The sequence below is a fragment of the Modestobacter sp. VKM Ac-2977 genome, assembly GCF_026968045.1.
GTDB lineage: Bacteria > Actinomycetota > Actinomycetes > Mycobacteriales > Geodermatophilaceae > Modestobacter.
In genome coordinates, this window is record NZ_JAPVBQ010000004.1 from 226,790 (window position 1) to 427,586 (window position 200,797).

Sequence of the window (200,797 nt, forward strand, 5' to 3'; positions counted from 1 at the left end):
GCTGCCCGGCGAGCACCTCCGTGCGCCCGTAGGCCTCCCCCGCGGCGACCACCCGGACGGCGATCTGCCCCAGCGCGTCCTTGGCCAGGGTGACGTTGAGGAAGCCGGGACCGGCGACGTCGACCGCAGAGACGCCCTCGACGCCGCGCAGCTCGCCGGCGAGCACCTCGGCGACCTCGCGCGGCGGCCGGCCGGCGGTCTTGGCCAGCCGGAGCGCCACGTTGGTGGCGTAGTCACCGTGCTCGGGGTTCTTCGGCCGCTCGATCACGACCTCGTCGGGGACGGCGACGGAGAGCACGCCGCGCTCCACGGCCGCCGCGACTGCGGACCGGACGACGTCGCTGAGCTGCTCGGGTGTCACCGTTCGATCGTACGGAGCCGGGCATCCCCGTTCCGACCTGCCCGCCGACTGTGGGCCGCGACACCTCCGCCGGGCCACCGACAGCCAGGGACCACACAGGTCCGCGACCTAGACTCGCAGCCGCCGGACGGGATCAGCCCGGGACGGACGAGGGCTGGCGCTGGCTCGCGAGACAGCGCGGCCCACGACGCACAGCGAGCGAGGAGCGGCAGTGGCCAAGGACCCCAAGCCCGAGAACGGCCGCGCGACCAGCGGCGCTTCCCGTGGGGGGTCACGGGTGCCCGGCAAGGGCTCCGGCGGTCGGGGGCGCACCCGTCCGCCGGCCACCGTGGTCACCCAGCAGAAGCCGTGGGGCCTGATCGCCGCCGCCGTCGCGGTGGTCGTCTTCGCCGCGGCGATCATCGGCTACGCCGTGGTCCAGGTGAACGAGTCGAACGCGAACCGGGTCACCGAGGCCAGCCAGATCAGCGGCCTGGAGACCTTCGAGTACGCCGCCGGCCAGGAGCACGTCACCACGCCGGTGAGCTACACCGAGACCCCGCCGGTCGGCGGGCCGCACGACGGTGAGTGGGCCGACTGCACCGGCACCGTCTACGACGTGGACATCCGGCACGAGAACGCCGTCCACTCCATGGAACACGGCGCCACCTGGATCACCTACGACCCCGAGCTCATCGCCGACGGCGACCTCGCCACGCTCGAGGAGCTGGTCGAGGGCACGTCGGGGCTCATGCTCTCCCCCTACGTCGGGCTGGGCACGCCGATCAGCCTGCAGTCGTGGAACCACCAGCTGGCCGTCGACTCCGCCGACGACGTGCGGGTGCAGCAGTACGCCGACTTCATGACCTACAACGCCGACTTCTACCCGGAGGTCGGGGCGAGCTGCGAGAACCCGCTGTTCATCGCCGACCCGCTGGTGGAGGACGACAACAGCCGGGGCTCCGACGCCATGGCCACCGACGCGCCGACGACGTCGACCCCGGCGGCCGAGACCACCTCGGCCCCCTGACCCACCCCGCGCCCGTCGCAGCACCTGCCGCACCACCGGAGAGGACCCCATGACCGATCCCGCGAGCGAGGACGGCCGCGCAACGACGAGCTCCGGCCGGCCCCGGGGCTGGCTGACCGGCGTCCTGGTGGCGGTGATCGCCCTCGGGCTCCTGGTGGCCGGCGGGGGGCTGGCCGTGGCACTGGGCGTGGGGCGCGACGAGCAGCCCACCACCGACTCGGTGGCCGCCGGGTTCTCCCGGGACATGTCCCGGCACCACCTGCAGGCGGTGGAGATGGCGAACCTGGCGCTCACCGAGACCGAGGACCCGGAGATCCGCCAGCTGGCCTTCGACATCTCCGCCACCCAGACCAACCAGCTGGGCCGGATGCAGGGCTGGCTGTCGCTGTGGGACCTGCCGTTCAACGGCGGGGAGACCATGGCGTGGATGTCGGACGGGGAGATGGCCGGACACGACATGGCCGGCCACGAGATGGCCGGCGCGGCGCTGATGCCGGGGATGGCGACCGAGGCGGAGCTCGCCGAGCTGCGCTCGCTGTCCGGGACGGCGTTCGACCGGATGTTCCTGCAGCTGATGATCCGGCACCACCAGGGCGGGCTGGCCATGGCCGAGTACGGCCGGGAGCACTCCGACGTGGACGTCGTGGAGCGGCTGGCCCGCTCGATCGCGGAGACCCAGGACGCCGAGACGGCCACCATGGCGGCGATGCTCCGGGCGCGTGGCGGGGAGCCCCTCCCGGCACCCTGACCCGGTCGCCGCGGAGGGCGGGGCCCCTGCCGGTGACGCACCCGTGGGCTGGTAACGTCCCACGGGCGCCGAGCGGGAGCAGAGCGCAGCACGATCGCAGGACAGCACGACACGCGGACGAGCCCCCGTAGCTCAGGGGATAGAGCACTGCCCTCCGGAGGCAGGGGCGCAGGTTCGAATCCTGCCGGGGGCACACCAGCCCAGCTCGCACCGCGACTCCCCGCCCGCCCAGGACACCTCGTCCCGGGCGGGCGGCGTCGTTCCCGGACCGTTCAGCCCTGCTGGACCCGCCCGTCGGCCACCGCGAACCGCCGGGTGGTGTGCACCGCCTCGAGCATCCGGCGGTCGTGGGTGACCAGGAGCAACGTGCCGGTGTAGTCGGCCAGCGCCTGCTCCAGCTGCTCGATCGCCGGCAGGTCCAGGTGGTTGGTCGGCTCGTCGAGCACCAGCACGTTGACCCCGCGGGCCTGCAGCAGCGCCAGCGCCGCGCGGGTCCGCTCCCCCGGCGACAGGGTGCCGGCCGGCCGCACCACGTGGTCGGTGCGCAGCCCGAACTTGGCCAGCAGCGTGCGCACCTCGGCATCGGGCAGGTCGGGCACCTCCGCCCCGAACGCCGCAGCCAGCGGCTCGTCCCCCAGGAAGCTGCCCCGGACCTGGTCCACCTCGCCCAGTCGCACCCCCGAACCGAGCGCCGCCGTCCCCTCGTCCAGCGGCAACCGGCCCAGCAGCGCGGCGAGCAGGGTGCTCTTCCCCGACCCGTTGGCCCCGGTGATCGCCACCCGGTCACCCCAGTCGACCTGCAGGTCCACCGGCCCGAGGGTGAACCCACCACGTCGGACGACGGCGCCCCGGAGCGTGGCGACCACGGCGCCGGCCCGCGGAGCCGCGGCGATCTCCATCCGCAGCTCCCACTCCTTGCGCGGCTCCTCGACCACATCGAGTCGCTCGATCCGCCGCTCGGTCTGCTTCGCCTTGGCGGCCTGCTTCTCCGACGAGGACCGGTTGGCCGCCTTGATGTGCTTGTCGCCGTCCTTGGACTTCTTGATCGAGTCGCGGACGCCCTTGGCCATCCAGTTGCGCTGCATCCGGGCCCGGGACTCCAGCGAGGCCTTGGTGTCGGCGAACTCCTCGAACTCCTCGCGGGCGTGCCGACGGGCCACCTCCCGCTCGACCAGGTAGGCCTCGTAGCCGCCGTCGTGCACCCGCACCAGCTGCTGGGCCAGGTCCAGCTCCACCACCCGGGTGACGGTGCGGGCGAGGAACTCACGGTCGTGGCTGACCAGCACCACCCCGGTGCGCAGGCCTGCGACGAAGCGCTCCAGCTGCTCCAGGCCGGCCAGGTCGAGGTCGTTGGTGGGCTCGTCGAGCAGCAGGACGTCGTACCGGCTGAGCAGCAGCGACGCCAGCCCGACCCGGGCGGCCTGCCCGCCGGAGAGCCCGACCGTCGCCGCGTCCAGTGCCACACCGGGAGCCACCGAGGCGACCACCGCCTCGGCCCGCTCGGCCAGGTCGGCGCCCCCCAGGGCCAGCCAGCGCTCAAGGGCGTCGCCGTACCGGTCGTCGGCGCCCGGGGCACTCGCGGTGAGCGCCTCGGTGGCCTCCTCCATGGCCCGCTCGGCGGCGGCGACCCCGGTCCGGCGGGCCAGCAGGTCGAGCACGGTCTCCCCCGGCCGCCGGTCGGTCTCCTGCGGGAGGTACCCGACCGTCGCCGACGGGGGGCTGAGCGCGATCTCCCCGGACTCGGCCGGCAGCACCCCGGCCAGGGTCTGCAACAGAGTGGACTTGCCGGCACCGTTCACCCCGACCAGGCCGACGACGTCGCCGGGGGCGACGACCAGGTCGAGGTCGGCGAACAGGACCCGGGCGCCGTGACCGGCGGCCAGTCCACGGGCGAGCAGCGTGGCGGACACCCGCACATGGTGCCGCCCACCGGCCGGACGCCCGGTGAGCGGGCCCGCCACGGACCGGGATCAGTCGGCGAACGGACCGGCGCCGCCGGGCGGCTCCTCGTCCCCGGGGAGCGCCAGGACGTCGTCGGCGATCTCGTCGAGCAGCTCCTCGAACGCGGTCACCCCTGGCGCCTCGTCGCCAGCGCTGCGCCGGCGGACCAACCAGGGGCGCAGGTCGTCGTAGCCGCGCACCGACACCCGGCGCAGCGGCCGGACCCGGTACTCCCGGGCACCGCGGAGCTCACGTGCCAGCTGCTCGTCGACCAGCACGGTCGAGGGCCGGGCCAGCGAGGTGAGCCGGCTGGCCAGGTTGACCACCGGTGAGTAGACGTCCCCGAGCCGGGTGAGCACCGTCCCGTGGGCAGCACCCACCCGCAGCGGTGGACGGTCCGCGGCGGTCCACTCCTCGGGCAGCAGCAGCGCGATCTCCACGGCGTCCACCGGGTCGGCGCAGGTGAACAGCACGCCGTCGCCGACCGTCTTCACCACCCGGCCGCGGAACCGGGCGATGACGTCGGCGGCCAGCCCCTCGAAGTCCTCGACCATCGCCCCCAGCTCCCGCCCGCCCATGCCGCGGCTGCGCGAGGTGTAGCCGACCAGGTCGGCGAAGCCGACCGCCAGCTCCCGCCGGTCCCCGGTCCCCGGGGCGGCGAGGAACAGTCGCCCGGCGTTGGCGGCCAGGTGTCGCCGCCAGACGTAGTCCTGCAGCTCGCGCATGAGCGGCAGCAGCCGCTCGGTGGACCGGACGGCGTCGGCCTCCACCGCCGCGCGGTCCTCCGGCGGGCCGCCGGGGGCGGTGAGCAGCGTGGCCAGCATGTCGGTCTGCCAGTCGGCCAGCCGGGACAGCGACTGCCCCATGGCGCGGGCGATGGACGCCTCGGCGCCGGGCTCGACGAAGCCCGAGTCGATCAGCGCCGACAGCCGGGCCAGGGCGGTGACGTCGGCGTCGGTGAACGCCGGGTCACCTTCGGGGACGTCGGCGAAGCCCAGGGCACGCCACAGTCGCTGGGTGCGCTCGGGTGGCATGCCGGCCAACTCGGCCACCTGCCGACGGGTGTACCGGCGTGGCCCCTCGAGCAGCAGCCGCTCCAGGGACTCGCGGGGATCGGGACCGTCGGCGGGCCCCGGTTCGGACGTCGGCAGCGCTCAGCCCGCGCGGTGCGCAGCGGCCGGCCGGCCGCTGGTGCTGCGAGAGACGGTCACCGGACCTCCTCGGCGGGCGTTCGTCGGCCGCGTGCACGGCGCTGCTGGGACATCCGTGGGTGTGCGAACTCACCCATCCCGGCGGAACCTACCGAACCCACGACCGACGAGGTGTCACCTCCCGCCGAGAGAGTCCTCGCGCCGGAGGGTGCCGGTGCGCTTGGATGGCCCCGGCGCCGGACCCGCCGGCGGAACGAGGAGGGCGAGATCAGCAGCGGTAGATCGGCCGCCGTCGACCCCGTCCGGGTCGAGGTGAACGGCCTCACGAAGACGTTCGGCAAGGTACGCGCAGTCGACGACCTGAGCTTCACCGTCGAACCGGGGCAGGTGACCGGTTTCCTGGGGCCCAACGGCGCGGGGAAGACCACCACGCTGCGGATGGCGCTGGGCCTCATCACGCCCGACACCGGCACGACCACGTTCAACGGCGTCGGCTACCCGGGGCTGCCCGAGCCGATGCGCCAGGTCGGCGCGGTGCTGGAGACGGCGTTCCACCCCGCCCGCAGCGGCCGCGACCACCTGCGGGTGTACTGCCGCGCGACCGGCCTGCCGGTCGGCCGCGCCGACGAGGTGCTCGGCCTGGTCGGGCTCGGCACCGCCGGGCGACGCCGGGCCGGGGGCTACTCCCTGGGCATGCGCCAGCGCCTCGGGCTGGCCACGGCACTGCTGGGCGACCCGGCCGTGCTGGTGCTCGACGAGCCGGCCAACGGCCTGGACCCGGAGGGCATCCAGTGGCTGCGCGGGTTCCTCCGCCACCTGGCCCACGACCAGGGCCGCACGGTGCTGGTCTCCAGCCACCTGCTGTCCGAGGTCGAGCAGACCGCCGACCGGGTGGTGATCGTCGGCGCCGGCAAGCTCGTCCGCCAGGGGACCCTGGCGGAGCTGCGCTCCGGCAGCGCCGGCAGCGTGCTGGTGCGCAGCCCGCAGAGCACCGCACTGGCCGACCTGCTGCGCGCCGACGGGACGACGGTGGCCCCGACCGACGCGACCCCCGACGGCCTCACGGTCACCGGGCTCAGCACCGACGAGATCGGCCGGCGGGCGTTCGCCGGCGGGATCGAGCTGCACGAACTGCGGTCGCGCACCAGCGGGCTGGAAGAGGTCTACTTCCGGCTCACCGCCGGCTCTGAGCAGTACGCCGCCGTCCACGCCGAGCAGGGAGCCGTCTGATGGGCACCGTCGTGGCACGACTGGTCCGCGCGGAGTGGACGAAGCTCTTCAGCACCCGGGTGTGGATCTGGCTGCTGATCGGCGCCTGCGTGTTGTCCGGCGCTTTCGCGGCACTGTTCACCGCCTTCGCCGGCAACCCGGACAGCGGGCTCCCGCCGCTGGACTCCCCCGAGTACGGGCAGCTGGCCTTCTCCCTCGCCACGAACGCGACGGTGATCTCGGTGGTCCTGGGGATCATCGGGATCACCCAGGAGTACCGGCACCGCACCGCGACGCCCACCTTCCTGGCCACCCCCCAACGTGGCCGGGTGGTGATCGCGAAGCTGTTGGCCTACGCCCTGGTGGCGATCCTCTACGCGGTCGTCGTCTGTGCCGTGACCGTGGCGGTGGTGCTGATCGCCGGCAACGCCCGCGGTGGCGCCCCTGAGCTGGGCGGCGACAACCTCGAGGTGCTCGCCTTCGCCGGTCTCGCGCTGGTCATCTACACGGTGATCGGAGTCGGTCTGGGCGCGCTGCTGAAGAACCAGGTCGGCGCCATCGTCGCCACACTGATCTACCTCTTCGTCGTGGAACCGCTGCTGCGGAGCATCCCGGCGACCTCGGGTGCCTACAAGTGGCTGCCCGGTGGCGCGCTGGAGGCGATGACGGCCACCTTCGAGGGCCCGGACCTGCTCGAGCAGTGGCAGGGCGCGCTCCTGCTGCTGGGCTACGGCCTCGTCGCCGCTCTGCTCGGCACGCTGCTGGCCGTCCGCCGGGACGTGGTCTGAGTGCGCACCCACCAGGCGACACCGGAGGACACTGCGTGACCAGTCGGATGACCGTCCAGCGGCTCGGGCGACTGGTCACCGACGGCGAGCTCGACGCCGTCCGGGCGGCCGTGCAGGAGGAGCCGCACCTGTTGTCGGCCGCCGTCGAGCGGGACGGCGCGGACGGCTGGACGGCGCTGCACCTGGCCGTGCTCGCCGGGCAGGCCCCCATGGTCGCCGCACTGGTCGAGGCCGGGGCCGATCCGACCGCCCGCACCGAGGACGGCCGTTCTCCCCTGCACCTGGCCCTGCTGCACGCGCCGGACCTGGTGGAGGTGCTCCGCGAGGCGGGTGCACCCGTCGACGCCGCCTCCGCGGCGTTCCTGGGCGAGGTCGAGACGCTGTCCCGGGCGCTGGACGACGGCGTCCCGCTCACCGACCCGGCCACCGACACCGACCTGCTGAGCTGGGCGGCGGCCGGCGGCCGACCCGGCACGGTCCAGGTGCTGCTGGACCGCGGTGCGGCGCCCGACCGGGCCCTGCACGCGGCGGCCGCCCGCGGTGCGCCGGCGGTCGTCCAGGCGCTGCTGACGGCGGGCGCGGACGCCGACGTCCGTGACCCGGCCACCGGCCGCACCCCCCTGCACGCCGCCGTCGCCGGCGCCGCCTCGGGTGGCGATGCCCAGGCGGTGGTGCGGCTGCTGCTCGACGCCGGGGCCGACGTGGACGCCACCACCCACGATGGCGCCTCCCCCCTCGACATCGCCCGGGTGGCGGCCGCACGGCAGCGCGCCGAGGCCGCCGGGGACGCGCCGGTGGCCGACTCGATCGCCGAGATGCTGGTCACCGCCGGCGCGACCGGATGACGCCACGCCCGGCGGTGGATCGGACCGCACGGTGCCGGTTCTCCCCGGTCGCGAGGCCCCAGTGACCCGGGACACGTGCGGCATCTCACGCAGGAGCGCTGCACCCCCGGACCGGGGGCGTAAACTCGGCACCCGGTCCAACGACGTCCACCGACGAAGAAGGCACTCGACCCCGTGTCAAGCGTGAGCTCATCCCAGCCGTCCCCCGCCCACTCCGCCAACCCGGTGGCGGGCTTCGGCACCAACGAGTGGCTGGTCGAGGAGATGTACCAGCAGTACCTCGCCGATCCACGGAGTGTGGACCAGGCCTGGCACGACTTCTTCGCCGACTACCGGCCCGGCAGTCCGGTCACCGACGGCCAGGACCGCACCTCCGAGCCGGCCGAGCCCGCTGCTCCGGCCGAGCCCCCGTCGGCCCAGGCCGAGTCCACGCCGCCGGCCACCACCTACGCCTCCCCCGCGCCCAGCCGAGAGGTCGCACCGCAGATGACCCAGTCGGGTCCCGCCGCGCCCAAGCCGACACCCGTCAGCACGAGCTCCGTCGAGAAGAGCGGGTCCGACAAGGCCTCCTCGAACGACGCCACCTCCGACAAGGGCTCCTCCGACAAGGCCGCTGCCGCGCCGGCCTCCCGCGCCGCCGAGAGCGACGCCCGGTCCGAGGGCACCGTGGTGGCCCGGGCCGCCGAGCGCGCCTCGCAGCAGAAGCCCGCGGCGCCGGCCAAGCCGGTCGTCAAGCCGGGGGCCGGTCGCGCCACCGCCGACGAGGACGGCGGAGGCCCGAAGCGCACCCCGTTGCGCGGTGCCGCCGCGAGCGTCGTGAAGAACATGAACGCCTCGCTGACCGTGCCGACGGCCACGAGTGTGCGGGCGGTGCCGGCCAAGCTCATGGTCGACAACCGCATCGTCATCAACAACCACCTGGCCCGCGCCCGGGGCGGGAAGATCTCCTTCACCCACCTGATCGGCTACGCACTGGTCCGGGCGCTGGACGAGTTCCCGAACATGAACAGCGCCTTCGCCGAGATCGACGGCAAGCCGGTGCACGTCCAGCCCGAGCACGTCAACTTCGGCCTGGCCATCGACCTCCCCAAGCCCGACGGCACCCGGTCGCTGGTGGTGGCCTCCATCAAGGGCGCCGAGGAGATGGACTTCGCCGCCTTCTGGGGCGCCTACGAGGACATCATCCGGCGGGCCCGGGCCGGCAAGCTGACGATGGAGGACTTCTCCGGCACGACGATCAGCCTCACCAACCCGGGAACCATCGGCACCAACCACTCGGTGCCGCGGCTGACCACCAACCAGGGCACGATCGTCGGCGTCGGCGCGATGGACTACCCGGCCGAGTTCCAGGGGATGAGCCCCGAGGCGCTCGCCGAGATGGCCGTCTCGAAGATCATCACGCTGACCTCGACCTACGACCACCGGGTCATCCAGGGCGCGGAGTCCGGCGACTTCCTGCGCCGGATGCACCAGCTGCTGCTGGGCCAGGACGGCTTCTACGACGACGTCTTCCGCTCGCTGCGCATCCCCTACGAGCCGGTCCGCTGGGTGCCCGACAAGCGGGTCAGCCACGAGGGCCAGATCGACAAGGAAGCCCGGGTCATCGAGGTCATCGAGGCCTACCGGCGCAACGGCCACCTCATGGCCGACACCGACCCGCTGGAGTTCAAGGTCCGCACCCACCCCGACCTGGACATCGTCCAGCACGGGCTGACCCTGTGGGACCTCGACCGGTCCTTCCCGGTCGGTGGCTTCGCCGGCGAGCGCACGATGCTGCTGCGCGACATCCTCGGCGTGCTGCGCAACTCCTACTGCCGCACCGTCGGCGTGGAGTACATGCACATCACCGACCCCGAGGAGCGCCGCTGGCTCCAGGAGCGCATCGAGGTCAAGCACGACCAGCCCGGCCGGGACAAGCAGAAGCGCGTGCTGGGGCGGCTCAACGCCGCCGAGGCCTTCGAGACCTTCCTGCAGACCAAGTACGTCGGCCAGAAGCGGTTCAGCCTCGAGGGCGCCGAGTCGGTCATCCCGCTGCTGGACGAGGTGCTGGTCAGCTCCTCCGAGCACGGCATCGAGGAGGTGGCGATCGGCATGGCCCACCGCGGCCGGCTGAACGTGCTGGCCAACGTGCTCGGCAAGAGCTACGCCAAGATCTTCGGCGAGTTCGAGGGCAACATCGACCCGGGCACGGTGCAGGGCTCCGGCGACGTGAAGTACCACCTCGGGGCCGAGGGGAGCTTCGAGCACGAGGGCCGTTCGGTCGCGGTGTCGCTGGCCAGCAACCCCAGCCACCTGGAGACGGTCAACCCGGTGCTCGAGGGCATCGTGCGGGCCAAGCAGGACATGATCGACAAGGGCGAGGGCGGCTTCACCGTGCTGCCGCTGCTGCTGCACGGCGACGCGGCGTTCGCCGGTCAGGGCGTCGTCCAGGAGACCTTGAACCTCTCCCAGCTGCGCGGCTACCGCACCGGTGGCACCGTGCACGTCGTCATCAACAACCAGGTCGGCTTCACCACCAGCCCGGCCCAGTCCCGTTCGACCCTCTACTCCACCGACGTGGCGCGGATGATCGGCGCCCCGGTCTTCCACGTGAACGGGGACGACCCGGAGGCCTGCGTCCGGGTGGCAAAGCTGGCGGTCGACTACCGGCAGGAGTTCAAGAAGGACGTCGTCGTCGACCTCGTCTGCTACCGCCGCCGGGGGCACAACGAGGGCGACGACCCGTCGATGACCCAGCCGCTGATGTACGACATCATCGACCGCAAGCGCTCGGTCCGGAAGCTGTACACCGAGGCGCTCGTCGGCCGCGGTGACATCACGCTGGCCGACGCCGAAGAGGCCCTGAAGGACTACCGCGGGCAGCTCGAGCGGGCCTTCGCCGAGACCCACGACGCCCGTGACTCCTCCGCGCCCGAGCCGGTCATGGACCCGCGCTCGCCGCAGGAGGCCACGGTCGACACGGCGATCACCCCCGAGGTGCTCAAGGCGATCGGCGATGCGCACGTCGCGCTGCCGACCGACTTCACCGTGCACCCCAAGCTGCAGCGGATGCTGGAGCGCCGGGCGGCGATGGCCAGCGAGGGCGGCATCGACTGGGCGATGGGCGAGCTGCTCGCCTTCGGGTCACTGCTCATGCAGGGCGTGCCGGTCCGGCTGGCCGGTCAGGACTCCCGCCGCGGCACGTTCGTCCAGCGGCACTCGGTGCTCATCGACCGGGAGACCGCCGAGGAGCACACGCCGCTGCTGAACCTCACCGAGGACCAGGCGAAGTTCTTCGTCTACGACTCGCTGCTGTCGGAGTACGCCGCGCTCGGCTTCGAGTACGGCTACTCGGTGGCCAACCCCAAGGCCCTCGTGCTCTGGGAGGCCCAGTTCGGCGACTTCGTCGACGGCGCACAGATGGTCATCGACGAGTTCATCAGCTCCGGCGAGGCCAAGTGGGGGCAGCGCTCGGGCGTCGTCCTGCTGCTGCCGCACGGGCTGGAGGGCCAGGGGCCCGACCACTCCAGCGGCCGGATCGAGCGCTTCCTGCAGCTGTCGGCCGAGAACAACATGACGGTCGCCAACTGCTCGACGCCGGCGAACTACTTCCACCTGCTGCGCCGTCAGGCACTGTCGGAGGTGCACCGCCCGCTGGTGGTGTTCACGCCCAAGTCGTTGCTGCGGGCGAAGGTCGCGGTCAGCTCGGTGAGCGACTTCACCGAGCAGCACTTCCGTCCGGTGCTGCCCGACCCGGGTGTGGGCGGGCAGCCCCTGGACGGCTCCGCGGTGCGCCGCGTCCTGCTGTGCAGCGGGAAGATCAGCTACGAGCTGTTCGCCCAGCGGGAGAACGAGGGGACCGCCGACACCGCGATCCTGCGGGTCGAGCAGCTCTACCCGCTGCCGGCCGAGGAGATCGCCGAAGCGCTGGAGGCCTACCCGAACGCGACCGACGTCGTGTGGGTGCAGGAGGAGCCGGCGAACATGGGCGCCGCCCAGTTCATGGCCGTGAACCTGCCCGAGCACCTGCCGTCCGGGCGCACGCTGCGCGGGGTGTCCCGGAAGGCCTCGGCGAGCCCGGCCGTGGGCTCGGCCAAGGTGCACGAGGTCGAACAGCGGCAGCTGGTCGCCCGGGCCTTCGCCGACTGAGTCCGGCGCGGCGGGACACGACGATGTACTTCACCGATCGCGGCATCGAGGAGCTGGCCGGCCGGCGGGGCGAGGAAGAGGTCTCGCTCTCCTGGCTGGCCGACCAGCTCCAGGCCTTCGTCGACCAGAACCCCGACTTCGAGGTGCCGGTCGAGCGGCTGGCCACCTGGCTGGCCCGCGGGGGCACGGACGACGTCGACGAGGACTGACGGGCCACCGCGCGCCTCCGCGGGATGACGGCGGCGCGGGGAGACGCTGAGTAGGTGCTCGGTCACTCACACGCCCTCTCCGGTCTGGCCGCCGGTGCCGCGACGCTCCCCTGGGTGCCCGTGCACGGCACGGTCGCCCAGGTCGCCTGGGTGTCCGCGGTCGGCGGGTTCGCCATGCTCCCGGACCTGGACCAGCGCGGTTCGACGATCTCCGGGATGTGGGGGCCGCTCACCGACGTCCCCTCCGGGCTCGTCAACACGATCGCGCGGGGGCACCGCTGGGGCACCCACGACGCCGTCCTCGGCTCGCTGGCCTTCGGGTTGCTGGCCACTGCGGCGACCTGGCACCGCTGGTCCAGCCTGCTCCTGCTGGCGCTGGCGATCGGGCTGGCCCTGCGTGCCCTGCACTTCGTCATCCCCGGCCGCGCGGAGAACACCGTGATCGGCAACCTCGTCCTCTCCTGGGGCGGTGCATGGCTGCTGCTCGCGCACAGCCCGGCCCCCGAGTGGCTCCCCCTGGCCGTCGTCCTCGGCACGCTGACCCACATCGCCGGCGACTGGCTGACCAAGGAGGGGGTGCCGGTCCCGGTCTTCTGGCTGGCCCGGCGCAGCCGACTGGCGCCGGTGCACCTGCGCACCGGCGCGATCGTGGAGAAGGCGGTCCTCGTCCCACTGTTCCTGGTGGCGACCGTCGTCCTGCTCTACCTCAACACCCCAGCCCACGAGCTCGTCGACCCACTGCTGCAGCGGCTCGGCTGAGCCGGGCGGTCAGCCGGGCGGCACCACGGGCAGCCGCCCCGGCCGGGGCCACAGCCGGGCCACCACCCGCCCGACGACGACCGCCGTGCCGAACGCCCGGGAGTCGTCGGTGACCAGGGGGTTGTCCCCCTCCACCCAGTGCCCGCCGGGCACCCGCCGGCGCACCCGTTTGACCACCAGCAGCTCCGGCCGGGCCGGGAAGCGGGCGAGCACGACGGTGCCGGGCCGTACGGGCGCTCCGGGAGGCAGCCGGCGGACCAGCAGCCGGTCCCCGTGCCGCACGGTCGGGGCCATCGACGGCCCGGCGACCCGGGCCAGCACCCAACGGGTCGGCAGCCCGGGGAGGCTCCCCGGACTGCCGCTGCTCGACGTGTTCTCGCTGATCACCGCGGGTAGGGTCGCAGAAGACCCATCCCCGCGAACCCGGAGGCACACCCATGCGTCTGTTCCGCATGTTCTCCGCCGTGGAGGCCACCGCGCACTGCGACCTCCCCTGCGGCGTCTACGACCCGGCCCAGGCCCGTATCGAGGCCGAGAGCGTCAAGGGCATCCAGGAGAAGTACCAGGGCAACGAGGACCCGGTCTTCCGTACCCGGGCCATCCTCATCAAGGAGCAGCGGGCCGAGCTGGTCAAGCACCACCTGTGGGTGCTGTGGACCGACTACTTCAAGCCCCCGCACTTCGAGAAGTACCCGCAGCTGCACGAGCTGTTCAACAAGGCGACCAAGCAGGCCGGTGCCGCCGGCGGCAAGGGCAGCATGGACCCGGCCGAGGGCCAGAAGCTGCTCGACTACATCGCCGAGATCGACAAGATCTTCTGGGAGACCAAGGCCGCTGCCTGATCAAGGACCCCGTCCTCCTCACTCCTCGCACGCTCCGGGGTGAGCCCAGGACGGGGCCGGACTGCCGGGTCGCCCTCCGGGGTGGCCCGGCAGTGTCGTACCTGCCGCCGGTCCTGGGTGGCAGCTCCCCCGACCCAGGAGACCAACACCCTCGTGAGCCCCCGTTTCGACCTGCGCTCGCTGCTCGAACGGGTGGAGGCGGCCCCGCCGATCGACGCGGTCACCGCCGTCACCGCCGAGCTCGCCACCCTGTCCGGCGCCACCGAGGTGTCCTTCCTGATCGCCGACTTCAGCGGGCACGCCCTGGTCCGGCTCGGGACGGCGACCCACGCACCGGAGGGCTCCCGCGTCCGCGGCCTCGAGCACGCCGAGACGCTCCGACTGGCGGGCACGGTGCACGACCAGGTCCTGCGCACCCAGCAGGCGGTCGTGCAGACCGGCGACCACGGGGCCTGCGTCATCGTCCCGGTCACCGACCGGGGCGACGCCATCGGCGTGCTGGAACTGGTGCTGCCCGATCCGCCGGACGAGCAGGAGCTCGCCGACATCTCCGCGGCCGGCCACGCGCTCGCCTACGTGATCATCGCCAACCGGCGGCACACCGACCTCTTCGAGTGGGGACAGCGCACGACGCCCTTCTCCCTCGCCGCGGAGATCCAGCGCCGGCTGCTGCCCAACGCCTTCACCTGCGAGGCCGGGCAGTTCACCCTGGCCGGGTGGCTGGAGCCGGCCGCCACCGTGGGCGGGGACACCTTCGACTACACGCTGGACCGGGACTCCCTCCACGTCTCGGTGAGCGACGCGGTCGGCCACGAGGTCGGCGCCGCCCTGCTGGCCACGCTGCTGGTCGGCAGCCTGCGCAACGAGCGGCGCCGCGGGCTGGGCCTCGGCGACCAGACCGGCAACGCCAACGACGCCGTGACCGCGCACTCGGCGCCCGGCGAGTTCGTCACCGGTCAGGTCATGCGGGTCGACCTGCACAGCCAGGAGGCCCAGATCGTGAACGCCGGGCACCCCTTCCCGCTCCGGCTCCGGGACGGCCGCGTCGAGGAGATCGAGCTGGCCATCGACCTGCCGTTCGGCGTCCAGGCCGGCACCGAGTACCGCCTGCAGCGCTTCCCCCTGGAGCCCGGCGACCGGGTCGTCTTCGTGACCGACGGGATGCAGGAGCGCAACGCGGCCTCCCTCGACGTGGCGGCCGCACTGGCCGCCACGTCGGCACTGCACCCGCGGGAGGTCGTGCACGAGCTCGGCCAGGCGGTCCTGCGCGCCACCGGTGGCGTGCTCCGGGACGACGCCTCCGTCGTCTGCCTCGACTGGTACGGAGGCCCGCCGAGGGAACGAGACAGCCGGTCCGGGGCCAGCGAGCTGCTCGCCTCCGACTGAACCCGCCGGCGCCGTGCCCCCCGCGGCGCGGCCGACGGCAGGCGTTCGGGCCCGGTCCCGGTAACCTCGGTCTGCGATGCGCATCGACCGGGCCGGCTGGCCCTTCCTCGCCGTTCCCCTGGCCTCTGCGGCGGTCTCCACCGTCCTGGGGCGGGGCAGCGGTCTCCGCTGGGCCCGCGCTCTGGCGTGGCCCCTCCTCGCCCTGTCGGCGTACATGGCCGTCTTCTTCCGCGACCCCGACCGGCGGTGCGACTCGGTCCCGCCGTCGCCCGAGGACGTGCTCTCCCCGGCCGACGGCGTCGTCATGGTCGCCGGTGACCCGCAGCGGGGCGTGGCCCCCGAGGGCGACTGGCAGCAGGTCAGCGTCTTCCTGTCCGTCGTCGACGTGCACGTGAACCGCGCGCCCTACGGCGGCCAGATCACGAAGTCCACGTACACGCCGGGCAGCTTCCTGGCCGCCTACCGTGCGGAGAGCGCGCACCGCAACGAGCGCAGCGAGCTGTGGGTGCGCGACGGCGACCGCACGGTCGTCTTCCGGCAGATCGTCGGCGTGCTCGCCCGGCGGATCGTCACCCGTGTGGTGCCCGGGCAGGAAGTGGCCACCGGCGATCGGATCGGGTTGATGAAGTTCGGGTCCCGGATGGACGTCTTCGTGCCGCCCGAGTGCACCGTCACCGTCACCAAGGGGCAGCGGGTGCGGGGCGGGGAGACCGTCATCGCCCGCTGGTCCCAGCCCAGCTGAGGAGCCGGCGGATGCCAGGAAGGCGCACCACCACCGTCGAGTTCGTCCGTGGTTCGGTGCGCGGCGGGCGCCGGCGGGCTCGCTCGTGGCTGCCCAGCCTGTTCACCCTCGCCAACATGATGTGCGGCTTCGGCGCCATCCTGGTCGCGTTCCGCGGCGAGTACCGGCTTGCCTGTCTGCTGATCGCGCTCTCGGTCGTGTTCGACATCGCCGACGGCGCAGTCGCCCGGCTGGTCGGCGCCGTCTCACCGTTCGGCCTGCAGTTCGACTCGCTGGCCGACCTGGTCTCCTTCGGCCTGGCCCCGGCCCTGCTGGCCTTCGCCCTCTTCTCCGACGGCCGGGACGAACTCGACGCCCTGGGCTGGGTGGTCTGCTTCCTGTGGGTGGCCTGCGCGGCCATCCGGCTGGCCCGCTTCAACACCACGATCGACCCGACGGCGGACAAGCGCTTCTTCACCGGCCTGCCCAGCCCCGGCGCGGCCGGGGTGGTGCTGGCCAGCGTGTACGCCTTCGCCGACGTGATGCAGGGCCGCGACCGGCTGTGGGTGCTGCTGGTGGTCGTCGTCCCCGGGCTGCTGATGATCAGCAACGTCCGCTACCGCTCGTTCCGGTCCCTGGTGAGCCCGAAGAGCGGCAAGCCCTACGGACTGGTCGTCGCCGTCGTCCTGGTCGTCGTCGGCCTGCTCACCGTCCCGACCGTGACCTGCCTCGTGGTCGCCTACAGCTACCTCCTCTCCCCGCTGGTGATGCCGGTGCTGTCCCCGCTGGGCCGGCTGGTCCCGGCACGGGTGAAGGAGGTGCTGTCCTGAGCGTGCGCCGGGTCCGGCCGGACGACGTCCCGACGGTGCTGCGGCTGGTCCGTGAGCTCGCCGCCTACGAGGAGTCCGAGCACGAGGCCCGGATGACCGCCGACCAGCTGCACGCCGCGCTGTTCGGGGAGTCCCCGGCGCTGTTCGGGCACGTGGCCCTGACCGGTGCGGAGGACGACGCCGAGATCGCCGGCTTCGCCCTGTGGTTCCTCAACTTCTCCACCTGGCGTGGCACCCACGGGCTGTACCTCGAGGACCTCTACGTCTCCCCCGCGCACCGCGGCACGGGGCTCGGCCGTGAACTGCTCCGGACGCTGGCCGACGAGTGCGTGGCGCGCGGCTTCGCCCGGCTGGAGTGGTCCGTCCTGGACTGGAACACCCCGTCCATCGACTTCTACAGAGCCGCCGGTGCAGTGCCGATGGACGGGTGGACGGTCTTCCGGCTCACCGACGACGCCCTGACCCGGTTCGCGGCCGACCGTCGCTGACCCACCCGACAGACAGGAGAACGGCGTGACCACCGAACGCGGCGAGTCCGAGTGCTGGCTGACCGACATGGACGGCGTGCTGGTGCACGAGGGGAAGGCGCTGCCCGGCGCGGCCGACTTCCTGGCCCGGCTGGTCGAGCGCAACCGCCGGTTCCTGGTGCTGACCAACAACTCGATCTTCACCCCCCGCGACCTCTCCGCCCGGCTCTCCCGCAGCGGCCTGGAGGTGCCGGAGGAGGCGATCTGGACCTCGGCCCTGGCCACGGCGGACTTCCTGGCCTCCCAGCTGCCGGGCGGATCGGCCTACGTCATCGGTGAGGCGGGCCTGACCACCGCGCTGCACGAGGCGGGGTACACGATGACCGACACCGACCCGGACTACGTCGTCCTCGGGGAGACCCGCACCTACTCCTTCGAGGCGATCACCCAGGCGGTCCGGCTGGTCGGCGCCGGCGCCCGGTTCATCGCCACCAACCCCGACGTCACCGGCCCCTCCCCCGAGGGCCCGCTGCCCGCGACCGGCTCGGTGGCGGCGATGATCACCAAGGCCACCGGGGCGGAGCCCTACTTCGTCGGCAAGCCCAACCCGATGATGTTCCGCAGCGCGATGAACCGCATCGAGGCGCACTCGGAGTCCACCACGATGATCGGTGACCGGATGGACACCGACGTCGTCGCCGGCATCGAGGCGGGGCTGGACACGATCCTGGTGCTCACCGGCTCGACCCGCGCCGAGGACGTCAGCCGTTTCCCCTTCCGGCCCAGCCGGGTGCTGCCCTCGATCGCCGAGGTCATCGAGCTCATCTAGTCCGAGCCCATCGCCGGGCAAGCGAGTTCCTCCCTCAGCGTTCGAAGAAGGCCAGCCGCGCCTCGGGGGTGGCCAGCAGGTACAGCTCGGTCGCGACGAGGGCCAGCACCGGCAGACCCAGCAGCGGCACCTGCGCCTCGAAGGCCGCGTTGTAGCCGAGCAGGCCCAGCAGGATCTGCAGCACGATGACCGGGCCGCGGGCCCAGCCGGACACCCGCCACAGCCCGACCGCGGCGGCAGCGAGCAGCCCCGCCCCCAGCCCGACGTAGACCACCTCGGCCAGCGCGCGGCCCACGCTGTCCGGCGAGCCGGTCAGCGTCAGCACCAGCAGCACGAGCGCGAGGACCGTCAGCGCGAGCGCCTCCACGGCCACCACCAGGGCTGCCCGCCGGACGGCGGTCGGTGCCTCCCGGCGCTCGCGCTGCGGGCGCGGTGCGGTCGGTTGCGCCGCACCACCGAGCAGGCCCTCCGCCCTCGGCCGACGGCGGCCCGGGGTCTGTCCGTCCTGACCTGACACGCCGTCGAGGTTACCCGCGGGCACCGCGCGAGCCGCCGCGCCGGACGTGCCGCACGGCCGGCCCGGAGCCGCTGGATATGTTGGGCGGCATGCGTGCGCTGCTGGTGGCGAACCCGGCGGCCACGACCACCACCCGCAAGGTCCGCGACGTGCTGGTCCGGGCGCTGTCCAGCCAACTGGACGTCGAGCTGGCCGAGACCGCCCACCGCGGTCATGCACGGGAGCTCGCCGCCCGGGCCGCCGCGGACGGGGTCGACCTGGTCGTGACCCTCGGGGGCGACGGCACGGTCAACGAGGCAGCCAACGGTCTGCTCGCCGCCGGGCCGGCGCCCGACGGGCCGATGCTGGCCGTCGTGCCGGGCGGCTCGACCAACGTCTTCGCCCGCGCGCTCGGCCGCTCCCGCGACCCGGTGGAGGCGACCGGGGAGATCCTCGACTCGCTGCGCGCCGGCCGCACCCGACTGGTGTCCCTCGGCACCGCGGAAGCCCGCACCGGCGAAGAGGGGACGACGGAGGGCTGGACCACCCCCCGCTGGTTCGTCTTCGCCGCGGGCATGGGCTTCGACGCCGACGTCATCTCCCGGGTCGAGGCCCAGCGCGCCCGGGGGCGGCGGTCCACCGGCAGCCTCTACATCGGGGCCGGGGTCAACGCATTCCTGCTGGGCCGCGACCGCCGTCGTCCACCGATGACCCTCCAGCTGCCCGGCGCGGCCCCCGTCGACGGACTGTTCCTCGCCCTGGTCTCCAACGTCAGCCCGTGGACCTACCTGGGGGCCCGGCCCATCGACCCGAGCCCCGAGGCGTCCTTCGACACCGGTCTGGACCTCTTCGCGATGGGCCGCGTCGGCGTGGTGCGGATGCTGCACCACGTGCGCCAGACCATGGCCGCCCGGCCGGACGCCCGGGGCCGCGGGGTGCACCGCTGGCACGACCTGGGAGAACTGACCCTGACGTCGACCCGCCCGCAGGGGTGGCAGCTCGACGGTGACCACCTGGGCACCACCACCGGGCTCCGCGTGCGGTCCGTCCCGGACGCGCTGCGCGTCGTCGTGTGACCGAGCGCTCGGTCGTGGCCCCCGCTGGGTGATGCAGGGACGCGTCGGGTGGGGTAGGACGGAGTGGCGAGGCCCCGCCTGGCGTGGTGAGGTTGCTCACGAGCCCCGCCGACGCCCGGCGAACTGCTTGACAGTGCGTCGACTCGTGAAAGCATCACAAGCAAGCAACCTGCTGGTAACACAGCGGGCGGTCGTCGTTCTTCGTGCTGACATCAGCGCACGGACCTGCGGGGGCGGTCTCCGGACCGACGACCGGACACCCTGACGAGATCGAGGAGTACACCGCCATGGACTGGCGCCACCGCGCGCTCTGCCGGGACGAAGACCCGGAGCTCTTCTTCCCGATCGGGACGACGGGCCCGGCAGTCGTCCAGATCGAGCAGGCCAAGGCTGTGTGCGGCCGTTGCCCGGTCGTCGAGTCCTGTCTGGACTGGGCCCTGAGCTCGGGCCAGGACTCCGGGGTCTGGGGCGGGCTGTCCGAGGACGAGCGCCGTGCCCTGAAGCGCCGCACCGCGCGCACCCGGGTCCGCACCGCCTGAAGAAGGACCCCCTTCCTCCCCACCACTCGCTCCGCTCGTGGCGGGCCCCTGGAAGGGGGCCAACAGCAAGAGCCGCCCCTCCGGGGCGGCTCTTGCTGCGTTCACCGGCGGGCCCGGCCGGCGCCCGGGAGGCTGAGCACCGCCTCGGTCCCCGAGCCGCCGTCCGCCGGCGGTCCCATCTCCAGCGTCCCGTGCAGCTCGCTGGTCACCAGCGTCCGCACGATCTGCAACCCGAGCCCGGTGCTGGCCGCCGGGTCGAAGCCCGGCGGCAGACCGCGCCCGTCGTCGCGGACCCGGACCACCAGGTCGTCGCCCGTCCGCTCGGCAGCGAGCACGATCGTCCCCGGCTCACCGTCGTCGAACGCGTGCTCGGCCGCGTTGTGCAGCAGCTCGGTCACCGCCATCACCAACGGCGTCGCGCACGCCGCGGGCAGCTCCCCGATCGCGCCGTCGCGGGTGATCCGGGCGGCCGGCCCCACCGACGTCACGTCGCCGAGCATCGGCAGCACCTGGTCGAGGACGTCGTCGACCTCGACGACGTCGTCCCGACTGCCGGCCAGCGTCTCGTGGACCACCGCGATCGAGGCCACCCGGCGCACCGACTCCTCCAGGGCCGCGCGGGCCGCCGGCTCGGTCATCCGCCGGGCCTGCAGCCGCAGCAGCGCGGCCACGGTCTGCAGGTTGTTCTTCACCCGGTGGTGGATCTCCCGGATGGTGGCGTCCTTGGTCATCAGCGCGCGGTCCCGGCGGCGCACGTCGGTGACGTCGCGGACCAGCACCAGCGCACCCTCCTCACCGCCGGGGGCCTGCAGCGGCAGGGCGCGCACCAGCATGGTGGCCGCGTCGTTCTCCACGTCCATCGGCTCGGGGAACCGGCCGGCGACCGCTGCGGCGATGCTCGCGGCCACGGCCTCACCGGCCACCCGGTCCGCCGAGACCTGCCGGGTCACCTCGCCCAGGTCGGATCCCACGACGTCCCCGGTCACCCCCATCCGCCGGTAGGCCGACAGGGCGTTCGGGCTGGCGTAGACCGCGTGTCCGGTGCCGTCCAGCCGGACCAGCCCGTCACCCACCCGCGGGCTCATCTCCGCGTCGTCCAGCATCCGCGGCGGGAAGGTGCCGGCCGCCACCATCAACGAGAGGTCCGCGGCGATGTCGAGGTAGGTGAGCTCCAGGGTCGACGGCGACCGGGTCGCCGCCAGGTTGGTGTCCTTGGCCAGCACCGCGACCACCGCACCGTCGTGCCGGACGGGGATCACCTCCCGCCGGCGGGGGCTCGCACCCGACCAGTCGGGATCGCCCTCGGTGATCGGCCGCCCTTCCCGCTGCGCCCGCAGCAGCGGCTCGGCGTCCGCCCCGGTGGCCTCACTGCCCACCAGGTCCTCCGGCTGGCTCGTGGGCGCCGTCAGCGGGCGCACCTGGGCCACGCACCACCAGGCCCCGGTCTGCAGCGGCACCCACAGCGTGAGGTCGGCGAAGGAGAGGTCGGCCAGCAGCTGCCAGTCGGCCACCAGCCGGCGCGCGTGGTCGACCTGGGACGGGCTCGCCGAGCCGCGGGTGAGACGTTCGGACAGGCTGCTCATCGTGAGCCGGAGCCTACGGCCCTGTCCGGAGGCTCACCCCAGCCTGCGAGGGAGGAGTGGGACAGGGTCCTTTGTCTACCCTGCTCCGGTGGCCTTCCCCGCACCCGTCGTCGGCCCGGCCGGGCCCGCGGACCACGCCCGCATCGCCGAGCTCACCGTGGCTGCCTACGCAGCCGAGGAGCTCGCACCGGCCGAGTACCTGCCCCAGCTGGCCGACGTGGCGGGGCGTGCGGACCGCGCGGAGCTGCTCGTGGCCCGCGACCACGACGGGCGCATCGTCGGCAGCGTGGCGCTGGTGCTGTCCGGGGACTTCGGTGAGGTCGTCGAGTCCCCGGACGAGGCGGCGTTCCGGATGCTCGCGGTCGACCCCGGGGCTCGCGGCCAGGGCATCGGGGCGGCGCTCGTGCGCGCCTGCCTGGACCGGGCCCGGGCCGCCGGCAGACGACGGATGGTGCTGTCCACGGGCGAGCGGATGGCCGCAGCGCACCGGCTCTACGCCCAGTTCGGTTTCACCCGGCTGCCGGAGCGGGACTGGACGCCGGTGCCCGGCGTCGACCTCCGGGTCTACTCCCTCGACCTGGCCTGACGCGCCCCGTCCTCCTCCGACGGGGTCGCTACGCCGGGACGACGGTGGCGATCAGGTCGCCCTCCTGGAGCACCTCGCCCTCGACCACGTGCAGCTCGCCGATCGTGCCGGCGCGCTCACTGAGCACCGGGATCTCCATCTTCATCGACTCGAGGATGACCAGCGTGTCACCGGCGGCGACCTCCGCACCGGGGGCCACGAGCACCTTCCACACGCTGGAGACCATCTCGGCGTGGATCTCCTCGACCGCCACCGGCGCCCCCTCTTCCCTGACCTGCCCCGACCCGCCTGAGCCGACGGTGTGCTCATGAAAGCACGCGTGGAGGCCGGCACCGCACCGTGCCGAGCAGCGGTCAGGTGCAGTCGGGGACGAGCGCACCGGCGATGCGCTGCAGCACGCCGCAGACGGCCGCACCGTCGTGCGGGACGCCGGTCTCCGGGAGACCGACGAGGAGCTCCATCGCCGCCCGCGCGGCGCTCGCCGCATCCGGGCCCGCAGCGCTCACCGTGGCCAGCAGGGCGTCGTACCAGCCATCGAGCCGGTCGCCCGCGTCGTAGCCGCTCACCGCGACCAGTTCGGCGTCCCCGGTCGGACGCCGGTCAGCGGCGACGACGTCGGGCAGCCGGCCGGTGACCCGACCCGCAGTGCCCGGCGGCAGGGTCGAACGCAGCTGGACGGCGAGCCCGGCGTACGGCGGCCCCTCGGCGGCGTCCGGGAGACTGCCCGCCGGCGCACCGGACGCACTGCCCAGCGCGAGCGCGACGGCGTCCAGCCCGTGTGCCCGCTCGAGCACGGCGATGTCCAGGGAGAAGCCCGCCGCCACCTCGGCCAGCTCACCGCCGGGGTCGATGCCCACCGTGACCAGCCCGCGCCAGCCCAGCTCGGGGAGCCGGCGGGCGGCCGCGGGCAGTGATCCCAGCCCGTCGGGGGGCGTCCAGGAGACCCGTGGGGTGCCGCCGGCGCGGTCGCGCAGCACCGGGGTGACGTGGTGCAGCCCCTCGGCGCTGACCCAGGCCAGGAACCCACGCTCGCTGGCCGGCTCGACGCCGTCACCGCCGAGGCGCTCGAGCACCCCGGCCTCCGGCCCGATCCAGCCCAGCCCGGCGTCGGCCACCGCGGCGGCCAGCCGCGCGTTCCCGGCCAGGGCCGGGGGGACGGGGAGCACCGCGTCGACCCGGGTACGGCGAGCGGCCTCGACCAGGCGGCGCACGTCCAGATAGGACTCCGTGGCCGGTGCGGGGCCCAACAGCACGGACTCGTCGGCCATCCGCACGTGCCGGGCGTCGCGTTCTGCCTCCGAGTACACGGCCACGGCCTTCACGCCCAGCCGACCGCACGCCCGGATCACCGCGCAGGCCATCGGCCCCCGGCCGGCCACGAGCACGCTGTCGACTGCCTGGACCACGTCGTCCTCCTCTTCCCGGCTGGGCCGGCGTCCTGCGCTCACCGGCTGTGCCGGCCTCCTGCCGGTGGCCCGTGCCACCGCTGGTCCCGACCGCGCACCAGCGCACGGTGCCGGGCCCACCCGTGAGAGCCTTGCAGGGTCAGCTTGGCCGGTGCCGGGGTGCTCTGCATCCTGCACCGGGACCGATCAGCAGCCGGGCGTCCCGCCCGGGTGGAGCACAGAGAGGAGGGGCAGCGATGTCCAAGCGTGGACGCAAGCGGCGCGCCCGCAAGAAGAGCGGCGCCAACCACGGCAAGCGCCCCAACGCCTGACGGCGGGGGGAGCGCCGCGCCGCCCTAGGCGGTGGGGCGCTCCCCCGGCAGCTGGCCGGTCTGGACGCTCGTCGTCTCGAAGGTCGTCGTCTCGATGCTGGCCTTCTCGACGCGCACCTGGGTGCCGTCCTCCTCGAACGAGACGGTCGTCAGCTGCACCTTGATCCGGTCGCGCAGGCCCATCGGCGTGGGGTCACCGCCACAGCGGCGGCGCACCAGCGCCTTGAACTCCTGCTCGATGCCGAACTGGCGCAGACAGGGCGAACAGTCCTCGAGGTGCTCGGCGATGACCGCGCGCCGGGCGTCGTCGGTCTCGTGGTCGAGGAACTCGAAGACGTGGGAGAGCACGTCGTCGCAGGAGGTGATCTCCTCGCCGTGGACGTCGTGCTGGGCGCCGTCGTGAGCGTCGGTGCTCATGGGCGGGTCGCCTCCTCAGCAGCCCCGGCCCGGACGAAACCGCGTTCCCGGGCGTAGTCGGCCAGCAGCTTCTGCAGACCGCGCCGGCCGCGGTGCAGGCGGGACATCACCGTGCCGATGGGCGTGCCCATGATCTCGGCGATCTCCTTGTAGGCGAACCCCTCGACGTCGGCCAAGTAGACCGCGAGCCGGAAGTCCTCCGGCAGCTGCTGCAGCGCCTCCTTGATGTCGGAGTCGGGCAGGTGGTCCAGCGCCTCGATCTCCGCCGAGCGCAGGCCGCTGGAGGTGTGCTCCTCCGCGGCGTAGAGCTGCCAGTCCTGCACCTGCTCGGTGGGGTACTGCTGCGGCTGCCGCTGCTTCTTGCGGTAGCTGTTGATGTAGGTGTTCGTCAGGATCCGGTACAGCCACGCCTTGAGGTTGGTGCCCTCGGCGAACTGGTGGAAGGCCGAGTACGCCTTGACGAACGTCTCCTGCACCAGGTCCTCGGCGTCGGCGGGGTTGCGGGTCATCCGCAGCGCCGCCGGGTAGAGCTGGTCCAGGTAGGGCAGGGCGTCCCGCTCGAAGCGGGCGTCACGCTGCGCCCGGGTCTCGGCGAGCTCGGCGCGACTGCCGTCGGCACGCGCCTCCGGCGTCTCATCGGGCTTCGCCGTCTCGACGACGGGGCTGTCGCTCGCGGGCTCCTGGGGCACCGACCGTCCTCTCTGCGGCGCCCGGGAACGGGCGACCACGTCGCTCGATCCTAGCCGGGTACGGCCGGGGTGGCCGGGGGGACGGCGGGCGGGCGCGGATCCGCGCGCGATGCGCGCCGGTGCGCCCGGGACTGTGCTGCTCACGGTCGGTGCAACGGCACGCGCCTGGGCTCGATTCCCCACCGGGGCGTTCGTCGGGGAAAGCACTCCCCGACCGGCAGGGTCGCCCTAGGCTGCTGCGCCGTGGCGGCGACACCGGCGGTGCGGACCCTGGACCAGGCGCGGGCCCACTACTCCCTGCACGAGTACGACCCGGCCGACGGCGCGGACGGACACGGCTACGGCGAGGTGGCGGTGGCCGCCCTCGGCGCCGATCCGGCCCGGGTGTTCAAGACCCTGGTCGCCCGGGTGGACGGGGCGCTCACCGTCGCCGTCGTACCGGTCAGCGGCCAGCTGGACCTCAAGGCGCTGGCCACCGCCGCGGGCGGGCGGAAGGCCACGATGGCCGACCCGGCCGACGCCGAGCGGAGCAGCGGCTACGTACGGGGTGGGATCAGCCCGCTGGGTCAGCGGAAGGCGCTGCCGACCGTGGTGGACGACAGCGCGCTGACCTTCCCGACGGTGCTGGTCAGCGCGGGACGCCGCGGGCTCCAGGTGGAGCTGTCGCCGGCGGACCTGGTCCGGCTGACCCGGGCCCGGACGGCCGCCATCGCCCGACCCTGACGGCCGCCCGGTCAGCCGTACGGGGTGAGCAGCTGGTCGACCGGCGCGAAGTCGTCGGTGAGGACTCCGGCGTCCCCGATGAACCGGTCGAGCTCGGGACCCTCGGCCACCTGCCAGGCGAGCCCACGCTCGGCCAGTGCGGCGGCGATCTCCGCCGACGGCAGCGGACGCTGCGAGGCGACCGCGACCACGTTCCCGCCGTCCTCCCCGGCCAGCACCGGCGCCCGGGCCAGCAGCAGCACGTGGTCGAACACCTGCCGCATGGTCGCCAGCTCAGCCCGCACGAACGACAGCGGCGGGTTGTCGATCAGGTTGACCGCGTAGACGCCGTCCTCGGCCAGCGCCTCGTCGACCAGGCGCAGCGCCTCCACCGTGGTGAGCTGCCACGGCACCGACAACCCGCCGAAGGCGTCACCGACGACGAGGTCCCGCTCCCCGGCTTCCTCCGCGTCCAGCCCGACCCGGCCGTCACCGACCCGCACCTGGAGTTCGTCGGAGGTCTCCAGCCCCAGCTCCAGCTCGTCGATCGCGACGACGCCGGGGTCGACCTCGAGCACCCGGCTCAGCGTGCCCGGCCGCACCTCGGCCAGGTAGCGGGGCAGGGTCAGCCCCCCGCCACCGACGTGCAGCGCCGACAGCGGTTCGCCCGCCGGGGCGAGCGCGTCGGTGACCGAGGCGATGGCCTGGACGTACTCGAACTCCAGGTACGTCGGGTCCTCGAGGTCGACGTAGGAGTGCCGCAGGGTGTCCAGCAGCAGCACCCGCCCGGTGTCGCGCTCGGGGTCGACCACCACCCGGGCGCAGTGGTAGGCGGTCTCCCGTTCGCAGGGCGTCGGTGCCACCGCGGCCAGCACCGGCGCGGCCACGGCCAGAGCCAGCAGCCCGACGGGCAACCGGCCGGTCACCCCGGGGGTGCGGCGCCGCAGCAGCACCGCGAGGGCCACCCCGACCAGGACGACGAGCAGCCCGGTGCCGACCAGGATCACGCTGCTGGGCAGCACCGCGATCAGCAGGAAGCCGGTGGAGAACGTCGCCACGATGCCGCCGATGGTGCCGATGCCCGACAGCCGGCCGACGACCGAGCCGGTCTGCGCCAGACTGCCCAGCTGGAGCGCGACGATCATCGGCGGGACGGCGGACAGCAGCGCGGCCGGGACGACGACGGCCAGCGCGGCCAGCAGCAGCACGTTCCCGGCCGCGGCGCCGGTGAACAGCGCACCGGCGAACCGCACCAGGGGCAGCACCGCCACGATCAGGGCACCGCCGGCCACCATCAGCGGCGCGATCAGCCGCCGCGGGTCGGTGCGGTCGGCGGCAGCACCCCCGGCCCAGGCACCGACGGCGATCGCGGCCAGCGCGAACCCGATGACCGCGGTGCTGGTCTGCACGGTGATCCCGACGTACGGCGCGATCAGCCGCAGGCCGACGACCTCGAGCACGAGCACCGCCCCGGAGGACAGGAAGGTGACGCCGGCGGCGATCCAGTCGGGCAGCGCCCGGGAGCCAGGACGGGTGGGCTCCCCGGCCGTGTCCGGGGTCGTCGACGCGGTGGTCGGGTGGGGGTCCAGCGGGCTCACCTCGGGGATCGGGGGACGGTCAGAACAGGGCGGGCTGGTCGGCGGGCTCGCTGACCGACTCCACCCGCGCGGTCAGCTGCGGCCCGTTGTTGGCCACGTTGCCCACGGCCGCGCCGACCGGGCGGATCTCCAGCCGCTCGACGTACTCCGGCGGCGTCGGGCCGGCCAGCTCGGTGACGTCCTCGCGGGCCGGGTCCAGCCACTCCGCCCAGCGGTCCGGCGGCAGCACCAGCGGCATCCGGTGGTGCACCTCGGTGAGCGCGCCGACCGCGGGGGCGGTGACCACGGTGCAGGTGTACAGCCGGTCCTCACCCCGGCCCCACACCTCCCAGAGCCCGGCGAAGACGAGCCCGGAGCCGTCCTCCGGGGTCACGTAGAACGGCTGCTTGCCGGGGCGGTCGTGGCGGGGCGACCACTCGTACCAGCCGTCGGCCGGGACCAGGCAGCGCCGGCTCGCCGCGGCGGTGCGGAACGCGGGCTTCTCGGCCAGCGACTCGACCCGGGCGTTGAGCATCCGGTTGCCGACCGAGACGTCCTTGGCCCACGAGGGCACCAGGCCCCAGCGCACGGCCCGGAGCTCACGGTGCCCGCCGCCGGTGAGCGCGCCCTCGGCGTCGCGCTCCTTCTTGTGCCGCACCACGTACACGTCCTTGGTGGGGGCGACGTTGTGGTCGGCCGGCAACGGCGCCTGGCCCTCGACCGGGACGGCCTCGAACTCCAGCGCCAGGTCCGCAGGGTTGCGACTGGCGGCGTAGCGACCACACATGCGGGGCTCCTCCCGGACGACGACCTCACCGAGCCTAGGTGCGCCCACCGACGACCCGCCGTGCGTCACCCGGGGTGAGCGGGGTAGGACGGGGACACAGACCCGACGCACCGCGACGAAGCACGACGGAGGGCACATCACGTGACGACCACCCAGGCTCCCTCGACAGAGCAGCCGAAGACCGCCAGCGACGCAGGCGCACGCCCGTACGCGACGGTGAACCCCTACACCGGGAAGACGGAGAAGGAGTTCCCGTTCCTGGAGGCCGACGCCATCGACCGCGTGGTCGAGCAGGCCCACACCGCCTTCGGCGACTGGCGCCGCCGGTCGGTGGAGGAGCGCGCCGCCGTCGTCGGCCGGGCCGCCGAGCTGATGCGCGAGCGGCAGGACGAGTTCGCCGCCCTGATCACCCGGGAGATGGGCAAGCGGATCCAGGAGGCCGCCGGTGAGGTCCAGCTGGCCGCCAGCATCCTGGACTACTACGCCACCAACGGCCCGCGGTTCCTGGCGCCGAAGCCGATCGACGTGATGGGCGGCGGCGAGGCCGAGGTCGTCAACGAGCCGATCGGCGTCCTGCTGGCGATCGAGCCGTGGAACTACCCGCTGTACCAGGTGGTGCGGGTCGCCGGCCCGAACCTGACCCTGGGCAACACGATCCTGCTCAAGCACGCGGAGAACAACCCGCAGTGCGCGCTGGCCCTGGAGCAGCTGTTCCGGGACGCCGGGGCCCCGGAGGGCGTCTACACCAACCTCTTCCTGCGGATCGCCGACGTCGAGCAGGTCATCGCCGACCGGCGCGTGCAGGGCGTGACGCTGACCGGCAGCGAGCGGGCCGGGGCGAGCGTGGCCCAGCTCGCCGGCAAGCACCTCAAGAAGTCGGTGCTGGAACTCGGCGGCAGCGACCCGTTCATCGTGCTCGACGCCCCCGACCTGGGCCGCACGGTGAAGGCCGCGACCATGGCCCGGATGGCCAACACCGGGCAGGCCTGCATCGCGGCGAAGCGGATCATCGTGCTCGACGAGGTCTACGACGACGTCGTCGCCGGCCTGCAGCAGGCCTTCGGCAGCTTCACCCCCGGCGACCCGGCCGACCCGGCCACGACGCTGGGCCCGCTGTCCACCGAGCGGGCCGCGCAGGACCTCGCCGCGCAGATCCAGGACGCCGTGGACAAGGGGGCCACCGTGCTGGCCGGCGGCAACCGCCCCGAGCACGACGGCGCCTTCGTCGAGGCCACCCTGCTGGCCGACGTCACCCCGGAGATGCGGGCCTACCACGAGGAGCTCTTCGGCCCCGCGGCCGTCGTCTACCGGGTGAAGGACGCCGACGAGGCCGTCGCGCTGGCCAACGACAGCGACTTCGGCCTGTCGGCAGCCGTCTACAGCGGCGACACCGAGCGCGCCCGGGCGGTCGCCGACCGGCTGGAGTCCGGGATGGTCTGGATCAACCAGCCCTCGGGCTCCTCCGCGGAGCTGCCCTTCGGCGGGGTGAAGCGGTCGGGTTACGGCCGTGAGCTCTCCGAGCTGGGCATGTTCGAGTTCGCCAACCGGCGGCTGGTCCGCACCATGCCGCCGAAGAAGCAGGCAGCGCCGGCGCAGCACGTCGGCGGCTGACGCACCGGCGCCCCGGCCCCGGGCACCTGCCCGGGGCCGGGGGTCGCCGTCACGCCGCCGGCCGAGGACGTCGGCAGGGCAGGATGAGCGCATGACCGAGGTCTGGACGACGCCTGCCCGCCGCACCCCGGTGGACGCCGTGGTGACCCTCCCCGGGTCCAAGTCGATCACCGCCCGCGCCCTCGTGCTCGCCGCGATCGCCGACGGGCCGAGTCGGCTCGTGCGCCCGCTCCGCGCCCGGGACACCGACCTGATGGCCGCCGGGCTGCGCGCGCTCGGGGTCGGCATCGCCTCCGACGGCGCGGACTGGCTGGTCACCCCGGGCTCGCTGCACGGGCCGGCCGAGGTGGACGCCGGACTGGCCGGCACGGTGCTCCGGTTCCTGCCCCCGGTGGCCGCGCTGGCCACCGGGCCGGTGCGGCTCGACGGCGACGCCCGGCTGCGCGACCGGCCCAACGCCGGGCTGATCGCCGGACTGCGCGACCTCGGCGTCCGGGTCGACGACGACGGCCGCGGCCGGGCCCCGTTCACCGTGCACGGCACCGGTGCGGTGCGCGGCGGTGCGGTCACGGTCGACGCCAGTGAGTCCAGCCAGGTGGTGTCCGGTCTGCTGCTGGCCGCGGCCCGCTTCGACACCGGCATCGAGCTGACCCTCGCCGGGAGCCTCCCCTCCCTGCCGCACGTGGAGATGACGGTGCGGACGCTCGCCGAGCACGGGGTGCAGGTGCGCCGGACCGACGGTGGGTGGCACGTCGCCCCGGGCCCGATCGCCGCCCTCGACCGCGTCGTCGAGCCCGATCTGTCCAACGCCGCCCCGTTCCTGGCCGCGGCCCTGGTCACCGGCGGCCGGGTGACGGTGCGCGACTGGCCGACCGACACCACCCAGCCCGGCGCGCAGCTCGACCGGCTGCTCACCGCGATGGGCGCCGCGGTGGCCCGCACGCCGGAGGGGCTGCAGGTGACCGGGGGCGCCCGGATCGCTCCCCTCGACGCCGACCTGGGCGAGGTCGGTGAGCTGACCCCGGTGCTCGCCGCGCTCTGCGCCCTGGCCGACGGGCCCTCCCGGCTCACCGGCATCGCCCACCTGCGTGGCCACGAGACCGACCGGCTGCAGGCGCTGGACGAGGTGCTCAGCGCCGTCGGCGCCCGGGTCGAGCAGCTGCCCGACGGGCTGGTCATCACCCCGGGACCGCGCCGAGCGGTGCGCCTGGACTCCTACGCCGACCACCGGATGGTGCACGCGGCGGCGGTGCTGGGCCTGGCGGTCGACGGCATCGAGGTCACCGACCCGGCCGCGGTGACCAAGACGCTGCCGGACTACCGGGAACGCTGGGCCGGCCTGCTCGGCGAGGGCGCCGGGGTGTCCGCGTGAGCCGGAAGATGGACAGCCGGTCCGACGAGGACGACGTCCGCGTCCGGGCCTCGCGGCACGGCTCCCGTCCCCGCACCCGCACCCGCCCCACGCACGAGGAGGCCGTGCCCGGGCTGGTCATCGCGGTGGACCGCGGCCGGATGACGGTGCGGGTCGAGGGCCCCGGGGGCTCCCCGGTCGACGTGACCGCGATGCGCGCCCGCGAGCTGGGCAAGCACGGCGTCGTCGTCGGTGACCGGGTGCGGCTGGTGGGCGACACGACGGGCCGCACCGACAGCCTGGCCAGGATCGTGACCATCGCCGACCGGGTCACCTCGCTGCGCCGCACCGCCGACGACACCGACCCCACCGAGCGGATCGTGGTGGCCAACGCCGACCAGCTCGTCGTCGTCACCTCGATCGCCGACCCCGAGCCGGCGCTCGGCTTCCTGGACCGATGCCTGGTCGCCGCCTACGCCGGGGGGCTGTCGCCACTGCTGGTGCTGACCAAGTCCGACCTGGCCAGCCCGCAGCCACTGCTGGACCGGTACGCCGGACTGGAGGTCGACGCGGTCCCGATGTCCCGCGAGGCGCCGCTCGATGAGCTGGTGACCCGGCTGCGGGACCAGATGAGCGTGCTGGTCGGCCAGTCCGGGGTCGGCAAGTCGACGCTGTTCAACCGGCTGATCCCGGGTGCCTTCCGGGCCATCGGCGACGTGAGCAAGATCGGCAAGGGCAGGCACACGTCCTCCTCGGCGGTGCTGCTGGACCTGCCCGAGAGCGGCACCCTGATCGACACCCCGGGCATCCGCTCCTTCGGGCTGGCGCACGTGACCCCGCAGGACGTGCTGGCCGCCTTCGACGACCTCGCCGAGGCCGCGGTCGACTGCCCGCCCGCCTGCGGGCACACCGCCGCGGACCCGGAGTGCGCCCTGGACCCCTGGGCCGCCCAGGGCACACCCGCAGCGCGGGAGCGGCTGGGCAGCTTCCGCCGGCTGCTCACCGCCGTCGGCCAGCTCCCTCGTCCGTGAGCGGACCGTCGCCGTGACGTGCCGGGGCCTCAGCGGCTGCCGGTCCGCTTCAGGGCAGGGTCCGGAAGGTGCCTGACCCGACCACGGTCCGATCCGTACCGGTCTCCAGCTGGTAGTGGTAGGACGTGTTCGGCGCGAGGCTGCTGGTGATGGACAGCGGGAGGACGTCGCCGCTGGTGGTGCGGTAGTTGTAGAAGCCGGTCTGGGAGCCGAACGGTGCGGCGGAGACCCGCAGGGTGGTCCTGGTCGTGTTCAGGGGGGCGAAGGCGGAGACGGTCACGCCGACGCGGGTCGGGGTGACGGTGTGCTCCCACGCCTCCGGGCCGGCCACGGGCCCGGAACCGCCGACCTGGCCGGCGTGCTGGCCGAGGACGCCGTCGATGATGGTCCCGAACTGACCGTTGCGGGCGTGGCCGACCCCGGCCGGGTACGAGTGCGAGGTCTGGAACCCGCGATCGGCATACCAAGCCTCGCCGACCTTGGCCCCGTACGGACCGTTCAGCGCGTTCAGGCCACCCGGCGCTGACCCGTTGGTGTCGGTGTCCAGCTCGCCGGTGTCCCAGTGCATGTGCATGCCGGCCTTGAGCGCCTCGGGGAAGGTGTCGGCGGTGACCACTGGTGCCCCGCCGCCACCGATCACGATGGTCCCCCCGCCGGTCATCAGCTCCGGGTGCCGAGGGAACAGGAACCGGGTCATCAGCTGCGCACCGGTGCTGTACCCACCCAGCCACACCCGGTCGCGGTCGATGTCGTACTGGCCGTAGACGGACTCGATCAGGGCGGCGAGGTGGTCGCTGTAGCCGGTCGGGTCGCCCCGCTCCCAGCACTCGCAGCTGCGGTTGGGGCTCGACGGCGTCAGCAGGATCATGTTGTGCCGCTTCGCGACGGCGACGACTCCGTTGACCCCACCGAGGGAGTAGCTGGCCGACGGGTTCTCGAACCCGTACTCACCGGTGCCGTCGACGTAGACGAGCAGGCCGACCGGTCGGGAGTCGTCGAGCCCCGCCGCGTACAGGTGGTGCTGGGCGGTGTACCCGGCGACGTCGGAGGTCAGGAACGTGCGGTCGGTGAGCGGGCCGCCTGATCCGCCGGTCGGTGCTGCAACCGCGGGCGTGGCGGTGGCGAGCAGCACGGTCAGCGCCGCGAACGCGATGCGCATCGATCTCATGACGACTCCTGGGGCTTCGAGGGGGTCGGACGTCGCACCGACGCCGGTGCGTGGGCCGGCGAGGATCCCGTTCAGGACACCTGGACCACCGACTGGACGGACTGGTGGGCGGCTGATCGGCGGTAGGCCGCCGATGCCGGCGTGGGGCCGGTGATGGTCGAAGGTGTGCAGTCAAGCAGGAGGCGCGGATCGGCGGACGTCCTGGCTGGTGTACAGCCGGCGAAGGCCCGGTCGCCAGCAGCCGTCGTCATCGCTGACCACCCGTCGGCGGTGACGACGCGGCCGACGGACCACGATCAGCGCTCAGCGCTCGGTCGCCGACCGCTCAGCACGCGGGATCGCGCCTAGAGCTCGCGAGGGGTGATCGCGCGCTCGGTCCAGCCGCCGCGGTCGTCGGGGTCGATGCGGTACGCGCGCGCGCCGGGCCGCACCGTGACCGCCTCCGCCAGGTCGGTGCCCCGGTAGTGCAGTCCCACGCCGTCCTCGGTCGCGTAGCCGGCGGGGAGGGCCCCGGCGGCCACCAGCCGGCGGTAGGTCTCCCGACGCGGCTGGGCGGTCAGGTCGTCGTGCACCCCGTTGCTGAACGGCAACAGCGCCAGGCCCTCGGTGAACGGGTCGAGCCGGTCGGACCACGAGTCGGTGGGCCCACCCACGTGCCAGCACAGGCTGCCCGCGCTGGGGCCGGCGAGCACCACCCCGGCCTCCCAGCACGCGCGCAGCACGGCCGGCAGGCCGTGTGCCCGCCACACGGCCATCAGGTTCACCACGCTGCCGCCCTCGACGAGCACGACGTCCTGGGTGAGCAGGTGACTGCGCACGTCGGGGACGCTCGGCTGCGGGAACAACCGCAGCACGCTCAGGACGACGTCGTCCCGGCCACCGAAGACCCGCTGGTACGCCGACACCGCCGCCGGGTCGTCGCCCACCGCCGTCGGCAGGTAGCACAGCCGCACCGGCCCCCCGCTCGTCCGGCGGGCAGCCCCCAGGGCCAGCACGTGCTCCAGGAGCGGACGGTTGCCCCGCTCCCCCGGCTGCGGGTCGATGACACCCGAGAACGCGAACACCTGCCGTTGCACCGTCACACCTCCACGTAACCGCCGCTGCGCCAGTAGACGCCCGACTCCCTGGTCAACAGCGCCTCGTCCACCAGGTATCGGCGGAGCGCGGCCACATCCGGGTGCCAGGCGGCCAGCAGTGCGTTGACCTCCCGCTCCGGGTAGCGGACGCCTGGCTCGAACACGCGCACGAGGTGCTCGAGCACGACCCGGCGCTTGCTGTGCTGTGCGGGGACGGAGACCAGCCTGCCGTCCCGGACGAACGCGCGCAGCACGGCGTCCGCACCGGGGTCGTCGGACAGTCGCGGCGCGGGCGGGGCGGTGGCGGCCGCTGCGCGGGCCGCCTCCCCGAACCGCTCGGCGTGCAGCGCGAGCAGGTGACCGTCGCGGTGCACCAGGCCGGCCCGGGACAGCCGCCGTGCGGCCCGCGCGACGTCCTTCAGGGACAGCCCGGACGCCTCGGCGACGTCGGTGAGGGTGCCCGCGCCGAGAGCGAGGGCGGCCACGACCTTCAACCGCGCCGGATCGGCCAACAACCCGACGATGGTCCCGGCCTCCACTCCCCGACGGTATCCGTGCATCGCCGGCGCGGCTGCGGGTACCCGGAGGCCCATGGTGAGCCCGATCGACATCCAGAAGGCCCTGTCCGGCATCGACTACCCGGCCACGAAGGACGACGTGGTGAAGCACGCGCAGTCCCAGGGAGGCAGCGAGGAGGTCGTCGACGCCCTCAAGGGCATCGACGACCAGGAGTACGACACCCCGGCGGCGGTCAGCAAGGCCGTCTTCGACTGAGGAGGGTCCCCTGAGAAGGGGCCGCTCCAGCACGTCACCACGCTCCGGGCGGGCCCGGAGCGGCCCGCCCGCTAGGTTCGGGCCATGACGGCTGGCCAGCGGGGATACAACGAGGACATGCGCCTGGCGCACGTACTGGCCGATCAGGCGGACGCGATCAGCCTGGACCGGTTCCGGGCGCAGGACCTGCGGGTGGACACCAAGCCCGACCTCACCCCGGTCACCGACGCCGACCGCGCGGTCGAGGAGCAGCTGCGCAGCACGCTGGCCCGCGCGCGCACCCGGGACGCCGTGCTCGGCGAGGAGTTCGGCAGCACCGGCCGCGGCGACCGGCGCTGGGTCATCGACCCGATCGACGGCACCAAGAACTTCGTCCGCGGCGTCCCGGTGTGGGCGACCCTCGTCGCCCTGCTCGACGGCGACCTCCCGGTGGTCGGCCTGGTCTCCGCGCCCGCGCTCAACCGCCGCTGGTGGGCGGCGGCGGGCACCGGGGCCTGGACCGGACGCCGGCTGGAGAACGCCACGCGCTGCACGGTCTCCCAGGTGGGCGCGCTCGCCGACGCGAGCCTGTCCTACTCCAGCCTCTCCGGCTGGGAGGAGCAGGACCGGCTGGAGCCGTTCCTGGACCTGACCCGCTCGGTCTGGCGGACCCGGGCCTACGGCGACTTCTGGAGCTACATGATGGTCGCCGAGGGCGCCGTCGACGTCGCCTGCGAGCCGGAGGTCTCCCTGTGGGACCTGGCCGCCCTCGACGTCATCGTGCGCGAGGCCGGCGGAGCGTTCAGCGACCTGGCCGGCAACGCCGGGCCGGCCGGGGGGAGCGCCGTGGCCAGCAACGGCGTCCTGCACCCCGACGTGCTGACGGCGCTCGCCCCCCGGAGGGAGTGAGCGCCGTCGGCACGGGTCGAACGGGTCAGGACGAGGTGCCGGACCCCGTGCCCGAGCCGCCGCGGCCGCCCTGCACCCGGCGCCGGACGTCCTGGATCTTCGCCAGGGTCTTCGGGTCGCTGGCCAGCTGCTGGGCCTTGTCCGTCGCCTGACGGACCACCTGCCTGCCCTTCGGGCTGTTCGCGACCTTGTCGAACTTCGCCCGGGTCTTCGGGTCCTTGGCCAGCTGCTGGGCCTTGTCCGTCGCCTGACGGATGACCTGCTTGCCCTTCGGGCTGTTCGCGAACTGCATGACCTTGTTCATCAGCGACGCCATGGTGCGCCCACCCCCTTGCTCTCCTGCGGTTCCCGGTCGGGCCGCTCGTCGGCGTCAACGCTGCCGGCAGCGCCGACGTTCCGCGCGACGGGCCGGCATCAGCCCCGGGCGGCTGCCCAGCGTGCGCGGACGGCGCCGGACTCCGCTGCCCGCCCCGGCTCGACGACCGGCCCGGCCGCCCGTGCGGGCACCAGGTCCAGGCCCACCCCGCGGGCGGCCAGCACCGCGGCGCCGGCCGCCGATGCGCTCCGGACCTGCACGTGCTGGACCGGCCGGGCGAGCACGTCGGCGAGCAGCTGCTGCACCCCGGCGTCCCGCGCTCCCCCACCGGTGAGCACGACCGGCCCACCGGCGCCCGGCCCGAGCAGGTCCAGCGCCGCCGCCACAGCGCACGCCACGCCCTCCAGCGCGGCGCGGGCGAGGTCCGCCCGGGTGGTGTCGGCCGACAGCCCGGTCCAGCCACCACGGTCGGTCGGCCCGGCCACCCCACCGCGCTCGCCGGTCAGGAACGGGGAGAAGACCACGCCCCCGGCCCCCGGCCGGGTGGTGGTGAGAGTCGCGACGAACGTCGGCCAGTCCAGGACCAGCACCTCGCAGACCCAGGCCCAGGCCGTGCCCGCGTTCTGCAGCGCGGCCATCGCGTACCAGCCGTCCCCGGCGTCGGCGTAGCAGTGGACGACGGGGTCGGCGGCCGGCCGGGGCGCCACACCCGGCCGGATCACCTGGACCCCGGACCCGAGGTTGACCTGGACGCCGGTGCGGGTGCCTGCGGCCAGCAGGGCGAGCGGCGTGTCGGCGCCGCCGACCACCACCGGCACTCCCCGGCCGAGCACCCGCGCCGTGCCGACGACGGCCGAGCCCGGCAGGACGGCGGGGAGCAGGGCCGGGTCGACGCCGGCGGCGGCGGTGGCCGCGGTCGACCAGCGGTCACCGGGCACGTCCCACAGCAGGGTCGCCGACGCGTCGCTGCGATCGGTGACGGCGGGGTCGGCGCCGGGCACGAGGGCGGCCCTGACGGCGTCCTTCGGCAGCAGCACCGTCGCCGCCCGGGCCACCAGCTCCGGGTGGTGCACGCCGAGCCAGGCCAGCAGCGGACCGGTCATCCCGGCGGCCAGCGGGTTGGCCAGCGCGGCGCGGTCGGGCTCGGAGAGCTCCCGCCAGCGGTACAGCTCCGCGGTCGCCCGCTGGTCGGGCCAGAGCAACGCCGGGGCGAGCGCGGCGCCGGACCGGTCCACGAGCACGGCACCGTGCATCTGGCCGGAGATCCCGAGGGCCGCGACCGGCCGATCGCCCAGCAACGCGGCCACCGCGGTGAGGGCGTCGTCCAGCGCGCGCCGCCAGACGGCGACCTCCGTCTGCGCCCAGCCCGGCCGCGGACGCGCGACCGGGTAGCCGACCTCGCTCTCCGCGACCACCACCCCGTCGAGGTCCAGTGCGGCGAGCTTGAGCCCACTCGTGCCCAGGTCCGCGCCGAGCACGACGGTCATCGGGCGCTCAGCCCCGCTGCAGGTCTGCGCTGGGTCACACCTTGATCCTGGCCCCGTCCGCGCGCGTGCCGCCAGCCGCCGTCAGCTGCCGCGCAGCAGCCCGGTGGCGGTGAGCTCCTCGGCGATGTCGCGCAGCTTGACGTTGGTGCGCTGCGAGGCGTGCGTGAGCAGCGTGAACGCCTGGTCGGAGGTGACCTTGTAGCGCTCCATCAAGATGCCCTTGGCCTGCTCGATGACCGCGCGGGAGGCCATCGCCTGACGCATGTTGGCCACGTCGTCGGTCGCCCGGGCGGCCGCCTCCGCGTTGCCGACGGCGATCGCGACGAAGGCTGCCACCTCCTCCCCGGCGGCGACATCGGCGTCGCCGAAGGCGCCGGGGTGTCGGGCGTAGTTGTTCAGCGCGCCGATGGTCGCGCCCTGGAAGGGCAGCGGGATCGACAGCGAGCTGCGCACCCCCAACTCCGCGACCTGCCGTGCGTAGTCGGGCCAGCGGTCCTCGCGCCGCATGTCCTCGACGAGGAAGACCTCCCCGGACCGCCCTGCGTCGAGGCACGGGCCGTACCCGCGCTCGTACTGCAGTTCGTCGGCGTCCATCGCGATCTGCCCGTCGAAGGCAGCGGTGAAGGCACGGTCGTCACGGATCAGCGTGATCGAGGTGGCCTCGGCACCGGGGATCGCGCGATGGGAGATCTGGACGATCTCGGTCAACACCTCGGGCAGCTCCCGCCCCGCGAGCACGACTCCGGCCAGCTCCTGGTGCAGCGCGCCAAGGCTCTCGGTCATCGTCTCGGGGGTTCCCTCTCCAGTCCGGGCGGGTGGGCCGTTGGTTCGACGTCCGCCTCTCCGGCGGGTGGCATGCCCGACCGGCCGACCGAGCGTATACGCCGTAAACGCGTCGGTCGCACAGCCGGGCGCCGAATCCGGCCCCGGGACTCGGTTGCCCCACCCCGACCTCCGTACCGGCTCTCCCTGTGCCGACCGGACGTGTACCCGGGCCGGGACGCCGACTCCTGCGCAGCGCTCTTCCCACCGCTGCATGCGGACCTGCTCACCCACCACCCGCCGTACTGACGCATCGCCGCGGCGTCTGGTGGGATGGTCGGGTACGCCGGTGCGCGCGATCCGCCGCCGGCCCACCCGCAGAGCAGGAGCCCCCGTGCAGTACGCCGAGTCCGTCGTCGAGCTCATCGGCAACACCCCGCTGGTCCGGCTCAACGCCGTGACCGCCCACCTCGGCCCGGACGCGCCGCTGGTGCTGGCCAAGGTCGAGTACCTCAACCCGGGCGGCTCGGTGAAGGACCGGATCGCGCTGCGGATGGTCGAGGCCGCCGAGGCGTCCGGGGCCCTGCAGCCGGGCGGCACGATCATCGAGCCGACCAGCGGCAACACCGGCATCGGCCTGGCCATCGTCGCCCAGACGCGCGGCTACAAGTGCATCTTCGTGTGCCCGGACAAGGTGGGCCAGGAGAAGATCAACGTGCTCAAGGCCTACGGCGCCGAGGTGCACGTCTGCCCCACCGCCGTCGACCCGGCCGACCCGCGCTCCTACTACTCGGTCTCCGACCGGCTGGCCCGGGAGACCCCCGGTGGCTGGAAGGCCGACCAGTACGCCAACCCGGACAACCCGCGCTCGCACTACGAGACCACCGGGCCGGAGATCTGGACGCAGACCGACGGGGAGATCACCCACTTCGTCACCGGCGCGGGCACCGGCGGCACCATCTCCGGCGTCGGCCGCTACCTCAAGGAGGCGAGCGAGGGGCGGGTGCAGGTGATCGGCGCCGACCCGGAGGGCTCGGTCTACTCCGGCGGCACCGGCCGGCCGTACCTGGTGGAGGGGGTCGGCGAGGACTTCTGGCCCGAGGCCTACGACAAGTCGATCGCCGACGAGATCGTCGCGGTGTCCGACGGCGACTCCTTCGCGATGACCCGGCGGCTGGCCCGCGAGGAGGGCCTGCTGGTCGGCGGTTCCTGCGGGATGGCCGTCGTGGCGGCCCTGCGGGTGGCCGAGCGGCTGACGAAGGACGACGTCCTGGTGGTGCTGCTGCCCGACGGTGGCCGCGGCTACCTGAACAAGATCTTCAACGACGAGTGGATGGCCGACTACGGCTTCCTGGACGCCGGCGGCGGCGAGACCGTGGGCGAGCTGCTGGACGCGAAGTCCGGCAGCACCCCGACGCTGGTGCACACGCACCCGAACGAGACGGTGCGCGACGCGATCGACATCCTGCGCGAGTACGGGGTGAGCCAGCTGCCGGTCGTGAAGGCCGAGCCGCCGGTGACCGCCGGCGAGGTGGTCGGCTCGGTCGCGGAGAAGGCCCTGCTGGACGCGCTGTTCACCGGCCGGGCCTCGCTGGCCGACCCGGTGGAGCGGCACATGTCCGCCCCGCTGCCGATCATCGGGTCCGGTGAGCCGGTCTCGGCCGCGGTCGGGGCGCTCGGCGACGCCGATGCCCTGCTCGTGCACGTCGACGGCAAGCCGGCCGGCGTCGTCACCCGGCAGGACGTGCTGGGCCACCTCGTCGGCATCCCGGCGCCTACGGTGCAGTCGTGACCGGTTTCAACACGCGCGCCATCCACGCCGGGCAGGAGCCCGACCCCGCCACCGGCGCGGTCATCCCGCCGCTGCACCTGACCACCACCTACAAGCAGGACGGCGTCGGCGGGCTGCGCAACGGGTACGAGTACAGCCGCAGCGCCAACCCCACCCGGGACACCCTGCAGACGGCGCTGGCCTCCCTCGAGCAGGGCACCCGCGGGCTCGCCTTCGCCTCCGGGCTCGCCGCGGAGGACACCCTGCTGCGCACCGTGTGCCGGCCCGGCGACCGGATCGTGCTGGGCGGCGACGCCTACGGCGGCACGTACCGGCTGATCTCCCGGGTGCTCGAGCCGTGGGGCGTCACCCACCAGCCGGTCGACCTCAACGACCTGGACGCCGTCCGCGCCGCGGTCGCGCCGGAGACGACCCGGGTGATCTGGTGCGAGACGCCGAGCAACCCGCTGCTCAACGTCTCCGACATCGCCGCGCTGGCCGAGATCGCGCACGCCTCGGGCACGCTGCTGGTCGTCGACAACACCTTCGCCAGCCCCTACCTGCAGCAGCCGTTGACCCTGGGTGCCGACGTCGTCGTCCACTCCACGACCAAGTACCTGGGCGGGCACTCCGACGTCGTCGGGGGCGCCCTCGTGGTCGCCGACACCGAGTTGGGTGAGCGGCTGGCCTACCACCAGAACGCGATGGGTGCGGTCGCCGGCCCGTTCGACTCGTGGCTGGTGCTGCGCAGCCTGAAGACGCTCGGGGTCCGGGTGGACCGGCACAGCGCGAACGCCGGCCGGATCGCCGAGTGGCTGCTCGAGCACCCGGCGGTCGGCGACGTGCTGTACCCGGGGCTGCCGCAGCACCGCAACCACGACATCGCGGCCAAGCAGATGTCCGGCTTCGGCGGGATGATCTCGTTCCGACTGAAGGCGGGCGAGGAGGCCGCGCTGCGTGTCTGCGAGCGCGCGCAGCTGTTCACCCTGGCCGAGTCGCTCGGTGGCGTGGAGTCGCTGATCGAGCACCCGCACCGGATGACCCACGCCAGCGCCGCCGGCTCCCCCCTGGAGGTCCCCGCCGACCTGGTGCGCCTGTCCGTCGGCATCGAGGACGTCGACGACCTGCTCGCCGACCTCGACCAGGCCCTCAGCTAGGGGAAGGACCCCCTCGCCCTCGGCCCCCTCGCAGGGACCCGCTGCGAGCTTGCGAGCGGTGGGGGGCGAGGGGGTCCTTCAGCAGCGCGGGGCGGTGAGGATGCGGGGGCCGTCCTCCGTCACAGCCACCGTGTGCTCGACGTGGGCGGCGCGGCTGCCGTCGGCGCTGCGCAGCGTCCAGCCGTCGGCGTCGACCCGGTAGTCGTCGCTGCCGCCGGCGAGGAACCAGGGCTCGATGGCGATCACCAGGCCGGCGCGCAGCTTCAGCCCGCGACCGGCCCGGCCCTCGTTGGGCACGCTGGGCGCCTCGTGCATCGACCGGCCGACCCCGTGTCCGCCCTGATCGGTGTTGATGCCGCAGCCGCCGGCCCGGCCGACCGCACCGATGGCGGCGGAGATGTCGCCGATCTTGTTGCCGACGACCGCCGCGGCGATCCCGGCGGCCAGCGCCCGCTCGGTGGTCTCCACCAGCTGGACGTCCTCCGGCCGGGGCGTGCCGATCGGGTAGGTGCGGGCCGCGTCGCCCACCCAGCCGTCGAGGGTGGCCCCGGCGTCGACGCTGAGCAGGTCGCCGTCCTCGAGCTCCTGGGCAGTGGGGATGCCGTGCAGCGCGACGTCGTTGACCGACAGGCAGAGCACGCCGGGGAACGGCGGCGTGCTGTGCAGCGGCGCGTAGCCGAGGAACGGCGAGGTGGCGCCGGCGTCGGCGAGGACCTGGCGGGCGACGGCGTCCAGCTCGGTCAGCCGCACCCCTGGTGCGGCCAGGGCGTGCACCGCGGCGTGCATGTCGGCGACCACCGCCCCGGCGGCGCGCATGGCGTCGATCTCCCCGGGTGTGCGCAGCTCGATCATCTGGAGTCCTTCCGGTATTGATATCCCGGTATTACTATCACGCCCATGGTGCGCCCCCCGTTGACCCCCGCCGAGCGCGACCGCGGCCGCCGGCTGGGCGCGCTGCTGCGCGCCGCCCGCGGCGAGCGCGCCCCCGCCGAGGTCGCCGCCGCCTCCGGGGTGAGCCTGGAGGCGCTGCGCAAGATCGAGTCGGGGCGGGTGCCCACCCCGACGTTCTTCACCGTCGCGGCCCTGGCCCGAACCCTGGAGCTCCCGCTCGACGAGCTCGTCGGCGCGCTGGACGCGCCCCGTACCGCGCTCTCCGCCTGAGGAGGGACCCTTGCCCCCACCGCTCACGAGATCGCGGCGGGCCCCTGCGAGCGGGCCGCGCCTGCCACGAGGAGGACGACGTGGGTGAGCGCCGGGTCAGCGTCGTCATCGCCACCATGGACCGGCGTGACTCGCTGCTGCGGTCGCTCGACCGGCTCGACACCGTCGGCGGACCACCGGTGATCGTGGTGGACAACGCCTCCTCCGATGGCACCGCCGACGCCGTACGGGCCGCTCACCCCCGGGTCGAGCTGCTCGGCCTCCCGGCCAACGCCGGTGCCGTGGCACGGAACCGCGGCGTCGAGCGCGCCGGTACCCGCTACGTCGCCTTCGCCGACGACGACTCCTGGTGGGAGCCGGGTGCACTCGAGGCCGCGGCCGACCTGCTCGACGCCCACTCGGGGGTGGCGGTGGTGGTCGGCCGGGTGCGGATGGCCGGCGACGGCAGCGAGGACGCCGTGACCCGCAAGCACCGCGCCGAGGTGCTCGGCCGCTCCCCCGCCGGGCCCGACGTGCTGAGCTTCCCGGCGTTCGCCGCCGTCGTCCGCCGGGACGCCCACCTGGCTGTGAGCGGTTTCTGCCCGCTGCTGTTCTTCGGCGGCGAGGAGCACCTGCTGGCCCTCGACCTCGCCGCTGCGGGCTGGCAGCTGGTGTTCGCCGAGCACGTCGTCGCCTGGCACGACCCTGCCGGACCCGACCGGCCGAGCCCGGCCCGCTGGGCGCTGCAGACCCGTAACGACGTGCTCGTCGACTGGCTGCGCCGCCCGCTCCCGGTGGCACTCGCCGCGACCGGGCAGCTGGCGCGCCGCGCCGCGCGGGATGCCGCCGCCCGCCAGGCGCTGGCCGGGGTGCTGCGCCGACTGCCTGCCGCACTGCGCCGGCGCCGGCCCGTGCCGGCCGAGCTGGAACGGCGGTTCGCTGCCGCCCTGCGCCCGCTGGACCAGGCGGGCGGAGCCGTCAGTCCTCGTCGACCAGGGTGAGCGCACCGGTGGGGCAGGCGCGCACCGCGGTCTCCACCGCCGCGAGGTCGGTCGGCTCACCCACCTGGAGCACGCCGTCGGCATCGAGCTCGAACACCTCTGGCGCCTCCATCTCGCACACCCCCGCGCTCATGCAGACCTCCCGGTCGACCACCACGCGGGTCATCGGGCGCCGGTCAGCCGCGCCGGCAGCCGCTTGAGGCCGTTGACGAACGAGGACTCCAGCCGGGCCGGCGGCCCGACCACCTCGAGGTCGGGCAGGTGGTCGGCGAAGGCCCGGAAGGCCACGCCGATCTCCCGCCGCGCCAGGTGTGCGCCCAGGCAGAAGTGCGGACCGCGGGAGCCGAACCCGACGTGCGGGTTCGGGTCGCGGCACAGGTCGAACCGGTGCGGGTCGGGGAAGACGGCGGGATCACGGTTGGCCGCGCCGTAGAACAGCAGGAACTTCGACCCGGCCGGGAACGACTGCCCGGACAGCTCGACGTCCTGGGTGGCCGTCCGCCGCATCCAGGTGATCGGGCTGGTCCAGCGCACGACCTCCTCCACCGCGGTGCGGGTGAGGCCGGGGTCGGCGGCCCACCGGTCACGCTCGGCCGGGTGCTCGGACAGCGCGAGCACGCCCTGGGAGATCGCGTTGCGGGTCGTCTCGTTGCCGGCGACCAGCAGCAGGATGAAGAACGAGGCGATCTCCTGCCGGGTCAGCCGTTCGCCGTCGACCTCGGTGCTGACCAGCGCGGTGGTCAGGTCGTCGGCCGGGTGGGCGTGCCGTTCGGCGGCCAGCCGGGCCATCAGACCGGCGAGCTCCTCCCCCGCCTCGAGGAAGGCGGTGACCATCTGCTCCGCGTCCTGGACGAGTTCGGGGTCACCGCCGGAGAGGATGACGTTCGACTGCTGCAGCACCATCGCCCGGTCGGCGTCCGGGATGCCCATCATGTCGCAGATGACCCGCAGCGGGATCGGTGCGGCGAGGTCGGCGACCACGTCGATGGTGCCGTCGCCGTCCTCGGCGGTCCGCCGGGCGCGGGCGACCACGTCGTCGGCCACCGCCTGCACGTTGCCCACGAGCTTCTCCAGCACCCGGGGCGTGAAAGCCTTGGCGACGATGCGCCGGATCTTGCCGTGCCGGGGGTCGTCCATGCTGATCAGCGAGCCGTAGAACTCGTTGAGGTCCGGCGGCATGTCGGCGATGGACACCGCGCCGGACCCGGAGGAGAACAACGCCGGCTGGCAGCTGATCGCCTCGACGTCGGCGTACCGGGTCACCGCGTGGTAGCCAGGGCCGGGCTCGATGTAGGGGATCACCGGCTCGGCGAAGAAGGCGAACGGGCGCTCGCGGCGCAACTGGTCGTACACCGCGTGCCGCTGCTCCGGCGGCGCGCCCCAGAACGTCCGGTCGGACAGGTCGACGGTGTCCAGGTCCAGCGTCGGTGAGCTCACGGTCGGCCTCCAGGGCGGACGACGGGACGCAGCACCCCGACGCTAGTCCAGCCGTGACCGGCGTCACAGACCCCGGCTCACCCGCCGGCGAGCTCCCGGAGGAACCACTCGCGCGCCTCCGCGTTGCCGGCCTCCCCGCGGCGCCGGGCCTCGGCCAGCTCATCGGTCAGCGTGCCCGACAGCGCGTGCTCCAGCGCCGCGTCGAGGGCGTTGGCGTCGACCTGCTCGGCGGGCAGCACGACCGGCCAGCCGAGCGCCGCGGCCTGGGCGCTCACCTTGGCCCCGCCGACGATCGCGTCGCACGCGATCACCGGGACGCCGTGCGCCAGACCGAGGACCAGCGCGTGCAGCCGCATGCTGACCACGACGTCCGCCCGGCGGACCAGCGCCTCGACCTGCAGCGGGAACCGCTCGTGCGGCTTCTCGTACAGGTCCATGGTCAGCTCGAACCACGGGATGGCCCGGGCACCCAGCCAGCTCTCGATCGCGGCCCGCACCTGGGCGGCCCGGCTGCGGTCGCCGTACTCCTCCTGCGTCGGGGCGAAGGCCACGGCGACCACCGGCACGTCCGGGGTGGTCGTGCTGATCGCCAGGTCCGGCCGTGCGATGCCCGGGGCGTCCCGCTCCCAGACCCGGTGGAAGAGGCAACGCCCGGCGTCGGAGACCACCGAGACGTTCACCGCCCACCGCTGGGCGTCGGCGAAGGCCGCGGTCAGCTCCCGCAGCAGCGGGGTGTCCGACAGCGGACCGCTGACGAAGACCAGGTGGGTGTAGTCGGCCGGGTCGAGGTCACGCCAGTTCGCACCGCGCTGGAGGTAGGGCGCCCAGGCGACGTCGTGGTCGATCCCGGCCTCGGTGAGCCAGCCGACCACCGCGTCGGCACCCAGTTCGTCGCCGATGGTGGCGATCACCTCGTCGAAGCTGAACCAACCGGTGACCAGGACGCGCATGCCCTCAGCCTCTCAGGTGCGCCCTACGCGCCGGCAGCGGCCTCAGGCCTCGTCGGCGACCAGGTCGCGGTACTCGGGATGCCGCTCGATCCAGCCCTGCACGAACGAGCACATCGGGACGACGGAGCCGCCCTTGCTGCGGACGTCGTCCAGGGCGGCACGTACCAGCGTGCTGCCCAACCCGGACTGCCCGGCGTCGCTGTCCACCTCGGTGTGGGTGAACACCACCTGGTCACCGCGGCGCTGGTAGACAGCCTGTCCGAGCAGCTGCTCGCCGTCCCGGATCTCGTAGCGGCTGTCCTCGGGGGCGTCTCTGACGGTCGGCTCCATGCTCACTCGAACCCCCACCACGGCCGGGCTGTTCCCCGGGGACGGCCCCCGTGCAGGGGTCTCGCGAGCGGTGGGGCACGGGGTCCTTCGTCAGGACAGCCGGCGGGCCGCCGGACCGGAGGTGACGGTGAGGACGCCGGGGGTGGTCAGGTCCTGCTCGCGGCAGGCGGCCACGACCGCCTTCTCGACCGCCGAGGCGTCCGCGGACCGGATCAGCGCGATCGCCGACCCCCCGAAGCCGCCGCCGACCATCCGGGCACCGAGCGCACCCGCCGCCCGGGCCGCCGCCACGACGACGTCGAGCTCCACGGCCGACACCTCGTAGTCGTCGCGCAGCGAGGTGTGCGAACCGTCGAGCAGCGGCCCGATCTCGGCCACCCGCCCGGCCCGGACGAGCTCGACGACCGCGTCGACCCGCTGGTTCTCGGTGACCACGTGCCGGGTGCGCGCCTGCAGTCTCGGGTCGTTGAGCCGCTCCACGTCGGCCGGCGTGGCGTCGCTGAGCCACTCCAGGCCGAGCAGCCGGGCCGCCTCGTCGCAGTCGGCGCGCCGCTGGGCGTACTGGCCGTCGGCCAGCGTGTGCTTGACCCGGGTGTCGATGACCATCAGCTCCAGGCCGGCCGCGGCCAGCCCGAGCTGCACCGGCTCGGTGCGGGCGTCCCGGGTGTGGATGAGCAGGGCCGAGCCCTCCTCGGCCAGCAGGGCGACGGTCTGGTCCATCCCCCCGGTGCCAGCGCCGACGACCTCGTTCTCCGCCCGGATCGCGGCCCGGATCAGCAGGTGCCGCAGCTGCACGTCGTCGGTCCGGCCGGCCAGCTCGGCCGCCGACAGCGCCACCGCCGCCTCCAGCGAGGCCGAGCTGGACAGGCCGGCGCCCAGCGGCACGTCGCTGCTGACCGCCAGGTCCAGCCCGGGCACCTCGACCCCGGCCTGCTGCAGCGACCACAGGGTCCCGGCGGCGTAGGCGGCCCAGCCGGAGACCGCGCCGGGGCCCAGGTCGGCCAGCGTGCCCTCGAACGGCACGGCGTCCGGGTCGGTGCTGCTGATCCGCACCCGGTGGTCGTCCCGCCGGCGCACGGCCGCGGCCGTTCCCCGGGTCAAGGCGAAGGGCAGGCAGCGGCCGCCGGTGTAGTCGACGTGCTCACCGATCAGGTTGACCCGGCCGGGCGCGGCCCAGACGCCGTCCGGCCCGCTCCCCCAGGCTTCGCGCAGCTCCGTCACCGCGAGGTCGGCCTGCGACCGCCCGTCGCTCACGACGCCACCTCGCGCAGCCGCTCGGCGATCCGCTCCGGCGTGGTGTCGTTGATCCAGGCACCCATGCCGGACTCCGAGCCGGCCAGGTACTTCAGCTTCCCGGGCGCCCGCAGCAGCGAGAACAGCTGCAGGTGCAACCGGCCCAGCTCGCGATCCTCCCCGGTCGGCGCCTGGTGCCAGCCGGAGATGTAGGGCACCCGCTCGACGCCGGGGTGGAAGCGGTTCACCCGGCGCAGCAGCTCCTGGTAGACCACCGCGAGTTCGGCGCGCTCGGCGTCGTCCAGTGCGGCCAGGTCGGGTACGTCGCGGTGCGGTGCGAGGTGCACCTCCACGGGCCAGCGGGCGGCCCGCGGCACGTAGGCGGTGAAGTGCTCGCCGGCCAGCACCACGCGGGTGCCCTCGGCCCGCTCGGCGGCGAGCACGTCGGCCAGCAGGCTGCCGCCGGTCGCCTGCCGGTGCCGGCGGGCCTGCTCGAGCAGCTGGCCGGTGCGCGGAGCGACGACGGGGTAGGCGTAGACCTGCCCGTGCGGATGGGTCAGCGTGACCCCGATCTCCTGGCCGCTGTTCTCGAACACGAAGACCTCGGCGACCCCGGGATCGGCCGAGTGCGCCGCCGTGCGCTGCGCCCAGGCCTCCACGATCGTGCGCATCCGGGCCGCCGGCAGGTCGACGACGGCGGCGTCGTGGTCGCTGGAGAACACCACCACGTCGCAGTGGCCGTACGCCGGGGCGTCGGGCGGGCCGAACGGGACGGCGGGCGCCCCCTCGACCGGGCCGGCCGTCAGCGGCGCGAAGCTCGGGAACCGGTTGGCGAAGACGGCGACGTCGTACGCGCTGTCGGGCACCTCGGTCGGGCGGGCGGGGTCGCGGGTCGGGTCGAGCGGGCAGTCGGCCGCGCTGGGCAGGAACGTGCGGTTCATCCGGTGCCCGGCGATCGTCACCCACTCACCGGTGAGGACGTCGTAGCGGACCTCCCCGGCCCGGGGTGCCTCCAGCAGCGGACGGTCGTCGGCCGTCTCGTGCACCGGACCGGCGGTCGCCTCGTCGTCGAAGTAGAGGATCGGCCGCCCATCGGCCAGCGTGCGCTCGGTGACCTGCCCCGGCCATCGCTGTGCCCGGTCGGCGATCGGTCCCGCGTCCATCTGGAGGTCCTCCTCATCGCCCGGCGCCCACCGCGCAGCAGCACGAGTCTGCCCAACCGGCTCAGCGCACACAGACGGAGGGCCCGGTCACCGTGACGGTGACCGGGCCCTCCGGTTGGTAGCGGGGACAGGATTTGAACCTGTGACCTCTGGGTTATGAGCCCAGCGAGCTACCGAGCTGCTCCACCCCGCGTCGCAGGGAGAACACTACCGCACCCCTCAGACCACCTGCACCGGGGGGTCAGAGGGCGATCTCGGCGGCGGGCACCGGGGGCGCCGCCGCCTCCAGGGCATCGGTCAGCAGGGCGACGAGCGCCTCGAGCTGGACGTCGGTCGACGACCCGACCTCCTCGTCGGACCCGTCCAGCGCGCGGGCGGCGAGACCGGCCTTGCTGTCGATCAGCTCGGCGATCCGGGCGTCGATCGTCTGGGCGGCGATGATCCGCCAGGCGGTGACCGGCTCGGTCTGGCCGATCCGGTGGGCGCGGTCGATGGCCTGGGTCTGCTCGGCGTCGGTCCAGGAGAGCTCGGCGAGCACCAGGTTCGAGGCGACCTGCAGGTTGAGCCCGACGCCGGCCGAGGTCAGCGAGCAGACCGCGACGGCGACGTCCGGGTCGTTGACGAACGCGTCGATGTTCCGCTGCCGCGCCCCCGGCGTCTGGTCGCCGCGGATCGAGGAGAAGCGGACACCCTGCTTGGTGAAGACCTCCTCGGCGGTGTCCATGACGTCGATGTGCTTGGCGAAGAAGACGACCTTGCCGGCGCTGCGGGCGAGCTGGGCCGCGTAGTCGGCGGCGAGGCCTGCCTTCGCCTCACCGATCCGCCGCATCATGCTGAAGACGTTCTCCCCGGCCTTGGCCGTGGTGGCGTCCTTCAGCTCCCAGCGGGCCACCTGGCGCACGAGGCCGGCGTCGATGCCCTCGACGACGGTGGCGGACTCCCGGGCCGCGATCGCGGACTCGTACCGCTTCACCAGCCGGCGGGAGAGGTCGCGCTCGGCGGCGCGGATCGACCGCCCGGCCGGTCCGTCCAGCTCGACCGGCAGGTCGGCGACCCGGCGTGCGGGGATGTCGGCGGCCACGTCGACCTTGCGGCGCCGGACGATGCCCAGGTCGATGACGCAGCGGCGGGCGGCGCTGTAGAACCCGGCGTCGGCGGGCGTCAGCGCGGTCTCCTCCAGCGCGTCCATCAGCTCGGCGAGCGGCTTGGCGTCGTCGATCCAGCCGAGGAACTGCCAGATGGCCCGGAAGTCCTCGATGTCGTTGATCAGCGGGGTGCCGGTGAGGGCCATCAGCAGGGGCCGGGGGTTGCGGGAGCGGATCCGCTCGGAGAGCTCCAGCACGTGCTGGGAGCGCTGGGAGGTCTTGTTCTTGATGAAGTGCGCCTCGTCGACGACCATCCCGCCGAAGCCGAAGTCGCCGAGCCAGCCCACGTGGCGGTCCAGGACCTCGTAGTTGACGACGACGATGTCGGCGAAGCCGTCGATCGTGTCCCCGTTGCCGTGGATCACGGTGGCCGAGCGGTGCGGCACCCAGAGCCCGGCCTCGCGTGCCCAGTTGGTCTTCACCACGTTCGGGACGACGACGAGCAGCGGGTAGGCGTCTGCCGCCTCTGCGGCCAGCAGCGCCTGCGCCGTCTTGCCGAGGCCGGGTTCGTCGGCGAGCAGGAACGTCCGGTGGCCGGCCGCGGCTGCGGCGACCAGCTGGCCCTGGTGCGGCATCAGGTCCAGACCCGCCGGGGTGAACCGGCTGGTCGGGAACGGCAGGTCCAGGCAGGCCGGTGCGCCCCCGGACGCGCGCTCGAACGAGTTCAGCAGCGGGCCGAGCAGCTCCCACCCGGCCAGGCGGCGCGGCCGGGGGGCGACCGGCCGGACGGCCGAGAAGTCGGGCGCCAGGAACGGGTTGGCCATCTGCCGCGAGACGACCGACTGGGGCACCACCTGACGCTCGGGGGCGACCGGGGCGGCAGCCGGCTCCGTCGGCGCTGCCTCGTCGGGAGCCGGCTCGACCCCGACGGACTCCAGCACCTGCCGCTTGAGCGACCTGGCGGCCTCGGACACGACGGCGTCCTCGGCGAGCAGTGCTAGCAGGCCGGAGTCCCGCACGGCGGTCTTCGCCAGGATCGTCCCGATCCCGTCCAGCCGCTTGAGCTGCTCGGTCCGGCGACTGTCGCTGCCGGCCTCCTCCGCCCGGACCCGGGCGTGCTCCTCGCGCACCAGCAGCGCCACGACCTGGAACTTGGCGCGCACGGCCGGGGTCACCCGGCCGCGCTGGGCGGCCGCCTCGACCTCCCGGACGGTGCGGGCGAGCACGGCGATCAGGTCGCCGTCGTCGCGGTCGCGAGCGCGACGCTGGGTGCGCGGGGCGCCCCGGCGAGTGCCCGCCTGGGCCTGGCCTCGTCGAGCCAAGGATCCTCCTCTGGAACGCCCGGCACGGTGCCGCGGCGGGTGCCGCACACAGGTCCGCGGTCGCCGGTGCCGGCGGTCGCGAGGAGCGCCCAGGGACGGCCACTCCGGTCCACGACCCGGCCCCACGGATCTGCGGGAGATCGACGCATCGGGGCCGGACAGCCCACCTGCGGTGGGGACCTGCAGCCACCACTCGGTGGCCGGGGCACCCACCACACGGGAGAAGTCGTCGCCGGACGTGCGACAGGTCCGCGAGGCAGGTGCTGGACCCAATGCTAACGGCCATCCCCCCGACCGGGGAGGTCGGCCGGGCAGGCCGTTCTCCTGCACGAACGCGGAACGGCCCTCACAGTGACTGTGAGGGCCGTTCCGTCGTCGTAGCGGGGGCAGGATTTGAACCTGCGACCTCTGGGTTATGAGCCCAGCGAGCTACCGAGCTGCTCCACCCCGCGTCGGTAGACAGGACACTACCAGCTCTGCGGGGAGGGGGCCGCACGGCCCCCTCCCCGCCCGAGCTCAGCCGCCCGGGGACGCCTCGGCCGCCGCCTGCGCCGCCTGGTACGTCTCCACCGCGACCTGCAGGTCCTCCAGGGCCGCACCCTGGCCTGCGAAGTCACCGCCCTGCTGGGCCGTCCGGAGCGCCTCCAGCGCGGCGTTGATGTCCGAGACCGCGTCGGCCATCTCCGGAGTCGCCGCCTCGTCGCCCGGCCCGTCGCCCGTCCCTTCACCGCCCACCGGCACCTCGGGGTCCGGGATCGGCTCGGGCACCACGTCGGGGGTGGCGTCCTCGTCGACGGTGTCGGCGATGTCGTTGCTGTCGGTGGCCGACTCCCCCGCCCCGGCGCCGAAGACCTGGTCCAGGGCCTCGGACAGGGTGTTGGCGTAGCCGATCCGGTCCCCGAAGTTGACCAGGACCTTCTGCAGCAGCGGGAACCCGCCCTCGCCGGACGACCGGACGTACAGCGGCTCGACGTAGAGCAGCCCCTCGTCCCCGATGGGCAGGGTGAGCAGGTTGCCGAACACCGCCTCGGAGCTGTCGCTGTTGAACAGGGTCAGGTCGGGCCGGATCAGGTTGTTGGTCTCGAAGGCGTTCTGCACCTGACCCGGCCCGCGGAACGGGGTGTTGCCCGGCAGCTGCAGGACCTGGATCTCCCCGTAGGTCTCCGGCGCACTCGAGGCCGAGATGAACGCCGACAGGTTCTGCCGTTCGAAGGCGTTCATCGGGCTGGTCAGCTGGAAGCTGGCCTCCGCGTCACCCGGCCGCTGGGCCAGGATGTAGTACGGCGGCTGGTCCTGCGTCGTCTCCTGGGTCGGGTCGTCCGGGATCTGCCACCGGTCGTTCTGGTTGTAGAAGTCGACCGGGTCGTCCACGTGGTAGCGGGTCAGGATCTCCCGTTGCACCTTGAACAGGTCCTCCGGGTAGCGCATGTGGGACACCAGCTCGGCGCTCATCGAGTCGAGCGGCTGGACGACGCCCGGGAACGCCTTCATGTAGGTCTGCAGGACCGGGTCGGCCTCCCACTCGTACAGCGTCACGCTGCCGTCGTAGGCGTCGACCGTGGCCTTCACCGAGTTGCGGATGTAGTTGAACGTCTCGTTCGGCAGTGCGGTCGTCCCGGTGCCCGTCAGGGCGTCGGTCGCGGCCTCGCCCAGCTCCATCTGCTCGGCGTAGGGGTAGGAGTTCGAGGTGGTGTAGCCGTCGAGGATCCAGACGATCCGCCCGTCGATCACCGCGGGGTAGGGGTCGCCGTCGACCTCGAGGAACGGTGCGGCCTTCTGCACGCGGTCCCGCGGGTTGCGGACGTGCAGCACCTTGGACTCCTCGTTGACCGCCTCGGAGAGCAGGAAGTTCCGCTCGCGGTAGAAGATGGCGAAGGTCAGCTGGCGGAAGAAGCTCCCGGCCGAGATGCCGCCCGAACCGTCGTAGGTGTTGTTGATCTGCCCCTCGTCCGAGCCGCCCTCCGGCTGGTCGAACTCCCGCGGGGCAACGCCCTCGGGGGCACCGACCACCGAGTAGTCGCTCATCAGCTCGCCGTAGTAGACGCGGCTCTGGTCCACCGGGATGTTGCCGGTGGTGGGCAGGTTCCCGGTGGTGAAGTTGGGCTCGCCACCCTCTCGGCCGGCGGTCACCTGGTTGGCCGGGGCGGCCACGAAGCCGTTGCCGTGGGTGTAGACGGTGTGCCGGTTGATCCAGCTGTCCTGGTTCTCGCTCAGGCCCTCGCTGTTCAGCTCCCGGACGGCTACCACGTAGTCCTGGGTCTGGCCGTCGATGGTGTACCGGTCGATGTCCAGCTTCTCCGGGAAGCCGTAGACGTTCCGGATCTGCTGGCGCGCGGTGAACGTGTCACTGAGCACGTTGGGGTCCAGCAGGCGTGCGTTCGGGATGGTCTGGTCGTCGTTGCGCAGCTCGGACAGGACGGCGCCGACGTTGGGATCGCCCGCGGTGTCCTGCGCGTAGTTGACGTACTCGACGTCGTCGAGGCCGTAGGCGTCACGCGTGGCCGCGATGGCCTTCTCGATGTAGGGGGCCTCGCGCTGGTTGGCGCTGGGGTTGACGACGAACTGCTGCACGATGGCCGGGTAGGCCACGCCGATCACCAGGCTGGAGGCGAGCAGCAGCACCAGCGCCGCAGCCGGCAGCAGTGTGTTGCGCACCAGGATGTTGGCGAAGAAGGCGACGGCGCAGATCGCCGCGACGACGACCAGGATGTTCTTCGCCGGCAGCAGGGCGTTCAGGTCGGTGTAGGACGCACCGCTGAAGACCTCACCGCGGTTGGAGTAGACCAGCTCGTAGCGGTCCAGCCAGTAGGCGATCGCCTTCAGGGCGACGAACGCCCCGACCAGGACCGACAGCTGCACGCGCGCGGCGCCGGTGAGCTTCTGGCCCGGGGTCTGCAGCCGCAGGCCACCGAACACGTAGTGGGTCAGCACCGACCCGATCAACGAGAGCAGGACGATGGCGAAGCCGAAGCCCAGCAGCAGCCGGTAGAACGGGTAGTCGAAGACGAAGAACGAGATGTCCAGCCCGAACTGCGGGTCGAGCGTCCCGAAGTCGGTGGAGTTGCGGTAGGTCAGCCAGGTCTGCCAGCTGCCCTGGGCGGTGATGCCGGCGAACAGGCCCAGGACGACGCCGATGCCGGTGAGCACCAGCTTGCGCCGCGGCTCCACCGACTGGCGGTAGCGCTCGAGGTTCTGCTGCTCCAGCGACATCGGCCGGAACGTCGGGCGGAACCGGTAGGCCAGGTACACCGCGAGGGCGACCAGCCCCCCGGTGGCCACCGCGGCCACGGCGAACAGGAGCGCACGGGTCTGGATCTCGGTCCAGAACACCTCGGTGAAGCCGGTCTCGTCGAACCAGAGGTAGTCGACGTAGATGTTGGTCAGCGTGCCGATCACGGTGAAGAGCACCAGCAGCACGGCGACGACGCCGATGACCAGCTTGGCGCGCCGGGACAGCGTCGGCACCGGCACGGGGGGCCGCATGGCCACGGTCGGTCTCCTGTCTTCTTGCGACTTCGAGGCAGCGCGGGCTCAGAGGCCCGGCCGGGGAACACGATCACAGGGGACCCGGGAACCGCCAGGGGTGGGAGGCGGGACCGCCGGGGTCCGCTCCCTCAACTGTTGTCGGCGGCGCCGGGTTCCCCGCGGGTCACGGGCAGGTCACGGCTGGCCGACAGTTGGTGCCGGGCGGGGCGGCGAGCACTGCAGGGGCGCCGTCAGCACGGCGTGGGGGTCCGCCCGGCGCGCAGGTCCGCCAGGGCGGTGAGCGCGTCGTCCAGCGTCGCCACCCGGGCCGTCGGCAGGCCCTCCTGGGGGTTCTGCAGCGCCTCGGCACAGTTCTCGGCGGGCACCAGGAAGAGCTCGGCCCCGATCTCCCGGGCCGCGACGAGCTTGAGCGGGATGCCGCCGATCGGCCCCACCACGCCCTCGGTGTCGATCGTCCCGGTACCGGCGATGACCGCCCCCTCGGTGAGGTCGGTGTCGCCCACGAGGTCGATGATCCCCAGGGCGAGCATCAGGCCGGCGGACGGGCCACCGACGTCGGCGACCTCGATCCCGACGTCGAACGGCGCGTACGGGGTCTGCAGCACCAGCACGCCCAGCGCCGAGCCCTCGCCCTCGGCCGCGGGGGACGTGGTGACCGTCGTCGCCCCCGGCTCGCCGCCGCGCCGGTAGTCGACGACCACCTCGGAGCCGGGCGGGGTGGCCGCCAGCACGGCCGACAGGGCGTCCAGGTCCGGGGTGGGCGCGCCGTCCACCGCGTCGATCGCGTCCCCGGCCTCCAGCCGCCCCTCCGACGCCGACTCCTCGACCAGCTCCTGCACGACGATCGCCTCGGAGTACCCCAGCTCGCCCAGCGCGGCGCCCCGGGCCGCCTGCTCGGAGGTGAGGAAGGCCTGCCGGTTCTCCGCCTGGGTCTCCTGCACCGATCGGCCCGAGGGGTAGACCTGCTCCCTCGGCACGACCACGACCTCACTGTCGAACCACCCCTGCACCGCACCGACCAGCGTCAGCTCGTCCTGCGGGATGCCGACGGTGGTGAGGTTCAGGTTGCCCGAGACGTCGTTGGGCTCACGACCCTCCACGCTGATGATGGGTGTGCCGTCGATGTCGCCCAGGGTGTTGTAGGTCGGGCCCGGCACCTGGGCCACGAAGGGCACCGGGAGCAGCGTCCCGAGCACGCCGAACACCAGCAGCAGCAGCGTCCCGGCGACCAGGACGGTGGTCCGCCGGGTCACTGGTGCACCACAGCCGCCGCGGACGGCTCCGTCCGCGACGTCGCCGTGTCCACGCCCGTGCCCTCGACCACGACTCCTCCTCGCTGGCGGTCGACCGCCCTCGGCGGGCCCTGCCACCGTCGTCGGGCCCGCGGCCCGGCGGGCGGGCCCGTCGAACGGCGAGCGTAGGTGACCAGCGCAGGTCGCCGGTCCGACCCAGGTCAGCGGCCGGTCGGGGCGGAACGACCGGTGCCGGGTCCGGACGGCGGTCGACCGGCGCCCAGCGCGGTTACGGTGGGGACATGAGCGATCTCCCCTTCGGCTTCGGGCCCCCTGACCGTGACCCCGAGCGCCGGGGCGAGCCCGGCGGGCAGGACGGCGACGGGCCGGCGGGCAACGACCCCTTCGGCCTCGGCGCCCTGTTCGGCGCTGCCGGGGCAGGTGGCGGCAACCCCGCGGAACTGCTCGGCAAGATGCCGCTGTTCGCCGAGCTCCAGAAGCTGATGAACTGGTCGGGTGGCCCGGTGAACTGGGACCTCGCCCGGCAGGGCGCGATCAGCCAGCTGGCCCCTGGCCACCAGCCCACCTCCGCCGGTGAGCAGGCGGCCGTCACCGAGTCGTTGCGGCTGGCCGACCTCTGGCTGGACCAGGTCACCGACCTGCCCTCCGGCGTCGACCGGGGCCTGGCCTGGTCCCGGGTGGAGTGGGTCGAGCAGACGCTGCCGGCCTGGACGGCGTTGATCGACCCGCTGGCCGAGCGCGTGGTGGCGGCCATGACCAGCGCGCTGCCGGCCGAGGCCGCGTCCATCGCCGGCCCGCTCGCCGGGATCATGGGCCAGATGGGCGGCGTGATGTTCGGCGCCCAGGTCGGCCAGGCGCTGGCCAAGCTCGCAGACGAGGTCACCACCAGCACCGACGTCGGCCTGCCGCTGGGGCCGCAGGGTGCCGGCGTGCTGGTACCGCAGAACGTCGCCGCCTTCGGTGAGGGGCTGGACCGTCCCGAGGACGAGGTCCGGCTCTTCCTGGCGCTGCGTGAGGCCGCCCACCAGCGGCTGTACGCCCACGTGCCGTGGCTGCGCCAGCAGCTGACCGACGCCGTCCACGCCTATGCCCGCGGCATCCACGTCGACCGGGAGGCCATCGAGCGCGGCCTCAACGACGCGATGAGCGGCATGGAGGGCGGGCTGGACCCCAGCGACCCGGAGAGCATCCAGAAGCTGCTGGGCAGCGGGCTGCTCGAGCCGGAGGAGACCCCGGAGCAGCAGATGGCGCTGCGCCGGTTGGAGACGCTGCTGGCCCTGGTCGAGGGCTGGGTGGACAGCATCGTGTCCGCGGCTGCCGCCGAGCGGCTGCCCGGCCACTCGGCGCTGGCCGAGACGATGCGCCGGCGCCGGGCCTCGGGCGGGCCGGCCGAGCAGACCTTCGCCACCCTGGTCGGGCTGGAGCTGCGCCCGCGGCGGCTGCGGGACGCCAGCACGGTCTGGGGTGCGATGGCGCAGCAGCACGGCCCGGCCGAGCGCGACCGGCTGTGGTCGCACCCGGACCTGCTGCCCACGTCGGACGACCTGGACGAGCCGTTGGACTTCGTCTCCCGCCAGGGAGCGGGTGACCCGTTCGCCGAGCTGACCGGCGGCATGGACGAGCAGTCGGACGGCACGGCGCCCGAGCAGGGTGAGAGCACCCCGGACGACGAGGACGGCGGGGCCGAGCCCCGCGCCTGACCTCTCCTTGCAGCGGGGCCGTGCCGGCACGGCCCCGCTGCCAGGTCCCGCCGCGAGCCTGGTGACGTGCCGGAGCGGCCCCGTCCCGAGGCTCGCCCCGAGCCTGCGAGGGGTGAGGAGGACGGGGTCCTTCCTCAGTCGACGGCGCCGGGCTCCAGGTCGTCGCCGTCGGCTGCCTGGCCGCCCGTGGAGCCGTGCTCGAAGCCCTCGAGGAAGCCCAGCGCCCGCTCGGCCCGCGGGTAGGCGTGCACCAGTGTCCAGAAGCGCTGGTCGTGGTTCGCCTCCAGCAGGTGCGCCAGCTCGTGCACCAGGACGTAGTCCACGACGAACTCCGGCATGCCCCGCAACCGGCTCGACAGCCGGATGGTCCGGTCGGCCGGGGTGCACGACCCCCAGCGGCGGTTCTGGTTGTCCACCCAGCGGACGCTGGCCGGCACGGCCCGCCCGCCCAGGTGCGCCCCGGACAGCTCCAGCGCCCGGTCCATCAGCTCGTCGTCGGAGGCGAGGGTGCGGCGACGCCGCTCCTCGCGGGTCTGCAGCTTGGCGACCATCTGGTCCACCCACCGCCGCTCCTCGGCGGCGCTGAAGGCCGCCGGGATGAGCACCACGGTGCGCCCGTTCTCCCGGTAGGCCGTCACCGTCCGGCGGCGTCGGGCGCTGCGGCGGACCTCCACCTCCGGCACCGGACGAGGAGCCGTGCGGACAGCGGGGACCGCCGTCGACGCAGCCGGCTCGCGGCGGTCGGGTCGCTTCTCCACGCACGCACCGTATCGGGCCGGGCGGCGGACGCTGAGGCTGAGGACACCCGGTCGTGGACAGGTGCACACGGACAGTGGACACCGGTCGGGCAGCTGTCCCCCGATCGATGGACGGCGGGTGGCCACTCCACAGGTCCGGGTGGGTGTTCCTGCAGGTGAGCGGAGCAGACGGCGACCTCTGCCCGGCGTCGTCCCCGCCCACTCCCCCGGTCGTGCACAGCGACACGCCACCTGGTCAACACCGTGTCCACACCGCCGTCCACAGGTTGTGGGGGAAGGCCGACGGCCCCCCGCCCAGGCCTGTGGACGGCGGCAGCGAGCCGGACCGCCGCACTGGCACCCTCCCTCCGATGACCGAGAGCCCGCACCCGCTGCTGCCCGCCGCCACGCCGCTGCTCCGGCTGGACCCGGAGCTGCTGCAGATCGGCGGCGTCGACGGGCGGGACGGGCTGCGCGTCCACCCGGCCGGCAACGAGGTCGCCGCCCTGCTGCGCCGGCTGGACGGGCGCCGCAGCGAGCGCACGGTGCGCGCCGAGTCGGTGGCCGACGGCGTGCCCGGTGACGTGGTGGACGACCTGCTGGTCGGGCTGCGCGGCACCGGCCTGCTGCACGACCTCGCGGCCGCCGACCTGCTGGCCACCGACCCGGGCCCGGCAGCGGTGGCCCGGGCCGGCCTGGAGCTGCCCGCAGCGGTCCCGCGGGCCGGCACGGGCGGGCGGTGGCGCGTCCGTCGGCAGAGCGCGGTCGTCGTCGACGGCGCCACCCGGGTGGGCGCGCCGCTCGCCGCGGTGCTGGCCGCGAGCGGGGTGGGGTGGGTGCACGTCCGGGACCGGGGCGTGACCCGCGCCGAGGACGCCGTCGTCGGTGGGGTGTCGGCGGCCGACGAGGGGCGCCCCCGGGCGCTGGCTGCGGCCGACGCCGTCCGGCGGGCCAGTCCGCTGACCGACCTCCGGCCGCTCCCACCCGACCAGGCACCGGACCTGGTGGTGCTGTGCCGCCCCTGGGCGGCCGCCGACCCCCTCTCCGCGGCCCTGCACCAGGCGGGCACCCCGCACCTGGTCGCCACGGTGCGCGAGGAGACCGGCGTCGTCGGCCCGCTCGTGCTGCCGGGCAGCCCCGGCGGCGGTTGCCTGCGCTGCGCCGACGCCTGGCGGCGGGACGACGACCCGGCGTGGCCCCGGCTGGCCGCCCAGCTCGCCGCGGTCGAGCCGGCCCCCAGTGGCGCCACCGTCACCTGCCTGCTCACCGCGGTCACCGCGGCCGTCCAGGTGCTGGCCCACCTCGACGGCGATGACGACCCGGTGACCGTGGGTGCGGCTCTCGAGCTGCACCCGCCCGATCTGCTCCCCCGCCTGCGCCGCTGGCCGCCACACCCGGGATGCGCCTGTCGAGGGGCCGGTCGGGGCGCGCCACCGCCGTAGAGGGGACACTGGTGTGGTGAGTGACACCGGACGGGACATCCCGCGGGGGGCGGTGTCCCGAACGGCACGGCTCGCCGCCCTGCCGCTCGGCGCCGCCGGGCGCGCCACCCTCGGCATCGGCAAGCGGCTCTCCGGGGCCTCGTCCGAGGAGGTCAGCGCGGAGTTGCAGGCCCAGACGGCCGAACAGTTGTTCGCCGTGCTGGGCCAGCTCAAGGGCGGCGCCATGAAGCTGGGCCAGCAGCTGTCGATCTTCGAGGCCGCGGTGCCCGAGGAGATGGCCGGGCCCTACCGCGAGGCGCTGGTCAAGTTGCAGGAAGCGGCTCCGCCGATGCCGGTGCGCACCGTGCACGCGGTTCTCGCCCAGCAGCTGGGCGGGAGCTGGCGCGAGCGGTTCCGCGACTTCGACGACACCCCGGCCGCGGCGGCCAGCATCGGTCAGGTGCACCGGGCCACGTGGCGGGACGGCCGGGACGTCGCGGTGAAGATCCAGTACCCCGGTGCCGGCACCGCGCTGATGGCCGACCTCAACCAGCTCGCCCGCTTCGCCCGGATGTTCGCGGTGCTCTTCCCCGGCATGGAGGTCAAACCGCTCATCGCCGAGCTCAAGCTGCGCGCGGAGGAGGAGCTGGACTACGGGCTGGAGGCCGACGCCCAGCGGGCTTTCGCCGCCGCGTACGCCGACGACGACCAGATCGTCGTCCCGCGGGTGGTGGCCAGCGCACCGAAGGTCATCGTCTCCGAGTGGCTCGAGGGGATCCCGCTGTCCCGGGTCATCGCCGACGGCACCCGGGAGCAGCGCAACCGGGCCGGGCTGCTGATGACTGTGCTGCACTTCTCCGGGCCGCAACGAGCCGGGCTGCTGCACGCCGATCCACACCCGGGCAACTACCGCCTGGTCCCCGACGGCCGGCTCGGGGTCATCGACTTCGGTGCCACGGCCCGGCTGCCCGGCGGTCACCCCGAGCCCATCGGCCGGCTGGTCCGCTGGGCACTGGAGGGCCGCGCCGAGGACGTGCTGGCCGACCTCCGCGCCGAGGGGTTCGTCCGCGAGTCCATCGAGGTCGACGCCCAGGGAGTGCTGGACTTCCTGCTGCCCTTCCTCGCTCCGGTGTCGGCTCCGTCGTTCCAGTTCAACCGGGCGTGGATGCAGGAGCAGGCGAACCGGATCGGTGACCCGCGCAGCGACGCCAGCCGGCTGGGCCGCCAGCTCAACCTGCCGCCGGCCTACCTGCTGATCCACCGGGTGACGATGGGGTCGATCGGTGTGCTGTGCCAGCTCGACGCCGAGGCGCCCTACCGCGGCGTCTGCGAGGAGTGGCTGCCCGGCTTCGCTGCATGACCTGTCGTCCGCACGGACGACACCGCGGCCAGCTGCCGTCCCGGCTCAGGCGGAGCCGCTGGGTCCGTCCCGACCGGGAGCCTGCGGCCCCACGGTCGGGACGGACAGCGGCTGCCGCCGCACGGTGGTGCTGTCCTGTGACGCCGTCCTGTGCTCGCGTCGCCCCCGCCGTCGTCACCAGACGGCGGAGTTGGCACGGGCGGCCCGCTGGGAGGCCCGCTCCGCCCGGCGGGCCCAGCGCCGAGCGGTGATCAGCCGCCGGGCCCGGGCGGACGTCTCCGCCTCGGTCATCCGCCGGGTCATGTGGGATCTGGTCAGGTCCTGGTCGAACGAGTGCATCGTGGTCCCTCAGGGTCTGCCGGCACCGCTGCGCGGTCGCCGGGTGGAGGTACATCGGGTGGCCGGTCGCCCCGGATGGGGACGCCGGATCGGCGGGAGCCCGCTGCTCCGTTGCCGCGGCCTCATGCCGCGGCCTCGGTCCGGACCTTGGGCGGGCGGCCCCGGGGCCGCTTCCGGGCGATGACGACCCCGTGGTCGAAGATCTCCCCGCCCCAGACGCCCCAGGGCTCTGCCCGGTCGAGCGCCCCGGCCAGGCAGGCCGACCGCACCGGGCACGTCGCGCAGTGCGCCTTGGCCTGCTCGAGCTGAGCCGGGCTCTCGGCGAACCACAGGTCGGCGTCCTGCACCCGGCAGGGCAGCCCCCGACGGGCCACCTCCCGGGCCGGCGCCTGGGTGGACACGTGCGTGCGGTCGAGCCCGGGTCGGCGATGGGACGTCGCGGGGTCGATCGTGGTCTGCACGGCCGCTCCTCCTCTTCCTTCGTCTGTGCGGCCGGTCGGCGGGGCCCCGCCGACCGGTGTGGTCGGGGTTCCGCGGAGGCTCGTCGAGACGCTGGAGCAAGACGAAGGCCGCGGTACCCGGTGTCCGGGTTCCGCGGCCTCGAGGAGGACCTGCTGGGCTGTGCTAGCCCAGTGGGTCTTCCGGGGGCAGGTCACCCGGGGTGCTGCTGGTGTGCCGAGCAGGGGCGCCGATGGCGGCGTTGCCCTTCAGGGCGGTGGTCTGGACGGACGGCAGGGCATCGGTGCCGAGGCGCGCACCGGTCGTGGACAGGCCGGTCGTGCCGGCGGCGGCGGTCAGGCCGCGGAGACGGACAGCAGGCACCGAACCGGCGGAGAACAGACCGGTGCCGTACTGCGGAGCGGCGGCGGGCGCCATCGCGACGACCCACTCGGCCGGGACGGAGCAGCGCAGGCCGACGGCCGGCGAGGTCTCGGTGCGCACGCCGGCGTTGGTCATGTCGGTGGTGATCACGGGGCCCCTCCTTCCGAGGGTCGGAGTCCGGCCTCCCGGCCGGTCTCGCTGCGGTCTCTGGTGGTGCGGTGTCTGCTGGTGCGGTGGTGCGTCCTGGGTCACTCCCAGGTGGTGGAACGAAGGCTAGGGGAGCTGCCGGAGACGGGTCAATCGAATTAACCGAGATTCCTCAGGACGTGTGTTCGCCCTGGTCGGGGCCGTGTCCGCCCTCCACGGTGGCGATCACCTCGGCGCCGTAGAGATCGAGCTTGCGGGCCCCCACACCCGGCAGCGCCGACAGCTCGCGTGCCGTGGTGGGACGCGTCTCGGCGATCGCCTGGAGCGTGGCGTCGGTGAAGACGACGTACGCCGGCACCGACGCGGCCTCGGCGGCGGTGCTCCGCCAGGCCCGCAGCCTCTCGAACAACTCCCCCGCCTCGCCCTCGAGGACGACCTTCGGCCGCTTGGCCGGACGCCGCGGCGCGGCTGCCGCGTCCGGCGCCAGTCCGTCCAGGAACCGGCTGCGCGGCCGGGAGCGGCGGCCACCGGGCTGGCGGGCCAGCGACCAGGACAGCGTGAGCTGCTCGCGGGCCCGGGTGACCGCGACGTAGAGCAGCCGGCGTTCCTCCTCCACCGCCTCGGGACGGGACTGCGACTGGGCGATCGGCAGGACGCCGTCGACCAGCCCGACGACGAACACGGCGTCCCACTCCAGGCCCTTGGCCGCGTGCATCGAGGCCAGCGTCACCCCCTGCACCGTGGGGGCGTGCTGGGCGTTGGCCCGCTCCGCGAGGTGCGCCACGAAGCCGGCCAGGTCCAGCGTGGGCTGCTCGGCCACCAGGTCGACGGCGAGGTCGACCAGCGCGGCGAGGGACTGCCAGCGGTCCCGTGCGGTGCCACCGGGAGGTGGCCGGTGCTCCACCCAGCCGGTGGAGGCCAGCACGTCCCGGACGGCGGGCACCAGGGCGCCGGGGTCGTTCCCGCCGGCCGCCGCCCCGCGCAGCAGCAGCACCGCCTCGCGGATCTCCGGCCGCTCGAAGAACCGCTCCCCGCCCTTGAGCACGTAGGGGACGCCGAGGTCGGCCAGGGCGGACTCGTACACCTGCGACTGGGCGTTGATCCGGAAGAGCACGGCGATCTCGCTGGCCGGCAGCCCACCGTCGACCAGCTCGCGGCAGGCGCGGGCCACCGCCACGGCCTCGGCCGGCTCGTCGGGGTGCTCGACGAACGCGGGGGCCGGCCCCTCGGCCCGCTGTCCCAGCAGCCGCAGCCCGGGCAGTCCCTTGCGGGGCGGCGCCTGGCCGATCAGCTTGTTCGCCAGCCCGACCACCTGGGGCGTGGAGCGGTAGTCGCGCTCGAGCTTGACCACCTCGGCGTCGCCGTAGCGGTCGGCGAAGCCCAGCAGGTACTCCGGGTCGGCGCCGGTGAAGGAGTAGATCGTCTGGTTGGGGTCGCCCACCACGCAGACCTCGGCGCGGCCGCCGAGCCAGGCGTCCAGCAGCCGCTGCTGCAGCGGGTTGACGTCCTGGTACTCGTCGACGACGAAGTGCCGGTACTGGGCGCGCACCTCGCGGGCGACGTCGCGGTGCTCCTCGATCGCGTAGGCGGTGACCAGCAGCAGGTCCTCGAAGTCCAGGGCGCCGTCGCGCTGCTTGGCCGACTCGTACCCGCGGTACACCTCGGCGACGGCGGCGGCGTCGAAGGGCAGGTCGCGGGCGGCGGCCGCGGCCCGGGCCGGGTAGTCCTCCGGGGTGGCCAGCGTCGTCTTCGCCCACTCGATCTCGCTGGCCAGGTCACGCAGGCTGGTGCGGTCGGTGGTCAACCGAGCCCGGGTCGCCGCACCGGCGACGACGCGCAGCTTGTTCTCGATCAGCTCGGGCATGGGCCCGCCGAGCACGCGCGGTGCGAAGTACCGCAGCTGGCGCATCGCCGCGGCGTGGAAGGTGCGGGCCTGCACGCCGCCCACGCCCAGGGCCGACAGCCGGCCGCGCAGCTCGCCGGCCGCCCGGGCGGTGAAGGTGACCGCCAGCACCTGCTCCGGGACGTACTCACCCAGCTGGACGCCGTAGGCGATCCGGTGGGTGATGGTGCGGGTCTTGCCCGTCCCGGCGCCGGCGAGGATGCACACCGGCCCGCGCACCGCCTCGGCCGCCGCCCGCTGCTGCTCGTCCAGGCCCGCGAGCACGGCCTCCGGCCCGGTCGGCCCCTCGGCGGTGCCCCGCTCGTCCTCGACCCGCTGCATCGCCACGACCCGATCCTCCCAGCCGCCTCCGACGGCCGGGGGAAGGATCCCCAGGCCCGGTGCGTTCCGCCAGCGGCAGGCCCCGGGGCACGGGGCCACCCTCCCCGGGTGGCCTCCCGGGGGACACACGAGGGAGGATCCACCCGATGAGCACTCCGACGGCCGCGGTCACGATGTACACCACCAACTGGTGTGGCTACTGCATGCGCCTGAAGAAGCTGATGGACCGCGACGGGATCGACTACGCCGAGGTCAACATCGAGGTCGAGGAGGGCGCTGCCGACATCGTCATGCAGGCCAACGGGGGCAACCGCACCGTCCCGACCCTGGTCTTCGCCGACGGCTCGGCGCTCACCAACCCCAGCATCGACCAGGTGAAGGCCCAGCTCGCGCAGCTGCCCGGCGCGTGATCGCTGGTCCGTGGCCCCCGGGAGCGGTGATCGCCCGCCCGGGAGCTGCGGGTCGTCTCCTGCCGACCGGGCCCCGGCACCGAGAGAGGCCGAGATGGAGCCGATGACCGGGCCGTCGCTGCCCGGGAGCCGGCCGGTGGCGGTCCCGCTGCCGACCGACGTCCTGCTGAGCCCGTCCGGAGGGCCCGCGGCCGTCGTGGTCCGCACGAGGCGCGGCTGGTCGGTACTCAGCCCCCTGCACCCCCTCGGGGGCGCGCCGGAAGGGCCGGTCGGCGACTCCGGCGGCGGCTGGGGCGAGATGGTCGACGGGCTGGCGCTGGTCGAGGCGATGACCCTGGCCGATCTCGTGGCCGGCGAACTGGGCACCACGCCGGAGCCGGACCGGCAGGCGCGGCGGGCGGCGCGGACGGCCGGCCCACCGGCCCCTGCCGCGACCGATGCGGGCGCGTGCGGCGACCCTCGGGACGAGGAGATCGCCGCGCTGCGCCGCACCGTCTCCCAGCTGGAGCACGCGTTGGCCGCCCGGGTCTCGATCGAACGGGCGATCGGCGTCCTGGCCGAGCGGCACGGCACCAGTCCCCGGGAGGCGTTCGAGGAGCTGCGTGGGCAGGCCAGGTCCCAGGGCCGGCCGGCCGCGGAACTCGCCGCGGAGGTGCTCGACGCCCTCCCCGCGCGCGACGCCGTCTCCGGGGCCCCCAGCTGACCGCTCCGCTCCCGCTCTCCCCCGACGCGCTGGCCGACCGGCTGGCCGAGCTGCTGTCGGGGCTGCCCCCCGAACCCGGGGCCGCCTCGCTCCGGGTCGCCGTCGACGGACCGGAGCTGCCCGGCGCCCCGGGGACGACCGGTCCGCAGGTGCTCGCCGACGCCGTCGCCGAACGGCTGCCCACGCTGAGCCGGCCGGCGGTCGTGGTCCCGGCCGAGGGTTTCTACCGACCCGCCTCGCTGCGACTGGAGCACGGTCGCACCGATCCCGACGCCCGGTACAGCGACTGGCTGGACGCCGCCGCCCTGGCCCGTGAGGTGCTGGACCGGTGCGGCCCCCGCGGCACCGGGGAGCACCTGCCCGCGCTGTGGGACCTCGAACGGGACCGGGCCGCACGGGCGGAGTACCGCCCCGCCCCCGCCGGTGGGGTGCTGCTCGTGCCGGGGTCGCTGTTGCAGGGGCTGGGGCTGGCGTTCGACGTCGTCGTCCACCTGCGGGTCAGCCCGGCCGCCCGACAGCGGCGGGTGCCCGCCGACCGGGCCTGGGAGCTGCCGGCCTTCGACCGCTACGACGACGAGGTGGACCCGATGGCGCTGGCCGACGCAGTGGTCCTCGCCGACCACGCCGACCGGCCGGCCCTGGTACTGCAGGGTCGCTGGAGCTGACGGCCCCGCTGCAGGGGCAGCGGGGTCCTCCTAGAACTCGCCGGCCACCCAGCGGTCGATGATGTGCCGGGCGATCGAGACCGTCGGAGGCAGCGCCTGCGGGCCGGTGCCCGAGCGCAGCTCCTCCCGGCTGAACCACCGGGCCTCCTCGATCTCGTCGTGGTCGATGCGCAGTTCCTCACTCGTCGCGCGGGCGACGAAACCGAGCATCAGCGACTGCGGGAACGGCCACGGCTGGCTGGAGACGTAGCGGACGTCGGTGACCGCGATGCCGACCTCCTCGGCGACCTCACGGGCGACCGCGGCCTCGGCGGACTCGCCGGGCTCGACGAACCCGGCCAGGATCGAGAACCGGCCCGCCGGCCAGACCGCCTGCCGGCCCAGCACGCACCGGTCACCCCCGTCGTGCACCAGCATGATCACCGCGGGGTCGGTGCGCGGGAACACCTCGCGGCCGCTGTCCGGGTCGCGCTGCACCCAGCCCGCGCGCTCGATCGTGGTCGCCGCACCCGTGATCGGGGAGAAACGGTTGCGCTCGTGCCACTCGATGATGCCCACCGCCTGGACCAGCAGGCCCGCGTCCAGGTCACCGAGGGAACCACCGACCTCGCGCAGTCCGGCCCAGGAGTCGACCGGCCGGCCGCCCACGGTCAGGGAACGCGGGGTCCGGAGCGCGCCGTACGCGACCCCGTCGGCCTCACCGAGGTAGATGGCGCCCTCCGGCCAGGCGGGCTGCTCCTCGTAGACGAGCTCCGGGCCGGCCGGCCCCTCGTGCACCGGCGCCGTGCGCCGCTCGTCGACGCGCAGCACGCGGACGGGGCGGCCCTGCGCCGGGTCGGGCAGCGACCGCGCCAGGTGGCCCCGGTCGTGGGCGGCGCGGGACAGCAGCGGGACCTCGGTGACGGCGCCGGCGTGCCGGTCCTCCGGCCAGTCACCGCGGGCCGGCGGCGGCGGGTTGTCGGCCGGGGTGCTGCCGCCGGGTGGGACGCTCACGCGAGGGACTCGGGCACCGGCTCGACGGACGGGGCGGTGACCTCGATCGGGCCGAGCACGCGCAGCTGGTCGGCGACCTCCTCGGCGTCCCCGACGACGACCGCGGTCAGCCCGGCCGGCGACAGCCACCGCCGGGAGGCCTCGGTGACCTCCTCGACGGTCACCGCGGCCAGCGCCTGCTGGTGCTCGGCGAGCCAGTCGGCGGACAGGCCGGCACCGAAGAGCGCCGAGAGCGTGCTGGCGAGCCCGGCGTGCGTCGCCGTCCCGAGGGCCAACGTGCCCAGCAGGTAGCGGCGGGCGGAGTCGAGCTCGGCCTCGGTGACCGGCGTCAGCGCCATCCGGCCCAGCTCGTAGACGGTCTCGAGCAGGGCGGGGCCGGTGACACCGGTGGCGACGTCGGCCTCCACGGTGAACGAGGAGCCGGCCATCAGGTGCTCGACCGAGCTGCGCGGGCTGTAGGTGTAGCCCCGGCGCTCGCGGATGTTCTCCACCAGCCGGGAGGAGAAGTAGCCACCGAAGACCATGCTGGCCAGCCGGAGCGCGGGCAGCTGCGGGTCGGTGCGGCCCGGCGCCGGCCCGCCCAGCCGGACGTTCGACTGCACCGCGCCGGCCCGGTGCACCAGCTCCAGGGGGGCGGGGGCGAGCGTGGGCACCGGCGCGGCCCCGACCGCCTTGCCCTCGGCGACCCAGCCGGCCAGGGCAGTGCCGACGACGTCGACCGCCGCGGCGGGATCGACGTCGCCGACCAGCACGAGGGTGCTGCCGGCGGGCAGGACCCGCTCCCGGTGCAGCTTGCGCAGCGCCGCCGGGGTGACCGCCGCGACCAGCTCGGCCGCGGGCAGCTGCTGGGCGTACGGGTGCGCACCGAACCGGCGGGCGGCCAGCGCCGACCGGGCGATGACACCGGGCTGGGACCGGGCGATGAGGATGCGCTCCCCCACCCGGGCCCGCTCGGCGTCGACCGGGCCCGCCGGGTAGGTCGGCGCGGTGAGCAGCTCGGCGAGGACGTCCAGGACGGCGCCGAGCCCGTCGGGGAGCATCGTGGTGGAGAACAGCAGCCGGTCGGCGTCCGCCGAGACCGACAGCTCGCCACCGTGCGTCTGCAGCAGCTGGGCGATCTCCAGCTGGTCGTGCCGGGCGGTGCCCAGCAGCACGGCGCTGGCCAGCAGTGCGGTGCGGGCCGCGTGCGTGGCCGCCGCCCGCGGGGCGGACGCGGCGAAGGGCACCCGCAGTCGGAGCTCGACCAGCGGCACGCCCGGCCGCGGGACGACGACCAGCCGCAGCCCGTTCGGCAGCGTGGTCTGGTGCACCTCCGGCGCCACGGCGGGCCGCGGTTCACCCAGCGGCGGCACCAGCGAGAGGTCCAGCACGGGTGCACTCATCGGGCTGCTCCTCCGGTCGCGCGCAGTTCGAGGACGGCGGCGGTGTCCGGCGAGAGCCCGCGGGCCGCCGCCTGCACCTGGTCGGGCGTGACCGCGGCCAGCCGGGCGGCGAGCTCGCCGGCCAGCTCGGCCCGGCCGTGGATGAGCTCGGCGGAGGCGAACCCGAGGGTGCGGCCGAGCACGGAGTCGGCCTGCTGGAGCAGCTGCGCCTCGGTGCGCGCGGTCACCCGGGCCAGCTCGTCGGCGGGGACGCCGTCGGTGGCGACCTTGTCGACCTCCTCGTGCACCGCCGTGAGGACCCGGTCGACCGGGACGTCGGCCGGGTGGTGCACCTGGCTGACCAGCAGCGTGGCGTCACGGACGTCGAAGGGGTCACCGAAGAGGCCGAGGTAGGTGCTCTGCGCCACCGCGAGCCGGTCGGTGTGCAGCAGCCGGCGCTCGAGCCGGGACGCGTCGCCCTCGCTGAGCAGCTCGGCCAGCAGCACGGTGCCCAGGTAGGTGTCCAGGTCACCGACCGGGTCGGGCACCCGCCAGCCGATCGCCACGGCCGGCGCAGGCGCCAGGCGGTCCTCGACCACACCGCGGCGGACCGTGGTGGGCGAGGGCTCGCCGACGACCGGGGCCGGCGGGGCCGGCCGGGCGGGGACCGGGTCGAACCAGCGGCGGACCAGCACCTCGGTCTCGGCCGGGTCCAGGTCGCCGCCGATGCAGAGCACCGCGTTGGACGGGGCGTAGTAGCGGGAGAAGAAGTCCGTGGCGTCGTCGACGGTGGAGGACTCGAGGTCGACGAAGGAGCCGTAGCCGTCGTGCGTGTTGGCGAAGCTCTCGAACGCGATCTCCGGCAGCTGCAGCCAGGGGAACGCGCCGTAGGGCCGGTTCAGCACGTTGACCCGGATCTCCTCCTTGACCACGTCGATCTGGTTGCGGAGGTTCTCCTCGGTGATCGCCGGGGCCGCCATCCGGTCGGCCTCCAGGAAGATCGCCCGCTCCAGTGCCTCGGCGGGCAGGGCCTGGAAGTAGTTCGTGTAGTCCTGGTGGGTCGACCCGTTGAACGTGCCGCCGGCGGCCTGGACGAGGCGGGCGTGCTCCATCTTCGGCACGTTCGCCGAGCCCTGGAACATCATGTGCTCGAAGAGGTGCGCGAAGCCGGTGCGGCCCGGCGGCTCGGATCGCATGCCGACGTCGTAGAAGACGCTCACGGCGACGACGGGGACACTCCGGTCCGGCGCGAGGACGACCCGCAGCCCGTTGTCGAGCGTGAACCGCTCCACCGGGTGCCGCAGGGTCAGGTCGGGCCCAGCTGCTGTCACGCCGACGACCCTAACCGCGCCGTACGACACGCCGCAGACGGGGACGGCCGAGCTCCCCCGGCCGGGCTACCGCCACCACCTGGCCAACGCCACGCGGCAGCGCCACACGGTCAGCCGCGGAGGCGACCCGGTGAGAGCTCAGCGCGACCCGGAGGACCGCGAGATCACAGCACGTCGACGTCGGCGAGCACCCGGTCGATGGCCCCGTACAGCTCGGCGTGCGTGTTCGGGACGGACAGGTAGAGCAGCGCGGGCGCGGGCCGGCCGACGTCGATCAGCAGCAGGGCGGCCCGCTCGCCGCTGGCGTCGTAGCCCTCGGCGTCCCAGGTGAGGTCGAACTCGACGACCCAGGCCGCCGCCCCGTCGACGGTCACCGCCTCGTCGCGGCGGATCTCGCGCTCGTTGGGCCCCGGGTAGTAGCGGGCGCGCACCGAGTCGGCCACGGCGGTGGCCGTGGACTGCAGGGTGTCGGGGCCGGCCCACCCGTAGAAGGGGGCGAGCGGCCCCGAGGTGCACTGGGCGATGAAGACCCCGCTCTCGCCGGGCAGGTCGTCCTGGGTGACGAAGTACTGGCCGGCGACCGCGGCCATCTCCAGCTGCACGCCCCGGTCCCACTCGAACCAGCCGGCACCGAGGAAGGGGTAGGAGATGCCGGCGGCCTCGTCGATGATCCGCACGGTCCCGGGAGGGAACTCCCGGCCGGGCGCGGGGACAGCTGCGGCCACCGGCGCCTCGTCCTCCGGCTCCGGATCGGTCCCGGAGCTCCCGACCAGCAGCCCGGCCAGCACCAGCACGAGCACGAGCACCAGCACGAACCCACCCAGCCCGAGCAGCAGCGGGTTGCGACGCGGCCGGGCCGGCTCGGGGCTCCCCCAGGAGTCCCAGGACGACGGCGGGTCCTGCGCCGGCGGGGCCTCGAACGGCCGGCCGACGGTGACCCCCGGGCCGGCCGGGGTGGTGACGTCGGACCAGGTCAGTCCGTTCCACCAGCGGACCAGCCCCGGGGCGCCGTCCGGGTCGGGGTACCAGCCGGCCGGGGGCGCGCTGCCCTGACCGATCGACTGCCCGGCCAGCTCGGGGCCCGGCCCGCTCATCGTCGGTGCTCTCCCCTGGCGTTCAGCGCGCCGGGAACGGGACGGTGGCCAGCTCGCGCCACAGGTGGGCAGCGGCCTCGGCGCCGCGGTACAGCATCGGCAGCAGCACCCGCTCGTTCGGCGAGTGGATCCGGTCGGTGGGCAGGCCGGCGCCGAGGAACAGCAGCGGGGCGCCGAGGATGCCGGCCAGGTCGGCCTCCGGGCCGCTGCCGCCCTCGCGGGTGAACAGCACCTGGTCGGCGTCGGTGTCGAAGGCCTGCCCGATGGAGCGCAGCAGCGCGTCCATGGCCGGGTGGTCGATGTCGCTGCGGCACGGGGCGACGCCCCCGGGCGGCACGTGGACGTCGGCCTCGATGCCGGCGGGGGTGTTCGCCTGCACCCAGGCGCGCACCTGCTCGCCGAGGTCGGCCGGCACCTGGTCGGCGACGAGCCGGAAGGTCACCTTGGCGTGCGCCTCGGCCGGGACGATCGTCTTGTGGCCGGGGCCGGTGTAGCCACCCCACATGCCGTTGACCTCGGCGGTCGGGCGGGCGCCGACCCGCTCCAGGGTGCTGAAGCCCGCCTCGCCGGTGGCCACGCGGGAGGCGGCCGGGCCGGCCAGCCACGCCTGCTCGTCGAACGGCACCCGGCCCATCAGCTCGCGCTCGCGGTCGGTCAGCGGCCGCACCTTGTCGTAGAAGCCGGGCAGGATGACCCGCCCCGATTCGTCGTGCAGCGAGGCCAGCAGCTCGGCCATGGCGTGCAGCGGATTGGGGACGGCGCCACCGAAGGAGCCGGAGTGCAGGTCGACGGCGGGACCGCGGAGGGTGATCTCGGCGTCGGCCAGGCCACGCATGGCGGTGACGGCGCTGGGGACGTCGGGGGCGGCCATGCCGGTGTCGCTGACCACGATGACGTCGCAGGCCAGCCGGTCGGTGTGGGCGCGCAACAGGTCGGCGAAGTACGGCGACCCGGACTCCTCCTCGCCCTCGATGAGCAGCTTCACCGTGACGGCGGGGGTGTCCCGGCCGGTGGCGGCCAGGTGGGCGCGCATGCCGAGCAGGTGGAAGGCGACGTTGCCCTTGTCGTCGATGGCGCCTCGGGCGTGCAGCTCGGGGCCGTCGGGGCCCTCGACCCGGGTGGGCTCGAAGGGCGGGTGCTCCCACAGCTCCGGCGGGTCGACCGGCTGGACGTCGTGGTGGCCGTAGACCAGGGCGACCGGCGCTCCGGAATCGGCCGAGGGCCACTCGGCGAAGACGGCCGGAGCGCCCTCGGTCGGCCAGATCTCCACGGTCGGGAAGCCGGTGCGGCGCAGCGCCTCCGCCAGCCACTCGGCACTGGCGGCCACGTCGCCGGCGTGTGCCGGGTCGGCCGAGATCGACGGGATCCGCAACCAGGCGTCGAGGTCGGCGTGCAGGTCGTCGAGGTGGGCGGTGACGAAGTCGCGTTCGGCGGAGCTGCTCACGCAATGGACGGTATCCCGCCGTGCCGACGCGACCGGCCGGGTGCCGGGCTAGGTTGCCTGCATGGCCGTGGGAATGCTGCAGGTGGACGTGGGCGACCTGACCTTCGACGTCCGGACGGACGGGCCGGAGGACGGTCCGCCGGTGCTGCTGCTGCACGGCTTCCCCGAGACGTCGCTGAGCTGGTCGGCGGTGACCCCGCTGCTCGCCGAGGCGGGGCTGCGCACCTACGCACCCGACCAGCTGGGCTACTCCCCCGGCGCCCGTCCCGGGGAGGTGGACGCCTACGCGCTGACCAACCTGGTGCAGGTGACCGCGGACCTGATGACCGCCCTGGACGTGCCGGTCGCCGACGTCGTCGGGCACGACTGGGGCGCCAACGTGGCCTGGGGCCTGGCCGGCTGGCACCCCGACCGGGTCCGCACCCTGACCGCCGTCTCGGTGCCGCACCCGACGGCCTACACGCTGGCCTTCCGTGCCGATCCGGAACAGAAGGAACGGTCGGCCTACATCAAGCTCTTCTGGCAGGCCGGCAAGGCCGAGGAGGTGCTCCTCGCCGACGACGCCCGACGACTGCGGCGGATGCTCGACGCACCGGGCGTGCCCACGGAGGCGGTCGACGTCTACGTGCGGCAGCTGTCCGCGCCGGGTGCGCTGACCGCAGCGCTGAACTGGTACCGGGCGATGAGCTCGGCCACCCGGGTCGATCCGGTGGAGGTGCCGACGACGTACGTGTGGAGCGACGGCGACGTGGCGGTGGGCCGGATCGCCGCGGAGGCGTGCGCGGACCAGGTCACCGGCGACTACCGCTTCGTGGAGCTGCCCGGGGTCACCCACTGGGTCCCCGAGCAGGCGCCCGAGGACCTCGCCCGGGCAGTGCTGGACCGGATCGCCCGGGGCGGGGCGGCCGGCCCGGCAGCAGACGCCGGGTTGGCCCGGAGCGGGCAGGGGTAAGCGCGACCCCGTGACCGTGCCGCCGCGCTGCGCTGCCCCCGCGGCGAGCACCTGTGGTGACGACTGACCGGTGCTCCTCGCCGTCGCCCTGCTGGGCATGCTCGCGCTCGCCGTGGCCGCGCCGCCGCTGGCCCGGCGCCTCGGCCGCACCACCGGGTACCCGCTGGCGGCCGGTTACCTGGCGGTCGCGGCGCTGCTCGCCTCGACCGCCCCGCGGGTGTGGGCCGGTGAGACCGAGACCGCGTCGTGGGAGTGGCTGCCGTCGCTGGGCGTCTCGCTCTCACTGCGGCTGGACGGGGTCGCCGGCGTCTTCTGCCTCATCGTCCTCGGCGTCGGCGCCCTGGTCATGGCGTACTGCCCCGGCTACCTCGGCGACGACGAGCCGCACGGGACCGTCTACCTGCTGCTGACCCTCTTCGCGACCAGCATGCTCGGTCTCGTCCTGGCCGCCGACGTGGTGCTGCTGTACGTGTTCTGGGAGCTGACCACGGTCTGCTCCTTCTTCCTGATCTCCACCGCCGGGGCCGCCGCTGCCCGCCCGGCCCGGCAGGCCCTGCTGGTCACGGCGGCCGGCGGCCTGGCGCTGCTCGCCGCCGTGGTGCTGCTCACCGTCGCCGCCGGGACGACGGACCTGGCGACGATCCTCGCCGAGCCCGACCGGGTGCTGGACTCCGGGCTGGCCTGGCCGATCGGCGGGCTCCTCGTGCTGGCGGCGGCCACGAAGTCCGCGCAGCTGCCCTTCCACTTCTGGCTGCCCGGCGCGATGGTGGCCATGACGCCGGTGAGCGCCTACCTGCACTCGGCCACGATGGTCAAGGCCGGCATCTACCTGCTGCTGCGCTTCTCGCCGCTGTTCGCCGACGAGGCCGCGTGGTCCACGGCGTTGATCGGCGTCGGCCTGTTGACGGCGGTGACCGGCGCGTTCCTGGCCCTGCGCGAGAACGACCTGAAGGGGATCCTCGCCTACTCGACGGTGAGCCAGCTCGGCCTGCTGGTCGCGGTCATCGGCGTCGGGACGCCGGAGGCACTGGCGGCCGCGGTGCTGCACACCTTCGCCCACGCGCTGTTCAAGGCGACCCTGTTCATGCTCGCCGGGATCGTCGACGAGGAGACCGGGACCCGCGACATCCGGGAGCTCTCCGGCATGTGGCGGGCCATGCCGGTCACCGCGGCGACGACGGTGCTGGCCGCCCTCTCGTTGGCCGGGGTCATCCCGATGCTCGGCTTCGTGAGCAAGGAGTACCTGTTCATGGGGCTGCTCGAGGCCGAGGGCGCCCCGTGGGCCGGCCCGGCCGCCCTCGCGTTCGGCGTCACGGCGTCGGTGCTGACGTTCGCCTACGCCGCCCGGATCGTGCACGGCGGTTTCGGTGGCTCCGAACAGCACGCCGACGTCTCCGAGCCCCCGGCCGCCTTCCTGCTGCCCGGGGCCGTCGCCGCGGGGCTCGGCCTGGTGCTCGGTCCCGCGGTCAGCGTGCTGAGCCCGATGATCGTCTCGGCCGCCCGCGACGTCGCCCCGGCCGGAGACCCCCCGGAGGTGTACTTCTGGCACGGGTTCAGCCCGGAACTGGGCATGTCGGCGCTGACGATCGTGCTCGGCCTGGTCCTGTTTGCGTTCCGCGCCCCCGTCGACCGGGCGCTCCAGCGCCTCCGCCTCCCCGACGCCGGGCGGCTGTTCGACCGGGCGCACGACAGGGTGATCGCGCTCGGGCACGTGGTGGGCGCTCCGGAACGCACCTCCTCCCCTGCCGCCCACCTCAGCCGCCCGTTGGTGGCGTTGGTCGCGCTGGGGGGCGTGGGGGCCGTGCTCGTGAGCGGGCTGCCCGCCCGCGCCGACACCGACCGCCCCCTCGACTGGGTGGTCGCTGCGCTGCTGACCGTGGTGGTGCTGGCCGCGGTGCTGACCGGCTCCACCCTGGCGGCCGTGGGCCTGGTCGGCGTCACCGGCCTGCTCGTGGCGACGTGGTTCCTGCTCGCCGGCGCGCCCGACGTCGCGCTCACCCTGATGCTCGTCGAGGTGATGACCGCAGTGGTGGCGGTCCTGGTGCTGCGTGAGGTGCCGGGCCGGCTCGTGCGCACCCCGTGGCGCGAGGCCGTCCCGGCCGCGGCGCTGGCGCTGGGGGCCGGCGTGGCCGCGGCGCTGGCCACCCTCGCGTTCACCGGTCGCCGGGAGCTCTCCGCGGTCGGGGAGCACTTCCTGACCTCGACGGAGGAACAGACCGGCGGCACGAACGTCGTCAACACGATCCTGGTCGACTACCGGGGCCTGGACACCCTCGGCGAGGCTGTGGTGCTGGGCACGACCGCGCTGGGCACGGCCCTGGTCCTCGGCCGTTCCGAGCGGCGCCGCACCCCCGCGCCGGGCACGCCGGCCGGCCACCGGCGTGACGCCGTGCTGGAGGTCAGCAGCCGGGTGCTGGTGCCGGGCATGTTCGCGCTCTCCGCCTTCCTGCTCTGGCGGGGGCACGACGAGCCCGGCGGTGGCTTCATCGCCGCCCTGGTCGCCGGGGCCGCGATCGCACTGAGCCAGCTGACCTCCGGGCCGGACACCCTGCTGGGCAGGCTGACCGCGCCGGACCGGCTCGCCGGCGCCGGCCTGGTGCTCACCGTGGCCGTCGGGGCGCTGCCCACCGTGCAGGGCGAGGCGTTCCTGACCCCGGTCGAGCTGCCGCTGCTGCACTCCCTCGGGATCGGCTCCACGTTCCTGTTCGACCTCGGCGTCTACCTGCTGGTGCTGGGCCTCCTGGCGGCCGCGGTCACACGACTGGAGCACCCGGACCTCACCGATGACGACGACGAGCCGTGCCCTCCGGGCACCAGCTCCTCGGCCGCCGGTCCCCTGGTCACCGACCGGGTCCCGGAGCGGGCGCCGTGACGGCCGCGCTCGTGGTGGGCCTCCTGGTGGCCTCCGGGGTCTTCCTGCTGCTGCGCCGGGGGCTGCTCCGTGTCGTCCTGGGCTTCGTGCTGCTCGGGCACGCGGTGAACGTCCTGCTGGTCTCCGCCGGCGGCATGCAGCGACGCGGCGTGCCCCTGCTCGGGGAGGCCGAGGCCGACGTGGCCGCCGACCCACTGCCCCAGGCCTTCGTGCTGACCGCGGTGGTCATCACCTTCGGGATCACCGTGTACATGCTCGCCCTGGCCCGGGCGGGCGACCCGGGTGCGACGACCGGGGAGCCGGCACCCGGGGAGGACGCGGACCGAGGCGGCGAGGCCGCCGACCTCGACCAGCGCACCGAGGGTGGGCCGTCGTGACCGGCGGCCTCCTCGTCCTGCCCGTGGCCGGGCCGCTGCTGGTGGCCGGCCTGCTGGCACTCGTGCACCACCGGTGGCCGCACACCACCCGGCTCGACCGGGTGGTCGGGCCGGCCGCCGCCGGCGGGGTGCTGGTCTTCGCGGGGTTCCTGTTGGCCGCGACGTCGGGCGGTGCGGTGCCCGTGCTCCAGCTGGGTGGCTGGCAGCCGGGCATCGCGATCGTCTTCGCCGCGGACACCTTCAGCGCGGTGATGCTGGCGGTCACCTCACTGCTGGTGCTGGTCTCGCTGCCGTTCGCCGCGGCCCTCGGTGAGGACGAGGACCCGGCCTTCGTCCCGCTCGTGCTGGTCCTGCTGGCCGGGGTCTCCGGCGCAGTGCTCACCGCGGACCTGTTCAACCTGTTCGTCTTCATCGAGGTCATGCTCGTGCCGAGCTACCTGCTGTTCGCGGCGGGCGGCGGGGCCGAGCGGCTGGCCGCCGCCCGGCTGTACGTGAGCATCAGCCTGATGGCCTCCACCGTCCTGCTCGCCGGGGTCGGTCTCGTCTACGGCGTCGCGGGCACGGTGAACCTGGGTGAGCTGGCCGGCGCCGCGGAGTCGTCGCCGGCCGTCGGGTTCGCCGCGGCGGTCGTGCTGCTCGCGCTGGGCGTGAAGTCGGCGGTCGTCCCGCTGCACGGCTGGCTGCCGCAGACCTACTCGCGGACCGGTCCCGCGGTCGCCGCGCTCTTCTCGGGGTTGCTCACCAAGGTCGGCGTCTACGCGGTCATCCGGCTGTACTCGGTCGTCTACGGCGGCGCACCGCGGTACCTCTGGGTGATAATGGCCGTCGCCCTGCTGACCATGGTGGTCGGCGTGCTGGGTGCGGTCGGCGAGCACGCGATGCGGCCGGTCCTCATCTTCCACATGGTGAGCCAGATCGGCTACGTCTTCGTCGGGCTGGCCCTGTCCACGGCCACTGGGCTGAGCGCCACGGTGTTCTTCCTGGTCCAGTACGTGCTGGTCAAGACAGCGCTGCTGATGTGCGCCGGGGTGGTGGAGCACCGCTACGGGACCGGCGACCTCGACCGGCTCGGCGGCCTGGCCCGTCGGGAACCGCTGCTGGCCGGTGTCTTCGCGGTCGCCGCGCTCACGCTGGCGGGCATCCCACCGCTGTCGGGGTTCGTCGCCAAGCTCGGGCTGGCCTCGGCGGCCGCCGCGGCGGGGCACCACCTGGCCGTGGCCCTCATCGTCGGCGTGAGCCTGCTGACCCTGCTGTCGATGGTGAAGCTGTGGAACGGCGTGTTCTGGGAGCCGCCCGACGAGCAGCCCGGTGCGGACGGGGACGCCGAGCCCGGCGAGGCCTCGGCCGCCGCGGACGGCGGTGCGTCGCCCGTGGCCAGCGCCCTCGGGAGCCGGGTACGGCCGCTGGTGCTCGCCCCGCCGCTGTTCCTGGCCGCGTCCGCCGTCGTGCTCGGGCTCTGGGCCGAGCCGCTGCTCTCGCTCAGCACCGTGGCCGGTGCCGACCTGGCCGACCCCGCTGCCTACGTGGCGGCGGTGACCGGGCGATGAGCACCGACGCCGGGGCCGGTCCGGCCTCGCTGCCACAGCGCGGTGCCCTGCGTACCTGGCGGGTCACCGCCTTCGCCGGGCAGTTCCTCCTCCGGTTCCTGCGCGCGAACCTCGCGGTCGCCCGGGAGGTCCTGACCCCCGGGCTCCAGGTGGCGCCGGCCGTGGTGGTCATCCCGGTGCGCAGCCGGACACCGTTCGAGGTGGCGTCGTTCATGAGCCTGATCGCCCTGACCCCCGGCACGCTGCCGATCGAACTGGACCGGGAACGGCGGCTGCTGACCGTGCACGGGATGCACGCCGGGGACCCGGACGCGTTCCGCGCCGAACTGAGCGACCTGGAGGACCAGATGCTGACTGCCTGGCGGCCGGTGACCGAGCAGCCCGAGGACCGGGCCCCCGACGACGACCGCCGGAGCTGAGCGGTGTTCGTGCTGGACGGAGCGCTCGTCGTGCTGGCCCTGTGCCTGCTGGTCGCCACCTGGCGGCTGTGGGCCGGACCCACCGCCGCCGACCGGGCGCTGGCCGTCGACTACGGCTTCGTGGTCGTCGTCGCCGGCATCGCCGTGCTGGCCGTGCGGCTGCGCACCCCGGCACTGCTGGACCTGGTCCTCGTCGCGACGCTGGTCGGCTTCCTGTCCACGGTGGCCTTCGCGCGGCTGGTCGCGGAGCGGTCCCGATGACCCTGCAGAGCGTGCTGGGCCAGGGCCTGGCGATCGTCGGCGTCCTGCTGATCGGCGCGGCGGGGGTCGGCCTGGTGCGGCTGCCGGACGTCTACAACCGGGCCAACGCAGCCACCAAGGCAGCGAGCCTCGGCCTGGTCTGCGTGCTGTTCGGCGTGGTCGTGCTCGCGCCGGGGGTGTCGGCGGTGGTGACCCTGCTGGTCGCCATCGCCCTGCAGCTGTTCACCGTGCCCATCGCGGGCTACAAGATCGCCGAGGCCGCGCACCTGTCCGGCGCACCGCTGGCACCGTCGACCGTCCGCGACGAGCGGGACGATCCCGGGCCGGAGGGCGAGGCCGACCGCAGGTGAGGCACCGAGCCGCGCGGCCCCTCAGCCGGCCGGGCGCCCGGCGACCAGGGCGAGCAGGCCGTCCTCGTCGAGCAGGTCGACCGGGCGCAGCGTGACCCCGGCGGCGACGTGGTGGAACCCGGCGCTGACCCGCTCCACCGGCACGCCGGTCAGCCGGGACCAGCCGAGCCGGTAGGCGGCCAGCTGGACGCCGGCGGCAGCGAGCTCGGCGGCCCCCGGCACGGGGCCGGTCTTCCAGTCGATGACCTCGAAGCCCCCGTCGGGGGTGGCGTAGACGGCGTCGATCCGGCCGCGCAGGGTGAGCGGCCCCAGCGGTGTCTCGAACGGCGCCTCGACGTCCACCGGCTGGCGGTCTGCCCACTCCCCGGCCAGGAACGCCTCCTGCAGCGCGGTGAGCGCGGCATCGGGGGCCGCGCCGGCGTCACCGCTGCCGGGCAGCTCGTCCAGGTCGATCAGCCGGGCAGCACCGAAGCGCTCCTCCAGCCAGGCGTGGAAGGCGGTGCCCCGCCGGGCCAGCGGTGCCGGCGCGGCCGGCATCGGCCGGCGCAGCCGGCGGGCCAGCTCACCGGGGTCGCGGCGCAGCGCGACCAGCGCGGAGACCGACAGGTGGGCGGGCAGCGGGACGTCGACGGTGCCGCGGGAGTGCTCGGCCCGCTCGCGCAACAGCAGGTCGGCGTCCCGCAGCCACTCGGCGACCAGCGGGTCGTCGGTCGCGCCGAGCGCCTCGGTGGTCAGCGGGTGCGGCTCGGTGCCGGCGACCAGGTCGGCGGCGGCGGTGAGCGAGCGGCGGCGGCCGGTCGACAACGGGTCGGTCGGCCACACGCCCACCGGCCACTCGGCCAGGGCAGGGTTCTCCGCGTCGTCCGCCGGGGGCTCGGCCCACGCGTCGACGACACCGGCGCCGTCCTCGCAGGCGCCCTTGACCGCCAGCAGCAGGGACGACGGCCCGCAGACGGTCTTGCCGTCGCGCCACCAGCTGCCCGAGCACAGCAGCAGGTGCTTGGCCCGGGTCACCGCGACGTAGCCGAGCCGGATCTCCTCGGCCAGCCCGAAGTCCTTCCACTCCTCGACGTAGTCGACCAGGGCGTCGCGGACCGCGGCCTGGTCACCGGAACCGGGTACCGGCAGGTGCAGCCGCGGCAGCTCGGCGCGGTCGGTGGCCCGCAGGTCGACCGGGACGGCGCCGGGATCGCGGATCCAGGAGTCCGAGGCGTCGCCCTTGGCGGGGAACTGCCCCACGGTCATCCCGGGCACCGCGACGACGTCCCACTCCAGGCCCTTCGCCGAGTGCCCGGTGAGCAGCTGGACCGCCTCCGGGTTGACGGCCACCTCGCCGGGCTCCAGGCCCCGCTCCCGCACCTCGGCGTCGGCGAGGTAGCCGAGGAAGGCCGGCAGCGAGGGCAGCTCGGCGAGCTCGGAGAACTCGGCGGCGACCTCGTGCAGTGCGTCCAGGTGCGTGCGGGCGCCGCCGGGGGTCACGTCCGGGTGGCTGGCCAGCTCGGTCTCCAGGCCGAGGCTGCGGACCACCTCGTCGACCAGGTCGGGCAGCGACTCACCCAGCCGGGAGCGCAGCCCGGACAGCTCGTTGGCCAGCCGCCGGAGCCGCCGGTGCCCCTCGGGCGAGTACGCGTCGCGGCGGCCGAGGTCGTCGAGCGCTTCGACGATGCTCCCGCGCTCCCGCGGCAGGACCGGGCTCGCCGGGGCACCGGCCTCCGGCGGGGTGCCGTCCTCGACCGGTTCCGGCGACGGGCTGCGGCGCTCCCGGACCAGCGCCCGGGACCGCGCCTCCAGCGCGGCCAGGTCGCGCGGCCCGATCCGCCAGCGGGCGCCGGTGAGCAGCCGGCCCAGCGCGTCCCCGGCGCTCGGGTCGACCAGCACCCGCAGGGTGGCCACCACGTCGGAGACCTCGGGCACGTCCAGCAGCCCACCCAGCCCGACCACCTCGACCGGCAGGCCCCGGGCCCGCAGCGCGGCGGCGATGCCGGGCAGCTGGGCGCGGCGCCGGGCGAGCACGGCGATGGTCGGACGCGGCACGCCGCCGTCCTCCGGGCTGCCCTTCCAGCACTGCTCGAGCCGGTCGGCGAGCGCCTCGGTCTCCTCGGCGACCGTGTCGTACAGCCCGCAGTGCACCGCGCCGGCTCCGGCGACCGGGGAGGGCTGCAGGTCCGGCAGCGGCTGCTCGGGCTCGGGCAGCGTGGCGGCCACCGTGTTGGCCACCGCGAGCACCGCCTGGTCGTTGCGCCAGCTGGTGGACAGGGTGAGCCGCTCGGCCGGGCGCTCGGGGGTGCCGGGGAAGGTCCGGTCGAACCGCTCGATCGTCCCGGCGGAGGCGCCGCGCCAGCCGTAGATGGACTGCCGCGGGTCACCGACGGCCAGCACCGGGTGCCCGCCCGGGCCGCCGAAGAGCGCCTCCAGCATCCGCAGCTGGCCGACGCTGGTGTCCTGGTACTCGTCGAGCAGCACGACCCGCCACCGGGCACGCTCCCGCCGGCCCACCTCGGCGGAGCTGACGGCGACCCGCGCGGCCAGGGAGACCTGGTCGGCGTAGTCGATCGCCCCGGCCGCCCGCTTGCGCGCCTGGAACGCCTCGACCATCGGCAGCAGGGCGACCCGGGCCCGCTGCCGGGCCACCAGCTTGAGCACCTCCGCGTAGGGCCCCTTCTTCCGCCCGGCGTCTGCGTAGCCGCGCAGCTGGGACTCGAACCGCGCCGTCCAGGCCCGCAGGGCGTCGGGGGTGATGTCGTGCTCCCCGAGTTCGGCGGCGAGCTGGAGCACGTCCTCGGTGGTGGTGACCAGGCCGAGCGCGACGTCGCTCATGTCGCCGGTGTGCGCGGCCACGGCGGTCGCCGCCTGGCCCCAGCACATGGCCGGCCCGAGCACGCCGGACCCGGGCTCGACGCCGATCCGCAGCCCGTGCTCGGCGACGATGCTGGCCGCGTAGCCGTGGTAGGTCGCCACCGTCGGTGCCGCCACGGCGAGCCGCTCGCGCAGTGCCGGGTCGGTGTCCGGGTGCTCGGCGAGCGCGGCCAGCCGCTTGCGCACCCGGGCGTTGAGCTCGCTGGCCGCCTTGCGGGTGAACGTCAGGCCGAGCACCGCCTCCGGCGCGACGAGCTGGTTGGCGACCAGCCAGGCGACCCGGGCGGCCATCGTCTCGGTCTTCCCCGACCCGGCGCCGGCGACCACCACCAGCGGCCGGTCGACCGGAGCGGCGACCACGCCGGCCTGCTCCGCCGACGGCGAGTGGCCGACACCGCTGCGGGCAGCGGTCTCGGCGGGGGTCAGCAGCCGCGGCGGCTCCGGCGCGACGACCGGCACCATGCCGGGGAGGTCGAAACTGAGCTGCCCGTCGGCGGCAGTGGCCCGCGGCGTCATCGGGTCACCTGCCGGCCGGACTCCTGCATCGGGCAGCTGCGGCGGAAGGCGCACCGCTCGCAGTCGGTGTCGGTGCGTGCCACGAACTCCCCCGCTCCCATGCCCGCGCCGACCTCGGCGATCAGCTCGCCGGCCCAGCTCTCCCGCGGGTCGACGTCGACGGGCAGCGGCGGCTGCACGTGCTCCTTGGCCGCCTTCTGTGAGCCACCCACCTGCAGCAGCGCCGCGCCGCCGGTGGCGGTGCCGTGTTCGGCGAAGGCGCCCTCGGTGACGGCGAGCTGGTAGGCCGCCAGCTGCCCGTGCTCCGCCACGTCCCGGGGCGCGGTCTTGCCGGTCTTCAGGTCCACGACGACCAGCCGGCCCTCGGCGTCGCGTTCCAGCCGGTCGACCTGCCCACGCAGCCGGGCCCGGCCGACCGTGACGTCGAAGTCCTCCTCCGCGGCGATCAGCTCCCGGTCGGCGCGGGTGTGCCAGGCCAGGAACTTGGTCAGCATCTCCTGGGCCCGGTCGCGCTGGCGCTGGTCGAACCAGCCCGGCCCCAGGTCCAGGCCGTCCAGCTCGGTGTCCAGCACGGCGGGGGCGTCGGCGGGCAGCAGCCCCTCGGCCACCTGCTGGGCGACGTCGTGCACCGCGGACCCCACCGTGCGGGTGGCCTCCGGAGCCGCCTCGGCGCCGACCGCGCCGAGCACCCAGCGCAGCGGGCACCGCTGGAAGGTGTCGATCGCCGAGGGCCGGACGGGCACCACCTCGGCCGGGTCGACCAGCGGCGCGTCGTCGGACAGCGGGGCCAGCCCCCACCAGCCCGATGGGTCGGCCCCGGGCACCCGCTCCTCGGCCAGCCGGCGCAGCACCGCGGCGGCGCTGGCCCGACGGGCCGGTGGCGTGTGCGGGTCGGTGAGGTGCCGGCGCAGCTCGGCGACGAGCGCGGGGAGGGTCAGCTGCCGCGGCAACGGGGTGTGCGGCCGGGCGCCGTCCCCGTCAGCGGGGGGCGGCACCACGAGGTCCAGGAAGCGCGAGGCGGTCGCCCCGGCGTCACCGCCGTCCAGCGCGCCGTCGACGGCGGTGACCAGCAGCCGGCGCCTCGCTCGGGTGCAGGCCACGTAGAACAGCCGCCGCTCCTCGGCCATCGCCTGGGTGCGCCGGTCCAGGGTGGCCGGGTCGGTGCCACCGGCGGCATCGACCAGGTCCTCGGCGCCGAGCAGGCTGACCCGGCTGCGCAGATCGGGCCAGATGCCCTCCTGCACCCCGGCGACGCAGACCAGGTCCCACTCCAGGCCCTTGGCCGCATGGGCGGTGAGCAGCCGCACCGTCTCCCCCATCGGTGCCCGTGCGGCGCCGCTGTCACCGGGCAGCTGCTGCGCACCCAGGTGCTGCACGAACGCGGCCACGGGAGCGTGCGGGAGGCGGTCGACGAAGCCGGCGGCGGCGTCGAACAGCGAGACGACGGCGTCCAGGTCACGGTCGGCCACCGCACCCGAGGGGCCCCCGGCCGCGCTGGCCCGCGCCCACCGGGCGGCCAGCCCGCTGGCCTGCCACATCGCCCACAGGACGTCCTCGGCGCTCCCGTCGGCCGCCAGCGAGAGCCGGCCGGCCGACAGCACCCGGGCCACCCGCAGCGCCGGCCGGGCCAGGTGCTCGGGCAGGGCGTCGAGCAGGGTGGCGTCGGCCAGCACCACCGCCAACGGCGCCCCCCGGACCGTCGGGTCCTCACCCCGGGTGGCCAGCTCGCGGCGGACGGCCCGGCGCAGCCGCCGCAGGTCCAGCACCGTCGCCCCACCCAGCGGGGAGGCGAGCAGGGCCTCCGCGCCGGGCTCGCCCAGCCCGGTCTCCACCGGCAGCTCGGCATCCGCAGCCGTGTCGGCAGCGGCCGGCAGCAGTGCGGTGAGCGCGGCCAGCAGCGGCTGGACGGCGGGCTGACCGGCGAGCGCGACGTCGTCGGCGGAGACGGCGACCGGCACCCCGGCCTGGCTCAGCGCCCGGCGGACCGGGCCGAGGCCGGCGGTGGCCGATCGGACCACCACCGCCATCTGCGACCACGGCACGCCGTCCAGCAGGTGTGCGCGGCGCATGGTGTCGGCGAGGAAGGCGGCCTCGGTGGACGGGGAGTCGAAGACGTGCACCTCGGCGCTGCCGGGAGCGGTGTGCTCCCCCGCCTGCAGCCGGCGGTGCTCCCACGGTCCGGGCAGCCCCTCGGCGACCCGCCGGCTGACGGCGAGCAGCTCGGTGCCCGAGCGGCGGCAGACGCCCAGGGAGAGCCGGTCGGCCGGCCGGCCGTCGCGGTGCCGGAACCGGCTCGGGAAGTCGATGATCCCGCGCGGCTCGGCGCCACGGAACGCGTAGATCGCCTGGTCCGGGTCGCCGACGACGACCAGGTCGCCCCCGCCCCCGGCGAGCAGCTCGACCAGCTCGACCTGCGCCGGGTCGGTGTCCTGGTACTCGTCGACGAACAGCCAGCCCGCCCGCTCCCGCTCGGTGCGCAGCAGCTCCGGGTCGTCGTGCAGCTCGTCGATGGCGGTGCGGACCAGCTCGGCCGGGTCGTAGCCCGACGCCCCGCCGCGGGCGACCGTGGCGAAGTACGAGACGTCCTGGTACTGCCGGAGGAAGTCCGCGGCCGCCTCCCAGTGCGGCAGCCCGCGCTCACGCCCCCAGGCGGACAGCCGCCGGCTGTCGATCCCGCGTTCGGTGGCCCGCAGCAGCAGCTCGCGCAGCTCGTCTCGGAAGCCGTCGGTGCCCAGCGCGGCGGCCAGCTCGGCGGGCCAGCGGACGGCGCCCTCCTCGTCGGCGTCCCCGCGCAGCAGCTCGGCCAGCACGGCGTCCTGCTCGGCGGAGGTCAGCAACCGCGGCGCGGGCTCACCGCGCAGCACCGCGGCCCGGCGCAGCACCCCGAAGGCGTAGGAGTGGAAGGTGCGGGCCACCGGCTCCCGGATGGTGCGCCCGACCCGGGCGGTGATCCGGGTGCGCAGCTCGGCGGCGGCCTTGCGGCTGAAGGTGAGGACCAGCAGCCGCTCGGGGTCGGCGCCGGCGTCGATCCGCGCGGCGACCGCCTCGACGATCGTGGTCGTCTTCCCGGTGCCGGGGCCGGCCAGGACCAGCAGCGGACCGCCCTGGTGGTCGACCACCGCCTGCTGGGTCGGGTCGAGCTGCGGGCGGACCACCGGCTCCGGCTCCGACTGCACCAGCCGGTACACCGGCCCCGCGACACCCGCCGACGACTCGGCCGTGACCACCGCTGGACTGCCCGCCTCCCCCCGCACACCCCGATGAGACCACGGGGGTACGACAGTCCTGTTCAGGCAGTCCGGCTCAGGCGTCGTCCGGCCAGCCCACGGCGGCCAGGTCGACCCGCGCACCGCGCAGCGGCACGCCCTCCCCGGCCAGCAGCTCCAGCTGCCGCACCCGCACCGGCTCGGCCGCCGTCCCGTCGGCGCGCACGACCCGGTGCCACGGCACGGCCGCGCCACCGGCGGACAGCGCCCGGGCGACCCGGCGCGGTCCCACCCCGACCAGGCGTCCGATCGCGCCGTAGGTGCTCACCCGCCCCGGCGGGATCGCCTCGACGGCGTCGTAGACGGCCTCGTCGACGTCCTCCGCCGAGCGCGGCTCGGGTCCGGGAGCTCCCACGGTGCCGGCCTCAGCCGGTGAAGTCGCTGTTGACCGTCCACCACTCGTACAGGTCGGCGACCTCCTCCTGCGTCGTCCCGGGAGCGTGGACCGCGCCCTCGATCAGGTACTCGTCGTCGGTCCAGACGATCACCGCGTCGCCGTCGGGCAGCAGGGCACAGGCCACCAGGCCACCGGTGACGCCGTCGGGGTAGGTCCACTCGCCGTAGCCGGTGGTGGTCGAGCAGTCGTCGTCCCCGGACCACTCGCTGAGCCCCAGCTCGGCGGCGTCGGCGGCGAAGACCGAGTCCAGCGTGGGCACGTCCGGGTACCGGTGGTAGACCGCACCGGCCGGGCCCGGCTGGGTGAGCGCGGGCCCGCACTCGGCCGCAGCGAGGTCCCCGTCGCCGCGGAGTCCCCGCTCCTGGCAGTCGGTGAAGTCGCTGGGCAGTTGCGCCAGCAGGTCGTCCGGAGCGGGCGCCGGTGGAGTGGTCGGCGCGGACGACGACGCGGACGACGCGGACGACGACGCGGACGGCGCGGAGGACGGCGCGGACGAGGAGGCCGACGACGAGCTGGTCCCGGCGGCCGTCGGCACGGGGCCCTCCTCGTCCCCGGTCAGGGTGAGGGTGAGGACCACCGCGACGACCACGAGCAGCAGCAGCGCCGCGATGATGGCGAGGACGGTGGTCCGCTTCGTGCGGTCGTCGTCACCACCGGAGCCACTCGACCCGCCGGGCTCGCCCCGACCGGGGCCGCCGAACCCGCCCACCTGGGTGGGCTGGTCGCCGTAGCCGGGCGGGCGGGGCGCACCCCATCCCCCGGGACCGGGCGGGGGGCCGTACCCGCCGGGCGGCTGCCCCGGCCCGGGCTGGCCCCAGCCGCCACCGGGCTGCCCCGGTGGCTGACCCCAGCCACCCGGCTGACCCGGCTGCTGACCCCAGCCACCGCCCTGCGGCGGCCAGCCACCCGACGGCGACGAGCCGTCCGGGCCGTACGGGGGCGGGCCCTGGGGTGGCTGGCTCATCGTGCGACCTCCGGCTCGGCTGTGTCGGGACGGCAGCCTAGGCCGCAGGTGCCCTGCCCGACCGGGGTGTCCGCACCGACGGCGCGTCCGGCGGGCCGGTCAGGCCCGGCGGCCGAACCGGGCCAGCAGGCGCGTCTGCAGGTCCGCGCCCGGCGGCACCTCGACCAGGGCGTCGAACACCCCGGGCACCCCGTCCTCGCCGAGGTGCTCCTCGGCGTAGCGGAACGCCTCGGCCACGAGCTCGGGGTCCAGCTCGGTGTCCCCGTCGACCGCCCGGGCGAGGTCCCAGGCGTGCACGGTGAGGTCGACGGTCATCTCGATCAGGTAGTCGCTCGCCGGTGCGGGCCCGGAGGACAGCCGCACGGTGCGGGACAGCGCGTCGTCGGCGGCCCAGGCGGTCAGCGCGGCGTCGGCCGCGGACTCCCAGGCCGACAGCGGGTCCTCGCCCAGCAGCTCGGCCGGGTCGGTCGGGACGCGGGGACCGATGTCGTCCGGCGACTCTCCGGCCAGCAGCAGCGGGACCCACAGCTGCTCACCGGTCAGGTGGGCCACCAGGTCCACGACGCTCCACTCCGGCAGCGCGGGGGCGTCCCACTCACCGGGCTCGACGGCGTCCACCCGGTCGGTGAACTGCGCCTGGGCGCGCTGGTACCGCATCAAGAGGTCGGCACGGCGGGGATCGGGCATGCCCCCAGTAGAACGCAGCCGGGCCCCGGCACGCGCAGTGGCGTACCGGGGCCCGGCTGAGGTGCTGGAACGGCCCCCGAGCGAGGGGGTCCGCTCAGTAGGTCGGCAGTGCCTTGTCGATGCGCGTGGCCCACGCGGTCACGCCGCCCTGGACGTGCACGGCGTCCTTGAAGCCGGCGTTCTTGACCGCGGCGAGCGCCTCGGCCGAACGGACACCGGTCTTGCAGTGCAGCACGATCGGCTTGTCCTGCGGCAGCTGCGCCAGCGCCCGGCCGGAGAGGATCTCGTCCTTCGGGACCAGCTTCGCGCCCGGGATGGAGACGATCTCGTACTCGTTGGGCTCCCGGACGTCGATCAGCTCGAAGTCCTTGCCGGCGTCCATCATGTCCTTGAGCTCGTCGACGGTGATCGTCGAACCCGCGGCGGCCTCCTGGGCCTCCTCGGACACGACACCACAGAACGCCTCGTAGTCGATGAGGCCGGTGATCGGCTCGCCCTCCGGGTCCTTGCGGACCTTGATCTCGCGGAAGGTCATCTCCAGGGCGTCGTAGACCATGAGCCGGCCGAGCAGCGTCTCGCCGATTCCGGTGATGAGCTTGACCGCCTCGGTGGCCTGGATGGCGCCGACGGTCGCGCAGAGCACGCCCAGGACACCGCCCTCGGCGCAGGAGGGGACCATCCCGGGCGGCGGCGGCACCGGGTAGAGGTCGCGGTAGTTGGGCCCGTGCTCGTTCCAGAAGACCGAGACCTGGCCGTCGAACCGGTAGATCGAGCCCCAGACGTAGGGCTTGTCCAGCAGCACGCAGGCGTCGTTCACCAGGTAGCGGGTGGCGAAGTTGTCGGTGCCGTCGACGATCAGGTCGTACTGGCTGAAGATCTCCTCGACGTTGGAGGAGTCCAGCCGGGTCTCGTGCAGCCGCACGTCGACCAGCGGGTTGATCTCCTTGATCGAGTCGCGGGCGCTCTCGGCCTTGGACCGGCCGACGTCGGACTGGCCGTGGATGATCTGGCGCTGCAGGTTCGACTCGTCGACGGTGTCGAACTCGACGATGCCGAGCGTGCCGACACCGGCCGCAGCCAGGTACATGAGCACCGGCGAGCCGAGGCCGCCGGCACCGACGGCCAGCACCTTGGCGTTCTTGAGCCGCTTCTGCCCGTCCATCCCGACGTCGGGGATGATCAGGTGGCGGCTGTAGCGGCGGACCTCGTCGATGGACAGGTCGGCGGCGGGCTCCACCAGGGGTGGCAACTGCACGGAGCGCTCCTCACAACTGTGGTCACAGGGCTGGCCGGCTCCAGAGGCCGGTGTCCTGCACTGCCCAACAGCGTGGCACGCCGCCCTCTTCCCGGGTCCGGCCCGGGGGTCATCCCCGCAGGTCGCGGTGCCGGTAGCCGGCCAGCCCCCCGGCGATCAGCGCCGCGGCGACGGCCAGCAGACCGGCCAGCCCCGGCACGTCCACCGGTCCGGCGGGCACGGCCGCCAGGTGGGCGAACGGCGACAGGCCACGCACCCAGCCCGGCCAGCTCAGGGTGTCGGCGAGCACCAGCAGCAGGTAGCCGCCGGCAGCCGGCAGCACCCCCAGCGGCAGGACGGCGGCCGGCGCCCAGGCCAGCGCCGCGACCGCCGCACCGAGGCACACCGCCACGACCGGCAGCACGTTGAGCACCCCCGCCAGGGCAGCGCCCGCGGACAGGTCGGCCCCCACCCAGGTGGCGCCCAGCCAGGTCGCCAGCCCGGCCGCACCGGCGAGCACGACGGCACCGGCGGCCACCCCGGTCAGCTCGGTGGCCAGCCAGCGGACCCGGCGCACCGGCAGCGAGTACAGCAACGTCAACCGCCCGGCGACCTCGTCGGCCGCGGTGGCGGCGACCCGGCTGGCGACGAACGCGCCGACCGGAAGGGCCAGCAGGGTGAACAGCGAGGCCACGTAGCCGCGGACGCTGCCCAGCTCGGCGAAGCCGGCCTGGGCGGCCAGCTCGGCGAAGCGCGGGTTCTCGGTCAGGAAGTCGGTCATCGTCGTGGCCAGCAGGCCGATGAGCAGGAAGTAGGCCACCACCGCCGCACCCCAGCCCAGCACCGGCCGACCGGTGCGCCGGGCCGCCAGCCCGGGCAGGGACCGCAGCCGCCGGGCGCCGGGCCGGACGGCGCCGGGTCGGCGCCACGGTCCGCTGCCGACGTCCCGCCGTGCGCAGACCGTCGCTGCCGCCGCGACGAGGACGGCGACCGCGGCGGCCAGCACGACCAGCGGCAGCACCCGGTCGGCGGCGAACGGGGCGCTGCGGCCCAGCAGCCCGAACGGGCTCAGCCAGTGCAGCCAGCCCAGCGCGGGCACCCCGTCGGCGACCATCCGCGCCAGCAGTCCGGCCAGCAGCACCCCCACCGCCAGACCGGCGGCGGCCCGGCGCTCGGCCAGCAGCTGGGCGGCGAGCGCGCCCAGCGCCGCACCGACCATCCCGGTGCCGCCGATGAGCGCGCCGAACAGCACGGCACCGGTCGTGGCGGTGCCGGCCAGCACCAGGCCGGCGGCCGTCGCGACACCGACGAGCGAACTCGCGCCCAGCAGCACGGCGAGGTGCCGCAGCAGCACCGCCGGCAGCCGCGACGGGCCGGCGAGGAGGAGGTCCCAGCGGCCGGTCTCCTCCTCGCCCCGGGTCACCCGGGTCGCCGCGAGCGCCGCCCAGACGCCGACGAGCACCGCGATCGCCGTGCCGGTGCGCCACACCGTGAAGCCGCCCGGGTCGTCGAGGGCGACCGGCGGGCCGAACAGGGTGCGGATGGCCGGGTTCTCCCCCAGCGCCGCCAGCGACGCCCCGGCCAGCTCCTGGTCCAGCTGCCGGTGCTGCACCGCGACCAGCGCGGGCATCCCGGCGGCGACCGCGGTGACCAGGACGGCGCCGCGACGGACCGACCGCACGGCCAGTGCGGTCACCGCCCGGCCGGCCGGACCGGGCTCCGGCGTCCACCCGGCCGCGGACGCCGTCGGGGCCGGCGCGGTGCCGGTGGTCATGCCCACACCTCCTCGCCGGCGGACCGGTGGTCGCCGCCGGTGTCGCCGTAGAAGTCGAGGAAGAGCTCCTCCAGGGAGGGCTCCCGCACGTCGAGGGCGACGACGTCCAGGTCGGCCAGCGCACGCAGCACCGGGGCGGGCGGGCCGGCCAGCGTCATCGTCAGCTCGAGCGGTGAGCTCCACCGCAGGTCGGCGACGCCGTCGACCCCGCTCAGGCCGGCTCCCGCGGCGGCCGGACGAGCCAGGGTGACGCTGATCTCCGAACGGCGCAGCCGCCGCAACTCCGGCAACCCGGCGACCTCCACCAGCCGGCCCTGGCGCAGGATGCCCACCCGCGCGCAGACCGCCTCGACCTCGGCGAGCTGGTGCGAGCTGAGGAAGACCGTCTGGCCGCGCCCGGCCGCCTCGGCCACGCAGCGGCGGAACTCCCGCTCCATCAGCGGGTCCAGCCCGCTGGTCGGCTCGTCCAGGACCAGCAGCGGGGCGCGGGTGGCGAAGGCGGCGACCAGCGCGACCTTCTGCCGGTTGCCGGTGGAGTAGGTGCGCGCCCGCCGGTCCGGGTCGAGCGCGAACCGCTCGAGGAGCTCGGCCCGGTAGGCCAGGTCGGTGCCCGGACCGACGCAGGCGAGCAGGTCCAGGCACTCCCGCCCGGTCAGCGCCGGCCACAGCGCGACGTCCGCGGGGACGTAGGCCAGGTGCCGGTGGGCCCGGCCGACGTCGTGTGCCGGGACGCCGAACACCTCGACGTGGCCACCGGAGGGGCGCAGCAGCCCCAGCGCCATCCGGATCGTCGTGGACTTGCCGGCCCCGTTCGGCCCCAGGAAGCCGAAGACCTCCCCGGGTGGCACCGACAGCGACAGGTCGTCGACGGCGACGGTCCGGGAGAAGCGCTTGCTCAGGTGCTCGGCGCGCAGCGCGGGCACAGCAGTGGGAGAGGTGGGCACCGGGGCCCTCCGATCGCAGTCGGGAACACGACTGCCGACCAGGCTTCCCGGCGCACCGGCAGTGACGTTAGACCTGCGGGAGCCTCTCCGGAACGGCCCTGCGCGCGGGGTGGACCGGAGGGTCAGGAGGGGAACGGCCAGGCGTTCTTCACACAGCTCCCCAGCCCGAGGGTCTGCTGCTGCATCACCGGGGCCAGCTGCCCGGCGCCGGGGCACGGCTCGTGGCCGTTGCCGAGGGCGTGCCCGACCTCGTGGTTGACCACGTACTGCCGATAGGTGGGGACGTCCCCGCCGTAGTCGGGGACGGCAGTCTCCCAGCGGGCCAGGTTGATGACCGCCCGCTCGCCGTAGCGGCAGGACGTGTAGCCGCCGGTGCCGACGCCCGGGCAGTAGATCTCCATGCTGCCCGGGCTGACCAGGCTGACCCGGAACTCGTACGCGCCGGCCTCGGCCTCGGCAGCACCCACCCGCTGGAAGGACAGCCGGCCGCCGGCGCCCCAGGACCGGGGGTCGCCGAGGATGCCCTCGACCGCGGCGGCGAACGTGGCGCCGTCGACGCCGATGCCGTCCTCGACCTCCACGACGAAGCGTTCCAGCGGCCCGGTGCCGTACACCCCCGACGTGCCGTCGACCACGCTCACGCTCCCGGCGCCCTGCTCGACGTAGGTCGGCGCCGCGGGCACGTCCTCCGCCGGCGGCGCCGTCGGTGTGCTGGACACCTCGGCCGGCACCCCCTCGCCCTCGGCCTCGGTGACCTGCGGGGCGATCGGCGTGGCCGGCGCGGACGCATCGACGGCGGCCTCGGCCGTCGACATCGGGGTGGGGCCCCCGCCACCGCCCGGCCGGACGACGTCGATCAGGGCGATCACGGTCGCTATGGCCAGCAGCGGCACGGCGTAGGCCCGCCAGCCGTACCGGTGGACGAACCGGCGGAACCGGCCGCGCGGCAGCACGGCGGGACGTGCGGACGGGACGGGGTCACGGCGGGCGACCAGCGGCTCGCCTGCCGGGCGCCGTCCGGACGGGCGGGGTCCCGAGCTCGTCACGGCGGCCAGGCTCTCACGACGCACCGACCTCCCGGAGGACGTCGGCCGGGCGCGGCGCCGTTCCGGGACCGCCGGTCACACCTGTCCGGCCGGGAGGTCGTCCCCGCCGACGGGGTCGGTCGCGAGGTCACCGGCGGCGTCCTCGGCCAGACCGAGGACCGCGCGGGCCGTGGGCTCCGGGGCCTCCAGCATCGCCAGGTGCCCGATGCCCGCCTGCACCTGCAACCGGGCATCGGGGAGGACCTCGGCCAGCCGCGGTGCGAGCTCGGGGTCGACCAGCCTGTCCCGGTCACCCCACACCACCAGGGACGGCGCCCGCACGGACCGGGCCATCCGCCAGGCGTTCGCCCGGCCCACCCGCAGGTAGGAGCTCATCAGACCGCGCAGGCTGCGGGTGAGCGCCTGACCCGCCCAGGGCTGCTCGTCCCGCCGCCGGGTCTCCTCCACCGCCTCGGCGACCCGCTCCGGTGGCACCCGGCTCGGATCGCCGAAGCACATCTGCAGCAGCCCGCGGACACGCTGCTCCGGGCTGGCGCCGGCCAGCCGCCGTTCGGCCAGCGCGGGGACGCCGGGCAGCAGCACCAGCGCGATCGCCCGGTCGAACGCCGCCGGCACCCGGTAGACCGGCATGGCCGCGGAGATCAGGGTGAGGGTGGCCACCAGGTCCGGACGGCGGGCGGCGACCCACACGCTGACCAGACCGCCGAGCGAGTTGCCCACCAGGTGCACGGGACGGCCCTGCCCGGGGCCGGGCCGGGCGACGATCCACTCCAGGACGTCCACGACGGCCTGGACGTGCCGGTGGATGGAGTAGCGGGGCGGCGGCGCCGACTGGCCGAACCCGGGCAGGTCCAGGGCCCAGCCGTCGAACCGGACGGCCAGCAACGCCGCCAGGTCGGTCCAGTTGGTCGAGGCGCCGCCCAGGCCGTGGACGTAGAGCGCCCGCTCGTGCGGCGCCTCGACCTGCGCCTCCTGTCCGGCCGGGTCACCGACCGGCAGCGGGCCACACCAGGGCGTGTGCCGGACGAAGACCTCACCGCCGTTGACCGGCACCATCGCACCGGGCCAGGGTGGGAGAAGGGCACCGGGCCGCGGCAGCGGCACCGAGGACAGCCGGGCGTCGGTCACCTACCCGACGGTAGAACACCGCGCTGTCGCCCCCTGCCGCGACCGGCCGGGGTGGGACGCCGTCCGCACGACGCGCCGCTAACATCGTCGGGCCATGCAGCCCAGCCGACCCGTACCCGCGCCCGCAGCGCCGGCCGCCCGTCGCACCGCCCGCCTGCCGCGGGGTGCCCGGCGGCTGCAGCTGCTGCGGGCTGCGCAGGACGTCTTCGTCGCCCAGGGCTTCCACGCCGCGGCGATGGACGACATCGCCGATCGGGCCGGGGTCAGCAAGCCGGTGCTCTACCAGCACTTCCCGGGCAAGCGGGAGCTCTACCTGGCGCTGCTGGAACAGCAGGTCGACGAGCTCACCGACCGGGTCCGCGAGGCCATGGCGGGCACGGAGGACAACCGCGAGCGGGTCAACGGCGCCGTCGGTGCCTACTTCGACTTCGTGGACGCCGACGGCGAGGCGTTCCGGCTGGTGTTCGAGTCCGACCTGCGCAACGACCCCGACGTCCGGCGGATCGCCGACCGCGGCGCCCGGCAGTGCATCGAGGCCATCGCGGAGGTCATCGCGATGGAGACCGGCGCGGACCCCGAGCGGGCGCTGCTGCTGTCCGCAGGGATGACGGGCCTCGCCGAGACGAGCGCGCGGTGGTGGCTGGCCCGCAAGGGCACCTTGTCCCGGGACGAGGCCGTCGCGCTCGCGTCGTCCCTGGGCTGGCGCGGCATGTCGGGCTTCCCGCTGCGTGAGGACACCGACTGACCGCCGACGTTCGCTGACGGCGGACCCGCTGGACCGGCCGCCTCCCACCGGGCTGGACTAGCGTGGGTGGCCAGTAGCCGGACCTGAGGAGGCATCCCCGCGTGGAAGTAAAGATCGGTGTCCAACACTCCCCCCGTGAGCTGGTCATCGACAGCCCCAAGAGCCCGGACGAGATCGCGGCCGAGGTGTCCAAGGCCATGACCGGGTCCAAGGACGGCCTGCTCACGCTGGTGGACGAACGCGGTCGGCGCATCGTCGTCCCGACCGACCGGATCGCCTACGTCGAGATCGCCGAGGCCGACCAGCGCCGGGTGGGCTTCATCAGCAGCTGATCGACCGCACGAACGCCGACAGGGCGTCGCCGCACCACGGCGGCGCCCTGTCGCACGTCCCGGGCCCCTCAGGGGTTGAGGCCGAGGGCCTGCATCCGGACCGAGTGCGCGGCGGTGAGCCGCTGGAGCAGCCGGGCGACCCCGGTCAGGTCCCCGGTGCCGGCGATGAGCAGGTCGGCCAGCTGGTCGTGCTCGGCGATGACCGCCTGGGACTGGGTCAGCGCCTCACCGACCAACCGACGCGCCCACAGCGCCAGCCGGCCACCGAGCGTGGGGTCGGCCGCGATGGCGGCCCGGACCTCCCGGAGCGCGAAGTCGGCGTGCCCGGTGTCGTCGAGCACCTCCTCGACCAGCGCGCGGTCCGGCTGCGGCAGGAAGGCCGCGACCTCGCGGTAGAAGTCGGTGGCCAGCCCGTCACCGACGTAGGCCTTGACCAGCCCCTCCAGCCAGGTGCTGGCCCGGGTGCCGTCGTGGAAGGCGTCCAGCGCGGCGACGAACGGGGTCATCGCCTGGGCCACGTCCACGCCCAGCTCGCGCAGCCGCTGGGTGAGCCGTGTGTGGTGCTCGATCTGGGCCGCCGCCATCTGGGCGAGGGCGGCCCGGCCCTCGAGCGTCGGCGCCAGGCGGGCGTCCTCGGCGAGCCGGTCGAACGCGGTCAGCTCGGCGTAGGCCAGCACGCCCAGCAGGTCGATCACCGCCGGCTGACCGGCCGTTCGGCCGGAGCCCTCCTCGACACTGGTCACGGTTCCCCCTCCTCGTGCCCCACCGGCGCTCCGGGCGCGCCGCCGGCGGCCGCTCGACGCCTTCGGCGCCCGTGTCGCACGGCAGCGCAGCGAGGTTAACGGGCAGGTCACGCTAGGATGGAATCGGCGAGCCGCCAGGCTCGTTGTTCCTGCGCAACCTCCGTGTGCGCTGATGACCGCCGGATCACCTCCTCGAGGCCGGCCCTCCGAGGGCCGTCTCCCGGGCAGTCTGCACTCGACGCCCGGTCTGCTGGCCGCGTCGGCGCTTGGATCGAACATCCCGGAACCGACCCCGGGACCGGCGAGCGAGTCGGGCAACGCCGGAGCTCGAGACCGAGCTCAGGCACCGACGACGCACCGCGGTCCCCCACCAGACCGAGGCGAGAGAACTGACCTCCACCGAGAACACCCCCACCGCCAGCAGCACCCCCGCCGCTCCGGAGCTGGAGCACGCCGAGACCGGCGCGCCCGCCCCCGAGGAGCTCGAGCAGCAGGTCGAGGAGCTGGGCGGCGCGCCCGTCGCCCCCGACAGCCCGCTGTTCAGCGACTTCGACGTGCACCCCGACATCGTGGCCGCGCTGGCCGAGGTCGGGATCCACCGCACGTTCGCCATCCAGGAGCTGACGCTCCCGCTCGCCCTGGCCGGCAACGACCTCATCGGGCAGGCCCGTACCGGCACCGGCAAGACGCTGGGCTTCGGCGTCCCGCTGCTGCAGCGCGTCGTCCCCGCGGCCGAGGGCGGTGACGGCGTCCCGCAGGCGCTGGTCGTCGTCCCGACCCGTGAGCTGTGCGTGCAGGTCTCCCGGGACCTGGCCGCCGCCGGCGCCAAGCGCGGCATCCGGGTGCAGGCCATCTACGGCGGGCGTGCCTTCGAGCCGCAGGTGGCCGCGCTGCAGGCCGGCGTCGAGGTCGTCGTCGGCACCCCCGGCCGGCTGCTGGACCTCGCCCAGCAGGGCCACCTGGTCCTGGGCAAGGTCCGCGGCCTGGTGCTGGACGAGGCCGACGAGATGCTCGACCTGGGCTTCCTGCCCGACATCGAGCGCATCCTGGCGATGGTCCCGGACAAGCGGCAGACGATGCTGTTCTCCGCGACGATGCCCGGCCCGATCGTCACGCTCTCCCGGTCGTTCATGAGCCAGCCCACGCACATCCGGGCGCACGGCAACGACGAGGGCTCGACGGTCCCGCAGACCACGCAGTTCATCTACCGGGCGCACAACCTGGACAAGCCCGAGCTGCTGTCCCGGGTGCTGCAGTCCCGCGACCGCGGCCTGGTGATGGTCTTCTGCCGCACCAAGCGCACCGCGCAGAAGGTCGCCGACGAGCTCGTCGACCGCGGGTTCGCCGCGGCCGCCGTGCACGGTGACCTGGGTCAGGGCGCCCGCGAGCAGGCACTGCGCGCCTTCCGGGCCGGCAAGGTCGACGTGCTGGTCGCCACCGACGTCGCCGCCCGCGGCATCGACGTCACCGGTGTCAGCCACGTCGTCAACTACCAGTGCCCCGAGGACGAGAAGACCTACGTGCACCGGATCGGCCGCACCGGCCGGGCCGGCAGCACCGGTGTCGCCGTCACCCTGGTCGACTGGGACGACATCCCGCGTTGGCAGCTGATCAACAAGGCGCTGGAGCTCGACTTCGCCGAGCCGCCGGAGACCTACTCCACCTCGCCGTGGGTGTACACCGACCTCGACGTCCCGACGACGGCGACCGGGCGGCTGCCCCGCGCGCAGCGCACCCGCGAGGGACTGGGCGCGGAGACCCTCGAGGACCTCGGGGAGACCGGCAAGCGCCAGCGCGCCGGCGGCACGTCCTCCGGCCCCGGCCGCACCAGCACCCCCGCCGAGGACGACCAGCCCACGGTCGGACCGCCCAAGAGCCGCCCGCGGCAGCGCACCCGGGGCAGCGGCGCCGCCGCCGCTGGAGCCGCGGCGGCGATGGACGGCCCGACGAGCGACGGGGACGCCCCCGCCGTGGCCGGGTCCACGGACGGCGGCGAGGGCGGCGGCCGGCCGCGGCGACGTCGTCGGCGCGGTGGCCGCGGCGGCAGCGGCGGCTCCGAGTCCGCAGCCTGATGAAGGACCTGCCTTCCCCCCAACCCTCGCTCCGCTCGGGTCGGGCCCCTGAAGGCAGGCCGTTCCAGCAAATCCTCACGCAGCGACGCCTGCGGGTGTGGGTCTGGGCGGCGGTCACCCTCGTGGTGGCCGCCGTCGCCGTCCTGCTGTGGCGCACCTCCGACGTCGCGGCGACCTCCCGCACGACGGCGGAGCCGGCCGCCGTCCCCGATGAGGCACCGGCTGCCGAGCTCGCCCAGGCGTGGACGTCGCCCACCGGCCCGGCGCCCCGGCAGGCGGTGGAGAGCGGCCGGGTGCTGGTCACCGACGAGCGGGGCGTGGCCATGCTGGACGCCACGACCGGTGAGGAGGCGTGGCACTACCGGCGGGCCAACGCCACCCTCTGCGACGCGACCACGGTCGACGGCATCGTGGTGGTGGCCTTCCGCACCACCGGGCGGTGCAACGAGCTGACCGGCCTGGACGCCTCGACCGGCGCCCGGGAGTGGTACCGCAACGTCCGGTTCCGCACCGACGTCGACCTGGCCAGCACCGACCAGATCCTGCTGGCCAGCAGCCCGACCGGGATCGTCACGATCGACCCGGTGGGCGACAACACCCGCTGGCGGTACGCGCCGCCGGAGGGCTGCCGGATCGTCGGGTCCGACGTCGGCAGCTCCGGCGTGGTCGTGCTGCAGCGGTGCAGCGACCTGGCGGCGGTGCAGGTCCGGTTGCTCGACGGGTTCGCTGGCGACGTCCTCTGGACCCGCGACCTCGAGGTCGGCAGCGACACCGCCCGGCTGGCCGGGGTCGACCGGCTGGTCGACGTGGTCGTCGGCGACCGGGTGCACGTGCTCTCCCCCGCCGACGGCGCGCTGCTGACCGAGGTGGAGCTGCCGGCCCTGCCGGCCGGCCAGGACGCCGGCACCGAGCCGCTGCAGCAGGTCGGCGTCGCCGACGCGGCCCTGCTCTGGGCACGTGGCCAGGTGCTGGCCCTGGACCAGACGACCGGGCTGCCACGCTGGCAGGTGCCCGCCCTGGGGCTGCCCGCGACCGGCGAGGAGGCCGTCACCGTGCCCGAGGCGGGGGCGTTCGTGCAGCGCAGCCTCGCGGACGGGACGGAGCTGCGACGCTGGTCCACCGCCGACGAGGTCCCGGTCGGGGGGCGGACGTCGCTGGTCGGCCCGGCCGTGGTCTACGCCACCGACACCGCGGTGCTCGCACACACGTAGTCACGCACTGCGGCGCGGTGTCGCACGGCGAGGCACACTCGGGACATGGTCCTGCCTGGAGGCTCCGAACACACCGCCCCCGACGACCTCCGCCAGCTGGCGGTGCACGAGGCAGCCCGGGTGACCTTCCCCGGCCGTTCCGGCCCGCTGGCCGCCCTGGACACCGGCGCCTGCGACGGGCCGACGGTGCTGCTGGTGGCCGGCTACACCGGCAGCAAGGAGGACTTCGCGCCGTTGCTGTCGCCGCTGGGCGAGGCCGGCGTGCGGGCCGTGGCGATGGACCAGCGCGGGCAGTACGAGTCGCCCGGCCCGGACGACCCGGCGCAGTACTCGGTGGCCGACCTCGCGGCCGACGTGGTCGCGGTCGCCCGGCAGCTGCACACCGAGACGGGCAGCCCGGTGCACCTGCTCGGGCACAGCTTCGGCGGCATCGTCGCCCGGGCGGCGGTGCTCGCCGAGCCGGCGCTGTTCGCCACGCTCACCCTGCTGGGCAGCGGCCCCACCGCGCTGACCGGCCCCCGGGCCGAGATGCTGGACCACCTGCCCTCGCTGCTGGAGGCCGGCGGCGTCCAGCTGGTCAGCGACACCCTGGACCAGTTGGCGATGACCGATCCGCGGGCGCAGGCGGTGCCCGCGCCGACCCGGGAGTTCCTCACCCGCCGCTTCCTGGCCAACACCGCAGCCGGGCTGCTGGGCATGGCCGACGCGATGCTCGCCGAGCCCGACCGGGTGGCCGAGCTGGCCGCGACCGGCGTGCCGGTGCTGGTCACCCACGGCGTCGCCGACGATGCGTGGAGCCCCGCGATCCAGGCGGAGATGGCGGCCCGGCTGCGCGCCCGGCACGAGGTGATCCCGCAGGCGGTGCACTCCCCCGCCATCGAGAACCCCTCCCGCACCCTGCAGGTGCTGGTCACCTTCTGGAGCGACCCCGACGGCTCGTCGGCCGCCGCCGACGACGACACCGCTGGGGCCGTGCGGTGAGGCCGACCCCGTCGATCAACGACTTCACCGAGCGGGAGGACCTGCTCGGTTTCTTCGGGCCGGACAGCGTCACCTGGCGGGTGCACAGCGACCCGGCGTTCTCCGTGGGCGGCATCCGGGCGCTGCTGCTGCAGGCGCTGCACCCGGTGGCGATGGGCGGCGTCCACCAGTTCTCCACGGCGTTCGCCACCGACCCGTGGGCGCGCCTGACCCGGACGGCGGAGTACGTGGCGACGCTGTCCTTCGGCACCCGACGGGACGCCCTCCGGCAGGTGCGCCGGGTGCGCGGGCTGCACCGGGGGAAGTCCGGGGTCGAGGAGACCACCGGACGGCACTTCAACGTCGACGACGCCGACCTGCTGCTGTGGGTGCACAACTGCGAGGTCGAGTCACTGCTGTCCACCGCCCGCCGGGCCGGGGTGCCGCTGACCGACGCCGACGCCGACCGGTACGTCGAGGAGCAGGTGGTCGCCGCCGTGCTGGTGGGCTGCGAGGAGGCCGACGTGCCGCGCACGGTCGCCGAGCTGGACGCCTACTTCGACCGGATCCGCGCCCAGCTGGCCGTCACACCCGCGGCGCGCACCGCCTCCCGCTTCATCCTGGTGCCGCCGATGCCCGGCTGGGTGCAGGTGCTGACCCCGGCCCGGCCGGCGTGGAGCACGCTGGCCTCGCTCGGCGCGGCGACGCTGCCCGGCTGGGCCCGCCGGCTCTACGGCCTGCCCGGGTTCGGGCTCACCGACGCCGCGGCGACGGCCGGCCTCCGGGCGTTCCGGCAGACCGCGCTGGCCGTGCCGGCGCGGGTGCGCGAGTCGCCGATCGTGCGGGCGGCCCGGGAGCGGGTGGCCGCGGTGGAGCCGCTCAGCGCCTGAGCGGGCGGCTCCCTGCCGGGCCCTGCCGATCCGGGTCGTCCCGGGCCGCGGCGGCCGCCAGCACGAACGCCACCGGCAGGAAGAACAGGCCGATCCCCAGGCCCAGCACCAGCGACCAGCCGAGCACGACCGCCGCGGCAGCCCAGGTGACCCACCGGGCGTACCGGCTGCGCGACGTCAGCACCGCGACCAGGCAGACGACGACCGGCAGCCCGAGCAGCAGGAACGCGAACGCACCCGCGTCCCGCCAGACCTCGGCGGCCAGCCACGCGGCGATGAGCGCCGCCAGGCCGAGCGCGGACCAGCGCAGCACCGCCGACCTCCTCGTCTCGTCCTCCAGCAGGTCACCGAGTCTGGTCACCGTCCGGGAGCCGGGCAAGCCGGTCAGCCGCGGCCGGTCACCAGCACCCGGCGTGCGGCAGCCAGGACGGCGTCGGCCACCCGGTCCAGCGACGGCGACCGCAGCCGCCACTGCTGCCAGTGCAGGACGACGTCCACCGCGCCGTCCGGGTCGAGCACCGTCAGGTCGCCGTCGGTGTCCTGCAGGTCGGGGACCATGCCCCAGCCGATGCCGAGCCGCACCGCGGTGAGGAAGTCGGCCGAGGAGGGCACGAAGTGCATCGGCGGGCGAGCCGGGTCGACCCCCCGGGCCCGCAGGTGCGCGTGCTGCAGGTCGTCGCTGCGGTCGAAGACGACGACCGGCGCCCGGGCCAGGGACTCCGCCGTCCGCCCGTCGGCGAACCAGCGCCGGGCGAAGGCAGGGGCGGCCATCGGCCGGTACCGCATGCTGCCCAGCCGGGTCGAGCTGCAGCCCGGGACCGGGTCGGCGTCGCCGGTGACCGCGGCCATCACCGTGCCGGTCCGCAGCAGCGCGCTGGTGTGCGCCTGGTCGGCGCGGTGCAGGTCGAGGACGAGGTCACCGGCCAGCGGCGCCAGCGCGGGCAGCACCCAGGTGGCCAGTGAGTCGGCGTTGACCGCGATCGGCAGGGCGACCGGACCGTGCCCCGAGCTGTCCAGCTCCCGGGTGGCATCGGCGGTGAGCAGGTCGATCTGCCGGGCCAGCCGGAGCAGTGCCTGACCGGACTCGGTGGGCTGCACCGGCCGGCTGCGCACCAGCAGCACCCGGCCGGTCGCGGTCTCCAGGGCCTTGATCCGCTGGCTGATCGCCGAGGGCGTCACGTGCAGGGCGCGGGCCGCGGCGTCCAGCGTGCCGGTGGTGACGGTCGCCTCCAGCGCCCGCAGCTGCGCCAGGTCGAGGTCCACAGCGACCATCAGACACGCTTCAGGTACATCAGGGAAGTGAGCTGGTCTTCCGATGCGGGATCGACCTAGCGTGCTGGTCATGTCCCCCGCCCTGCTCGCCGCCGCCGCCGGCCTGGGGCTCGGGCTGTCGCTGATCGTCGCGATCGGGGCACAGAACGCCCTCGTCCTGCGGCAGGGGCTGCGCAGCGAGCACGTCGCCGCGGTGGTCGCGGTCTGTCTGCTCTCCGACGTCCTGCTGATCACCGCCGGGGTCGCCGGCGCCGGCGCACTGGTCACCCGGGCGCCGGGTGTGCTGACCGTCGTCTGCTTCGCCGGGGCGGCCTTCCTGCTGGTCTACGGGCTGCTGGCGGCGCGCCGGGCGCTGCGGCCGGCCGCCCTGCTCACCGACGCCTCCGGCGCCCGCACCGGGCTCGCGGTCACCGTCTCCACCGCCGTGGCGCTGACCTGGCTCAACCCGCACGTCTACCTGGACACCGTCGTGCTGCTCGGCTCGCTGGCCAGCACCTACGACGACCGTCGCTGGTGGTTCGGCGCCGGCGCCGCCCTGGGCAGCGCGGTCTGGTTCGTGGGCCTCGGGTACGGCGCGCGGCTGCTGCGGCCGGTGTTCGCCCGCCCGCGCGCCTGGCAGGTCCTCGACGCCGGCATCGCCGTCGTCATGGTCGTCCTGGCGATCTCCCTGGTGGTCCGGGGAGCGGCCGGCAGCTGAGCGTTGTGCGCGGCCGGCTCGCGGCGCTACGGTCGCCGCCATGACTGCCGGGTCGGCCTCGAGCCGTGAGCGAGTCGGGTACCCGGCCCGCACGTGACCCCCGGGCGGCCCCGCGGGCCGCCTCTCGGCGCAGCACCCCCGCGCACCGTGTCGATCCCGGTGGCACCACGACCTGAACCCGGCCCCCGAGCCGGCCCCCACTGCGCAGTCCCCGGCCCCTCGTGCGGCCGGCCACTCACCCTCGGAGCACCCGTGCCCACTGCTGCCCTGCACCACCTGATCGTCCCGGTCACCGACCGGGACGCCGCCGTCGACTGGTTCGTCGACCTGCTGGAACTCCGCGAGCCCTACACGGACGGCTTCTTCCGGTCCGTGCAGCTCGACGACACGATCGTGCTGAACTTCGCCCCCGCGCCGTCGGCGGAGCCGATGCACCTGGCCTTCCTGATCGGCGAGGAGCACTTCGACCGGGTCCGCGCCCGGTTCGACGCCGACGGGACGCCGTACACCGCGGACCCGCCCGGGCGCCGTCCTGGCGAGGTCGGCGAGGTCAACCCCGACGGCAGCGGACGGCGGCTGTACTTCCGCGGCCCGGACGGCCACCTGCTGGAGGTGCTGACGGCCCGCTACACCGACGTGCCGGCCGGCTCCGCGGCAGGCTGACTCACTCGGCCGCCGCCACCGGCTCGGTGGGCAGGAAGCTCCACGTCTCCCGGGCCGGGGCGGCCGCCTGACCGGTCGGGCAGCTGGAGCGGAAGTCGCACCAGCTGCACTGCTGGCCGGGCACCGGCGGGAAGGCCTCGTCGACGTCCGCGCCCTCGGCCAGCGCCTCGGTCGCGGTACCGATGTCGGCGGCGATGTCCTCGGCCCGGCGGACGTGGTTGGCCAGCGAACGGTCGGTGTGCTCGAAGGCGGCGACGGTGCCCGACGGGAGGTGGTGCAGCTCGACCCGGTTGCACGGACGGCGCAGCGTGCGCCGGACGCCCAGCACGTACAGCGCCAGGGCCGGCGACCCGCGCGCCTCGTCCTCGGTGCTGGGGACGCGGCCGGTCTTGTAGTCGACGACGACCAGCTCGTCGCCGCGGCGGTCGATCCGGTCGACCCGGCCGGAGAGGGCGAGGGCCTCGGTGGTGGCGCCGACCGTGCGCTCGGTGCCGGCCGGCTCGTCGGTGGGGTCGAGCTCGGCCACGTAGTCGGTGATCCAGGCGGCGGCCCTGGCCCGCCACTGCGCGGCCTGCTCGTCGTCCCGGAAGCCGGCCCGCGACCAGCCGCTGTAGAGCAGCTGCCGGGCCGCGGCCGGGGTGCGCTTCTCCACCGGCAGCTCCCACCACGAGCGCAGCGCCGCGTGCACCGCCGAGCCGACGGTGTTGTGCGCCCACGGCGGGCCCTTCGGCGGGCTCGGCCGGGTGAGGTAGGCGAACCGGTACCGGCGCGGGCAGTCGGCGAAGGTGGCCAGCTTGCTGGGCGTGCAGGAGAACAGCCGCTTGGGCATGCCGGGCATCTCGAGCTGGCCGCTCACCGGTCCCCCTCCATCGCCACGCCGCCACGGTAACCGGGGCCACCGACAGGGTCAGTCGGTGAGCACGGCACTGCCGGTGCCGGCGGCCAGCAGCGCCTCGTACTGCTCGGGGTCCGTGGTGCAGGCGCCGATCGCGGTGCGCTTGTTGGTGCCGTGGTAGTCGCTGGAGCCGGTCTGGATCAGACCCAGCCCGGTGGCCAGGGCACGCAGGTACGCCCGCTGGTCGGGCGTGTGGTCGGGGTGCTCGACCTCCAGGCCGAGCAGCCCGGCGGCGGCCATCTCGGCGATCGCGTCGTCACCGATCACCCGGCCGCGCTTCGTCGCCAGGCCGTGGGCGAACACCGGCACCCCGCCGGCGGCGCGGACCAACCGGATGCCGTCGAGCACGTCGGTGTCGGCCTTGGCGGCGTAGTAGGGGCTGGCGTGGTGCAGCAGCGTGCCGAAGGCGTGGTCGACCGAGTCGACCACGCCCGCCTCGACCAGCGCCCGGGCCACGTGCGGCCGCCCGACCACCCCGCCCTCGCTGCGGGCGACGATCTCCGCCCACACGACCGGGTAGCCGTCGGCGGCGAGCGCGGTGACGATCCGCTCCCCCCGGTTCAGCCGCTCCTCGCGCAGCCGTACCCGCTCGGCGGCGAAGGCCGGGTGCAGCGGGTCGAACAGGTAGGCCAGCAGGTGCACGCTGATCGGTGACTCCCCGGCGGCGAAGTACCGGCAGGACATCTCCATCCCCGGCACCAGCGTCAGCCCCGGCGGGCGCGCCTCCACGGCCCGGGCCCAGCCGGCCGTCGTGTCGTGGTCGGTGAGGGCGACGACGTCGAGCCCGGCTGCGGCCGCGGTGGCGACCAGGGCGGCGGGGCTGTCGGTGCCGTCGGAGACCGAGGAGTGGGTGTGCAGGTCGATGCGCACGCCCCCAGCCTGCCGCACCGGCGCGGAGCCCGCCGCAGGGTGGTCCGGTGGACCGGTCAGGACGGCGGGCGGGTGCGCGGGATCGGGGCGGTGTCGTACCGGCGCCCCGACTCCAGCGGCGGCGGCATGTGCTGCTCGGGGGCGTCGCCGTCCCCCCGGTCGTCGGCGTTCATCGACCCCTCGGCGTCCTCGTCGGAGCTCACCGGGTTGGTGGAGAAGTCGGAGCCGAACATCAGCTCCGACAGACGCTTGTACAGCGCCTTCGCGTGCGGCAGGTAGGTGATCTCGTCCAGGCCCTGCGCCTGCCCGGCGGACTCGAAACGGAAGGTGCCGTAGCCCAGCACCTGACCCCAGAAGGTCTCCTTCCAGGTCAGGTCGGTGATCCGGCGCAGAGGCATGACCGCGACGGTCCGGATGATCACCCCCGACGTCATCAGCACCCGCCGGCGGGTGATCAGGAAGTGCCGCACCCACCACTCACCGATGTGCAGCCCCAGGTAGCCCAGCGCGCCGAGCACGACGAGCAGGCCGACGACGGCCCCGGCCCCCGCGTTGTCCAGGTCGAGCTGCAGCACCCAGACCCCGACCACGAGGGCCGGGATGCCCCGGGCCAGCGGGCGCACCAGCACCGCCGGGTGGCGGCGGGTGGCGATGACCGGTGGCTCGTCGGGGAGCAGGTACTTCTCGGCGTCCTTGCCCCAGCGGGGCCGCCGGGTACGGGCGCCGGACACGGCCGGGCTAGACCAGGGATTCCACGAAGGCCGACAGCGAGCCGGCCGCGTCACTGAGGGCGCCGCCGGCGCTGCGCACGATGCCGGCCGCGTCCTCGGGTCGCTGGATCACGTAGAAGACCACGAATGCGATGGCCAGCCAGGTGAGCACCTTCTTCAGCAAGGTCGCACCGTTCCCTTCCTCAGGTGGCCAGGCGGACTCGACGGCGACCGGGCGAGCGGGCCGACGGCAGTGCACCTCGACGGCCGTCAGGACCGCGCCCCATGAGTAACAGCAGCCTCACCCGGAACACCACTCGCCACGCCGACCGCGTGTCGAACGGATCCACACCGGCCGGTTCGTCACCGCCCGCTCACCGGCCGGGCAGCAGCCGATCGGTCATCGGGCCGAGCGGGAGGTCGGGGTAGACCCGGTCACGGAGGTCGAGCAGGGAGAGGTCCTCGGCCAGCAGCCAGGCGGCCGAGGCCGGCCAGGTGACCAGCCACAGCCACACCCCGTGGGCCTCGCCGACGTAGGCGGCGCGGTCGTCGCCCACCGGCACCAGCCACAGCGGCACCCGCTGCCCGGCGGCCTCGACCGCGACGGTGGAGGGGCCGCCGACGAGCTCCCCCGGGTCGACGCCGGGCAGCCCGGCGTAGCCGCAGCCCAGGCCGGTGCCGGGCTCCTCGGCCACGAGCACCAGTTCGGCCGAGCCGCCGAGCGGGGCCGGGCCGGCGCAGGCGACGACGATCGCCCGGGCCCCGGGCTCACCGCCCCAGGCCAGCCCGGTGACCGCCCAGCCGCCGGGCATCGGGTCGGGCACCCAGGCCGGCACCCGGGCATCGGCGCACACCGCACTGATCGCGTCGTGGGCGACCACGGCGGTGTGGTGCAACGGGGTGACGGCTGCGTGCACGTGACACCAGCCCTCGTCGGCCGAGCCGGGGCGGACGACCAGCACCTCGCCGCAGCGCGGGCACACCGGGGAGACACTCATCGCCGCTCACCGTCCTGTTCTGCCGTGGGTTCGTCAAGCATCACCTCAGCGTCCCGCCGTCCCGGGCACCGGGTCACCCGCCGCCCGTACCCTCGCCGGGGTGGGCGACCCGCGGCCGGAGGTGGCGTGTGTCGGCGCCGTGGTGCACGACGAGCGGGGCCGGCTGCTGCTGATCCGCCGGGGTCACGCCCCCAGTGCGGGCCTGTGGTCGGTGCCGGGCGGGCGGGTGGAGCCCGGCGAGTCCGAAGCCGACGCCGTCGTCCGGGAGACCGCCGAGGAGACCGGCCTGGTCGTCCGCCCGGTGCGGGTGCTGGGCCACGTCCGGATCGACGGGGACGGCGTCGTCTTCACCGTCACCGACTGGCTGTGCACCGTGGTCGGGCCCGGACGACAGCCGGTGGCCGGGGACGACGCCGACGACGCCGCCTTCGTGGACGCCGCCGGGCTGACCGCGCTGGAGATGGCGCCCGGCGTGCTCACCGCGCTCTCCGGCTGGGGCGTGATGCCCCACTGAGCTCGCGAGCACCCGGAGGCGCACTCACCTGGAGTCCGACGGCGGCAGCAGCGGTGGTGAGAACACCTGGTCGATGGGGAGCGGCCCGACGTACCGCTGGCAGGTGCACGGGACCTGCTTGTACGCGGTGGGCTCCTTGTCGGAGTCGTACTTGAGCGGGTCGCCGTTCATCATCCCGTGGCACCGCCCGGTCTCCGCGTTGTGCATCGACATGCCGTGACCGCACCCGCAGATCGCCTGGATCGGCTTGGGAGCCCGGTGGCGTCGCCCCTGCACGTAGCCGATGGCCTGCCCCAGCAGCACCGCCCCCACCCCGACGAGGATCGAGATCGGGTCCATCACGTACCGCCCTCTCCGCCGTCGCGGTGGCCGGCGGCGTCCGCCGGCACAGGGTGTCCCGGGTCGGTCACCGCCGGACGGGCTCGGGACGCCCGGGCTGCTCCCCGCCGCGGGCCTCGCCGTAGGAGCGCTTGGGCACCATGACCTTGCGACGGAAGACGCAGACCACGGTGCCGTCCTGCTTGTAGCCGATCGTCTCGACGTGGACGACGCCGCGGTCGTCCTTGGAGCGGGACTCGGTCTTGTCCAGCACGGTGGTCTCGCCGTAGATCGTGTCGCCGTGGAAGGTCGGGGCGACGTGCTTGAGCGAGGAGACCTCGAGGTTGGCGATCGCCTTGCCGGAGACGTCGGGGACGCTCATGCCGAGCAGCAGCGAGTAGACGTAGTTGCCGACGACGACGTTCTCCCCGAAGTCGGTGGTCTCCGCGGCGTAGTGGGCGTCCAGGTGCAGCGGGTGGTGGTTCATGGTGAGCAGGCAGAACAGGTGGTCGTCGTACTCGGTGACGGTCTTGCCGGGCCAGTGCTTGTAGGTGGCGCCGACCTCGAACTCCTCGTAGTACCGGCCGAACTGCATCTGGCTGCTCCCGCTGGTCGACATCGGGTGACGGACGACGCAGGTGGGACTGCCGGGGCGGCCGGGTGCATGCGTGCGCCCGGCTGCCCGCCACGGAGCGACGATGACCCGTCTGGACGGGCGCCGATCCTACGATGACCCGGTGCACCTGCAGTCCGCCCCTGAGCTGCCCGCCGAAGCCGAGGTCGAGCGCCTGACCCCGGGTGGCCGGCGCGCCCGACTGGCCGCGGCTGCGATCGTGCTGGCCCTGCTGCTGGCCGGCACGGTGTGGGGGGACGACGACGCCTTCCCCTTCGGTCCGTTCCGGATGTACTCCACCCGCGCGAACCCCGACACCCCGGTCGTCTCGACCCGGGTGGTCGGGCTGACCGCCGTAGGTGAGGAGGTCCGGCTCTCCGGCGGCGAGGTGGGGCTGCGCCGGGCCGAGTATGAGGGCCAGCTCCCCCGCATCCACGAGGACCCCTCACTGCTCGGGCTCCTGGCCGACTCCTACGCCGAGCGCAACCCCGCCGCCGAGGAGCTGGTCGAGGTGCAGGTCGTGCAGCGCCGCATCGACCTCGAGGACGGCCAGCAGACCGGCGACGTCACCGACCAGGTGCTGATCGAGTACCAGCTGGAGGACGGCGAGTGAGCACCGCAGCGACCACCCCACGCACTGCTGCGCCGGTGCGCCCGGAGGTGGCGCCGGCTGTCCCCGGCACCTCCCGCTGGTGGTTCCGCCCGGTGCCGCTGGCCCGGATCGCGGTCTTCCGGGCGATCGCCTACCTGTTCATCCCGGTCGACGTCTTCCTCACCACGGCGTGGGTCCGCGCCCACGCCGACGTGCCCACCGACTGGTACGCGCCGCTGCTCATCGGCCGGCTGCTGGACCTGCCCACCCCGACACACACGCTCGTGCTGGTCGTCCAGTGGGCGCTGGTGATCGCCGCGGTGGCCGCCGCCACCGGCCGGGCGCCACGGCTGCTCGGTTTCGCCGTCTTCCTCCTCTACTCGGAGTGGATGGTCATCGCGATGAGCTACGGGAAGGTCGACCACGACCGGATCGCCTTCCTGGTCGCCCTGGCGGTGCTGCCGACGATCGGGCGGGCGCGGCTGCGGGACCGGCGCTCCTCGGAGGCCGCCGGGTTCGCGATGGCGGCCGTGCTGGTCACCGTGATGCTCACCTACTTCCTCGCCGCCTGGGCGAAGATCCGGTTCGGCGGCTGGGACTGGGCGACCGGTGCGACGCTGACCCGCGCGTTGGTCCGCCGGGGCACCGACCTGTCGATGTGGACGCTGGACGTGGCCTGGCTGCTGCCGACGGCGCAGTGGGTGATGATCGTGCTCGAGCTGGCGGCACCGCTGATCCTGCTGGTGCGCACCGACCGGGCCCGGATCGGGCTGGTGCTCTTCCTCCTCGGCTTCCACGCGATGGTCTACGCCGGGGTCACGATCATCTTCCTGCCGCACTGCATCGCGATCCTGTCGATCCTGCCGTGGGAGCGGCTGTTGGTGCTCCAGCGCCGCGACAGCCTGGCCGGGCTGCCGGCGGTGCCCGGGGCCCCCGCCCCGGGCTGACCCGCCCGGCCGGCGTCCGCGCTCGCCCGCGTCGGGCCCGCGTCGGCGTCAGAGCATGGCGCCGATCCGAGCGGCCATCTCGGCCTCGTGCTGCTGGTAGGCCGAGGAGACGCTGGTGAGCAGTTGCCCCATGCCGGTGAGCGCCTCGCTCACCCCCTGGCTGGACAGCCGCCACTTCTCGTAGAGCTCGCTGAACTGCACCGCGGCCTGACTGTCGGTCCAGCCCTCCAGCACCGAGCTGTTGATCCCGGCGGACAGCGTCGCGTGCCGGGCCGAGGTGTCGGCGGCCTCCGCCCGGCACTGTCCTGCCATCGTGTCCAGCGTCGCGATGTCGACCTTCATGAGACCCCTCCTCAGCTGCCGGGGACGTCCCGGCGGGGTCCGAACGTAGGGCCGCCGCGGCGCGCGCGACCGCGGCTGTCCACAGCCGACGAGGTCGTCCACAGATGTCGATCGAGACCCCCGGCACCCCGCCGGTCACCGGCACCATCACCGGGTGGCCAGGTCCCCGGTGCGGTGTCCCGCATGACGTCGACGCCCGGTGAGCACACCGCCCGCTGCTGGACGCTGCAGGCGCCCGACGACGTCCTCGACGTCGAGGTCCGAGCACCCGAGGAGGCCGTGCTCGACGACGTCCTGACGTGCCTGTCCGACCGGCTCCGCCTCCCCCCGGCCCAGCTGTGGTCCGGGTCGAGCGCCCTGCCGGCCAGCACGCCGCTGACGTCGGACGTCCTGCGCCACGGCGCGCTGCTCGGGTGGGGCCGCCCCGGTCCCCGGGAGCCGGCCGACGGCGGTGCACTCGAGCTGCACGTCGTGGCGGGGGTCGACGCCGGCCGTACCGTCGCGCTCGGCCAGGGGGTGCTGGTCGTCGGCCGCGGCGCGACCTGCGGGCTGACGCTCGAGGACCCGGACGTCTCGCGACGTCACGTCGTCGTGTCCGTGGCCGAGGGCCGGGTCACGGTCGCCGACCTCGGTTCCTCGAACGGCACCGCGATGACCGACCGCTCCGGTGCGACCACCCCCGTGGGCACCGCCGCGCAGGAGTGGCCGGTCGACGCGACGCTCCGGATGGGTGTCAGCGCTCTCCGGCTGACCGGTCCCCGCGGCGCCGGTCTGGAGTGCGCCGCCGCGCCGGCGGGGCGGGTGCACGTCCGACCTCTCCCGCTGTCCCCGCCTGCTCCGGGGAGCACGACGGTGCTCCGGCCGACGCCCCCGTCCGAGCCGTCACGGCGACGGCTGGGCTGGGTCGCCGTCGCGCTCCCGGCCTTCGGCGGGGTGCTGATGGCCTGGCTCCTCGCCACGCCGCACTTCCTCTTCTTCGCCCTGCTGAGCCCGGTCGTCGCCGTGGCCAGCTGGTCGTCGGACCGGCTGTCCGGCCGCCGCGGCCACCGCCGGGAGGTCGCCGAGCACGCCGTGGCGCTCGCCCGGGCCGATGCTGAGCTCAGCCGTGCGGTGGCGGCACACCGCGCGGCACAGGAGGCCGAGCACCCCGACCTCGCCCTGCTGGCTGCCGCGGCGCGTCGTCGCAGCAGCCCGTTGTGGTCCCAAAGCAGCGCGGCCGCCGCCCCGCTCAGCGTGCGGCTGGGCACGGGTCCTGGCGCCACCACCGTCACCACCGCCGAGCCCGGCGGGGACCGTTCCGCCGTCCTGGCCGAGCACCTGCCGGTGGCGCTGCCGCTGCCCACCGGGACGGGTCTGGGGGTCGTGGGACCGCGGCCGGCAGTCCTCGGCGTGGCGCGCGCGCTGGTCTGCCAGCTGGCCGTGCTGACCCCTCCGGCGGGCCTGCGGATCGTGCTCCTGAGCGGTGAGCCCGAGCTCGCGGACTGGCGGTGGTGCCGCTGGCTGCCGCACCTGCAAGGGGTGGTCGTCCCGGGCGAGCCCGTCCCCGACCGGCTGCTGACCGTGCTGTCCGGCGCCCCGACCGCGGGAGCCGACGCCGAGCCCCGGACCCTGGTCGTGCTGGACGGGCCGGTCGACCAGGCGACCGCAGCCCTGGTCGCGCGGGCGGGCGAACGGGCCGTGTGGCTGGAGGTGGCCGGGTCCGAGACCGCCCTCGCGCTGCCGGCGCTGGCCCGTCTCCAGGTCGCCGGGGAGACCGGCACCGGAGGCCGGTTGCGGCTGCCCGGCGCCGACCAGGAGCGGCTGGTCGACCTGGACGCGGTCGGCCCGGCGACGGCCGACCGGATCGCGCGGGACCTGGCCCGGCTCGCCGTCCCGGCCCCCGCCGGTGAGCTGCCCGACGCGGCCCGACTGGTCGACCTCCCGGCCACCGGGCTCCGGCTGGACCCGGGCCACGAGCAGGGGTCCGGCGCCTGGGACCGGGTGCGCAGCCGCCTCCTGGCCACGGTGGGCGTCGCCGGCGACGGGCCGGTGCGGATCGACCTGGTCGCCGACGGCCCGCACGCGCTCATCGCCGGCACGACCGGCGCGGGCAAGTCCGAGCTGCTGCAGACCCTGGTGGCCAGCCTGGCCCAGCACCATCCGCCGGACCGGTGCAGCTTCCTGCTCATCGACTACAAGGGCGGAGCGGCCTTCGGGGAGGCGGCGGCGCTCCCGCACACGGTGGGGATGCTGACCGACCTGGACTCCCAGTCCACGGCGCGGGCGCTGCGGTCCCTGTCAGCGGAGCTGACCCGCCGGGAACGCCTGCTGGCCGAGCACGGCGTGCGGGACCTCGCCTCGCTGCCGGTACCGGTCGCCGCCAGCCGCCTGGTGATCGTGGTCGACGAGTTCGCCACCCTGGCCGAGGAGCTCCCGGGCTTCGTCAGCGGCCTGGTGGGCATCGCCCAGCGCGGCCGGTCGCTCGGCGTGCACCTGGTCCTGGCCACGCAGCGCCCGGCGGGTGTGGTGAGCCCCGAGATCCGGTCGAACTGCTCGCTGCGGATCTGCCTGCGGACCACGGACGAGGGCGACGCCAGGGACGTGCTCGGCAGCACCCTGCCCGCGCACCTGCCCCCCGACCGTCCCGGCCGCGCCTACCTGCGGACCGGCAACGGGCCGGCCGTGCTCCTGCAGGTGGCGCAGGTCTCCGGCCGGTCGGCCCCGGCCGTGGCGCCGCTGACCGTCGCCCGGTGTCCGTGGCCGGCACGGCCAGGGCCAGGGCCACTGCAGCCCGGTCAACCGGGCGGCGAGGGCCCCAGCGACCTGCAGCGGCTGGTCCGGGCACTCGCGGAGCGGGCGCGGGCGGACGAGATCAGCCCGCCGCACCGCCCCTGGCTCCCCCCGCTGCCCGACGAGCTCCCCGCCGCCGCTCTGGACCGCTGGTCGTCGGGGGCACCGGCGTCCCGGCTCCGGCTCGGCCTGCGCGACTCCCCCGACACGCAGCTGCAGACCCCCCTGGAGCTGGACCTGGCCGCCGGTGGCGGCTGGTTGGTGGTGGGTGGCCCCCGCAGTGGGCGGACCACCGCGCTGCGCACCGTGCTGGGCGAGGCGGTCCACCACCTGCCGCCCGGTCGCCTGCAGGTGCACGTGCTCGACCACGGCGGCGGGAGCCTCGCCGGGCTGGCCCACGGCCTGCCGCACACGGGCACGGCCGTCGGCCGGGACGACGCGCACCGCACGGTGCGACTGCTGGCCCGCCTGACCGAGGAGGTGGACCGGCGCCGTGGCAATGGCGGTGGCGGCGGCGGTGACGGGCACCCCGGACCGCTCCTCCTCCTGCTGGTCGACGGCTACGAGAGCCTGGCCGCACAACTGGAGGCCGCCGACCCCGCCGTCGGTGCAGCGGCGCTGCTGCGGCTCGCGCGGGACGGCGCCGCCGTCGGCCTGACCGTCGCACTCACCGCCGAGCGCGCCGTCCCCGGTGGCCGGCTGGCCGGCGCCGTCCGCGAACGCCTGGTGCTGCCGCTGCCCGACCGGGCCGACTACGCGGTGGCCGGCGTGGCCGGGCGGGCGGTGCCCGGCCACCGCCCGCCCGGGCGCGCCCTGGTCGGCGAGGAGGCCGCCGAGTGCCAGCTGGCGCTGCCCCGCACTCCACTGGTGCCCGCCGTCGACCCGCCGGGCGCACCGTGCCCGGAGCCGCCGCCCGTACGGGTGGTCGAGCTGCCCGACGACCCGCGTCTCCCGCTGCCCGGCCCGACCCCCGCCATCGCCGAACGGGCCGGTGACGGACAGCGGACGTGGTGGTTGCCCATCGGCCCCGGCGGCGACGCCGGCGCGGCGGTCGGCGTGGACCTCGCGCGCACCGGCGGCCTGCTGGTGGTCGGTCCTCCGGGCAGCGGCCGGTCCAGCGCACTGCGGGCCTTCGGCACGCACGGCCGGTCGGCCGGGGCCACCGTCCTGACGCTGGTCTCCGAGCCGACACCCGCACCGCTCACCGCGGAGAGCCCAGCGGCCGACGGTCCGCCGCAGCCCGCCTGCGTTCAGCTGTCGAGCACGGACGCCGCAGGGGTGCGCAGCTGGCTGGCCCGGCACGAGGAACGCCGGGTCCTCGTGCTCGCCGACGACGTGAGCTCGCTCTCCGACGAGGTCGGCGACCTGCTCGCCGCGCTCGGCTCCACGCCCGGCCGGACGGCGGTCGTCGGCGCCGGGACGGCCGCGGAGGTCGCCGGGGCGTTCCGCGGTCCGGCTGCCGCGCTGCGCCGCAGCCGCACGGCTGTGCTGCTGCGGCCGGCACCCGGGGACGCCGAGCTGCTCGGGCTCCGGCTGCCCCGCACGCCGCTGCCCGCGCGGCCGGGCTCGGGGTGGTTGGTGACCCCGCAGGAGGTCACCCGGGTGCAGGTCGCCCGGCACCGCCACGAGCCGGTCGACCCGTGAGGGAGGACCGACCGGTCAGAGCAGCTCGAGCGCCGGGCCGATCTCCTGGGTCGCGTACCAGGCCAGCTCGTGCCCCTCCGCCTGGTCCACGACGAACTGGGCCTCCTCGCTCCCCAGGTCGGCCTCCAGCACGACGGCGGTCGCCGCGCGGACGTCCGCCTCCGCCTCGGCTCCGTCGATGTGCGCACTGGCGATGTCGGAGGTGGCCAGGTCGGCCGTGGTGCGGGCGGCACCGGCGTCGGCCCCCTCGTCCTGGATGGGGGTCACCGAGGTCTCCGGGACGTCCGCGGCGAGCACCACCCGGCGGCGGGCGGCCAGCGGGTCGACGTCCATCAACCGGAGACTCGCCCGCGCCGCCGCGAGCAGGGCCGCGTACTCCAGCTCCTCGTGGTCGTCGCTGAGTTCGTAGAAGTCCCGCAGCTGCGGGGTGACCGTGAAGACCGTGTGCGGTCCCTCCAGTCGGCCCTCGTCGAGCAACCGCTGCAGCACGGTCGTCGTGGCCGGCAGGTACACGCGCACCGGTTCGCCTCCTCCTGGTCGAGAGTTCCAGCGACATCAACGCCGCTGACCCGACGATCTTCCCAGGCCCCGCGTCAGGCGAGCGGTGGGGCGGCAGAGCCCTCCGTCAGCTCGACGCCTCCACCAGGTAGGCGATCTCCTGCTCGATGAGGTCGGCGAGGACGTCGACGTCGCTGACGCTGTCCCGGTCCGCGTTCAGCCCGAAGTAGACGGTGCCGTCGTAGCTGGTCAGCCCGATCGCCAGCCCCTGACCACGGACCAAGGGGACCACCGGGTAGACCTCGACCATCCGCGCGGGGCCCGCGTAGAGCGGCACCTGCGGTCCGGGCACGTTGGTGACCACCAGGTTGAACAGCCGCCGGGAGAGCCCGCTGGCGGCGCGTGCACCGAGGGCGTGCAGCGTCGGCGGGGCGAACCCCGACAGCGTGCTGAGCGTGTCCGCACCGACCGACTGCCCGCTGGGCGCCAGGCCGCGCATCGCGAAGCTGATCCGGGCCAACCGCACCCGCGGGTTCGGCTCCCCCACCGGCAGGTCGACCAGGAACGACCGGACCTCGTTGGCCGCACCGTCCTCCTCGGCCCGCACCGACACCGGGACCAGGGCCCGGATCGAGGTGCTGCCCACCACCGGCTCCCCCCGGGAGAGCAGCCACTCCCGCAGCGCGCCGGTCACCGAGGTCAGCAGGACGTCGTTGACCGTGCCGCCGTGCGCCTTGCGCACCGTCCGCAGGTCGTCCAACGAGGCGCGGGCGACGGCCACCCGGCGCTGCCGCCCGATGGGTGCGTTCAGCGGGCTCACCGGCGCCGGGGACACCGCGGTGCGGGCCACCGCAGCCACCAGCCCGCCGGCCACCCCGGCCCAGCGGGTCGCGGTGGCCCGCAGGTCACCCGCCGCCGTCCGGGCGGTCTCCAGCACCGCCGAGGGGCGCTGGAGGTAGTCCTCGACCGCCTCCCAGACCAGGGCGGCCGACCCCGGCGGACGGCGCGGGCGCCACTCGTCCGGTGCCGTCAAGGCGGGATCAGCGTCCGGGTCCGGGTCGAGGATGACCTGCCCGATGTCGATGGCCCCGAGCCCGTCGACGAGCGCCGGGTGGGTCTTGGTCACCACCGCCGTGCGGTCGCCGGCCAGCCCCTCGACGAGGTACATCTCCCACAGCGGCCGGCTGAGGTCCAGCGGCCGGGCGGTGAGCCGGGCGACCAGGTCCAGCAGCTGCTCCTCGGTGCCGGGACGGGGCAGCGCGGACCGCCGGACGTGATAAGTCACGTCGAAGTCGGGATCGTCGACCCAGGCCGGGTTGGCCAGGTGGCCGGGCACCTCGAGCACCTTCTGCCGGTACCGCGGCACCAGCGGCAGCCGGGCGCGCACCAGTTCGATCAGCGCGTCGTGGTCCAGCGTCCCGGACGGGCACTCCAGGACCAGCACCGCACCGACGTGCATCGGGGTGCCCGGTTCCTCGAGGTACAGGAAGGACGCGTCCAACGCGGTGAGCCGTTCGACCAACGTGACCTCCCTCACTGGTGCTGCGCCCACGCTACGGGCCGGGCCCACGTCCGCTGCCCCCACCCCCTGCCCGGCCCCGCGGGAGCACCGCCGCCAAGCCGGCGCCGCTCAGCGGGAGCGCCGCCGCCGGCGACCGCCCGGCTCGGCGGCCCCGCTGAGCTGCGCGGCCAGCGTGCGCAGGCCGGTGCGCAGCGCGGAGGCGGGGGCGACCTCGGCCAGCGTCCGCCCGGCTGCCAGGGCCGCGTCGGTGGCCCGGCGATCGGCCGGGAGGAAGGCGCGGACCTCACGGCCGGCGAAGCGGCTCAGCGCGCCGGTGATCTCCTGCCGCGCGTCGCCGGGCACCGGGCCCCGGCGCAGCTGGTTGACCACCACGACCGGCTCCACCGCGGGCAGCACCTCGCGCAGCTCGGCCAGTGCCCGGACGGTGCGCTGCAGGGCGACCGGGTCGGCGCCGCTGACGCAGAGCACCTCGTCGGCCTCCTCCAGCACGGTGAGGGTGGCCCCGTTCCGGCGTGGAGCGGCGGTGTCGAAGGAGAGCTCCTCGTCCTCCTCCAGACAGAACCCGCAGTCGACCACGGTCAGCGCTGCCAGGCGCCGGGCCTCCTCGAGCACCACGGCGACGGCCTGCGGCCGCAGCTCGGGCCACCGGTCGGCCCGAGCCAGGCCGGTCAGCACCCGCAGGTGCGGGTCCACCGCCCACGCCAGACGCGCCAGCGCGGCGACGTCCAGGGTCCCCGCCGCCGCCTGCCGGGCGGCTGCTGCGACGCCGGGTGACTCGTCCAGCAGGCCCAGCACCTGGGCGACCACCCCGCCGTAGACGTCGGCGTCCACCAACAGCGTGGACACCTCCAGCCGCGCCGCCTCGTCCGCGAGCCCGACGGCCACGGTGGTGCGGCCGGGCGCCCCGGTCGGCCCCCAGACCGCCACCACCCGTCCCCGGCCGGCCCGGCGGGTCGACTCCTCGGGCGGGAGCCCCAGCACCGGCAGTGCCGACCGTGGGTCACCGACGTCGTGGCCGCCCACCGGCCCACCGCTGACCGCGTCCCGCAGCACGCGGGCGATCTCCTCGGCCGGGGCGTCGGCGGGCAGCACCCGGACGACACCGAGCTGGCGGAGCCGGTCGGCCGCCCGGGTGTCGCCGGGTTCGACCAGCCCGACCACCGCGATGCCGGCCGCGGTCAACCGGGCGACGGCCGCGCCGTCCAGCCGGCGCAGCTCGGCCGACAGGAGCGCCGCCTGGCCGGTGCCGGTCGTCGCTGCGGCCAGCAGGTCGGCAACGTCGACGCAGCGCCGGACGACGGTGACCCCGTGGTCCTCACGGTCCAGCGCCCCGACGAGCTCGGACTCCCACGACGCGCCAGTGACCGCGGTGAAGACCTGCAGGGCCATCAGTCGGTCGGCCCGGCCGGGACGGCCCCGGCCGCGGGGCCGCTGGGGCCGGCCGTCGCCTCGACGGAGTTCCGGACGACGACCACCAGACCCCGACCCCTGATCGAGGCGAGCACGTCGGCAGCGTCCTCGGCGGCCACGGCGACCACCACCTGCACGGTCGAGGTGGCGGTGGAGAGCACGCCGTCCCCGCGCCCGGTGACCGCCTGCACCGGTGCACCGGACACGACGACGTCCACCCCGCCACCGGTTGGCGCGGAACCGCCCACCACCGGGTCGGCCACGGCGTAGACGTCGACCACCTGCCCGCGGTCGAGCCCGGGCGGGACGTAGCCGGCCTGCACCGGCAGCGCGAGCTGCACCAGGTCACCGGCCTCCTCGAGCACCGATCGCGGCAGGAGCTCACCGGCCCGGACCGCGCGGGCCAGCACCCGACCTGCGGGTCGGGTGCTGGTGGCCAGGTAGGCCTCCGCGACGTCGTCCAGCCGGACGGAGACCGGCACGAGGTCGGCGTCGGACAGCACGGTGCCGGCCGCCAGGTCACCGGCCGCCGACCAGACGGGCACGGTCGCGTCCGCGGCCGTCACCACCCGGGCGCCGACCAGCACGGAGCCCAGGACCAGCAGGACCCCGAGCACCAGCCGCAGGTCCAGCCAGCGGGGTGGGCGGACCCGGCGGGCCGCCGGGCCGGGTGGTGCCGTGTCGGCGCGCGCGCCGGACGGCGCCGCGGTGGGCGCGCTCATCGGTCGGTCATCCCTCGCCCGGTCATCCCTCGCCTGTCTGTCCGTCTGGGGCCGGTCACCCGGCTGACCTCGCCGTACGCGGTCGCGGAGGGAGATCATGACCGAGGGGTGAGCCGGTGCGCAGCCGTTGTCCACACCTTCGGGTGGACCGTCCGGGCCGCTGTCACCCGACTGCCACACTGGCGGGCACCTTCGACGGGAGAACACCGACCCCATGGCCACCCAGCGCTTCCTGACCCTCGACGACGTGGCGGAGATCCTCAACGTCTCCTGGTCACAGGCCTACGCACTGGTGCGCCGCAAGGAGCTGATCGCCATCCAGATCGGCGGGCGGGGCCAGTGGCGGGTCGAGAAGGACGAACTGGAGCGGTTCATCCAGCAGAAGTACGCCGAGGCGCGCTCCTCGGCCGTCACCGAGGAGCCGGTCCCGGACGACGCCGAGGTCGACTCCCCCCGCTGAGCTGATCGCCGGGTGCTCAGCCGCGCGCCGGCCCGGCCGTCCGGAGCGCGACGAGCGCGCCCAGTGAGACCGCCCGCACCCCGGTGACCACCCCACGACGGCGGGGCTCGTCGATCGGGTGCTCGGCCAGTTCCAGGAAGTCCGCGCCGACCCGGTCGACCGTGCCGGCCAGCACGGCGCCGTCCGCCAGCAGGCAGTGCAGGGCGGCCCGGTCCCGGGCCAGCGCCCGGGTCGCCCGCCGCAGGTCCAGCGACCGGTCGACGACACCCTCTGCGGCGACCGCGGCGGTCACGGCGGTGAGCCCGGACACCGCGCGCACCGCGCTCAGCGCGACCAGCACCTCACGCTGCTGCTGATCGACCAGCAGTACCCAGTCGACGCCGACGTCGGCCAGCCGGCCGGCGAGCTCACCGGCGCCGCAGCTCAGGGAGACCTCCCGCCCGGTCGCGCCCCGCAGTCGGTCGGCCAGCCGGATCCGGCCGTGCTCGGCGCGCGCCCGGGATGCCTCGTCGGCCTGGTCCACGGCGGCCTCCTGCTCCGCCATCTGGGCCTCGAGGTCGGTGAAGAGCTGCTGCCAGCGCATGGACGGAGGCTAGCCCGTCCACAGATCGTTGCGTTTGGTTGCATTTGCTTTCGTTGATGGTGTTTGGTCGTCGTCGTGACCGGAGTGGGCATGTCCACGGTGCGCTGGACGGCGACGACGACGACGTTCGTCCTCGTCGCCGGCGGCCTGCGCTGGCTCGGCCCGGGTCCGGGGGCGATCCGCACTGGGCTGGCCGACCCGCAACGGCTGGTCGACACCGCCGGGCCGGACGCCCTCGTGCTGGTGGCGGTGACCGCGCTGGCCTGGGCGTGCTGGGCCTGGGGTGGGCTCGGCCTGCTGCTGACCGCAGCGAGCGCCGCGCCGGGCCTGGCCGGCCGGACGGCCGGGGTGCTGCTGCGGGGCGTGCTCCCGGCCGGCGCCCGGCGGGCCGCGGCCATCGCGATCGGCGTCGGCCTCAGCACGGCGGCACCCCTCGCACTGCCCGCCGGAGGGAGCCCACTGGTCACCGCCTCGGCCGAGACGAGCGCTCCGGGGACGTACTGGTCGTCGGGCTCTCCCGCGCCCGTGGTGCAGGCCGACTGGCCGGGCGGCCCGGAGACCGACGTGGCGGGCCCTCCGCCCCCGGCCCCCGACTGGCCCGGACCAGCGGCCGGGGAGCACGTCGTCCTCCGCGGCGACTGCCTGTGGGACATCGCCCGCGACTGGCTCACCGGTCGTCAGCCGGGGCACCCGGTCGCCGACGCCGAGATCGCCTCCGCCGTGCAGGCGTGGTGGCAGGCCAACGCCGCCGTCATCGGCCCCGATCCGGACCTGCTACTGCCCGGTCAGGTGCTGCGGCCCCCGACCTGACGCCGCCGCCCACCCCGATCCGCCGTTCCCCGTCGTCCCGAGGAGACACCGATGACCGCCTCGCCGAGCCTCTCCCCCGCACCACCTGCGCCCCCGTCGTCCGGGTCGCTGACCGCCGCGCCTGCGCCGGTGCCCCGGCGGCTGCACCTGGTCGCCGTCCCCACGCCCGGACCTCCGCTGGAGGACCAGCGCGTGCCGGTGCGGCTGCTGGTCCCGGGCCGGCGCACACCGCGGCCGACACCTCCGCCCGGCCCGCGGCCGCGCCTGGACCAGCCGGCCCGGCCGGCCGGTGGCGCGGCGGACTTCGGTCCGGCCTGGACGCGCCGGGCCGAGCTGCCCGACCCGCAGGCCGCCGGACGGCGCCTGGTCACCCTCACCCTCGAGGCGTTCGCCGGCCGCCGGCCGATCGGCCAGTTGCAGTCACTGGTGAGCCCGGCGCTCTTCCAGGCCCTCAGCGGTCGCCGCCGGCCGCGCTGGTGCACCGAGGGGACCGCACCGATGCTGCTGGGCTCGGTGCGGGTGTGCGAACCGGTGGACGGGGTGGCCGAGATCAGCGCCGTGGCACGACGGGGAGGGCGGGCGCACGCGGTCGCGGCACGGCTGGAGGGGATCGACGGGCGTTGGCGCTGCACGGCACTGCAGATCGGCTGACGGTGAGCAGGGCCGCGACCACACGCCGACGCCCCGCCGACCACAGTGGTCGGCGGGGCGTCGGTGGGTTCAGTGCGTCAGCGTGCGACGCCGTGGCACTGCTTGTACTTCTTGCCCGAACCGCAGGGGCAGGGGGCGTTGCGCGGGGTCTCCTTGGTGCCGGTGACGGTCGCGGTCTTCGCGGCCTTCGCCCGGCCGCTGTCCTTGGCCGAGGTGTCGAGGCTGGGCGCGCTGTAGGTCAGCTCGCCCTGGTCCGGCGTCTCGAAGCCCTTGATCTCCAGCTCCGGTGCGGCATCCGTCGGCTCTGCGGCAGCCTCCCCTGCAGGCTCCGGTGCGGCGGTCTCCGGCGCGGCGGTCTCCGGCGCAGCGGTCTCCGGTGCGGCAGCTGCGACGGGGGCCGGCTTGCGGGTGCGCCGGGCCGAGCTCGTCGTCGTCCCGCTGCCGTTGCCGTCGGACGTCGGTGCAGCCGCCGGCGCCGGGGCAGCCGGGGCAGCACCGTTGCCGTCGGCGACAGCCGGGACGGCAGGAGCGGCCGGCTCGGCGGCGGGAGCGGCCGGCTCGGCGGGAGCCCACGGCCCCGCCGGCGCAGCGGCCGCCGCCTGGGCTGCGGCCTGCCGGGCCAGCACCCGCTCGGTGCCGGCCTGCGCCCGGGCGAGCGCCTCCGCCTCGGCTGCGGCCTGCTTCTGCGTGGCCTCCGCAGCCTGCTGCTCCTTGGTCTTGACCTCGAGGTTGAAGAGGAAGCCGAGGGACTCCTCCTTGATGCCGTCGAGCATCGCGTTGAACATGTCGTAGCCCTCGCGCTGGTACTCCACGACCGGGTCGCGGTTGGCCATCGCGCGCAGGTGGATGCCGGCCCGCAGGTAGTCCATCTCGTAGAGGTGCTCGCGCCACTTGCGGTCCAGCACCGTGAGCAGCACCCGCCGTTCGAGCTCACGCATGACCTCGGAGCCGAGTGACTCCTCACGGGTCGCGTAGGCGGCGTGCACGTCGGCGAGCAGCTCCTCCTTCAGCACGTCCGCGGTCAGCGCGGCCTGGTCGCCGTCGGCGACCCGGTCGAGCAGCTCCTGCCGGTCCAGGCCCACCGGGTACAGCGCCTTGAGGCCGCTCCACAGCTGCTCGAGGTCCCAGTCCTCGGCGTAACCGGTCTCGGTGGCACCGCTGACGTAGGCGATGACGACGTCGTCGACCATCGTCTGCACCTGCACGTGCAGGTCCTCGCCGTCGAGCACCTTGCGCCGCTCGTCGTAGATGACCGTGCGCTGCCGGTTGAGCACCTCGTCGTACTTGAGGACGTCCTTGCGGACCTCGTGGTTCTGCTGCTCGACCTGGGTCTGCGCCGACAGGATCGCCCGGCTGACCATCTTCGACTCGATCGGCTGGTCGTCGGGCACCCGCAGCGTGGTCATCATCGACTCGAGCATCGGGCCGTTGAACCGGCGCATCAGGTCATCGCCCAGCGACAGGTAGAACCGCGACTCCCCCGGGTCGCCCTGGCGCCCGGACCGCCCACGCAGCTGGTTGTCGATCCGCCGGCTCTCGTGCCGCTCCGTGCCCAGCACGTACAGGCCGCCGGCCTCGGTCACCTGGTCGTGCTCGGCCTTGACCTGCGCCTGGGCCGACGCCAGTGCGTCGTCCCAGGCGGCCTCGTACTCCGCCGGGGTCTCCGCCGGGGACAGTCCCGTGGCCCGCAGCTGCTCGTCGGCGATGAACTCGGCGTTGCCGCCGAGCTGGATGTCGGTGCCCCGGCCGGCCATGTTGGTGGCGACCGTGACGGCGCCGAGCCGCCCGGCCATCGCGATGATCGACGCCTCCCGGGCGTGGTTCTTCGCGTTGAGGACCTCGTGCGGGATGCCCCGCTTGAGGAGGTACTTGCTCAGCAGCTCGGACTTCTCCACGCTCGCCGTGCCGACCAGCACCGGCTGGCCCGCCTCGTGCCGCTCGGCGATGTCCTCGACGACGGAGTCGAACTTGGCCTTCTCCGTCTTGTAGATGACGTCGGCGCGGTCGGCGCGCACCATCGGCCGGTTCGTCGGGATCGGCACGACACCGAGCGAGTAGGTCTGGGAGAGCTCGGCGGCCTCGGTCTGGGCCGTGCCGGTCATCCCGGAGAGCTTCTCGTAGAGCCGGAAGTAGTTCTGCAGGGTGATCGTGGCGAGGGTCTGGTTCTCGTCCTTGATCTTCACCCGCTCCTTGGCCTCGATGGCCTGGTGCATGCCCTCGTTGTAGCGCCGGCCGGAGAGCACGCGGCCGGTGAACTCGTCGACGATGAGGACCTCGCCGTCGGTGACGATGTACTGCTGGTCCTTCTTGTAGAGCTCCTTGGCCTTCAGCGCGTTGTTCAGGTAGCTGATCAGCGGGGTGTTCGCGGCCTCGTAGAGGTTCTCGATGCCGAGCTGGTCCTCGACGAACTCGACGCCCTCCTCGCTGATGGAGATGGTCCGCTTCGCCTCCTCGACCTCGTAGTGCCGGTCGCGCTTCATCAGCGGGGCGATGCGGGCGAACTCGCCGTACCACTTGGCGCTGGTCTCGGCGGGCCCGCTGATGATCAGCGGGGTGCGGGCCTCGTCGATGAGGATCGAGTCGACCTCGTCGACGATGGCGAAGGCGTGCCCGCGCTGGACCAGGTCGTTGCGGCTCTGCGCCATGTTGTCGCGCAGGTAGTCGAAGCCGAACTCGTTGTTCGTGCCGTGGGTGATGTCCGCGGCGTACTGCTCGCGGCGCACGTCGGGGCGCTGGCCCGAGACGATCGTGCCGATCGACAGGCCGAGGAAGCGCTGCACCCGGCCCATCCACTCGGCGTCGCGCTGGGCGAGGTAGTCGTTGGTGGTGACCACGTGCACGCCGTCGCCGCTCAACGCGTTCAGGTAGGCCGGCAGCACACCGGTCAGGGTCTTGCCCTCACCGGTCTTCATCTCCGCGATGTTGCCCAGGTGCAGCGCGGCACCGCCCATCAGCTGGACCCGGTAGTGCCGCTGGCCCAGCGTGCGGGTCGACGCCTCGCGGACCACGGCGAACGCCTCGGGGAGCAGGTGGTCGAGGGTCTCCCCGTCGCCGTAGCGCGCCCTGAACTCATCGGTCTTCGCGCGCAGCTCGGCGTCGGTCAGATCGGTGACATCGGGCTCCAGGGCCTCGACTGCGTCAGTGATCTTGGTCAGCCGTCGGACGATCTTGCCCTCACCGGCACGCAGGATCTTGTTGAACACCACCCCCCCAGCGTAGGCGGCGCGGCCGGGGAGCGGTCCCGACGTGGCCGAGATCGGCGTCCCGGCCCGCGGACTCGTACCCTCCGCCACGTGTCCTCCGCCTCGAACTCCCCCTCTGGCGCGCTGCTCGGGCCCGGGGTGGTGGCCTTCTTCACCGAGCGGCACCTGGCCACGCTGACCACGTTGCGCGCCGACGGCAGCCCGCACGTCGTGCCGGTCGGCGTCACCGTGGACGCCGCCACCGGCATCGCCCGGGTGATCACCTCGGGGACCTCGGCGAAGGTCCGGCACGTACGGGGCGGGCAGATCCGGGTGGCGGTCTGCCAGGTGGACGGCAAGGTGTGGACGACGCTGGAGGGGACGGCGACGGTGCGCGAGGACGCCGGGTCCATCGCCGACGCCGAGGCCCGGTACGCCGCCCGCTACCAGCAGCCGCGGGTCAACCCGGCCCGGGTCGTGCTGGAGATCTCGGTCGACCGGGTGCTGGGCAACGCGGAACGCTGGCGGGGTCCGGGCCAGGAGGGGAGCTGACGGGATGGACCTGAGCGGCATCGACCTGACCACTGAGGTGGTCCGCACCGACCGGCTGGTGCTGCGTCCCTTCCGCCCGGACGACGTCGACCCGGTGCTGGCCGCGTGCCAGAGTCCGGACATCGCGCGCTGGATCGCGGCGGTGTCGGTGCCCTACACCCGCGCGGACGCCGCCGGGTGGGTCACCGGCGAGGCGCCTGCCATGCGGCGCGAGGGCACCGGCCTGACCGTGGCGGTCGAGGCCGACGGGCGGCTCGTCGGGTCCAGCGGCGTGCACCGGATCGGCCAGCACCCGATGGGCCCGGAGATCGGCTACTGGATCAGCCCCGAGGCCCGCGGCAACGGGTACGCCGCGGAAGCGGCGCATGCGCTGGCCGAGTGGGCGATCGGGCTCGGTGCGCACCGGGTGTACCTCGTCGCCGACGTGCTCAACACCGGCTCCCAGGCAGTCGCCCACCGGGCCGGGTTCACCCCGGAGGGCGTGCTGCGCTCCTACCTCGCCTACCGCGACGGCAGCCGCGGCGACGCCGCGATCTTCTCCCGGCTCCCCGGCGACTGAAGAAGGACCTCCCTGCCCCCCACCACTCGCAAGCTCGCGGCGGGCCCCCTGCAGGGAGGCGACGCGGACGAGCCGCCCTCCGCGGGTGCGGAGGGCGGCTCGCCGGGGCGACTGGTCAGGCGTTCGCGGGCTCGAGGTCTCCCGCAGCCGCGGACGCCGCGATGGCTGCTGCGTCGTCGTCCCCGGCGGTCGCCGGGGCGCCGAGCCGGATCAGCCCGTAGTCGAACGCGTGCCGGCGGTAGACCACCGAGGGGACCCCGGTGTCGGCACAGAGGAAGAGGAAGAAGTCGTGGCCGACCATCTCCATCTCGTAGAGGGCCTGGTCGACGTGCATCGGCGTGGCCGGGTGGACCTTCTCCCGGACGATCTGGCCGGGCAGGTGCTCGTCCAGATCGGTCGTCAGGGGCCCGTCGGCCAGCGCGGCCTCGACGTCGGCGGACGTCCCGTCCACAGCCGGCTCCGGGGTGGTGCCCACCGCGGGGAGCGCCGGCTCCTCGACAGCGGGGACGCTGTCGATCCGCACGCTGGGCGGCGTACGGCGGCCGTGGTGCACGCGGCGGCGGTCGTTGGCCCGTCGCATGTGGTTCTCCAGCTTGCCGGCCGCGAGTTCCAGTGCGGCGTAGAAGTCGGGAGCGGACGCCTCGGCGCGCGCCACCGGCCCCTTGCCCCGCAGCGTGATCTCCACGCGCTGGGCGTTGGCTGCCTGTCGAGGATTCTTCTCGTGCAACAACTCCACGTCGATGCGGATGACCTTGCCGTCGAACCGTTCCAGCTGGCCGACCTTGTCCTCCACCTTCTGGCGGAAGTGCTCGGGCACCTCGACGTTACGACCACGGACCACGATCTCCATGGGACCTCCCGGTTGAGCGGGGTGTGATCAACCCGACGCTAGACGCCTTGTCCCGGTCCCGACAGTGGAAGCCGGCCTCGGCTCACCCCCACCTCGACCACGCACCGTGAACGCCCCAGGTGGCGGCGGGGTGAACGGTCGCTGCACGCGCCGTGGAGTGGCTGCGACGACCGCGGCCACCACCGGCGTGTCCCGGTTCGGCGTGCCCCCGACCCCGGCGAGCGCCCGGGCTCCCTCGGTCAGGGTCGCCCCGCTGGTGACGACGTCGTCCACCAGGACCAGCCGGCTGCCGGCGGACACCCCGGCCCATGCGCCGTGCCCGGCCGGCAGCACCCGGAACCGACCGGCCAGGTTCGCCCGCCGGGCGGCGGCGTCCAGGCCGGCGGAGTCCCGGGTCCGCCCGGCCCGTCCGCGCAGCCTCCCCAGCACCGGTGCCGTCCGGGCGGGCACCCCGGCTGCCCGCAACTCGACCACGGCGCGGTCGGCCAGTTCCCGCACATGGTCCCGGCCCCGCTGACGCACCGCTGCCGCGGAGCTCGGCACCGGGACGAGGACGACCGGTGCGGACGCCGGCCCGGCCGCACCGGCCAGCACGACGCCGACCGCCAGTGCCAGCGCCGTGCCCAGCGGCCCGGCCAGCTCGGCGCGGCCGTGCTCCTTGAACGCCAGCACCGCCGGGCGGACCGGACCGGCGTAGGCACCGGCCGCCACGGTCGGCGGGAAGCCGGGCGGGTGCCGCCGCGGCTCGGCCAGCCGGGGCCGGGTGAGCCGGCGACGGCAGTCCGGGCACAGCACGTCACCGGGCCGCGCGCAGCCGGCGCAGCTGCGCGGCAGCACCAGGTCGGCCAGCACCCGGCTCCCGGCCCGCAGCACCCCGGTGACACCGCCGCCCGCGTCCCGTTCCATGCCGGGAGCCTGCCCGTCCCGGGCCGCACCCCGGTGGGGCAACGAACAGCTGGGGACCCGGGTCCGCCGTGGGGACGACGGCCAGCGCCGTCCGGTCACATCGGGTAGAAGGGCGCCCCGCCGGTCAGCGGCTCGGCACCCCGCACCGCGGTCACCCAGTTGCCCCCGGGCAGTTGCCACAGCGTGCCGCCGGCGCTGACCAGCGGCTGACGCCCCGGCGCGGCCGCGACGGCGGTCGGCTGTGCGGGCAGCCCCGCGGTGGTCAGCTCGGTGAGCCCCCAGCCGTCGACGCCCACCTCGTAGGGCACGGTGCGCCCGGTGCTCGGGTCACCGGCCAGCAGCAGCAGCGACCCGGCGTTCCGCCAGGCGACGTCCACCACCTGCCGGATCGACGGGGTCACCGAGCGCAGGTCCCGGACGCTGACCGCATCGTCGGCCCGCACGACCGTCCCGACGTAGAGCTGGCCGCCCTCGGGGCCGTCGATCACCACGGCGGCCCGCAGGCCGTCCGGGGAGAGCTGGAACGTGGTCGCCCGGCCCAACCCGGGCAGCGTGGGGGCACTGACGGTCTGCGGCGCACCGCCATCGGGCACCCGGATCACCTCGCCGCCGTCCCGGACGGTCCACACCTCCGCCCGGGTGCCGGCCGTCGTCGGCTCGGTGAAGCTCGCGCCGGTCAGCACGGGCGTCAGTTCGCCGCCGTACTGGCCGGCGTACAGCGTGGCCGGCGACCCGGACGGCGAGACCGAGGTGGACACCCCCACGGTCAGCCCGAGCGCGCTGGTCCGGCCGTCGACCGAGACCGCCGCCGAGTCGAGGTCGTACACCCCCTCGCCGGCGGGACCGGGCGCGGCGCTGCCGTCGGACGCGCGACGCAGCGCGCCGTCGGCGACGTAGTGCCCGACGGCATCGGCCGGGACGACGTCCGGGTCGTACTGCTGCCAGTCGTCGACCCGCTGCTGTCCGGGCACGTCCGGCAGGCCGAGGTCCTGGCCGTCGCGCAGCACCTCGACCGAGGTGAGGTCCAGCTGGTCCAGGGACCAGACCAACTGCGCGGAGGCCGCCTGCAGGGTCGCGTCGTCGACGTCGGCCGGGAAGCTGAGGTCGACCGTCGCCGTCCGACCGGAGGTGCTCACCGTGCTGCGCAGCTTCGCACCGGCCAGCGGGTTGAGCACGCCGGCGGCGATCTGCGGGGACGGGCCGTCGAGCAGTCGCTCCACGAGCGTGTTCGGCTGGGCACCGCCCTCGACCAGGTAGCGGGGATCGGGCACCACCCGGGTGCCGGACTGGTCGAGGAAGTAGGCGTCGACGGGTTCGTAGGTGCGGGCGAAGTCCGGCTCGAGCATCAGCAGCCCGTCGGGTGGGTCGCTGATCCGCCACTCCCCCGACTCGTCGGTGAGCGTGAAGTCCCGGTTGTAGACCTCGCCGGTGCCGACCGTGAAGCTGCCGCGTTCATCCACGGTGCCCACCTCGGCAGCGGTGACCTCGACCACGCCGGGCTGGGTGCGCACCGGCGCGTAGTCACCGCTGATCACGGTCAGGGTGTCGCTGTCGTCCCAGACCGTCGCGGCCTCCTCGGTCAGGTACTGACGGGCCACCGGGTGGTTGCGGACGGTACTGGCGTTGGCGTCGATGAACCCGCGGACGACCTCCTCCGGCGTCGCGCCCGGTACCGGCGCCGGCGGCTCGATGCCGACGGCCCCGGCCGGCGGGGCGGCTGCCTGGGTGATCCGCACCGTGGGGGAACTGCTGGGCACCGTGCTGCAGCCGGCCAGCAGGAGCGCGGCGAGCACCGCCACCAGCAGTGCGCGCCGGTCGGTGCTGCGCCCGGTCATGACGCACCCCCGACGACCCGCGCCGGCGCCGGCCGCAGCGGGAGCGGGGAGCTGGCCAGCCCGCCGCCGGCGGTCAGCGGCAGGGTGAGCCGGAACTGGGCGCCCTGCCCGGGCTGGCCCCACACCTGCAGCCAGCCACCGTGCAGCCGGGCGTCCTCCAGACTGATGGACAGACCGAGGCCGCTGCCGCCGACCGTGCGCATCCGCGAGGGGTCGGCGCGCCAGAAGCGGTCGAACACGTGCTGGGCGGCGACCGGGTCCAGGCCGACGCCGTGGTCGCGGACCGTGATCGCGGTCGCCGACCGGTTCGCCGCCAGGGCGATCTCGACGGGCTGTCCCTGCCCGTGCTCGATCGCGTTGCCGATCAGGTTGCGCAGCACCCGCTCCACCCGTCGACCGTCCACCTCCGCGATCACCGGCGACGTCGGGACGTCGACCTGCAGCGCGCAGCCGTGCCGCTCGGCGAGCGCGGTCATGCCGGCGGCCACCCGCTCGACCAACGGGCCGAGGTCCTGCGCCTCCGCCTCGAGCGTCGCCGCACCGGCGTCGTAGCGGCTGATCTCCAGCAGGTCGGTCAGCAGGCCCTCGAACCGGTCGAGCTCGGCGCGCAGCAGCTCGGCGGAGCGGGCGACGGCCGGGTCGAAGTCCGCGCGTGCCTCGTGCAGCACGTCCGCCGCCATCTGCACCGTGGTCAGCGGCGTCCGGAGCTCGTGCGAGACGTCGGAGGTGAACCGCTGCTGCAGCTGCGAGAGCCCCTCCAGCTGGGTGATCTGCTTCTGCAGGCTCTCGGCCATCGCGTTGAAGCTGGTGGCCAGCCGCGCGAGGTCGTCCTCGCCGCGCACGGCCAGGCGCTCTTCCAGGTGCCCGGCCGCCAGCCGCTGCGCCCCTCCGGCGGCGCTGCGCACCGGGCCGACGACCAGCCGCGTCACCAGGACGCCGATGCCCACGACGAAGAGCACGAGCGCGGTCCCGCTGATCACCACGGTGCTGCGGATCAGCCCCAGGCTCTCCTGCTCCTGGTCCAGCGGGAAGGCGAAGTAGACCTCCACCCGATCGCCGCTGCGGGCATCGGTGGGCACGGGCGCCCCGACGACCAGGGTGGGCACGGGCTCCCCCTGCCCGCCGGGGACCGGTGCGTACTGGTACGCCGGGGACCCGTCGGCCACCTCGGCGCGCAGGTCCGGAGGGAGGGCCGGGTAGATGTCGAGCCGGCTCCACGCCGGGCGTTCCTGGTCGCCCGAGCCGTAGACCATCACGACGTCGAAGTCACCGGCTGCGCCCCCTCGGGACGTCAGCCCCTCGACGGTGCGGGCCAGCGTGGACCGGACGCTCGCCGAGTCGCCGGTGGCGATGCCGCTGACCTCGGTCTGGGCGTACGCCACCCCGTTCAGCACCTGGTCGATGGCGGCGTCGCGCTTGACCCGGAGCAACTGGTCGCTGATCTGGCTGAACAGCACCAGGCTCACGATCACCACGACGGTGCTCGCGACCAGCATGGTGATCGCACCGATCCGCAGCTGCAGCGAGGACCGCCAGGCGTGCACCGCGCGGCGCAGGGCGCGCCCCCCGACCACCAGTGCGCGCCGCCGTGCCCGGCGCACCCGGCGGCGCACCCGTCCGGACGGCGGCCGACGGTCGGGCCGGGGCCCGGGCGGGCTGACGGCGGCGGTGCCCGGTGCAGGCACGCCGGCCCGGTCGACGGCCGGCTCCCCGGTGGCGGTGCTCACGACCGGCGAGGTGCTCACGACCGGCGGGGTGCCCTGGTCACGGCGGGCCGGCCTTGTAGCCCACGCCGCGGACGGTGAGGACCACCTCGGGCTTCTCCGGGTCGCGCTCCACCTTCGCGCGCAGCCGCTGGACGTGCACGTTCACCAGCCGCGTGTCGGCCGCGTGCCGGTAGCCCCAGACCTGCTCCAGCAACAGCTCGCGGGTGAAGACCTGCCGCGGCTTGCGGGCGAGGGCCACCAGCAGGTCGAACTCCAGCGGGGTCAGCGCGATCGGCTCGTCGTCCCGGATGACCTGGTGGGCCGGGACGTCGATCTGGACGTCGCCGATCGCCAGGGTCTCCGCCTGCCCGTTCTCCCCGCGGCGCAGCTGGGCCCGTACCCGGGCGACCAGCTCGACAGGCTTGAACGGCTTGGTCACGTAGTCGTCGGCGCCGGCCTCCAGCCCCTGGACGACGTCGATGGTGTCGCCCTTGGCGGTCAGCATCACGATCGGCACGGTGGACTGGGTGCGGATGTCCGCGCAGATCTGCAGACCGTTGCGGCCGGGCAGCATCAGGTCCAGCAGCACCAGGTCCGGGCGGACCTGCTGGAAGGTGGCCACGGCTCGTGCACCGTCGGAGACGAACGCCGGGTCGTAGCCCTCCCGGCGCAGCACGATGCCCAGCATCTCGGCGAGGGCGGCGTCGTCGTCGACGACGAGGACGCGGCCGCGGCTGGTCCCGGCAGTGGGAGCTGAAGGTGGCACGAGCCCATTCTGCGCGACGGAGCCCCGGTAGCGCTCCGCCCCGCCCGGGGAACTTCCCCGGACGGGGCGGAACATGCTGCTCACAGCCGTGTCAGGTGACGTGCTGGAGCGGCCTGGCCGCAGGGACCCACGGCGCGCGGAGCGTGTCGCGGGGGGCGGCCAGGTCCTTCCTCAGTAGCGGTAGTGGTCGCTCTTGTACGGACCCTCGACCGGGACGCCGAGGTAGTCGGCCTGCACCTTGGTCAGCTCGGTGAGCTTGACGCCGAGGGCGTCCAGGTGCAGCCGGGCGACGTGCTCGTCGAGCTTCTTCGGCAGCACGGTGACGCCGGGTGTCTGGCCCTCGTAGGCGGCCCGGTTGTTCCACAGCTCGATCTGGGCCAGCGTCTGGTTGGAGAACGACGCGCTCATCACGAAGCTGGGGTGCCCGGTGGCGTTGCCCAGGTTCAGCAGCCGGCCCTCGGAGAGCACGATGATCGTGTGGCCGTCGGCGAACCGCCACTCGTCGACCTGCGGCTTGATCGTCGTCCGGGTGACGCCGGGGGTACGGGTCAGGCCGGCGATGTCGATCTCGTTGTCGAAGTGACCGATGTTGCCGATGATCGCCTGGTGCTTGGTCGAGGCCAGCTGCTCGGCGGAGATGATGTCCTTGTTGCCGGTCGCGGTGATGATGATGTCGGCCTTGCCGATGACCTCGTCGAGCGTGGTCACCTCGTAGCCGTGCATCGCCGCCTGCAGCGCGTTGATCGGGTCGATCTCGGTGACGATGACCCGGGCGCCCTGGCCGCGCAGCGAGTCCGCGGAGCCCTTGCCGACGTCGCCGTAGCCGCAGACGACGGCGACCTTGCCGCCGATCATCACGTCGGTCCCGCGGTTGATCCCGTCGATGAGGGAGTGCCGGACGCCGTAGAGGTTGTCGAACTTGCTCTTGGTGACCGAGTCGTTGACGTTGATCGCCGGGAAGAGCAGCCGGCCCTCGCGGGCGAGCTCGTACAGGCGGAGCACTCCGGTGGTCGTCTCCTCGGTGACGCCCTTGATGGCCGCACCGATCCGGGTCCACCGCTGGGCGTCGGTGCTGAGGCTGTCGCGCAGCACGTCGAGGATGACGCCGTACTCCTCGGAGTCGGCCTCGGTGCTGTCCGGGACCACGCCGTCGGCCTCGAAGCGGGTGCCCAGGTGGACCAGCAGGGTCGCGTCGCCGCCGTCGTCCAGCAGCATGTTCGGCCCGATGATCGTGCCGTCGGCGTCGGTGAACTCGAAGAGCCGCTGGGTGCACCACCAGTACTCCGGCAGCGTCTCGCCCTTCCAGGCGAAGACCGGCACGCCGGTCGGCTCCTCGGGGGTGCCGTCGCCGACGACGATCGCCGCGGCCGCGTGGTCCTGGGTGGAGAAGATGTTGCAGCTGACCCAGCGGACGTCGGCGCCGAGGGCGGTCAGCGTCTCGATCAGCACGGCGGTCTGGATGGTCATGTGCAGCGAGCCGGCGATGCGGGCCCCGGCCAGCGGCTGGGCGTCACCGTACTCGGCGCGCAGCGCCATCAGGCCCGGCATCTCGTGCTCGGCGAGGCTGATCTCCTTGCGGCCGAAGCCGTGCAGGGAGAGGTCGGCGACCTTGAAGTCGCCGTCGGTCAGGGTGCGGGTGCCAGTGCTGGCGGTCATGTCGCTCCAGTGTCCGGCCCTGCCCGGGACGGGCGGGCTCTGTCGGTCGCTGTGTGTCCCCGCTCGTGCGGGGCGAGCGAGCATGCCGAGGCTTCGGCGGGGCTCGTGCCGTAGCCCAGGGTACCGCCGCGAGCACGGGACCGTGCGGCAACGGCTCCACCGCAGGGTCCCGCCGCGAGCCTGCGAGTGGCGGGGGGCAGTGGAGCCCTTCTTCAGCGCAGCGCGGTGGTGGCGCGGTAGAGCACCGCGGGCCCGCGGGCGGTGACCGCCTGCCCGGCCGGCACGAACACCGACTCCCCCTGCCGCAACGTCAGGTCGCCGTCCGTGCCGGTGAGCACCGCGTCGCCCTCCGCGCACAGGACCACCTGCGGCCCGGCCGTGGTGAGCAGCCCCGGGTCGACGTCGACCTGCACCCGGGTCAGGTCGAAGTCGTCGACCGGCGTCGGGTAGCGCAGCCCGCCAGGACCCAGCACCGGGTGGATCACCGGCACCTTGCCGTCGGTGAAGTCCAGCACCTCGATCAGCGCTGCGAGGTCGACGTGCTTGCTCGTGAGCCCGCCGCGCAGCACGTTGTCCGAGCTCGCCATGACCTCGACCCCGGCCCCGCAGAGGTAGGCGTGCAGGTTGCCGGCCGGCAGGAAGACCGCCTCCCCCGGAGCGATCCGGAGGTGGTTGCACATCAGCGAGATCACCACGCCGGGGTCACCGGGGTAGGTGCCGGCGAGGGTCGCGGCCCAGCGATAGGTGTTGATGAACTCGGGATCGTGTGCGGCGACGAAGGACGCCGCCCGGGCCGCCACGGCGCGGACCAGCGACTCGCGCCGGCGCTTGGAGAGGGCCAGCAGCTGGGGGATGGCGGCCCGCAGTCCACCGCGGGCCAGGGCCGCGATGGTCGGCATCAGCTCCGGCAGCTGGAGCTTGGCCAGACAGTGCAGCGACTCCTCCACCGGGCGGAACCCGCACAGCGCCTCGACCGGGGTGATCGCGAGCAGGATCTCCGGCTTGTGGAAGGGGTCCTTGAAGGTGCGCGTGGGGTCGTCGTGCGGGATGCCCGCCGCCTCTTCGGCGGCGAACCCCGTCTCGGCCTGCTGGGTGGTCGGGTGCGCCTGCAGCGACAGCGGCTTGTCCGCCGCGAGCACCTTCATCAGGAACGGCAGCCGGTCACCGAACCGCTCGCGGACCATCGGGCCCAGCAGTCCTGCGGGGTCGGCAGTGATCGCCTCGGTCAAGGTCCGGCCGTCGGAGAGCACGCTGGGTGCGTCGGGGTGCGCCCCCATCCACAGCTCGGCGTACGGCTGGTCAGCCGGCGAGGGGAGCCCGAGCAGCTGCGGGATGACGGTGCGACTGCCCCACGGGTAGTGCCGCACCGGACTGCTGAGCTGCCACATCGACGCTGAGGTTACCGGCGCGGACGTCACGGGACAGACGTCGGATCGGCCCGGCCCGTGCTGGAGCCGACGGGGACGGCACTCACTCGCGCGGGGCAGTCGGGTCGCCAGCCGGTCCATGGTCGATCGACCGACGGATCCGGCCGGTCACGGGTGCAGCGCCCGCTCGTGGTCCAGGGCCAGCGCCAGGTACACGGCACTGAAGTCGGCGACGGCCAGCTGCCGGGCGAGCCGCGCCAGCCGGGGATGCCGTTCCGGCTCGGCGTGCTCGGCCAGCGCGCTGACCGGGACGTTGTGCGCTGCGGCCGTGCGGAGCACCTCGGCCATGGCCTCGCCGGCCGAGCGCGGGTCCCGCTCGCCGCCGTCGTGCTCGCCGGCGTCCGCGTCGCGGATGGTGATCAGCCGGAGCCGGCGGCCGGCGTCGTCGGCCCGGTCCCGGAAGAAGTCGTCCTGCCCCTCCGCGGGGGCCAGCGGCCCGCCGAGGACCGTGCGGGCAGCGACCCGCTGGTCGGGCAGCCGGAAACCGGTCACCGGGAGCCCGGCCAGCGTGGCCAGCTGGTCGGCGACGCGGCCGGCGGCGGCCCCGGCCAGCGGCCCCTCGGCGACGATCACCGGCAGCGCGTCCAGCAGCTCCAGCGCCAGCGTCTTCGCCGGGTTCACGAACGACTCACGCGCCGGGCCGCACTCCGCCGCTGCCTCGTCCAGCGCTGCGGCGACCAGTTCGGTGTCGGCGGCGTCCTGCGCGACCAACCCGAGCTCAGCGGCGAGCAGCAGCATGGGCGTGAGCAGGGACCAGAGCGCGGTGTGCTGCACCCGGGACGTCGGCAGCGGTACGTACGGCGCCCGGGCGCTGGCGCACGCCGCGTGCAACGGGGCGTCCTCGGCGCCGATGCCGACCAGCACGACGCCGCGCCGCGCGGCCTCGTAGGCCGGGGTGACCGCGTACCGACCGGCACCGGTGCGGGTCGCCACCACCGCGATGTCCGAGGGGCCCATCCAGACCGGCAGGTCCGGGCCTGGGACGACGTCCACGGTCACCGGGCTGGCCGGGCCGAGCAACGCCCGCAGCACCGACGCCGCGACCGCTCCCTCGCGCCGGCCGACGATCACCAGCCCGCGCGGGCGCCCCCCCGAGGTCGCCCGCTGGAGCCCGGCCTCCTGGGTCAGCTGCGCGGTCTCTCGCACCTGCGCGCCGGCTCCGGCCACCGCCGGCAGCAGCCCCCGCGGGTCGCGGGCACGCAACAGGTCGAGGTCGTCGAGGACCTCCTCGGCGAGCTCGGGCGAGGTCATGTGCGGCGCTGCCGGGCCTCGTCGAGCAGCAGCACCGGGATGCCGTCACGCACCGGGAAGGCGCGGGAGCAGGTCGGGCAGACCAGCTCGCTCGCCTCGACGTCGACGGTCAGCGCCGTGTGGTGGGTGTCCGGGCAGGCCAGGATCTCCAGGAGATCCGGTTCGATGCCCAGCGTCTGGTCGGTGGCGCCTGCCGGCGTGTCGTTGCTCATGCCCGCACCATCTCCAGTACCTCGTCGCGCAGTTCGGCCATCCGAGCCGCATCGGCCGCCTCGACGTTGAGGCGCAGCAGCGGTTCGGTGTTGCTGGCCCGCAGGTTGAACCACGAGCCGTCGGGCAGGGAGACGGTGAGCCCGTCGAGGTCGTCGATGGTGACGCCGTCCCGCTCACCGTAGGTCTCCCGGACCGCCGCCACCCGCCCGGCCTGGTCCTCGACGGTCGAGTTGACCTCACCGGAGGCCACGTAGCGCTCGTAGGCGGCGGTGAGCTCCGACAGCGGGCGGGACTGCTCGCCGAGCGCGGCCAGCACGTGCATCGCGGCCAGCATGCCGGTGTCGGCGCGCCAGAAGTCGCGGAAGTAGTAGTGCGCCGAGTGCTCGCCACCGAAGACGGCGTCGGTGCGGGCCATCTCCTCCTTGATGAAGGAGTGCCCGACCCGGGTGCGCACCGGCTCCCCGCCGTGCTCGCGCACGATCTCCGGCACCGCCCGGGAGGTGATCAGGTTGTGGATGATCGTCGTCCCGGCGCCCTTGGCGAGCTCGCGGACGGCGACCAGCCCGGTGATCGCCGACGGGCTCACCGGCTCGCCGCGCTCGTCGACGATGAAGCAGCGGTCGGCGTCCCCGTCGAACGCCAGGCCGATGTCGGCGCCGTGCTCCCGGACCCCCGCCTGCAGGTCGACCAGGTTCGCCGGGTCCAGCGGGTTCGCCTCGTGGTTGGGGAACGAGCCGTCCAGCTCGAAGTACATCGGCACGATCTCCAGCGGGAGACCGGACAGCACCACGGGGACGGTGAAGCCGCCCATCCCGTTACCGGCGTCGACCACGACCTTCAGCGGCCGGATGCCGGAGAGGTCGACCAGGCCGCGCAGGTGGGTGGCGTACTCGGCGACCAGGTCCCGGGTGCTCACCGAGCCCAGGCGCGTGACGTCCCGCTGGAAGACGGCCGTGCCGTCGACCAGCTGCTCGGCCCACTCCCGGATCTGCACCAGCCCGGAGTCCTGGCCGATCGGCGCCGCGCCGGCCCGGCACAGCTTGATGCCGTTGTACTGGGCGGGGTTGTGGCTGGCGGTGAACATCGCACCCGGCATCTCCAGGGAGCCGGCCGCGAAGTAGAGCAGGTCGGTCGAGCCCAGCCCGGCCTCGACGACGTCGACCCCGCGGGACAGGACCCCCTCCGCGAACGCCCGGGAGAGCGGCACCGAGGAGTCACGCATGTCGTGCGCGGTGACGACGGCGGTCGCTCCCGTCTCGGCGTGCACGAACTCGGCGAAGGCGGCCCCGATCGCGCGGGCCACGGTTTCGTCCCACTGCTCGGGGACCAGGCCCCGGACGTCGTAGGCCTTGATGATCGACGTCAGGTCTGCCACGCGGGTGATCCTATGAGGACCCCGTCCTCCGCACGCCGCACGAGCCCGCGGCCCCCGTCCAGGGGCCCGTCCTGAGCGGGCGGGAGGGGGTCTTCAGGGGAGGTTGGGGAGGACGCGCAGGTGGCCGCGGCGGGTGCCGCTGCCGTCGTCGGCCGGGTCGCGCGGGGGCTCCGGGCGCGCGGCCTCGCGGACCGCGTCGGCCAGCGCGAGCAGGTCGTCGCCGGTCGGGCCGGCGTCATCGGCGTCGATCTCGTGGCGGACGACCTCCCAGCCCCGCGGCACCGTGAGCCGCTCGGCGTGGAACTCGCACAGGTCGTAGCTGTGCGGCTCCGAGTAGGTCGCCAACGGGCCCACGACGGCCGTGGACTCCGCGTACACGTAGGTCAAGGTGGCTGCCGCCGGTTGCGCGCAGCCGCTGCGCGAACAGCGACGTGACTGCCTCACCACCGGTTCCTCACGCCGGGCACACTATCCGCAGCCGGCGCCGTCTGGGGAGGAGGCGCACCGGATCGCGCACGTCCACCCCCTCCCCCCCACCCCGGCACTCCCGCCCCAGCCGTCACTCGCCCGGCGTCCCCGGCCGGTCGCCGCGGACGCTGCAGCTCGGTGAGGCCGTAGGCTCCTGCCGCGATGGACCGCCTCCCTGCCCGTGCCCGGCGCGACCGTCATGGCCGCGGCCTGCGCGGTCGTCTCGTGCCGCCGACGGTGCCGCTGTCCCGCAGCCGCGCCGAGCAGTTCGACGACCTGGTCCTCGACGCGGTCGAGGACCTGGAGCGCCGCTGGGAGCGCGAGCTCGCCGGTGTCGAGTTCGCCGTCGAGGACGTCCCCTGGGTCGACCACACCAGCCCGGACGACGTGGTGCTGGACGCCGACGTGCTGGAGGACGGCAGCGTCCCGCTGGCCCGGGTGCTGCCCGCGCACCGGGAGGGCGGGCAGGAGCACCCGGCCCGGATCGTGGTCTACCGCCGTCCGCTGGAGATCCGCGCCGCCGACCGCGACGACCTCGCCGACCTGGTGCGCGACGTCGTCGTGGACCAGGTGGCGGTGCTGCTGGGCCGGGACCCCGAGGAGATCGACCCCGCCGGTTGACCGGGTCGCACCGGGCCCCTTTGCCATGCTGGGCGCCGAGATGAGCGCAGCGAAGCAGCAGTCCGGCCCGCACGGTGTCCGGCGGGCAGCCGTCACCGGGGTCGTCGTCGTCCTGGTCGTCCTCGCCGCCGGCCTGGCGCTGCTCGCCCTCCAGCCCCGGACGACGACGGCCACCGCGACCCTGACCGTGACCCCCCGCACCGAGGCCGGCGCGGACGCCGCCCTGCTGCTGGCCGACCGGTACACCGCGCTCGCCGGGTCCGCCGAGGTCCTGGACGCGGCGCAGGCGGACGAGCCGGCGCTGGCCGAGGTGTCGCCGACCCAGCTCCAGGAGGGCATCGAGGCCGAGCGTCCGCCCGGCACCGCCACCGTCGTGGTGCAGGTGACGCTGCCCGACCGGGACTCGGCGGTGACCGCCGCCAACGCGGTGGTCGGCCGACTCGTCGAGGCCGGCACCGACGAGCAGATCGTGGACGTCGACCCGGGGCGGGAGGCATCGCCCGCCCGCACCACCGGCTCGTCGGTCACCGCTCGGTGGGTGGTCGTCTCGGTGCTGCTGGCCCTCGCCGCCGGGCTGTGCGCCGCGCTGGCCTCGACCCTGCTGACCCGGGGACGGGCTGCCGGGCGGGCGACCGGGAGCGCGGACACCGAGGGCGACGCCGAGGCGCTCGACGACCTGCCCGGCTTCCTGGCGGACCCACCCGGCTCCCCCGCACCCGTGCCGCCGCGGACCAGCCGGACGGGGGCGACGGCCGCCCCGGTCAGGACACCCGGGGGCGCCGTCTCCCGCACGACCGCGTCCGTCGCCACCCTGACGGCCGCAGCGCTGCTGGTCCTCGCGGCGGTGGCGGTGGGGGCCCCCACCGGCCGGGCCGGCGACGACACCTCCGCCGCCCCGCCGGTCGGCACCGCGCCCGCCCTCACCCCCACGGCGCCCACCCCCACGGCGCCGGACCCGGCCGTCACCGCGCCGATCACGCCGACCGCCGAGACGGGCGCGGGTGCGCTCGCCTTCCGATCGGTGCCGCTGGGCTCGGACGGGATCGCGGCCACGGCGACCTTCGGCGGCGTGCTGCTGGAGGAGCGGGCCGTGGGGCTGACCGTCACCTACCCCAGCGTCAGCCTCACCAGCGACGGCCGACGCTCGCTGGCGCACGTCCGGCTGCCCACCTACAACTGCCTGACCACCGAGCCCCCCGCCGACCCGGTGGCCGCCGGCTGCGTCCGGTCGATCACCGAGTACGCCGACCTGGCCAGCCCGGAGCTGCAGGTCACCCGGGACGGCGACCGCATCGAGCTGGCCGGCCTCTTCCCCACCTACACGCGCCCGAACGGCAGCGCGCCCAGCCACACCGGGCGGGCGTACCAGCTGGCGGCCTCGATCGCCCCCGACGGCCCGCGCCGGGACGGCACCACCCCGGCGACCGGGGTCGTGCGCATCGGGCTGGACAGCGCGACCACCGCACCCGAGCGTGGGGTCAGCCGGCTGCAGCACCCCGGCTGAGCGCGCCCCGGCGGCCCAGCTGGCTGAGGCCGGCGGCAGCGGTCAACGTGCCCGAAGGTGCCCCGAGCTCGCGGCGCAGGCCCCCGATCCCGCTGGTCCCCCACCACGGCCAGCGCTCCTCCCCGGCGGCGCCGCGATCGAGCAGGGTGAGCAGCAGGGCCTGCGGCCGCCCGTCGTCCGCCGGGACGACGGCGACCTCCAGCTCACCGATCGCGGCGTGCAGCCGCGCCGCGGCGCGCACGAACGTCCGCTGGGCGGGCGGCAGCTGAGCGAGCACGGCCGGCAGCCAGCGCTCGACCTCACCCGGGTCCCGGCTGCGGGAGACGTCGGCGACGGTGTCCAGCTCGTCGACCAGCCGGCGGCTGCGCGTGGTGGCCAGCTGGGCGTCCGACAACCCGGCGGCGAGGTGCCGCACCGTCGGGTCGCCGAGCGGCAGCCCGGTCAGCCGGAGGGTCCACGGGCCGCGGACCTGGTCCAGCAGCCCGATCACCCCCGCGGCGAGGCGTTCGGCGACGTCGTCGTCCCGCGCGGGGAACCGGGACTGTGGCCGCCCGGGCGGCAGCGGACCGGGCTCGGCGCCCAGCAGGCCGACCACGGTGCCGACGCCGCGGCGCCGGAACGACAACAGGGCCGCTCCGGCGGGACGGCTGTGTGCGTCCGGCTCCACCACCACCGCGTGCGGGCGGACCCGCCCGAACGGGCGGCCGGCCTGCGCGTTCAGTGCGGCGGTGAGCCACGGCCCGCGGGCGGGGAGGGGAACGGCGCGTTCGGCCAGGAGGGGCGCGGCGGCGCGGACCTCCCGGACCACGGCGGCGCGGCCGTCGACGACCCGGGTGTACACGGGCCCCAGTCGACCACACGGGCGCGACGTCGAGAGCTGGGGAGTGGCCGGGCGATCAGCTCGAGGGAGGGCCTCGCCGGGTTGCTCGTCGGCGCGTCGTTGCGCCGACCGTACGGGAGGAGAGCGGGTGGTGCAGTGGTGCGGGTGGGTCCTTCGTCAGCCGGCCTGGCGGCGGAGGCGACGACGCTCACGCTCGGAGAGGCCGCCCCAGATGCCGAAGCGCTCGTCCATGGTCAGGGCGTACTCCAGGCACTCGGCGCGCACCTCGCAGCCGGTGCAGATCCGCTTCGCCTCCCGGGTCGAGCCGCCCTTCTCCGGGAAGAACGCCTCCGGGTCGGTCTCGGCGCACAGGGCGCGCTCCTGCCAGCTCTGGTCCTCGACGTCCGCGCCCGGGAGGCCGGCGTCGAAGACGTCGGCCATGCCCAGCACGTCCCGCCCGTAGGAGGCCGGCACGGCCCCTGCTGTGGAGCTCTTGTGCTCGCTCAACCACGACACCTCGGCCATCACGTTGCGTCCCCTCTCGCTCCGTCACGACGCCTGCTCCTGGGCGGATCCCAGTCGCCAGCGCCTGATGACGACATCGGAATTACACGCGTGTCGTTGAGTCGAGGTCAAGTCGGGCCGGTGTATCGCGGCGCCACACCGATCCCACCGGTCACAACTCGTCCGTGGGCCATCACAGACGACCTCGACACGCCGCCATCAAGCACACCATCTGCCATCGAGACCGAGCGGTTTCGTGGAGATCGACTGGGGCCCACCCGGGTCCGCCGTGGAGTTCTGCCGATCAGGCACCATGGTGAGGTGAGAATCGTCGTACTCGCCGGCGGCGTCGGCGGCGCCCGCTTCCTCCGCGGCCTCCTCGCAGCGGCTCCCGGCGCCGAGGTGACCGCCGTGGTCAACACCGGTGACGACGTGACCCTGCACGGGCTGCGGATCTGCCCCGACCTCGACACCGTCATGTACACGCTCGGTGACGGTATCGACGAGGAACGTGGCTGGGGCCGTCGCAGCGAGAGCTGGACCGTCAAGGACGAGCTGGCCGCCTACGGCGCCGAACCGACCTGGTTCGGCCTCGGCGACCGCGACCTCGCGACCCATCTCGTGCGCACCCGGATGCTCGACGCGGGCTACCCGCTCTCCGACGTCACCGCCGCGCTCGCCCAGCGCTGGCAGCCCGGGGTGCGGCTGCTGCCCATGAGCGACCAGCGGGTCGAGACGCACGTCGTGGTGACCGACCCGGACACCGAGCGTCCCCGGGCCATCCACTTCCAGGAGTGGTGGATCCGGCACCGGGCGGCCCTGGACGCCAGCAGCTTCGTCCAGGTCGGCGTGCAGGACGCCCGGCCCGGCCCCGGCGTCGTCGAGGCGCTGACCACCGCCGACGCGGTGCTGTTCGCGCCGTCCAACCCGGTGGTCTCGATCGGCGCCGTGCTGGGGGTGCCCGGCATCCGCGCCGCCGTCCGCGCCGCGGCCGGGCGGGTGGTCGGCATCTCCCCCATCGTCGACGGCGCAGCGCTGCGCGGCATGGCCGACCGCTGCCTGCCCGTGGTGGGCGTCGAGGTCAGCGCGGAGGGCGTCGGCCGGCACTACGGCGCCCGGTCCGCCGACGGCCTGCTGGACGCCTGGTTGGTGCACACCGGCGACCAGGCCACCGTGCCCGGCGTCGACGTGCGCGCCGTCCCGCTGCTGATGAGCTCGCCCGAGGCGACCCGGGCACTGGCCCGGGCGGCGCTGGACGCCGCAGGCGTCGCCACCACCCCGTGACCGGGCCCGGCCTCCCCCCGGGGATCTCCGTGCACCCGGTGCCCGGCCTGCCCGAGTTCGCGCCGGGGGACGACCTGGCCGCCGCGATCGCCGGGGCGGCGCCGTGGCTGGCCGACGACGACGTCGTGGTGGTGACCTCCAAGGCCGTCTCCAAGGTGGAGGGCAACCTGGTCCGGATCGAGCCCGGCACCGACCGGGAGACCGCCCGACAGCAGGCCATCGACGCGGAGACCGTCCGGGTCGTCGCCCGCCGGGGTCCGCTGCGGATCGTCGAGACCCGGCACGGCTGGGTGGTCGCCGCAGCGGGGATCGACGCCTCGAACGTCGCGGCCGACGCGCTGGTCCTGCTGCCCGAGGACGCCGACGCCTCCGCCCGGCGGTTGCGCGACCGGCTGCACGGCCTGCTCGGGGTGACCGTGGCCGTCGTGGTCAGCGACACCTTCGGCCGCCCCTGGCGGGACGGCGTCACCGACGTGGCGATCGGCGCAGCCGGGCTGCCCGCGCTGGTCGACCACCGGGGAGCGGTCGACCCGCACGGCAACCGGCTCGAGACCACCCAGGTCGCGGTCGTCGACGAGCTCGCCGCGGCGGGGGACCTGGTGAAGGGCAAGCTCGGCGGCATCCCGGTGGCGGTCGTGCGCGGCCTGCACGTCGAGGCGCCGGTGCCGGACGAGGGCACCCGTCCGCTGGTCCGGCTGGGTGCCGGTGACCTGTTCCCCACTGGCACCCGCGACCTGGTCGCCGGTCGGGTCCCTGCCCCGGAGCTGGCGCGGCGGCCCGGCGCGCTGGCCGCCGTCACCGATGCCTTCCGGGTCGCTGTGGCCGCCCTGCCGGAGTTCCCGGTGGTCTTCCGCTACGGCAGCGAGGAGGGCGACGACGGGGACGTCGTCGACGTCCACCTGGCCGACCCGATCACCCCGGCCACCTCGTTCTCCCTCGGCGCGGTCGTCGGCGTCGCACTGGTCCAGCTGCAGGCCGACGGCTGGGCGACCCGCTGGGAGTCGGCCGGCACCTTCGGCGGTGCGTCGCTGGCCGGCCGGCTGTGGCTGGGCACCGACACCGGCTGACCCCCGGGGCAGGTCGGGCCGGGCGTCAGCCACTCGGCTAGCGTCGGGCCGTGCAGATCCGTGAGCTCGCCGTCCCTGACAGCTACGTCCTGGACCTCGTCCCGCACGGTGACAGCCGTGGCCGGTTCACCGAGTGGTACCGCGCCGACGTGCTCGCCGCCGAGACCGGGTTCGGGCTCACCCTCGCCCAGGCCAACCACAGCGTCTCCGCCCGCGGCGTGCTGCGGGGTGTCCACTTCGCGCTGGTCCCCCCGGGGCAGGCCAAGTACGTCTACTGCCCGGCCGGCAAGGTGCTCGACGTGATCGTCGACATCCGGATCGACTCGCCGACCTTCGGCGTGCACGACTCGGTGCTGCTGGACAGCGAGCAGCCGCGCGCGGTCTACCTGGCCGAGGGCCTGGGCCACGCGTTCGTGTCGCTGGCCGACCACAGCTCGGTGACCTACCTGGTCACCAGTGGCTACTCCCCCGGTCGCGAGTTCGGGATCAACCCGATGGACCCCGCGCTCGACCTGCCCTGGCCGACGGACGTCGAGTTCGAGCTGTCCGCCAAGGACACCGCCGCCCCGACCCTGGCCGAGGCCCGCGAGCAGGGCCTCCTGCCGACCATGGCCCAGTGCACCGCGCGCTACGAGGAGCTGCGGGGCCGCTGACCCCGGGGCTCAGATCCCCCGGTACTGGGTGGGGGCCATCCGGGGCCCTCGCTTGGGCGGCATGCTGCCGCCCACCTCCAGCAGCCGGACGACGCGCTGCCGGTGACCGCGCCATGGCTCCAGCAGCTCGAGCATCCCGGCGTCGTCGGTCTTCCGGCCGGCCAGCGACCAGCCCACCAGGTTCTTCAGGTGGTAGTCGCCCACGCTGACCGAGTCCGGGCAGCCGACGGCCCGCTGGGCCACCTCGGCTGCGGTCCACACGCCGATGCCGGGCACCGACTGCAGCCGGCGACGCAGGTCGGCGCAGTCCTCGTGCACGCCGGCCTCGAGCCGGGAGGCGACCGAGGCCACTGCCCGCAGCGCGCGACGGCGGGCGCCGTCGAGCCCACAGCCGTGCCACTGCCAGTCGGTGACCGTGAGCACCCGCTCGGCCGAGGGCACGACCCGCATCCCCGCCGGCGCCGGGCCGGGGGCCGGCTCACCGGCCAGCCGCAGGAGTTCGCGGAAGGTGCGGTGAGCCTCGATGCCGGTCACCTTCTGCTCCAGGACGGCGGGCAGCAGGGCGTCCCACACCCGGCCGGTGCTGCCCAGCCGCAGCCAGGGCGCCCCCCGGTGCAGTCGGGCGACGAGCGGGTGCGGCGTCGGGTCGAAGCCGTCGGCCCGGTCCTCGGCACCCAACCAGCGGGGCGCGGCCGCTCCGGCCCAGCCGGCTCCCGGCCCCCATGCCTGCACCCGGATCGCGGCGGGACCTCCGGTCAGCCGCACGGTGGCCGGACCGTCGGGGGTGGTCGTCGTCCGCCAGACGCCGTCCTCGGCGTAGCGCAGCGTCGGGTCACCGGTGCCGCGGCGGTCCCGGGACAGCGTCCGGCGCACGTCCACCGGCCAGTCCGGCGTCCAGACCCGGTCGTGGACCGGCGCGTCGACGACCAGCAGCTGCTCCCCCATGACGTTCCCCCCTGACTGCGCTGCCGTCAGCGGGGCGCCATCCGCAGTGCGCCGTCCATCCGGATGACCTCGCCGTTCAGGTATCCGTGCCGTACGACGTCCAGGGCCAGCTCGGCGAAGTCCTCGGGGCGGCCCAGCCGCTTGGGGAAGGGGATGCCGGCGGCCAGCGCCGTCCGGGCCTCCTCGGGCAGCGAGGCGAGCAGCGGGGTGTCGACCAGGCCGGGGGCGATGGTGCACACCCGCACGCCCACCGAGGAGAGGTCGCGCGCTGCCGGCAGGGTCAGCCCGACGATGCCGCCCTTGGAGGCGGCGTAGGCGATCTGGCCGATCTGGCCGTCGTAGGCGGCGATCGAGGCGGTGTTGACGACCACGCCCCGCTCGCCGTCCTCGTCGGGCTCGGTGCGGGCCATCGCGGCGGCCGCGAGCCGCAGCACGTTGAAGGTGCCGATCAGGTTGACCGTCACGGTGCGGCTGAACGGCGCCAGGTCGTGCGGGGCGCCGTCGCGGCCCAGCACCCGCTGCGCCCAGCCGATGCCGGCGCAGTTGACCGCGATCCGGAGCGGCCGGTCCTTGCCCGTGGCGTCCTCGATCGCCGCCTGCACCGACGCCTCGTCGGTGACGTCGGTGCGCACGAAGGTCGTGTGGCCACCGAGCTCGGCGGCCAGCGCCGCGCCCCGGTCCTCCTGCAGGTCCAGGACCGTGACGGCAACCCCGGCGGCGGTGAGCGCGCGGGTGGTGGCCTCGCCGAGCCCGGAGGCCCCTCCGGTGACGACGGCAGCGACGTCGAGGTTCTTCATGCCAGCGAGGTTAGCCAGCCCCCACCGACGAGCGCGGACCCCGGACGCCGACCAGGACGTCGTCGGTCAGGACACCTCTGCGGGGATCCAGTCGCTGCACCGGGAAGGGCTGGGTGGGCAGCGGGTGGTCGCCGGCCGGTGCCGGCCGGTGCCGGCCGACGAACGCGGTGGCGGCGGGCGCGCCGAGCCGGACACCCACGACGCGGGCCAGTCGCTGGCTCGGGGCCTCGACCAGCCGGTGGAACACGACAGCGAGGAGGAAGGCCAGCGGCATACCGACGAGCAACGTGACGGCGACGCCCGTGCGGGAGCCGCCCACCAGCGAGGACACCGACACCAGGACCGGTTCGTGCACCAGGTAGAGGGAGAAGGACACGGTGCCGAGCCACTGGACGGGCCGCCGGGTGAGGAAGGACCCGGCCGACGGGCAGGCCAGGGCGGTGAAGCAGAGCAGCACCGCCCCCGCGACCCCACACGTGCGAGCGAGCGCGAGCGCCGCGGGAGCCGTCTCGAGCAGCGAGCGGGTCCACCACTCCGCGAGGAGCAGCACCACCGTCACCGCGCTCAGCAGCAGCCACCGGGCACGCGCGTGACGGCCTCGCGAGATGTCCGCGCCGAGGCGCTGCAGCCTCTGCCGCAGGACCGCCATGACCACGCCGAGGCCGAACACCGGCAACCAGGAGAGCATGAGTGAGCCCAGGTACACCCCGCAGCCGACCAGCAGCAGCAACGGGGGGACCAGCCAGCCCGACCGCTGCCCCAGCCGGCGGACGAGCAGCAGGTACCCGGGCAGCAGCAGGGAGAAGAGCACCTCGTAGTGCAGCGACCACAGCACGCTGTTCACCCCGCTCGAGCCGTCGAGGAGCAGCGCGTCACGCAGCAACGTCGGCACGTCCGGCTCGACCGCGTGTGCGTCGAACCACCAACTCGTCGTCGCTCCCGGCTGGCGGGGGAAGGCCAGGACGATCGCGGCGGCCACGACGAGCGACGCGACCGCCGGCACGTAGAGCCGGACCAGGCGCTGACCGTAGTACCCGCGCCACCGGCCCCGCCGGGCTGGGCGCTCCAGGAACGGGAGAGCCAGCACGAGACCGCTGAGCACGAAGAAGACCATGACGGCCTCGGTCCCCGCCCACACCAGGTGCAGCGGGGTGAAGGTCAGCCACCAGGTCCCCGACGCCCGGTTCTCGACGAAGTACTGCATGGCGAGCACCTGCCAGGTCAGCAAGCCGTGGTGGACCACGACGACGAGCGCGGCGATCCCGCGGAGCCCGTCCAGCGCGGACAGCCGGCCCGCTCCGCTCACGGGACCCTCGCCCACGGTGGGTCGACCGACCTGGGATGGCGCCACGCACGCAGACTGCCCCGATGGACCGCCGCTGCCCGGCAGCGACGCGGTGTGCCGATCCGCTCCTGGCCCAGCGCGTCACACCCGACGCACGGACCTCAGGAGAAGCGGGCGCCGAAGCTCTCCTGCACGGCAGCGAGCAGCGCCTTGACCCGCTCGGCGTCCCCCACCGGACAGACCATGGTGACGTCGGCGGTGTGCACGACGACGCTGTCCCGCATCCCCACGAGAGCCACCAGGTGGTCCGGGTCGTCGGAGAGCACCACGTTGCCCGAGCTGTCCAGCAGCGCGCTCAGGCCACGGGTCGCATTGCCCGCCTCGTCGGTGCTCAGCGTGTGCGCCAGCGCCGGCCAGGAGCCCACGTCCAGCCAGTCGACGTCCAGGTCGACGACGACGACCCGGCCGGGCTCGGTCGCCGCCGGCTCGAGGACGGCGTAGTCGACGCTGATCTTGGGCAACGACGGGAAGACCTCGGCGAGCACCGCGTCCCGCTCCGGCCCAGCCGGGGCGGCGACGACCCGGGCCAGCCCCGTGGCCGACTCGGGCAGGTGGTGGGCGAGGGCGTCCAGGACCGTCTGCGCCCGCCAGACGAACATCCCCGAGTTCCACAGGTACTCGCCGCTGGCCAGGTAGGCCTCCGCGGTGGCCCGGTCCGGCTTCTCCCGGAACGACGCCACCTCGGCAGCCCCGGCGACCGCGGTGGGTGCCCCCTTCTGCACGTAGCCGAAGCCGGTTGCCGGTGACGTCGGGGTGACCCCGAGGGTGACGAGCGCCCGTGGCCGGACGGCGAGCACGTCGTAGGCGGTGCGCAGCGCGTCGGCGAACCGCTCGACCGGCCGGATGACGTGGTCGGCGCTCACGACGGCCAGCTCGGCATCGGGGTCGACGTCCACGACCAGTGCAGCGGCGAGGCCGACGGCGTTCGCGGTGTCCCGGGGGGTCGGCTCGAGCACCAGCCGATCCGCCCTCAGCTGCGGCAGCGCGGCTCGGACCTGGTCGCCGTACCGGGCCGCGGTGCACACCCAGATCCGCTCCGTGGGCAGCACGGCCTGGAGCCGGCTGAAGGCCTCGGCCAGCAGGCTGTGCGCCTCGCCGTCGTCCTCCGCGACCACGTCGAGCAGCTGCTTGGGGCGCTCGGCCCGGGACAGCGGCCAGAGTCGGGTGCCCGACCCCCCGGCCATGATCACCGCGTGCCGCACGGGGCAGCCTCCTCGTTCGGTCCGGTCATCGTCGCAGCCAACGCCGCCGGGGCAGTTCGGCCGCCGACTTCTGCGGGCTCGCCCCGGCACCGACCCGGCCGCTGGCGTAGGAGACGAGCATCCGGGCCCCGAGTCCACCGCGCAGCAGCCAGCGCAGCGGCGCGTGCCGTCGTCGCGGGTACTGGCCGGACAGGTAGCGGAGGGCGCTGGTGTGGTGCACCCGTTGCATCCGGTGCGGCTCCCGGCGGGTGGCGTGGCCGCCCTCGTGGACCACCACCGCAGTGGGCACGTACACGTGCAGGTACCCCCGTCGTCCCAGTCGCTCCGCCAGGTCCACGTCCTCGAAGTACATGAAGTAGCCGGGGTCGAAGCCACCGACCGAGTGGAACGCCGCCAGGTCCACCAGCAGACACGAGCCGGACAGCCAGCCGGCCGGCCGCTCCCGCGGGGCCTCCCGCTCACGCCGGTACCGCGCAGTCCACGGGTTGGCCGGCCAGACCCAGCCCAACAGCGCGTGGCCGATCCCGGTCGAGAGCGAGGGCAGGTCCCTCGCCGAGGGGTACAGCGCGTCTTCCGGCGTGCGGATCGCCGGCCCCATCGTCGCCGCCCGGGGCCAGCGAGCGGCGGCGGCGAGCAGCTCGTCGACGGCGTTCTCCTCGAAGCGGACATCGGGATTGGCGACCACCGCCCAGCCGGTCGTCAGGTCGGCCAGCCCGGCGTTGGCGGCCGGCCCGTACCCGACGTTGCCGCCGATCTGCAGCACGCGGACGTCGTCGGTGCCGTGCGCCACCCGCTCCGGCCACCCGTCGGTCGAGCCGTTGTCGGCCAGCACGACGTCCAGTGGCCGGGTCGTCGCCCGGCGCAGGCTGCTGAGGAACTCCTCGATCGAGTCCCCGGGTGAGTAGGTGACGGCGACGACGCGCAGCGGACCGGTCATGCGTCAGCCGCCGCGGCGTAGGCGGTCAGGTGCGCCCGGGCACACGCCCGCCAGTCGAACTGTGCGGCGCGGGCCCGGCCGGCGGCGGCCAGCCCGGCACGGCGGTCCGGATCGGCCAGCAGCGCGCGGAGCGCCGCGGTGATCGCCGGCGCGTCGGGCTCCGTGTAGGCCACGGCGTCGCCCCCGACCTCGGGCAGCGACAGCAACCTGGTGGTCAGCACCGGCGCCCCGGAGGCCATCGCCTCGAGCACCGGCAGGCCGAAGCCCTCGCCCAGGCTGGGGTAGGCGACGACCTCGGCGGCCCCCAGGAAACCGGCCAACATCTCCAGCGGCAGGTACCCGGGCCGCACCAGCCGGTGCGTGGCCGGCACGTCGGCCGCGGCACGGTCGACCTCCTCGTCCCAGCCGCGGCCACCGGCCAGGACCAGCGCGGGCGGGTCCGTGAGCGCGCTCCACGCCCGGATGAGCGAGGGCACGTTCTTGCGCGGCTCCAGCGTGCCGAGGAAGCCGATGTAGGGGCCGGCCACGTCCAGGTGCTCCCGTACCGCGGCGCGCTCCGCGTCCGACGGGGCGTGGAACCGGGTCGAGTCCACCCCCAGGTGGGCGACGGTGACCCGGGCAGGGTCTGCCCCGGCCACTCGCACCAGCTCGTCGCGGGTGGCCGCCGACGGCGTGACGCACTGCGCCGCCCGGGCCAGGGACATCCGGGTCCAGGTGGTGAAGAAGTGGCGCTTGACCGGCAGGTGGAGGTCGGGGTGGGTGAAGAACGTGGCGTCGTGCAGCGTCGTGACCACGGGCAGTCCAGGTGCCAGCGGCATCGTGTAGTGCGGGCAGTGCAGCACGTCGGCCCCCACCCGGCGCGCCAGCGCCGGCAGCCCCGTCTGCTCCCAGGCGAGCCGGACCGGACGGCGGGCGACCGCGGCCGGCGCGGCCAACAGCTCGACGCCGGGCAACAGCCGGCGGTAGTGGTCGACGTCGTGCCGCTGGCAGACGACCGCGAGGTCCGCGCCCTCCGCGTGCAGCGCCGGGAGCAGCTCGTCGACGTACCGGCCGACCCCGCCCCGGTCGGCCGGGACGGAGGTGGCGTCGACGAGCACGCGAGGTCGCTTGGTCAGGAGGAGCTCCAGGGACGGTCGGGGCAGGAGTGGCCGCTCGAGACTACGAGAGCACCGTGGCACAGCGGCGCCGATAGGCTGACCCGATGCGAGGCATCATCTTGGCGGGCGGAAGCGGGACCCGGCTCTACCCGATCACCAAGGCCATCAGCAAGCAGCTGATGCCCATCTACGACAAGCCGATGATCTACTACCCGCTGTCCCTGCTGATGAACGCGGGCATCCGCGAGGTGCTGATCATCACCACGCCCGACGACCAGTCCCAGTTCCAGCGCCTGCTCGGCGATGGTTCCGACGTGGGGATCGAGATCACCTACGCGGTGCAGCCGCGGCCCGAGGGCCTGGCCCAGGCCTTCCTGATCGGGGCCGAGTTCATCGGCGACCAGCCGGTCGCCCTGGTGCTCGGGGACAACATCTTCTACGGCACCGGGTTGGGCAGGAACCTGCGCTCCAACACGGAGCCCGCCGGTGGGCACGTCTTCGCCTACCACGTGGCCAACCCGCAGGACTACGGCGTCGTCGAGTTCGACGACGCCGGCCGGGTGATCTCCATCGAGGAGAAGCCCGCCGCACCGAAGAGCTCCTACGCCGTCCCTGGTCTCTACTTCTACGACAACCGGGTCGTGGAGATCGCTCGCGGCATCACGCCCAGCCCGCGTGGCGAGCTGGAGATCACGGCGATCAACGACGAGTACCTGCGCCGCGGCGAGCTGACCGTCACCGTGCTCGAGCGCGGTACCGCCTGGCTGGACACCGGCACGCACGTCTCGATGATGCAGGCGGCCGAGTTCGTCCAGGTCGTCGAGGAACGACAGGGCTGGAAGATCGGCTGCATCGAGGAGATCGCCTGGCGCCGCGGCTTCATCGACGACGGCCAGCTGGAGTCGCTGGCCAAGCCGCTGCAGAAGAGCGGCTACGGCAACTACCTGCTCCGCCTGCTCGCCCGCTGACGGACCGAGGAGGGCGCCACACCGGCGCCCTCCTCAGCCGACGGTGTGGCAGCCGAGCTCCGGGTTGCCCGCCCGACCGTCGCGGTAGATCGCGTAGGCGCACACCCGGTGCTGTCCGGGCGGGAGCGCCGCGCTGACGGAGAAGCCGTGCGTCGGGCCACCCTCGGGGTAGACCGACTCGACGTCGGGGCGGGGGCCGCCCGCAGTCGTGGCGGTCACCCACCCCCCGTCGCTGTAGACGTGCACCTCGACCGTCGACCCGGGGCGCAGCGGGTCCATGGCCCAGCCGGACAACGCCACCAGCCCCCCCTGCGGGGTCGCCCAGTCGAGATGGCCGAGCATGGCCGCGGGGGCGTCCACCGTCGCGCACCCGAGTTGCGGGTTGACGCCGCCGGTCCCCGGCACGTTGATCGCGTACGCGCAGACCTCGTGCCGCCCCGGCGCCGGCAGCGGGACCAGGGTGGCGAACCCGTGCGCGGCCCCGGTCCCGGGGTACGCCGCGGCGACGTCAGGCCGGTCTCCCGCGGCGTTCGCCCCCGAGGCCAGCCGGCCGTCGACGTAGAGGTGGACGTCGGTGGGCGTCCCCGGCGCCTCGGGGTCCATGGTCCAGCCGTGCACCTGGACCGCGCGCAGGCCCTGCGGGTGCCCGGAGTCCAGGTTGCCCAGCGGACTGAGCCGCACGGTGAAGGTGCGGCAACCGAGTTCGGGGTTGTCGGTCCCCCTGCCCACGTTGATGGCGTTGACGCAGAGCCGGTGCACGCCCTCCTCCACCCTGAGGTCGAGGGAGAACCCCCGGGCCGCCGAGTAACCGGGGAAGGCCGCAGGGATGTCGGGTCGGTCGAGCCCCGCGGAGGCCTGTCCGGCGAAGTTGCCGTCGAGGTAGACGTGGACGTCGAGCGGCCACGAGGGGCCGTCGCTGTCCGCTGCCCACCCGCCGACCCGCACCACACCCGGGGAGACCTCGGTGGCCACCTCGAGGTTGCCGAACGGGTTGCGTGGGACGTCGCGTGACGGGACCACACCCCCCGGGAACAGCACCTGGACCACGCGGGTCAGCGTCTCGCCGAAGTACGCGTAGGACCTGGTCTGCGGCCCCTGCGAGAGGACGGCGACCAGGAACCTGTTGTCCGCACCGAGGATGCCGGTGGTGTGCAGCCGGCGCTTGCCCTCCTGACAGCACATCCAGCCCTGCTTGACGCCCCAGACCTGGCCGGGCAGAGCGCGCGGGATGCCGAAGAACTGGTCGATGCCGTCGGCGCCGGTCGGGGTGGCCCGGCGCATCAGCGAGACGAGGTGGTCGCGGTCAGCGGGCTGGAGCCCACCGTCCAGCACGCCCGCGTAGAACTTCACGATGTCGTGCGCGGTGATCTGGAACATGCCCCAGTAACCTGCCGACGGCGGGTCACCGATCTCGGTCAGCCCGTACTTGGCGGTCACCGCGTGGACCATGCCGAGTCCGCCGAAGCGGCTGTAGAGGTTGGACATCGCGCCGTCGTCGGACCGGATGACCATGGCCTCCAGCAGGACCCGGTCGTCGTGGGTGAGGGTGATCGCCCCCCGCCGGCTGCGGTCGAGCAGGCTCTCGGCGACGAAGACCTTGAGTATGGAGGCCGACCGCATCCGCGTGTGGGCCGCCCCGTTCACCGACCACTGACCGGTCTCCCGGTCCAGCACCGCGATCCCGACCTCTTCCCCGCGCGCCTGCGTGTAGGCGGTGGCCTCGGCGACCGCCCCGTGCATCTCCGCCCGGGCGGGTGTGGCGGTCGCGCCGGCGAGCAGGACGACGGCCGCGAGGACGACGAGGAGCGTGGCGCCCCAGCGACGGGCGGTCCCGCTCACGCGCAGGTCCCGCTGAGCGTGAGGGACCCGGAGGGCTCGGTCGTGCCCCCGGTGTAGAGCCCGGCGGTCAGCTCGAGGTCCCCGCTCACCTCGAGGTCCACGTCGTGGAGCGTCTGCTCGACGTCGATCCCCGGGGCGGCCAGCCGCGAGGCGCCGCCGTCCGGGCCGAAGGACACCGTCAGCTGCGAGCCGTCGGAGAGCACCAGCTCGAAGCCCCGACCGTCAGGGGTCTGCGTGCACCGGCCCTGCACCGGCTCGGCGAAGGCGGTCAGACCCGACACCGCGAGGTCCACGGTGCCACGGAACGTCCCCACCGTCAGCCCGTTCAACTGGGTCAGCAGGGTCGGGGCAGCGGGGTCCGGCGGGGGCGGCGACAGCGCCTCGTCCCCGGGCAGGTCGCTCTCGAGCAGAGCGGCCGCCCTGCTCGACTCGGCCGCGCCCTCGGCGGCCGTCGAGCTCTCGCCGCTTGCCGAGGCGTCCGACTCCCCCGTCGTGCACGCGACCAGACAGAGGAGAGGGACGGTCGCAGAGACGACACGACCGGCGATTCGCATGCTTTCCATGACCACACATGTGCGGAGAGTTGTCCAGCCGTCGCGCCTGCCCTGCACCAGCTGCCCCATGGGCCGCCGATCAGTCGCGCAGCAGCTCCGCGTAGAGGTCCCAGAGCCGGCCGGCGACGGCGCTCCAGGTGAACTCCGACGCTCGCGTCCGCCCTGCCGAGCGCAGAGCGGCCAGCGCCGCGGCGTCGCCGACCAGCTCGTCCAGCGCGCGAGCCAGCGCGGTCGGGTCGCCGATCGGCGTGACCCGGGTGGCGTCGCCGCCGACCTCCACCAGCGCGGGGTCGTCGGAGGTCACGACGGGCACCCCCGCCGCCATCGCCTCGACGACCGGCAGGCCGAAGCCCTCCGCACGACTGGGCACCACGGCCACCAGCGCCCCGGACAGGACGGCGGCGAGGTCCTCGTCGGAGAGGCCGCCGAGCGGCAGCACGCTGCCGTCGGGCAGCCCCAGGTCACGGGCCATGTCGACCGGTTCGACACCGCCCCAGCCGGTCCGGCCGACGACGGCGAGCGGTGGCAGCCGGCCGGGCCGCTCGGCCAGCGCCCGCAGCAGCACGTCCAGCCCCTTGCGCGGCTCCAGCGTGGCCACCGAGACCAGGTGCCCGCCGGTCAGCCCCAGCCGCGCCAGCCGCGCATCCGCGTCCGCGGGACGAGCGAGCCGGGCGGTGACCCCGGCGCCGGCGACCACGACCGGCGCCCGCAACCGGAGGTGGCGGGACAGCTCGCGGGCCACCGCAGCCGTGGGGACGACGACGGCGTCCGCCTCGACGGCGGCCCGGGCAGCCATCGCCCGGTGCCAGCGGACCCCGCGTGGAGTGAGCGTCTCCGGGTGGGTCCAGGGGACCGCGTCGTGGATCGTCACGACCAGCTGCGCGCGGCGTCCTCGGCGGGGGGTGAGCAGCGTGGTGGCGTGGACCAGGTCCGCTCCCCGGGGGTGCAGCGGCAGGCCTGCCTCCCAGGCGGCGGCGAGCGGGCGGGCCGGGAGAGCCAGGCGACGGGGACCCCGGACGCCCGCGACGCGGGCCGCGGAGACGTCCCGGTGCCACGCCGTCCAGCTGGTCACCCGGCTGCCGGTCGGCGCGCCCGCGGCCAGCGCGGCCGCCACCTCGGTGGCATAGCGCCCGGTCCCGCCGGGGACCCGGGCGAGTGCCTGCTCGGCGACGACCGCGATGTCCACCCGGGCGAGCCTACGGAGCCCGCACGGGTGACTACCGTCTCCGGGCATGGCCGCCGACCCCGGAGCTCCACCGGACAGCACCCCGCGCGTGACCGTCGTGGTGGTCAGCTGGGAGGGAGCCCACCTGCTGCCCCCGTGTCTGGACTCGCTGCGGGCGCAGACGCTCGGGCACCGGGTCGTCGTCGTCGACAACGCCTCGACGGACGGGACGGCCGAGCTGCTGGCCGGCCGGCCGGAGGTCGGCGTGGTGACCACCGCCCGCAACGAGGGCTTCGCCGGGGGCGTGCAACGCGGCATCGACGCCGTCGACACCGAGTTCGTCGCGCTGCTGAACAACGACGCAGTGGCCGACCCGGCGTGGCTCGCCGAACTGGTCCGCGCCGCCGACGCCCATCCCGAGGCCGCGGCCGTCACCTCGCTGATGCTCCTCGCCGAACGGGAGCCACCCGAGGTGAACAACGCCGGCGTCGTCCTGCTCGACACCTGGTACGGCGCCGACCGCGGTCTGGGCGAGTCCCCCACGGCCGTGGCCGAGCCGACGGAGGTGTTCGGGTTCAGCGGCGGGGCGGCCCTGCTGCGCACCGAGGCGGTGCGGGCGGTCGGCGGTTTCGCCACCGAGTTCTTCCTCTACTACGAGGACACCGAACTGTCGTGGCGGTTGCGCGACGCGGGGTGGACGATCCGGGTGCAGCCCACGGCAGTCGTCGTCCACGCGCACTCGGCCACCGTCGACCAGCGGTCCCGCTCGTTCGCGTACCACAACGAGCGCAACCGACTGTGGATGCTGATGCGGCGGGCACCGGCTCCCGTCGCTCTGCGGGCCGGCCTGCGGTTCGCGCTGACCACCGCATCGCTCACGCTGCGGCCGGCACCACCGGTCAACGGGGTCGTGCCCTGGAACCTGCGTCCGGGCCTCCGCGTCACCGTCGCGCGCGACGTGCTGCGCTACCTGCCGGCGGCGCTGCGCAGCCGGCGGCGCGAGCGCGCCGGGCTCCATCAGGCCGGGTCACCGGTGCGTCCCGTGGCGCCGGTGGGTCGTGAGCGACGCGCGTGACAGCGCGCTCCCGCGCGTCCGGTCGTTCCCCGGGCGTCCCGGCCAGCCGGTGTTAGCGTTGTGCGCTGGCAACCGAGCCTCCGGTCCGGGCCGATGACGAGCGTCCACACGTGACGCGTTCCCGTGGGTGCACGTCGCTCCGCGGGGTGGGACAGTCCGCGCACGAGAGCCGCACGGACGTGACGATCGCCGGGGTCTCCGAAGACCGGCCTTCGACGAGAAGACAGGTGGAACTCGAGGAATGACCCAGTCCCTGCGGGATGTGTGGCAGTACCGCGGACTGATCGGCAACTTCGCCAACCGCGAGATCAAGGGCAAGTACAAGGGCAGTCTGCTCGGGTCTGCCTGGTCGCTGATCAATCCCCTGGCCACCCTGGCGACCTACAGCCTGGTGTTCGGTTTCATCCTCCGCTTCCCCACCCCGGTGGCCGGGAACGGCTCGCTGACCAACTTCCCGATCTACCTGTTCACGGCCCTGGTCGTGTGGAACTTCTTCCACGCCGTGACCACCGGCGGCATGGGCTCCCTGGTCGGGGCCGGCCCACTGCTGCGCAAGATCCACTTCCCGCCGTTCGCCCCGGTCATCGGGTCGGCGCTGGCCGTGCTGAACCAGACGGCGATCGAGTTCGGCCTGTTGTTCATCGTCTACGTCCTCGTGTGGAACATCGGCTGGACGTTCCTGATGGTGCCCGTGCTGCTGTTCATGCTGGCCGCCTTCGCACTCGGGCTCGGCATGGTCCTGGCGATCGTCAACGCCCGGTTCCGGGACGTCGCCTACATCGTCACGGTGCTGCTCGGGCTGCTGTTCTACGCCTCCCCGATCATCTACCCGATCTCCCTGGTGACGGACCAGTACGACGCGCACCCGTGGCTGCGGGCGTACGAGTACAACCCCATCACCTCCTACGTCGAGGCCTTCCGCGACGTGCTGTGGGACCTCGAGTTCCCCGGCTGGGGACGGCTCGCCTACCTGGCTGTGGTGAGCTTCGTGATGCTGGTCGTCGGGTGGACCTTCTTCCAGCGCCGGGCTGCTGACGTGAGCGAGGACCTGTGACCACCTACCGTTCCGACGAGGTCGCCGAACAGGTGACCACCGCCGCCGAACCCGACGTGGCGATCTCCGTCCGCGACGTCACCAAGAAGTTCCGCCTGCACAACGACCGCAAGACCAACCTCAAGGAGTTGTTCAGCGGTCGCGAGCGCCACCCGCGCTCCGAGGAGTTCTGGGCGCTCAAGGGGGTCACGCTCGACATCCCCCGTGGGAAGACGTACGGGTTGATCGGCCACAACGGCTCCGGCAAGTCGACGCTGCTCAAGCTGGTCGCGGGGATCCACCGCCCGTCGTCGGGGAGCATCACCGCGAACGGGCGGGTCTCGGCGATGCTGGAGCTGGGCGCCGGGTTCCACCCCGAGATGTCCGGCCGGGACAACATCTACCTCAACGGCTCGATCCTCGGCATGACCCGCAAGCAGATCGATGCCGCGATGGACCGCATCATCGAGTTCAGCGGTCTCGAGGAGTTCATCGACACCCCCGTCAAGGTCTACTCCTCGGGCATGTACGTCCGGCTCGGGTTCGCCATCGCGGTGAACCTGGAGCCGGAGATCCTCATCATCGACGAGGTCATCGCCGTCGGGGACGAGGCCTTCCAGCGGCGCTGCTTCGACCACCTGTACGAGCTGCGCCGCAAGGGCGTCACCATCGTCCTCGTGACCCACTCGCTCGGTCTCGTCGCCGACCTCTGTGACGAGGCGGCCTGGCTGGACGGCGGGAACCTGCGCCGGGTCGGACCGGCGCGTGAGGTCGTCGACGACTACCTCGCCGCGGTCAACGAGCGTGAGGCCGCGGCGGCAGCCAAGGCCGAGGCCGCCGCCCGGGCCGAGGCCGCGGCCACCGGCGCGCCGACGGTTGCCGAGCCCACGGCCGAGATGGAGGGCAGCACGCCCCGGCGTGGCTCCGGCGAGATCCGGGTGACCGGCGTCGAGTACCTGGACTCCGAGGGCGTGGAGCGCCCGTTCCTCAGCACGGGTCACCCGGGCACCGTCCGGGTGAGCTACGAGGCCGCCGTCGACCTCCCTGAGGTCACCTTCGGCCTGGCGTTCGTCCACGAGTCCGGTGTGCAGGCCGCCGGACCCAACTCGGGGTACGGGCCGGACACCCTGGCGATCCCGGCCGGCCGCGGGGCCGTCGACTTCGCCGTGGACGCCGTCGCCCTGCAGCCGGGCGAGTTCCTGCTCAGCGTGGCGATCGTCGACCGGGGACACACCTACGACCACCTCGATCGGGCGTTCGTGTTGAAGGTGCGCGCGGAGGAGGCGGTGACGGAACCGGGACTGGTGCGCATGCCCGGTCGGTGGACCCTCAACGTCGCCGCGCCGACGGTCGAGCACTGATGATCGACGAAGCCACGCTCAAGGAGCTCCTGCTCGCCCTCGCCCGGGGGTCGCACGACGACGTCGAGCGCGCGATCACCAACAGCGAGGCGCTCGACGACGACGACCGTTCGCTCATCCGGACGGCCCTGGACACCGCGGACTCCTCCGCGGGCATGGCGCGCGCCCTGGGTGACGCCATCCGCGGTGCCGGTGAGATCGACTTCCTCGCCAACGAGTGCTATCGCGCCGCCTTCTACCTCGGCGACGGCCTACCGGACCTGCGCGGGAACACCCTGTTCGAGTTCTTCTCGACCAGGCGCACCGGCCGGGTCCTGGACAAGTGGGTCCACTACTTCCCCGTCTACACCGAGCACTTCGAGCGGTTCCGGGGCCGGGACGTGCGGATCCTGGAGATCGGCGTCTACCGCGGCGGCTCGCTGGACATGTGGCGCTGGTACTTCGGTCCCCAGGCGACGATCGTCGGGGTCGACATCGACGAGCGTGCCCGCGAGGTCTCCGCCCCGGACCACGTCGTCGAGATCGGCGACCAGACCGACCCGGAGTTCCTCCGCTCGCTGTCCGAGAAGTACGGCCCCTTCGACATCGTCATCGACGACGGCGGCCACGAGATGCAGCAGCAGATCATCACCGCCGAGACGATGTTCCCGCTGCTCGCCGACGGCGGTGTGCTGCTCACCGAGGACTGCCACACCTCGTACTGGGATGCCTACCAGGGCGGCACCGGGCGCCCTGGCACGTTCATCGAGTGGTGCAAGGCCAAGGTCGACGACATCAACGGCTACCACCGGGCAGGGCCGGTCGACCGGGTCTGGACCGACATGGTGGCCGGCCTGTCCTTCTACGACTCGATCGTCGTGCTCCGGAAGGAGCGGCGGTTCGCTCCCTTCGCCGAGCAGGTCGGCCACGCCGAGTTCCTGCTGCTCCCCCGGTTCACCGCCCAGCACCTCACCGAACTGGTGGCCGGCCGGGACGCGGCCGTCGCCCAGCGCGACGCGCTGAGCCGCCAGCAGGCACAGGAGCGGCAGGAGGTCGCGGCCGAGCGTGCCCAGCTGCAGGCCGAGCTGGCAGCCGTGCAGGACGAGCTGGCGACGCTCCGGGCAGCGGCCGAGCAGGCCGACGCCACGGACACCGCGCAGGTGGTGCGTGACCTGACGCGGGCGGCGGCCACCCGGATCACCGGCCTCCGTCGCGGCCCGCAGGACTGAGCCCGCGCGGCTCAGCGGCGCAGTCGCCCGCGCAGTCGTCGGGCGAGCAAGGCGGGCCCACCCTCACGCAGCGCCGCCCGTACCCGCTGCACCGGGGACCCGGCGGCGCGGTCCGGGCGCCGCAGCCCGAGCTGCAGCCGGGCGACCGGATCGAGGGCGAGGTCGGGTGCGCGGCGCGGCGCGGCGCAGAAGTCGGCCAGCGGTCGACAGACCCGTGACCAGCTGAAGCCCTCCGCCAGCGCCGCGGCCGCCGCGCCACTCGCCCGGCGGAGCGCCTCGTCGGCGGACAGCCGCACCAGTGCGTCACGCAGTGCCGGGACGTCGCCGGGCGGCACCACGAGCCCGGCGCCCGACCGCTCGACGACCTCCGCCAGCTCGTCACCGCCGGTACTGACCACCGGCAGCCCGCACCACAGGGCGTCGAGCACCCGGGTCCGGAAGGCGAACTCGGTCTCCAGGTGGTCCCAGTGCGTGGTGACGGCCAGGTCGGCGGCGCGCAGCCACCGGTCCCGCTCGTCGTACGGCACCCATCCGTCGAGGAAGAGCACCGTGCGGTCCAGGACGCCGAGCTCCGCGGCCAGCAGCCGGGCGGCCTCCGCGGTGGTCTCCACACCGGGCACCGGGTGTCGGGTGCCGAGGAAGACCAGCCGGAGCTGCGGGGCGTCGGCCTCCGCGGCGGCGACGGCGCGCACCAGCGTCAGCGGGTCCAGCCACTCGTAGATGCCCCCGCCCCAGATGGCCACCACGTCGTCGGCACCGATGACGGGGAACCGGGCGGACAGCAGGCCGCGGTCCCGCGCGGCCGGCGGGCGCTGCGGGGTCCCGAAGGGCACGACCGCGACCAGGCCGGACAGGTCTGCCGCCCGGTCGTACGTGACCGGGTTGACCCGGCCGAGCGCGGCCAGGTGGCCGAGCCACAGCGCGCGCTGCCGCCCGGAGGCACAGAGCAGGAAGTCCGCCCGGGACAGCTGCAGGTTCAGCGAGCTGATCGTGTCGCGGACGATGGCCCGCCGGACCGGATCCGGCAGCCCGCGGGTCCGCTCCAGTTGCTCGAGGTGGAAGGGGTCGTAGGCGTCGACCACCACCGGGACGTCGCTGTGCACCAGCTCCGGGTGCAGGCCGAGCACGTCGCCCTGGACGACCACGGAGCCGACGCCGGCCGTCAGCTCCATCAGCTGCTGTGTCCCCGTCACGGGGACGAGGCGGACGAGCTCGTCGGCCATGTCCACGGCCGCCAGCGAGGCGACCGTCACCGGGCCGATCCGTTCGTCCGCCGCCAGGGCACGCGCCAGCTCCAGGGTGCGGATGGCCGGCCCGGCCATCCGCGTCCCCAGCGCCTCCGCGGTGACGAGGAGGACCCCCGCGCTGGACCCGGTCAGGCGCCTCGCCCCTCCGGGTCGCAGAGGTAGCCGTAGATGTCGCTCAGCGCCGTGTCCCAGTCGCTGTGACGGGCCTGGATGTCCTGCAGCCCACGGGTGGACAGCCGCTCGCGCAGCTCCTTCTCCCGGCACAGTCGCTCGAGCTGGTCCGCGAGGTCGTCCGCCGTCCGCTTGGACAGCAGGCTGTTCTCCTCGTGCTCGAGGATCCAGTGACCCCAGGGGTTGTCGAAGGCGACCACGGGGACGCCGCAGGCCATGAGCTCCAGCGGCAGGTAGGACGGGTGCTTGGAGACGGTGAGCGCCAGCCCGACGTCGCTGTTGCGGTACAGCTCTCCGGTCGCCCGGTAGGGCAACAGACCCAACGGCTTGATGTCGTCGTCGGCTCCCTGCCCGGCGGCCCACGCACCCGCGGTGACGATCCGGACACCGTCACCCATCCGCCGCTTCAGCTCCTCCAGGGCGAGCGACGCCATCTCCCAGCAGTTCCGCCAGTGCCCGGGGCGGGCGTAGACGAACACGGTCACCGGGGAACCGGGCGTGCGCTGGTGCCGCCAGCGGGCGTGGAACACCGAGTCGTCGACCGCCGGGGCGAAGCTCATGCCCTTGCCGTCGTAGTCGTCGGCGTAGATCTGCCGGAGGTTGTCGGTGTTGCACAACCCGTAGAGACCGAGCTTGTAGGTCTCCTCGGCCAGGGCGTACAGCGTGCTGGCCGGGTAGAACATCGGCTCGAAGTCCTGGATCAGGTAGAACTTCCGCTTCATCCCCTGCGCGTGGGCGAGTGCGTACGCGGTCACCCACAGGGTCGCGATGCCGACGTCGGCCTCCGGCACCTTGGCCAGGTCCGCCTTCGACCCGTCGAAGAACACGATCTGCGAGTCCGCCAGCGACGGGAACGCTGCCGACAGGGCCGAACGGACGAAGTGGTCCGGTGGGCTGCCCCACACCACGAAGCGGTTCTCCACGCCGTGGTTGCGGGCCAGTTCATCGGCGATGCGCAGCGCGGAGTTGATGCCGCCGTAGAAGGGGCTGTCGATGTCCGGGATGAACCAGTTGACCGTGCGCACCCGGAACGGCTCGGCGTTCTGCGCGTGCAGCGCGTCCACGGCGGCGACGTCCGAGGGCAGGGCCCGGCACATGTCGGCCAGCATCCGCGACTCGGCCGCGTCACTGCTCTGTCGGAAGGCGGTGAAGTCACGGCCCAGCGGGCCGGCCAGCCGCTGCTGCGCGGTCGGTTCGTGCCGTCCGCGCAGCTTCGGCTCCCGACTGCCCAGCGACAGGTTCGGGCTCCAGTACGGGTCGCCCCCAAAGAGCCAGGTGTTGTAGCGCCAGTAGCTGGCGAAGAAGTCCTCCGTCGGCACGGTGGTCCCGCGGGTGGCGGACTCCAGGTGCCGGATCCCGGCGAAGGGTGAACAGATGTTGCGCCGGCCGTCCAGCACCATGTCCAGGCCGAGGGCGACATCGGACCCGCAGAGGATGAAGCGCTCGTCGAAGCCGCCGACGGCGTCGAACACCTCGCGGCGGACCGCGAGGCAGGCCCCGGTCACCGCGAGCACGTTGCGGTACCAGTCCGAGCGCCCGTAGATCGAGTCGCTCCCGGGGTCCATCCCCTCGAACACGTGGTCGGCGAAGCCGCCCATGCCCAGGATGACGCCCGCGTGCTGGATCTTCCCGTCCAGACCGGTGAGCTGGAGCCCGGCGACGCCGATCTCCGGCTGCACCGCCCAGCCGACGAGCTCCTTGAGCCACTGCGGGTCGAGCACCTCGGTGTCGTCGTTGAGGAAGACGAGCACCTCACCGGAGGAGGCCCGGACGGCGGCGTTGTTGACCGCCGAGTAGTTGAAGGGCTGCTCGTGCCACCAGAGGACCTCCAGCGGGAACCCGAGGTCCTGGGTGGCGTACCACCGCTCGTTCTCGTGGTCGCGCCCACCGTTGTCGACGATGGTCACGTCGAAGGCCGGGTAGTCGGTCTGCTGCAGGGAGGGCAGACACGTGGAGAGCATCGACCGGTTGTGCCGGGTCGGGATGATGATGCTCACCGACGGCCACTGCTCCGGGGTCCAGTGCACGCGCACCCGGCCGTCCCCTGCGGCCCGTGCCCGCGCGCTCAGGCCCTTCCGGTCGAGGTGCTGCTGGACCACGCGCACCGCGTCGTCGTCCGGCACCGGGGTGCGCGCCGGCACGCTGCTGAGCACCCGGGTCACCCGGGTGACCCGCTCGGCCTCGCAGTCGGTCCGCAGCAGCAGGTCCCAGTGCTGCGCACCCCCGGCCTCCGGGCGGAGGCCGCCCGCGGCGAGGAAGCGTGCCCGGCGGACCGCGAACGCCCGGCCGACGTACGGCGCCCCGAGGAGCACCTCCGGGGACCAGCTCGGACGGATCTGCGGGTCGCGGTTCGTGCCGCCCACGGCCACGTCGTCGTCCCAGGTGAGGAGGTCGACCAGCGGGTCCCGGTGGGCGGCCGCCGCGACCTGGTACAGGCAGTCCGGCCGCAGCTGGTCACCGGCCTCCAGCAGGATGACGAGGTCTCCCTCCCCGTGCGCGACGTGGGTGTTGGCGGCCTCCACGGGGATCCCGCCGGCGAACACGACCTGACCCGAGGTCCGCGGCTCCGAGGAGGTGCTGGAGGTCGGGTCGCAGACCACGGCCGTCCAGTGACCCCACGACTGCTGCCGGAGCGACGTCAGCGTCTCCTCGACACTGCCCACGCCGGGCAGGACGACGACCTGGACGGTCACCGCGTGGGCGGCCTTGGCCGACGCCTCCCGCTGCGCATCGAGCTGCGGGGCGGAGACCTCGTGGCCGCGGAGCCAGGAGCGGTAGGACGGCGCGGACGGCTCGGCGACGCCCGGGATCGCCCACAGCGACCGGATGGTCCCGGCCGAGTTCAGCAGCTCCCGGTAGGTCGAGAGGCCGGCCTTCGCGACGGCGCGCTGCTTGCTCCCCTCGGGCAGCCGATCGCGGACGGCCTCCCGCAAGCGCCGGCGCAGCCGTGGCTGCGGGCCGCCGGGCGGAGGCGCCACCTCGGTCACACCGCGGACCTCCACCACCGACGCGGCGTCCCCGAGGTCCGCAGACGGCACCGGAGCGCTCGCCCCCTCCTCTGGAGACGGCGGTGCCGCCTCCGTACCATCGTGGTGGCCTTCAGTGGGGGGGGTCACGATCAACGACTCCTGAGGTGGACAGCAGATGCAGTGTCCGCGAGCCGGCTTGGTCAGCCTCGGCCGCCTGCGGCATGCGCCAAACTACCTCTCATCGCGAATCGGCCCCGGATGACCCTCTGCCGGGTGGCGCCGTGCGGGTGACCCTGGACGTGACCCCGCTGATCGGCCCGCGGACGGGCGTCGGGCGGTACGTCGCAGCGCTGGTCCGGGAGCTCGGCCGGGCGTCGGCCGCAGCGGGCGACGACGTCGCGGGGATCGCGTTCACCATCCGGGGGCGCCGGCAGCTGCCAGCAGCGCTCCCGGCCGGCACGCGGGCCGTCGGGCCACCCGCCCCCGCACGGGTCACGAACCGGGTCTGGGGCCGGGTCGACTGGCCGCCGGTGGGGCTGCTCACCGGACCGACCGACGTCTTCCACGCCACGAACTTCGTGCTGCCCCCACCTGGCCGGGCGGCCGGGGTGGTCACCGTCCACGACCTGTCGTTCCTGCGGAGCCCGTCGACCGTCACGCCCGCAGCCCGGGCCTACCGACACCTGGTGCCGCTGTCCATCCGGCGTGCCGCGATGGTGCTCACCCCCAGTGCCGCGGTCGCCGACGAGCTCCGCGAGACCTACGCACTGCCCGCGGACCGAATCCAGGTGACACCCCTCGGTGTGGACCCCGAGTGGTACGAGGCCACGCCCCCGGACCCGGAGCTCCGGCGCCGGCTCGGTCTGCCCGAGCGCTACTTCGTCTTCGTCGGCAACCTGGAGCCGAGGAAGAACCTGCCGCTGCTGCTGGACGCCTACCGCGACGTGCTCGCCGTCCGGCCCGACGCCCCTGGCCTGCTGCTCGTGGGACCGCCGGGCTGGGGTCCCGCCCTGGACCTCTCCGGGCTGCCCCCGGGGCGGGTCGTCTTCAGCGGGTACCGGGAGGACCACGAGGTCCAGGCACTGGTGGCCGGTGCGTCGGCCCTCGTCTACCCCACCGGCTACGAGGGCTTCGGCCTGCCGCCACTGGAGGCACTGGCGTGCGGGGTGCCGGTCGTCGCCTCCGACCTGCCGGTCATCCGGGAGGTCGTGGGCACCGACCCCCGGTGCGCCACCCTCCTGCCTGCAGGAGACGTCGACGCGCTCGCGGCTGCCCTCGTCGCGCGGTCGGACGCATCGGCCGAGGGGCCCGGGCCCGCCGCGACGCGGCAGGCCCGGGCCCGACTGTTCACCTGGACGGCGACGGCGACGATCACGAGAGCCGCCTACGCCCGCGCCGTCAGCCGGTGACGGTCACCGTGGCGCAGCCCAGCTGCGGGTTCGCTGCGCCGGCCGTGTCGATGCCGTAGGTGCACACCCGGTGCTCCCCCGCGCCGACCGACAGCTGGGCCGTGTACCCGTGCGCCGCCCCGGCGCCCGGGATCGCCGCCGCGATGTCGGGCCGGGTGTCCGCCGCGGTCAACTGACCGGCGTAGCGACCGTCGACGTAGAGGTGGACGAGGATCGAGGTCGCCGGGACGTCCGGGTCGTAGGCCCATCCCCAGGCCACGACTCCGTCGCCGACGGCCGTGACCTGGTCGAGGTGCCCGACCGGCGGCGCGCTCGGGGCCACGGTGACAGCCCGGCAGCCCAGCGCCGGGTTCCCGGTCCCACCCGCGACGTTGATCGCGTAGGCGCAGACCTGGTGGTCGCCCGGCGACAGCACCAGGGTGCTGTCGAAACCGTGCGCGCCACCGACCGCGGGGAAGGCCGCGGCCACGTCCGGGCGCGCCGAGTCCGCCCGGAGGACGGCGGAGAACGCACCGTCGACGTAGACGTGCACGTCGATCGGGTCTGCGGTGTCCGCGTCCAGCGCCCAGCCAGTGAGCCGCACGGTGCCCGGCTTGGCCGTCACCTGCTCCAGGTTGCCCGATGGCGCGACGCCGACCAGCACCGACGAGCAGCCCAGCTGCGGGTTCGCCGAACCCTGCCGGACGTTGATCGCGAAGGTGCACACCTCATGGGTCCCCGGGCGCAGCGTCAGCGAGGTGGAGAACCCGTGCCGGGACCCGACACCGGGGAAGGCCGCGGCCACGTCCGGGCGGTCCAGGTCGGCGGTCAGTGTCCTCGCCCACGTCCCGTCCACGTACACGTGCACGTCGATCGGCGCGACCGTCTCGGGGTCCAGCGCCCAGCCGGAGACGGTGGCGGCAGTCGCCCCTCCGGTCGCTCGCACGTCCCCCTGCGGGTCGACCCGCAGCACCAGCGTGCGGCACCCGAGCTCGGGGTTCTTCCCGCCCGGACCCAGGTTGATCGCGTAGACGCAGACCGAGTTCGGCCCGGGCCGGAGCGGGACGGTGAACTGGTAGCCGTGCGCCGCACCGCTGCGGGGGTAGACGGCGCCGACGTCGGGGCGGTTGCCCGCGGCACTGACCATGCCGGCTCCGGCGCCGTTGACGTAGACGTGCACGTCGAGCGGCCAGCTGGTGTCCGGGTCCAGCGTCCATCCGGAGACGACGCCCTGCCCTTCGGTGACGACGGCCTGCTCGATGCTCCCGATGGGCAGGCCGGTCGTGTCCACGGTGCGGCAGCCCAGGGTCGGGTTGTTGCCGCCGGCCGCGACGTTGATGGCGTAGACGCACACCTGGTGGACGCCCTGCGGGATCGTGAGCGTCACCTCGAAGCCGTGCCCGGCGCCCCAGGCGGGCAGCGCCTCGGCGACGTCCGGACGTGGTGCGTCGGCCCGGGCGGCGGAGTGCGGCTGACCGTCGACGTAGAAGTGCACGTCGATGGGCTGAGCCGTGTCGGGGTCGACCGTCCAGCCGCGCACGTCGACGGAGTCGCCGGTCCGCGGTTCGACCGCGTCCAGGATCCCGACCGGCTGCCAGGGGGACTCCCCCGGGGCCTGGGTCGACCCGAACCAATCGGTGAAGTAGAGCCAGAAGTTGCGGTTGCCGTAGGCCGAGCAGGCGTCACCGGTGCCGTAGCCGGCCGCGAGCGCGGCGGCGTTCGGCTGGTAGGGCGTGTAGATGTACAGCCCGGCGGTCGCCTGGTTCTGGATGTAGACGGGACTGGAGCCACACTCCGGCTTGTTCGCCTGGAAGAGGACGTTCTGCGTCCGGCCCGCCCGGTAGCCGTAGCGGGTGGGGTTGGCCTTGTAGACCTGGTACCGGCGAGCGGCGCTGTAGACCTGGTTCTGGAAGCCGTTGTACGCGGGATCGCAGGGGGCGGTGTCCGGGCACGCGTAACCCATCGCCTCGCGGTACCGCGAGGCCCGGAGGCTCGACCCGGTGTTGGTCACCAGGGACTGTTCCTTCTGCAGCATGACCAGCAGCACCTTCGGGCTGATGCTGCAGGCCTGGGCGGCCTTGGCGATGATCATCGCGGCCGACTCCTGGGCGCCTCCGGCGTAGCCGGAGCAGTACGCGTCGGCCGCCCGCGAGGTCGTGTCCTGCCGGTAGGCCTTCAGGCAGGGGGTGCCGTCCGCCCCCGTCTTGCAGTTCATCCCCTTGAGCTCGATGAACCTGCGGACGTCGTCGGCGCTCATGGCGTTGCCGTCGAAGAAGACCGCATCGCTGATGATGTTGCCCGGGGCGAACTGACCGGCGTCGGCGGCCGGACTCAGGCCGACCGGGGGTGAGGGCGTGTCACCGGCGAGCACCAGGCCGGCGAGGACGGCGACGGCGAGCAGCCCGACCGACAACCGGCTGAACAGGCGCCTCATCGGGCGGAGACCTCGACGTCGACGGGGGGCGACTCGCCCGAGGAACTGGCCGACTCGTAGGACAGCACGGCGGTCCAGGTCCCCTCGGTGACGTCCGCCGCTCGCAGCAGCCCGCAGTTCATCGTGCTGGCGTCGGGCTCGGCCGCGTTCTCGTCGATGATCTCCAGGTCGCCGCGGGTCAGCGTGAGCCGGCACGTCCCCTCGTCCTCGAGCACCCCCGCCACGTAGCCGTTGACCTCCACGGAGGCGGACTGCGTCTCCCAGCCGGCGTAGGTCACGACCGGCTCCACCACACCGCTGCTGCGCGTCGGAGCAGCCTCGGTGGGGTCCTCCTCCCCCGGCGACGGGGTGCTGACCGACGGCACGGCCACGGTCCCGGTGGACGGCGCGCGACTCGACGAGGCGGTCGGCGCCGCCGACGAGGCGGCGGCGGGGGGTGCGGGGTCGTCCGCGGCGCCATCGAGCTGGGTGACGGCGACCCCAGCGACCGCGGCCAGGGCGACACCCCCGGCGACGAGGACGGCGGTTCGGGCGGAGCGGGACATGTCAGAGGCCTCTCGAGTGGGGGTTCTTCCGGTGGGGCCGGGCGCGCGTCAGCCGACGACCTGCTTGCACCCCAGCAGGGGGTTGGTCGTGCCGTGGCCGGAGTCGATCGCGTAGGCGCAGAGCTGGTGGCGGCCCGCGGGTACGGCGACGGTCGCCCAGTAGCCGTGCGCCGCACCCGCCGCCGGGTACGCCGCGGCGACGTCCGGCCGGTCGCCGGTGGCGGTGACGGCGCCGGCCCAACCGCCGTCGAGGTAGAGGTGCACCTCGGTGGGCGCGGCGCCCCGGTCCGGGTCCCAGGCCCAACCACCGGCCCGCGTGGTGCCGCCCGAGCCGTCGATCCAGTCGAGGCTGCCCACGGGGTTCCACGACACGGCGTCGACGGCGACCGGCAGGCACCCCAGCGACGGGTTGTTCGCGCCGTGCCCGACGTTGATGGCGTAGGAGCAGACCGTGTGCGCGCCCGGCGGTACGTCGACCGCCGCGCTGAAGCCGTGCGCGTCCCCGGCGCCGGGGAAGATCCGCCCGACGTCGGGCCGCGAGCCTCCGGCGGTGGTCTCCCCGGCGTACTCGCCGTCCACGTAGAGGTGGACGAGGACGGGCCGTGCGGCGGTGTCCAGGTCGAGCGCCCACCCGGACACCTCGGCACGGTGGCCGCGGACCGCCACCGAGTCGGCGCGACCCTGCGGGTCCCACAACGCCGGTGCCACGGTGACCGTGCTGCAGCCGAGCTTGGTGTTGTCGGTACCGGCGTTCTCGTTGATCGCGAAGAGGCAGACCGTGTGGGGGCCGGGCGCCGACACCGTGGTCGACCAGGTGAAGCCGTGGGCCGGGCCGGCCGCCGGGTAGGCCGCGCCGACGTCGGGCCGGACGCCCTTGGCGACCAGCAGACCACCCCAGCCGTCGTCGACGTAGACGTGCACGTCGAGGGGGGTGGTGAGCGCATCGGGGTCGATCGCCCAGCCCTGGGCCGAGATCGTGCGCCCGGTGACACTGACGAACTCGACGTTGCCGAAGGGGACGGTCGGCGGCGGCGCGGAGGGTGCGGTGGCGGTCATCACCTTGCACGCCATCCACGTGTTCAGGCCCGAGGGAGCGGCGTTGACGGCGACGGCGCAGACGTTGTGCCGGCCCCGGGACAGCGTGTAGGTGCCCTGGAAGCCGTGCCCCGGCCCTGCCCCGGGCACCGCGGCGGCCACATCGGGACGGTTCTGCGAGGCGGGGAGGTGCACCCCGGTGTTGCCGTCGACCAGGATGGCCAGGTCGATGACGCCCGCCGGGTAGTCCGGGTCGAGGACCCAGCCGCTCACCGAGACGGTCGACCCCTTGAGGGAGAACTCCTCGAGGTTGCCGACGGGACTGCCACCGGGCAGCGAGACCATGCGCTGCGTGACGAGGGCACGGATCTGGCCCATCCGGTTGTAGGCGTAGACACCCGGGCAGGCGGTCAGGCCGACGTCCCGGTGCGCGAAGACCGTCGGCAGGGTGACCTGGTCACCCGCCTTGTACCGGGACGTGCTCCCGCCGCCGGCGGTCAGCGTGGTCTGCCCGTTGGGGTCCACCCCGTACATGCCGAGCTTCCAGGCGATCACGGCGGCGACCGAGTCCAGCATCGCCTGCGGGGTGTCGACCTCGGCGTAGTTGCCCAGCATCGAGACACCGAAGGTGCCGGTGTTGAAGCCGCCGGCGTGCGCGCCGACGACCGTCGAGCTCAGCCCGCCGTAACGACCCTCGAAGATGCGGCCGAACTTGTCGACGATGACGTTGTAACCGATGTCGCCCCAGCCGCGGGTCTTCGCGTGGTACGCGTAGATGGACCGCATCATGGCCGGCACCTGCTCAGCGCTGTACCCGTTGCCGTCGGCGGTGTGGTGGATCGTCGCGGCCTTGAGGGTCGACGCGTACTCGGCACCCCAGGTGCGGATCGACTCGTCGGCACCCCACTGGCTCCGGGTGACCACGTCCGGCATGACCGTCCCGGCCTGCGCCTCATCCGTGGCACCACTCTCGGGGAGCGCGTCGGCCTCGCTCGTCCCCGGGTCGAGCAGCGCGACGCTGACGTCCTCGGGGACCGCGCCCCCGGCACCCTGCACGATGACCTCGACGCCGCGGGCCGGACCGGTCCAGTAGGGCGCCGTGCCACCACGGACGTCGTTGTCCTCGGTCTCGGCCGTGGCCGTCTGCTCGATGTCGTCGGGCTCGAGCGTGGTCCAGGAGCCCCAGGCCCCGTCCTCGTCGCGGACCCGGACGCGGGTCACGACGTCGGTGACCGCTGGGTCCTGACGCCAGGTGATGCCCACGGAGGAGAAGGAGTCGGTCTCCGGGAGGGAGACGGTCAGCGCCGGGACGCCGGACAGCTCGGCGCCGGAGTCGGGGACCGCGCCGGCCTCGGTGGGCTCTGTCCCGGTCGGCTCGGCCTCGGTCGGCTCGACCTCGGTCGGCTCGGTGGACTCGGTGGGCTCGGCGGGCTCGGCGGCAGTGGGATCTGCCGTCTCGCGCGGCGGAACCGTGGCGGTGGCCTCGGCCTCGGTGACCCCGCCGGGCTGCACCTCCCCGTCGGTGGCCACGACCGCGTCCTCTGCGGGATCCGTGACCGACCCGAGCGCCACCTCGTCGATCGAGGTCTCCACCGGTCGGACGTCGGGTCCCGGAGATGCGTACACGGGCAGCACGAGCAGCGTGGCGGTGACGGTGACGAAGGCGAGGGAGCCCGTGATGAGCCGACGCACGAAGATGCCTCCGGTGGACGAGGGGGACGGCCTGCGATCGCGCAGGCCGTTCCCTCTCTCATCGGCACCCGGACGGCCCAGATGAAGCCATCCACCTGACGAAAACGAGGCGAGATGATCGGACACCCATCACCGTCACCAGCGCGTCGCGGTGGCGGTCAGCCTCGGAAGCCCTCCTGCATCGCCAGGTGCAGCGCCTCCCGCCAGGGCCGTGGCGCGGCCAGACCCGTGGCGGTCCACGCCGACCCGTCGAGCACGGAGTAGGCCGGCCGCGGCGCCGGCCGCGGGAAGGCGTCGGTGGTGGTGGGCAGGACGCGCGCGGGGTCCGCCCCCAGCTCCTCGAAGACGGCCTGCGCCAGGCCGTGCCAGCTGGTCTGCCCGCTGTTGGTGTGGTGCAGCACGGGCGGCACGGCGTCGCCCCGCTCGCCCAGCTCGACGAGACCCGCAGCCAGGTCGGCCGACCAGGTGGGTGAGCCGACCTGGTCGTCGACGACCGAGAGCGTCTCGCGCTGACCCTCCAGCTTGGTCATCGTGCGCACGAAGTTCCCCCCGTGCCGGCCGTACACCCAGGCGGTACGCACGACGGTGGCATCTCCACCGACCGCCGCGACCGCCTGCTCACCGGCCAGCTTGGTACGGCCGTACGCCGAGCGCGGGGCCGTGGGTGCGTCCACCGGGTAGGGCTCGGTCGCCGAGCCGTCGAAGACGTAGTCCGTCGACACGTGGACCAGCCGCCCGTGGCCGGCCATCTCCTCGGCCAGCCAACCGGGCGCGGAACCGTTCACCACGGCGGCCGTGGCCTCGTCGTCCTCGGCGGCGTCGACCGCCGTGTAGGCGGCAGCGTTGAGGAGGACGGCTCGGTACCCGTCCGAGCGGGCCAGCCAGTCCCGGACCCCCGCCCGGACCGCGGTCTCGTCGGTGAGGTCGAGCTCTGCCCGTCCGACGGCCGTCACCCGGTCACCCGGTCGTCCGGACAGCACCTCGAGCAGGTCGTGGCCCAGTTGCCCGCGGGCCCCGGTGACCAGCCAGGCGGTGCTCATGAACGCGCGGTCGCCGCGGCCGCCTTGAGCGGCTCCCACCAGGCGCGGTTGTCCCGGTACCACTGCACGGTGAGGGCGAGCCCGTCCTCGAAGGACATCCGGGGGGCGTAGCCGAGCGCGCCGGTCTTCGAGTAGTCGACCGAGTAGCGCAGGTCGTGCCCGCCACCGCGCGGGTCGACGATGTGCTCGACGTGGCTCCAGTCCCGCCCGGTCGCCTCCAGCAGCTTCTCGGTGAGCTCACGGTTGGACAGCTCGCGGCCGCCGCCGATGTTGTAGTACTCGCCGGGCGCGCCCTTCTCCAACACCAGCTGGATGCCACGGCAGTGGTCGTCGACGAACAGCCAGTCGCGGACGTTCGCACCCTCGCCGTACAGCGGCACCGTGTGCCCGTCGAGCAGGTTGGTGACGAAGAGCGGGATGACCTTCTCCGGGAAGTGGTACGGCCCGTAGTTGTTGCTGCACCGGGTGATGGAGATGTTCATCCCGTAGGTCTTGGCGTACGCGCGGGCGATGAGGTCGCTGCCGGCCTTGGACGCCGAGTACGGGGAGTTCGGCTCCAGGATGTGGTCCTCGACCCAGGAGCCCTCGTCGATCGAGCCGTAGACCTCGTCGGTGGAGACGTGCACGACCCGCCCGACCTCGGCGCGCAGCGCGGACTCGAAGACCTGCTGGGAGCCCAGCACGTTGGTGAGCACGAAGTCGGCGGCGCCGGTGATCGACCGGTCGACGTGCGACTCGGCGGCGAAGTGGACGACCGCGTCGTGGCCGGGCAGGGCTGCGTCGAGGTCCTCGGCCGAGCAGATGTCGCCCTGCACGAACCGGTACCGCGGGTTCTCCGCCACCGGAGCGAGGTTCGCGAGGTTCCCGGCGTAGGTCAGCTTGTCGAAGACCGTCACCTCGGCGTCCTCGAAGCCGGGGTAACCGCCGGAGAGCATGGTCCGCACGTAGTGCGAGCCGATGAAGCCGGCGCCGCCGGTGACCAGGATGCGCATCTGAGAAGAGCCCTTCGAGTGACTGGGCGGACAGGTGATGCTGAGCAGTCTCGCAGAACTGCGTCGCTGCCCGGCGTGGACGGGTTCTGCACGTATCGTCGCCCGCACTCCGCCGCGAGACCTGAGGCGCGCTGAACGACCGAGGCCGGCGCCGCTACGTGAGGACATCTGTGAGCTACCACGACGACCGCACCGGGGCCTCCCGCCCGCTGCCGCCCCGGCTGGACCCGCGCGCCGGCCGCCCCTCGCGACACTCCGGCTCCGGGGACCCGGCCGGTTCCGGCCACCGCCGACTCGCCGCCGGCGCCCGGGTGGTCGCCGGCCTGCTCTCCCTGGTCCTGCTGGGCACCAGCGGGTGGGGCTGGTACCTCGGCCGCGTCGCCGACGCCAGCGTCAACCGCACGAACGCCATCCCCACCTCGGGCAACGAGCAGACCGTGGACAGCGGCGAGGCGATGAACCTGTTGCTCGTCGGCAACGACAGCCGCGCAGGCGCCACGGAGGAGGAACTGGCCTTGCTCAACACCGAGGCCAACGCCGGGCTGAACACCGACACCATGATCCTGGCGCACGTCCCGGCCGACGGGTCCGCAGCGTCGTTCGTCTCCTTCCCGCGCGACTCCTACGTGGAGATCCCGGGCTACGGCTGGGACAAGCTGAACGCTGCTTACGCCTACGGGAGCATGGAGGCGCCGGACGGCGCTTCCGACGCCGCGGTGCAGGCGGCCGGTGCGCAGCTGCTGATCCAGACGCTCAGCTCGCTGACCGGCCTGCGGATCGACCACTACGCCGAGGTCGACCTGCTGGGCTTCTTCCAGCTCTCCACCGTCGTCGGCGGCGTGGAGGTCAACCTCTGCGAACCGGCCAAGGACAGCTACTCCGGCATCGACCTCCCGGCGGGGGTGCAGACGATCAGCGGCGAGCAGGCGCTGGCCTTCGTGCGTCAGCGGCACAACATCGGGAACACCAGCAGCGACTTCGACCGGATCAAGCGCCAGCAGGTGTTCATCGCGGGCATGATCCGCAAGATGCTCAGCGACAACGTGCTGCTGGACCTGGGCAAGCAGCGCGAGCTGGTCCAGGCTGCCGCCGACGCGCTGACCGTCGACCAGAACCTCGACCTGCTCCGGCTGGCACAGCAGATGCAGTCGATCACCCCGGACAGCATCGAGTTCCAGACCGTCCCCTTCGTCGGGACCGACCGGGACGAGCAGGACCGCTCGATCATCCGTCTCGAGGACGAGGACACGCTGCACGCCTTCTTCGCCGAGCTCAACGCGGAGCCCGAGCCCGAGCCCGCGGCGGAGGCGGCGTCACCCGAGGCCGCAGCGGTCGTCAGCCCGACCGACGTGGACGTGGAGGTCTACAACGGCTCCGGCATCTCCGGGCTGGCCGGCAGCGCCGGCGACGAGCTGACGGCGGCCGGCTTCCAGGTCACCGGGACGGCGAACGCCGACTCGATGGACTACGAGGTCACCGAGATCCGGCACGCCACCGGGGACGAGGCGCTGGCGGCGGCGCTGGCCGCCCAGGTCCCTGGTGCGGTCACCAAGGTCGTCGACGACGCGGCCAGCGGCACCGTCCAGCTGGTGCTCGGCTCCGACTTCAACGGCGTGGGACAGGCCGTGACCGCCGCTCCCCCGGCACCGGTGACGGAGAGCGCGGACGCCCGGACGGCCGCCGACACCGGGTGCATCAACTGATGCCCGCCACCCCCGCGGACCTGCTCGCCGCCGCGCTCCGACGAGACGCTGCCGCCCCGCTGATCACCTTCTACGACGACGTCTCCGGTGAGCGCACCGAGCTGTCGGCCACCACCCTGGCCAACTGGGTGGCCAAGACCGCCAACCTGCTGCAGGAGGAGTTCGACGTCGGCCCGGGCAGCACCGTCGGCCTGGCCCTGCCGGTGCACTGGCAGACCGCCGCGGTCCTGCTCGGGGCCTGGAGCTGCGGGGCGGCGGTGTGGGAGACCGCCGCCGAGGACGACGACCGGCTCACCGACGCCGACGTCGTCCTCGCCGACGCCGACCGGCTGCCCGCCCTGGAGGAGCTGGGCCTCGACGAGCTGCTGGGCCTGTCCCTGCACCCACTCGGCATGGGCATGACCGGGTACACCGGCCCAGCCCGGGACTTCGCGCTCGAGGTCCGCAGCCAGGGCGACGTCTTCGCCCCCTGGCAAGCGGTCGACCCCGCGGGGGTCGGTCTGGTGCTCGGCGGGGGGCAGCTGAGCCTGTCCGCCCTGGTCGAGACGGCGACCGAGCTGGCCGGCCGGCTGGGCATGGCCGCCGGTGACCGGGTGCTGGTCGACCAGCAGGCAGCGACCGAGGCCGGGCCGGTGGCCTGGCTGCTGGCACCGCTGGCGGCCGGGGCCTCGCTGGTGCTCTGCCGCGCGGCCGCACCGTCCGGCCTGCTCCGTCGCGCGGAGACCGAGCGGGTCACCGCTACGCTCGGGGTGGAGCTCGACGGGATCCGCGAGCTGGGCCGCCCCGCCTGACGCACCGCCTGCCCAGCCCTCGAACGGACGGTGGTCAGCGCATGGACAAGGTCGTCGCGAGCGCACGGGAGGCCGTGGCCGACATCCCCGACGGGGCCACCCTGTCGGTCGGCGGGTTCGGGTTGTGCGGGGTGCCGGTGGCGCTGATCGACGCGCTGCTGGAGCAGGGCGCGTCGGGCCTGACGACCATCTCGAACAACTGCGGGGTCGACGACCAGGCGCTCGGGGTGCTGCTCTACGCCGGGCGGATCGCCAAGACGATCAGCTCGTTCGTGGGCGGCAACAAGGAGCTGGCCCGGCTGTACCTGTCCGGCGAGCTGGAGGTCGAGCTGACCCCGCAGGGGTCGCTGGCCGAGCGGCTGCGCGCCGGGGGCACCGGCATCCCCGCGTTCTACACCCCCACCGGGGTGGGCACCCTGGTGGCCGACGGTGGCATCCCGGTGCGCTACGACGCCGAGGGCACCGTGGTGGCCACCAGCGAGCCCAAGGAGGTCCGGCGGTTCGGCGACCAGGACTTCGTGCTGGAGACCGCGCTGACCGCCGACTACGGCCTGGTGCGCGCAGCGGTCGGCGACCGGCACGGCAACCTGGTCTTCCACGAGTCGGCCCGCAACTTCAACCCGCTGTGCGGGATGGCCGCGACCGTCACCATCGCCGAGGTCGAGGAGCTGGTCGAGCCCGGCGAGATCCTGCCCGAGTCGGTGCACCTGCCCGGGGTGTTCGTCCAGCGCGTCGTGGTCGTGGGCCCGGAGGGGAAGCGGATCGAGCGGCGCACCACCCGACCCCGCCCCGGCGCCGCCGCGGCCACCGGCACCGAGACCACGGAGGCCTGAGATGGCACTGTCCCGCGACCAGCTGGCCGCCCGGGTCGCCCTGGACCTGCACGACGGCCAGTACGTGAACCTCGGCATCGGCATGCCCACCCTGGTGCCCAACCACATCCCCGACGGGGTGCACGTGGTGCTGCAGAGCGAGAACGGCGTGCTCGGGGTCGGCCCCTACCCCTTCGAGGGCGAGGAGGACGCCGACCTGATCAACGCCGGCAAGGAGACCATCACGATCCTGCCCGGGGCGAGTTTCTTCGACTCCTCGCTGTCCTTCGGCATGATCCGCGGGCACCACATCGACGTCGCCGTCCTGGGCGCGATGCAGGTGAACGTCCGCGGTGACCTGGCCAACTGGCTGATCCCCGGGAAGATGGTCAACGGGATGGGCGGGGCGATGGACCTCGTCCACGGCGCCCGCGAGGTGATCGTGATGATGGAGCACGTCGCCCGCGACGGCTCCCCCAAGATCGTCGAGGAGTGCTCCCTGCCGCTGACCGGCAAGGGCTGCGTCGACCGCGTCATCACCGACCTGGCCGTCATCGACGTCACCGACACCGGGCTGGTGCTCCGCGAGACCGCCCCCGGCGTCACCGTCGACGAGGTCGTCGCCGCCACCGGCGCGCCCCTGCAGGTCGACGGCGAGGTGCCCACCATGGCCCTGTCTGCCACCGTGTGAGAAAGGACCCCCCTGCCCCCCACGCCTCGCATGCTCGGCGCGGGCCCCTGCAGGGGGGCCGTGCACGGTCCAGGAACGAGAGCTGATGACCTTCTCCGTCATCGCCCGGGACGCCGCGACGGGTGACCTGGGCATCGCGGTCTCCTCCTGCATCCTGGCCGTCGGCCGGGCCGTGCCCACGGTCAGGCCGGGGGTCGGGGTGATCGCGGTCCAGGCGCGCAGCCGCCGGGGCCTGGGCGCTGCCCTGCTGGCCGGCCTGGCCGACGGCGCCTCGCCGCAGGACCTGGTCCGCCGGGCCGCCCACGCCGCCGAGGACGCCGACCGCCAGATCGCCGTCCTCGACCCGACCGGCCGGGTGGCCGCCGACACCGGGCCGGGCTCGTTGCCCACCAGCGGGCACGTGCTGGGCGACGGGTTCAGCGTGCAGGGCAACATGCTGACCTCGCCCGACGTCCTGCCGGCGATGGCACAGGCGTTCACCGCCACCGGCGGGGCGCTGGCCGACCGGCTGATCGCGGCGCTGACCGCCGGCCAGGACGCCGGCGGTGACCTGCGCGGCCGGCAGTCCGCCGCGCTGCAGGTGGTCAGCGGCACCCCGGCCAGCGAGGACGACGACGGCGTCCGGGTGGACCTGCGGGTCGACGACTCCGGGGACCCGGTCGCCCAGCTGCGGATGCTGCGCAACCTGCAGCGCGCCTACGACGAGCGCGACTACGAGACCCTCGCCGTCTTCGCGCCGGAGGGAGCCCGGGACCTGTACGCCGCACTGGCCGCCTCCCGGCGGGGGGACCGGGCCGCGGCCCGCAGCGCGCTGGAGGCGGTGCGCACCCGGCCGGGGTGGTCGACGTGGCTGGCCTCGATGGCCGGTGACGCGCGGCTGTCCGCGGTGTCCCGGTTGCTCGACTGACGTCGATCAGGGTCCTCCCGCGGGTCACCGGTACCCGCGCGATCCGGCACGTAGGGTGCGGGGATGGACGGACCCGGCCTGACACGGCTGCGCCTCGACGACTGTGCCGCGATCCTCCGGGAGACCGAAGACCAGGTCGGTGACTTCACCGCCATGTGGAACGCGCTCAAGGCGGCCGAGTCCCGGCGGACTCGCCCCGCCACCGGCCTGCGGGCATGGACGAGGCGCTTCGCGCCCGCCGACGAACCGACCTTCCACGAGGACTTCGGCCGTCGGCGCGCCGACGTCCCGCCGGAGCGCCCGTTCTTCACGGGGACCGCCGCCGGGGGCATCCGGTTCATGGGCGATTCGCGGGACTACCCGTCCGCCCTGCACGCGGTCAACCCGCGGTGCAACAGCATCCTCGTCGACGCGATCACCCGGGAGCTGTCCCGCCGACCGGGCAACGTCGTCGACGTCGGTACCAACATCGGGGTGGTCGCGGTGAGCGTCGCGGCACACCTGGGGGCGAGCGGGCAGGTCTTCGCCTTCGAGCCCTCGCCGGAGACGTTCCGGCTCGCCGCGTCGACGATCGCGCTCAACCGCGCGAGCAACGTGACGCTCTACAACGCGGCGGTCAGCGACACCGATGGTGAGCTGGTCTTCAACGCCACCCCGGGCAACAGCGCCATCGCATCGGCCCGTCGCCACAAGTTCGACCTGCTCAACGAGTGGCAGGAGGTCACCGTGCCCGCTCGTCGACTGGACACCCTGCACGCGGCCGGCGAGCTGGCCGACGTGTCACTGCTCAAGATCGACGTCGAGGGCCACGAGATGAGCGCCCTGGGCGGCGCGCTGGACTTCATCGCCGGGACCCGCCCGACCGTCGTCTACGAGTACACGCCCGTCGCCGCCGCCGACCACGGGTGGACCCAGGAGGACTCGATCGCGCTGTTGAGCCGCGCCGGCGACTTCACGTTCGAGGCGCTCAGCGAGGAGGACGGTCACACGCTGCCCTTCCCCCTGCCCGCCGGCCACGACGGACAGGTCAACGTGTTCGCACGACCGGTCTGACGCCCCGATCGTCGGGGTCCGGGCGTGCGGACCGCGAGGGCTCGACGATCGACCCCGGCCGGGTGCGGCCTCAGCGCAGCAGGCTGCGGGCGATCACCATGCGCTGCACCTGGTTGGTGCCCTCGTAGATCTGGGTGATCTTGGCGTCGCGCATCATCCGCTCGACCGGGAAGTCCTGGGTGTAGCCGGCACCCCCGAACAGCTGGACGGCGTCGGTGGTCACCTGCATCGCGGTGTCCGAGGCGAACGCCTTGGCGGCAGCGGAGACCCGGGTGACGTCGGGACTCCCCTGCTCACCGGCGGCTGCGGCGACGTACACCAGGTGCCGGGCCGCCTGGATCTTCATGTCCATGTCGGCGAGCATGAACTGCACGCCCTGGAAGTCGGACACGGCCGAGCCGAACTGGCGCCGGTCCTTGGTGTAGGCGATCGCGGCGTCCAGCGCACCCTGCGCGACGCCGACGGCCTGGGCACCGATCGTCGGCCGGGTGAAGTCGAGCGTGCGCAGCGCCGTCTTGAAGCCGGTGCCGGGCTCCCCCACGATCCGGTCGGCGGGGACGGTGCAGTCGGTGAAGTACAGCTCGCAGGTCGGCGAGCCCTTGATGCCCATCTTCTTCTCCTTGGGCCCCACGGCGAACCCCGGGTCGTCGCGGTGCACGACGAACGCGGAGATGCCGTTCGCGCCCTTCTCCGGGTCGGTGACGGCCATGACCGTGAACCACTCGGAGACGCTGGCGTTGGTGATCCACGCCTTCGTGCCGTTGATCACCCAGCTGTCGCCGTCGCGCCGGGCCCGGGTCCGCATCGCCGCGGCGTCGGAGCCGGCCTCCCGCTCGGACAGTCCGTAGCTGATCATCGCGTCGCCGGCGGCGATCGAGGGCAGCACCCGCTGCTTGAGGTCCTCCGACGCCGACAGGATCACCGGGACGGAGCCGAGCTTGTTCACCGCGGGGATCAGCGAGGCGCTGACGTCGACCCGGGCGACCTCCTCGATCACGATGCAGGTGGCGATCGCGTCGGCACCCTCACCGCCGTAGGCCTCCGGGACGTGGGTGGCGTGGAAGCCCGCCGCGGTGAGCGCCTTCTGCGCCTCCACCGGGTAGCGGGACTCGGCGTCCACCTCCGCGGCGAAGGGGGCGATCTCACGTTCGGCGATCTCGCGGACCGCCTCCCGGATCGCCTCGTGCTCCTCGGTCAGCGCGTACAGCCCGGCGTTGTTACCCACCAGTAGATGCTAAGCCCGGCCGGGCTGCCCAGGGAAGCGACTCACCCAACGGCGGGGTGGTGACCGGTCAGGGTGCGATCCGCTGCTGCAGCGCGTCGTCCCGGGCGACGACCGACGCCGCCAGGTCCGCCTGGAACCGCTGCACGGCGGCGCGCAACCGGTCATCGCCGGCCGCCAGGATGCGCACCGCGAGCAGGCCGGCGTTGCGCCCGCCGCCGATCGACACCGTCGCCACCGGGACGCCGGCCGGCATCTGCACGATCGACAGCAGGCTGTCCAGCCCGTCCAGCCGGTCCAACGGCCGGGGCACACCGATCACCGGCAGCGGCGTCGCGGCGGCGACCATCCCGGGCAGGTGCGCTGCTCCCCCGGCGCCGGCGATCACCACCCGGAGGCCGCGCGAGTCCGCGGACTCGGCGTAGTCGAGCATCCGCCGCGGGGTGCGGTGCGCGGAGACGACGTGCGCCTCCCACGGGACGTCGAACTCGGCCAGCGCCTGGGCGGCGGGCTCCATCATCGGCCAGTCGGAGTCGCTGCCCATGACGATGCCGACGATCGGGTCGCTCACGGCCACTCCTCAGTGCTCGGTCTCGAAGGCGAACGCGGGGTCGACGACGCCGTCGGCCAGGTAGCGGGCGGCAGCCACCGCGCGACCCCGCACCTCGGCCAGGTCCACACCCAGCGCGGTGACGTGACCGAGCTTGCGACCGCGACGCTGACCCTTGCCGTACCAGTGCAGCTTCACGTCGGGCCAGTGCGCCATCAGGTGGTGGACCCGCTCGTCCAGCCCGGGGCCGGACCAGTCGTCGTCCGCGGTCGCACCGCCGAGCACGTTGGCCATGACGACCACCGGCGCGGTCATCGCCGTCGACCCCAGCGGGTAGTCCAGGACGGCGCGCAGGTGCTGCTCGAACTGGCTGGTCCGGGCGCCCTCGATGGTCCAGTGCCCGGAGTTGTGCGGGCGCATCGCCAGCTCGTTGACCAGCACGCCGTCGGCGGTCTCGAACAGCTCCACCGCCAGCATGCCCACCACCCCGAGCCGGTCGGCGATCCGGACGGCGAGCTCCTGGGCGGCGGTGGCCAGCTCCTCGGACAGGCCCGGGGCGGGCGCCAGCACCTCGTTGCAGACGCCGTCCCGCTGGATCGTCTCGACCACCGGCCACACCGCGACCTGGCCGAACGGGGACCGGGCGACCTGCGCCGACAGCTCGCGGACCATGGCCACCCGCTCCTCGGCGAGCAGGGTGCCGTGCCGCTCGAGGAGGTCGGCGACCTGGTCGGGGCCGGAGACGACGAACACGCCCTTGCCGTCGTAGCCGCCGCGCGGGGTCTTCAGCACCACCGGCCAGCCGACGCCGTCGGCGAAGGCGGTCACGTCGTGCACGGTGCGGACCTCGGCCCAGGCCGGCTGCGGCTCCCCCGCCTCGGCCAGCGCCCGGCGGAGCACCAGCTTGTCCTGAGCGTGCACCAGGGCAGCGGGGCCGGGGGCGACCCGGTGGCCGTCGGCCTCCAGCGCGCGCAGGTGCTCGGTGGGCACGTGCTCGTGGTCGAAGGTGACCACCGTCGCGCCGGCTGCGAACCGCCGGAGGTCGGCCAGCTCGTCGTGGTCGCCGCGGTGGACGTCGGCGGCCACGAGTGCAGCGGACTCGGCCGGATCGGCAGCCAGGACCCGGAGCGACTGGCCGAGCGCGATCGCTGCCTGGTGGGTCATCCGGGAGAGCTGACCGCCGCCGACCATGGCGACGACGGGGAGTCCGGTGCGCGGGTCGAGTGGTGTGGTCATGGTGGTTGACGAGGCTAGAGCGCCGGGGCGCACGGCATCGACCAGGGGTGGTGGCCCCTCACCGGCGGGCCGCCCCGGCCTGGTGGGGTCCGGACACCGGGGGGCTGCGGCAGTCCCGCGACACCCCAGGATCGAGGAGCTCCTCGCGGGTACCAGACGCACCTCGTACAGTCGTGCGGGTGCCGTCAGTCCGACTCCTCCAGCAACGGCTCAGTGGAACCTGGCGCACGCTCCTGAAGGAGCTCAGCGCCTTCGGCGTCGTGGGCGCAGCGAGCTTCGCCCTCGACCTCCTCGTCTTCCAGGTGCTGTACGGCAACCTGGGCACGGGCGCGGTGACGGCCAAGCTCATCTCGACGCTCGTGTCCATGACGGCGGCCTATCTCGGCCACCGACACTGGTCCTTCTCGCATCGGGCCCGCACCGGCCTCCGGCGCGAGTACGTGCTGTTCGCGGCCATCAACGGCCTGACCCTGCTCCTCGGTCTGGCGATCGTGGCCCTCGTGCGCTATCCCCTCGGTCAGGAGAGCGCCCTGGTGTTGCAGGCGGCCAACGTCGCCTCCACCGCGCTGGGCACGGTCATCCGCTACCTCAGCTACCGCCGCTGGGTCTTCCCCCCGGCGAGCCCGCAGACCGCCGGACTCGAGCCGACCGACACGGCGGCGACCGGAACGCGCTGAGCACCCCCGCCGGGGCTGCGGCCCCGGTCGCGCCGCTCATCCGGCGGCCTGCCCGGCGAATGACACCCGCGGTCAGCGGACCTCGCCCACCGGCTCGCCCGGCAACGGGTCCGCGGGCTCCCCCGAGCGCACCCCGTCGTCACGGTGCTGCGCGCGCGCCACGCCGTGCAGCTGCGCCAGCAGGAAGACCGTCAGGCAGCCGCTGGCTGCGACGAACGCGAGCGGGCTCAGCCAGCCCCCTGGAGGAGCCCACTCGGCCGAGGCGTCGAAGGGCCGGATGTCCAGTCCGTAGGTGTAGCGCCACAACGACCAGCCGAACGAGGCCACGTGGACGGCGGCCACGAACGGGATCAGCAACCACCGTGCCCGGCCGGCCGCTGGCGCAGCACTCTCCCGGGAGCAGATCGCGGCCATGGCGACGACGGGGAGGCCGATCGACAGCGGCAGTCCGTAGCGCCCCTGCCAGATCAGTCCCAGCTCCGCAGCGCTGGGGACCTGACTCACGATCGGCAGCGCGAAGGAGAGCACCAGGAGTGCGGCGACCCCCCACCGCAGGCGACCGCGACCGAACGCGAGACCGGCCACGACCACGGCCGCGACCGTGAGCCCCAGCGACCAGAGCACGACGGGTGGCGGGATGACGTTCAGCCAGCCGAACACCGCCAGCTGCTCCCTGACGTAGCGACCGGTCATGTCCAGCGCGCCCTCGACGGCCAGCCGGGCGGAGGACAGCCGCGGATCAGGGACACCGCCCAGGCTCTCGGTCGGCTCGACGACCAGCAACCACGTCCCCGCCACGACCGCGCCGAGTGCCGCGATGCAGGTCGCCGGGAGCCAACGCCGGTCCGACAGCGCGACCCGCCAGAACTCCCGGGTGGCGATCAGGACCAGACAGAGCGCGATCAGGAGAGCGAGCAGACCAGACCCCGGCCGGGTGTTGAGCAGGACGACTGCAGTGACGGTCCCGGCAGCCAGGCGCCGGCGGACGTCGTGGCCACCGGGGTCGCGGACGAGGGGGACCAGCAGGCACCAGGTCGCGAACCCGGCGGCGATCTCGAGCGCTGACGAGTTGACCATCCCGCCGAAGAAGAGGGCCGTCGGCGTGATGGCCAGCCACCCGGCCGCGACCATCGCCGGAGCGTGACGACTGGCGCGCAGGGCCGTCAGTCCGACGGCGTAGAACGCCGCGCACAGGACGGCGCTGGCCACCCGCATCGACAGGACGGCGGCTTCCCCGTCTGCCAGGAGACTCGGCAGCCCCACGACTGCGTAGTACAGGGGCGGGTAGCGGCCGATCCACGTCCGCACCTCGCCGTCGCCCGCGCCGTCGGCGACGAAGGGAGGGGCGCAGTCGGGCGGCTCGTTGAGGTCGTAGATGAAGCAGTCGGGGTTCGGCTGAGCCTGTCCGTAGTAGGCGGGGACGTCCACGCCGGTGATCAGCTGGAAGTACCCACCCGGCGTCTCGATCGTGCGGCCGGTGAGTTCCCCACGCGCCACGGCAACCGCCTTGACGACCTGCGCAGACTCGTCCGGGCTGGCGAACAGCGGCGTCGCGAGGGACCAGCTGGCCATGGCCACCGACAGCAGCAGCCACGTGACGACGAAGAACCGTACGAGGCCTCGCCGGCTCCTGGACGGACCCGACACAGTTGCTCCGGTGAGCCCGACGTCGGTCCGCATGCGGCTAGGCTAGATGTCGGCGCAGAGCCACAGCCCGCCCCCTCGCCGCCTCAGCGGAGCGAGTACCACCTGTGAGGAGCCCTGTGACCTACTCGGACGTGGCCGTCCTGATCCCCTGCCACAACGAGGCCAGCACCGTCGTCCAGGTGGTCGAGGGCTTCCGGGAGCACCTGCCCGGGGCGAGGATCGTGGTCTGCGACAACAACTCCACCGACGGCACCGCCGATCTGGCCCGGAACGCCGGTGCGGTGGTCGTGGCAGAACACCACCGCGGCAAGGGGTACGCCGTCCGTCGCCTGTTCTCCGACGTCGACGCCGACTTCTTCATCATGGTCGACGGCGACGCCACCTACGCCCCCGAGGCGGGCCCGGAGATCATCCGGCTGATGCGCGAGGACGGCGTGGACACGGTCCTCGCCGTCCGGGACGCCCAGTCCTCAGGTGGATCCGCCGAGTACCGCATCGGGCACCAGTTGGGCAACCGGGTGTTCAGCCGCACGTTCTCCTTCCTCTTCGACACTGCGTACACCGACGTGCTGACGGGCTATCGCGGGTTCAGCCGCCGTTTCGTCAAGTCCTGCCCCCTGCTGGCCCGCGGCTTCGACGTCGAGATCGAGCTGAACGCACACGGTGCGTCCCTGGGAATGCCGTGGGCGGAGGTCCGGACGCCCTACGTGGAGCGCATCAGCGGCTCGGAGAGCAAGCTCAACACCTACAGTGACGGGCTTCGGATCTTCCGCCGGCTCTTCCGGCTCTTCCGTGACTTCCGGCCGGCCCTGAGCTTCGGTGGACTGGGACTGCTGCTCGGACTGATCGGCGCCGCCACCCTGGTCCCGCTGCTCGTGACGTACGAGTCGACGGGGACCGTGCCGCGCTTCCCGACCCTCTTCGTGGTGGTCGGGTTGTTCCTCGCGGCGCTGTTCCTCGTCCTGGTCGGCGCCATCCTGGACCGTGCGGCTCGAGACAGGCTGGAGCGCAACCGCCTCGCGTACTTGTCGGTCCCTGCGCCCTGGCAGCACCGGGGTCCGCACGGGACCTCGGTGCCCGGGGACACGTCCTTCTCCAGGGTCTGAGGCGCACGGGGTCCACGGGCCGCCTGCGACCTCCACCCGATCGGGTCCCCGCCGCCGCGGGTGCGCCCCCTGAGGACGTGTCCCCCGGCCCGGCCACCTGCCACGTCAGCTCGGCACAGCCAGGTCAACGGAGCGCGGCACGCCGACGCGCCGGTTGCGCGCCGCGCACTGTTTCGTACGGTACGTTTTGCCACCACTACCCGCTGTGAGTGCCTGTGACTGAGGGCCTTGCGCGCCGACTCGACGCTGGATGGGCCCGGTCTTGCTGACGATCCACCTCTCGCCCGCTCCATCAGCCGCGAGAACACCACGTTCGGCCGACGAGCGGTTCGCGGGCGTCGCCGGGCTCACCGTGGCCGCGGGCGTGGGGCCGCCGGCGCAGCACTCCGTCCTGCGGGCGGACCAGGACACGTCCGAGCCACTGGGCAGCGACATCTCCCCGTGCTCGGCGCGCCCGTCCCCGGGAGATCTGCCGAGCGCACGTCGTGCCGCCTCGGAGTGTCTGGTCCCCCCCCTCCACGGAGGCATGGACCATGACGTCGTCGACAACATCTGCGATGCCATCGAATGGCACGGCAGCACAGAGGATGGGCATCGCTCATGACGGAACCAATGGTCAGCGTCCTGCTGGTCACCTACAACCACGAGCGCTTCATCGAGCGCGCTCTGGCGTCCATCGCCAGTCAGGCGCTGGACGGCGACATCGAGGTGGTGGTCGCCGACGACTCCTCCGAGGACCAGACGCTCGCCATCGTCCAGGAATGGGCAGGGACGGTTCCGTTCGACGTCCGTGTGCTCCCCCGCCAGCCGCGCCTGGGGATCACCCAGAACTACCACCGCGGCTTCTCCGCCTGCCGAGGTCGCTACATCGCCGTGCTCGAAGGCGACGACGAGTGGATCTCCGTCGACAAGCTCCAGCTGCAGGCGGATCTCCTGGAGAAGCGACCGGACCTGTCCATGTCCGCGACACGCATCCTCCTGTACGACGAACTGACCGGCTCGTCGAGCGCGTTGCCGCTCATCGGCCTCGACTCGATGGAGATCGAGGTGACCAGCCGGCAGCTGGCCGACAGCAACTGGTTCGCGACCTTCAGTTGCTGCATGTACCGGGCCGAGACGCTGGAACGACTCAATCCCGAGATCTTCGAGACCACCGCCTATGACTGGCTGATCAACATGGCCGTCACCGAGTTCGGGAACGCCGGACTCGTCGCTGAGGTCGCGACGCTGTACCGCATCCACCAGAACGGCAAGTGGTCGCAGGCCCGGCAGCGCGACCGGGACGAGCAGATCCGCGCACTCCTGCCCCGGTACATCGAGCTGATCGGGTCGAACGTCGGGCGGGAGCTGACCCGGTACATGCACGGGCTGGACGCGCGGGTCGCGCAGAGCGTGGACCTCCCCGAGGCGACCGCGGCCGTCTCGGACGAGCACAGCGTCGCCCTGCCCGTCCCCCGGGTCACGAACCCGCGCCGTCCGCGGGTGTCCGTCGTGATGCCGTGCTACAACCACGAGCCGTTCGTCGTTGCGGCGATCAACAGCGTCCTCGACCAGACGATGGCCGACTTCGAACTGATCGTCGTGGACGACGGGTCCTCGGACGCGTCGATGAGGGCGGTCGCGTCCGTGTCCGACGAGCGTCTGCGTGTCTACCGGTTCGCCCACAACCAGGGCGCTGCGGCGTCCCTGAACTTCGCCATCCAGCAGACGCGAGCCGAGCACGTCGCGCTGATCAACTCCGACGACATGTGGGAGCCGCACAAGCTCGAGCGGCAACTGGAGGTGCTGGAGCGGCGCCCCGAGGTCGCTGCCGTCTTCACGGGCGCCCGGTTCGTCGATGAGGCCGGCAACCCGCTGCCGCCGCACAGGCTGCCCCGTTGGAACACCGTGTTCCGGCAGCCCAGCCGCACGCAGGCACAGTGGCTCCGCTTCTTCTTCGAGAACGGCAACGCCCTCTGTCACCCCAGTGTGCTGATCCGGCGGTCGTTCTACGTCGAGCACGGTCTGTACGACAACCGGATGCGTCAGCTGCCGGACTTCGAGCGCTGGATCACGCTGGTCAAGCACCACCCCATCGCGGTCCTCGGCGACGAGGACCTGGTGCGCTTCCGACTGCTGCCGTCGGAGCAGAACGCCAGCAGTGCGAGTCGGGCCAACGTGGTCCGAGGACTCCACGAACACCTGGCCATCGACGAGCACTTCTTCGAGGGAGTCTCGACGGATCTGATAGTCGAGGGCTTCGGCGACCTCCTGCGCGATCAGCACGTCGCAGAGGCCGACGAGCTGGCGTGCGAGCTCGCCTTCCTCTGGTGGGACACCCCGTGTCCCATGCAGGAGGTCAACAGGGTCCACGCGCTGCGGCTGCTGCGCGAGCTCATGGGGAACCCGGACACCGCTCGCATGATGGTCACCCGCCATGGCTTCACCGACCTGACGCTGCACATGTACGCCGGGGCCCACGAGCGCACCATGTCCGAACCCCAGCTCGAGTGGCTCCAGTCGCTCGACACGAAGAGGATGCTCCCTGAACCGGAGCCCGGGAGCATGGTGGTCGAGCAGGCCCCCGCCGGGCAACTGGTTCGAGTCGTACTGGGGCGTGCCCGCCGAGCGAAGCGGTCCGTGCTGCCCCACCGCGTCCTCTTCCACCTGCGCCGCGTGCTGAGTTCGCGTTGACGGCGCGTTCTGGGGTCGTCGTGCTCGACGACTACTTCCCGACGACGGGCACCGGTTTCCGCATCGCCGAGTTCGACTGGATGATGCGGCACGGGATCGTCTCGGAGGTCATGACGACAGCGACGCCGCTCGACCATCTGCGAGCCGAGTACTCGGCCACACACCCGAACACGGCCGAGCAGATCAGCGCCTACGACGCTGAGCGGCTCAGCTCCTTCGAATGTGCGTCCCTGTTGTTCCTCAACAACGCGGCGTACTTCCTGCCGGACCTCGAGAAGCACTCCTTGCCCTTCGTGCTGACCCTGTACCCCGGCGGTGGGCTCAACTTCGGCGACAGTGCGGCGGAGGAGAAGCTGAGCAGGGTGCTGTCGTCTCCCCTGCTCAGCCACGTGATCACCACTCAACCCGTGGTCACCGAACGCGCCACTGCGATGGTGCGCGACTCGGTCCCGGTCACCGAGGTGCTGGGACTCACCGTCGACCCGCTCTATCTGACTCCGGGGCCGGGCTTCCGCAAGAACTACTTCCGGGGTCACGGCGAGCGCCTGGACGTCTGCTTCGTGGCGCACCGGTACACGTCGGATGGCGCGGACAAGGGCTTTCCCGTGTTCCTGGAGACGGTACGGCTGCTCCGTGAGGGTGGGCAGCCCGTGCGTGGTCACGTCGTCGGTGGCTACAGCTCCGCTGACGTCGGTCCGGAGTACGCAGCCGTCGACCTGACCTTCACCGGCGTCATCAGCACGCCGGAGCTGCGTCAGTTCTTCCTCGGCATGGACGTCATCGTCTCCCCGACCGCACCCAATCGTCTCGCTCCCGGCAGTTTCGACGGGTTCCCCACCGGAGCCTGTGTCGAGGCCGCGCTCTGCGGTGTCGCGGTCGTGGCCAGCGACCCGTTGGCGCAGAACCGCGTCTTCACAGACCGCCGGGACATCCACACGCCGGCTGCGGACGCGCACGACATCGTGGAGCGGATCAGCGAGATGCTGGCCGAGCCCGATGGGCTGCGGCGTGTCGCCCAAGGCGGACTCAAGACGGCCCGTCGCGCCTATGGCGTCAATGCGCAGCTGTGGACCCGGCGCCGTGTGCTCGAGGAGGTCCGTTCATCGATCCGATCCGCTGCACTGACCGGAGAACCAGGTCAGGAACCTGAGGAGTGAGTGCCCCTCGAGGCCGCGGCTCGGGCCTCGACCTGCGGTCACTGATGGCCTGCTGAGGCTGCGCCGCTCGGAGGAGGTCTCGAGGCCTGCCCGCCGACGACCGCCGGGTGAGGTCAGCCCGCCAGCCGTGAACCCTCGCGGCCGGAGACGACCTCCAGGCGGCTGCTGATCCTGGTCCGCAGCTCCTCGACGTGGCTGATGACCCCCACCATCCGGCCGCCACGGCGCAGCTCGTCCAGGACGGTCATGACGGCGTCCAGGGCCTGTGGATCGAGGGTGCCGAACCCCTCGTCGACGAAGAGCGTGTCGATCCGGACGCCGCCGCTCTCGGCCGTGACGACGTCGGCCAAGCCCAGGGCCAGGGCCAGAGAGGCCATGAAGCTCTCCCCGCCGGAGAGCGTCTTCGTGGGCCGCCGGGCGCCGGTGTACTCGTCGAGCACGTCCAGGCCCAGCCCGCCGCGGGCCCCGTGCCGGCCCTGGGCGTCGCTGTGCAGGAACGTGTACCGGCCGCCGGACATGTCTCGCAGACGCCGGCTGGCCACGGCCGCGACCTGCTCCAGCCGCGCGGCGAGCACGAAGGACTGGAGCCGCATCCGCAGGGTGTTGGCCCCGCGGCCGTTGACCAGGTCGGCGAGCGCGGTGACCTGTTCGGCGTGGGCCCGGCGCTCGTCCAGCTCAACCTCGATCCCGGTGAGGTCGGAGGTCAGTGAGTCCAGGGCGTCGGCGCAGCGCTGGGCCTCGGCCAACGCGCCCACGGCGGCCTCCCGGGCACGCGTCGCACCGCGGCAGGTGTCGGTCAGCGCGTCCAGGTCCGGCCGGGGCGCGAGGTCAGCCAGCTCGGGCTCGGCGAGCGTCGCGGACACCACCGACCACCGCTGGTCGTGCTCGGCCACCCGCCGCCCGGCCGACGCTGCGGTTGCCCGGTCCAGCAGCGCATCTGCGGCGGCCAGCAGGTCGGGGAACCCGGCGTCGGCGACGCGTTCCTCGGCGAGCCGGCGAGCTGCGTCGGCCGCCGCGCGGGCGCGCAGTTCGGCGCCCTCGGCCTCCACGAGCGCCTCACACCGTTCGGCCTCGGTGGTGAGGCGGGTGATGCGGGGGGCGATGCCGGGGTCCTCGCCCTGTGCAGCCCGGAGCCGCTGCTGCACTGCGGCGAGCGTCTCCTGCGCCCCGGCGCGCTCGGCGGTCAGCCGCGCCAGCTCCTCCCGGGCTGCGGCGGCGGCCGCCAGCGCGGCGTCCCGCTGGGCCGCCAGCGCGGTCAGCGCCTGGCGTGCGCCTTCCAGGGCCCCGGCCGCGGTGCGCGCCTGCGCCTCCTGCTCAGCCGCCTCGGCGAGCGCACTCTCCTTGTCGGCCAACGGCTCCGGTCCGGCCTGGGCCCGGAGCACCGCCAGCTCCCGGTCGGTCTCCTCCAGGGCGGTACGCAGGACAGCGAGTCGGGCCTCCCCCTCCTCCGCTGCCCTGCGGGCGGCGTCCTCGTCGGCCTGGGTGACCACGGGGCCGTCGTGCTGGGCCAGCCGAGGGTGCTCCAGCGCGCCGCACACCGGGCAGTCCTGTCCGTCGGACAGGCCGGCGGCGAGCTCGGCGGCCATCCCGTCCAGCCGTCGGGTGCGCAGGTCGCCCCACTTCTCCCGGGCGTCCAGCCAGGCCTCCCGCGCGGCATCGGCGTCGCCGCGCTGCTGATCCCGCCGGTCGGCCAGCGAGCCGGCGGCCCGGGCCGCGGCGAGGGCGGCGCGCCGGCTCTCGAGCACGGCGGTCAGACCGGGCAGGCGGGACGCCGCCCCTGCGGCCTCGCTGACCCGGGTCTCCTGCTCGGTCAACCGCGCCGGCCACTCCTGCGCAGCGGCCTCGTCCTGCGCGCAGCGCGTCTGCAGGGCCTCGACCCGGCGAGTGGCCTGGTCGACCTCGCGGGCCAGCTCGGCGGCGCGCTCGACGTCGGGCAGCAGGGCTCGCAGCGCAGCCACCTCGTCGCGCAGCGCCCGCGCCAGCACGGTGTCGGCCGGGCGGCCGGCGGCCACCTCCGTCCAGCGGCGGCGGACCGACTCCAGGTGCGCTGCGGCGCCCTCGGCGTCCAGCGACGCCCGACCGGCCGCCTCCAGCACGTCCCGCACCGGCTCCGCCCGGCCAGCGGCGTCCAGCGACGCACGCACTGGCAGCAGCTCGGCCTCTTCCGCCTGCAGCCGGCCGAGCTCGGCACGGGCCCGGTCGCGCCGGGTGTGCCGGTCGACCTCGGCCCGGGCGTCGGCCAGCCTGGCGTCGACCCGCTCGACCTCGGCGGCCGCCCGCGCGGCCTCGATCTCCTGGTCGGCCAGCCGGGTGGCGACCTCCGCCCGGACGCGCTGCACCCAGGCGCCGGCCGAGGCGTGTGGCGTGGCACCGACCAGCTCCGGCGCCAGCTCCTCGGGCACGTCGACGTCGGCCACCTGCGCCACCCGGGCGAGCAGCGTGCTCGCCCGCAGCCGCACGTCGTCCCACTGCCCACGGGCGACGGTGCGCTGATCGGCGAGCCACTCCTCGACCTGGGCGAATCGCCCGACGTCGAAGAGGGTGCGGAGAAGCCGGCCGCGGTCCTCCGGCTCCGCCCGCAGGAACCGCGCGAAGTCCCCCTGCGGGAGCAGCACCACCTGGCAGAACTGCTCGGCCGAGAGACCCAGCCGACTGCGCAGGTGCGCGGAGCCCTCGTCGATCCGGGTGCTGACCGGCTCCCAGCCCGCCGCCGTCCAGCGCTGCACGGTGAGCTTGGCCTGCTCGGTCGTCCAGCCGGTGCCGCGCCGCTTGGGCCGCTGCTGCTCGGGCCGGCGGGTGACCAGCAACCGCTCCCCGCCGAGGGTGACCTCGCACTCCACCTCGGTGCGGACCTGCTCAGCGGCGTGGTCACTGCGCAGCCGCTTCTCCTCGCCCCGGGCTCCGGGCACGGTGCCGTAGAGGGCGTACACGACCGCGTCGAGCAGCGTCGTCTTCCCGGCGCCGGTCGGGCCCCAGAGCAGGAACAGCCCGTCCCGGCCCACGTCGTCAAGATCGACCTCGACCCGGTCGGCGAACGGCCCGAAGGCGGTCAGCGAGAGCGAGTGGACCCTCATGCCAGTGCGTCCTCGTGCGCAGCCGCAGCCAGCGCGCGCCCCAGCAGCTCGAGCTCGGCCGGGGTGGCGCCCACCGTGCGGACGTGGGCGACGAACTCCCCGGCGACCTCGAGGTCACTGCGGCCGGCCAGCCGCTCGGTGTAGCTGCGCTGGTCGCCGGCCGGGCCCGTGCCGGCCCACTCCAGGTGCACGGCGTGCGGGAAGCGGCCCTGCAGCTGGCGCATCGGGTCGGCCGGCCGGATCGCGTCGGTGAGCTGGGCGGAGACGAAGTGCTCGGTCACCCCTTCCAGCGCCGGATCGGCGAGCAGCTCGGCGAGCTCGCCGCGCAGCACCGTCAGCTGCCGGGGCGCCGGGAGCGGGACCGGCCGCACCTCGGCCAGCCCGGAGGCGTCGAGGTCGACGAGCCAGGCCTGCTTCTGCTGACCGGCTTCGCCGAAGGAGTAGGCGAGCGGCGAGCCGCTGTAGCGGATGCGGTCGCTGAGCGACTGCGGCCGGTGCAGGTGCCCCAGGGCGACGTAGTCGACACCGTCGAAGACCGCGGCGGAGACCAGGTCGACCCCGCCCACGCAGATGTCCCGCTCGCTCTCGCTGGGGAGCCCGCCGCCGACGAAGGCGTGCGCCAGCACGACCGACCGGGTGCGCGGGCGGAGGAACAGGTCGGCCCGGACCCGGTCCATCGCCGCGCCCACCACCGCCTCGTGGCCACGGGCGTCGGGCAGCCCCAGCTCGTGCCGGGCCACCTCCGGCTCGAGGTAGGGCAGGCCGTACACCGCGACGTCCCCGTGCTCGTCGGTCAGCATCACCGGCTCGTCGAGCGCCGGGGTCAGTGCCCGGACGTGCACCCCGGACCGGGCCAGCAGCCCGGCGCCGAACCCGAGCCGCCGGGCCGAGTCGTGATTGCCGGGCGTGAGGACGATCTGGGCGCCGGCGCCGCGCAGCCGCATCAGCACCCGGTCGAGCACACCCGTGGCGTCGGCCGAGGGGACGGCGCGGTCGTAGACGTCACCGGCGACCAGGACCACGTCGACGGACTCCGCGCGGACGACGTCGGCCAGCCCGCCCAGCACCTGCTCCTGCTCTGCGAGCAGGTCGGTGCCGTGCAGAGAGCGGCCGATGTGCCAGTCCGAGGTGTGCAGCAGCCGCATGCCCGGGACGTTAGGTGGCCCCTCCGACAGAACCGTCCAGGCACGCCGTGACGGACCGGTCCGACAGGCGCAGGGGCTCGTACGGCTCAGAACTGCTGGGTCGGGTGCGTGTCCCCCCGGTGGTACTCGCCCAGGTGGGCGGCGCTCTCCCGCGCCCGCCGGTCGGCGTCCTCCTCGACGAGCTGGTTGAGCAGCTGCTGCACCCCCTCGCTGTCCGGGATGGCCCGGAACACCGTCGGGCCGCCCTCCCCGGCGGTCTCGATCGACACCGTGCCGGATCTGATCACCCGCTCCCACAGCGTCTGCCGGTAGGAGACGTCGGTGATCCGGGACAGCCCGATGTCCCGGCCGTGCCGGGACAGGATGCCGAATCGGTACAGCAGCCGGTGGGTGGTGACCACGTAGTGCGTGGTGCGCCAGCGCAGCAGCGGGGCGGCGACCAGGAACAGCGTGAGGACGACGGCGACCCCGACGACGACCAGCCGCCACAGCCCCTGCTGGTCCCCTGCCGGCACGATCGCCGTGCCGAAGGACGCCAGGCCGACCAGCGCCAGGAACGCCACGATCGGCCAGAAGACGGTCAGCCAGTGCGGGTGCAGGTGGGCGACGACCTCCTCGTCCTCGCCGAGCACCTTGTCGGGGTAGGCCACCCCGCCAGGATGACCTACCCGGCTGGGCGCGTCACCGGCCCGGCCGCACGTGTCGCACGTCGCCGGAGGCGAGCTCCAGCACCCCGGCGTCGGTGCGGACGACGAGCCGGCCGTCCCAGTCCACCGCCTCGGCGACCCCGTCGAGGGTCGAGCCGTCGGGCATCGTCACGGTGACGGCGGCCCCCACGGTGCTGCACCAGGCGAGGTAGTCCTGCGCGAGGCCGGAGGAGACGGGGTCACCGAGCACCTGCACCCAGCGGGCGTAGCGCTGCTCCAGGGTCCGCAGGAAGGCCAGCAGCACGGCGGCCCGGTCGACCGGCTCCTGACGCACCAGCTCCAGGGAGGTACCGGTGTCGGGCAGCTCGTCGGTGCGGGTCGAGACGTTGAGCCCGACGCCGACCACCACGGCGGTGCCCGAGCTCTCGGCCAGGATGCCGGCCAGCTTCCGGCCGTCGGCGGCGAGCAGGTCGTTGGGCCACTTCAGCGAGGTGCGGACGCCGGCCACCTCCCCGACCGCCTCGGCCAGCGCGACCCCGGTCAGCAGCGAGAGCCAGGCCCGCCGGGCCGCGGGGACGTCGGGCCGCAGCAGCACCGAGACCGTCAGCCCTGCCCGCGGCGGGGAGACCCAGGTGCGGTCCAGCCGTCCGCGCCCGGCCGCCTGGTGCTCGGCCACCAGCACCAGCCCCTCGGTGGCGCCGTCGACCGCACGGGCGACCAGCTCGGCGTTCGTCGACCCGATCGCCTCGACCACCTCGACCGCCCGCCACAGGCCGCTGCCGGGGGTGAGGGCGGCGGTCAGCGCGGCGGCGTCGAGGCCCGGCCGGTCGGCGGGAGGAGCTGCGGTGCGAGGGCTGTCGGGCACGTCACCTACGCTACGGCGCTGTGAGTGCCGCCGAACTGGAGAGCGCGGGAGAACCCGTCCCCGCCGACCTCGACCTGCACACCACCGCCGGCAAGCTGGCCGACTTCGAGCGGCGGGTGGAGGAAGCCACACACGCCGGGTCGCAGCGCGCGGTGGACAAGCAGCACGACGCCGGGAAGATGACCGCCCGGGAGCGGATCGAGGCGCTGCTGGACCCGGGCTCGTTCACCGAGCTCGACGAGTTCGCCCGGCACCGCTCCAGCAACTTCGGCATGGACGCCAAGCGGCCGTTCGGGGACGGCGTCGTCACCGGGTACGGCACGGTCGACGGCCGGCCGGTCTGCGTCTTCTCCCAGGACGTCACCGTGTTCGGCGGCAGCCTCGGCGAGGTCTACGGCGAGAAGATCGTCAAGGTGCTGGACCTGGCCATGCGCAACGGCTGCCCGGTCATCGGGATCAACGAGGGCGGTGGCGCCCGGATCCAGGAGGGCGTGGTCTCCCTCGGCCTCTACGCCGAGATCTTCCGGCGCAACGTGCACGCCTCGGGCGTCATCCCGCAGATCTCCCTGGTGATGGGGGCTGCCGCCGGCGGTCACGTCTACTCCCCCGCGCTGACCGACTTCATCGTCATGGTCGACAAGACCAGCCAGATGTTCATCACCGGCCCCGACGTGGTGAAGACCGTGACCGGGGAGGACGTCACCCTCGAGGAGCTGGGCGGCGCCCGCACCCACAACACCAAGTCCGGCGTCGCGCACTACCTGGCCGAGGACGAGGCCGACGCGCTGGACTACGTGAAGGCCCTGCTGTCGCACCTGCCCAGCAACAACCTCGACCCCCTGCCGGCGATCGAGGTCGCCCCGGTCGACATCGCCCTCCCCGAGGCGCTCACCGACGACGACCGCGAGCTGGACACCTTCATCCCGGACTCGCCGAACACGCCCTACGACATGCACACCGTCATCGAGCACGTGCTCGACGACGGGGAGTTCCTCGAGGTCCAGGCGCTGTGGGGCCCCAACATCCTCACCGGCTTCGGCCGGGTCGAGGGCCGCCCGGTCGGCGTCGTGGCCAACCAGCCCACCCAGCTCGCCGGCACGCTGGACATCGACGCCAGCGAGAAGGCCGCGCGCTTCGTGCGCACCTGCGACGCCTTCAACATCCCGGTGCTCACCTTCGTCGACGTCCCCGGGTTCCTGCCGGGCACCTCGCAGGAGTGGGACGGGATCATCCGCCGCGGCGCCAAGCTGATCTACGCCTACGCGGAGGCGACGGTCCCGAAGATCACCGTGATCACCCGCAAGGCCTACGGCGGCGCGTACGACGTGATGGGCTCCAAGCACCTGGGGGCCGACGTCAACCTGGCCTGGCCGACCGCGCAGATCGCGGTGATCGGTGCGCAGGGGGCCGTCGGCATCCTCTACCGCAAGGAGCTGGCCGCGGCGGAGGACCCGGAGTCGCTGCGCGCCGAGCTGGTCACCGACTACGAGGACACGCTGGCCAACCCCTACATCGCGGCCGACCGCGGGTACGTCGACGCGGTGATCCCGCCTTCGCACACCCGCGTCCACGTCGTCCGGGCGCTGCGGCTGCTGGCCAACAAGCGCCAGACCCTGCCCGCCAAGAAGCACGGGAACATCCCCCTGTGATGACCGAACCGACCCAGCCTCCACTGCTGCAGGTGGTCCGCGGCGAGCCGACCGCCGAGGAACTCGCCGCGCTGACCGTCGTCGTCGCGGCCCTGTCCCACCGGCGTCCCCGTCGTCGTCCCTCCCCGGTCGGCGCGTGGGCCGAGCGGGCCGACGTGCTGCGCCGGCCGCTGCTGGCCGGCCCCGGCGGCTGGCGCGCCTCGGGGCAGGCGTCATGAGCCGCCGCCTCGTGCTCGCCTCCCAGTCTCCGGCCCGCCTGCAGCTGATGCGCCAGGCGGGGCTGAACCCCGAGGTGGTGGTCAGCGGCGTCGACGAGACGGCGGTGACCGCACCGCGAGTCGGCGAACTGGTCGCCCTGCTGGCCGCGGCCAAGGCCGCAGTCGTCGCCAAGGACCAGACCGACGCGGTGGTGATCGGCGCCGACTCGGTGCTCGAGTTCCGCGGCCAGGCGCTCGGCAAGCCGGCCGACACCGCCGAGGCGCGGACCCGCTGGCAGCGGATGGGGGGACGCAGCGGCGTCCTGCACACCGGCCAGGCGGTCTTCGACGTCCGGGACGGCGGCGTGGCCCAGCGCGACGTCGGTGTCTCCTCCACCGTGGTCCACTTCGCCACGCCGTCACCGGCGGAGCTGGAGGCCTACCTCGCCACCGGTGAACCGCTGGGCGTGGCCGGCGCGTTCACCCTCGACGGGTTGGGCGCACCGTTCGTCCGCCGGATCGAGGGCGATCCCTCCGCGGTGCTCGGCCTCTCGCTGCCGCTGCTGCGCACCCAGCTCGCCACGCTCGGCCTGGCGATCACCGACCTCTGGCGACGCTGACCACCCGGCGCCCCTCAGCCCGCCCCGCCTCTCAAGGAGAACCAACGTGCAGAAGGTCCTGATCGCCAACCGCGGTGAGATCGCGGTGCGGGTGGCGCGCGCCTGCCGGGACGCCGGGCTGGCCAGCGTCGCGGTGTACGCCGAGCCCGACCGGGACGCCCTGCACGTGCGCACCGCGGACGAGGCCTTCGCTCTCGGTGGGAACACCCCGGGCGAGTCCTACCTGGTGATCGACAAGATCCTCGATGCCGCCCGCCGGTCCGGCGCCGACGCCGTGCACCCCGGCTACGGCTTCCTCTCCGAGAACGCCGACTTCGCGCAGGCCGTCATCGACGCAGGGCTCACCTGGATCGGCCCGTCCCCGCAGGCGATCATCGACCTCGGCGACAAGGTCGCCGCCCGGCACATCGCCACCCGCGCGGGCGCCCCGCTGGTGCCCGGCACCAAGGACCCGGTGGCCGACGCCGACGAGGTGGTCGCCTTCGCGCAGGAGCACGGCCTGCCGGTGGCCATCAAGGCCGCCTTCGGTGGCGGCGGTCGCGGCCTGAAGGTCGCCCGCACCCTCGAGGAGATCCCCGAGCTGTTCGACTCCGCGGTGCGCGAGGCCGTCTCCGCGTTCGGCCGCGGCGAGTGCTTCGTCGAGCGGTTCCTGGACAAGCCACGGCACGTGGAGGCGCAGGTGCTCGCCGACACCCACGGCACGGTCGTCGTCGTCGGCACCCGGGACTGCTCGCTGCAGCGGCGCAACCAGAAGCTGGTCGAGGAGGCGCCCGCGCCGTTCCTCAGCGACGAGCAGCGCGAGCGCATCCACTCCTCGGCCAAGGCCATCTGCGCCGAGGCCGGCTACGTCGGTGCGGGCACCGTCGAGTACCTGGTCGGCACCGACGGCTCGATCTCCTTCCTGGAGGTCAACACCCGGCTGCAGGTCGAGCACCCGGTCAGCGAGGAGACCTCCGGGATCGACCTGGTCCGCCAGCAGTTCCGGATCGCCGAGGGCCTGCCGCTGGAGATCACCGAGGACCCGACCCCGCGCGGGCACAGCATCGAGTTCCGGATCAACGCCGAGGACGCCGGCCGGAACTTCATGCCCGCCCCCGGCCCGGTGACCCGGCTGGAGATCCCGCACGGCCCGGGTGTGCGCTGGGACTCCGGGGTCGAGACCGGCGGCGAGGTGGCCGGTGCGTTCGACTCGATGCTGGCCAAGCTCATCGTCACCGGCGCGACCCGCACCGAGGCCCTGCAGCGGGCCCGCCGTGCGCTGGACGAACTGGTCGTCGAGGGCATGCCGACCGTCGTCCCGTTCCACCGCGCGGTGGTCGCCGACCCCGCCTTCACCAGCGAGCCGTTCACGGTGCACACCCGCTGGATCGAGACCGAGTGGGACAACCAGGTGCAGCCGTACGGCCCGGCCGCGGAGACCGACGAGGCCGAGCCGCGGCAGACGGTCGTGGTGGAGGTCGGCGGCCGCCGGCTGGAGGTGTCGCTGCCCGCCGGGCTGGCCGCAGGTGGGCCGGCACCGGCCGCCGGTGCGGCCAAGCCGCGCAAGCGCAGCGGGAGTGGCGGGTCGGCCGCCTCGGGTGACTCCCTCACCGCGCCGATGCAGGGCACGATCGTCAAGGTCGCGGTGGCCGACGGCGCCACCGTCGCCGCCGGTGACCTGGTGGTCGTGCTGGAGGCGATGAAGATGGAGCAGCCGATCGTCGCGCACAAGGCCGGCACGGTGTCCGGACTGTCGGCCGAGGTGGGCGCCGCCGTCACCAGCGGCGCCGTCCTCTGCACCATCGAGGACGCCTAGGTCACCATCGAGGACGCCCAGGTGTGGTGCGCACGCGCGTCGTTCGGCGGCTGAGCAGTGGCCGGGTGCTGATCGGGTCGTGGGTGCCGAGCAACCGGCTCCGTCCTCGGCGGCGGACGCGACCTACGCCTGGTCGGTCGTCTGCGTCGGCGCAGCGGGCGGCATGGTCACGGTTCGGCACCCCAGCGGGGTGTTGCGCGACGGGATCTCCAGATCGATCGCGTACACGCACACCGTGTGCACCCCGGGAGCGAGCTGACCGGTCCGCAACGAGAACCCGTGAGCCGCACCGGCCCCCGGGAACGCCCCCCCGACATCAGGCCGGTCCCCGTCCGCGGTCACCACCGCCCCCACACCATCGACA

General features: G+C 74.1%; 185 protein-coding genes and 3 tRNA genes (1 of these 188 only partly in view). 84 read left to right on the top strand and 104 right to left on the bottom strand.

Annotation, left to right across the window (positions count from 1 at the left end):
• Nucleotides 1-361, bottom strand: partial view of an arginine--tRNA ligase gene (argS, locus tag O2V63_RS17670; RefSeq protein ID WP_269168839.1) — the 5' portion only. 1,301 nt of this gene lie to the left of the window's left edge; 361 of the gene's 1,662 nt are visible here — the first part of the coding sequence; it begins with the start codon at nucleotides 359-361; its stop codon lies beyond the left edge, outside the window.
• A gap of 211 nt (nucleotides 362-572) precedes the next feature.
• On the opposite strand from argS, the gene O2V63_RS17675 reads away from it, so the two are divergent.
• From O2V63_RS17675 to O2V63_RS17685, 3 genes are all read left to right on the top strand, one after another.
• The gene (locus O2V63_RS17675) at nucleotides 573-1,370 is read left to right on the top strand and encodes a DUF3105 domain-containing protein (RefSeq protein ID WP_269168840.1); all 798 of its coding nucleotides are present in this window, start codon (nucleotides 573-575) and stop codon (nucleotides 1,368-1,370) included.
• Between the two features lie 49 nt (nucleotides 1,371-1,419).
• Nucleotides 1,420-2,118: a DUF305 domain-containing protein gene (locus tag O2V63_RS17680; protein WP_269168841.1), complete on the top strand. Its 699-nt coding sequence runs from the start codon at nucleotides 1,420-1,422 to the stop codon at nucleotides 2,116-2,118.
• Nucleotides 2,119-2,239: 121 nt separating this feature from the next.
• Nucleotides 2,240-2,311: transfer RNA gene (locus O2V63_RS17685), tRNA-Arg, on the top strand.
• A gap of 79 nt (nucleotides 2,312-2,390) precedes the next feature.
• Here the strand turns inward: O2V63_RS17685 and O2V63_RS17690 are convergent.
• Together O2V63_RS17690 and O2V63_RS17695 are read right to left on the bottom strand one after the other, a co-directional pair.
• Entirely contained in the window at nucleotides 2,391-4,028 is a 1,638-nt protein-coding gene (locus O2V63_RS17690) for an ABC-F family ATP-binding cassette domain-containing protein (RefSeq protein ID WP_269168842.1), read from the bottom strand.
• A 60-nt stretch (nucleotides 4,029-4,088) separates the two neighbouring features.
• Nucleotides 4,089-5,210: an adenylate/guanylate cyclase domain-containing protein gene (locus O2V63_RS17695; protein ID WP_269169141.1), complete on the bottom strand. Its 1,122-nt coding sequence runs from the start codon at nucleotides 5,208-5,210 to the stop codon at nucleotides 4,089-4,091.
• 312 nt (nucleotides 5,211-5,522) lie between these two features.
• Between O2V63_RS17695 and O2V63_RS17700 the strand changes: the two genes are divergently transcribed.
• The 6 genes from O2V63_RS17700 (at nucleotide 5,523) to O2V63_RS17725 (ending at nucleotide 13,148) form a co-directional block, all read left to right on the top strand.
• The gene (locus O2V63_RS17700; protein ID WP_269168843.1) at nucleotides 5,523-6,440 is read left to right on the top strand and encodes an ABC transporter ATP-binding protein; all 918 of its coding nucleotides are present in this window, start codon (nucleotides 5,523-5,525) and stop codon (nucleotides 6,438-6,440) included.
• Entirely contained in the window at nucleotides 6,440-7,207 is a 768-nt protein-coding gene (locus O2V63_RS17705; RefSeq protein WP_269168844.1) for an ABC transporter permease, read from the top strand. Before O2V63_RS17700 ends, O2V63_RS17705 begins: the two co-directional genes overlap by 1 nt.
• Before the next feature lie 35 nt (nucleotides 7,208-7,242).
• Nucleotides 7,243-8,052 (top strand): ankyrin repeat domain-containing protein, encoded by an 810-nt coding sequence (locus O2V63_RS17710; protein ID WP_269168845.1) that lies wholly within the window; start codon nucleotides 7,243-7,245, stop codon nucleotides 8,050-8,052.
• A 174-nt stretch (nucleotides 8,053-8,226) separates the two neighbouring features.
• A complete protein-coding gene (locus O2V63_RS17715; protein WP_442929041.1) occupies nucleotides 8,227-12,180 on the top strand; it encodes a multifunctional oxoglutarate decarboxylase/oxoglutarate dehydrogenase thiamine pyrophosphate-binding subunit/dihydrolipoyllysine-residue succinyltransferase subunit in 3,954 nt (1,317 codons plus the stop codon).
• 23 nt (nucleotides 12,181-12,203) lie between these two features.
• Nucleotides 12,204-12,389 carry a DUF6104 family protein gene (locus tag O2V63_RS17720; protein WP_269168847.1) on the top strand — a complete coding sequence of 62 codons (186 nt, stop codon included), beginning with the start codon at nucleotides 12,204-12,206 and terminating at the stop codon, nucleotides 12,387-12,389.
• Between the two features lie 54 nt (nucleotides 12,390-12,443).
• Nucleotides 12,444-13,148: a metal-dependent hydrolase gene (locus tag O2V63_RS17725; protein WP_269168848.1), complete on the top strand. Its 705-nt coding sequence runs from the start codon at nucleotides 12,444-12,446 to the stop codon at nucleotides 13,146-13,148.
• 9 nt (nucleotides 13,149-13,157) lie between these two features.
• On the opposite strand, the gene O2V63_RS17730 is transcribed toward O2V63_RS17725, so the two are convergent.
• On the bottom strand, nucleotides 13,158-13,535 hold the full coding sequence (locus O2V63_RS17730; protein WP_269168849.1) for a S24 family peptidase: 378 nt from the start codon (nucleotides 13,533-13,535) through the stop codon (nucleotides 13,158-13,160).
• Between the two features lie 50 nt (nucleotides 13,536-13,585).
• On the opposite strand from O2V63_RS17730, the gene sodN reads away from it, so the two are divergent.
• From sodN to O2V63_RS17760, 6 genes are all read left to right on the top strand, one after another.
• On the top strand, nucleotides 13,586-13,990 hold the full coding sequence (gene sodN, locus O2V63_RS17735) for a superoxide dismutase, Ni (RefSeq protein WP_269164662.1): 405 nt from the start codon (nucleotides 13,586-13,588) through the stop codon (nucleotides 13,988-13,990).
• Nucleotides 13,991-14,107: 117 nt separating this feature from the next.
• Entirely contained in the window at nucleotides 14,108-15,376 is a 1,269-nt protein-coding gene (locus O2V63_RS17740) for a PP2C family protein-serine/threonine phosphatase (RefSeq protein ID WP_269168850.1), read from the top strand.
• 76 nt (nucleotides 15,377-15,452) lie between these two features.
• Nucleotides 15,453-16,118, top strand: coding sequence for a phosphatidylserine decarboxylase (locus tag O2V63_RS17745; protein WP_269168851.1), 666 nt, complete (start codon nucleotides 15,453-15,455; stop codon nucleotides 16,116-16,118).
• Nucleotides 16,119-16,129: 11 nt separating this feature from the next.
• Entirely contained in the window at nucleotides 16,130-16,927 is a 798-nt protein-coding gene (gene pssA / locus O2V63_RS17750; RefSeq protein WP_269168852.1) for a CDP-diacylglycerol--serine O-phosphatidyltransferase, read from the top strand.
• A gap of 2 nt (nucleotides 16,928-16,929) precedes the next feature.
• A complete protein-coding gene (locus tag O2V63_RS17755) occupies nucleotides 16,930-17,415 on the top strand; it encodes a GNAT family N-acetyltransferase (RefSeq protein ID WP_269168853.1) in 486 nt (161 codons plus the stop codon).
• A 25-nt stretch (nucleotides 17,416-17,440) separates the two neighbouring features.
• Complete coding sequence (locus O2V63_RS17760) at nucleotides 17,441-18,223, top strand: HAD-IIA family hydrolase (RefSeq protein ID WP_269164658.1); 783 nt, start codon at nucleotides 17,441-17,443, stop codon at nucleotides 18,221-18,223.
• Nucleotides 18,224-18,257: 34 nt separating this feature from the next.
• Here the strand turns inward: O2V63_RS17760 and O2V63_RS17765 are convergent, their stop codons facing one another.
• Nucleotides 18,258-18,740, bottom strand: a complete 483-nt coding sequence (locus O2V63_RS17765; protein ID WP_269168854.1) for a hypothetical protein — start codon at nucleotides 18,738-18,740, stop codon at nucleotides 18,258-18,260.
• 89 nt (nucleotides 18,741-18,829) lie between these two features.
• Here O2V63_RS17765 and O2V63_RS17770 point away from each other — a divergent pair, with 89 nt between their 5' ends.
• Together O2V63_RS17770 and O2V63_RS17775 are read left to right on the top strand one after the other, a co-directional pair.
• Complete coding sequence (locus tag O2V63_RS17770) at nucleotides 18,830-19,795, top strand: diacylglycerol/lipid kinase family protein (protein ID WP_269168855.1); 966 nt, start codon at nucleotides 18,830-18,832, stop codon at nucleotides 19,793-19,795.
• 287 nt (nucleotides 19,796-20,082) lie between these two features.
• Nucleotides 20,083-20,334 (top strand): WhiB family transcriptional regulator, encoded by a 252-nt coding sequence (locus O2V63_RS17775; RefSeq protein WP_036340246.1) that lies wholly within the window; start codon nucleotides 20,083-20,085, stop codon nucleotides 20,332-20,334.
• Nucleotides 20,335-20,435: 101 nt separating this feature from the next.
• Here O2V63_RS17775 and O2V63_RS17780 read toward each other — a convergent pair whose 3' ends face one another.
• The gene (locus tag O2V63_RS17780) at nucleotides 20,436-21,917 is read right to left on the bottom strand and encodes a sensor histidine kinase (RefSeq protein ID WP_269168856.1); all 1,482 of its coding nucleotides are present in this window, start codon (nucleotides 21,915-21,917) and stop codon (nucleotides 20,436-20,438) included.
• 88 nt (nucleotides 21,918-22,005) lie between these two features.
• Between O2V63_RS17780 and O2V63_RS17785 the strand changes: the two genes are divergently transcribed.
• Nucleotides 22,006-22,503, top strand: coding sequence for a GNAT family N-acetyltransferase (locus O2V63_RS17785; RefSeq protein WP_269168857.1), 498 nt, complete (start codon nucleotides 22,006-22,008; stop codon nucleotides 22,501-22,503).
• Between the two features lie 28 nt (nucleotides 22,504-22,531).
• On the opposite strand, the gene O2V63_RS17790 is transcribed toward O2V63_RS17785, so the two are convergent.
• Together O2V63_RS17790 and O2V63_RS17795 are read right to left on the bottom strand one after the other, a co-directional pair.
• Entirely contained in the window at nucleotides 22,532-22,756 is a 225-nt protein-coding gene (locus O2V63_RS17790) for a biotin/lipoyl-binding carrier protein (protein ID WP_081975602.1), read from the bottom strand.
• Nucleotides 22,757-22,856: 100 nt separating this feature from the next.
• Entirely contained in the window at nucleotides 22,857-23,951 is a 1,095-nt protein-coding gene (locus tag O2V63_RS17795) for a biotin carboxylase N-terminal domain-containing protein (RefSeq protein ID WP_269168858.1), read from the bottom strand.
• 194 nt (nucleotides 23,952-24,145) lie between these two features.
• On the opposite strand from O2V63_RS17795, the gene O2V63_RS20885 reads away from it, so the two are divergent.
• The gene (locus tag O2V63_RS20885; RefSeq protein ID WP_014742531.1) at nucleotides 24,146-24,220 is read left to right on the top strand and encodes a 50S ribosomal protein bL37; all 75 of its coding nucleotides are present in this window, start codon (nucleotides 24,146-24,148) and stop codon (nucleotides 24,218-24,220) included.
• 24 nt (nucleotides 24,221-24,244) lie between these two features.
• Here O2V63_RS20885 and rsrA read toward each other — a convergent pair whose 3' ends face one another.
• On the bottom strand, nucleotides 24,245-24,637 hold the full coding sequence (gene rsrA, locus O2V63_RS17800) for a mycothiol system anti-sigma-R factor (RefSeq protein ID WP_269168859.1): 393 nt from the start codon (nucleotides 24,635-24,637) through the stop codon (nucleotides 24,245-24,247).
• A complete protein-coding gene (locus O2V63_RS17805) occupies nucleotides 24,634-25,326 on the bottom strand; it encodes a sigma-70 family RNA polymerase sigma factor (RefSeq protein WP_269168860.1) in 693 nt (230 codons plus the stop codon). Before O2V63_RS17805 ends, rsrA begins: the two co-directional genes overlap by 4 nt.
• A gap of 243 nt (nucleotides 25,327-25,569) precedes the next feature.
• On the opposite strand from O2V63_RS17805, the gene ybaK reads away from it, so the two are divergent.
• The gene (gene ybaK / locus O2V63_RS17810; RefSeq protein WP_269168861.1) at nucleotides 25,570-26,049 is read left to right on the top strand and encodes a Cys-tRNA(Pro) deacylase; all 480 of its coding nucleotides are present in this window, start codon (nucleotides 25,570-25,572) and stop codon (nucleotides 26,047-26,049) included.
• Nucleotides 26,050-26,060: 11 nt separating this feature from the next.
• Here ybaK and O2V63_RS17815 read toward each other — a convergent pair whose 3' ends face one another.
• Complete coding sequence (locus tag O2V63_RS17815; RefSeq protein ID WP_269168862.1) at nucleotides 26,061-27,626, bottom strand: fused MFS/spermidine synthase; 1,566 nt, start codon at nucleotides 27,624-27,626, stop codon at nucleotides 26,061-26,063.
• A 19-nt stretch (nucleotides 27,627-27,645) separates the two neighbouring features.
• Nucleotides 27,646-28,392, bottom strand: coding sequence for an SOS response-associated peptidase (locus O2V63_RS17820; protein WP_269168863.1), 747 nt, complete (start codon nucleotides 28,390-28,392; stop codon nucleotides 27,646-27,648).
• A 141-nt stretch (nucleotides 28,393-28,533) separates the two neighbouring features.
• Between O2V63_RS17820 and O2V63_RS17825 the strand changes: the two genes are divergently transcribed.
• From O2V63_RS17825 to rsgA, 3 genes are all read left to right on the top strand, one after another.
• Entirely contained in the window at nucleotides 28,534-30,003 is a 1,470-nt protein-coding gene (locus O2V63_RS17825; RefSeq protein ID WP_269168864.1) for an NAD-dependent succinate-semialdehyde dehydrogenase, read from the top strand.
• Nucleotides 30,004-30,094: 91 nt separating this feature from the next.
• Nucleotides 30,095-31,375, top strand: a complete 1,281-nt coding sequence (gene aroA, locus O2V63_RS17830) for a 3-phosphoshikimate 1-carboxyvinyltransferase (protein ID WP_269168865.1) — start codon at nucleotides 30,095-30,097, stop codon at nucleotides 31,373-31,375.
• On the top strand, nucleotides 31,372-32,385 hold the full coding sequence (gene rsgA, locus O2V63_RS17835) for a ribosome small subunit-dependent GTPase A (RefSeq protein ID WP_269168866.1): 1,014 nt from the start codon (nucleotides 31,372-31,374) through the stop codon (nucleotides 32,383-32,385). The genes aroA and rsgA overlap by 4 nt, the downstream gene beginning before the upstream one ends.
• 49 nt (nucleotides 32,386-32,434) lie before the next feature.
• Here the strand turns inward: rsgA and O2V63_RS17840 are convergent, their stop codons facing one another.
• From O2V63_RS17840 to O2V63_RS17850, 3 genes are all read right to left on the bottom strand, one after another.
• Entirely contained in the window at nucleotides 32,435-33,553 is a 1,119-nt protein-coding gene (locus tag O2V63_RS17840; protein ID WP_269168867.1) for a hypothetical protein, read from the bottom strand.
• 344 nt (nucleotides 33,554-33,897) lie between these two features.
• On the bottom strand, nucleotides 33,898-34,629 hold the full coding sequence (locus O2V63_RS17845; RefSeq protein ID WP_269168868.1) for a peptidase E: 732 nt from the start codon (nucleotides 34,627-34,629) through the stop codon (nucleotides 33,898-33,900).
• Between the two features lie 2 nt (nucleotides 34,630-34,631).
• Nucleotides 34,632-35,168 carry a DUF2087 domain-containing protein gene (locus O2V63_RS17850; RefSeq protein ID WP_269168869.1) on the bottom strand — a complete coding sequence of 179 codons (537 nt, stop codon included), beginning with the start codon at nucleotides 35,166-35,168 and terminating at the stop codon, nucleotides 34,632-34,634.
• A gap of 52 nt (nucleotides 35,169-35,220) precedes the next feature.
• Between O2V63_RS17850 and O2V63_RS17855 the strand changes: the two genes are divergently transcribed.
• Nucleotides 35,221-35,403, top strand: a complete 183-nt coding sequence (locus O2V63_RS17855) for a DUF2795 domain-containing protein (RefSeq protein ID WP_269168870.1) — start codon at nucleotides 35,221-35,223, stop codon at nucleotides 35,401-35,403.
• An 84-nt stretch (nucleotides 35,404-35,487) separates the two neighbouring features.
• Nucleotides 35,488-36,291 carry a histidinol-phosphatase gene (gene hisN / locus O2V63_RS17860; RefSeq protein WP_269168871.1) on the top strand — a complete coding sequence of 268 codons (804 nt, stop codon included), beginning with the start codon at nucleotides 35,488-35,490 and terminating at the stop codon, nucleotides 36,289-36,291.
• 25 nt (nucleotides 36,292-36,316) lie between these two features.
• Here hisN and O2V63_RS17865 read toward each other — a convergent pair whose 3' ends face one another.
• From O2V63_RS17865 to O2V63_RS17875, 3 genes are all read right to left on the bottom strand, one after another.
• Nucleotides 36,317-36,607 carry a hypothetical protein gene (locus tag O2V63_RS17865; RefSeq protein WP_269168872.1) on the bottom strand — a complete coding sequence of 97 codons (291 nt, stop codon included), beginning with the start codon at nucleotides 36,605-36,607 and terminating at the stop codon, nucleotides 36,317-36,319.
• Between the two features lie 98 nt (nucleotides 36,608-36,705).
• Complete coding sequence (locus tag O2V63_RS17870) at nucleotides 36,706-38,094, bottom strand: FGGY family carbohydrate kinase (RefSeq protein ID WP_269168873.1); 1,389 nt, start codon at nucleotides 38,092-38,094, stop codon at nucleotides 36,706-36,708.
• An 81-nt stretch (nucleotides 38,095-38,175) separates the two neighbouring features.
• Nucleotides 38,176-38,877, bottom strand: a complete 702-nt coding sequence (locus tag O2V63_RS17875; RefSeq protein WP_269168874.1) for a GAF and ANTAR domain-containing protein — start codon at nucleotides 38,875-38,877, stop codon at nucleotides 38,176-38,178.
• Between the two features lie 373 nt (nucleotides 38,878-39,250).
• On the opposite strand from O2V63_RS17875, the gene O2V63_RS17880 reads away from it, so the two are divergent.
• Nucleotides 39,251-40,648, top strand: coding sequence for a cystathionine beta-synthase (locus tag O2V63_RS17880; RefSeq protein ID WP_269168875.1), 1,398 nt, complete (start codon nucleotides 39,251-39,253; stop codon nucleotides 40,646-40,648).
• Nucleotides 40,645-41,784, top strand: a complete 1,140-nt coding sequence (locus tag O2V63_RS17885) for a cystathionine gamma-synthase (RefSeq protein ID WP_269168876.1) — start codon at nucleotides 40,645-40,647, stop codon at nucleotides 41,782-41,784. The genes O2V63_RS17880 and O2V63_RS17885 overlap by 4 nt, the downstream gene beginning before the upstream one ends.
• A 78-nt stretch (nucleotides 41,785-41,862) precedes the next feature.
• Here the strand turns inward: O2V63_RS17885 and map are convergent, their stop codons facing one another.
• On the bottom strand, nucleotides 41,863-42,636 hold the full coding sequence (gene map / locus O2V63_RS17890) for a type I methionyl aminopeptidase (RefSeq protein WP_269168877.1): 774 nt from the start codon (nucleotides 42,634-42,636) through the stop codon (nucleotides 41,863-41,865).
• Between the two features lie 45 nt (nucleotides 42,637-42,681).
• Here map and O2V63_RS17895 point away from each other — a divergent pair, with 45 nt between their 5' ends.
• Together O2V63_RS17895 and O2V63_RS17900 are read left to right on the top strand one after the other, a co-directional pair.
• Nucleotides 42,682-42,945, top strand: a complete 264-nt coding sequence (locus O2V63_RS17895; RefSeq protein ID WP_269168878.1) for a helix-turn-helix domain-containing protein — start codon at nucleotides 42,682-42,684, stop codon at nucleotides 42,943-42,945.
• A gap of 80 nt (nucleotides 42,946-43,025) precedes the next feature.
• Nucleotides 43,026-43,925, top strand: coding sequence for a glycosyltransferase family 2 protein (locus O2V63_RS17900; RefSeq protein WP_269168879.1), 900 nt, complete (start codon nucleotides 43,026-43,028; stop codon nucleotides 43,923-43,925).
• Here the strand turns inward: O2V63_RS17900 and O2V63_RS17905 are convergent.
• The 11 genes from O2V63_RS17905 to O2V63_RS17955 form a co-directional block, all read right to left on the bottom strand.
• Nucleotides 43,903-44,091, bottom strand: coding sequence for a ferredoxin (locus O2V63_RS17905; RefSeq protein ID WP_269168880.1), 189 nt, complete (start codon nucleotides 44,089-44,091; stop codon nucleotides 43,903-43,905). The genes O2V63_RS17900 and O2V63_RS17905 overlap by 23 nt on opposite strands.
• On the bottom strand, nucleotides 44,088-45,362 hold the full coding sequence (locus O2V63_RS17910; RefSeq protein ID WP_269168881.1) for a cytochrome P450: 1,275 nt from the start codon (nucleotides 45,360-45,362) through the stop codon (nucleotides 44,088-44,090). Before O2V63_RS17910 ends, O2V63_RS17905 begins: the two co-directional genes overlap by 4 nt.
• Before the next feature lie 77 nt (nucleotides 45,363-45,439).
• On the bottom strand, nucleotides 45,440-46,312 hold the full coding sequence (locus O2V63_RS17915) for a polysaccharide pyruvyl transferase family protein (RefSeq protein ID WP_269168882.1): 873 nt from the start codon (nucleotides 46,310-46,312) through the stop codon (nucleotides 45,440-45,442).
• Between the two features lie 42 nt (nucleotides 46,313-46,354).
• Nucleotides 46,355-46,642 carry a GNAT family N-acetyltransferase gene (locus O2V63_RS17920; protein WP_269168883.1) on the bottom strand — a complete coding sequence of 96 codons (288 nt, stop codon included), beginning with the start codon at nucleotides 46,640-46,642 and terminating at the stop codon, nucleotides 46,355-46,357.
• Between the two features lie 90 nt (nucleotides 46,643-46,732).
• Nucleotides 46,733-47,896: a galactokinase gene (galK, locus tag O2V63_RS17925; RefSeq protein ID WP_269168884.1), complete on the bottom strand. Its 1,164-nt coding sequence runs from the start codon at nucleotides 47,894-47,896 to the stop codon at nucleotides 46,733-46,735.
• Nucleotides 47,893-49,038 carry a galactose-1-phosphate uridylyltransferase gene (gene galT / locus O2V63_RS17930; RefSeq protein ID WP_269168885.1) on the bottom strand — a complete coding sequence of 382 codons (1,146 nt, stop codon included), beginning with the start codon at nucleotides 49,036-49,038 and terminating at the stop codon, nucleotides 47,893-47,895. The genes galK and galT overlap by 4 nt, the downstream gene beginning before the upstream one ends.
• 116 nt (nucleotides 49,039-49,154) lie before the next feature.
• Nucleotides 49,155-49,231, bottom strand: a tRNA-Met gene (locus tag O2V63_RS17935).
• A 48-nt stretch (nucleotides 49,232-49,279) separates the two neighbouring features.
• Entirely contained in the window at nucleotides 49,280-51,445 is a 2,166-nt protein-coding gene (locus O2V63_RS17940; protein WP_269168886.1) for a DEAD/DEAH box helicase, read from the bottom strand.
• A gap of 378 nt (nucleotides 51,446-51,823) precedes the next feature.
• Nucleotides 51,824-51,897: transfer RNA gene (locus tag O2V63_RS17945), tRNA-Met, on the bottom strand.
• Between the two features lie 64 nt (nucleotides 51,898-51,961).
• On the bottom strand, nucleotides 51,962-54,928 hold the full coding sequence (locus O2V63_RS17950; protein WP_269169142.1) for a UPF0182 family membrane protein: 2,967 nt from the start codon (nucleotides 54,926-54,928) through the stop codon (nucleotides 51,962-51,964).
• A gap of 233 nt (nucleotides 54,929-55,161) precedes the next feature.
• Nucleotides 55,162-56,184 carry a YlbL family protein gene (locus tag O2V63_RS17955; protein WP_269168887.1) on the bottom strand — a complete coding sequence of 341 codons (1,023 nt, stop codon included), beginning with the start codon at nucleotides 56,182-56,184 and terminating at the stop codon, nucleotides 55,162-55,164.
• A 281-nt stretch (nucleotides 56,185-56,465) separates the two neighbouring features.
• Here O2V63_RS17955 and O2V63_RS17960 point away from each other — a divergent pair, with 281 nt between their 5' ends.
• A complete protein-coding gene (locus O2V63_RS17960; RefSeq protein WP_269168888.1) occupies nucleotides 56,466-57,884 on the top strand; it encodes a zinc-dependent metalloprotease in 1,419 nt (472 codons plus the stop codon).
• Between the two features lie 134 nt (nucleotides 57,885-58,018).
• On the opposite strand, the gene O2V63_RS17965 is transcribed toward O2V63_RS17960, so the two are convergent.
• A complete protein-coding gene (locus O2V63_RS17965) occupies nucleotides 58,019-58,642 on the bottom strand; it encodes a M48 metallopeptidase family protein (RefSeq protein WP_269168889.1) in 624 nt (207 codons plus the stop codon).
• Nucleotides 58,643-58,992: 350 nt separating this feature from the next.
• Here O2V63_RS17965 and O2V63_RS17970 point away from each other — a divergent pair, with 350 nt between their 5' ends.
• Complete coding sequence (locus tag O2V63_RS17970; protein ID WP_269168890.1) at nucleotides 58,993-60,063, top strand: ThiF family adenylyltransferase; 1,071 nt, start codon at nucleotides 58,993-58,995, stop codon at nucleotides 60,061-60,063.
• 16 nt (nucleotides 60,064-60,079) lie between these two features.
• Complete coding sequence (locus O2V63_RS17975) at nucleotides 60,080-61,402, top strand: ABC1 kinase family protein (RefSeq protein ID WP_269168891.1); 1,323 nt, start codon at nucleotides 60,080-60,082, stop codon at nucleotides 61,400-61,402.
• 174 nt (nucleotides 61,403-61,576) lie between these two features.
• On the opposite strand, the gene O2V63_RS17980 is transcribed toward O2V63_RS17975, so the two are convergent.
• The 4 genes from O2V63_RS17980 to O2V63_RS17995 form a co-directional block, all read right to left on the bottom strand.
• Nucleotides 61,577-61,741 (bottom strand): hypothetical protein, encoded by a 165-nt coding sequence (locus O2V63_RS17980; RefSeq protein ID WP_269168892.1) that lies wholly within the window; start codon nucleotides 61,739-61,741, stop codon nucleotides 61,577-61,579.
• Nucleotides 61,742-61,863: 122 nt separating this feature from the next.
• Nucleotides 61,864-62,202, bottom strand: a complete 339-nt coding sequence (locus O2V63_RS17985; RefSeq protein ID WP_269168893.1) for a WhiB family transcriptional regulator — start codon at nucleotides 62,200-62,202, stop codon at nucleotides 61,864-61,866.
• Between the two features lie 163 nt (nucleotides 62,203-62,365).
• Entirely contained in the window at nucleotides 62,366-62,713 is a 348-nt protein-coding gene (locus O2V63_RS17990) for a hypothetical protein (RefSeq protein ID WP_269168894.1), read from the bottom strand.
• A gap of 169 nt (nucleotides 62,714-62,882) precedes the next feature.
• A complete protein-coding gene (locus tag O2V63_RS17995) occupies nucleotides 62,883-64,934 on the bottom strand; it encodes an ATP-dependent DNA helicase UvrD2 (protein ID WP_269169143.1) in 2,052 nt (683 codons plus the stop codon).
• 146 nt (nucleotides 64,935-65,080) lie between these two features.
• On the opposite strand from O2V63_RS17995, the gene O2V63_RS18000 reads away from it, so the two are divergent.
• From O2V63_RS18000 to O2V63_RS18010, 3 genes are all read left to right on the top strand, one after another.
• Nucleotides 65,081-65,344 (top strand): mycoredoxin, encoded by a 264-nt coding sequence (locus O2V63_RS18000; protein ID WP_036340330.1) that lies wholly within the window; start codon nucleotides 65,081-65,083, stop codon nucleotides 65,342-65,344.
• A 103-nt stretch (nucleotides 65,345-65,447) separates the two neighbouring features.
• Nucleotides 65,448-66,047, top strand: coding sequence for an ANTAR domain-containing response regulator (locus O2V63_RS18005; protein ID WP_269168895.1), 600 nt, complete (start codon nucleotides 65,448-65,450; stop codon nucleotides 66,045-66,047).
• 149 nt (nucleotides 66,048-66,196) lie between these two features.
• Nucleotides 66,197-66,712 carry a uridine kinase gene (locus tag O2V63_RS18010; protein ID WP_269168896.1) on the top strand — a complete coding sequence of 172 codons (516 nt, stop codon included), beginning with the start codon at nucleotides 66,197-66,199 and terminating at the stop codon, nucleotides 66,710-66,712.
• 30 nt (nucleotides 66,713-66,742) lie between these two features.
• On the opposite strand, the gene nudC is transcribed toward O2V63_RS18010, so the two are convergent.
• The 5 genes from nudC to O2V63_RS18035 all read right to left on the bottom strand — a co-directional run bounded on the left by nudC (nucleotide 66,743) and on the right by O2V63_RS18035 (nucleotide 72,935).
• Nucleotides 66,743-67,705, bottom strand: a complete 963-nt coding sequence (nudC, locus tag O2V63_RS18015) for an NAD(+) diphosphatase (protein WP_269168897.1) — start codon at nucleotides 67,703-67,705, stop codon at nucleotides 66,743-66,745.
• Nucleotides 67,702-69,087 (bottom strand): M16 family metallopeptidase, encoded by a 1,386-nt coding sequence (locus tag O2V63_RS18020; protein ID WP_269168898.1) that lies wholly within the window; start codon nucleotides 69,085-69,087, stop codon nucleotides 67,702-67,704. The genes nudC and O2V63_RS18020 overlap by 4 nt, the downstream gene beginning before the upstream one ends.
• Nucleotides 69,084-70,397, bottom strand: coding sequence for a M16 family metallopeptidase (locus O2V63_RS18025; protein WP_269164614.1), 1,314 nt, complete (start codon nucleotides 70,395-70,397; stop codon nucleotides 69,084-69,086). Before O2V63_RS18025 ends, O2V63_RS18020 begins: the two co-directional genes overlap by 4 nt.
• 164 nt (nucleotides 70,398-70,561) lie before the next feature.
• Nucleotides 70,562-71,491, bottom strand: a complete 930-nt coding sequence (locus O2V63_RS18030) for a DUF2510 domain-containing protein (protein WP_269168899.1) — start codon at nucleotides 71,489-71,491, stop codon at nucleotides 70,562-70,564.
• 22 nt (nucleotides 71,492-71,513) lie between these two features.
• A complete protein-coding gene (locus O2V63_RS18035) occupies nucleotides 71,514-72,935 on the bottom strand; it encodes a M20/M25/M40 family metallo-hydrolase (RefSeq protein ID WP_269168900.1) in 1,422 nt (473 codons plus the stop codon).
• A gap of 61 nt (nucleotides 72,936-72,996) precedes the next feature.
• Between O2V63_RS18035 and O2V63_RS18040 the strand changes: the two genes are divergently transcribed.
• The 7 genes from O2V63_RS18040 to mnhG all read left to right on the top strand — a co-directional run bounded on the left by O2V63_RS18040 (nucleotide 72,997) and on the right by mnhG (nucleotide 79,713).
• Nucleotides 72,997-73,887, top strand: coding sequence for an alpha/beta fold hydrolase (locus O2V63_RS18040; RefSeq protein ID WP_269168901.1), 891 nt, complete (start codon nucleotides 72,997-72,999; stop codon nucleotides 73,885-73,887).
• A 70-nt stretch (nucleotides 73,888-73,957) separates the two neighbouring features.
• Nucleotides 73,958-76,759 carry a hydrogen gas-evolving membrane-bound hydrogenase subunit E gene (mbhE, locus tag O2V63_RS18045; protein WP_269168902.1) on the top strand — a complete coding sequence of 934 codons (2,802 nt, stop codon included), beginning with the start codon at nucleotides 73,958-73,960 and terminating at the stop codon, nucleotides 76,757-76,759.
• A complete protein-coding gene (locus tag O2V63_RS18050; protein ID WP_269168903.1) occupies nucleotides 76,756-77,136 on the top strand; it encodes a sodium:proton antiporter in 381 nt (126 codons plus the stop codon). Before mbhE ends, O2V63_RS18050 begins: the two co-directional genes overlap by 4 nt.
• On the top strand, nucleotides 77,133-78,683 hold the full coding sequence (locus tag O2V63_RS18055; RefSeq protein WP_269168904.1) for a monovalent cation/H+ antiporter subunit D family protein: 1,551 nt from the start codon (nucleotides 77,133-77,135) through the stop codon (nucleotides 78,681-78,683). Before O2V63_RS18050 ends, O2V63_RS18055 begins: the two co-directional genes overlap by 4 nt.
• Nucleotides 78,680-79,102, top strand: a complete 423-nt coding sequence (locus O2V63_RS18060; RefSeq protein ID WP_269168905.1) for a Na+/H+ antiporter subunit E — start codon at nucleotides 78,680-78,682, stop codon at nucleotides 79,100-79,102. Before O2V63_RS18055 ends, O2V63_RS18060 begins: the two co-directional genes overlap by 4 nt.
• A 3-nt stretch (nucleotides 79,103-79,105) precedes the next feature.
• The gene (locus O2V63_RS18065; protein WP_269168906.1) at nucleotides 79,106-79,363 is read left to right on the top strand and encodes a monovalent cation/H+ antiporter complex subunit F; all 258 of its coding nucleotides are present in this window, start codon (nucleotides 79,106-79,108) and stop codon (nucleotides 79,361-79,363) included.
• Nucleotides 79,360-79,713, top strand: a complete 354-nt coding sequence (gene mnhG, locus O2V63_RS18070; RefSeq protein WP_269168907.1) for a monovalent cation/H(+) antiporter subunit G — start codon at nucleotides 79,360-79,362, stop codon at nucleotides 79,711-79,713. The genes O2V63_RS18065 and mnhG overlap by 4 nt, the downstream gene beginning before the upstream one ends.
• Before the next feature lie 21 nt (nucleotides 79,714-79,734).
• Here mnhG and O2V63_RS18075 read toward each other — a convergent pair whose 3' ends face one another.
• From O2V63_RS18075 to O2V63_RS18120, 10 genes are all read right to left on the bottom strand, one after another.
• The gene (locus O2V63_RS18075) at nucleotides 79,735-83,085 is read right to left on the bottom strand and encodes an ATP-dependent helicase (RefSeq protein ID WP_269168908.1); all 3,351 of its coding nucleotides are present in this window, start codon (nucleotides 83,083-83,085) and stop codon (nucleotides 79,735-79,737) included.
• Nucleotides 83,082-86,312, bottom strand: coding sequence for an ATP-dependent helicase (locus O2V63_RS18080; protein ID WP_269168909.1), 3,231 nt, complete (start codon nucleotides 86,310-86,312; stop codon nucleotides 83,082-83,084). The genes O2V63_RS18075 and O2V63_RS18080 overlap by 4 nt, the downstream gene beginning before the upstream one ends.
• A 76-nt stretch (nucleotides 86,313-86,388) precedes the next feature.
• The gene (locus O2V63_RS18085) at nucleotides 86,389-86,706 is read right to left on the bottom strand and encodes an MGMT family protein (RefSeq protein ID WP_269168910.1); all 318 of its coding nucleotides are present in this window, start codon (nucleotides 86,704-86,706) and stop codon (nucleotides 86,389-86,391) included.
• 10 nt (nucleotides 86,707-86,716) lie between these two features.
• Entirely contained in the window at nucleotides 86,717-87,712 is a 996-nt protein-coding gene (locus O2V63_RS18090; protein WP_269168911.1) for a hypothetical protein, read from the bottom strand.
• Between the two features lie 99 nt (nucleotides 87,713-87,811).
• Nucleotides 87,812-88,399: a TIGR03086 family metal-binding protein gene (locus tag O2V63_RS18095; protein ID WP_269168912.1), complete on the bottom strand. Its 588-nt coding sequence runs from the start codon at nucleotides 88,397-88,399 to the stop codon at nucleotides 87,812-87,814.
• A 94-nt stretch (nucleotides 88,400-88,493) separates the two neighbouring features.
• On the bottom strand, nucleotides 88,494-89,654 hold the full coding sequence (moeZ, locus tag O2V63_RS18100) for an adenylyltransferase/sulfurtransferase MoeZ (protein ID WP_269168913.1): 1,161 nt from the start codon (nucleotides 89,652-89,654) through the stop codon (nucleotides 88,494-88,496).
• Nucleotides 89,655-89,763: 109 nt separating this feature from the next.
• Nucleotides 89,764-91,407, bottom strand: coding sequence for a hypothetical protein (locus O2V63_RS18105; protein WP_269168914.1), 1,644 nt, complete (start codon nucleotides 91,405-91,407; stop codon nucleotides 89,764-89,766).
• The gene (locus O2V63_RS18110) at nucleotides 91,404-92,351 is read right to left on the bottom strand and encodes an ABC transporter ATP-binding protein (RefSeq protein ID WP_269168915.1); all 948 of its coding nucleotides are present in this window, start codon (nucleotides 92,349-92,351) and stop codon (nucleotides 91,404-91,406) included. Before O2V63_RS18110 ends, O2V63_RS18105 begins: the two co-directional genes overlap by 4 nt.
• A 122-nt stretch (nucleotides 92,352-92,473) precedes the next feature.
• Nucleotides 92,474-93,397, bottom strand: a complete 924-nt coding sequence (locus O2V63_RS18115) for a DUF3152 domain-containing protein (protein ID WP_269168916.1) — start codon at nucleotides 93,395-93,397, stop codon at nucleotides 92,474-92,476.
• 75 nt (nucleotides 93,398-93,472) lie between these two features.
• Nucleotides 93,473-94,525, bottom strand: coding sequence for an alpha/beta fold hydrolase (locus O2V63_RS18120; protein ID WP_269168917.1), 1,053 nt, complete (start codon nucleotides 94,523-94,525; stop codon nucleotides 93,473-93,475).
• Nucleotides 94,526-94,619: 94 nt separating this feature from the next.
• Here O2V63_RS18120 and O2V63_RS18125 point away from each other — a divergent pair, with 94 nt between their 5' ends.
• Together O2V63_RS18125 and O2V63_RS18130 are read left to right on the top strand one after the other, a co-directional pair.
• Nucleotides 94,620-95,270 (top strand): TetR/AcrR family transcriptional regulator, encoded by a 651-nt coding sequence (locus tag O2V63_RS18125; RefSeq protein WP_269168918.1) that lies wholly within the window; start codon nucleotides 94,620-94,622, stop codon nucleotides 95,268-95,270.
• Between the two features lie 101 nt (nucleotides 95,271-95,371).
• Nucleotides 95,372-95,602: a DUF3107 domain-containing protein gene (locus tag O2V63_RS18130; RefSeq protein WP_036340369.1), complete on the top strand. Its 231-nt coding sequence runs from the start codon at nucleotides 95,372-95,374 to the stop codon at nucleotides 95,600-95,602.
• 68 nt (nucleotides 95,603-95,670) lie between these two features.
• Here O2V63_RS18130 and O2V63_RS18135 read toward each other — a convergent pair whose 3' ends face one another.
• Complete coding sequence (locus O2V63_RS18135; RefSeq protein ID WP_269168919.1) at nucleotides 95,671-96,345, bottom strand: ferritin-like fold-containing protein; 675 nt, start codon at nucleotides 96,343-96,345, stop codon at nucleotides 95,671-95,673.
• A 266-nt stretch (nucleotides 96,346-96,611) separates the two neighbouring features.
• Between O2V63_RS18135 and O2V63_RS18140 the strand changes: the two genes are divergently transcribed.
• From O2V63_RS18140 to O2V63_RS18155, 4 genes are all read left to right on the top strand, one after another.
• Nucleotides 96,612-98,417, top strand: coding sequence for a DEAD/DEAH box helicase (locus O2V63_RS18140; protein WP_269168920.1), 1,806 nt, complete (start codon nucleotides 96,612-96,614; stop codon nucleotides 98,415-98,417).
• A gap of 95 nt (nucleotides 98,418-98,512) precedes the next feature.
• Entirely contained in the window at nucleotides 98,513-99,628 is a 1,116-nt protein-coding gene (locus tag O2V63_RS18145; protein ID WP_269168921.1) for an outer membrane protein assembly factor BamB family protein, read from the top strand.
• 45 nt (nucleotides 99,629-99,673) lie between these two features.
• Entirely contained in the window at nucleotides 99,674-100,609 is a 936-nt protein-coding gene (locus O2V63_RS18150; RefSeq protein ID WP_269168922.1) for an alpha/beta fold hydrolase, read from the top strand.
• On the top strand, nucleotides 100,606-101,478 hold the full coding sequence (locus tag O2V63_RS18155) for an oxygenase MpaB family protein (protein ID WP_269168923.1): 873 nt from the start codon (nucleotides 100,606-100,608) through the stop codon (nucleotides 101,476-101,478). Before O2V63_RS18150 ends, O2V63_RS18155 begins: the two co-directional genes overlap by 4 nt.
• On the opposite strand, the gene O2V63_RS18160 is transcribed toward O2V63_RS18155, so the two are convergent.
• Together O2V63_RS18160 and O2V63_RS18165 are read right to left on the bottom strand one after the other, a co-directional pair.
• Nucleotides 101,468-101,839, bottom strand: coding sequence for a hypothetical protein (locus O2V63_RS18160; RefSeq protein WP_269168924.1), 372 nt, complete (start codon nucleotides 101,837-101,839; stop codon nucleotides 101,468-101,470). The genes O2V63_RS18155 and O2V63_RS18160 overlap by 11 nt on opposite strands.
• 23 nt (nucleotides 101,840-101,862) lie before the next feature.
• Nucleotides 101,863-102,750, bottom strand: coding sequence for a LysR family transcriptional regulator ArgP (locus O2V63_RS18165; RefSeq protein ID WP_269168925.1), 888 nt, complete (start codon nucleotides 102,748-102,750; stop codon nucleotides 101,863-101,865).
• Between the two features lie 70 nt (nucleotides 102,751-102,820).
• Between O2V63_RS18165 and O2V63_RS18170 the strand changes: the two genes are divergently transcribed.
• On the top strand, nucleotides 102,821-103,447 hold the full coding sequence (locus tag O2V63_RS18170) for a LysE/ArgO family amino acid transporter (RefSeq protein WP_269168926.1): 627 nt from the start codon (nucleotides 102,821-102,823) through the stop codon (nucleotides 103,445-103,447).
• Between the two features lie 252 nt (nucleotides 103,448-103,699).
• Nucleotides 103,700-104,110, top strand: coding sequence for a VOC family protein (locus tag O2V63_RS18175; protein ID WP_269168927.1), 411 nt, complete (start codon nucleotides 103,700-103,702; stop codon nucleotides 104,108-104,110).
• A gap of 1 nt (nucleotide 104,111) precedes the next feature.
• Here the strand turns inward: O2V63_RS18175 and O2V63_RS18180 are convergent, their stop codons facing one another.
• From O2V63_RS18180 to O2V63_RS18200, 5 genes are all read right to left on the bottom strand, one after another.
• Complete coding sequence (locus O2V63_RS18180) at nucleotides 104,112-104,966, bottom strand: RecB family exonuclease (protein ID WP_269168928.1); 855 nt, start codon at nucleotides 104,964-104,966, stop codon at nucleotides 104,112-104,114.
• Nucleotides 104,967-105,017: 51 nt separating this feature from the next.
• Nucleotides 105,018-105,875, bottom strand: a complete 858-nt coding sequence (locus O2V63_RS18185) for a PHP domain-containing protein (protein WP_269168929.1) — start codon at nucleotides 105,873-105,875, stop codon at nucleotides 105,018-105,020.
• Between the two features lie 56 nt (nucleotides 105,876-105,931).
• Nucleotides 105,932-106,606: a PH domain-containing protein gene (locus O2V63_RS18190; RefSeq protein ID WP_269168930.1), complete on the bottom strand. Its 675-nt coding sequence runs from the start codon at nucleotides 106,604-106,606 to the stop codon at nucleotides 105,932-105,934.
• 7 nt (nucleotides 106,607-106,613) lie between these two features.
• Nucleotides 106,614-106,769, bottom strand: a complete 156-nt coding sequence (locus O2V63_RS18195; RefSeq protein ID WP_269164583.1) for a hypothetical protein — start codon at nucleotides 106,767-106,769, stop codon at nucleotides 106,614-106,616.
• A 190-nt stretch (nucleotides 106,770-106,959) separates the two neighbouring features.
• Nucleotides 106,960-107,583, bottom strand: a complete 624-nt coding sequence (locus O2V63_RS18200) for a DUF6758 family protein (RefSeq protein ID WP_269164582.1) — start codon at nucleotides 107,581-107,583, stop codon at nucleotides 106,960-106,962.
• A 100-nt stretch (nucleotides 107,584-107,683) separates the two neighbouring features.
• On the opposite strand from O2V63_RS18200, the gene O2V63_RS18205 reads away from it, so the two are divergent.
• On the top strand, nucleotides 107,684-108,097 hold the full coding sequence (locus O2V63_RS18205) for an NUDIX domain-containing protein (protein WP_269168931.1): 414 nt from the start codon (nucleotides 107,684-107,686) through the stop codon (nucleotides 108,095-108,097).
• A 24-nt stretch (nucleotides 108,098-108,121) separates the two neighbouring features.
• On the opposite strand, the gene O2V63_RS18210 is transcribed toward O2V63_RS18205, so the two are convergent.
• Both O2V63_RS18210 and O2V63_RS18215 read right to left on the bottom strand, forming a co-directional pair.
• The gene (locus O2V63_RS18210) at nucleotides 108,122-108,436 is read right to left on the bottom strand and encodes a hypothetical protein (RefSeq protein ID WP_269168932.1); all 315 of its coding nucleotides are present in this window, start codon (nucleotides 108,434-108,436) and stop codon (nucleotides 108,122-108,124) included.
• A gap of 67 nt (nucleotides 108,437-108,503) precedes the next feature.
• Entirely contained in the window at nucleotides 108,504-109,034 is a 531-nt protein-coding gene (locus tag O2V63_RS18215) for a MaoC family dehydratase (protein WP_269168933.1), read from the bottom strand.
• A 118-nt stretch (nucleotides 109,035-109,152) separates the two neighbouring features.
• Between O2V63_RS18215 and O2V63_RS18220 the strand changes: the two genes are divergently transcribed.
• Both O2V63_RS18220 and O2V63_RS18225 read left to right on the top strand, forming a co-directional pair.
• Nucleotides 109,153-109,641 carry a hypothetical protein gene (locus O2V63_RS18220; protein ID WP_269168934.1) on the top strand — a complete coding sequence of 163 codons (489 nt, stop codon included), beginning with the start codon at nucleotides 109,153-109,155 and terminating at the stop codon, nucleotides 109,639-109,641.
• Complete coding sequence (locus O2V63_RS18225) at nucleotides 109,638-110,567, top strand: MFS transporter permease (RefSeq protein ID WP_269168935.1); 930 nt, start codon at nucleotides 109,638-109,640, stop codon at nucleotides 110,565-110,567. Before O2V63_RS18220 ends, O2V63_RS18225 begins: the two co-directional genes overlap by 4 nt.
• A 48-nt stretch (nucleotides 110,568-110,615) precedes the next feature.
• On the opposite strand, the gene O2V63_RS18230 is transcribed toward O2V63_RS18225, so the two are convergent.
• Nucleotides 110,616-110,909 carry a WXG100 family type VII secretion target gene (locus O2V63_RS18230; RefSeq protein WP_036340408.1) on the bottom strand — a complete coding sequence of 98 codons (294 nt, stop codon included), beginning with the start codon at nucleotides 110,907-110,909 and terminating at the stop codon, nucleotides 110,616-110,618.
• Between the two features lie 183 nt (nucleotides 110,910-111,092).
• On the opposite strand from O2V63_RS18230, the gene O2V63_RS18235 reads away from it, so the two are divergent.
• The gene (locus tag O2V63_RS18235; RefSeq protein WP_269168936.1) at nucleotides 111,093-115,322 is read left to right on the top strand and encodes an FtsK/SpoIIIE domain-containing protein; all 4,230 of its coding nucleotides are present in this window, start codon (nucleotides 111,093-111,095) and stop codon (nucleotides 115,320-115,322) included.
• Nucleotides 115,323-115,337: 15 nt separating this feature from the next.
• On the opposite strand, the gene O2V63_RS18240 is transcribed toward O2V63_RS18235, so the two are convergent.
• From O2V63_RS18240 to O2V63_RS18255, 4 genes are all read right to left on the bottom strand, one after another.
• Nucleotides 115,338-115,841 carry a DUF6912 family protein gene (locus O2V63_RS18240; RefSeq protein ID WP_269168937.1) on the bottom strand — a complete coding sequence of 168 codons (504 nt, stop codon included), beginning with the start codon at nucleotides 115,839-115,841 and terminating at the stop codon, nucleotides 115,338-115,340.
• 106 nt (nucleotides 115,842-115,947) lie between these two features.
• Nucleotides 115,948-117,342 (bottom strand): WS/DGAT/MGAT family O-acyltransferase, encoded by a 1,395-nt coding sequence (locus O2V63_RS18245; RefSeq protein WP_269168938.1) that lies wholly within the window; start codon nucleotides 117,340-117,342, stop codon nucleotides 115,948-115,950.
• Nucleotides 117,343-117,450: 108 nt separating this feature from the next.
• Complete coding sequence (locus tag O2V63_RS18250; protein ID WP_269168939.1) at nucleotides 117,451-118,731, bottom strand: AAA family ATPase; 1,281 nt, start codon at nucleotides 118,729-118,731, stop codon at nucleotides 117,451-117,453.
• A complete protein-coding gene (locus tag O2V63_RS18255) occupies nucleotides 118,731-119,474 on the bottom strand; it encodes an SAF domain-containing protein (protein WP_269168940.1) in 744 nt (247 codons plus the stop codon). Before O2V63_RS18255 ends, O2V63_RS18250 begins: the two co-directional genes overlap by 1 nt.
• 214 nt (nucleotides 119,475-119,688) lie before the next feature.
• Here O2V63_RS18255 and O2V63_RS18260 point away from each other — a divergent pair, with 214 nt between their 5' ends.
• The gene (locus O2V63_RS18260; RefSeq protein ID WP_269168941.1) at nucleotides 119,689-119,934 is read left to right on the top strand and encodes a helix-turn-helix domain-containing protein; all 246 of its coding nucleotides are present in this window, start codon (nucleotides 119,689-119,691) and stop codon (nucleotides 119,932-119,934) included.
• A 16-nt stretch (nucleotides 119,935-119,950) separates the two neighbouring features.
• On the opposite strand, the gene O2V63_RS18265 is transcribed toward O2V63_RS18260, so the two are convergent.
• The gene (locus tag O2V63_RS18265) at nucleotides 119,951-120,517 is read right to left on the bottom strand and encodes a hypothetical protein (protein WP_269168942.1); all 567 of its coding nucleotides are present in this window, start codon (nucleotides 120,515-120,517) and stop codon (nucleotides 119,951-119,953) included.
• A 90-nt stretch (nucleotides 120,518-120,607) separates the two neighbouring features.
• On the opposite strand from O2V63_RS18265, the gene O2V63_RS18270 reads away from it, so the two are divergent.
• Both O2V63_RS18270 and O2V63_RS18275 read left to right on the top strand, forming a co-directional pair.
• The gene (locus O2V63_RS18270) at nucleotides 120,608-121,327 is read left to right on the top strand and encodes a LysM peptidoglycan-binding domain-containing protein (RefSeq protein WP_269168943.1); all 720 of its coding nucleotides are present in this window, start codon (nucleotides 120,608-120,610) and stop codon (nucleotides 121,325-121,327) included.
• Between the two features lie 51 nt (nucleotides 121,328-121,378).
• Nucleotides 121,379-121,978 (top strand): Rv3235 family protein, encoded by a 600-nt coding sequence (locus tag O2V63_RS18275; RefSeq protein ID WP_269168944.1) that lies wholly within the window; start codon nucleotides 121,379-121,381, stop codon nucleotides 121,976-121,978.
• A 77-nt stretch (nucleotides 121,979-122,055) separates the two neighbouring features.
• Here O2V63_RS18275 and secA read toward each other — a convergent pair whose 3' ends face one another.
• Nucleotides 122,056-125,184 (bottom strand): preprotein translocase subunit SecA, encoded by a 3,129-nt coding sequence (gene secA, locus O2V63_RS18280; RefSeq protein WP_269168945.1) that lies wholly within the window; start codon nucleotides 125,182-125,184, stop codon nucleotides 122,056-122,058.
• Nucleotides 125,185-125,271: 87 nt separating this feature from the next.
• Between secA and O2V63_RS18285 the strand changes: the two genes are divergently transcribed.
• The gene (locus O2V63_RS18285; RefSeq protein ID WP_269168946.1) at nucleotides 125,272-125,712 is read left to right on the top strand and encodes a PPOX class F420-dependent oxidoreductase; all 441 of its coding nucleotides are present in this window, start codon (nucleotides 125,272-125,274) and stop codon (nucleotides 125,710-125,712) included.
• A 4-nt stretch (nucleotides 125,713-125,716) separates the two neighbouring features.
• Nucleotides 125,717-126,271, top strand: coding sequence for a GNAT family N-acetyltransferase (locus O2V63_RS18290; protein ID WP_269168947.1), 555 nt, complete (start codon nucleotides 125,717-125,719; stop codon nucleotides 126,269-126,271).
• Between the two features lie 115 nt (nucleotides 126,272-126,386).
• On the opposite strand, the gene hpf is transcribed toward O2V63_RS18290, so the two are convergent.
• The 11 genes from hpf to O2V63_RS18345 all read right to left on the bottom strand — a co-directional run bounded on the left by hpf (nucleotide 126,387) and on the right by O2V63_RS18345 (nucleotide 138,703).
• Nucleotides 126,387-127,121, bottom strand: coding sequence for a ribosome hibernation-promoting factor, HPF/YfiA family (gene hpf / locus O2V63_RS18295; protein ID WP_269168948.1), 735 nt, complete (start codon nucleotides 127,119-127,121; stop codon nucleotides 126,387-126,389).
• 27 nt (nucleotides 127,122-127,148) lie between these two features.
• A complete protein-coding gene (locus O2V63_RS18300; RefSeq protein WP_269168949.1) occupies nucleotides 127,149-128,027 on the bottom strand; it encodes a ComF family protein in 879 nt (292 codons plus the stop codon).
• Nucleotides 128,028-128,122: 95 nt separating this feature from the next.
• Nucleotides 128,123-129,862, bottom strand: coding sequence for an LpqB family beta-propeller domain-containing protein (locus tag O2V63_RS18305; protein WP_269168950.1), 1,740 nt, complete (start codon nucleotides 129,860-129,862; stop codon nucleotides 128,123-128,125).
• Nucleotides 129,859-131,607 (bottom strand): MtrAB system histidine kinase MtrB, encoded by a 1,749-nt coding sequence (mtrB, locus tag O2V63_RS18310; protein ID WP_269168951.1) that lies wholly within the window; start codon nucleotides 131,605-131,607, stop codon nucleotides 129,859-129,861. Before mtrB ends, O2V63_RS18305 begins: the two co-directional genes overlap by 4 nt.
• Before the next feature lie 19 nt (nucleotides 131,608-131,626).
• Nucleotides 131,627-132,334, bottom strand: a complete 708-nt coding sequence (gene mtrA, locus O2V63_RS18315; RefSeq protein ID WP_269168952.1) for an MtrAB system response regulator MtrA — start codon at nucleotides 132,332-132,334, stop codon at nucleotides 131,627-131,629.
• Between the two features lie 171 nt (nucleotides 132,335-132,505).
• Nucleotides 132,506-133,990, bottom strand: coding sequence for an adenosylhomocysteinase (gene ahcY / locus O2V63_RS18320; protein WP_269168953.1), 1,485 nt, complete (start codon nucleotides 133,988-133,990; stop codon nucleotides 132,506-132,508).
• A gap of 212 nt (nucleotides 133,991-134,202) precedes the next feature.
• Nucleotides 134,203-135,378, bottom strand: a complete 1,176-nt coding sequence (gene manA / locus O2V63_RS18325) for a mannose-6-phosphate isomerase, class I (protein ID WP_269168954.1) — start codon at nucleotides 135,376-135,378, stop codon at nucleotides 134,203-134,205.
• 147 nt (nucleotides 135,379-135,525) lie between these two features.
• On the bottom strand, nucleotides 135,526-136,668 hold the full coding sequence (locus tag O2V63_RS18330) for an SIS domain-containing protein (protein WP_269168955.1): 1,143 nt from the start codon (nucleotides 136,666-136,668) through the stop codon (nucleotides 135,526-135,528).
• Nucleotides 136,665-136,880 carry a Trm112 family protein gene (locus tag O2V63_RS18335; RefSeq protein WP_269168956.1) on the bottom strand — a complete coding sequence of 72 codons (216 nt, stop codon included), beginning with the start codon at nucleotides 136,878-136,880 and terminating at the stop codon, nucleotides 136,665-136,667. Before O2V63_RS18335 ends, O2V63_RS18330 begins: the two co-directional genes overlap by 4 nt.
• The gene (locus O2V63_RS18340; protein WP_269168957.1) at nucleotides 136,877-138,256 is read right to left on the bottom strand and encodes a phosphomannomutase/phosphoglucomutase; all 1,380 of its coding nucleotides are present in this window, start codon (nucleotides 138,254-138,256) and stop codon (nucleotides 136,877-136,879) included. Before O2V63_RS18340 ends, O2V63_RS18335 begins: the two co-directional genes overlap by 4 nt.
• 93 nt (nucleotides 138,257-138,349) lie before the next feature.
• Nucleotides 138,350-138,703 (bottom strand): DUF3499 domain-containing protein, encoded by a 354-nt coding sequence (locus O2V63_RS18345; RefSeq protein WP_197058347.1) that lies wholly within the window; start codon nucleotides 138,701-138,703, stop codon nucleotides 138,350-138,352.
• A gap of 183 nt (nucleotides 138,704-138,886) precedes the next feature.
• Between O2V63_RS18345 and O2V63_RS18350 the strand changes: the two genes are divergently transcribed.
• Together O2V63_RS18350 and O2V63_RS18355 are read left to right on the top strand one after the other, a co-directional pair.
• The gene (locus tag O2V63_RS18350) at nucleotides 138,887-139,345 is read left to right on the top strand and encodes a metallopeptidase family protein (protein WP_036333828.1); all 459 of its coding nucleotides are present in this window, start codon (nucleotides 138,887-138,889) and stop codon (nucleotides 139,343-139,345) included.
• Between the two features lie 40 nt (nucleotides 139,346-139,385).
• Nucleotides 139,386-140,849, top strand: coding sequence for a hypothetical protein (locus tag O2V63_RS18355; protein ID WP_269168958.1), 1,464 nt, complete (start codon nucleotides 139,386-139,388; stop codon nucleotides 140,847-140,849).
• Here O2V63_RS18355 and O2V63_RS18360 read toward each other — a convergent pair.
• Together O2V63_RS18360 and O2V63_RS18365 are read right to left on the bottom strand one after the other, a co-directional pair.
• Nucleotides 140,824-141,690, bottom strand: coding sequence for a hypothetical protein (locus tag O2V63_RS18360; RefSeq protein WP_269168959.1), 867 nt, complete (start codon nucleotides 141,688-141,690; stop codon nucleotides 140,824-140,826). The genes O2V63_RS18355 and O2V63_RS18360 overlap by 26 nt on opposite strands.
• A gap of 156 nt (nucleotides 141,691-141,846) precedes the next feature.
• Nucleotides 141,847-142,110, bottom strand: a complete 264-nt coding sequence (locus O2V63_RS18365) for a WhiB family transcriptional regulator (RefSeq protein WP_269164735.1) — start codon at nucleotides 142,108-142,110, stop codon at nucleotides 141,847-141,849.
• 384 nt (nucleotides 142,111-142,494) lie between these two features.
• Between O2V63_RS18365 and cofD the strand changes: the two genes are divergently transcribed.
• From cofD to O2V63_RS18380, 3 genes are read left to right on the top strand one after another with little or no spacing between them, the layout of a single operon-like run.
• On the top strand, nucleotides 142,495-143,457 hold the full coding sequence (gene cofD / locus O2V63_RS18370) for a 2-phospho-L-lactate transferase (RefSeq protein WP_269168960.1): 963 nt from the start codon (nucleotides 142,495-142,497) through the stop codon (nucleotides 143,455-143,457).
• Nucleotides 143,454-144,524: a coenzyme F420-0:L-glutamate ligase gene (locus tag O2V63_RS18375; RefSeq protein WP_269168961.1), complete on the top strand. Its 1,071-nt coding sequence runs from the start codon at nucleotides 143,454-143,456 to the stop codon at nucleotides 144,522-144,524. Before cofD ends, O2V63_RS18375 begins: the two co-directional genes overlap by 4 nt.
• 50 nt (nucleotides 144,525-144,574) lie before the next feature.
• Entirely contained in the window at nucleotides 144,575-145,177 is a 603-nt protein-coding gene (locus O2V63_RS18380) for a dTDP-4-dehydrorhamnose 3,5-epimerase family protein (protein WP_269168962.1), read from the top strand.
• Nucleotides 145,178-145,186: 9 nt separating this feature from the next.
• On the opposite strand, the gene O2V63_RS18385 is transcribed toward O2V63_RS18380, so the two are convergent.
• The 6 genes from O2V63_RS18385 to O2V63_RS18410 form a co-directional block, all read right to left on the bottom strand.
• The gene (locus O2V63_RS18385) at nucleotides 145,187-146,122 is read right to left on the bottom strand and encodes a DNA-3-methyladenine glycosylase family protein (RefSeq protein ID WP_269168963.1); all 936 of its coding nucleotides are present in this window, start codon (nucleotides 146,120-146,122) and stop codon (nucleotides 145,187-145,189) included.
• A 26-nt stretch (nucleotides 146,123-146,148) separates the two neighbouring features.
• A complete protein-coding gene (locus O2V63_RS18390; RefSeq protein ID WP_269168964.1) occupies nucleotides 146,149-146,919 on the bottom strand; it encodes an SDR family NAD(P)-dependent oxidoreductase in 771 nt (256 codons plus the stop codon).
• A 10-nt stretch (nucleotides 146,920-146,929) separates the two neighbouring features.
• Nucleotides 146,930-148,225 (bottom strand): acyltransferase family protein, encoded by a 1,296-nt coding sequence (locus O2V63_RS18395; RefSeq protein ID WP_269168965.1) that lies wholly within the window; start codon nucleotides 148,223-148,225, stop codon nucleotides 146,930-146,932.
• A gap of 140 nt (nucleotides 148,226-148,365) precedes the next feature.
• A complete protein-coding gene (locus O2V63_RS18400) occupies nucleotides 148,366-149,466 on the bottom strand; it encodes a mannose-1-phosphate guanylyltransferase (RefSeq protein ID WP_269168966.1) in 1,101 nt (366 codons plus the stop codon).
• Nucleotides 149,467-149,491: 25 nt separating this feature from the next.
• On the bottom strand, nucleotides 149,492-150,403 hold the full coding sequence (locus O2V63_RS18405; RefSeq protein WP_269168967.1) for a glycosyltransferase family 2 protein: 912 nt from the start codon (nucleotides 150,401-150,403) through the stop codon (nucleotides 149,492-149,494).
• The gene (locus tag O2V63_RS18410) at nucleotides 150,400-151,500 is read right to left on the bottom strand and encodes a glycosyltransferase family 4 protein (protein WP_269168968.1); all 1,101 of its coding nucleotides are present in this window, start codon (nucleotides 151,498-151,500) and stop codon (nucleotides 150,400-150,402) included. The genes O2V63_RS18405 and O2V63_RS18410 overlap by 4 nt, the downstream gene beginning before the upstream one ends.
• 104 nt (nucleotides 151,501-151,604) lie before the next feature.
• Here O2V63_RS18410 and rfbA point away from each other — a divergent pair, with 104 nt between their 5' ends.
• Nucleotides 151,605-152,468 carry a glucose-1-phosphate thymidylyltransferase RfbA gene (gene rfbA, locus O2V63_RS18415; RefSeq protein WP_269168969.1) on the top strand — a complete coding sequence of 288 codons (864 nt, stop codon included), beginning with the start codon at nucleotides 151,605-151,607 and terminating at the stop codon, nucleotides 152,466-152,468.
• A gap of 33 nt (nucleotides 152,469-152,501) precedes the next feature.
• On the opposite strand, the gene O2V63_RS18420 is transcribed toward rfbA, so the two are convergent.
• The 3 genes from O2V63_RS18420 to O2V63_RS18430 all read right to left on the bottom strand — a co-directional run bounded on the left by O2V63_RS18420 (nucleotide 152,502) and on the right by O2V63_RS18430 (nucleotide 156,047).
• A complete protein-coding gene (locus O2V63_RS18420; protein WP_269168970.1) occupies nucleotides 152,502-154,307 on the bottom strand; it encodes a serine hydrolase in 1,806 nt (601 codons plus the stop codon).
• Nucleotides 154,304-154,870 (bottom strand): hypothetical protein, encoded by a 567-nt coding sequence (locus O2V63_RS18425; RefSeq protein ID WP_269168971.1) that lies wholly within the window; start codon nucleotides 154,868-154,870, stop codon nucleotides 154,304-154,306. Before O2V63_RS18425 ends, O2V63_RS18420 begins: the two co-directional genes overlap by 4 nt.
• 70 nt (nucleotides 154,871-154,940) lie before the next feature.
• Nucleotides 154,941-156,047 (bottom strand): glycosyltransferase family 4 protein, encoded by a 1,107-nt coding sequence (locus O2V63_RS18430; protein WP_269168972.1) that lies wholly within the window; start codon nucleotides 156,045-156,047, stop codon nucleotides 154,941-154,943.
• Between the two features lie 46 nt (nucleotides 156,048-156,093).
• Between O2V63_RS18430 and O2V63_RS18435 the strand changes: the two genes are divergently transcribed.
• The 4 genes from O2V63_RS18435 (at nucleotide 156,094) to O2V63_RS18450 (ending at nucleotide 160,703) form a co-directional block, all read left to right on the top strand.
• On the top strand, nucleotides 156,094-157,101 hold the full coding sequence (locus tag O2V63_RS18435) for a glycosyltransferase family 2 protein (protein WP_269168973.1): 1,008 nt from the start codon (nucleotides 156,094-156,096) through the stop codon (nucleotides 157,099-157,101).
• Nucleotides 157,102-157,342: 241 nt separating this feature from the next.
• Complete coding sequence (locus O2V63_RS18440; RefSeq protein ID WP_269168974.1) at nucleotides 157,343-158,155, top strand: ABC transporter permease; 813 nt, start codon at nucleotides 157,343-157,345, stop codon at nucleotides 158,153-158,155.
• A complete protein-coding gene (locus O2V63_RS18445) occupies nucleotides 158,152-159,495 on the top strand; it encodes an ABC transporter ATP-binding protein (protein ID WP_269168975.1) in 1,344 nt (447 codons plus the stop codon). Before O2V63_RS18440 ends, O2V63_RS18445 begins: the two co-directional genes overlap by 4 nt.
• Nucleotides 159,495-160,703 carry a class I SAM-dependent methyltransferase gene (locus O2V63_RS18450; RefSeq protein ID WP_269168976.1) on the top strand — a complete coding sequence of 403 codons (1,209 nt, stop codon included), beginning with the start codon at nucleotides 159,495-159,497 and terminating at the stop codon, nucleotides 160,701-160,703. Before O2V63_RS18445 ends, O2V63_RS18450 begins: the two co-directional genes overlap by 1 nt.
• A gap of 11 nt (nucleotides 160,704-160,714) precedes the next feature.
• On the opposite strand, the gene O2V63_RS18455 is transcribed toward O2V63_RS18450, so the two are convergent.
• The gene (locus O2V63_RS18455; RefSeq protein WP_269168977.1) at nucleotides 160,715-162,025 is read right to left on the bottom strand and encodes a glycosyltransferase family 4 protein; all 1,311 of its coding nucleotides are present in this window, start codon (nucleotides 162,023-162,025) and stop codon (nucleotides 160,715-160,717) included.
• 53 nt (nucleotides 162,026-162,078) lie between these two features.
• A complete protein-coding gene (locus O2V63_RS18460; RefSeq protein WP_269168978.1) occupies nucleotides 162,079-165,159 on the bottom strand; it encodes a rhamnosyltransferase WsaF family glycosyltransferase in 3,081 nt (1,026 codons plus the stop codon).
• Nucleotides 165,160-165,371: 212 nt separating this feature from the next.
• Between O2V63_RS18460 and O2V63_RS18465 the strand changes: the two genes are divergently transcribed.
• On the top strand, nucleotides 165,372-166,499 hold the full coding sequence (locus O2V63_RS18465) for a glycosyltransferase family 4 protein (protein WP_269168979.1): 1,128 nt from the start codon (nucleotides 165,372-165,374) through the stop codon (nucleotides 166,497-166,499).
• On the opposite strand, the gene O2V63_RS18470 is transcribed toward O2V63_RS18465, so the two are convergent.
• The 5 genes from O2V63_RS18470 to rfbB all read right to left on the bottom strand — a co-directional run bounded on the left by O2V63_RS18470 (nucleotide 166,489) and on the right by rfbB (nucleotide 174,216).
• Nucleotides 166,489-168,912 carry a hypothetical protein gene (locus O2V63_RS18470; protein WP_269168980.1) on the bottom strand — a complete coding sequence of 808 codons (2,424 nt, stop codon included), beginning with the start codon at nucleotides 168,910-168,912 and terminating at the stop codon, nucleotides 166,489-166,491. The genes O2V63_RS18465 and O2V63_RS18470 overlap by 11 nt on opposite strands.
• Nucleotides 168,909-169,457, bottom strand: coding sequence for a hypothetical protein (locus O2V63_RS18475; protein WP_269168981.1), 549 nt, complete (start codon nucleotides 169,455-169,457; stop codon nucleotides 168,909-168,911). Before O2V63_RS18475 ends, O2V63_RS18470 begins: the two co-directional genes overlap by 4 nt.
• A 48-nt stretch (nucleotides 169,458-169,505) precedes the next feature.
• A complete protein-coding gene (locus tag O2V63_RS18480; protein ID WP_269168982.1) occupies nucleotides 169,506-172,184 on the bottom strand; it encodes a peptidoglycan recognition protein family protein in 2,679 nt (892 codons plus the stop codon).
• 158 nt (nucleotides 172,185-172,342) lie between these two features.
• Complete coding sequence (rfbD, locus tag O2V63_RS18485; RefSeq protein WP_269168983.1) at nucleotides 172,343-173,224, bottom strand: dTDP-4-dehydrorhamnose reductase; 882 nt, start codon at nucleotides 173,222-173,224, stop codon at nucleotides 172,343-172,345.
• Nucleotides 173,221-174,216 (bottom strand): dTDP-glucose 4,6-dehydratase, encoded by a 996-nt coding sequence (rfbB, locus tag O2V63_RS18490; protein WP_269168984.1) that lies wholly within the window; start codon nucleotides 174,214-174,216, stop codon nucleotides 173,221-173,223. Before rfbB ends, rfbD begins: the two co-directional genes overlap by 4 nt.
• A gap of 170 nt (nucleotides 174,217-174,386) precedes the next feature.
• On the opposite strand from rfbB, the gene O2V63_RS18495 reads away from it, so the two are divergent.
• The 6 genes from O2V63_RS18495 to O2V63_RS18520 all read left to right on the top strand — a co-directional run bounded on the left by O2V63_RS18495 (nucleotide 174,387) and on the right by O2V63_RS18520 (nucleotide 180,173).
• Entirely contained in the window at nucleotides 174,387-175,919 is a 1,533-nt protein-coding gene (locus O2V63_RS18495; protein ID WP_269168985.1) for an LCP family protein, read from the top strand.
• On the top strand, nucleotides 175,919-176,710 hold the full coding sequence (locus O2V63_RS18500) for a TIGR03089 family protein (protein WP_269168986.1): 792 nt from the start codon (nucleotides 175,919-175,921) through the stop codon (nucleotides 176,708-176,710). Before O2V63_RS18495 ends, O2V63_RS18500 begins: the two co-directional genes overlap by 1 nt.
• A 41-nt stretch (nucleotides 176,711-176,751) precedes the next feature.
• Nucleotides 176,752-177,543, top strand: coding sequence for a CoA transferase subunit A (locus O2V63_RS18505; protein WP_269168987.1), 792 nt, complete (start codon nucleotides 176,752-176,754; stop codon nucleotides 177,541-177,543).
• Between the two features lies 1 nt (nucleotide 177,544).
• Nucleotides 177,545-178,213: a CoA transferase subunit B gene (locus O2V63_RS18510; RefSeq protein ID WP_269168988.1), complete on the top strand. Its 669-nt coding sequence runs from the start codon at nucleotides 177,545-177,547 to the stop codon at nucleotides 178,211-178,213.
• Between the two features lie 85 nt (nucleotides 178,214-178,298).
• Nucleotides 178,299-179,120, top strand: a complete 822-nt coding sequence (locus O2V63_RS18515; protein WP_269168989.1) for a DUF1028 domain-containing protein — start codon at nucleotides 178,299-178,301, stop codon at nucleotides 179,118-179,120.
• Nucleotides 179,121-179,183: 63 nt separating this feature from the next.
• Nucleotides 179,184-180,173 (top strand): FkbM family methyltransferase, encoded by a 990-nt coding sequence (locus tag O2V63_RS18520; protein ID WP_269168990.1) that lies wholly within the window; start codon nucleotides 179,184-179,186, stop codon nucleotides 180,171-180,173.
• A gap of 70 nt (nucleotides 180,174-180,243) precedes the next feature.
• Here the strand turns inward: O2V63_RS18520 and O2V63_RS18525 are convergent, their stop codons facing one another.
• The 3 genes from O2V63_RS18525 to O2V63_RS18535 form a co-directional block, all read right to left on the bottom strand.
• Nucleotides 180,244-181,398 carry an acyl-CoA dehydrogenase family protein gene (locus O2V63_RS18525; RefSeq protein ID WP_269168991.1) on the bottom strand — a complete coding sequence of 385 codons (1,155 nt, stop codon included), beginning with the start codon at nucleotides 181,396-181,398 and terminating at the stop codon, nucleotides 180,244-180,246.
• 67 nt (nucleotides 181,399-181,465) lie between these two features.
• Nucleotides 181,466-181,966: a 5-(carboxyamino)imidazole ribonucleotide mutase gene (gene purE / locus O2V63_RS18530; protein WP_269168992.1), complete on the bottom strand. Its 501-nt coding sequence runs from the start codon at nucleotides 181,964-181,966 to the stop codon at nucleotides 181,466-181,468.
• Nucleotides 181,967-181,975: 9 nt separating this feature from the next.
• The gene (locus O2V63_RS18535; protein WP_269168993.1) at nucleotides 181,976-183,181 is read right to left on the bottom strand and encodes a 5-(carboxyamino)imidazole ribonucleotide synthase; all 1,206 of its coding nucleotides are present in this window, start codon (nucleotides 183,179-183,181) and stop codon (nucleotides 181,976-181,978) included.
• Between the two features lie 179 nt (nucleotides 183,182-183,360).
• On the opposite strand from O2V63_RS18535, the gene O2V63_RS18540 reads away from it, so the two are divergent.
• The gene (locus tag O2V63_RS18540; protein WP_269168994.1) at nucleotides 183,361-183,858 is read left to right on the top strand and encodes a GtrA family protein; all 498 of its coding nucleotides are present in this window, start codon (nucleotides 183,361-183,363) and stop codon (nucleotides 183,856-183,858) included.
• Between the two features lie 72 nt (nucleotides 183,859-183,930).
• Here the strand turns inward: O2V63_RS18540 and O2V63_RS18545 are convergent, their stop codons facing one another.
• Nucleotides 183,931-185,538 carry a DUF2142 domain-containing protein gene (locus tag O2V63_RS18545; protein ID WP_269168995.1) on the bottom strand — a complete coding sequence of 536 codons (1,608 nt, stop codon included), beginning with the start codon at nucleotides 185,536-185,538 and terminating at the stop codon, nucleotides 183,931-183,933.
• An 83-nt stretch (nucleotides 185,539-185,621) separates the two neighbouring features.
• Here O2V63_RS18545 and O2V63_RS18550 point away from each other — a divergent pair, with 83 nt between their 5' ends.
• From O2V63_RS18550 to O2V63_RS18560, 3 genes are all read left to right on the top strand, one after another.
• On the top strand, nucleotides 185,622-186,611 hold the full coding sequence (locus O2V63_RS18550) for a glycosyltransferase family 2 protein (RefSeq protein ID WP_269168996.1): 990 nt from the start codon (nucleotides 185,622-185,624) through the stop codon (nucleotides 186,609-186,611).
• Nucleotides 186,612-187,211: 600 nt separating this feature from the next.
• Nucleotides 187,212-189,284, top strand: a complete 2,073-nt coding sequence (locus tag O2V63_RS18555; RefSeq protein ID WP_269168997.1) for a glycosyltransferase family 2 protein — start codon at nucleotides 187,212-187,214, stop codon at nucleotides 189,282-189,284.
• Between the two features lie 20 nt (nucleotides 189,285-189,304).
• On the top strand, nucleotides 189,305-190,441 hold the full coding sequence (locus O2V63_RS18560) for a glycosyltransferase (protein ID WP_269168998.1): 1,137 nt from the start codon (nucleotides 189,305-189,307) through the stop codon (nucleotides 190,439-190,441).
• A 113-nt stretch (nucleotides 190,442-190,554) separates the two neighbouring features.
• Here the strand turns inward: O2V63_RS18560 and O2V63_RS18565 are convergent, their stop codons facing one another.
• The 4 genes from O2V63_RS18565 to O2V63_RS18580 all read right to left on the bottom strand — a co-directional run bounded on the left by O2V63_RS18565 (nucleotide 190,555) and on the right by O2V63_RS18580 (nucleotide 196,172).
• On the bottom strand, nucleotides 190,555-193,515 hold the full coding sequence (locus O2V63_RS18565; RefSeq protein ID WP_269168999.1) for an AAA family ATPase: 2,961 nt from the start codon (nucleotides 193,513-193,515) through the stop codon (nucleotides 190,555-190,557).
• Nucleotides 193,512-194,660 carry an exonuclease SbcCD subunit D gene (locus O2V63_RS18570; protein WP_269169000.1) on the bottom strand — a complete coding sequence of 383 codons (1,149 nt, stop codon included), beginning with the start codon at nucleotides 194,658-194,660 and terminating at the stop codon, nucleotides 193,512-193,514. Before O2V63_RS18570 ends, O2V63_RS18565 begins: the two co-directional genes overlap by 4 nt.
• An 86-nt stretch (nucleotides 194,661-194,746) precedes the next feature.
• Nucleotides 194,747-195,310: a PH domain-containing protein gene (locus O2V63_RS18575; RefSeq protein WP_269169001.1), complete on the bottom strand. Its 564-nt coding sequence runs from the start codon at nucleotides 195,308-195,310 to the stop codon at nucleotides 194,747-194,749.
• Nucleotides 195,311-195,341: 31 nt separating this feature from the next.
• Nucleotides 195,342-196,172 carry a biotin--[acetyl-CoA-carboxylase] ligase gene (locus tag O2V63_RS18580; RefSeq protein ID WP_269169002.1) on the bottom strand — a complete coding sequence of 277 codons (831 nt, stop codon included), beginning with the start codon at nucleotides 196,170-196,172 and terminating at the stop codon, nucleotides 195,342-195,344.
• Between the two features lie 20 nt (nucleotides 196,173-196,192).
• On the opposite strand from O2V63_RS18580, the gene O2V63_RS18585 reads away from it, so the two are divergent.
• From O2V63_RS18585 to O2V63_RS18600, 4 genes are read left to right on the top strand one after another with little or no spacing between them, the layout of a single operon-like run.
• Nucleotides 196,193-197,821 carry an acyl-CoA carboxylase subunit beta gene (locus O2V63_RS18585; protein ID WP_269169003.1) on the top strand — a complete coding sequence of 543 codons (1,629 nt, stop codon included), beginning with the start codon at nucleotides 196,193-196,195 and terminating at the stop codon, nucleotides 197,819-197,821.
• Nucleotides 197,821-198,039: an acyl-CoA carboxylase subunit epsilon gene (locus O2V63_RS18590; RefSeq protein ID WP_269169004.1), complete on the top strand. Its 219-nt coding sequence runs from the start codon at nucleotides 197,821-197,823 to the stop codon at nucleotides 198,037-198,039. The genes O2V63_RS18585 and O2V63_RS18590 overlap by 1 nt, the downstream gene beginning before the upstream one ends.
• Nucleotides 198,036-198,638, top strand: coding sequence for a Maf family protein (locus O2V63_RS18595; RefSeq protein ID WP_269169005.1), 603 nt, complete (start codon nucleotides 198,036-198,038; stop codon nucleotides 198,636-198,638). Before O2V63_RS18590 ends, O2V63_RS18595 begins: the two co-directional genes overlap by 4 nt.
• A gap of 46 nt (nucleotides 198,639-198,684) precedes the next feature.
• Nucleotides 198,685-200,433: an acetyl/propionyl/methylcrotonyl-CoA carboxylase subunit alpha gene (locus O2V63_RS18600; RefSeq protein WP_269169006.1), complete on the top strand. Its 1,749-nt coding sequence runs from the start codon at nucleotides 198,685-198,687 to the stop codon at nucleotides 200,431-200,433.
• The last annotated feature ends 364 nt before the right edge of the window (nucleotides 200,434-200,797 follow it).

Coding starts and splice junctions, on each gene's coding strand:
- O2V63_RS18330 (WP_269168955.1), bottom strand. CDS start 136,668: ATGACCTCGCCCGAGCTCGCCGAGGAGGTCCTCGACGACCTCGACCTG.
- O2V63_RS17980 (WP_269168892.1), bottom strand. CDS start 61,741: ATGCACTCGTTCGACCAGGACCTGACCAGATCCCACATGACCCGGCGG.
- O2V63_RS18515 (WP_269168989.1), top strand. CDS start 178,299: ATGACCTTCTCCGTCATCGCCCGGGACGCCGCGACGGGTGACCTGGGC.
- O2V63_RS17865 (WP_269168872.1), bottom strand. CDS start 36,607: ATGGCGTCGCTGATGAACAAGGTCATGCAGTTCGCGAACAGCCCGAAG.
- map (WP_269168877.1), bottom strand. CDS start 42,636: ATGATCGAGCTGCGCACACCCGGGGAGATCGACGCCATGCGCGCCGCC.
- O2V63_RS18440 (WP_269168974.1), top strand. CDS start 157,343: ATGACCCAGTCCCTGCGGGATGTGTGGCAGTACCGCGGACTGATCGGC.
- O2V63_RS18335 (WP_269168956.1), bottom strand. CDS start 136,880: ATGAGCAACGACACGCCGGCAGGCGCCACCGACCAGACGCTGGGCATC.
- O2V63_RS18260 (WP_269168941.1), top strand. CDS start 119,689: ATGGCCACCCAGCGCTTCCTGACCCTCGACGACGTGGCGGAGATCCTC.
- O2V63_RS18565 (WP_269168999.1), bottom strand. CDS start 193,515: ATGAGGGTCCACTCGCTCTCGCTGACCGCCTTCGGGCCGTTCGCCGAC.
- sodN (WP_269164662.1), top strand. CDS start 13,586: ATGCGTCTGTTCCGCATGTTCTCCGCCGTGGAGGCCACCGCGCACTGC.
- O2V63_RS18210 (WP_269168932.1), bottom strand. CDS start 108,436: ATGGACCCGATCTCGATCCTCGTCGGGGTGGGGGCGGTGCTGCTGGGG.
- O2V63_RS17995 (WP_269169143.1), bottom strand. CDS start 64,934: ATGCAGCGGGTCGAGGACGAGCGGGGCACCGCCGAGGGGCCGACCGGG.
- O2V63_RS18020 (WP_269168898.1), bottom strand. CDS start 69,087: ATGAGTGCACCCGTGCTGGACCTCTCGCTGGTGCCGCCGCTGGGTGAA.
- O2V63_RS18470 (WP_269168980.1), bottom strand. CDS start 168,912: ATGAGGCGCCTGTTCAGCCGGTTGTCGGTCGGGCTGCTCGCCGTCGCC.
- hisN (WP_269168871.1), top strand. CDS start 35,488: ATGACGGCTGGCCAGCGGGGATACAACGAGGACATGCGCCTGGCGCAC.
- O2V63_RS18235 (WP_269168936.1), top strand. CDS start 111,093: ATGACGTCGACGCCCGGTGAGCACACCGCCCGCTGCTGGACGCTGCAG.
- O2V63_RS18385 (WP_269168963.1), bottom strand. CDS start 146,122: ATGGGGGAGCAGCTGCTGGTCGTCGACGCGCCGGTCCACGACCGGGTC.
- O2V63_RS18425 (WP_269168971.1), bottom strand. CDS start 154,870: ATGGAAAGCATGCGAATCGCCGGTCGTGTCGTCTCTGCGACCGTCCCT.
- O2V63_RS18075 (WP_269168908.1), bottom strand. CDS start 83,085: ATGACGCCGCGGGCCACTGCCGCCGACGGGCAGCTCAGTTTCGACCTC.
- rfbB (WP_269168984.1), bottom strand. CDS start 174,216: ATGCGCATCCTGGTCACCGGCGGCGCCGGCTTCATCGGCTCGCACTAC.
- O2V63_RS18455 (WP_269168977.1), bottom strand. CDS start 162,025: ATGGCCGGGCCGGCCATCCGCACCCTGGAGCTGGCGCGTGCCCTGGCG.
- O2V63_RS17895 (WP_269168878.1), top strand. CDS start 42,682: ATGGTGCGCCCCCCGTTGACCCCCGCCGAGCGCGACCGCGGCCGCCGG.
- O2V63_RS17775 (WP_036340246.1), top strand. CDS start 20,083: ATGGACTGGCGCCACCGCGCGCTCTGCCGGGACGAAGACCCGGAGCTC.
- O2V63_RS18500 (WP_269168986.1), top strand. CDS start 175,919: ATGCCCGCCACCCCCGCGGACCTGCTCGCCGCCGCGCTCCGACGAGAC.
- O2V63_RS17960 (WP_269168888.1), top strand. CDS start 56,466: ATGAGCGATCTCCCCTTCGGCTTCGGGCCCCCTGACCGTGACCCCGAG.
- O2V63_RS18475 (WP_269168981.1), bottom strand. CDS start 169,457: ATGTCCCGCTCCGCCCGAACCGCCGTCCTCGTCGCCGGGGGTGTCGCC.
- O2V63_RS17905 (WP_269168880.1), bottom strand. CDS start 44,091: ATGACCCGCGTGGTGGTCGACCGGGAGGTCTGCATGAGCGCGGGGGTG.
- O2V63_RS18570 (WP_269169000.1), bottom strand. CDS start 194,660: ATGCGGCTGCTGCACACCTCGGACTGGCACATCGGCCGCTCTCTGCAC.
- O2V63_RS18535 (WP_269168993.1), bottom strand. CDS start 183,181: ATGACCACACCACTCGACCCGCGCACCGGACTCCCCGTCGTCGCCATG.
- O2V63_RS18165 (WP_269168925.1), bottom strand. CDS start 102,750: ATGGTCGCTGTGGACCTCGACCTGGCGCAGCTGCGGGCGCTGGAGGCG.
- O2V63_RS18510 (WP_269168988.1), top strand. CDS start 177,545: ATGGCACTGTCCCGCGACCAGCTGGCCGCCCGGGTCGCCCTGGACCTG.
- O2V63_RS18270 (WP_269168943.1), top strand. CDS start 120,608: ATGTCCACGGTGCGCTGGACGGCGACGACGACGACGTTCGTCCTCGTC.
- O2V63_RS18030 (WP_269168899.1), bottom strand. CDS start 71,491: ATGAGCGGGCCGGGCCCCGAGCTGGCCGGGCAGTCGATCGGTCAGGGC.
- O2V63_RS18215 (WP_269168933.1), bottom strand. CDS start 109,034: ATGTCGACCAGCGGGAGCAGCCAGATGCAGTTCGGCCGGTACTACGAG.
- O2V63_RS18255 (WP_269168940.1), bottom strand. CDS start 119,474: ATGAGCGCGCCCACCGCGGCGCCGTCCGGCGCGCGCGCCGACACGGCA.
- mnhG (WP_269168907.1), top strand. CDS start 79,360: ATGACCCTGCAGAGCGTGCTGGGCCAGGGCCTGGCGATCGTCGGCGTC.
- O2V63_RS18230 (WP_036340408.1), bottom strand. CDS start 110,909: ATGAAGGTCGACATCGCGACGCTGGACACGATGGCAGGACAGTGCCGG.
- O2V63_RS18555 (WP_269168997.1), top strand. CDS start 187,212: ATGACGGAACCAATGGTCAGCGTCCTGCTGGTCACCTACAACCACGAG.
- O2V63_RS18250 (WP_269168939.1), bottom strand. CDS start 118,731: ATGGCCCTGCAGGTCTTCACCGCGGTCACTGGCGCGTCGTGGGAGTCC.
- O2V63_RS17720 (WP_269168847.1), top strand. CDS start 12,204: ATGTACTTCACCGATCGCGGCATCGAGGAGCTGGCCGGCCGGCGGGGC.
- aroA (WP_269168865.1), top strand. CDS start 30,095: ATGACCGAGGTCTGGACGACGCCTGCCCGCCGCACCCCGGTGGACGCC.
- galT (WP_269168885.1), bottom strand. CDS start 49,038: ATGGACGCGGGACCGATCGCCGACCGGGCACAGCGATGGCCGGGGCAG.
- ahcY (WP_269168953.1), bottom strand. CDS start 133,990: ATGACCGCCAGCACTGGCACCCGCACCCTGACCGACGGCGACTTCAAG.
- O2V63_RS18355 (WP_269168958.1), top strand. CDS start 139,386: ATGAGCGCAGCGAAGCAGCAGTCCGGCCCGCACGGTGTCCGGCGGGCA.
- O2V63_RS18365 (WP_269164735.1), bottom strand. CDS start 142,110: ATGGCCGACGTCTTCGACGCCGGCCTCCCGGGCGCGGACGTCGAGGAC.
- O2V63_RS18200 (WP_269164582.1), bottom strand. CDS start 107,583: ATGAGTGTCTCCCCGGTGTGCCCGCGCTGCGGCGAGGTGCTGGTCGTC.
- O2V63_RS18150 (WP_269168922.1), top strand. CDS start 99,674: ATGGTCCTGCCTGGAGGCTCCGAACACACCGCCCCCGACGACCTCCGC.
- O2V63_RS18125 (WP_269168918.1), top strand. CDS start 94,620: ATGCAGCCCAGCCGACCCGTACCCGCGCCCGCAGCGCCGGCCGCCCGT.
- O2V63_RS17855 (WP_269168870.1), top strand. CDS start 35,221: ATGGTGAGCCCGATCGACATCCAGAAGGCCCTGTCCGGCATCGACTAC.
- O2V63_RS18300 (WP_269168949.1), bottom strand. CDS start 128,027: ATGGAACGGGACGCGGGCGGCGGTGTCACCGGGGTGCTGCGGGCCGGG.
- O2V63_RS18435 (WP_269168973.1), top strand. CDS start 156,094: ATGGCCGCCGACCCCGGAGCTCCACCGGACAGCACCCCGCGCGTGACC.
- O2V63_RS18170 (WP_269168926.1), top strand. CDS start 102,821: ATGTCCCCCGCCCTGCTCGCCGCCGCCGCCGGCCTGGGGCTCGGGCTG.
- O2V63_RS17705 (WP_269168844.1), top strand. CDS start 6,440: ATGGGCACCGTCGTGGCACGACTGGTCCGCGCGGAGTGGACGAAGCTC.
- O2V63_RS17820 (WP_269168863.1), bottom strand. CDS start 28,392: ATGTGTGGTCGCTACGCCGCCAGTCGCAACCCTGCGGACCTGGCGCTG.
- O2V63_RS17870 (WP_269168873.1), bottom strand. CDS start 38,094: ATGACCGTCGTGCTCGGCGCGGACCTGGGCACGAGTGGGCTCAAGCTC.
- O2V63_RS18520 (WP_269168990.1), top strand. CDS start 179,184: ATGGACGGACCCGGCCTGACACGGCTGCGCCTCGACGACTGTGCCGCG.
- O2V63_RS18095 (WP_269168912.1), bottom strand. CDS start 88,399: ATGCCCGATCCCCGCCGTGCCGACCTCTTGATGCGGTACCAGCGCGCC.
- O2V63_RS17680 (WP_269168841.1), top strand. CDS start 1,420: ATGACCGATCCCGCGAGCGAGGACGGCCGCGCAACGACGAGCTCCGGC.
- O2V63_RS17745 (WP_269168851.1), top strand. CDS start 15,453: ATGCGCATCGACCGGGCCGGCTGGCCCTTCCTCGCCGTTCCCCTGGCC.
- O2V63_RS18390 (WP_269168964.1), bottom strand. CDS start 146,919: ATGAAGAACCTCGACGTCGCTGCCGTCGTCACCGGAGGGGCCTCCGGG.
- O2V63_RS18005 (WP_269168895.1), top strand. CDS start 65,448: ATGACCGGGCCGTCGCTGCCCGGGAGCCGGCCGGTGGCGGTCCCGCTG.
- O2V63_RS17840 (WP_269168867.1), bottom strand. CDS start 33,553: ATGAGATCGATGCGCATCGCGTTCGCGGCGCTGACCGTGCTGCTCGCC.
- O2V63_RS18290 (WP_269168947.1), top strand. CDS start 125,717: ATGGACCTGAGCGGCATCGACCTGACCACTGAGGTGGTCCGCACCGAC.
- manA (WP_269168954.1), bottom strand. CDS start 135,378: ATGTGGCAGCTCAGCAGTCCGGTGCGGCACTACCCGTGGGGCAGTCGC.
- O2V63_RS18265 (WP_269168942.1), bottom strand. CDS start 120,517: ATGCGCTGGCAGCAGCTCTTCACCGACCTCGAGGCCCAGATGGCGGAG.
- O2V63_RS18105 (WP_269168914.1), bottom strand. CDS start 91,407: ATGACCACCGGCACCGCGCCGGCCCCGACGGCGTCCGCGGCCGGGTGG.
- O2V63_RS17770 (WP_269168855.1), top strand. CDS start 18,830: ATGCGTGCGCTGCTGGTGGCGAACCCGGCGGCCACGACCACCACCCGC.
- O2V63_RS17950 (WP_269169142.1), bottom strand. CDS start 54,928: ATGCGGCCCCCCGTGCCGGTGCCGACGCTGTCCCGGCGCGCCAAGCTG.
- O2V63_RS18590 (WP_269169004.1), top strand. CDS start 197,821: ATGACCGAACCGACCCAGCCTCCACTGCTGCAGGTGGTCCGCGGCGAG.
- O2V63_RS17780 (WP_269168856.1), bottom strand. CDS start 21,917: ATGAGCAGCCTGTCCGAACGTCTCACCCGCGGCTCGGCGAGCCCGTCC.
- O2V63_RS18505 (WP_269168987.1), top strand. CDS start 176,752: ATGGACAAGGTCGTCGCGAGCGCACGGGAGGCCGTGGCCGACATCCCC.
- rsrA (WP_269168859.1), bottom strand. CDS start 24,637: ATGAGCACCGACGCTCACGACGGCGCCCAGCACGACGTCCACGGCGAG.
- O2V63_RS18275 (WP_269168944.1), top strand. CDS start 121,379: ATGACCGCCTCGCCGAGCCTCTCCCCCGCACCACCTGCGCCCCCGTCG.
- O2V63_RS18545 (WP_269168995.1), bottom strand. CDS start 185,538: ATGCGGACCGACGTCGGGCTCACCGGAGCAACTGTGTCGGGTCCGTCC.
- O2V63_RS18450 (WP_269168976.1), top strand. CDS start 159,495: ATGATCGACGAAGCCACGCTCAAGGAGCTCCTGCTCGCCCTCGCCCGG.
- O2V63_RS18040 (WP_269168901.1), top strand. CDS start 72,997: ATGGCCGTGGGAATGCTGCAGGTGGACGTGGGCGACCTGACCTTCGAC.
- pssA (WP_269168852.1), top strand. CDS start 16,130: ATGCCAGGAAGGCGCACCACCACCGTCGAGTTCGTCCGTGGTTCGGTG.
- O2V63_RS18350 (WP_036333828.1), top strand. CDS start 138,887: ATGGACCGCCTCCCTGCCCGTGCCCGGCGCGACCGTCATGGCCGCGGC.
- O2V63_RS17875 (WP_269168874.1), bottom strand. CDS start 38,877: ATGACCGAGAGCCTTGGCGCGCTGCACCAGGAGCTGGCCGGAGTCGTG.
- O2V63_RS17970 (WP_269168890.1), top strand. CDS start 58,993: ATGACCGAGAGCCCGCACCCGCTGCTGCCCGCCGCCACGCCGCTGCTC.
- O2V63_RS18305 (WP_269168950.1), bottom strand. CDS start 129,862: ATGACCGGGCGCAGCACCGACCGGCGCGCACTGCTGGTGGCGGTGCTC.
- rfbD (WP_269168983.1), bottom strand. CDS start 173,224: ATGAGCACCGCCTGGCTGGTCACCGGGGCCCGCGGGCAACTGGGCCAC.
- O2V63_RS17915 (WP_269168882.1), bottom strand. CDS start 46,312: ATGCGCGTCCTGGTCACCGGTTGGTTCAGCTTCGACGAGGTGATCGCC.
- O2V63_RS18595 (WP_269169005.1), top strand. CDS start 198,036: ATGAGCCGCCGCCTCGTGCTCGCCTCCCAGTCTCCGGCCCGCCTGCAG.
- O2V63_RS18090 (WP_269168911.1), bottom strand. CDS start 87,712: ATGAGCCAGCCACCCCAGGGCCCGCCCCCGTACGGCCCGGACGGCTCG.
- hpf (WP_269168948.1), bottom strand. CDS start 127,121: ATGGAGATCGTGGTCCGTGGTCGTAACGTCGAGGTGCCCGAGCACTTC.
- O2V63_RS18060 (WP_269168905.1), top strand. CDS start 78,680: ATGAGCACCGACGCCGGGGCCGGTCCGGCCTCGCTGCCACAGCGCGGT.
- O2V63_RS18000 (WP_036340330.1), top strand. CDS start 65,081: ATGAGCACTCCGACGGCCGCGGTCACGATGTACACCACCAACTGGTGT.
- O2V63_RS17920 (WP_269168883.1), bottom strand. CDS start 46,642: ATGGAGCCGACCGTCAGAGACGCCCCCGAGGACAGCCGCTACGAGATC.
- rfbA (WP_269168969.1), top strand. CDS start 151,605: ATGCGAGGCATCATCTTGGCGGGCGGAAGCGGGACCCGGCTCTACCCG.
- O2V63_RS18405 (WP_269168967.1), bottom strand. CDS start 150,403: ATGACCGGTCCGCTGCGCGTCGTCGCCGTCACCTACTCACCCGGGGAC.